The organism is Bacillus sp. PS108 (assembly GCF_037963335.1).
GTDB classification, from domain to species: domain Bacteria; phylum Bacillota; class Bacilli; order Bacillales; family Bacillaceae; genus Bacillus; species Bacillus subtilis.
Window position 1 is genome coordinate 522,656 of record NZ_CP150155.1, and the last position, 230,686, is coordinate 753,341.

General features: G+C 43.1%; 216 protein-coding genes, 11 tRNA genes, 3 rRNA genes, 7 pseudogenes and 3 riboswitches (2 of these 240 cut by a window edge). Of the genes and pseudogenes, 170 read left to right on the plus strand and 67 right to left on the minus strand.

Annotated features, from left to right (window positions below):
* Both rsbX and NSQ16_RS02675 read left to right on the plus strand, forming a co-directional pair.
* Positions 1-203, plus strand: partial view of a phosphoserine phosphatase RsbX gene (rsbX, locus tag NSQ16_RS02670; RefSeq protein WP_003234303.1) — the end only. 397 nt of this gene lie to the left of the window's left edge; 203 of the gene's 600 nt are visible here — the last part of the coding sequence; its start codon lies beyond the left edge, outside the window; the stop codon is at positions 201-203.
* Positions 204-309: 106 nt separating this feature from the next.
* Positions 310-2,469 (plus strand): Tex family protein, encoded by a 2,160-nt coding sequence (locus NSQ16_RS02675; protein WP_003234306.1) that lies wholly within the window; start codon positions 310-312, stop codon positions 2,467-2,469.
* A 9-nt stretch (positions 2,470-2,478) separates the two neighbouring features.
* On the opposite strand, the gene cmpA is transcribed toward NSQ16_RS02675, so the two are convergent.
* Complete coding sequence (gene cmpA / locus NSQ16_RS02680) at positions 2,479-2,592, minus strand: cortex morphogenetic protein CmpA (protein ID WP_003225207.1); 114 nt, start codon at positions 2,590-2,592, stop codon at positions 2,479-2,481.
* A 103-nt stretch (positions 2,593-2,695) separates the two neighbouring features.
* Between cmpA and NSQ16_RS02685 the strand changes: the two genes are divergently transcribed.
* The 15 genes and pseudogenes from NSQ16_RS02685 to cspC all read left to right on the plus strand — a co-directional run bounded on the left by NSQ16_RS02685 (position 2,696) and on the right by cspC (position 8,757).
* Positions 2,696-3,148, plus strand: a complete 453-nt coding sequence (locus tag NSQ16_RS02685) for a SprT family protein (protein WP_003234309.1) — start codon at positions 2,696-2,698, stop codon at positions 3,146-3,148.
* Positions 3,149-3,270: 122 nt separating this feature from the next.
* Positions 3,271-3,345: transfer RNA gene (locus tag NSQ16_RS02690), tRNA-Asn, on the plus strand.
* Between the two features lie 4 nt (positions 3,346-3,349).
* Positions 3,350-3,440: transfer RNA gene (locus NSQ16_RS02695), tRNA-Ser, on the plus strand.
* A gap of 29 nt (positions 3,441-3,469) precedes the next feature.
* Positions 3,470-3,541: transfer RNA gene (locus NSQ16_RS02700), tRNA-Glu, on the plus strand.
* Between the two features lie 11 nt (positions 3,542-3,552).
* Positions 3,553-3,627: transfer RNA gene (locus NSQ16_RS02705), tRNA-Gln, on the plus strand.
* Positions 3,628-3,655: 28 nt separating this feature from the next.
* Positions 3,656-3,731: transfer RNA gene (locus NSQ16_RS02710), tRNA-Lys, on the plus strand.
* Positions 3,732-3,742: 11 nt separating this feature from the next.
* A tRNA-Leu gene (locus NSQ16_RS02715) sits at positions 3,743-3,824 on the plus strand.
* An 80-nt stretch (positions 3,825-3,904) separates the two neighbouring features.
* A tRNA-Leu gene (locus NSQ16_RS02720) sits at positions 3,905-3,988 on the plus strand.
* A gap of 485 nt (positions 3,989-4,473) precedes the next feature.
* Entirely contained in the window at positions 4,474-4,707 is a 234-nt protein-coding gene (locus NSQ16_RS02725; protein WP_003240464.1) for a helix-turn-helix transcriptional regulator, read from the plus strand.
* A complete protein-coding gene (locus tag NSQ16_RS02730) occupies positions 4,704-5,057 on the plus strand; it encodes a hypothetical protein (protein WP_029317379.1) in 354 nt (117 codons plus the stop codon). Before NSQ16_RS02725 ends, NSQ16_RS02730 begins: the two co-directional genes overlap by 4 nt.
* 820 nt (positions 5,058-5,877) lie before the next feature.
* Complete coding sequence (locus NSQ16_RS02735; RefSeq protein ID WP_009966645.1) at positions 5,878-6,054, plus strand: hypothetical protein; 177 nt, start codon at positions 5,878-5,880, stop codon at positions 6,052-6,054.
* Between the two features lie 24 nt (positions 6,055-6,078).
* Positions 6,079-6,765, plus strand: a complete 687-nt coding sequence (locus NSQ16_RS02740; RefSeq protein ID WP_004399401.1) for a hypothetical protein — start codon at positions 6,079-6,081, stop codon at positions 6,763-6,765.
* A 426-nt stretch (positions 6,766-7,191) separates the two neighbouring features.
* Positions 7,192-7,377, plus strand: coding sequence for a hypothetical protein (locus NSQ16_RS02745; protein WP_009966647.1), 186 nt, complete (start codon positions 7,192-7,194; stop codon positions 7,375-7,377).
* 349 nt (positions 7,378-7,726) lie between these two features.
* Positions 7,727-8,294: pseudogene (locus NSQ16_RS02750) on the plus strand (type 1 glutamine amidotransferase family protein).
* Positions 8,295-8,556: 262 nt separating this feature from the next.
* Positions 8,557-8,757, plus strand: a complete 201-nt coding sequence (gene cspC / locus NSQ16_RS02755) for a cold shock protein CspC (RefSeq protein ID WP_003234247.1) — start codon at positions 8,557-8,559, stop codon at positions 8,755-8,757.
* 674 nt (positions 8,758-9,431) lie between these two features.
* Here the strand turns inward: cspC and NSQ16_RS02760 are convergent.
* The 3 genes from NSQ16_RS02760 to NSQ16_RS02770 all read right to left on the minus strand — a co-directional run bounded on the left by NSQ16_RS02760 (position 9,432) and on the right by NSQ16_RS02770 (position 12,459).
* Positions 9,432-9,893, minus strand: coding sequence for a CarD family transcriptional regulator (locus NSQ16_RS02760; RefSeq protein ID WP_010886417.1), 462 nt, complete (start codon positions 9,891-9,893; stop codon positions 9,432-9,434).
* Positions 9,894-10,468: 575 nt separating this feature from the next.
* Positions 10,469-11,353: a DMT family transporter gene (locus tag NSQ16_RS02765; protein ID WP_038428392.1), complete on the minus strand. Its 885-nt coding sequence runs from the start codon at positions 11,351-11,353 to the stop codon at positions 10,469-10,471.
* A 230-nt stretch (positions 11,354-11,583) separates the two neighbouring features.
* Positions 11,584-12,459, minus strand: coding sequence for an AraC family transcriptional regulator (locus tag NSQ16_RS02770; protein WP_327837592.1), 876 nt, complete (start codon positions 12,457-12,459; stop codon positions 11,584-11,586).
* 112 nt (positions 12,460-12,571) lie between these two features.
* On the opposite strand from NSQ16_RS02770, the gene NSQ16_RS02775 reads away from it, so the two are divergent.
* Positions 12,572-13,531, plus strand: a complete 960-nt coding sequence (locus tag NSQ16_RS02775) for a DMT family transporter (RefSeq protein ID WP_230488140.1) — start codon at positions 12,572-12,574, stop codon at positions 13,529-13,531.
* Positions 13,532-13,671: 140 nt separating this feature from the next.
* On the opposite strand, the gene NSQ16_RS02780 is transcribed toward NSQ16_RS02775, so the two are convergent.
* Positions 13,672-14,556, minus strand: a complete 885-nt coding sequence (locus NSQ16_RS02780) for an AraC family transcriptional regulator (protein WP_230488139.1) — start codon at positions 14,554-14,556, stop codon at positions 13,672-13,674.
* Positions 14,557-14,781: 225 nt separating this feature from the next.
* On the opposite strand from NSQ16_RS02780, the gene NSQ16_RS02785 reads away from it, so the two are divergent.
* From NSQ16_RS02785 to NSQ16_RS02800, 4 genes are all read left to right on the plus strand, one after another.
* Positions 14,782-16,170 carry a PLP-dependent aminotransferase family protein gene (locus NSQ16_RS02785; RefSeq protein ID WP_019712425.1) on the plus strand — a complete coding sequence of 463 codons (1,389 nt, stop codon included), beginning with the start codon at positions 14,782-14,784 and terminating at the stop codon, positions 16,168-16,170.
* 109 nt (positions 16,171-16,279) lie between these two features.
* On the plus strand, positions 16,280-17,572 hold the full coding sequence (locus tag NSQ16_RS02790) for an MFS transporter (protein ID WP_134991920.1): 1,293 nt from the start codon (positions 16,280-16,282) through the stop codon (positions 17,570-17,572).
* Positions 17,573-17,828: 256 nt separating this feature from the next.
* Positions 17,829-18,203 carry a hypothetical protein gene (locus NSQ16_RS02795; RefSeq protein WP_015715290.1) on the plus strand — a complete coding sequence of 125 codons (375 nt, stop codon included), beginning with the start codon at positions 17,829-17,831 and terminating at the stop codon, positions 18,201-18,203.
* A 236-nt stretch (positions 18,204-18,439) separates the two neighbouring features.
* On the plus strand, positions 18,440-19,033 hold the full coding sequence (locus NSQ16_RS02800) for a YdeI family protein (RefSeq protein WP_015715291.1): 594 nt from the start codon (positions 18,440-18,442) through the stop codon (positions 19,031-19,033).
* Positions 19,034-19,379: 346 nt separating this feature from the next.
* Here the strand turns inward: NSQ16_RS02800 and NSQ16_RS02805 are convergent, their stop codons facing one another.
* The gene (locus NSQ16_RS02805) at positions 19,380-20,039 is read right to left on the minus strand and encodes a hypothetical protein (RefSeq protein ID WP_033883529.1); all 660 of its coding nucleotides are present in this window, start codon (positions 20,037-20,039) and stop codon (positions 19,380-19,382) included.
* Positions 20,040-20,830: 791 nt separating this feature from the next.
* The gene (locus tag NSQ16_RS02810) at positions 20,831-21,106 is read right to left on the minus strand and encodes an HPr family phosphocarrier protein (RefSeq protein ID WP_230488138.1); all 276 of its coding nucleotides are present in this window, start codon (positions 21,104-21,106) and stop codon (positions 20,831-20,833) included.
* Positions 21,107-21,438: 332 nt separating this feature from the next.
* Here NSQ16_RS02810 and NSQ16_RS02815 point away from each other — a divergent pair, with 332 nt between their 5' ends.
* Complete coding sequence (locus NSQ16_RS02815; RefSeq protein WP_015252737.1) at positions 21,439-21,984, plus strand: TetR/AcrR family transcriptional regulator; 546 nt, start codon at positions 21,439-21,441, stop codon at positions 21,982-21,984.
* Between the two features lie 168 nt (positions 21,985-22,152).
* On the opposite strand, the gene NSQ16_RS02820 is transcribed toward NSQ16_RS02815, so the two are convergent.
* Entirely contained in the window at positions 22,153-23,016 is an 864-nt protein-coding gene (locus NSQ16_RS02820) for a DMT family transporter (protein ID WP_128422105.1), read from the minus strand.
* Positions 23,017-23,170: 154 nt separating this feature from the next.
* Here NSQ16_RS02820 and NSQ16_RS02825 point away from each other — a divergent pair, with 154 nt between their 5' ends.
* A complete protein-coding gene (locus tag NSQ16_RS02825) occupies positions 23,171-24,562 on the plus strand; it encodes a PLP-dependent aminotransferase family protein (protein WP_230488137.1) in 1,392 nt (463 codons plus the stop codon).
* Positions 24,563-24,755: 193 nt separating this feature from the next.
* Positions 24,756-25,181: a MaoC family dehydratase gene (locus NSQ16_RS02830; protein WP_003234221.1), complete on the plus strand. Its 426-nt coding sequence runs from the start codon at positions 24,756-24,758 to the stop codon at positions 25,179-25,181.
* Between the two features lie 52 nt (positions 25,182-25,233).
* Here NSQ16_RS02830 and NSQ16_RS02835 read toward each other — a convergent pair whose 3' ends face one another.
* Both NSQ16_RS02835 and NSQ16_RS02840 read right to left on the minus strand, forming a co-directional pair.
* The gene (locus NSQ16_RS02835) at positions 25,234-25,806 is read right to left on the minus strand and encodes an alpha/beta hydrolase (RefSeq protein WP_085186868.1); all 573 of its coding nucleotides are present in this window, start codon (positions 25,804-25,806) and stop codon (positions 25,234-25,236) included.
* An 82-nt stretch (positions 25,807-25,888) separates the two neighbouring features.
* Positions 25,889-26,218: a winged helix-turn-helix transcriptional regulator gene (locus NSQ16_RS02840; RefSeq protein WP_085186811.1), complete on the minus strand. Its 330-nt coding sequence runs from the start codon at positions 26,216-26,218 to the stop codon at positions 25,889-25,891.
* 254 nt (positions 26,219-26,472) lie between these two features.
* Between NSQ16_RS02840 and NSQ16_RS02845 the strand changes: the two genes are divergently transcribed.
* On the plus strand, positions 26,473-27,345 hold the full coding sequence (locus NSQ16_RS02845) for a YitT family protein (protein WP_230488136.1): 873 nt from the start codon (positions 26,473-26,475) through the stop codon (positions 27,343-27,345).
* 161 nt (positions 27,346-27,506) lie between these two features.
* Here the strand turns inward: NSQ16_RS02845 and NSQ16_RS02850 are convergent, their stop codons facing one another.
* Positions 27,507-28,694 carry an MFS transporter gene (locus tag NSQ16_RS02850; protein WP_015715299.1) on the minus strand — a complete coding sequence of 396 codons (1,188 nt, stop codon included), beginning with the start codon at positions 28,692-28,694 and terminating at the stop codon, positions 27,507-27,509.
* A 206-nt stretch (positions 28,695-28,900) separates the two neighbouring features.
* On the opposite strand from NSQ16_RS02850, the gene NSQ16_RS02855 reads away from it, so the two are divergent.
* From NSQ16_RS02855 to NSQ16_RS02875, 5 genes and pseudogenes are all read left to right on the plus strand, one after another.
* Complete coding sequence (locus NSQ16_RS02855; protein ID WP_015715300.1) at positions 28,901-29,497, plus strand: TetR/AcrR family transcriptional regulator; 597 nt, start codon at positions 28,901-28,903, stop codon at positions 29,495-29,497.
* Positions 29,498-30,119: 622 nt separating this feature from the next.
* Positions 30,120-30,455, plus strand: coding sequence for a metal-responsive transcriptional regulator AseR (gene aseR, locus NSQ16_RS02860; RefSeq protein ID WP_015482851.1), 336 nt, complete (start codon positions 30,120-30,122; stop codon positions 30,453-30,455).
* Positions 30,456-30,467: 12 nt separating this feature from the next.
* On the plus strand, positions 30,468-31,775 hold the full coding sequence (locus NSQ16_RS02865; RefSeq protein ID WP_003243030.1) for an arsenic transporter: 1,308 nt from the start codon (positions 30,468-30,470) through the stop codon (positions 31,773-31,775).
* Between the two features lie 58 nt (positions 31,776-31,833).
* Positions 31,834-32,079: pseudogene (locus NSQ16_RS02870) on the plus strand (hypothetical protein).
* 186 nt (positions 32,080-32,265) lie between these two features.
* Positions 32,266-33,051 (plus strand): GNAT family N-acetyltransferase, encoded by a 786-nt coding sequence (locus NSQ16_RS02875; protein ID WP_339232734.1) that lies wholly within the window; start codon positions 32,266-32,268, stop codon positions 33,049-33,051.
* 56 nt (positions 33,052-33,107) lie between these two features.
* Here NSQ16_RS02875 and NSQ16_RS02880 read toward each other — a convergent pair whose 3' ends face one another.
* Positions 33,108-34,028 carry an EamA family transporter gene (locus NSQ16_RS02880; RefSeq protein ID WP_119899053.1) on the minus strand — a complete coding sequence of 307 codons (921 nt, stop codon included), beginning with the start codon at positions 34,026-34,028 and terminating at the stop codon, positions 33,108-33,110.
* A 132-nt stretch (positions 34,029-34,160) separates the two neighbouring features.
* Between NSQ16_RS02880 and NSQ16_RS02885 the strand changes: the two genes are divergently transcribed.
* Positions 34,161-35,609 (plus strand): PLP-dependent aminotransferase family protein, encoded by a 1,449-nt coding sequence (locus NSQ16_RS02885; RefSeq protein WP_339232735.1) that lies wholly within the window; start codon positions 34,161-34,163, stop codon positions 35,607-35,609.
* Between the two features lie 117 nt (positions 35,610-35,726).
* Here the strand turns inward: NSQ16_RS02885 and NSQ16_RS02890 are convergent, their stop codons facing one another.
* Complete coding sequence (locus NSQ16_RS02890) at positions 35,727-36,350, minus strand: flavin reductase family protein (RefSeq protein WP_014478968.1); 624 nt, start codon at positions 36,348-36,350, stop codon at positions 35,727-35,729.
* Positions 36,351-36,439: 89 nt separating this feature from the next.
* Between NSQ16_RS02890 and NSQ16_RS02895 the strand changes: the two genes are divergently transcribed.
* Positions 36,440-37,120, plus strand: a complete 681-nt coding sequence (locus NSQ16_RS02895; RefSeq protein ID WP_015715305.1) for a winged helix-turn-helix domain-containing protein — start codon at positions 36,440-36,442, stop codon at positions 37,118-37,120.
* An 80-nt stretch (positions 37,121-37,200) separates the two neighbouring features.
* On the opposite strand, the gene NSQ16_RS02900 is transcribed toward NSQ16_RS02895, so the two are convergent.
* From NSQ16_RS02900 to NSQ16_RS02910, 3 genes are all read right to left on the minus strand, one after another.
* Complete coding sequence (locus NSQ16_RS02900) at positions 37,201-37,644, minus strand: carboxymuconolactone decarboxylase family protein (protein WP_014475936.1); 444 nt, start codon at positions 37,642-37,644, stop codon at positions 37,201-37,203.
* 85 nt (positions 37,645-37,729) lie between these two features.
* Entirely contained in the window at positions 37,730-37,909 is a 180-nt protein-coding gene (locus tag NSQ16_RS02905) for a hypothetical protein (protein ID WP_010886421.1), read from the minus strand.
* Entirely contained in the window at positions 37,906-38,049 is a 144-nt protein-coding gene (locus tag NSQ16_RS02910) for a hypothetical protein (RefSeq protein ID WP_014478971.1), read from the minus strand. Before NSQ16_RS02910 ends, NSQ16_RS02905 begins: the two co-directional genes overlap by 4 nt.
* A 267-nt stretch (positions 38,050-38,316) precedes the next feature.
* Between NSQ16_RS02910 and ydfH the strand changes: the two genes are divergently transcribed.
* The 3 genes from ydfH (at position 38,317) to NSQ16_RS02925 (ending at position 42,464) form a co-directional block, all read left to right on the plus strand.
* Positions 38,317-39,540, plus strand: coding sequence for a two-component system sensor histidine kinase YdfH (gene ydfH, locus NSQ16_RS02915; RefSeq protein ID WP_041520508.1), 1,224 nt, complete (start codon positions 38,317-38,319; stop codon positions 39,538-39,540).
* Positions 39,533-40,174, plus strand: a complete 642-nt coding sequence (gene ydfI, locus NSQ16_RS02920) for a two-component system response regulator YdfI (protein WP_003244318.1) — start codon at positions 39,533-39,535, stop codon at positions 40,172-40,174. Before ydfH ends, ydfI begins: the two co-directional genes overlap by 8 nt.
* A gap of 115 nt (positions 40,175-40,289) precedes the next feature.
* Entirely contained in the window at positions 40,290-42,464 is a 2,175-nt protein-coding gene (locus NSQ16_RS02925; protein ID WP_085186818.1) for an MMPL family transporter, read from the plus strand.
* A gap of 412 nt (positions 42,465-42,876) precedes the next feature.
* Here the strand turns inward: NSQ16_RS02925 and NSQ16_RS02930 are convergent, their stop codons facing one another.
* From NSQ16_RS02930 to mneP, 4 genes are all read right to left on the minus strand, one after another.
* Complete coding sequence (locus tag NSQ16_RS02930; RefSeq protein WP_003234180.1) at positions 42,877-43,779, minus strand: carboxylesterase; 903 nt, start codon at positions 43,777-43,779, stop codon at positions 42,877-42,879.
* 202 nt (positions 43,780-43,981) lie between these two features.
* Positions 43,982-44,671 carry a DUF554 domain-containing protein gene (locus NSQ16_RS02935; RefSeq protein ID WP_015252719.1) on the minus strand — a complete coding sequence of 230 codons (690 nt, stop codon included), beginning with the start codon at positions 44,669-44,671 and terminating at the stop codon, positions 43,982-43,984.
* A gap of 89 nt (positions 44,672-44,760) precedes the next feature.
* Positions 44,761-45,573 carry a MerR family transcriptional regulator gene (locus NSQ16_RS02940; protein WP_003234177.1) on the minus strand — a complete coding sequence of 271 codons (813 nt, stop codon included), beginning with the start codon at positions 45,571-45,573 and terminating at the stop codon, positions 44,761-44,763.
* Between the two features lie 111 nt (positions 45,574-45,684).
* Positions 45,685-46,578, minus strand: coding sequence for a manganese transporter MneP (mneP, locus tag NSQ16_RS02945; RefSeq protein WP_003234175.1), 894 nt, complete (start codon positions 46,576-46,578; stop codon positions 45,685-45,687).
* 476 nt (positions 46,579-47,054) lie between these two features.
* On the opposite strand from mneP, the gene NSQ16_RS02950 reads away from it, so the two are divergent.
* The 4 genes from NSQ16_RS02950 (at position 47,055) to NSQ16_RS02965 (ending at position 49,638) form a co-directional block, all read left to right on the plus strand.
* Entirely contained in the window at positions 47,055-47,675 is a 621-nt protein-coding gene (locus NSQ16_RS02950) for a nitroreductase family protein (protein ID WP_163182399.1), read from the plus strand.
* 15 nt (positions 47,676-47,690) lie between these two features.
* Positions 47,691-48,629, plus strand: coding sequence for a ring-cleaving dioxygenase (locus tag NSQ16_RS02955; RefSeq protein ID WP_014475945.1), 939 nt, complete (start codon positions 47,691-47,693; stop codon positions 48,627-48,629).
* Between the two features lie 98 nt (positions 48,630-48,727).
* Positions 48,728-49,117 carry a DoxX family protein gene (locus NSQ16_RS02960; RefSeq protein ID WP_014475946.1) on the plus strand — a complete coding sequence of 130 codons (390 nt, stop codon included), beginning with the start codon at positions 48,728-48,730 and terminating at the stop codon, positions 49,115-49,117.
* 182 nt (positions 49,118-49,299) lie between these two features.
* Complete coding sequence (locus NSQ16_RS02965) at positions 49,300-49,638, plus strand: thioredoxin family protein (RefSeq protein WP_014475948.1); 339 nt, start codon at positions 49,300-49,302, stop codon at positions 49,636-49,638.
* Positions 49,639-49,690: 52 nt separating this feature from the next.
* Here NSQ16_RS02965 and NSQ16_RS02970 read toward each other — a convergent pair whose 3' ends face one another.
* The 4 genes from NSQ16_RS02970 to NSQ16_RS02985 all read right to left on the minus strand — a co-directional run bounded on the left by NSQ16_RS02970 (position 49,691) and on the right by NSQ16_RS02985 (position 51,393).
* Positions 49,691-49,927 (minus strand): spore germination protein, encoded by a 237-nt coding sequence (locus NSQ16_RS02970; RefSeq protein ID WP_003244342.1) that lies wholly within the window; start codon positions 49,925-49,927, stop codon positions 49,691-49,693.
* A gap of 204 nt (positions 49,928-50,131) precedes the next feature.
* Positions 50,132-50,425, minus strand: coding sequence for a hypothetical protein (locus NSQ16_RS02975; RefSeq protein WP_021481649.1), 294 nt, complete (start codon positions 50,423-50,425; stop codon positions 50,132-50,134).
* Positions 50,426-50,457: 32 nt separating this feature from the next.
* Positions 50,458-50,688 carry a spore germination protein gene (locus NSQ16_RS02980; RefSeq protein WP_038827548.1) on the minus strand — a complete coding sequence of 77 codons (231 nt, stop codon included), beginning with the start codon at positions 50,686-50,688 and terminating at the stop codon, positions 50,458-50,460.
* A 123-nt stretch (positions 50,689-50,811) separates the two neighbouring features.
* A complete protein-coding gene (locus tag NSQ16_RS02985; protein ID WP_003234158.1) occupies positions 50,812-51,393 on the minus strand; it encodes a DUF421 domain-containing protein in 582 nt (193 codons plus the stop codon).
* Between the two features lie 206 nt (positions 51,394-51,599).
* Between NSQ16_RS02985 and NSQ16_RS02990 the strand changes: the two genes are divergently transcribed.
* Positions 51,600-52,307 carry a DUF421 domain-containing protein gene (locus NSQ16_RS02990; RefSeq protein ID WP_003234156.1) on the plus strand — a complete coding sequence of 236 codons (708 nt, stop codon included), beginning with the start codon at positions 51,600-51,602 and terminating at the stop codon, positions 52,305-52,307.
* Positions 52,308-52,321: 14 nt separating this feature from the next.
* Here the strand turns inward: NSQ16_RS02990 and cotP are convergent, their stop codons facing one another.
* Genes cotP through NSQ16_RS03005 form a run of 3 tightly spaced genes read right to left on the minus strand, consistent with a single transcriptional unit; the run spans position 52,322 to position 53,294 of the window.
* Positions 52,322-52,753: a spore coat protein CotP gene (gene cotP / locus NSQ16_RS02995; RefSeq protein WP_003234154.1), complete on the minus strand. Its 432-nt coding sequence runs from the start codon at positions 52,751-52,753 to the stop codon at positions 52,322-52,324.
* Positions 52,754-52,765: 12 nt separating this feature from the next.
* A complete protein-coding gene (locus NSQ16_RS03000) occupies positions 52,766-53,008 on the minus strand; it encodes a spore germination protein (protein ID WP_003234151.1) in 243 nt (80 codons plus the stop codon).
* A 13-nt stretch (positions 53,009-53,021) separates the two neighbouring features.
* Entirely contained in the window at positions 53,022-53,294 is a 273-nt protein-coding gene (locus NSQ16_RS03005; RefSeq protein ID WP_003243854.1) for a spore germination protein, read from the minus strand.
* Positions 53,295-53,650: 356 nt separating this feature from the next.
* Here NSQ16_RS03005 and NSQ16_RS03010 point away from each other — a divergent pair, with 356 nt between their 5' ends.
* From NSQ16_RS03010 to NSQ16_RS03020, 3 genes are all read left to right on the plus strand, one after another.
* On the plus strand, positions 53,651-54,250 hold the full coding sequence (locus NSQ16_RS03010) for a TetR/AcrR family transcriptional regulator (protein WP_038427443.1): 600 nt from the start codon (positions 53,651-53,653) through the stop codon (positions 54,248-54,250).
* Complete coding sequence (locus tag NSQ16_RS03015; protein WP_038427445.1) at positions 54,247-54,591, plus strand: DoxX family protein; 345 nt, start codon at positions 54,247-54,249, stop codon at positions 54,589-54,591. The genes NSQ16_RS03010 and NSQ16_RS03015 overlap by 4 nt, the downstream gene beginning before the upstream one ends.
* A 163-nt stretch (positions 54,592-54,754) precedes the next feature.
* Entirely contained in the window at positions 54,755-55,228 is a 474-nt protein-coding gene (locus NSQ16_RS03020; RefSeq protein ID WP_038427447.1) for a GNAT family N-acetyltransferase, read from the plus strand.
* Between the two features lie 161 nt (positions 55,229-55,389).
* Here the strand turns inward: NSQ16_RS03020 and vmlR are convergent, their stop codons facing one another.
* The 3 genes from vmlR to dinB all read right to left on the minus strand — a co-directional run bounded on the left by vmlR (position 55,390) and on the right by dinB (position 59,422).
* Positions 55,390-57,036: an ABC-F type ribosomal protection protein VmlR gene (vmlR, locus tag NSQ16_RS03025; protein WP_068947480.1), complete on the minus strand. Its 1,647-nt coding sequence runs from the start codon at positions 57,034-57,036 to the stop codon at positions 55,390-55,392.
* A 319-nt stretch (positions 57,037-57,355) separates the two neighbouring features.
* Complete coding sequence (locus NSQ16_RS03030; protein ID WP_014475969.1) at positions 57,356-58,732, minus strand: amino acid permease; 1,377 nt, start codon at positions 58,730-58,732, stop codon at positions 57,356-57,358.
* Positions 58,733-58,903: 171 nt separating this feature from the next.
* Entirely contained in the window at positions 58,904-59,422 is a 519-nt protein-coding gene (gene dinB / locus NSQ16_RS03035) for a damage-inducible protein DinB (RefSeq protein WP_032727126.1), read from the minus strand.
* 168 nt (positions 59,423-59,590) lie between these two features.
* Between dinB and NSQ16_RS03040 the strand changes: the two genes are divergently transcribed.
* Together NSQ16_RS03040 and NSQ16_RS03045 are read left to right on the plus strand one after the other, a co-directional pair.
* On the plus strand, positions 59,591-60,049 hold the full coding sequence (locus NSQ16_RS03040) for a MarR family transcriptional regulator (RefSeq protein ID WP_003242874.1): 459 nt from the start codon (positions 59,591-59,593) through the stop codon (positions 60,047-60,049).
* Positions 60,046-62,703, plus strand: coding sequence for an MMPL family transporter (locus NSQ16_RS03045; RefSeq protein WP_230488130.1), 2,658 nt, complete (start codon positions 60,046-60,048; stop codon positions 62,701-62,703). Before NSQ16_RS03040 ends, NSQ16_RS03045 begins: the two co-directional genes overlap by 4 nt.
* Positions 62,704-62,852: 149 nt before the next feature.
* Here NSQ16_RS03045 and NSQ16_RS03050 read toward each other — a convergent pair whose 3' ends face one another.
* Complete coding sequence (locus NSQ16_RS03050) at positions 62,853-63,482, minus strand: nitroreductase family protein (RefSeq protein WP_003234135.1); 630 nt, start codon at positions 63,480-63,482, stop codon at positions 62,853-62,855.
* Positions 63,483-63,497: 15 nt separating this feature from the next.
* Complete coding sequence (locus NSQ16_RS03055; RefSeq protein WP_015252703.1) at positions 63,498-63,992, minus strand: MarR family transcriptional regulator; 495 nt, start codon at positions 63,990-63,992, stop codon at positions 63,498-63,500.
* Positions 63,993-64,302: 310 nt separating this feature from the next.
* Here NSQ16_RS03055 and NSQ16_RS03060 point away from each other — a divergent pair, with 310 nt between their 5' ends.
* Complete coding sequence (locus NSQ16_RS03060) at positions 64,303-65,511, plus strand: MFS transporter (RefSeq protein WP_014475975.1); 1,209 nt, start codon at positions 64,303-64,305, stop codon at positions 65,509-65,511.
* Positions 65,512-65,546: 35 nt separating this feature from the next.
* Here NSQ16_RS03060 and NSQ16_RS03065 read toward each other — a convergent pair whose 3' ends face one another.
* On the minus strand, positions 65,547-66,284 hold the full coding sequence (locus NSQ16_RS03065; RefSeq protein WP_003234130.1) for a sulfite exporter TauE/SafE family protein: 738 nt from the start codon (positions 66,282-66,284) through the stop codon (positions 65,547-65,549).
* 247 nt (positions 66,285-66,531) lie between these two features.
* Between NSQ16_RS03065 and NSQ16_RS03070 the strand changes: the two genes are divergently transcribed.
* From NSQ16_RS03070 to NSQ16_RS03080, 3 genes are all read left to right on the plus strand, one after another.
* A complete protein-coding gene (locus NSQ16_RS03070; RefSeq protein ID WP_003234129.1) occupies positions 66,532-67,206 on the plus strand; it encodes a GntR family transcriptional regulator in 675 nt (224 codons plus the stop codon).
* Between the two features lie 126 nt (positions 67,207-67,332).
* A complete protein-coding gene (locus NSQ16_RS03075; RefSeq protein WP_003234126.1) occupies positions 67,333-68,595 on the plus strand; it encodes a glycoside hydrolase family 18 protein in 1,263 nt (420 codons plus the stop codon).
* A 160-nt stretch (positions 68,596-68,755) separates the two neighbouring features.
* Positions 68,756-69,943 carry a glycosyltransferase gene (locus tag NSQ16_RS03080; protein WP_327837636.1) on the plus strand — a complete coding sequence of 396 codons (1,188 nt, stop codon included), beginning with the start codon at positions 68,756-68,758 and terminating at the stop codon, positions 69,941-69,943.
* Between the two features lie 38 nt (positions 69,944-69,981).
* On the opposite strand, the gene NSQ16_RS03085 is transcribed toward NSQ16_RS03080, so the two are convergent.
* Together NSQ16_RS03085 and phoB are read right to left on the minus strand one after the other, a co-directional pair.
* Positions 69,982-70,692, minus strand: coding sequence for a membrane lipoprotein lipid attachment site-containing protein (locus NSQ16_RS03085; RefSeq protein WP_327837638.1), 711 nt, complete (start codon positions 70,690-70,692; stop codon positions 69,982-69,984).
* Positions 70,693-70,757: 65 nt separating this feature from the next.
* A complete protein-coding gene (phoB, locus tag NSQ16_RS03090) occupies positions 70,758-72,146 on the minus strand; it encodes an alkaline phosphatase PhoB (RefSeq protein WP_327837640.1) in 1,389 nt (462 codons plus the stop codon).
* A 331-nt stretch (positions 72,147-72,477) separates the two neighbouring features.
* Between phoB and fra the strand changes: the two genes are divergently transcribed.
* Positions 72,478-72,849, plus strand: a complete 372-nt coding sequence (gene fra / locus NSQ16_RS03095) for an iron chaperone frataxin (RefSeq protein WP_015252695.1) — start codon at positions 72,478-72,480, stop codon at positions 72,847-72,849.
* Between the two features lie 80 nt (positions 72,850-72,929).
* On the opposite strand, the gene NSQ16_RS03100 is transcribed toward fra, so the two are convergent.
* Positions 72,930-73,427 (minus strand): YdhH/YoaO family protein, encoded by a 498-nt coding sequence (locus NSQ16_RS03100; RefSeq protein WP_038427460.1) that lies wholly within the window; start codon positions 73,425-73,427, stop codon positions 72,930-72,932.
* A 17-nt stretch (positions 73,428-73,444) separates the two neighbouring features.
* Complete coding sequence (locus tag NSQ16_RS03105) at positions 73,445-73,927, minus strand: GNAT family N-acetyltransferase (RefSeq protein ID WP_010886425.1); 483 nt, start codon at positions 73,925-73,927, stop codon at positions 73,445-73,447.
* Positions 73,928-74,009: 82 nt separating this feature from the next.
* Between NSQ16_RS03105 and NSQ16_RS03110 the strand changes: the two genes are divergently transcribed.
* Entirely contained in the window at positions 74,010-74,987 is a 978-nt protein-coding gene (locus NSQ16_RS03110; RefSeq protein WP_003234111.1) for an HD domain-containing protein, read from the plus strand.
* A gap of 141 nt (positions 74,988-75,128) precedes the next feature.
* The gene (locus tag NSQ16_RS03115) at positions 75,129-75,749 is read left to right on the plus strand and encodes a YdhK family protein (protein WP_230488128.1); all 621 of its coding nucleotides are present in this window, start codon (positions 75,129-75,131) and stop codon (positions 75,747-75,749) included.
* A gap of 12 nt (positions 75,750-75,761) precedes the next feature.
* Here NSQ16_RS03115 and pbuE read toward each other — a convergent pair whose 3' ends face one another.
* Complete coding sequence (pbuE, locus tag NSQ16_RS03120) at positions 75,762-76,928, minus strand: purine transporter PbuE (RefSeq protein WP_128737566.1); 1,167 nt, start codon at positions 76,926-76,928, stop codon at positions 75,762-75,764.
* A 55-nt stretch (positions 76,929-76,983) separates the two neighbouring features.
* Positions 76,984-77,083, minus strand: a riboswitch (purine riboswitch).
* Between the two features lie 176 nt (positions 77,084-77,259).
* On the opposite strand from pbuE, the gene NSQ16_RS03125 reads away from it, so the two are divergent.
* From NSQ16_RS03125 to gmuG, 8 genes are all read left to right on the plus strand, one after another.
* A complete protein-coding gene (locus tag NSQ16_RS03125; protein ID WP_003242472.1) occupies positions 77,260-77,571 on the plus strand; it encodes a PTS sugar transporter subunit IIB in 312 nt (103 codons plus the stop codon).
* On the plus strand, positions 77,571-77,903 hold the full coding sequence (locus NSQ16_RS03130) for a PTS lactose/cellobiose transporter subunit IIA (protein ID WP_327837645.1): 333 nt from the start codon (positions 77,571-77,573) through the stop codon (positions 77,901-77,903). The genes NSQ16_RS03125 and NSQ16_RS03130 overlap by 1 nt, the downstream gene beginning before the upstream one ends.
* Positions 77,904-77,921: 18 nt before the next feature.
* Positions 77,922-79,250: a PTS cellobiose transporter subunit IIC gene (gene celB / locus NSQ16_RS03135; protein ID WP_129092939.1), complete on the plus strand. Its 1,329-nt coding sequence runs from the start codon at positions 77,922-77,924 to the stop codon at positions 79,248-79,250.
* A 17-nt stretch (positions 79,251-79,267) separates the two neighbouring features.
* Positions 79,268-80,665, plus strand: a complete 1,398-nt coding sequence (gene gmuD, locus NSQ16_RS03140; RefSeq protein ID WP_327837647.1) for a 6-phospho-beta-glucosidase GmuD — start codon at positions 79,268-79,270, stop codon at positions 80,663-80,665.
* Positions 80,666-80,813: 148 nt separating this feature from the next.
* Positions 80,814-81,527 (plus strand): transcriptional regulator GmuR, encoded by a 714-nt coding sequence (gmuR, locus tag NSQ16_RS03145; RefSeq protein ID WP_015715336.1) that lies wholly within the window; start codon positions 80,814-80,816, stop codon positions 81,525-81,527.
* A 28-nt stretch (positions 81,528-81,555) separates the two neighbouring features.
* Positions 81,556-82,455, plus strand: a complete 900-nt coding sequence (gmuE, locus tag NSQ16_RS03150; RefSeq protein ID WP_029317333.1) for a fructokinase GmuE — start codon at positions 81,556-81,558, stop codon at positions 82,453-82,455.
* On the plus strand, positions 82,452-83,399 hold the full coding sequence (gene manA, locus NSQ16_RS03155) for a mannose-6-phosphate isomerase, class I (RefSeq protein WP_173613946.1): 948 nt from the start codon (positions 82,452-82,454) through the stop codon (positions 83,397-83,399). The genes gmuE and manA overlap by 4 nt, the downstream gene beginning before the upstream one ends.
* Positions 83,400-83,417: 18 nt before the next feature.
* Complete coding sequence (gmuG, locus tag NSQ16_RS03160) at positions 83,418-84,506, plus strand: mannan endo-1,4-beta-mannosidase (protein ID WP_173613947.1); 1,089 nt, start codon at positions 83,418-83,420, stop codon at positions 84,504-84,506.
* Between the two features lie 58 nt (positions 84,507-84,564).
* Here gmuG and NSQ16_RS03165 read toward each other — a convergent pair whose 3' ends face one another.
* A complete protein-coding gene (locus NSQ16_RS03165) occupies positions 84,565-85,419 on the minus strand; it encodes a manganese catalase family protein (RefSeq protein ID WP_014475997.1) in 855 nt (284 codons plus the stop codon).
* Between the two features lie 336 nt (positions 85,420-85,755).
* On the opposite strand from NSQ16_RS03165, the gene NSQ16_RS03170 reads away from it, so the two are divergent.
* The 12 genes from NSQ16_RS03170 to tsaD all read left to right on the plus strand — a co-directional run bounded on the left by NSQ16_RS03170 (position 85,756) and on the right by tsaD (position 94,947).
* Positions 85,756-85,832: transfer RNA gene (locus NSQ16_RS03170), tRNA-Arg, on the plus strand.
* Positions 85,833-85,845: 13 nt separating this feature from the next.
* Positions 85,846-85,919, plus strand: a tRNA-Gly gene (locus NSQ16_RS03175).
* A gap of 161 nt (positions 85,920-86,080) precedes the next feature.
* A 16S ribosomal RNA gene (locus NSQ16_RS03180) occupies positions 86,081-87,630 on the plus strand.
* 170 nt (positions 87,631-87,800) lie between these two features.
* Positions 87,801-90,728: ribosomal RNA gene (locus tag NSQ16_RS03185) — 23S ribosomal RNA — on the plus strand.
* Between the two features lie 55 nt (positions 90,729-90,783).
* Positions 90,784-90,899 (plus strand): 5S ribosomal RNA (gene rrf, locus NSQ16_RS03190).
* Together the 16S, 23S and 5S rRNA genes with 4 tRNA genes alongside form the textbook arrangement of a ribosomal RNA operon.
* A gap of 14 nt (positions 90,900-90,913) precedes the next feature.
* Positions 90,914-90,990, plus strand: a tRNA-Met gene (locus tag NSQ16_RS03195).
* Between the two features lie 62 nt (positions 90,991-91,052).
* A tRNA-Asp gene (locus NSQ16_RS03200) sits at positions 91,053-91,129 on the plus strand.
* A gap of 181 nt (positions 91,130-91,310) precedes the next feature.
* Positions 91,311-92,288: a thiamine-phosphate kinase gene (gene thiL, locus NSQ16_RS03205; RefSeq protein ID WP_230488018.1), complete on the plus strand. Its 978-nt coding sequence runs from the start codon at positions 91,311-91,313 to the stop codon at positions 92,286-92,288.
* Positions 92,289-92,302: 14 nt separating this feature from the next.
* Entirely contained in the window at positions 92,303-92,779 is a 477-nt protein-coding gene (gene tsaE, locus NSQ16_RS03210) for a tRNA (adenosine(37)-N6)-threonylcarbamoyltransferase complex ATPase subunit type 1 TsaE (RefSeq protein WP_021481343.1), read from the plus strand.
* Positions 92,760-93,449, plus strand: a complete 690-nt coding sequence (gene tsaB / locus NSQ16_RS03215; protein WP_042977925.1) for a tRNA (adenosine(37)-N6)-threonylcarbamoyltransferase complex dimerization subunit type 1 TsaB — start codon at positions 92,760-92,762, stop codon at positions 93,447-93,449. Before tsaE ends, tsaB begins: the two co-directional genes overlap by 20 nt.
* Positions 93,450-93,458: 9 nt before the next feature.
* Positions 93,459-93,914, plus strand: a complete 456-nt coding sequence (rimI, locus tag NSQ16_RS03220) for a ribosomal protein S18-alanine N-acetyltransferase (protein ID WP_106073953.1) — start codon at positions 93,459-93,461, stop codon at positions 93,912-93,914.
* The gene (tsaD, locus tag NSQ16_RS03225) at positions 93,907-94,947 is read left to right on the plus strand and encodes a tRNA (adenosine(37)-N6)-threonylcarbamoyltransferase complex transferase subunit TsaD (RefSeq protein ID WP_230488019.1); all 1,041 of its coding nucleotides are present in this window, start codon (positions 93,907-93,909) and stop codon (positions 94,945-94,947) included. The genes rimI and tsaD overlap by 8 nt, the downstream gene beginning before the upstream one ends.
* Positions 94,948-95,176: 229 nt before the next feature.
* On the opposite strand, the gene abc-f is transcribed toward tsaD, so the two are convergent.
* Complete coding sequence (gene abc-f / locus NSQ16_RS03230) at positions 95,177-97,105, minus strand: ABC-F type ribosomal protection protein (protein ID WP_153255741.1); 1,929 nt, start codon at positions 97,103-97,105, stop codon at positions 95,177-95,179.
* A gap of 125 nt (positions 97,106-97,230) precedes the next feature.
* Between abc-f and moaC the strand changes: the two genes are divergently transcribed.
* From moaC to tatC, 4 genes are read left to right on the plus strand one after another with little or no spacing between them, the layout of a single operon-like run.
* The gene (gene moaC / locus NSQ16_RS03235) at positions 97,231-97,743 is read left to right on the plus strand and encodes a cyclic pyranopterin monophosphate synthase MoaC (protein ID WP_230488020.1); all 513 of its coding nucleotides are present in this window, start codon (positions 97,231-97,233) and stop codon (positions 97,741-97,743) included.
* Entirely contained in the window at positions 97,740-98,387 is a 648-nt protein-coding gene (locus NSQ16_RS03240) for a redox-sensing transcriptional repressor Rex (RefSeq protein ID WP_003234073.1), read from the plus strand. Before moaC ends, NSQ16_RS03240 begins: the two co-directional genes overlap by 4 nt.
* A gap of 21 nt (positions 98,388-98,408) precedes the next feature.
* Complete coding sequence (gene tatAY / locus NSQ16_RS03245) at positions 98,409-98,582, plus strand: sec-independent protein translocase protein TatAY (RefSeq protein WP_003234072.1); 174 nt, start codon at positions 98,409-98,411, stop codon at positions 98,580-98,582.
* 6 nt (positions 98,583-98,588) lie between these two features.
* Positions 98,589-99,353 carry a twin-arginine translocase subunit TatC gene (gene tatC, locus NSQ16_RS03250; protein ID WP_015252680.1) on the plus strand — a complete coding sequence of 255 codons (765 nt, stop codon included), beginning with the start codon at positions 98,589-98,591 and terminating at the stop codon, positions 99,351-99,353.
* A 37-nt stretch (positions 99,354-99,390) separates the two neighbouring features.
* Here the strand turns inward: tatC and NSQ16_RS03255 are convergent, their stop codons facing one another.
* Together NSQ16_RS03255 and NSQ16_RS03260 are read right to left on the minus strand one after the other, a co-directional pair.
* The gene (locus NSQ16_RS03255) at positions 99,391-99,582 is read right to left on the minus strand and encodes a YdiK family protein (RefSeq protein WP_003225680.1); all 192 of its coding nucleotides are present in this window, start codon (positions 99,580-99,582) and stop codon (positions 99,391-99,393) included.
* Complete coding sequence (locus tag NSQ16_RS03260; protein WP_029317386.1) at positions 99,579-100,313, minus strand: type II CAAX endopeptidase family protein; 735 nt, start codon at positions 100,311-100,313, stop codon at positions 99,579-99,581. Before NSQ16_RS03260 ends, NSQ16_RS03255 begins: the two co-directional genes overlap by 4 nt.
* A 238-nt stretch (positions 100,314-100,551) precedes the next feature.
* Between NSQ16_RS03260 and groES the strand changes: the two genes are divergently transcribed.
* From groES to NSQ16_RS03300, 8 genes are all read left to right on the plus strand, one after another.
* Positions 100,552-100,836, plus strand: coding sequence for a co-chaperone GroES (gene groES, locus NSQ16_RS03265; protein WP_003155970.1), 285 nt, complete (start codon positions 100,552-100,554; stop codon positions 100,834-100,836).
* A 44-nt stretch (positions 100,837-100,880) separates the two neighbouring features.
* Positions 100,881-102,512 carry a chaperonin GroEL gene (groL, locus tag NSQ16_RS03270; RefSeq protein WP_230488021.1) on the plus strand — a complete coding sequence of 544 codons (1,632 nt, stop codon included), beginning with the start codon at positions 100,881-100,883 and terminating at the stop codon, positions 102,510-102,512.
* Between the two features lie 1,114 nt (positions 102,513-103,626).
* On the plus strand, positions 103,627-104,562 hold the full coding sequence (locus NSQ16_RS03275) for a hypothetical protein (protein ID WP_230488022.1): 936 nt from the start codon (positions 103,627-103,629) through the stop codon (positions 104,560-104,562).
* Between the two features lie 20 nt (positions 104,563-104,582).
* The gene (locus tag NSQ16_RS03280) at positions 104,583-105,575 is read left to right on the plus strand and encodes a hypothetical protein (RefSeq protein WP_230488023.1); all 993 of its coding nucleotides are present in this window, start codon (positions 104,583-104,585) and stop codon (positions 105,573-105,575) included.
* A 151-nt stretch (positions 105,576-105,726) separates the two neighbouring features.
* Positions 105,727-106,359 carry a hypothetical protein gene (locus tag NSQ16_RS03285; RefSeq protein ID WP_230488024.1) on the plus strand — a complete coding sequence of 211 codons (633 nt, stop codon included), beginning with the start codon at positions 105,727-105,729 and terminating at the stop codon, positions 106,357-106,359.
* Positions 106,340-107,242 (plus strand): phosphotransferase, encoded by a 903-nt coding sequence (locus tag NSQ16_RS03290; RefSeq protein ID WP_230488025.1) that lies wholly within the window; start codon positions 106,340-106,342, stop codon positions 107,240-107,242. Before NSQ16_RS03285 ends, NSQ16_RS03290 begins: the two co-directional genes overlap by 20 nt.
* A gap of 39 nt (positions 107,243-107,281) precedes the next feature.
* On the plus strand, positions 107,282-108,253 hold the full coding sequence (locus NSQ16_RS03295) for a pyruvate kinase (RefSeq protein ID WP_230488026.1): 972 nt from the start codon (positions 107,282-107,284) through the stop codon (positions 108,251-108,253).
* A gap of 54 nt (positions 108,254-108,307) precedes the next feature.
* Positions 108,308-109,771: an FAD-binding oxidoreductase gene (locus NSQ16_RS03300; RefSeq protein ID WP_230488027.1), complete on the plus strand. Its 1,464-nt coding sequence runs from the start codon at positions 108,308-108,310 to the stop codon at positions 109,769-109,771.
* 120 nt (positions 109,772-109,891) lie between these two features.
* On the opposite strand, the gene NSQ16_RS03305 is transcribed toward NSQ16_RS03300, so the two are convergent.
* Complete coding sequence (locus tag NSQ16_RS03305) at positions 109,892-110,491, minus strand: diguanylate cyclase (RefSeq protein ID WP_230488028.1); 600 nt, start codon at positions 110,489-110,491, stop codon at positions 109,892-109,894.
* A 1,441-nt stretch (positions 110,492-111,932) separates the two neighbouring features.
* Here NSQ16_RS03305 and NSQ16_RS03310 point away from each other — a divergent pair.
* The 5 genes from NSQ16_RS03310 to NSQ16_RS03330 all read left to right on the plus strand — a co-directional run bounded on the left by NSQ16_RS03310 (position 111,933) and on the right by NSQ16_RS03330 (position 115,769).
* Complete coding sequence (locus NSQ16_RS03310) at positions 111,933-112,766, plus strand: nucleotidyltransferase domain-containing protein (RefSeq protein WP_327838080.1); 834 nt, start codon at positions 111,933-111,935, stop codon at positions 112,764-112,766.
* Complete coding sequence (locus NSQ16_RS03315; protein WP_230488030.1) at positions 112,766-113,032, plus strand: PqqD family protein; 267 nt, start codon at positions 112,766-112,768, stop codon at positions 113,030-113,032. The genes NSQ16_RS03310 and NSQ16_RS03315 overlap by 1 nt, the downstream gene beginning before the upstream one ends.
* A 207-nt stretch (positions 113,033-113,239) precedes the next feature.
* Positions 113,240-113,911, plus strand: a complete 672-nt coding sequence (locus tag NSQ16_RS03320) for a CPBP family intramembrane glutamic endopeptidase (protein WP_230488031.1) — start codon at positions 113,240-113,242, stop codon at positions 113,909-113,911.
* Positions 113,908-114,516 (plus strand): CYTH domain-containing protein, encoded by a 609-nt coding sequence (locus NSQ16_RS03325; RefSeq protein WP_230488032.1) that lies wholly within the window; start codon positions 113,908-113,910, stop codon positions 114,514-114,516. The genes NSQ16_RS03320 and NSQ16_RS03325 overlap by 4 nt, the downstream gene beginning before the upstream one ends.
* 26 nt (positions 114,517-114,542) lie before the next feature.
* Positions 114,543-115,769, plus strand: coding sequence for an MFS transporter (locus NSQ16_RS03330; protein WP_230488033.1), 1,227 nt, complete (start codon positions 114,543-114,545; stop codon positions 115,767-115,769).
* 751 nt (positions 115,770-116,520) lie between these two features.
* Here NSQ16_RS03330 and gutR read toward each other — a convergent pair.
* Positions 116,521-119,022 carry a glucitol operon transcriptional regulator GutR gene (gene gutR, locus NSQ16_RS03335; protein ID WP_230488034.1) on the minus strand — a complete coding sequence of 834 codons (2,502 nt, stop codon included), beginning with the start codon at positions 119,020-119,022 and terminating at the stop codon, positions 116,521-116,523.
* Positions 119,023-119,223: 201 nt separating this feature from the next.
* On the opposite strand from gutR, the gene gutB reads away from it, so the two are divergent.
* From gutB to NSQ16_RS03350, 3 genes are all read left to right on the plus strand, one after another.
* Positions 119,224-120,285 (plus strand): sorbitol dehydrogenase, encoded by a 1,062-nt coding sequence (gene gutB, locus NSQ16_RS03340; RefSeq protein WP_227058655.1) that lies wholly within the window; start codon positions 119,224-119,226, stop codon positions 120,283-120,285.
* Positions 120,286-120,358: 73 nt separating this feature from the next.
* A complete protein-coding gene (locus NSQ16_RS03345; RefSeq protein ID WP_230488035.1) occupies positions 120,359-121,750 on the plus strand; it encodes an MFS transporter in 1,392 nt (463 codons plus the stop codon).
* Positions 121,751-121,844: 94 nt separating this feature from the next.
* The gene (locus tag NSQ16_RS03350; protein ID WP_080528996.1) at positions 121,845-122,807 is read left to right on the plus strand and encodes a carbohydrate kinase; all 963 of its coding nucleotides are present in this window, start codon (positions 121,845-121,847) and stop codon (positions 122,805-122,807) included.
* 58 nt (positions 122,808-122,865) lie between these two features.
* Here the strand turns inward: NSQ16_RS03350 and NSQ16_RS03355 are convergent, their stop codons facing one another.
* Positions 122,866-123,861 (minus strand): potassium channel family protein, encoded by a 996-nt coding sequence (locus tag NSQ16_RS03355; protein ID WP_116316324.1) that lies wholly within the window; start codon positions 123,859-123,861, stop codon positions 122,866-122,868.
* 584 nt (positions 123,862-124,445) lie between these two features.
* Here NSQ16_RS03355 and iolT point away from each other — a divergent pair.
* Positions 124,446-125,867, plus strand: coding sequence for a myo-inositol transporter IolT (gene iolT / locus NSQ16_RS03360; RefSeq protein ID WP_003234027.1), 1,422 nt, complete (start codon positions 124,446-124,448; stop codon positions 125,865-125,867).
* Positions 125,868-125,914: 47 nt separating this feature from the next.
* Here iolT and bdhA read toward each other — a convergent pair whose 3' ends face one another.
* Positions 125,915-126,955 (minus strand): (R,R)-butanediol dehydrogenase, encoded by a 1,041-nt coding sequence (bdhA, locus tag NSQ16_RS03365; protein ID WP_003234015.1) that lies wholly within the window; start codon positions 126,953-126,955, stop codon positions 125,915-125,917.
* A gap of 436 nt (positions 126,956-127,391) precedes the next feature.
* Here bdhA and walM point away from each other — a divergent pair, with 436 nt between their 5' ends.
* Positions 127,392-127,763, plus strand: a complete 372-nt coding sequence (walM, locus tag NSQ16_RS03370) for a cell wall metabolism protein WalM (RefSeq protein WP_003234013.1) — start codon at positions 127,392-127,394, stop codon at positions 127,761-127,763.
* A 65-nt stretch (positions 127,764-127,828) separates the two neighbouring features.
* Entirely contained in the window at positions 127,829-128,875 is a 1,047-nt protein-coding gene (locus NSQ16_RS03375; protein WP_032722967.1) for a PD40 domain-containing protein, read from the plus strand.
* 33 nt (positions 128,876-128,908) lie between these two features.
* Here the strand turns inward: NSQ16_RS03375 and NSQ16_RS03380 are convergent, their stop codons facing one another.
* From NSQ16_RS03380 to NSQ16_RS03410, 7 genes are all read right to left on the minus strand, one after another.
* Positions 128,909-129,067 carry a hypothetical protein gene (locus NSQ16_RS03380; RefSeq protein ID WP_003234009.1) on the minus strand — a complete coding sequence of 53 codons (159 nt, stop codon included), beginning with the start codon at positions 129,065-129,067 and terminating at the stop codon, positions 128,909-128,911.
* Between the two features lie 196 nt (positions 129,068-129,263).
* On the minus strand, positions 129,264-129,473 hold the full coding sequence (locus NSQ16_RS03385) for a cold-shock protein (protein ID WP_003234008.1): 210 nt from the start codon (positions 129,471-129,473) through the stop codon (positions 129,264-129,266).
* A gap of 82 nt (positions 129,474-129,555) precedes the next feature.
* A complete protein-coding gene (locus NSQ16_RS03390) occupies positions 129,556-130,377 on the minus strand; it encodes an alpha/beta hydrolase (RefSeq protein WP_038428511.1) in 822 nt (273 codons plus the stop codon).
* A gap of 12 nt (positions 130,378-130,389) precedes the next feature.
* Positions 130,390-131,379, minus strand: a complete 990-nt coding sequence (locus NSQ16_RS03395; protein ID WP_038428512.1) for a DUF4003 domain-containing protein — start codon at positions 131,377-131,379, stop codon at positions 130,390-130,392.
* 98 nt (positions 131,380-131,477) lie between these two features.
* Positions 131,478-133,019, minus strand: coding sequence for an outer spore coat copper-dependent laccase CotA (gene cotA / locus NSQ16_RS03400; RefSeq protein ID WP_014479048.1), 1,542 nt, complete (start codon positions 133,017-133,019; stop codon positions 131,478-131,480).
* A gap of 151 nt (positions 133,020-133,170) precedes the next feature.
* Positions 133,171-134,580 carry a GABA permease gene (gabP, locus tag NSQ16_RS03405; protein ID WP_003233998.1) on the minus strand — a complete coding sequence of 470 codons (1,410 nt, stop codon included), beginning with the start codon at positions 134,578-134,580 and terminating at the stop codon, positions 133,171-133,173.
* 37 nt (positions 134,581-134,617) lie between these two features.
* Complete coding sequence (locus NSQ16_RS03410; RefSeq protein WP_032678949.1) at positions 134,618-134,905, minus strand: hypothetical protein; 288 nt, start codon at positions 134,903-134,905, stop codon at positions 134,618-134,620.
* Positions 134,906-134,978: 73 nt separating this feature from the next.
* Here NSQ16_RS03410 and mneS point away from each other — a divergent pair, with 73 nt between their 5' ends.
* The 22 genes from mneS to purD all read left to right on the plus strand — a co-directional run bounded on the left by mneS (position 134,979) and on the right by purD (position 159,427).
* Positions 134,979-135,851, plus strand: a complete 873-nt coding sequence (mneS, locus tag NSQ16_RS03415) for a manganese transporter MneS (RefSeq protein WP_015382984.1) — start codon at positions 134,979-134,981, stop codon at positions 135,849-135,851.
* A gap of 349 nt (positions 135,852-136,200) precedes the next feature.
* Positions 136,201-137,163, plus strand: a complete 963-nt coding sequence (locus tag NSQ16_RS03420; RefSeq protein WP_038428514.1) for a MoxR family ATPase — start codon at positions 136,201-136,203, stop codon at positions 137,161-137,163.
* Complete coding sequence (locus tag NSQ16_RS03425; RefSeq protein WP_230488036.1) at positions 137,163-138,359, plus strand: DUF58 domain-containing protein; 1,197 nt, start codon at positions 137,163-137,165, stop codon at positions 138,357-138,359. The genes NSQ16_RS03420 and NSQ16_RS03425 overlap by 1 nt, the downstream gene beginning before the upstream one ends.
* Before the next feature lie 21 nt (positions 138,360-138,380).
* Positions 138,381-140,588 (plus strand): DUF4129 domain-containing transglutaminase family protein, encoded by a 2,208-nt coding sequence (locus NSQ16_RS03430; RefSeq protein WP_339232570.1) that lies wholly within the window; start codon positions 138,381-138,383, stop codon positions 140,586-140,588.
* A 162-nt stretch (positions 140,589-140,750) separates the two neighbouring features.
* Positions 140,751-142,292: a glutamine-hydrolyzing GMP synthase gene (gene guaA, locus NSQ16_RS03435; RefSeq protein WP_003233970.1), complete on the plus strand. Its 1,542-nt coding sequence runs from the start codon at positions 140,751-140,753 to the stop codon at positions 142,290-142,292.
* 143 nt (positions 142,293-142,435) lie between these two features.
* Positions 142,436-142,537: riboswitch (purine riboswitch) on the plus strand.
* 135 nt (positions 142,538-142,672) lie between these two features.
* Complete coding sequence (pbuG, locus tag NSQ16_RS03440; protein WP_003233968.1) at positions 142,673-143,995, plus strand: hypoxanthine/guanine permease PbuG; 1,323 nt, start codon at positions 142,673-142,675, stop codon at positions 143,993-143,995.
* Positions 143,996-144,205: 210 nt separating this feature from the next.
* Positions 144,206-145,009: a hypothetical protein gene (locus NSQ16_RS03445; RefSeq protein ID WP_032677450.1), complete on the plus strand. Its 804-nt coding sequence runs from the start codon at positions 144,206-144,208 to the stop codon at positions 145,007-145,009.
* A gap of 158 nt (positions 145,010-145,167) precedes the next feature.
* Positions 145,168-145,335, plus strand: coding sequence for a Fur-regulated basic protein FbpA (locus NSQ16_RS03450; RefSeq protein WP_003244066.1), 168 nt, complete (start codon positions 145,168-145,170; stop codon positions 145,333-145,335).
* Positions 145,336-145,548: 213 nt separating this feature from the next.
* Positions 145,549-146,103, plus strand: a complete 555-nt coding sequence (locus NSQ16_RS03455; RefSeq protein WP_009966729.1) for a DUF5698 domain-containing protein — start codon at positions 145,549-145,551, stop codon at positions 146,101-146,103.
* Complete coding sequence (locus NSQ16_RS03460) at positions 146,103-146,300, plus strand: NETI motif-containing protein (RefSeq protein WP_003219403.1); 198 nt, start codon at positions 146,103-146,105, stop codon at positions 146,298-146,300. Before NSQ16_RS03455 ends, NSQ16_RS03460 begins: the two co-directional genes overlap by 1 nt.
* 79 nt (positions 146,301-146,379) lie before the next feature.
* Positions 146,380-146,481, plus strand: a riboswitch (purine riboswitch).
* Between the two features lie 141 nt (positions 146,482-146,622).
* Positions 146,623-147,111 (plus strand): 5-(carboxyamino)imidazole ribonucleotide mutase, encoded by a 489-nt coding sequence (gene purE, locus NSQ16_RS03465; RefSeq protein WP_003244134.1) that lies wholly within the window; start codon positions 146,623-146,625, stop codon positions 147,109-147,111.
* Positions 147,104-148,246: a 5-(carboxyamino)imidazole ribonucleotide synthase gene (gene purK, locus NSQ16_RS03470; protein ID WP_032677449.1), complete on the plus strand. Its 1,143-nt coding sequence runs from the start codon at positions 147,104-147,106 to the stop codon at positions 148,244-148,246. The genes purE and purK overlap by 8 nt, the downstream gene beginning before the upstream one ends.
* The gene (gene purB, locus NSQ16_RS03475; protein WP_003233955.1) at positions 148,243-149,538 is read left to right on the plus strand and encodes an adenylosuccinate lyase; all 1,296 of its coding nucleotides are present in this window, start codon (positions 148,243-148,245) and stop codon (positions 149,536-149,538) included. Before purK ends, purB begins: the two co-directional genes overlap by 4 nt.
* A 73-nt stretch (positions 149,539-149,611) precedes the next feature.
* Positions 149,612-150,337, plus strand: a complete 726-nt coding sequence (gene purC, locus NSQ16_RS03480) for a phosphoribosylaminoimidazolesuccinocarboxamide synthase (protein ID WP_003233953.1) — start codon at positions 149,612-149,614, stop codon at positions 150,335-150,337.
* Complete coding sequence (gene purS / locus NSQ16_RS03485) at positions 150,330-150,584, plus strand: phosphoribosylformylglycinamidine synthase subunit PurS (RefSeq protein ID WP_003219409.1); 255 nt, start codon at positions 150,330-150,332, stop codon at positions 150,582-150,584. The genes purC and purS overlap by 8 nt, the downstream gene beginning before the upstream one ends.
* Positions 150,581-151,264 (plus strand): phosphoribosylformylglycinamidine synthase subunit PurQ, encoded by a 684-nt coding sequence (purQ, locus tag NSQ16_RS03490; RefSeq protein ID WP_003243954.1) that lies wholly within the window; start codon positions 150,581-150,583, stop codon positions 151,262-151,264. The genes purS and purQ overlap by 4 nt, the downstream gene beginning before the upstream one ends.
* On the plus strand, positions 151,248-153,476 hold the full coding sequence (gene purL / locus NSQ16_RS03495) for a phosphoribosylformylglycinamidine synthase subunit PurL (RefSeq protein WP_003233949.1): 2,229 nt from the start codon (positions 151,248-151,250) through the stop codon (positions 153,474-153,476). The genes purQ and purL overlap by 17 nt, the downstream gene beginning before the upstream one ends.
* Positions 153,452-154,882 (plus strand): amidophosphoribosyltransferase, encoded by a 1,431-nt coding sequence (purF, locus tag NSQ16_RS03500; protein WP_003233947.1) that lies wholly within the window; start codon positions 153,452-153,454, stop codon positions 154,880-154,882. Before purL ends, purF begins: the two co-directional genes overlap by 25 nt.
* A 101-nt stretch (positions 154,883-154,983) precedes the next feature.
* A complete protein-coding gene (gene purM / locus NSQ16_RS03505) occupies positions 154,984-156,024 on the plus strand; it encodes a phosphoribosylformylglycinamidine cyclo-ligase (RefSeq protein WP_003233945.1) in 1,041 nt (346 codons plus the stop codon).
* Positions 156,021-156,608, plus strand: a complete 588-nt coding sequence (gene purN / locus NSQ16_RS03510; protein ID WP_003233943.1) for a phosphoribosylglycinamide formyltransferase — start codon at positions 156,021-156,023, stop codon at positions 156,606-156,608. Before purM ends, purN begins: the two co-directional genes overlap by 4 nt.
* The gene (gene purH / locus NSQ16_RS03515) at positions 156,605-158,143 is read left to right on the plus strand and encodes a bifunctional phosphoribosylaminoimidazolecarboxamide formyltransferase/IMP cyclohydrolase (protein ID WP_003233940.1); all 1,539 of its coding nucleotides are present in this window, start codon (positions 156,605-156,607) and stop codon (positions 158,141-158,143) included. Before purN ends, purH begins: the two co-directional genes overlap by 4 nt.
* Positions 158,144-158,158: 15 nt before the next feature.
* On the plus strand, positions 158,159-159,427 hold the full coding sequence (purD, locus tag NSQ16_RS03520; RefSeq protein WP_003233938.1) for a phosphoribosylamine--glycine ligase: 1,269 nt from the start codon (positions 158,159-158,161) through the stop codon (positions 159,425-159,427).
* Positions 159,428-159,465: 38 nt separating this feature from the next.
* Here purD and NSQ16_RS03525 read toward each other — a convergent pair whose 3' ends face one another.
* Entirely contained in the window at positions 159,466-159,888 is a 423-nt protein-coding gene (locus tag NSQ16_RS03525) for an Lrp/AsnC family transcriptional regulator (protein ID WP_069322430.1), read from the minus strand.
* A gap of 143 nt (positions 159,889-160,031) precedes the next feature.
* Between NSQ16_RS03525 and NSQ16_RS03530 the strand changes: the two genes are divergently transcribed.
* Complete coding sequence (locus tag NSQ16_RS03530; RefSeq protein ID WP_230488044.1) at positions 160,032-161,306, plus strand: amino acid permease; 1,275 nt, start codon at positions 160,032-160,034, stop codon at positions 161,304-161,306.
* 14 nt (positions 161,307-161,320) lie between these two features.
* On the opposite strand, the gene NSQ16_RS03535 is transcribed toward NSQ16_RS03530, so the two are convergent.
* A complete protein-coding gene (locus NSQ16_RS03535) occupies positions 161,321-161,548 on the minus strand; it encodes a DUF2892 domain-containing protein (protein WP_003233931.1) in 228 nt (75 codons plus the stop codon).
* Between the two features lie 128 nt (positions 161,549-161,676).
* On the opposite strand from NSQ16_RS03535, the gene NSQ16_RS03540 reads away from it, so the two are divergent.
* From NSQ16_RS03540 to NSQ16_RS03550, 3 genes are read left to right on the plus strand one after another with little or no spacing between them, the layout of a single operon-like run.
* A complete protein-coding gene (locus NSQ16_RS03540) occupies positions 161,677-163,419 on the plus strand; it encodes an adenine deaminase (RefSeq protein WP_230488045.1) in 1,743 nt (580 codons plus the stop codon).
* 26 nt (positions 163,420-163,445) lie between these two features.
* Positions 163,446-164,441: a DUF3048 domain-containing protein gene (locus tag NSQ16_RS03545; RefSeq protein WP_003233927.1), complete on the plus strand. Its 996-nt coding sequence runs from the start codon at positions 163,446-163,448 to the stop codon at positions 164,439-164,441.
* Positions 164,442-164,443: 2 nt separating this feature from the next.
* A complete protein-coding gene (locus tag NSQ16_RS03550) occupies positions 164,444-164,758 on the plus strand; it encodes a YerC/YecD family TrpR-related protein (RefSeq protein WP_003219429.1) in 315 nt (104 codons plus the stop codon).
* Between the two features lie 34 nt (positions 164,759-164,792).
* Here the strand turns inward: NSQ16_RS03550 and NSQ16_RS03555 are convergent, their stop codons facing one another.
* The gene (locus tag NSQ16_RS03555; protein WP_003233925.1) at positions 164,793-166,370 is read right to left on the minus strand and encodes an FMN-binding glutamate synthase family protein; all 1,578 of its coding nucleotides are present in this window, start codon (positions 166,368-166,370) and stop codon (positions 164,793-164,795) included.
* A gap of 263 nt (positions 166,371-166,633) precedes the next feature.
* Here NSQ16_RS03555 and NSQ16_RS03560 point away from each other — a divergent pair, with 263 nt between their 5' ends.
* From NSQ16_RS03560 to NSQ16_RS03580, 5 genes are all read left to right on the plus strand, one after another.
* Positions 166,634-167,320: a heptaprenylglyceryl phosphate synthase gene (locus NSQ16_RS03560; RefSeq protein ID WP_029726604.1), complete on the plus strand. Its 687-nt coding sequence runs from the start codon at positions 166,634-166,636 to the stop codon at positions 167,318-167,320.
* Positions 167,321-167,381: 61 nt separating this feature from the next.
* Complete coding sequence (gene pcrA / locus NSQ16_RS03565) at positions 167,382-169,601, plus strand: DNA helicase PcrA (RefSeq protein WP_015383008.1); 2,220 nt, start codon at positions 167,382-167,384, stop codon at positions 169,599-169,601.
* A 23-nt stretch (positions 169,602-169,624) separates the two neighbouring features.
* Positions 169,625-171,631 (plus strand): NAD-dependent DNA ligase LigA, encoded by a 2,007-nt coding sequence (ligA, locus tag NSQ16_RS03570; protein ID WP_029726605.1) that lies wholly within the window; start codon positions 169,625-169,627, stop codon positions 171,629-171,631.
* Positions 171,632-171,646: 15 nt separating this feature from the next.
* The gene (locus NSQ16_RS03575; protein WP_003242795.1) at positions 171,647-172,837 is read left to right on the plus strand and encodes a CamS family sex pheromone protein; all 1,191 of its coding nucleotides are present in this window, start codon (positions 171,647-171,649) and stop codon (positions 172,835-172,837) included.
* A 161-nt stretch (positions 172,838-172,998) separates the two neighbouring features.
* Entirely contained in the window at positions 172,999-174,009 is a 1,011-nt protein-coding gene (locus tag NSQ16_RS03580; RefSeq protein ID WP_003233909.1) for a phosphotransferase enzyme family protein, read from the plus strand.
* Between the two features lie 37 nt (positions 174,010-174,046).
* Here NSQ16_RS03580 and NSQ16_RS03585 read toward each other — a convergent pair whose 3' ends face one another.
* Both NSQ16_RS03585 and opuE read right to left on the minus strand, forming a co-directional pair.
* Positions 174,047-174,745: an MgtC/SapB family protein gene (locus tag NSQ16_RS03585; RefSeq protein ID WP_010886431.1), complete on the minus strand. Its 699-nt coding sequence runs from the start codon at positions 174,743-174,745 to the stop codon at positions 174,047-174,049.
* A 105-nt stretch (positions 174,746-174,850) separates the two neighbouring features.
* Entirely contained in the window at positions 174,851-176,329 is a 1,479-nt protein-coding gene (gene opuE, locus NSQ16_RS03590; protein ID WP_003233905.1) for a proline transporter OpuE, read from the minus strand.
* A 413-nt stretch (positions 176,330-176,742) separates the two neighbouring features.
* Between opuE and gatC the strand changes: the two genes are divergently transcribed.
* The 3 genes from gatC to gatB are packed head-to-tail and all read left to right on the plus strand — an operon-like array spanning position 176,743 to position 179,950.
* A complete protein-coding gene (gene gatC / locus NSQ16_RS03595; protein ID WP_003219442.1) occupies positions 176,743-177,033 on the plus strand; it encodes an Asp-tRNA(Asn)/Glu-tRNA(Gln) amidotransferase subunit GatC in 291 nt (96 codons plus the stop codon).
* A 15-nt stretch (positions 177,034-177,048) separates the two neighbouring features.
* A complete protein-coding gene (gene gatA, locus NSQ16_RS03600; protein ID WP_003233901.1) occupies positions 177,049-178,506 on the plus strand; it encodes an Asp-tRNA(Asn)/Glu-tRNA(Gln) amidotransferase subunit GatA in 1,458 nt (485 codons plus the stop codon).
* A gap of 13 nt (positions 178,507-178,519) precedes the next feature.
* A complete protein-coding gene (gatB, locus tag NSQ16_RS03605; protein WP_003219444.1) occupies positions 178,520-179,950 on the plus strand; it encodes an Asp-tRNA(Asn)/Glu-tRNA(Gln) amidotransferase subunit GatB in 1,431 nt (476 codons plus the stop codon).
* A gap of 14 nt (positions 179,951-179,964) precedes the next feature.
* On the opposite strand, the pseudogene NSQ16_RS03610 reads toward gatB, so the two are convergent.
* Positions 179,965-180,835 (minus strand): annotated as a pseudogene (locus NSQ16_RS03610) (TetR/AcrR family transcriptional regulator).
* A 131-nt stretch (positions 180,836-180,966) separates the two neighbouring features.
* Between NSQ16_RS03610 and srfP the strand changes: the two are divergent.
* The 3 genes from srfP to rlmD all read left to right on the plus strand — a co-directional run bounded on the left by srfP (position 180,967) and on the right by rlmD (position 186,882).
* Complete coding sequence (gene srfP, locus NSQ16_RS03615) at positions 180,967-184,125, plus strand: surfactin resistance protein SrfP (RefSeq protein ID WP_230488046.1); 3,159 nt, start codon at positions 180,967-180,969, stop codon at positions 184,123-184,125.
* Between the two features lie 150 nt (positions 184,126-184,275).
* Positions 184,276-185,187 (plus strand): diacylglycerol kinase, encoded by a 912-nt coding sequence (locus NSQ16_RS03620; protein WP_003233894.1) that lies wholly within the window; start codon positions 184,276-184,278, stop codon positions 185,185-185,187.
* Between the two features lie 309 nt (positions 185,188-185,496).
* On the plus strand, positions 185,497-186,882 hold the full coding sequence (gene rlmD / locus NSQ16_RS03625; protein WP_230488047.1) for a 23S rRNA (uracil(1939)-C(5))-methyltransferase RlmD: 1,386 nt from the start codon (positions 185,497-185,499) through the stop codon (positions 186,880-186,882).
* Between the two features lie 231 nt (positions 186,883-187,113).
* Here rlmD and NSQ16_RS03630 read toward each other — a convergent pair whose 3' ends face one another.
* From NSQ16_RS03630 to NSQ16_RS03650, 5 genes and pseudogenes are all read right to left on the minus strand, one after another.
* The gene (locus NSQ16_RS03630; protein ID WP_230488048.1) at positions 187,114-187,311 is read right to left on the minus strand and encodes a hypothetical protein; all 198 of its coding nucleotides are present in this window, start codon (positions 187,309-187,311) and stop codon (positions 187,114-187,116) included.
* The gene (locus NSQ16_RS03635; RefSeq protein WP_230488087.1) at positions 187,301-188,428 is read right to left on the minus strand and encodes a tetratricopeptide repeat protein; all 1,128 of its coding nucleotides are present in this window, start codon (positions 188,426-188,428) and stop codon (positions 187,301-187,303) included. The genes NSQ16_RS03630 and NSQ16_RS03635 overlap by 11 nt, the downstream gene beginning before the upstream one ends.
* A 190-nt stretch (positions 188,429-188,618) precedes the next feature.
* Positions 188,619-188,922 (minus strand): annotated as a pseudogene (locus tag NSQ16_RS03640) (hypothetical protein).
* An 84-nt stretch (positions 188,923-189,006) separates the two neighbouring features.
* Positions 189,007-189,402, minus strand: a complete 396-nt coding sequence (locus tag NSQ16_RS03645; protein WP_048655144.1) for an immunity 22 family protein — start codon at positions 189,400-189,402, stop codon at positions 189,007-189,009.
* Between the two features lie 12 nt (positions 189,403-189,414).
* Complete coding sequence (locus NSQ16_RS03650; RefSeq protein WP_230488049.1) at positions 189,415-191,301, minus strand: T7SS effector LXG polymorphic toxin; 1,887 nt, start codon at positions 191,299-191,301, stop codon at positions 189,415-189,417.
* Between the two features lie 210 nt (positions 191,302-191,511).
* Here NSQ16_RS03650 and NSQ16_RS03655 point away from each other — a divergent pair.
* The 35 genes and pseudogenes from NSQ16_RS03655 (at position 191,512) to NSQ16_RS03825 (ending at position 227,945) form a co-directional block, all read left to right on the plus strand.
* Positions 191,512-192,514: pseudogene (locus NSQ16_RS03655) on the plus strand (hypothetical protein).
* A gap of 107 nt (positions 192,515-192,621) precedes the next feature.
* Positions 192,622-193,782 carry a lysozyme inhibitor LprI family protein gene (locus NSQ16_RS03660; protein WP_327838048.1) on the plus strand — a complete coding sequence of 387 codons (1,161 nt, stop codon included), beginning with the start codon at positions 192,622-192,624 and terminating at the stop codon, positions 193,780-193,782.
* 148 nt (positions 193,783-193,930) lie between these two features.
* Complete coding sequence (rapH, locus tag NSQ16_RS03665; RefSeq protein WP_339232572.1) at positions 193,931-195,061, plus strand: response regulator aspartate phosphatase RapH; 1,131 nt, start codon at positions 193,931-193,933, stop codon at positions 195,059-195,061.
* Positions 195,051-195,224, plus strand: coding sequence for a phosphatase RapH inhibitor PhrH (gene phrH, locus NSQ16_RS03670; RefSeq protein WP_015715465.1), 174 nt, complete (start codon positions 195,051-195,053; stop codon positions 195,222-195,224). The genes rapH and phrH overlap by 11 nt, the downstream gene beginning before the upstream one ends.
* 159 nt (positions 195,225-195,383) lie before the next feature.
* Positions 195,384-196,103: a YebC/PmpR family DNA-binding transcriptional regulator gene (locus NSQ16_RS03675; RefSeq protein ID WP_003233863.1), complete on the plus strand. Its 720-nt coding sequence runs from the start codon at positions 195,384-195,386 to the stop codon at positions 196,101-196,103.
* A gap of 133 nt (positions 196,104-196,236) precedes the next feature.
* On the plus strand, positions 196,237-196,674 hold the full coding sequence (gene yeeK, locus NSQ16_RS03680; RefSeq protein ID WP_019712803.1) for a spore coat protein YeeK: 438 nt from the start codon (positions 196,237-196,239) through the stop codon (positions 196,672-196,674).
* Positions 196,675-196,788: 114 nt separating this feature from the next.
* Positions 196,789-197,373: a TetR/AcrR family transcriptional regulator gene (locus tag NSQ16_RS03685; protein ID WP_003243181.1), complete on the plus strand. Its 585-nt coding sequence runs from the start codon at positions 196,789-196,791 to the stop codon at positions 197,371-197,373.
* 78 nt (positions 197,374-197,451) lie between these two features.
* The gene (locus NSQ16_RS03690) at positions 197,452-197,895 is read left to right on the plus strand and encodes a nuclear transport factor 2 family protein (RefSeq protein WP_019712804.1); all 444 of its coding nucleotides are present in this window, start codon (positions 197,452-197,454) and stop codon (positions 197,893-197,895) included.
* Positions 197,892-198,757 (plus strand): annotated as a pseudogene (locus NSQ16_RS03695) (NAD-dependent epimerase/dehydratase family protein); the annotation flags it as partial. The gene NSQ16_RS03690 and the pseudogene NSQ16_RS03695, both read left to right, overlap by 4 nt.
* Before the next feature lie 129 nt (positions 198,758-198,886).
* Positions 198,887-199,135, plus strand: coding sequence for a spore coat-associated protein CotJA (cotJA, locus tag NSQ16_RS03700; protein ID WP_003219489.1), 249 nt, complete (start codon positions 198,887-198,889; stop codon positions 199,133-199,135).
* Positions 199,119-199,382 (plus strand): spore coat protein CotJB, encoded by a 264-nt coding sequence (cotJB, locus tag NSQ16_RS03705; RefSeq protein ID WP_003219491.1) that lies wholly within the window; start codon positions 199,119-199,121, stop codon positions 199,380-199,382. Before cotJA ends, cotJB begins: the two co-directional genes overlap by 17 nt.
* 14 nt (positions 199,383-199,396) lie before the next feature.
* Positions 199,397-199,966, plus strand: a complete 570-nt coding sequence (gene cotJC, locus NSQ16_RS03710) for a spore coat protein CotJC (RefSeq protein WP_003233850.1) — start codon at positions 199,397-199,399, stop codon at positions 199,964-199,966.
* Between the two features lie 124 nt (positions 199,967-200,090).
* On the plus strand, positions 200,091-200,633 hold the full coding sequence (locus NSQ16_RS03715) for a GNAT family N-acetyltransferase (protein WP_019712805.1): 543 nt from the start codon (positions 200,091-200,093) through the stop codon (positions 200,631-200,633).
* A pseudogene (locus tag NSQ16_RS03720) lies at positions 200,630-200,959 on the plus strand (YesK-like family protein). Before NSQ16_RS03715 ends, NSQ16_RS03720 begins: the two are co-directional and overlap by 4 nt.
* A 114-nt stretch (positions 200,960-201,073) precedes the next feature.
* Positions 201,074-201,703, plus strand: a complete 630-nt coding sequence (locus NSQ16_RS03725; protein ID WP_019712807.1) for a YesL family protein — start codon at positions 201,074-201,076, stop codon at positions 201,701-201,703.
* Entirely contained in the window at positions 201,700-203,433 is a 1,734-nt protein-coding gene (gene yesM / locus NSQ16_RS03730) for a two-component system sensor histidine kinase YesM (RefSeq protein ID WP_019712808.1), read from the plus strand. The genes NSQ16_RS03725 and yesM overlap by 4 nt, the downstream gene beginning before the upstream one ends.
* On the plus strand, positions 203,433-204,539 hold the full coding sequence (gene yesN, locus NSQ16_RS03735) for a two-component system response regulator YesN (protein ID WP_019712809.1): 1,107 nt from the start codon (positions 203,433-203,435) through the stop codon (positions 204,537-204,539). Before yesM ends, yesN begins: the two co-directional genes overlap by 1 nt.
* Positions 204,540-204,642: 103 nt before the next feature.
* Positions 204,643-205,926, plus strand: a complete 1,284-nt coding sequence (locus tag NSQ16_RS03740; protein WP_015715472.1) for an ABC transporter substrate-binding protein — start codon at positions 204,643-204,645, stop codon at positions 205,924-205,926.
* Entirely contained in the window at positions 205,923-206,852 is a 930-nt protein-coding gene (locus tag NSQ16_RS03745; protein WP_003233835.1) for a sugar ABC transporter permease, read from the plus strand. The genes NSQ16_RS03740 and NSQ16_RS03745 overlap by 4 nt, the downstream gene beginning before the upstream one ends.
* Positions 206,853-206,855: 3 nt before the next feature.
* Positions 206,856-207,746 (plus strand): carbohydrate ABC transporter permease, encoded by an 891-nt coding sequence (locus NSQ16_RS03750; RefSeq protein ID WP_015252615.1) that lies wholly within the window; start codon positions 206,856-206,858, stop codon positions 207,744-207,746.
* A gap of 15 nt (positions 207,747-207,761) precedes the next feature.
* A complete protein-coding gene (gene yesR / locus NSQ16_RS03755) occupies positions 207,762-208,796 on the plus strand; it encodes a rhamnogalacturonyl hydrolase YesR (protein ID WP_019712810.1) in 1,035 nt (344 codons plus the stop codon).
* Positions 208,797-208,818: 22 nt separating this feature from the next.
* Positions 208,819-211,104 (plus strand): transcriptional regulator YesS, encoded by a 2,286-nt coding sequence (gene yesS / locus NSQ16_RS03760; RefSeq protein ID WP_128441429.1) that lies wholly within the window; start codon positions 208,819-208,821, stop codon positions 211,102-211,104.
* 13 nt (positions 211,105-211,117) lie between these two features.
* Complete coding sequence (gene rhgT / locus NSQ16_RS03765) at positions 211,118-211,816, plus strand: rhamnogalacturonan acetylesterase (protein WP_080477801.1); 699 nt, start codon at positions 211,118-211,120, stop codon at positions 211,814-211,816.
* On the plus strand, positions 211,809-212,471 hold the full coding sequence (locus NSQ16_RS03770; protein ID WP_038427510.1) for a YesU family protein: 663 nt from the start codon (positions 211,809-211,811) through the stop codon (positions 212,469-212,471). The genes rhgT and NSQ16_RS03770 overlap by 8 nt, the downstream gene beginning before the upstream one ends.
* Positions 212,468-213,094: a YesL family protein gene (locus NSQ16_RS03775; RefSeq protein WP_317680173.1), complete on the plus strand. Its 627-nt coding sequence runs from the start codon at positions 212,468-212,470 to the stop codon at positions 213,092-213,094. The genes NSQ16_RS03770 and NSQ16_RS03775 overlap by 4 nt, the downstream gene beginning before the upstream one ends.
* A 120-nt stretch (positions 213,095-213,214) precedes the next feature.
* Positions 213,215-215,077: a rhamnogalacturonan lyase gene (gene rhgW, locus NSQ16_RS03780; protein WP_327838027.1), complete on the plus strand. Its 1,863-nt coding sequence runs from the start codon at positions 213,215-213,217 to the stop codon at positions 215,075-215,077.
* Between the two features lie 45 nt (positions 215,078-215,122).
* Entirely contained in the window at positions 215,123-216,961 is a 1,839-nt protein-coding gene (gene rhgX / locus NSQ16_RS03785; protein WP_327838025.1) for a rhamnogalacturonan exolyase, read from the plus strand.
* Between the two features lie 50 nt (positions 216,962-217,011).
* The gene (locus NSQ16_RS03790) at positions 217,012-217,665 is read left to right on the plus strand and encodes a rhamnogalacturonan acetylesterase (RefSeq protein WP_327838024.1); all 654 of its coding nucleotides are present in this window, start codon (positions 217,012-217,014) and stop codon (positions 217,663-217,665) included.
* A gap of 7 nt (positions 217,666-217,672) precedes the next feature.
* Entirely contained in the window at positions 217,673-219,664 is a 1,992-nt protein-coding gene (yesZ, locus tag NSQ16_RS03795) for a beta-galactosidase YesZ (protein WP_327838023.1), read from the plus strand.
* A 43-nt stretch (positions 219,665-219,707) separates the two neighbouring features.
* Positions 219,708-222,281 carry a hypothetical protein gene (locus NSQ16_RS03800; RefSeq protein WP_327838021.1) on the plus strand — a complete coding sequence of 858 codons (2,574 nt, stop codon included), beginning with the start codon at positions 219,708-219,710 and terminating at the stop codon, positions 222,279-222,281.
* Positions 222,282-222,402: 121 nt separating this feature from the next.
* On the plus strand, positions 222,403-223,911 hold the full coding sequence (locus NSQ16_RS03805) for an extracellular solute-binding protein (protein ID WP_080529044.1): 1,509 nt from the start codon (positions 222,403-222,405) through the stop codon (positions 223,909-223,911).
* Positions 223,912-223,965: 54 nt separating this feature from the next.
* Complete coding sequence (locus NSQ16_RS03810) at positions 223,966-224,922, plus strand: sugar ABC transporter permease (RefSeq protein ID WP_015482931.1); 957 nt, start codon at positions 223,966-223,968, stop codon at positions 224,920-224,922.
* 13 nt (positions 224,923-224,935) lie between these two features.
* Complete coding sequence (locus NSQ16_RS03815) at positions 224,936-225,823, plus strand: carbohydrate ABC transporter permease (protein ID WP_003242715.1); 888 nt, start codon at positions 224,936-224,938, stop codon at positions 225,821-225,823.
* A gap of 8 nt (positions 225,824-225,831) precedes the next feature.
* Positions 225,832-227,175, plus strand: coding sequence for an alpha-galacturonidase LplD (lplD, locus tag NSQ16_RS03820; protein WP_217024733.1), 1,344 nt, complete (start codon positions 225,832-225,834; stop codon positions 227,173-227,175).
* Positions 227,176-227,249: 74 nt separating this feature from the next.
* Positions 227,250-227,945 (plus strand): DUF421 domain-containing protein, encoded by a 696-nt coding sequence (locus tag NSQ16_RS03825; RefSeq protein WP_014479125.1) that lies wholly within the window; start codon positions 227,250-227,252, stop codon positions 227,943-227,945.
* 36 nt (positions 227,946-227,981) lie between these two features.
* Here NSQ16_RS03825 and hmoA read toward each other — a convergent pair whose 3' ends face one another.
* From hmoA to NSQ16_RS03840, 3 genes are all read right to left on the minus strand, one after another.
* Positions 227,982-228,308, minus strand: a complete 327-nt coding sequence (gene hmoA / locus NSQ16_RS03830; protein ID WP_014479126.1) for a heme-degrading oxygenase HmoA — start codon at positions 228,306-228,308, stop codon at positions 227,982-227,984.
* Positions 228,309-228,411: 103 nt separating this feature from the next.
* Positions 228,412-228,774, minus strand: a complete 363-nt coding sequence (locus NSQ16_RS03835) for a VOC family protein (protein WP_003233803.1) — start codon at positions 228,772-228,774, stop codon at positions 228,412-228,414.
* Positions 228,775-228,865: 91 nt separating this feature from the next.
* The gene (locus tag NSQ16_RS03840; RefSeq protein ID WP_160221423.1) at positions 228,866-229,360 is read right to left on the minus strand and encodes a hypothetical protein; all 495 of its coding nucleotides are present in this window, start codon (positions 229,358-229,360) and stop codon (positions 228,866-228,868) included.
* Between the two features lie 197 nt (positions 229,361-229,557).
* Here NSQ16_RS03840 and NSQ16_RS03845 point away from each other — a divergent pair, with 197 nt between their 5' ends.
* Both NSQ16_RS03845 and NSQ16_RS03850 read left to right on the plus strand, forming a co-directional pair.
* Positions 229,558-230,430 (plus strand): STAS domain-containing protein, encoded by an 873-nt coding sequence (locus tag NSQ16_RS03845; RefSeq protein ID WP_029317447.1) that lies wholly within the window; start codon positions 229,558-229,560, stop codon positions 230,428-230,430.
* Positions 230,431-230,584: 154 nt separating this feature from the next.
* Positions 230,585-230,686: the 5' portion of a YezD family protein gene (locus tag NSQ16_RS03850; protein WP_003244522.1), read on the plus strand. 66 nt of this gene lie beyond the right edge of the window; the window shows 102 of its 168 coding nt (coding positions 1-102); its start codon is at positions 230,585-230,587; the stop codon falls past the right edge of the window.

Below are 230,686 nucleotides of genomic sequence, written 5' to 3' on the forward strand. Positions count from 1 at the left end.
GCAAGCCGCAAAAATACAAAACGCACACCGCCACCTATGAAAAGGGTTCAAAGTTCATTATACATACAGATGGACTCAACGTACCTGATATCCGCTCCCACTTGAAAAAAGGCCAATCGGTAGAAGAAATATCGAATTCGCTGAAAATGTATACGACATCGAGAAAAGATGACCTGACCTATATTCTCGGACAGCTGTCCTAGAGAATAAGAACAAAAAGAAGCCGGAATGCCGGCTTCTTTTTTTATGTGTTTTTTTCGGTTTTTGATACACTAGAGAAAGAACGACAAAATTGGAGGCTTTGGTTACATGGAAACGTCAGCCCTTTTAAAACAGCAAATTGCGAAAGAAATAGGTTTATCACAAAAACATGTTGAAAGTGTTATCCGTCTGCTTGAGGACGGCAACACAGTCCCGTTTATTGCCCGGTATCGAAAAGAGCAGACGGGTTCAATGGATGAGGTTCAGATTCAAACGATTTCTGAACGCTGGCAATACATACAAAACCTGAATCAGCGAAAAGAAGAGGTCATCAGGCTGATTGCAGAGCAGGATAAACTGACAGATGATCTAAAACGTAAAATCGAGCAATCGGTGAAGCTTCAGGAAGTGGAAGACCTTTACCGCCCTTATAAACAAAAACGCAAAACAAAGGCGACAGTCGCTAAAAGCAAAGGCCTTGAGCCGCTTGCCGACTATATCCTGACACTTCCCCAAGATGATCGTCTGGCAGCAACTGCAGACCAATACATCAGCGAAGAAAAAGAAGTGTTCACACGAGAAGAAGCGATTGAAGGCGCCAAGCACATTATTGCGGAACAAATTTCAGACGAGCCGACATTCAGAAAGTGGATTCGCCAGGAAACCTTCAAAAGAGGAACCATTAAGTCCGCAGCCGGAAAGTCGGCAGACACCGATGAGAAAAATGTGTATGAAATGTATTACGAGTATGAAGAGCCAATTGCAAAAGTCGTTCCGCATAGGGTGCTGGCAATGAACCGCGGCGAAAAAGAAGATATTTTAAAGGTGTCAATCGAACCACCTGCGGATCACATTAAGGCGTATTTAGAAAAACAAATCATTAAAAATCGCTCAACATCCGTAAAAGAGATTTTGCAGGAGACAATTGAAGACAGCTATAAAAGGCTGATCCAGCCGGCAATCGAGCGTGAAATCAGGAAAGAGCTCTCAGAAAAAGCTGATGAACAGGCGATTCATATTTTCTCAGAGAACTTGAGAAAACTTCTTTTGCAGCCGCCGATGAAAGGCAAAACCGTTCTCGGTGTTGACCCAGCCTTTCGAACCGGCTGTAAGCTCGCTGTGTCAGATGAGACTGGAAAAGTCTTGAAAATTGATGTGATCTATCCGCATGCGCCAGTCAACAAAACAAAAGAAGCCCATGAAAAAGTGAAAAAGATTCTTGAGCAGTATCAAGTCGAGATGGTGGCGATCGGAAACGGCACAGCATCCAGAGAAACAGAACAATTCATCGTCAATGTACTGAAAGACATGCCGCGCAAAATTTATTATGTGATCGTCAATGAAGCGGGTGCAAGCGTCTATTCGGCTTCAGAGCTGGCCCGAGAAGAATTCCCTGACCTTAAGGTTGAAGAGCGCAGTGCCGTGTCTATTGCGCGAAGACTTCAAGACCCGCTCGCGGAGCTCGTTAAAATCGATCCGAAGTCTGTTGGTGTCGGACAGTATCAGCATGACGTCAGCCAAAAACGCTTAAATGAATCTCTGCGGTTTGTCGTCGAAACGGTCGTAAACCAGGTGGGAGTAAACGTCAATACAGCCTCCGCCGCGCTGCTTCAATATGTAGCTGGATTATCGAAGTCTGTAGCAGGCAACGTTGTCAAAAAACGCGAGGAAATCGGAAAATTTTCAAATCGAAAAGAACTGAAGGACATCCCAAGGCTCGGTGCGAAAACCTATGAACAATGTATCGGTTTCTTAAGAGTGCAGGAAGGGACAGAGCCTTTGGATAGAACAGGCATTCACCCGGAAAGCTATAAAGAAACAAAAGCGCTTTTGAAAAAACTCGGACTTTCAACAGAACATATCGGCACGGCGGAATTGAAGGACAAAATCAATCAGCTGGCGCTTTCTGAAACGGCAAAAGAGCTGGAAATCGGCGAAATCACTCTGAAAGACATTTGTGAACAGCTGACAAGGCCGGAACGCGATCCGCGCGATGAGGTGCCTAAGCCTTTGCTGAAAACAGACGTCCTTCAGCTGGAAGATTTGAAAGAGGGAATGGAACTGCAGGGCACCGTGCGCAATGTAGTGGACTTCGGAGCGTTTGTTGATATTGGAGTCAAACAAGACGGGCTTGTGCATATCTCAAAACTGAGCAATCAATTCGTCAAGCATCCTCTTGATGTCGTATCTGTGGGCGATATCGTGACAGTTTGGGTTGACGGCGTAGATGTACAAAAAGGCAGAGTATCGCTGTCTATGGTAAAATAAAAGCACTGCTTACGAGCAGTGTTTTTTCCTATAGAAATACCAGCATTGATTCAGCAGTTTAATTTGGTAATTATCTTTTTCAAGGAACGCTTTTTGCATCTGCTTTTTAAGCCAATTTGGCATAGGCTCATTCCTCCTCAGCTTTTATCATAAGAGGGACGGTGATTACCATATTGTATGCGAACGGTGAATTGTCCCGTTCAATGTTTTTTAAGTGAGGTGCACTATGGATAATATAGAGCTTCAAAAGCTGACAGAGGATATTTCTAAAACATATTTTAAAAAGCCGTTCCGCCATCAGGCGCTTTTTAATGACAGGCTTAAAACCACTGGCGGCAGGTACCTGTTAACCTCTCATAACATTGAATTGAACAGAAAATATCTGATTGAACACGGCAGGGAGGAACTGATCGGCATCATCAAGCACGAGCTCTGCCATTATCATCTTCATCTTGAAGGAAAAGGGTACAAGCACAGAGACAGAGATTTTAGAATGCTTTTGCAGCAAGTCAACGCGCCGAGGTTCTGTACACCCCTTAAGAAAAAAGCGGAAAACAAAAAAACTTATATGTATATCTGTACGGCCTGCGGCCAACAGTATATAAAGAAGCGCGCCATGAACCCTGACAGATACAGGTGCGGAAAATGCCGCGGGAAAATAAAAAGAATTTTTTCGTGAAAAAGGTTGACGAATATGGCAAGCCTATGTTACATTATAAAAGTCGTTACGAGAGATAAATAAAAACATTTACCTCTTGACACTGTAAATCAAGGCTGATATAATAAGTCTTGTCTCATTATTCCACAGTAGCTCAGTGGTAGAGCTATCGGCTGTTAACCGATCGGTCGCAGGTTCGAATCCTGCCTGTGGAGCCATATTGGAGAAGTACTCAAGTGGCTGAAGAGGCGCCCCTGCTAAGGGTGTAGGTCGCGTAAGCGGCGCGAGGGTTCAAATCCCTCCTTCTCCGCCATAAGATTTCGATATAAGTTCTCAACCATCGGCCCGTTGGTCAAGCGGTTAAGACACCGCCCTTTCACGGCGGTAACACGGGTTCGAATCCCGTACGGGTCATTCCATTTCGTTGGGCTATAGCCAAGCGGTAAGGCAACGGACTTTGACTCCGTCATGCGTTGGTTCGAATCCAGCTAGCCCAGCCATTTTTATTTTTTTGAAATTGAATAGTAAGAGCCATTAGCTCAGTTGGTAGAGCATCTGACTTTTAATCAGAGGGTCGAAGGTTCGAGTCCTTCATGGCTCACCATTTGTCTTTTTGCGGGTGTGGCGGAATTGGCAGACGCGCTAGACTTAGGATCTAGTGTCTTACGACGTGGGGGTTCGAGTCCCTTCACCCGCACTTTATTTACAAAGTGCATGCAAATCTGTTTTACTAGGTTAAAAGCCTACTAAACCAGCACAACACAATTTAATGATCACGCGGTCGTGGCGGAATGGCAGACGCGCTAGGTTGAGGGCCTAGTGGGTGAATAACCCGTGGAGGTTCAAGTCCTCTCGGCCGCATCAATGATACCAAGGGTTGTAGACCTTTGGTATTTTTTGTGCTTATTTTTAAAATTGTCTACTGCCCTCAAACTGCCTACTTACCTACAGTAAGCCAACTAATTTAAATTACTATTGATTTTCTGTTTATTTGGATTTAGCTATTCGTAAACATCAATTGTGTCCACAACTTCTGCCTCTTCAGAGTGATAACCAAGAATTATTGTTCGGTTAGCACCACCAGAACCGTTTACTGTTGTTTTTGGAAATTGATCACCTGTTGTATCACTGAATATCATAAAATGTACCGCCAAGAACCACAAATTACACCAGATCGATAAGTGAACCCTGACGAAATCATGAATTTCGTCAGGTTCTTTCTGCATTCTGGTTCATGATTAAATCAAAGTAATCTTAATAAACATAAAATTATTTTATACTTTTGTATAAGTTTGCTTTACTTTTATATAAGGTGAGTTTATAATTTGGTTCAAGAGGTGATGGTCATGAAGAAAGATTTTGGTGATTCGATCTCAAATAAGGTTTATGAATATCGTGTACTTGCCAGATTGTCTCAGCAAGAATTAGCAAAGAAAGTCGGGGTTTCCAAACAAACCATCTTTGTAATGGAGAAAGGAAATTATGTTCCGACTCTGCTGTTAGCTTTTCGAATTGCCGAATTTTTTAATGTGGATGTAAACGAGATTTTTACTTATGAGAAAGGAAATGATCAAAAATGAAAATGAATTCGATCACAGATACGATCACCAACGCAATTTTTTCCCCTTTAAAGTCCTGGGCTGAACATTCTCCGGGAAATTGGAATATTCTTATTGGCAGTGGGTTTGTATTGCTTGTAGTCGGATTGATTCTGACATTCGTATTTACTAAAAAAATGGGTAAGACTGACGAAAGAACAAACCAAATCGCTTTAAAAGGTAGCCTCTGTACATTATGTGCACTAATTTTTTGCGACTTGCTTTTCCCAAAAGAATATATGTGGCAAGTTTTCTTCTTATTTAAGTATTCTATTGCATTCTTCGCTTCAGCAATCTATCTAGCCGTTCGATATAAAAAAGATTTTTTGTGAATTCAATTACCGAGAAAGATAGTGTCTCTGTAGTTTTAATTGTTTTATGAGAGGGAACGAATATGAAATCATTTTATAATGAGATTTGAAGAAGTGAGGAAATGGGTTTTTGCTCACCAATTATTAACCATAATTCATACAAACTGATAGAAATGATGTAAAGTGGAGTTAGAAAGTGCAATGAAAACAAGCTTTCATAACTAATGATATGGATTTACTATGCTGAGGGCCCAGTGGGGTGAATAACCCGTAAAGTTCAAGTTCGCTCGGCCGCACCCCAATAATACCAAGGGTTTACCATCTTTGGTGTTATTTTTTTATGCAGAAAAACGACTATGGAAGATCGTATGCTAACCAATACTCACCAGTTATTTAAAACCACTTATTATATTTCATATTCCCCTGTATCCCCAAACCAAATAATTCAAAAAACGGTATCCTACATAGAACAGGAGTCAGATTTCTTTTTTTGAACATTTTCATCACCTCTCCATATTATCAACAAACACGAAAAGGATTTTAATGAAAATAAAATGATTAGCGTATGTATCTCTAATTTTCAAAATGAATGAATAGTCCTTTTTAAGATTTACACACTTATTCTCCAAGGAAAAATGACTCAATTTTTCGATTTTTTATGTAAATCAAAAAAGAATCATGTTAGAGTAGGTGTGCTGAAAATAATTCAAAAAATTATTTTGCGATATGATTAAAGTAATATTGCCAGAGAGTTTCAATTGGACAAAATTGTAAGTGTTTAATACACTGGGGCTGCAATCAAATATGCACCTGGAATCAATTGCTAAACGGGGGAGTTTATATGAACAACAAGAAAAATATCTTTGATATTGTTATGTACATTATTTTCGGTGTGTTAAGTCTTTTTCTAGTTGCAAAAACTGATTATGGCACTGGAGTTTTAGTGTTTGTTGCAATTTTATACCTCGCTGTTATTGCTTATAAAATTAAGCAAGTATTTAGTAATTCAGATTCTTAAGGTGTAACACAAGGAGGATTTCAATTGAGAAAGAAAAGAGTTATTACTTGTGTTATGGCTGCATCATTGACTTTAGGCTCACTTTTACCTGCAGGTTACGCTTCTGCAAAGGAGGACTCTAAGACAACCCCTTCTTACGAAGAACTAGCTCTACATTACAAAATGAAAAGTGAAAAGATTTCATCGAACGGGAAATTAGTTGAAATTGAGTATGTGAGTGGAAATGAAACTCACAAAGTTCAGATGAACGGAAATAATCATACTGTAAAAGTCGATGGCATAGAACAAAAAGGTTTAAACTTTGAGTATGATGAAAATGTTGCTAAAAGAACAAATTATGAAAACAATAATTTGAAATCAAATGAATTCACAACACAGGCTGCAAAACCTAAAAAGGGATACCATTATGTGGGGACTTTATCTGGGCATACAAAAGCAGCTAAAAATGCGTTATCAGTTACAATGTCATTAGTCGGTATTGTCCCTGGCTTGGGATGGGGGAGTAAGGCTGCCACTATTTTATTCTCTTATTGGGCAAAAGAACAAATCCCTGATGCGTATTATAAATATGATTTATACGAAAAAGGAGCAATGACTGATAGTTGGTATCAGTATGCTACAGTTCAATTTTTTGAAGATAAAGCTCATAAAAAGAAAATGGGCAAACCTTGGACAAGTACTCCTGCAAAAGTAGATTTACCTAATAGCTAATTTTAAAATCACTTTGTCTTTATAAAGGACAAAGTGATTTTTTGTTATACAGAAGTAAAATCCCTCGTCTGAGGAATCTTGGAAAAAACTTGGTTCAATTTTGATATAACATGTTTTTTTCTTGCTAATTTAGTTTTTCTATGTATCGCTACACATTCTAAATAATAAGATATTAGCCGGACGGTTGATGCCAAGCTCAAAAGTTTATATGGAAGTCAAAGCATAAAAAAGGGTGTTACAACGTGTAGTCTTCTTTTTATTTTGCCAACGTAACAAGTGTGAAAGTAATGATTTGTAGGATCAGTTAAGAAAGGTTTAAGATTAGATATTGAAAAATTTTTTATATATTTTCAATAAAATACTGGTACTATAATAAATGTATACAGATTGTATGGAGATGTAATTAATTAAAAAGGAGTTTTTTAATTGCGTTGGAGTAAATGGTTCAATGTTTTTTGTATAGTAGCATTGGGATCAATATATGGTTATAAATTATTTACTAACCAAGAAGTCAGTACTACTCGTTTAATAATAGCTTCTGTAATTGTGTTGTGGAATATTGTTGGACTTTTTAGCAAAGAATCAGTAAAACAAGCACAGCAAGCAAATTAAAAGTCATAAAGTTGGGAAAGAAGGATGTTACTTATGTAGTATCCTTCTTTATTATTCCTTGAAAAATGAAACAAATTGGAGATTACAGCTTATATAATCAATTGAAGTCGTTGATTATTTTCATGAACAGGAGATTTAATGCTTTCTGATGAAATATTATCGTATGAATGTTGCAAGAGGAAACGTTACTCAAAGATTACAGGGATGTGATGAACACTCCTCTTTATCGCACTCACCTGACCCCAAATTGTTGGGGAAGGGCAGGTACGGAAGATAGAGTATTTTTTCTTCGTAACAAATCGAAAAGGTTGGATAATAAAAAACTTATAATCTAAGGCGGTATATAGTTGTGAAAAAGGCGTTATTTCTTATATTAGACCAGTATGCAGATTGGGAAGGTGTTTACTTAGCATCTGCATTAAATCAAAGAGAAGATTGGTCGGTTCACACTGTTTCTTTAGACCCTATTGTAAGCTCAATAGGTGGTTTTAAAACATCTGTCGATTACATAATAGGGTTAGAACCTGCAAATTTTAATTTGCTAGTTATGATTGGCGGGGATTCCTGGAGTAATGACAATAAAAAACTATTACATTTTGTAAAAACTGCATTTCAAAAAAACATTCCAATAGCAGCGATATGCGGTGCAGTGGATTTTTTGGCGAAGAATGGTTTGCTGAATAATCATAGCCATACAGGTAATTTTGTTTACTTATGGAAAGATTACAAACAATATAAACCGATTAGCAGTTTTGTAGAGAAACAAGCAGTAAGAGATAAAAATTTGGTTACTGCTAATGGAACTGCCCCTATTGAATTTACTAATTTAATTTTAGAGATGATTGATTTTGATACTCCTGAGAACATAGAGAAAATGATGTATATGAAATAAATATGGAAATCCATTTGTTGATTAATTTGCTGGAAATGATTTTCCCGAATAGGGGGCTTTGCGATTGAGTTGAATTTCCTAATAAAGCAAAGAAAGATGATTTGAGGTCAAGTTTAACAAATAATGCCATCGATATTAATTTGCAGTTATTTCCGATACCTGATATAATAAAGAAGAATTATTTTTGTTCGGTGTAAAGGATAGTATGAAGATTGACTTTTCGTCTTGATGATACTTTGGGCAAGGATAGTATATACTGTGTGGTTACACACTAGGAGGCAACAAAAATGGAACAAGGTACAGTTAAATGGTTTAATGCAGAAAAAGGTTTTGGCTTTATCGAACGCGAAAATGGAGACGATGTATTCGTACACTTTTCTGCAATCCAAAGTGACGGATTCAAATCTTTAGACGAAGGTCAAAAAGTATCGTTCGACGTTGAGCAAGGTGCTCGTGGAGCTCAAGCTGCTAACGTTCAAAAAGCTTAATCTTCAATCGTTTATACAAACAGGCTCTTTATATAGGGCCTGTTTTTTTATGTCTATCTCATACTCAATAAAAAACCCTACTCAACGTTCGAGTAGGGAGATGCTACAAGGTATAGAAAAAGATTTAAAACTTCAAAGGTTTGTTTACAGTATAACATACTGGATTGACAATATGCGGAATGTATATAAATTATTTAATGTTTTGTTCAAATATAACTCTTTCTTTTTTCACGTTCGTTACTTTAAGTAAGATTAGATGAATTATAAAAATGGTTTCATCTAAATGTTATCAACTCGCATATCTCTTTTATGAGAAGAAGATAAACAATTATTATTCAATGTGGCAGTGGATATAAGAAATTCTTAAAAATAATGAGGAGATCGATTGTTTTTTTCTCCTGGAAATAATCACTTAGAGATACCTAAAACAATGAAAGCCCTACCTCTCTTCCATCCTTACGGCTCCTTGTCCGTGCCAGTGTGAATCAGGATACTAAAAAAAGTGACTATTTTATTGAGTTTTTTGGTAAAACTTCAATCTTCGCAGAAGAAATGTAAATAATAAAAATGGATTAGAATGTAGGAATAACAAAAGAGGTCGTTAATGTTCTAAACATAAGTTGGAGAAGATTTGCTTTTCATCATAATATTCCGAAATATCTTTTGGGATGTATCTAACCAAAACTTTTTATTTGTTTTTCAGTGATTCCTTTAATTACTTCCAGTTCACTAATCAAAAATTCATATGCATTATCCAGCATTTTTTTTTCGCTTGCATTAAGTGCTTTTTCTTTCTTCATACGCATTAAATCACGTACAACTTCAGCACCTTCTTGTATTTCACCTGTTTTTATTTTGTCCGTGTTTATTTTGTACCTTTGCTTCCATGGCAGTAACCTATCGGATTCTCCATGCTGAAAAATGTGCATAATGTGTTTTAATGCAAGTATATCGGTAACTGGTCGTATATTCGAACTCAATATTTTACTCGTTGGAATCATAACTGTCATATTACTGATTGACATTCTTATGACATAATACTGTTGTTTTTCCTCTAAGAATTCTTTTTCTTCTATGGCTTCAATTATACCTGCTCCGTGCATTGGATAAACAATGTTATCGCCAATTTGAAACATATCATCCACCTCCATATATGGTATCCTTCTTAAGATTACCATATATGGAGGTGTAATATCAAAATTTTAATAATAACATGATCGAATTTTTGATGTCAATAACTTTTTTGAAAAAACAGATCAAGCAAAAACAATAGGGAACGTGTCGGATTTCCAATCAGGAAAAGGTCAATTGATCCGTGTGAGCAGTTTTTCATTGGCTCAATGACATCACAGAAATGATTTGAGTAGAAATAAGAAGGAACGATATTTGTGAAATGTCAGCTAAAAATATTAAAAGTACATGATTAAGTTCTAATTTCTTTACCGATTTGATATGGATAACGGCCCACTTACTTAATGATGCATTTTCACTTATCTTGCGAACAGAAAAAGGTTTGTGGATATTGAACATTTTGCCACCGAGATTGGCATTATTATCATGGAAATTGACAACCTTCAAATGGGTATTGAGGTGAAAAGAAAAATAAAGAAAGGAGAGATTATAAATGAAGACCAGAACATAAAGAAGTGAAGGGGAAAGAACAAGGTTAATTGAAAAGCAAACTATATAAAATAGTTTGCTTTTCTTTTTGTTATGAATTCACTTCTTTTTCTTTCTCTTTAATGACTAATAAAACACCGCTCAGAATTAAAAACGAACCTATCCAAAATGTCCCGCCTATTTGTTCTCCAAGCAGAATCCATCCGAGTAAGGTTCCAACCAGAGGCTGAAAAAAGAAAAAGAGGCCTCCACTTGAGGCATTTAATAATTGTAAGCCTCGGTTCCACAATAAAAAAGCACAAGCGGTTGAAACAATTCCCAAATACAAAAGACCACCTAGAATTTTAGGGTCAAGCAGTTGTGATGTAAAAATGGTGCTAGGTTTTACAAAAGGAGTTAGCGCCACAATGGCAACAAAAGTTGAATATGTTGTAACAAGTATTGGTGAATAACTGCTTGGAACGCGTTTGATCAGCACTGACATAAGTGCCCATGTAAGGGCTGCAACAAGCAGAGAAATACCGCCAAGCTGATGAGATGTATCAATATGTCCGTTTCCCACAATAAAGAATACACCTATGGTCGCTAAAATAATTGAGGTTCCTTTTTTGATAGTCAATGGTTCTTTAAGTAATAGACGAGCAAAAATAACCATGAACGCTGGTGTGGAGGACGTAATAATTGCTCCCATTTGTGCTGAAGACAACATCGTTCCATATTCTTGTGTAACAATTGAAATGGTGTTGCCAACAATTCCAATGGCCACAATTAATAAAAGATCGCGCTTATGAATTTTCCAAGATTGTTTCCTTATTAAACCAACAATAAGAAGCGCAAGGATGGCGATGACATACCTGGTCCAAACCAATTCAAAAGGCGGAATCACTGCGACAACAACCTTAACCACAACATACATGCCACCCCAGATACTAGCGGCTAAAGCTAAATATATAGAACCTAACAGGGTATTTTTCATTTTTTTGTTCCCTCCGTATTTAAAATTAGGTCAATAAATGCCCTAACGGAGAGAAGTAGTCACTTTACTCCATTAAGGGCGGAGAAGTGCTACTGGAACATCATTTTCAAATAGTGGAGCTAAAAACATGTTATGATCACCTCGATTTTTAAGAATGACTATCATTATACAATGTTGGTTATAAAGCCGTAAACACCTTAAGGGGACTCCATTTATTAATAGAATAAACTTTATGAATTCATTTTTTTGTATGATAATGGCGTCATATTCATCGCTTGTTGAAATTTACTTATGAAATAACTGGTACTGTTAAATCCAACTTGATAAGACACTTCTGTCACATTGGATTCAGGGTGTTGCAGTAATAATAAGCTTTTTTGAATTCTATAATCCATTACATAACGTAATGGCGTCTTATTCAGCATTCGTTTAAAATAACGGCAGCACTCAGAACGGCTCAGTTGGCCAGCTTTTGCAATGTCCTCTAATGTGATTTTTTCAGCATAATGGAGATGGATCCAGTTTAACATTTGTTTCATTCGATGACTTTTTATCATTTCAGATTGATCGTACTCTAATTGAAAACCATTAACGACCATGTTTTTCCACATTAACGTTAATTGCATCGTAATGTCAATCTCATAGAGCGATGTCTTTTGTTGAATCAATTGATTTATTTTTTTAACAGCATCTAGAATATTTTTTGCCCACTGTTGATTTCCATCCAAAAATAAATAGGGCAAATTGGTTGAAAACATATAGGGCTGAACATAGCTTGAATACAGTTCCTGAGATAAAACGAAATGGGGTGACACATTTAAACAAATATACGTACAATCCGAGCCTTCCTTTTCTTCTGCCATGTGCAGGCAGCCGCTATTGATAAATAATCCATCCCCTTCGTGAACCTCTATTTTTTCTTCATTTATTTGAAAGAGAGCTATTCCTTTTAGTATCAAAACAAATTGGATTTCATCATGCCAATGAAGCGGAATATAGCCATTTATATTTTGATTGATCCTTGTCTTGTAACAGGCAACTGGTAATTCTACCGTTCGGTGCTCTGTTAATTCTTTTAAATTTTGATCGATCACAAAATACTTCATTCTGACTTATCACCTCAATATATTTATATTTTTTCATTCAATTTGAGTATTTTTTATCCTGTTTTGCATTTATTATAACACTATTATTATATTTATTAGTGAGGAGTCATGTATGAATACTTCCAATAGAAGAATGGGATTGTTCTATGTTATCACAGGGGCGACATGTTGGGGAATTGGAGGCACAGTAGCCAAAAAACTTTTTCAAGAATATCAAATTGATGTCAATTGGCTTGTAACGACACGCTTGCTTACGGCTGGAATGTTACTTTTAATGCTGCAACTGTTCAGAAAGGATCGGTCTCAGGTTATTGAGGTTTGGAAAAACAAAGCGTCGGCTGGCCAGCTTCTTATTTTTGGCCTATTGGGAATGTTAGCTGTGCAGTACACATATATGGCATCCATTCAACATGGGAATGCTGCCGTTGCTACATTATTGCAATATTTATCCCCAGTAATCGTCATTATCTACACGCTTTTGCGAAAACAAACGGTTCTTGTCAAACAAGATATCATTACTGTTGTGCTTGCTTTAGTGGGTTGCTTTTTTTTGTTAACAAATGGTTCAATGTCTCAACTTTCAGTGCCGGCAGCTGCAGTAGTATGGGGAGTTTTATCAGGATTCGCGGCAGCTTTTTATACTTTGTATGCCGTTGGTTTATTAAATAAATTTGATTCTCTTGTCGTTGTAGGTTGGGCTATGATTATTGGCGGTTTTGCATTGGGTTTTATCCATCCGCCATGGCAACTGGATTTTCAACGATTAACTGCTGAGGCGTATGCATATATTTTATTTGTGATATTATTTGGAACAATGATTGCGTTCTGGTTCTTCATAAAAAGCTTGGAAAGCCTTTCTCCCAAAGAAACAAGCCTATTAGGCAGTTTAGAACCTCTATCCGCTGTTGTAACAACTGTCGTTTGGTTAAAAGCGCCATTTGGTTCTTTTCAATGGATTGGTGCTATTTGTATTATAGGGATAACTTTAATATTGGCTTTACATAAAGAGCCTTCTATGCAAAGTGAAAAATCGATATTAAAGATTAGGAATCATGCAAATCGGGATATATAGGGGCTTTTTTTGCTTACATGACCGGTCCGGCAATGAAAAACACTGGTGGAGTTTGAGCCCTCTCGGCAATATCAAAAATACCAAGGGTTTTGACGCCCTTGGTATTTTTTCTTCAAGAACCTTCAATTTTTCTTCTCTGATCAAAAAACGTATTCCTTTTTTGTAATTGGTATCCAAATTTCACTTTTAAAAGATGGTGATGTTACATCCTTATGCTCGTTCCACAATATTTCTGGACCTTCTATTTGTTCGTAATTTGACGATGGAAACCATTCGGAATAAATGCGTCCCCATACTTCTTGCAGTGTATCCGGAAATGGCCCGATTGATTCGAATACAGCCCATGTTGAGGCAGGAACTTCAAGCCGTGAGAAATTATCTGGACACTGTTTCGTTGTGGCTGCGCCAATATAGTGATCGAGCTCTCCTTTTTCCTCTGTCCGACCTTCAGAAAAATTGGTGGATGCACTAATGAGGCCTGATGGTGCTACATTAGAAAGCTCTTTTAGTTTATTTATTGCTTTTTCATCTAAACTTTCCCACATAGATGCAATCTCCGGATTAATCCCTTTAAAAATAATAGGAACTCTTTTTTTAATGCCAATGATGCGAAATGCCTCTTTTTCTTCAATACGGTAGTTCATTTCATTTCCTCCTTTAATTGTTAGCTGGAAGGTCATTCGTGGATAAGCTTTAAGGGAATGGCCATTAAGTCTGGCTTTTGATGGGTTTATGCCATGTAAATTTTGGAATGCCCGTGCAAAAGAATCAGGTGAGTTATAACCGTACTTTATTGCAATATCAATCACTTTTACATTGCTGTCTTTCAGTTCAAAAGCTGCAAGAGTAAGACGTCTGCGACGAATATATTCCGATAATGAAATACCTGCAAGGAAGGAAAACATCCTTTTAAAATGATATTCAGAGCAGAAAGCAAGCTTTGCTGCCTCTTGAAAATCAATATCGTTAGTGAGGTTTTCTTCAATATACTTTAACGCCCTATTCATACTTTTAAGCAAATCCATTTATTTGGCCTCCTTTAACCAAAGAATAACAGGAGTGAAATGTATTTATCCGACATTCTGTGCACAGTTTTGCAGGATGACTTATATGAAATAAAGTAAGTGATTCACTTGTATTTGTACAGGTTTTATTGAAGCATGCTGTTCATAAAAAGGCATCAATAAAGAAAGTTATAATTGTCTTATAAGCAGCACATTCATATAATTGAGTGAAAAAGGATGCGTATCATGCCTATCAATTCTTTTGAAAATTATCCGATGAGCTGGAAGCCATCGATTGATAAAGCTGAAAAGCCTATTTATAAAGCACTTGCAGGGCAATTGGAACAGGATATTTTAAACGGAGTTTTATTACCTGGAACAAAACTTCCTCCACAGCGAGAATTGGCCGATTATTTAGATTTAAATGTGAGTACGATTTCCAAAGCATTTAAAGTGTGTGAGTTAAAGGGGCTGCTGAGTGCGACTGTAGGGAGCGGCACATTTGTATCGTATGATGCGTTGTCGAATGCGTATTTACTTGAGGATACAAAGCCGACACATTTAATTGAAATGGGAGCAATACTTCCAGATCACGCTTCATATGAGCCCTTGTTACACCAACTGAAAAACATGATTCAGGAGGAGGATTATGAAAAATGGTTTAGCTACGGCCGGGCAGGCGAAAGCCTTTGGCAAAAAGATGCAGCTGTAAAGCTCATCCAAAGAGGCGGATTTGAAACATCCGTTGATCACATTTTATTTGCAAATGGAGGGCAAAATGCGATTGCTGCGACATTGGCGAGTCTTTGTAAGCCTGGAGATCGCATCGGTGTTGACCATCATACGTACCCTGGATTAAAAACTGTTGCATCATTGCTTAGTGTGCAAATCGTACCGATAAAATCAGAAAACGATGAAATGAGTCCGGAGTCACTTGAATATGCGTGTAAAAACGAAAATATTAAAGGTTTGTATTTAATCCCGGATTATCATAATCCGACGACTTCCTTTATGTCTGTTGAGAATCGAAGAATGGTTGCAGACATTGCAAAGAAATATAATCTATTTGTTATTGAGGATGCATCGTACCATCTTCTCAACAAAAATCCGCTTCCGGCACTCGCCTCATTCGCACCGCAACAGGTTATTCATATTGCAAGTTTATCAAAATCGTTAGCGCCAGGCCTGCGTTTGGCTTATGTAGCAGTGCCGAGACAATATAAGGAGCCAATATCGAAGGCGCTTTATAATTTAAATATAACCGTTTCCCCGCTATTAGCTGAACTTACTGCTCGCACGATTGTATCAAATCAATTTGAAGTCTTAATTGAGAGTCATCGTGAACAAACCATTCGCAGAAATCAACTCGTAAACCGATATGTTGCGGGATATACATGTTTAGGTGTTGAAACAGGCATTTTTCGTTGGTTGTTGTTACCGGGTAAAATGTCTGGTGCCGAATTTGAAGAATTGGCTGCTCGACATGGAGTGCAAGTGTATGCGGCTGAACGCTTTGTAGTGGGAAATAGTTGTCCTGAAAGGGCTGTAAGGGTTTCTGTCTGTGCACCAAAAACACTTGAAGAGCTTGAACAAGGATTAATGATCCTGAGACGTTTGCTAGATGATCTTACCTAATATTGTTTGCCATACAATTATGACATTGTATGGCTTTTTTGTGCGTGTTATGATGATCCACATCTAGAGGGAGGTTTATACAAAATTGGCTTTTAGAAAGGAAGGTCAGATGATGTTAGACAAGGACAGCGTAAAAGCAATAGATGTTCAAACTGCTTCATTACAAAGCTACATCGGTTCACCAGAAAAACAAAAATCGTTATACAAGCGTACACTATTCGTTGTGAGTATCTCACAAATTTTTGGCGGTGCGGGGCTGGCGGCAGGAGTGACTGTCGGTGCGCTTATTGCACAGCAAATGCTTGGCACTGATGCGTTTGCTGGTCTGCCTTCTGCGTTATTTACTTTAGGGTCAGCAGGATCTGCATTAATTGTTGGAAGACTTTCTCAACGTTATGGCCGTCGAACAGGTCTTTCGGCTGGCTTTATGATTGGCGGACTTGGAGCAATAGGCGTTATTATGGCAGCAATCATAAATAGTATTTTCTTGTTATTTATTTCGTTGCTTATTTACGGTGCAGGTACAGCCACTAATTTACAGGCCCGTTATGCTGGTACAGACTTAGCAAATCATAAGCAGCGAGCGACTGCTGTTAGTATAACCATGGTTTTTACTACATTTGGCGCAGTGGCAGGTCCAAGCTTAGTGAATGTGATGGGGGATTTCGCTCTTTCTATTGGAGTTCCATCACTTGCTGGCCCTTTCATTTTAGCCGCAGCAGCATATATTTTAGCAGGTGTGGTCCTTTTCATTATGCTTCGTCCAGATCCATTAGTTATCGCAAGAACAATAGAAGCGGCAAATGAAGAGCCTGGTGATAAAGGACATTTGGCGGCAACTGAGCATACAGAAAACAAAAAAGGGATAATCGTTGGGGCAACGGTTATGGTTCTTACCCAAATAGTAATGGTAGCTATTATGACAATGACACCGGTTCATATGAGACATCATGGGCATGACTTGGGGGCAGTAGGGCTTGTTATTGGTTTTCATATAGGTGCTATGTATCTCCCTTCACTGGTTACAGGTGTTCTTGTAGATAGGTTGGGACGTACCGCAATGGCTATTTCCTCTGGAACAACGTTGCTTTTGGCAGGTGTAATAGCAGCATTTGCTCCGGGAGATTCTATGGTTCTTCTCGTCATTGCTCTTTCTTTACTGGGATTAGGGTGGAATTTTGGTTTGATAAGCGGGACTGCCCTTATTGTAGATTCAACTGATACTGCCACACGAGCTAAAACGCAGGGGACAGTGGATGTTCTGATTGCGTTGTCAGGGGCTGCTGGCGGAGCATTATCTGGAATGATTGTGGCAGGTTCAAGTTACCTAGCATTATCATTTGCTGGAGGGATGTTGTCCTTATTACTCATTCCAGTGGTGGTATGGTTTAGGGGACGATAAAGGATAGGATTGTTTAATTTACATTAATTTGTTATATTGTTAGATAAAGTCTATTGCGTCGTATTGCGTCGTCTAATAATCTAACTAACTATAGTTGCTCCATTAAATCTAAATCAGCAATTTTGGTATAAAGACTTGTGACCAGGATTCCTTATAGCTGTGTCACTCACTGCATATTCTTTAATTGAATCACATAAAATGGTTATCGGATTTGAAAAAGGCAGGATTACTCGCTTTAGGTAAAGGAGTCATCACGTTGTTAAAAAGGTTTTCTCTTGTTTTTGTTACACTAATGATGTCTATCGTTGTTGTTTTAGCGGCAGCTAAAGAGTCGCCTGGAGATTATGTCATCTCATTTGATGAACCTATTATCTTGATGATCTCAATTGGAATCGTTGTATTTTTATTTATCCCTCCATTAGTCATGTCCTTTTTTGGCAATTTGGTTGTAAGAATAATATCTGGTGTATACCAATGTTTTATCGTTTTCACTTTTCTGGGGCTCATTCCAATTGGATTTCTTATTCCCAATGGCTTTTTGACAATTCTAGTTTCTATTGCAGGAACTTTAGTCAGTATAGCTAGTGTTGCCGTAACCTTATGCATTGGCAAGAATAAAAAAGATATATAATAATCGAATTGTTATTTTTTCAGATTGTCAGTGAAATAATTATACAAGAAGAGAAGGCTTGTGGGCCTTCTTTTTTTGTTGTTGCATCATCCCCACTTTAAGCTTAATCTATTGAATAATAAGAGAAGGAACCTATAGAAGAATAAAATAAATACCGAGATGTCAAAAATAAAACTGAACTTCATTATTGTCAATTCACGTAAATGTAAAAAGCTTGGAAAGAGGGGAATTCCTTCATGACAAATAGCAGAACGAATCCGAAGGTTGATGAATTTTTAAGTAAAGCGAAAAAGTGGAAGGAAGAATTTGAGAAGTTGAGAACCATCATTCTTGACTGTGAGCTGACTGAAGATTTTAAGTGGATGCATCCTTGTTACACATACAATAATAAAAATGTCGTTTTAATACATGGGTTTAAAGAATATTGTGCGCTTCTGTTTCACAAAGGTGCCCTATTACAGGATGCCCATGGAATTCTCATTCAACAAACGGAGAATGTACAGGCGGCGCGCCAGATTCGGTTTACAAATGTTCAGGAAATAAATGAGCTAGAAAACATTTTGAATGCCTATATTCACGAAGCCATTGAAATTGAAAAAGCTGGTTTGAAAGTGGAAGTTAACAAAAATATTGAATTGAACATTCCTGAAGAACTTCAAAATAAATTCGATGAAATCCCTGCCTTGAAAACTGCTTTTGAAGCATTGACCCCGGGACGGCAAAGAGCATACACTCTTTATTTTTCTCAAGCCAAACAATCCAAAACCCGAGAATCGAGAGTCGAAAAATATGTGCAAAAAATTCTCGATGGAAAGGGATTAAAGGATTAGGCACGCCAAGGTTCAGGCTAAAGGAATAGCATCATAGCGTAATAAGATACTTTCTATAGAAGAAAAACAAGCATAGTAAGATGCTTGTTTTTTTCTTAGGACAACATTCACTTACTGCTGAAATGCTTCTTTAGATTAACATTGTATGCCACTGGACAGCGCTATAAAATATTAATGCAACACCTAGAAATAGCTCAATGGCACGGCTCATCACATTTAGAATGCCTAGGAGAACTAATAGAACCGGAAGATTTTTAGCAAGTTACTACACTCCAAACTTTGTTTTTTGTATTAATATACCTTATTAACCATTGTTTTTAGTCAGGTGCAGACAAACGAATACTGATTAATGAATCATCATGATATCGATGATCCGCTTGATTTTTTCATTGTCACCTGTATCAACATACACTGTTTTTCTGTTTTTTATGATATTCTCAGTCACTTCCCGCATAACGCCTTTTTCTACATCATCAGCGGAATCCCAGCGTAAAGGCACATTATATACATGAATCGTGCCATCCCCATTGCCATGATAAGTGACTGATCCATCTACTAAACGAGAACCTGCTAACTGGGTCACATCTTCTGGATAGCTGGCACTTGTATCATCATTAGGATTAATTGGCTCGCCAGCCGAAATATGTCGAACATTTAATTCATCTATCTCTTGATTAGGTCCAAGTTGAAGCCAAACTCTGGCATATTCAATTTTTTCCGAAGAGTATGCTGCCAATACATTGTCTTCTTTGCTTTTCTCTTCTGCTGAAGAGGTATCATTTGCAGCTTTTGTTGCAGATTCTTCTGATTCTGTTATCGGCTCCGCTTCATCCTTGCGTATTTTGGTGTTGTCTTCAGGCTCAGTGTGTTTTTCGTCAGATTGCACAGCAGAAGCTTGATTTGAAGGTTGTTGTGCTTCTTCATCCTTACTGCCCGTACATCCAGCAAGCAAAATCATGAGCAGCAGGGCAGTAATACAAAAATATATCTTTCTGTGTTTCTTCATTCTTTCATTCCTCTCCATTAATTCAGGTCAGCTTCATATATAAGTTTATGTATCTAAATATTACCATGGAATAGATAGGATGATATTGAAAACTGTTTAAGAAGAGGAAACGATCTTGAATAGCATCGCGAAAACTTAAGAATTCTTAAGAAGTTTTGCCCCTTTTTCTGTGTTTTCAAGCGGGGACATGATGAAGGATTTATAACGTAAATATCCAGAGTTGAAAAAATTATTGGAGACTTACAATTATAAGTTTTTGGCGCTGGGGATGATTTGTCCAATAGCTCCAACAGATGTCGTTTGTTTTTTATCGGCAGCTGTAGGAATCAAGTATACCACTTACATTTTAACGGTTATCGTTACGAATATCCCTTTATTGATATTTTCGAGTTTCATTGTGATCAATTTTAGTGAGTCATTAATGGGAACTGTATTGGTTGTCGCATCATTTGTTTTGGTTTCTATTGTATCCATTAAAATGTGGAACACCCTTAAGCATAAACGGAGCACATAGAAATGCCACGAGACTAACCATTTATAGCTTATAAGCACCTGTAGAGATTTAAGTTCTTTCGGTATCCAATAATACCAAGGGTATAACTGCCCCTGGTATTATGTTCTGCTGCACATATATAAACCCTCCATTTTCGTTTGTAGATCCTTTTTAATTTTTGTATTTTAGGTTGAATGATCACCAGAAGAAAAATGAACGCATGATCTGAAAAGCTGTTTTGTCGCAAAATAAATAAATCAACCAACGATAACAATCTCGCTACTACGATAGATTTTGATTACTGTATATAATCGTTTTTTAGTAAATGCTCTTTCATTTTTTGTATAGCCTTCGCTTCGTCAGATCCATTTGCGTGTATATATATTTCGGTTCCTGGTTTAATTCCTAAATCCATAATGTCCATGATGGCTTTTGGCGCTTGTTTGAGGTTAACAGTTTTCCCTTGGTATTCAAGAAAAATGTCTGATGTAAACCGATGAGCTATACTGACTAACAGGGTAGCCGGTCTCGCAAACCCTGTTTCCTTAATGATCGTAAATTGTCTTTTAATCATTCTTCACCTCATTACATTCTGCCTCTTGACGGATTTATAGTTGGGCTGCAGATCAAATTCGAATTTAGAGTACCTTTAGGATAAGTGATCTAATTTCATCATTTTCTCTGCATTTTGAAATAACACCCTTTCTTTGTGTTTACAAAATAATTCTCAACTAACTAAAATGGACAATAACTTCATTCGGGAAAAAGCATGATTCACTATCAGCTTTTATTTATTATTGTAAATACAAACATGGTGTGTACAATGGTTACATTCAGGCGATTTGTTGATTATTCAACATTCCACTCTAAATTGTTGATTATCTTAAGAAAGTTTGGTGAAAAGCTATGTCCAAAGTGGATAGAAGAATAACCAAAAGCCAAGAGGCTATTAAAATAGCTCTGATTGAGCTGATGACTGAAAAAAGTTTTGATCATATTACGATTAAGGAAATTTCTGAAAGGGCAAATGTAAACCGGGGAACAATCTATCTTCATTACTTAGATAAATTTGATCTATTAGAAAAAATTATGGAAGAGCATATAAACAACATGGGGGATTTTTGTGAGTCGGCAGCTGAAATGGACTGGATTGAATCGACTGTACACTGCATGGAATACCTTGAGAGTAATTATTTATTCTTTTCGACGATGTTAGCCAGTGAAGGCGCTCGATATTTTCGCAGTCAGTTCCTTAAGTTTAATATCGAAGAGTTCAGGAAAGATGTAGATGTAACGAAAGGCAAGAATTACGGCCAAAGTGAAGATGTCATTGTTGAATTTATAGCAAATGCTTACGTAGGGGTAGTGGAATGGTGGTTAAAAAACGAAATGCCTTATCCGCCTCGTGTCATGGCAGAAAAAGTGGGGGATTTGTTAGAGCGGATTTTATAATGGCGTCAGGTAAATGGGTGTTGCGAATCGTTAGGAACAAGAAGGTGACTTATTTGTCTAAGCGAGAGATTCAAGTCTCCTCGATCGCATACAAAATACCAAGGGTTGCTGGCCCTTGGTATTTTTATACTTTCATGCATTTTTGAAGTTTATGCTTAAAGGTCTGCCTTACTTTGCAAATCGCCGTGCAGCCGCAACGCACATGATAACGGCGATATTTACTGCTACGAGTGCCCAGCCCACTTTCTCGTGCAGAATCACTGAGGCAAGCAGCAGTCCAAAAAAAGGCTGGAGAAGCTGGAGCTGCCCAACCGCCGCAATTCCGCCTTGGGCAAGACCTCGATACCAGAACACAAAGCCGATCAGCATGCTGAATAAGGATACATATGCAAGACTGAGCAATGCGGGAACGCCGATCGCCGACCATGAGTCCGGCGTAAAAAAGAACGACAATGGCAGCATAAGAGGAAGCGACAGAACGAGTGCCCATGAGATCACCTGCCAATTCCCCAGACGCCGTGAAAGCCTTGCCCCTTCCGCATAACCAAGACCGCATACGACAATAGAAGCCAGCATGTACGCGTCGCCAAGCGGGGATGAACCTCCCCCCTGAATGAGGGCGAAACCTGCTACTAACAAGCTGCCAACGGTTGAGAAAATCCAGAAGACGGGCCGAGGGCGTTCACCCCCGCGCAGTACGCCGAAGACCGCCGTTGCGAGTGGAAGAAGTCCAATGAAGACAATGGCGTGTGCGGATGTGACATGCTGAAGCGCTAAAGCTGTCAGCAACGGGAAACCAATCACTACGCCAAACGCTACCACTAATAATGAAATGAGGTCTCTTTTGGCAGGATGCTGCTGCCGGAAGATGAGAAGGAGACCTCCCGCCAGTACACCAGCTATCGCAGCGCGGCATACGGTGAGGAACAGCGGATCGAAGTCCGACACAGCCAAACGGGTCGCAGGCAGCGAGCCGCTGAAAATGAGTACGCCTATAAAACCATTTATCCAGCCATTTGTTCGTTTGTTCATTACAATCACTCCACATATCTTTCTTGTTCATTGTCTGTATTTTCTTAACAAAACCAGCAGCTAAGGATTACAATGACTATAAACTGGAATTGGCCTTTTATAAACAGCCAGTTTTCATAAAAAAATGCATACCAGTTAGGAGAACAACGCGCAAATGGATATCACGCCTTTTTTGGATAGAACTCTGGATATTCCGCTTTATCAGCAGCTTTACAGATATTTTAAAGAAAACATGCATCGGGGCCGTATTCAAAAAGGAATGAAGCTTCCTTCAAAAAGACTCCTGGCGAATCAGCTTTCCATCAGCCAAGCGACTGTAGAACGTGCCTATGAACAGCTCGCTGCTGAGGGCTATATTGTGAGCAAGCCAAGAAGCGGGTGGTTTGCTGATTATCATGATTCTGATTTTGCTTATGATAGAATGCCAAGCACAACACCCATTCAACAAGAAGCAGAAGAAAATAAACAATGGATTGATTTTCATTATGGGAATGTAGATTCTTCTTACTTCCCTTTTTCCGCATGGCGAAAAAGCATGGTCAATAGCTTAGACCAATATGGACACGAGCTTTATCGGCCGGGACATGTTTTAGGAGAGTTTGAGCTGAGAACACTCATTGCAGAGTACCTGTATCAATCTCGGGGTGTTCATTGCGGCCCTGAACAAGTGATTATAGGTGCCGGGAACCCTATTCTGCTGCAAATCTTGTGCCAAGTTTTTGAGCCGAATATTTCTATAGGGTATGAGGATCCTGGTTATCCAAGAGCACGCAAAATTTTTGAAGCCAATCGCATGAATATTGTTCCGATACCAGTCGATGAGGAAGGAATCTGTATACAGAAGATCAAAGAACAGCAGCCAAACCTTGTATATGTCACACCTTCCCATCAATTTACGCTGGGAACAATCATGACGATCAACAGAAGAATTCAGCTGCTCAAATGGGCGGCCGAAAATCAATCCTTTATCATAGAGGATGATTATGACGGGGAATTTAGGTACACAGGACAGCCGGTTCCTTCTCTGCAAGGGCTTGATCAGCATAACCGTGTCATTTATATGGGCACTTTTTCTAAGTCTCTTTTGCCCTCGCTGCGTATCAGCTATATGATTCTTCCTTCGCCTCTTTTAAAAAAGGGGCATGAAATCACGTCCTTATATAAGCAAACAGTGTCCTGCCACAGTCAGCTAACCCTAGCTGAATTTATAAAAAATGGAGAGTGGCAAAAACACATCAACAGAATGAGAAAACTTTACCGCAAAAAAAGAGCCATTGTATTAGAGGCAGTGCAAAGGGAATTAGGAGAGCATGTCAGAATTCGCGGAGAAAACTCTGGGCTTCGTATCTTACTTGACGTTTATTTGCCATTTGGTGAAAAAGAGTTAATTGAGAAGGCGAAAAAACATGGAGTAAAAATTTATCCTGTTTCTCTTTCTTATCAACATCATCCTCCTACAAAAACGGTCTCGCTCGGGTTTGCAGGAGTTTCTGAATCCGACATAAGAGAAGGCATAAAAAAACTGAAGGCTGCCTGGAAGATATGAGGGAGCTTTCAGTTTAGCAAAACGGCCAAGTGACGACTAAGTGTTGAGAGCTGTTCAATATTTTTTAAGTATATGATGAGTGCCTGCAGTTCAGGCCACGATACGTCTGTTTAGCGAAAAACAGAATTTTTTATTTGCTCATCACAGTGCTAAAATAAACAAAATAGACAATTGAAAAAATAGAGGTGTAAGAATGAAGTTAGATGAGTTTACAATTGGCCAGGTCTTCAAAACGAAATCATTAAAAGTATCAAAAGATGATATTATGCGGTTTGCGGGTGAATTTGACCCTCAGTATATGCATGTAGATGAAGAAAAAGCGAGTAAAGGCAGATTTAATGGAATTATCGCTTCCGGCATACAAACACTGGCCATATCTTTTAAACTTTGGATTGAAGAAGGTTTCTATGGAGACGATATTATAGCCGGAACAGAGATGAATCATATGACATTCATAAAACCCGTATATCCGGATGATGAATTGTTTACAATTGTTGAGGTTCTTGATAAGCAGCCAAAGAGAAATGAATTGGGAATACTCACTGTATTGCTATCTACTTATAATCAAAAAGAAGTAAAAGTGTTTGAAGGTGAGTTATCTGTATTGATCAAACGATAACTCAGAAAGCCCGCTTTTCGCGGGCTCGATTGAAGCAGATGGGTGAAAGATGTTAGCGAGTTTCCTTTGAAAAATAAGAGGTTAAAACATCATAAACAATAGGCAAAGAAGTAAATCCCTCATCTTCTAGAAAATGACCTCCGTGCTGAACTTCATATAACGCAGCATCAATTTGTTGTGCCAGATCCTTGCTGAATGAAAAAGGCACAATTTGGTCGTCCTTAGAAGCAATGACAGCACGGTGCTTCGCGGACTCAATGATTGTTTGATGATCAAACGATCCCTGTGTAAATTCATCTAACATCTTTAAAGTGGGCAATGATTTGGCAAAGCCGGAAACAAGTATGATTCCGCCAAGCTGTTTTCGTAATTGAAGATGTTCCAAAAATCTCAAAATGGCGGGGCAACCTAAGCTGTGCGCAACCAAATACGTATTTTCATGTAAAGTGTGCTGATATAAAGAGAGTGTCTCCAGCCGATCCTCAAGTCTTGGCTGGAGCGGATTAGGCATGTTTAAAATGTCTGCTTTGACCCCATCTGCGAGCAGGCGTTTTTTCAGCCAAGGGAACCAATGATTTGTTGAGGAGGCTCCGTAGCCATGAATGATATAGACTTGTTTTGTCATTTTTTCCTCCACACGAAGCATTTTCATTCAGTATAAAATTCCTCTCAATGGGAAACAAGTACGCACTTTTTTGTAAGTAGTTTTACATATGAGGCATTCCTTGTGCCATTCCCCACTTACACATTTCATCTATGAGGGGATACAAAGATCGCCCTCTGTCAGATAACGAATACTCTACTTTCAGTGGGGTTTGAGAAACCTCAGTCCGATGAATAAGGCCGTCAGTTTGCAATTCCTTAAGCTGTGCGCTTAACATTTTATGGGTGATTAAGGGCACAGCTCTTTTCAGCTCGCCGTATCTCATCGTTTTTTCACACCCTAACTCATAGAGAATTCTCATTTTCCATTTGCCCCCTATAAGAGATAAGGTGTATTCAAATGGGGCTTGTTTACTGCGGCACAGGTTATTCATTGTAATCAAACCTCCTTTTTTAAGTATCATATCAGAATAAATTAGGATTTTCGGTGTTGAAGTTTGAGGGCGATTCACGATCTGAAGTGAAAGGGGCCGCTTGCTCAACAGGCGGCACGGTACATGAATGTTCTAAGTCAAAGAGGGTTACCTTACTGTTAATTACTTTATTTAAAAAAACGCATGTTTTTAGCTGAAAATATCTATTATGGTATATTTAAATATAACGAAATATTTGAGAAATGAGGAATGGTATGAATACAACCAAAAAACATAAGAAATTTAAAGCGAAAATGATTTTCCAAATCATCATGGTTATCATTGGAGGAATCATAGCGGCGTATGGACTAGAAACAGTGCTCATTCCAAACAGTGTATCTGATGGAGGGGTGACGGGTCTGAGCATCGTTGGTTCACAGCTATTCAACTTGCCGCTGGGGATTTTGATTGCTGTGATCAACATTCCATTCGTCTGGTTAGGATATAAGCAAATAGGGAAAAGCTTTGCATTATTATCAATTATCGGAATCGTATCGCTTGCCGCGGGGACAAGCTTTTTCCACCACACACCCGCTATCATAGAAGGAGATACCCTGTTAATTACCGTTGTCGGCGGGATTATCCTTGGATTTGGAATGGGGCTGGCGCTGCGTAATGGCGGCGCATTAGATGGTATTGACATGCTTGCTGTGCTGCTATCCCGAAAGCTGCCCTTCGGAACGAGCGATCTCATTCTATTCTTAAACCTATTTGTGTTTATTTTTGTTTCCACAGTATTTGGCTTACAAGGGGCATTGCTTTCAGTCATTGCTTACTACATTGCATCCAAAGTGATTCATGTTGTGGAGGAAGGCTTAAGCGGCTCTAAAACCTTTCAAATTATTACAACCCAACCTGAATTAATGGTAGAGACAATACGTGATCAATTAGGCCGAAGCGCCACATATAAAGAAGCTTACGGGGGTTTTTCCCACGAGAAATTTAAAGAAATCACATGTGTCATCAACCGTTTAGAAGAAACCAAACTAAAGGAAATTATTAATGATATTGATAAAACTGCCTTTGTTACCGTGTATGATGTAGCTGAAGTGAAGGGCAGCAATTTTAGAAATCTCAATCATCATTAGAAAAAAGAATGACCTTAACTGACATGCCGCCGATAAATATAATCAAAAACACTTTTTGAGGGCTTGAGGGTGTAACCGTAAAGGTCTGAATTATAGAAATACCAAGGGTGTCAAAACCCTTGGTATTTTTTCTGCCAAAAATAAGCCATTTTGGTGAAAGATTATTTCTCTGTGGCGAAATAAAGCAAAGCGATGACCGGAAAAGCGATACCAATCCATAGTGCTGTACTCCAGCCGCCTGAGGCATATGCCCATCCTCCAATAGATGACCCTATAGCACCGCCTAGAAAGAAGATTGCCATGAATAATCCGTTTAATCGACTGCGAATTTCAGGCGCCAACGAAAAAATGGCACGTTGACTGAGCACAAGGTTTGCAGATACGCCCATATCTAACAGAATAGCGGCAGCCACTAGAACTGTTATGCCGAAGGGGGAGCTGCTCTGAATCATGAGCGGCAGTAATAAAGAGACAATGACAACACCGAGAGCGATTCCAGTGGCAATCCGGGTCAAGCCGCGATCAGCCAGACGGCCGCCTATTGGTGCAGCGACTGCACCCGCAATGCCTACCAATGCGTAGAGTGCTATTGCCTTCTGAGAAAAATGAAAAGCAGGACCGGACAATAATAAAGGAACAGTCGTCCAAAACAAGCTGAAAGCTCCAAATACAAACCCATGATAGATGGCACGGCGGCGTAAGACTGGAGTCGTGCGCAGCAGCTTCCACATTGAACCGAGTAATGCCGTATAGTTTGTATTTGTTGTTGGTTTTCTGGCAGGTAGCACTTTTGATAATACGATGGCCAGGACAACACTTACTATGGCGGACAAAGCAAATATTGCATTCCACCCCCAAATATCAGCGACTAGACTGGATATCGGCCGGGAAAGCATAATACCGAGTAATAAGCCGCTCATGACATTGCCAACAACCCGGCCGCGTGCAGCGTCTGATGCAAGGTATGATGCAAATGGAACAAGCACTTGGGCTGCGATTGATCCCAATCCGACGAAAAACGCAGCTGCTAAAAACAGTGTTCCATGCTTCACAAATGCTGTTAGTGTCAAAGCCGCTGCGCTTAGAAGGAGCGATGCAACGACAAGTTTTTTGTTTTCGATAATATCTCCTAAAGGGACAAGGAATAGTAAGCCGGCAACGTATCCGATTTGGGTGAGTGTGACGATCAATCCAGCACTGCCTGGAGAAAGTCCAATTGCCTTACTAATTAATCCGACCAAGGGTTGTGCATAGTAAAGATTAGCAACAATGATACCGCATGCTGTTGCGAGAAGAAGGGTTAAACTGGGTGAGATCCTCTGACCTGCTTGTTTGTTTCCATTAGCCATAAGAATGAACTCCTTTTTAAGTGGTTTTTTGAGTGTAATCATGACTTCTCAACACAAGTGATTTTATAAACTGAACGTTCAGTTTCATTGATTAAGGAAAATAATATACTAAACGTTCAGTTTTGTAAATAGGTTTCTGTTTTCTTTTTTTATTCAGATTAAGTATACTGAACGTATAGTTTATATTGCGGGAAGGAATGATTCATGTGCAGAGTAAACGAGGGCGGCCGCGTGATGAAGGAACGCATAAGGCGATTCTCTCTGCAGCCTATGACCTATTGCTGGAAAAAGGCTTCGATGCGGTGACAGTCGATAAAATTGCCGAGCGTGCGAAAGTGAGTAAAGCAACGATTTATAAATGGTGGTCTAACAAGGCTGCCGTTATCATGGACAGCTTTCTTTCGACCGCGACGGACAGGCTGCCTGTGCCTGATACAGGGTCGTCAGTACAAGATATAGTAACCCACGCCACGAATTTAGCTAGGTTTTTGACAAGCCGGGAAGGAACCGTTATTAAGGAATTAATAGGTGCAGGGCAGTTGGATGAAAAATTGGCAGAAGAATATCGCACGCGATTTTTCCAGCCTCGCCGCCTCCAAGCGAAAGGCCTTCTAGAAAAGGGGATTCAGAAAGGTGAATTGAGAGAGAATCTTGATATTGAAGTAAGCATAGATCTCATTTACGGACCAATTTTCTATCGTCTGCTTATAACAGGGGATGAGGTGAATGATTCCTATGTGCATGATTTGGTGATGAACGCGTTTAAGGGAGTTCAAGCTACCTCTGCTACAGAGAGTATGTAGCTGATAAGAACTGCAAAAGCTGCGGATTATATGACAAATTGGTTCCATCGTACAGTGAAATATAAGATTTTTGTTGCTGAGCGGAATCATCGAGGGAAAAGTTCTCTTATCGGATGTCGAAAAAGAAGTCATTCAATCGTGAATACATATTATTACATTTCCTTTTCATCGATTGGAACAAGTGTCCTGTACTTCAATGGAATATCGCAAAGTTGGAGTATTTAAAGAACAGGGGAAAATCGATGGCCATTATGTAGGTGTCATGGCAATGGAAAAAATACTTGCAATGTAAACAGGCCTCTAAAGAGACCTGTTTTTTAATATCCAGAGGATCTGTCTATTTTCATCTTGGGCTCTATGACTACTCCCATAACTGAAATAGTCTAATATTTATACCGGAATATTTGATGTTCCAAATATAAGGGATTGTTTATATAAATAAAAGTTTATATAATGACGGGGGCGCTAAGGAAACGCGGGGAGCGACTCAGGTTTTCGTTTCAAAGTTTTGATCCTTAAGATATACGGAGCGCTACATATGGAAACGTAAAGGGGAATGTATAATCATTTGGCGTGTATATAACGATTTGCTTATATATTGATTTGGGAAGGAGGAGCTCATATGACGATTGATGTTGCGGCGATGACTCGTTGTTTGAAAACACTTAGTGATCAAACTAGGCTTATAATGATGAGATTATTTCTTGAAAAAGAATATTGTGTCTGTCAATTGGTTGATATGTTCGAAATGAGCCAGCCCGCCATAAGCCAGCATTTGCGGAAATTAAAAAACGCAGGTTTTGTGAATGAGGACAGAAGAGGCCAATGGCGTTATTATTCAATAAATGGTTCCTGTCCTGAGTTTGATACATTGCAATTGATCTTACATCAAATTGATCAAGAGGATGAATTGTTAAACCATATCAAACAAAAGAAAACTCAAGCGTGTTGCCAGTAAGGAGGCATTAGATTGACATCAATGATTTTGGCAGTATTCATCTTTTTATTAACTCTAGTATTGGTCATATGGCAGCCGAAAAATTTATCTATAGGGTGGTCAGCCTGTGGAGGCGCAGTTTTAGCTCTAATAGCAGGTGTTGTCAATTTTCATGATGTGTTAACTGTGACAGGGATTGTTTGGAATGCGACCTTGGCTTTTGTGGCCATCATACTGATATCGTTAATTCTTGATAATATCGGTTTCTTTGAATGGGCAGCGCTTCATATGGCTAAGGCTGCAAAAGGATACGGTGTGCGGATGTTCGTTTATGTATCTCTATTAGGAGCTATCGTCGCCGCGTTATTTGCAAATGACGGTGCAGCTCTTATATTGACACCAATCGTATTAGCGATGGTCAGAGCATTACATTTTAATGAAAAATTAGTTTTTCCTTTTATCATTGCCAGCGGATTTATTGCGGATACCACTTCGCTTCCTTTTGTAGTAAGCAATTTGGTCAACATTGTTTCAGCGGACTATTTTCATATTACGTTTATTGATTATGCATCCAGAATGGTTGTCCCGTACCTGTTTTCGCTGCTGGCGAGCATCATTGTACTTTACCTTTTCTTTAGAAAAAGCATACCAAAACGCTATGATCTGACTGAGGTTAAAAAACCTGTTGAAGCAATTAAAGATCAAAACATGTTCAGACTGTCATGGTATATCTTAGGGCTGCTGTTAATTGGATATTTTGCAAGTGAATTTTTTTCTATCCCTGTATCAGTGGTAGCGGGCAGCATTGCAATCATTTTCTTAATCGCTGCGCAAAAGAGTCCGGCCGTCCATACAAAGAAAGTGGTGAAAGAGGCGCCATGGGCTATCGTATTCTTTTCAATTGGCATGTACGTTGTTGTGTATGGTGTCCGAAATGCCGGATTAACGGATGTCCTTTCAGATGTGATTCAAGCCGCAGCTGATCAAGGATTGTTTGCTGGGACAATTGGAATGGGCTTTATTGCGGCGATTCTTTCTTCCATTATGAATAACTTGCCGACTGTTATGATTGACGCATTGGCCATTGCCGGTACAGATACACATGGGATGATGAGAGAAGCGCTTATTTATGCAAATGTGATCGGTTCAGATTTAGGGCCTAAAATAACACCGATTGGTTCCTTAGCGACATTATTATGGCTTCATGTTCTTTCGCACAAAGGTATGAAGATTTCCTGGGGCACGTATTTTAAAACAGGAATTATCCTCACGATACCCACTTTATTGATCACACTTGTCGGCCTGTATATTTGGCTGCTGATAATCCATTCTTGTTTCTAAAAGGACAAGGTCACTATATCAAGGAAAACAATGCACTGGTAACTCTTGCCGCAGCCAAATGGCTGAAGGGTGGGGGAGAAAATACCTTGGGGCTAAGTGGAATGTGTACAGCGCAGGAATCGAAGCTCAAGGATGACATCGAGTGCTGTCAAAGCAATGAAAGAAGCAGGGATTGATATTTCAAATCAAACATCGGAGAAATTTGATGATCCGGCAAAAGCACACGGAACAGAAGAAGTGTTTCCAAAGGGTCCGTGATGAAATTGGTGACCGTTTAAAACAGTTTGCTGTAACTGGGGAATAAAGAATCGATATACTAGCGTTTCCTTGGGTTATATAATGCAATGTGTTGTTCAACAGGTGTCTGCGAGCTGAGTGCAGACACCTGTTTTTATTAGTCTGAGATTCGTAACAGGGAAGTTATTTAGCTGGTGACAGAGGAAAATTGATTTGTGAACAGAATCATGAAGGAGACGGTGTTTTAAAGGAGTTGTCTGTTTTGCAGGAATTAACAAAAGAAAAATACAGTAGCTTAAAAACGATGTTTGATGACAAATATTGTCCCACATTTGTCTATTCAATATTAGACCAAACCATTCCGGGAGCTGTTTATGCAGATGATCAAACCTTTCCTAAATCGTTTTTTATAGGAACTGAATCAGGCATTTATTTTATAGCGGGAGACCAAGGGAATCGGGATTTTCATGATTTCATTGCAGGATATTATGAAGAACAAGTGAAATCATCAAAACGATTTACCTTGTTTTCTTCCAGTGATACATGGGATAGCGTACTGAAACCCATACTGAAAGATGACTTGAACCAAATGAGAAGAGCTGCATTTTCTTATCAACCAAAATATTCCAAAAAGACTTTGCAACTGCCAAAGGGGCTTGTATTGAAAAGAATAGACGAAGACATCATTTCACACAGCACAGCGTTTAACAGCGCTTATTATGAGGAGTATTGGAATTCTGTCTCACAGTTTGCTTCAAAAGGTTTTGGATTTGCCGTATTACATGGCAATCATGTAGTAAGTGAGTGTACTTCTATATTTTTAGGGCATAATCGAGCGGAAATGGATATCTATACACTTGAGGAATATAGAGGACTGGGGTTAGCTTATTGCGTAGCAAATAGGTTTATAGCGTTTTGTATGGAAAATGGGATTGTTCCTAGCTGGGATTGTGATATCTGCAACAATTCGTCCATTGCATTAGCAGCTAAACTAGGGTTTAAGACGGTAACGGAATACACTATTTACTACTCTGGCTAACCTTAATGAAAAAACCTTAAAAGGAGATACCAACCGATGTTGGTATCTTTTTTGTTTTAGAGTTTTTTTACCCTTTTAGCAGAAAAATGGGTGATGAAAATCTTATTCATTTTATTTACTTTTAGGTAGGTAAAACATACCCCGCCAACTGTAACCACTCCGCCTAGCAGAGAGAGCAGTGTGGGTATTTCGCCGATCCAGATCCAAGATATGATCAAGGCTAAAGCCGGTGTAACATAAAGTGAAAGGGTTGCTTCTGAAGCACCGACGAGTGAAGTGACATATGCTAGTGCGAAGTAAGGAATAACCGTCGGCAATAATCCTAAGTAAACGATAGACAAAGTTGCGCTTATTGAAGCGTTCATCATCTCTTCGCCTAAGCCTGGCAGAAACACAAGCATAGGTATTGTTCCGCCCCAAATGGTGAATGTAACGAATGGAATAAAACCATATTTTTTTATATAGCGGGCTTGAAAAACGAAATAAATACTCTCCGAAAATGCTGCCAGCAGGATGACCAAGATACCGCTCATTGAATATGTAAAGTCTCCCGCCCCAAATGCAATCAATAATACACCCAATAAACTGATCATAGAGCCAAGCCATTTCGTAAATCCAAAATGCTCTTTATAAAACAGGCGGGATAGCATGGCTGAGAAGATCGGTGCCGTAGTAACGAGTAAGCTTGCAACTCCGGCACTAACTGTTTTTTCACCGATGTTCAGCAAAATGTGATAGAGTGCAAATCCTAAAAATCCTAAAAGAAAAATGGCAGGAATGTCTTTCAAGTCGGGTAGGCGCATCTGAGTCAAAACAGCAAAAAGCAATAATGCCATAGAGCCGATTAACAAACGACATAAAGCAAGGTGTTCTGGTGTGTACCCTTCTAGTCCTGCGCGAATTCCCGGAAAAGCAGATGCCCATAAACCAATCATGAGACTATGAGATATCATTATTTGAACTGTTTTCTTTCGCATTCCTCTCACTCCTCTTTACAAAAACCAACCAGTTATTTAATATGTTTTTATATTAATAAAGATTTGGTGATATGGCTTCAACCAGTTAAACGGATTTTGACCCAACCAATTTATTTTAAGGAGACCGATTCTATGAGCTTTCCAGAAGAAAAAAAGATGAAAAAGCTCCCTAAGTACAGACAAATCGTTCATTTTATTAAAGAGAAAATAGGAAATGGCGAGTGGCCGATTGGAAGCAAGATTCCAAGCCAGCGCACGCTTGCAAAAGATTTTCAGGTAAATCGGAGCACAGTGATTACAGCGTTAGAGGAATTGATGGCCGATGGGCTAATAGAAGGCACAATGGGGAAAGGCACAGTTGTTATCAACAACACATGGACACTGATGGCTAAGAATTCTGCTCCCGATTGGGATCAATATGTCACCTCTGGCATTCAGATGCCAAGCCGAAAAATCGTTCAAGAGATAAATCAATCAGAATCAAATACAGACCTTATACAGCTCAGTAAAGGTGAACTTTCAGCTGAGATTTTTCCTTTGGCTGTTATGAAAGAGATGATGGAGAAGGTATCTCATCACATGGAGGCATTCGGTTATGAAGAACCAAAAGGTTACTTACCTTTGAGGGAGGCATTAAGCAACTATTTAAAAACCATTGGAATCAACGTCTCATCTTCTTCCATTCTGATTGTCTCAGGAGCGTTGCAAGCCTTGCAGCTGATATCAATGGGGCTGTTACAAAGAGGATCAACCGTTTATCTTGATCAGCCCTCTTACCTTTATTCATTACACGTATTTCAATCAGCTGGTATGAAGCTGACTGGACTTCCTATGGATAATGAAGGACTTTTGCCTGAAAATGTTCATTTAACAAGAGGAGAGCGGGGAAGGGCTATCTTATATACAAATCCATGTTTTCACAATCCGACTGGTATTCTTATGTCTAAAAAGCGGCGTGAAGAGATCCTGGCAGTAAGTGAGAATACACAGCTTCCTATTATTGAAGATGACATTTATCGTGAGTTATGGATCGATGAAATTCCGCCATATCCTATTAAAACAATTGATAAAAATGGACACGTACTGTACATAGGAAGTTTATCGAAAACATTAAGCCCAGGTTTGAGGATTGGATGGATCGTCGGACCGGAACCGGTGATTGAACGTTTATCTGACATTAAAATGCAAACAGATTACGGATCCAGTTCGCTATCCCAGAGAGTAGCGGCAGAGTGGTTTACTTCCGTCCACTACCAGCAGCATGTAGAAAAGGTTAGGCAGCAATTAAAGGTGAGAAGAGAATTGGCCTTGAGTGCTTTAGAAACTCATTTGAAAGATGTGGCGACATGGAATATCCCAAAAGGAGGTTTTTTTGTCTGGATAAAAATATTGCCTTCCATATCAATGAAATTACTTTATACTAAAGCCTTATCAAAAGGGATTCTGCTCAATCTCGGCAGTATCTATGCTCAGGAAAAAGGGAATTATATTCGCTTATCATATGCTTATGCATCTCTTGAAGACCTTCAAAAGGGGATTTATGAGTTGGGTTTAATGATAAAAGAATTGGCAAGCAGGTAACTTTTATATCCTTAAATGGATGTTTCACTAAAAAAGAGATCAAGCCTAATGATCGCTTGATCTGATAATAACAAGGGTTACTAGAATAGACCAAATCATGGTTCGGTCTTAAAATAATCATGTCTCTGAACGAAAAGTCTTTCCGACTTCTCTTCCTAAACCAAAATAATGTCTGAAATTATAGATAAGCGGGCTCCATTTGGAAGGGTTGATATGGTTTTCGTCCAGAATGATACTTTCCTCGGCATGAAAATGCAGTGCCTGCGTCTCTACAATTGCGAATGACGATTCATATTCTGGAAGCCGAATGTGTTTCACTTCGGCTTCGATTTGGATAGGGCATTCTTTAATTCGTGTTGGTGATACTGTTTTTGATTGTAAAGGCGTTAACCCTGCTGCCTCGTATTTTTCTTTTTTATATGTAAATCCGAGCTGCTTCTTTAAAGGCGGTATACTCTTTTTTCCGCTATAAGATGAAATTCTTTCAATGTTTTCCCATAATTCCGGGCCAGGCAAGTTTATGACACACTCTTTGTGTCTTTCCAAATTGTCGATGGCTTTTCCTCCCAGTCCTACTCCAAGGATTATATAATGTCCAAGAGCCCAAGAAGAAGACATAGGACTAATATTAGTGGTTCCATCCTCATTCAATGTGGTTAGAAGAAATGTCGAGGTACCATAATACATGATCTTGGGTTTGATTTCCTTAAATTGACGAGTGTCTTGTTTTTTGATGTCCAACGTTTTTTCCTCCTTGTCACGCTTACATTTATATTGTAAAGGATTAACATTTCAACTATCATCGAAATATGAATGTAAGGAGGAAAATCATGAATCCTAATATTGCAAAAATCTCTTCGTTGCTATCAGATCCCTCGCGTTCTTCCATTCTTCTCAGTCTGATGGATGGCAGGATACACCCTGCGGGAGAGCTTGCATATCTCGCTAACATTAAACCTCAAACCGCCAGTTTTCACCTGAATAAATTGCTTGAAGCAAAGCTGATTAGCGTAGAGAAGCATGGGAGACATCGGTATTACAGATTGTCTGACTCAGATGCTGCAAATGTGATCGAACAATTGCTTCATATTGCGCCTAAAGCAAAAGTCAAATCTTTAAAAGAGTCAAAAGAGAAAAAGGACTTGCATTTCGCCCGTACCTGTTATGATCATTTGGCAGGTTATGTGGGCGTGCAAATGGCACATTCATTAGTTGAGCAGGGGATGTTAAAAAAAGTTGATTTAAACTTTGAGGTGACTTCAGAGGGTGCTTTATTCTTTTCAAAGTTAGGCATCAATGAAGAGCAACAACGGAATAAGAGGAGAGCCTTTGCCCGCTGCTGTTTGGATTGGAGTGAACGGCAGCATCATATTGCAGGAGCATTAGGAAACGCCCTATTGGTGTGCATGTTAGAAGAAGAGTGGATCGTTCGTATGCCTAAAACGAGAGCGATTAGGATTACACAAAGCGGGAAAATCGCGTTTGAAAAGCACCTAAACGTGAAGATTTAGGATGTTGAAACGGAAACATCAGATGATGCGGTACGAAATCTAGGGAGGAGTAAGATTTGTTCTAATCTTACTCCTTCTTCTTATTTTGAAGCAGCTCGATTCCCCATTGCAATCGAGATGCGGTTCCAACTGTTTATTTGATTAATGATCAGAACAAGGTCAACATATTGTTTCTCATCATAATGTTCCCGCACCCGATGATATAGCTCATCAGGAACCCTTTTAGATGGAATGAGCGTGATGTGTTCAGATAGTTCGAGAGCCGCTTTCTCTTCAGGTGAGTAAAAATCACATTCATTCCAAGCATGTAAACAGTAAATTCGCTGTTCAGTTTCTCCCATTTTGCGGGCATCGGACGTATGCATATCTATGCAGAAGGCACAGCCGTTCATTTGAGAGACTCTGATTTTGATTAGTTCTCTCGTCGTTCGGTTAATTGAGGATTGTTTCGTGTATTTCTCCATATCCATCATGATTTTCATACCTTCAGGTGCAATCTCATAGTAGGACACTCTTTGACTCATAAGGCAAGACTCCTTTCCATAGAATACCTAGATTGTATCCCGGTATTGATCATTTTACCAATGTGCGGTTTGAATGACAGCTGTATCACCGTCTTTTGGAAAGAAGTTTCTTTGAATAAAAATAAGGGTAGCCAGCAATGATGAGTGGAGCTGCTAATGCAAGCAGTATCCATGAGCCTGATTGGCTGTCTCTAGTGACTCTAATGAATATATAAGTACCGATCAGAAAATATAATAAAGCACCTAGAAACCAATACATGTTCAATCTTCTTTTTCCTTGCTTTTTGGTTGCGCATTTTTGTCTGTCATATGGCTTAATCGATCAGGGTTCTGATTTTTTAATACCTTCTCAGTCCGGATTCCTTTTCTCTTTAATGATAAAATTGTGAGATCAATCGATTTCAATGATGATCATTCCTTCAATGAATAGTAAGTTCCTTATGATTTTAAAGGTAAATTTGAAAAGATAAAACGTACATAGAGGCAGAACGTTCATGTACGTTTGGGCAATGATCACTTATTGGAAACTCTAATGTTTCCCTGCACCTGATATTGTTGTGTTCCTTCTCTTCCTATAAAATGATTGGATACATGTATGTTTGCACGTTGAAATATGGGTTCGATTTTCATGAATCTCTATTCGGTGAAACAGGTAAAGGAAGTGGATAAGGTTTGCTTATAAGGAATCCTTTCAAAGATAAATATTACTCACATGATAGGCGGGCATTAAACATGCTTGCACTCAGAGTGCCGGGCCTGGCTTTTATTCTCATGATCTATATAGCCTCTATCGTGCTGCAATTTGTTTCTGGGGGCTGGTCCATTTTATTGCTTTATGCGTTTACCATATTAATCGCCATTTTTGCTTTGCTTCATTGGCACTCATATCGCTGGGTTAAGAAAAGAGTGATTCTGTATTTCGCGGTACAAGGTTTGATCACCTTTGCACTTGCTAATCTCATGACTGGCTTCTTTATACTTGTGATTATCGGCCTTTATGCATTTTTAATTGGACAAATTATAGGAATGGCAGACAGAAGAAGGACTTTTCTCATTCTTTATCTATTGCTGCTGCTGGTCATAAATTCGGCATTTCACCTTCATAAAGGTGAAGTTTTGCATTTTATTGTTATTGCTGGGCCAATCATGATTGTCATCATCACTTATGCTGCAACATTTTTTGCCCAAGTCGATGAAAAAATAAAAGCTCAATTGACTCTTGAAAGGCTGGAGCTGGCTCATCAGCAGGTAGAACAGCTGACGCTGCAGAACGAAAGACAGCGGATGGCCCGAGACTTACACGATACGCTTGCTCAAGGTCTTGTCAGTTTAAATATGCAGCTGGATGCGATTCATGTTCATCTCGCCAAAGGCAACACAGAGAGAGCGAAGGAAATCATACAACAATCGATGAAAAGAGTGAAAAGCACATTAGCTGATGCACGTTCAGCTATTGACGATCTCCGCAGCAAATCAGAAGAAATCGGTGTTTTAAAAGAAAGAATTACCTCGCTAATGGATCATTTTATAGAGTCGACAGGCATGGCTTGTTTATTAGATTACAGATTGCACCAGGTGCTGGATGTGCGTACAGCTGAAAACTGTTATTACATCATTGGAGAATGCATGACGAATGCGGCAAAGCATGCTGAGGCGAAAACAATCTGGATATCCATTTGGGATGATGAAAAGGGAAGGCTCCATTTAACAGTTAAGGATAACGGCAAGGGATTTGATGTTGAAAAAGGAAAGAAAAAGAGAGGACATTATGGGCTTCTTGGCATACAAGAACGCGTCAGGGCAATAAATGGCCAATTCAATATCAAGAGTACAAAATTGAAAGGAACACAAATTGAGATCACTGTACCAATTCAGGGAGAGATGCAAGATGAATAAGGTTTTAATCGTTGATGACCATCTTGTCGTGAGGGAAGGTCTGAAGCTTTTAATTGAAACGAATGATCAATACACCATTATAGGAGAGGCGGAAAATGGAAAAGTCGCAGTCCGTCTTGCAGATGAATTAGAACCGGATATCATTCTGATGGATTTGTATATGCCGGAGATGAGCGGGTTAGAGGCCATTAAACAAATAAAAGAAAAACACGATACCCCCATCATTATTTTGACTACATATAATGAAGATCACTTAATGATCGAAGGGATTGAATTAGGAGCGAAAGGATATCTGTTAAAGGATACGAGTTCAGAAACCCTTTTTCACACAATGGATGCAGCGATCAGAGGAAATGTGCTGTTGCAGCCTGATATCCTCAAACGTCTGCAAGAAATCCAATTTGAGCGGATGAAAAAGCAGCGCAATGAGACGCAGCTGACAGAAAAGGAAGTCATTGTTCTAAAAGCAATTGCTAAAGGTCTTAAAAGCAAAGCGATTGCCTTTGATTTGGGCGTCTCTGAGCGAACAGTAAAGTCCAGATTAACGTCCATTTACAATAAATTAGGCGCGAATTCAAGAACTGAGGCAGTAACGATTGCCATGCAAAAAGGTATTCTGACAATAGACAACTAAACTGCATATTTGAAAATTGCCCAAACGTACATGCCCGAATGTACGTTTTTTTCATTTCATTGTCAACTACAATGAGAAAGAATGTGATCAAGCAATGTGTTGAAAGGAGATTATCATGTCAAAAATGTTATATACATTAGGAGGATGGGTTGCTCGCAATCGCATAAAAGCAATTTGTGCGTGGATCGTTGTGTTAGTTGCTTCGATAGGCCTTGCAGTCACCTTGAAACCAAGTTTTTCTGAGGATATGTCCATACCTGACACACCTTCGGAAAAAGCGATGGATGTGATTCAAAAAGAATTTCCTCACGGTCCTGATAAAGGGAGCATACGGGTTATTTTCGGTGCTGGTGATGGGGAGAAACTTACTGGGAAGCCAGCAAAAAAAGCAATAGAAGATACGCTCAAAGAAATCAGTAAAGATGATTCTGTTGACTCGATTGCAAGTCCTTTTGTGACAGGGACAATCGCGAAAGATGGCACAGTTGCCTATGCTGATATCAAGTATAAATCATCAGCAGATGATATAAAGGATTACTCTATCAAACACTTAAAAGACAGTTTGAAAATGGCTGATGATGAAGGATTGCAAACTGAGCTAAGCGGAGATGTACCGGGAGCCGAGATGGAGATAGGCGGTGTCTCTGAAATTGTCGGCATTATCTTGGCTTTTGTCGTTTTAGCCATTACATTCGGTTCTTTATTAATAGCAGGTTTGCCGATTTTAACTGCACTGATTGGTTTAGGTGTAAGTATTGGACTGGTTTTGATTGGGACACAAGTATTTGATATTGCTTCCGTCAGTCTTTCATTAGCCGGAATGATTGGCCTTGCTGTTGGTATTGATTATGCTTTATTTATTTTTATGAAACACCGCCAGTTTTTAGGCGAGGGCATACAAAAGAATGAATCAATTGCGAGAGCCGTGGGAACAGCGGGAAGCGCAGTCGTTTTTGCCGGACTTACTGTTATCGTTGCACTTTGCGGATTGACTGTTGTTAACATTCCCTTTATGTCTGCGATGGGGCTGACAGCAGGGCTTAGTGTACTGATGGCTGTCTTGGCTTCCATCACACTTGTGCCTGCGGTCTTATCGATTGCAGGGAAGCGGATGATTCCGAAATCAAACAAGAAAATAGAAAAACAAAGCACTGAAACAAATGTCTGGGGACGCTTTGTCACCAAAAATCCTATCATGCTAAGTGTATGCAGCATTCTGATTTTGATCGTCATTAGTATCCCATCTATGCATTTGGAACTGGGCTTGCCTGATGCTGGGATGAAAGCTAAGGATAATCCGGATCGCCGGGCATATGACTTGCTTGCCGAAGGCTTTGGAGAAGGATTTAATGGCCAATTAACAATCGTAGCGGATGCCACAAATGCTACAGAAAATAAGGCGGAGGCTTTCGCAGATGCAGTGAAAGAAATAAAGGGTTTAGACCATGTAGCAAGTGTCACCCCTGCAATGCCTAATAAAGAAGGGAACTTTGCCATCATTACGGTCGTTCCGGAAACAGGTCCAAATGATGTCACAACGAAAGATTTGGTACACGATGTACGCAGTTTGTCAGATAAAAACGGAGTAGATTTGCTTGTTACTGGATCGACTGCAGTGAATATTGACATTTCAGATCGATTGAATGATGCGATACCGGTGTTTGCTGTACTTATTGTTGGCTTTGCGTTTGTATTGCTGACCATCGTTTTCCGTTCGCTGCTTGTGCCGCTTGTTGCTGTTGCAGGTTTCGTGTTGACGATGACAGCCACTCTTGGGATCTGTGTATTTGTCTTGCAAGACGGGAATCTCATCGACTTTTTCAAAATACCTGAAAGAGGGCCGATACTCGCCTTCCTGCCGATTTTATCGATTGGGATTCTGTTCGGGTTAGCCATGGATTATCAAGTATTCCTTGTCAGCAGAATGCGTGAAGAATATGTAAAAACAAACAATCCAGTACAAGCCATTCAGGCTGGATTAAAACACAGTGGTCCTGTTGTTACAGCAGCCGGCTTGATCATGATCTTCGTTTTTGCAGGATTTATCTTTGCAGGCGAAGCTTCTATTAAAGCCAACGGATTAGCTCTTTCCTTTGGTGTGCTCTTTGATGCCTTTATTGTAAGAATGACACTGATTCCAAGTGTCATGAAGCTGATGGGGAATGCAGCCTGGTATTTGCCGAAATGGTTAGACAAGATGATTCCGAATGTGGATATAGAAGGGCATCAACTGACAAAGGAAATACAGCCGGAAATAGATCATGAACAAAAGAAACAAATCAGTGTGTAATAGAAAAAGCAGATCTTTAATGATCTGCTTTTTTTGCATATGGTAGTATTTAGAAGATGAAGTCGGCAGTTAAAAGGAGACACTTATGGCGCCATCACTCATTTTCGATATGGATGGAACTTTGTTTCATATTGGCAGAAGCTGCATCATACTAGCAGGCATCCCAGGAGAAGTGATATGATTTTTTGACTTTGCATTCACTACTTGATGCCAAGGATCTTGAGAATCCTTCTTGAAAATAAAGGATTTTACAACTGATCATATAAGAAACCTAAAGAAACAAGCACACAAAACCAGCTGCGGGTTTTGTCCAAGAAAAATAGAGTCCATGAGAGAGACTCTATTTTTTGAAATGCCCGGCTAGAAGTATATTGCAGGTCTTTATGAATGCAAAACACTATCTTATAAGCCCTTACCGTGAAATGCCTGTTTCTGCATTGAAAAAACGCATTACACGTTCATTTACGTAAGCGGGTTGTTCCATCGATAAAACATGTCCGGCATTTTTAATGACTTCCGCCTCAATATCAGGAACGAATGAAGAGGCTCGGTGCAGGGCTGAGTGGGGATCATAGATGACTTCATGTTCACCAAGTAATAATAGGATAGGAACTCTTGCTGAACGTAATTCCTCATCGGTAAAAACATACGGAAATCCGTCTGCTTTAGGATTTGGATTTCTTGATCCATCCTGCCACATTACCCCTGCCTGAAACTGCTTCACAAAAATCGGGTGCAGCACATTCTGATCATTCATCATCCAATTTAAGAATGTTTCAACTCCATTTGACGCTGTAAGGCCAAGAGCGTATTTGTAGAAATCGTGATGAAATGGCAAAAACGTTTCTGCCGGACTCAGTATAGCTGCGCTTTTTACTCTCTCAGGCATACGTAAAAGGAAATTCATCGTATGGAGACCGCCAAGCGAAAGTCCGATCATGTGGGACTTTTCGATCCCCAGATTGTCAAACACATCAAGAAGCCAATTGGCGTAATCCGTTCTTGTACCGCTTACATTCTCAGGAATACTCTTGTTTTTATCACCTATGATATCAACTGCATAAGTTCTGTATTTGCTGCTCCAATCGGCGATGTTGGGATACCACATCGTCGAGCTGAATAATGCTCCGTGGAGTAATACAAGCGGCGGGGCATCCTCTGGGCCGCTTGCAATCACATGTGTTTGACCAAAACGAGTAGATATATAGAATGATTTGCAACGGACCGGCCAAAGACTAAGACTTTCATTATAAGTTTGATAATAGCGGATACCGTTGTCACTTAATTCGGGAATACTAGATGAATGGTTTGACATACAAATGCCCCTCCCAACATTGTTTAAATGAATGTGCCGTTTCGTGATGGGGAATCTGATTTTGATATAACAGACTTTATTTACAATATAATACAGTTGTTGTTAGACGTCAAATCCAAGATAAAAAGGAAATAAAACGATTGGAACAGATTATTGAAAATCAATATAACAGAATATTAACCTCCTTTGTGGAGCCGCTTCATTAAAACCGCAATCCAAATGCATGAATCACAAAAATCACAACAGGAGGGATCAAGAGGGAAGGCAGCAAATTCAATGTTTTGAACTTCTTGATTCCAAGAATGCTTAGACCTGAACTGAGGATGAGTATGCCTCCCACAATTGTGATTTCATTAATAAGGTCTGTATTGATTGCGCTCTCCATTACTTTAGCAAATAAATAGATGGAGCCCTGCCAGGCAAATAATACAATGGCTGCAGCCGCTATTCCAAAACCAAAAGTTGAAGCGAGCACAATGGAGGTGATCCCATCTAACATCCCGTTTGTCAGGAGGTATGTATAATCTCCATGCAAAGCGGCTTCAACAGGGCCCAATATTGACAGCGAACCTATACAAAATAATAAGACCGCAGTAGATAAGCCCTCTGCTAAATTACTTTTAGAAAATTTGTTCACCAGCTTGTTGAATCGTAATTCTAAATTGATGATCTGGCCTAGCAAACCTCCAATGGCTAAACTCACGATGAATAGAATGGGATATTTACTATCAGGCAAATGCTGTGTAATGGCGTTGATCCCCAGCGCGACTGCAGCGAATCCCATTGCCTGCATCAAAATATCCTGGTATTCATCTTTAATGCCTTTTTTGAATATCCCTCCGATTATGCTTCCTGCAATGATCATCACTGTGTTAAAAATCGTTCCAAACATAAGCTTTCTCCTCCAAAAATCATTCCTGCATAAAAAATAAACCCTCTAGTTAGTAGAGAGTCAAGGGAGATCAAAACATATTCATGAGATTATTTGATGGGCAGCAGGATTTCAGTCACGTAATTATCTAGGTTATTCGTAATGCCATAATCAATGAGTGTGATTTCGATTGAGTCCCCTGCTACTTCATAATGATGTTCTTTCATATATGCCAGTAATTTTTTGTAGTATGGTTCGGCTTCTGGATGTGACCCTTTAAACCTAATTTGCAGATATTCTCTTGAAGGAAAGATGATTTCTGAAGAAGTTTTTTCATTTTCATCTTCAAGAATCATAAATATACTGGAATATTTGTCAAACTGTTTTGCTTTCACATTTGCTGCAGAAATGGATAAACCGATCTTGCCTATGAATATATCTTCGTTTACATTCAGGTGGGTTCTCAATTCAGCTAACGAATGTTCGATATCATGACCGAGAACATATTCATGCTGCAAGTAAGCCACACGCATTGCGGGAAGTTTGATTTTTGAAATTTGATGTAACGGCATGTTAACGGCATCTTCTATATGTGTGATGCGTCGGGAGATCTTTCGTTCGATGCGTTCCAATTCTTTCTTTTTGCGATCAATTTCAGCCTGCTGGCTTTTTAGTAAATGAAGAAGAGTGTTTGTATTTTGAGAGTTATAAAAATCAAGAAGCTTATTGATTGGCAGGCCTAGGGCCCTCAAATACTTGATGGTATCAAGCCGCTCAAACTGTTGGGTAGAATAATATCTATAGTTCGTTTGCTCATCTTTATATTCCGGTTTCAAAAGGCCGATTTCATCATAATACCGAAGAGCAGAGATTTTCACATTGAATAACTTTGACACTTCTCCAATCGAAAAAAATTCCTTCATTCTAACAACCTTTCTGTGCCTATGATTGATATACACACATTATATAGTACGGCGAGTTCTAAAGGTAAAGTTTGCATCATAAAGAAAAAGCTCCTTCTAAAAAGGAGCTTTTCACTCTTCGAAATAAGGATTTACATGGATGAGCACTTCTTCTACATCTGAAAACTGTCTTTTGATTTCATTTCGAATTTCGCGGGCAATATCGTGTCCCTGCTTAATTGTCAAATCATGATCCAAAGATAAACGGACATCAAGCAATTTATAGTGGCCATGTTCTCGCGCGCGGATTCTATCAATTCGTTTTACTTGATCACATTGAAAAATAACAGCTTTATATTCCTCTATCAGCTCGGGATCAACACTCTTTTCCATGAGCACATCAACAGACGGCCTGATTAATTCCATTGAAATCTTAAAAATGAGGTAAGCAACGATTGCACTGGCAATGGCATCGGCGTACAACAGATAGGACCATCCGCGGGTGTTTCCGATGATAGCCAACAGGACGCCGATAAAAGCGGCAAGAGAGGCAACGATATCGCCTTTATGATCGTACGCAATCGCTATAATCGCTTTGCTGTTCCATTTTTTCCCTTGCTTTATAGAATAACGATATAAGATTTCCTTAGCCACGTACGAAATCAGAGCCGCAAACAATGCGCTGTATTGGGGAACGCTTGGCCCTTTAACAAAGGACAGAATCGCTTCTATGAGGATATAAACGGATACGATCACTAAGATAATTCCTACAATCGCCTCACTAATGACTTCAGCTTTTCCGTGACCAAAAGGATGGTCTTGATCGGGCGGTTTATTGGAAATTCCGATCACTGCCAAGACTGCAATCGAAGCAACGACATCTGCCGCGGAATGTATTCCGTCTGCAAACACGGCTTCACTATCGCCTACCAGCCCAAAAAAGACCTTTCCTGCCATTAAGATCAGATTGGCGATCAATGCAATCAAAGCAACTTTTCTGCTTATTTGTTCTCTTTCACTTGCCATTTTTTCCTCCTATAAAACTGCACAAAAAAATAGGAGTGCTCTATATACGCTCTCCGTATCCTTTCCTGTGTAATCACTTTGTTTATCATACCAATTCAATTTCGAGTGGGTCTATAGCAACGTTGTTTCCTGTTTACTAATAAATAAGGTGACAGAAAAAAAGTTGGAGCTATGCTAAAAGGTCATACAGCAAACAAATGAGTTCTTATGTAACAACAGTGATGATTCGCTATTAAAATGCTGCCGTCAGTGAAAAATTTCCACCTAATTTTCAAAAACCTATTGACATGAGAAGATCTGTATTTTACTATTATCTCATATTCAAGATATTTTAATTCAAGATATTTGGTCGAAAAGATCAGCGATCAAGCGCAACTCTAAGTGTTCAATCCGTTGTCATTTCTTTTACACAATATTCAATATGGATTTTTTATAATATAATATCTCGAATTCGAGATAAAAGGGAGTGTATCGTAATGGCTGAATTTATACAGTTAGTCAATGAAAGACGATCTGCAAGCAATTTTCTTTCAGGTCATCCAATCACAAAAGAAGACCTCAATGAAATGTTTGAATTGGTTGCATTGGCGCCATCGGCTTTTAATTTGCAGCATACAAAATATGTGACGGTTCTTGACCAGGACGTAAAAGAAAAGCTGAAGCAGGCCGCAAACGGACAATTTAAAGTGGTTAGCTCTTCTGCGGTTCTCTTGGTATTAGGGGATAAGCAGGCATATCAACAAGCGGCTGATATCTATGAAGGTTTAAAGGTATTGGGGATATTAAATAAGCAAGAGTATGACCACATGGTGCACGACACTGTTTCGTTTTATGAAAACAGGGGAGAACAATTTAAGAGAGATGAGGCGATAAGGAATGCTTCACTTTCTGCGATGATGTTTATGCTGAGTGCTAAGGAAAAAGGCTGGGATACCTGCCCGATGATCGGCTTTGATGCGGAAGCCGTAAAACGGATTTTGAATATAGACGACCAATTTGAGGTTGTCATGATGATTACGATTGGAAAAGAAAAAACAGAGAGCAGAAGACCACGCGGCTACCGGAAGCCTGTGAATGAGTTTGTTGAGTATATATAAAAGGAGCGGATAAAAATGGCTAAAAAAACGATGGGAATTCATCATATTACAGCGATTGTCGGTCACCCTCAAGAGAACACAGATTTCTACGCAGGAGTGCTTGGGCTTCGTTTGGTCAAGCAAACTGTCAATTTTGATGACCCAGGTACGTATCATCTTTATTTTGGGAATGAAGGCGGGAAGCCGGGAACAATCATTACCTTCTTTCCGTGGGCCGGAGCCCGCCAAGGCGTCATTGGAGACGGTCAAGTTGGTGTGACTTCGTATGTCGTGCCGAAAGGGGCTATGGCATTTTGGGAAAAGAGACTAGAAAAGTTCAACGTTCCATACACCAAAATCGAGCGCTTTGGGGAACAATATGTAGAATTTGATGATCCTCATGGACTGCACTTAGAAATCGTGGAAAGAGAAGAAGGAGAGGCTAATACGTGGACTTTCGGAGAAGTAACGCCCGATGTTGCCATTAAAGGTTTTGGGGGTGCAACCCTATTATCAGCGCAGCCTGACAAAACCGCTGACCTTTTAGAAAACATCATGGGGCTGGAGCGAGTCGGCAAAGAAGGGGACTTCGTTCGTTATCGTTCCGCCGGTGATATCGGAAATGTGATTGACCTTAAGTTAACGCCTATTGGCCGCGGGCAAATGGGGGCCGGAACGGTGCATCACATCGCTTGGCGGGCTAACGATGATGAAGATCAGTTAGATTGGCAAAGATATATTGCTTCCCACGGATATGGTGTAACTCCTGTTCGGGATAGAAACTATTTTAATGCCATTTACTTCAGGGAACATGGGGAAATCCTGTTTGAAATCGCAACTGATCCCCCGGGCTTTGCACATGATGAAACACAGGATACAATGGGCGAAAAACTGATGCTGCCTGTGCAATATGAACCGCATCGCACACAAATTGAACAAGGGCTGCTGCCGTTTGAAGTAAGAGAGTTAGATTGATTTGACACATAAAAAATAAAGAAACATATATTCAATTGATGATTGCTGGATACTGTCAGCAAAGAATTAGATAAAATCAAAGATGAGGAGAGATACAAATGGAAGATGCAGGACTGTTGCTTATTCGTATAATGATTGGTGTGGTGTTTTTGTTTTATGGGACACAAAAATTATTCGGCTGGTTTGGCGGATACGGGATTAAAGGAACCGGACAATGGTTCGAGTCAATTGGGGTGAAACCAGGAAACGTTGCGGCCGCTCTATCAGGTCTTGGGGAGTTAGTAAGCGGAATTCTATTTATTTTAGGCGTATTCCTCCCGCTTGGAGCTGCTATCATAACGATCATTATGTTAGGTGCCATCGTAAAAGTCCATGGAGCGAAAGGTTTTGCGAATGGCGCGGGAGGTTTTGAATATAACCTGGTGCTCATTGCAGTTTCCGTGGGGGTTGCACTCATCGGTTCAGGAGCTTACGCTTTGCATTTTTAATAAGAAAGTATGTAAGAACAGTTGCTGCTTGTCAGTGTTCTTTTGTTTTTACATTTTCCGGCAAGATTGCAGGTACTCTGCAAGGCAAAAAAGCTGATATCATAAATAAAAATCTGTATAGTGAATGATACGTATTGATGAGCTTGGTCATGAAAAACAGACCTATTTGAAGGAGTAAATGGATGAAAGAGATGACAGAATTACATTCATTAGATTCTATAGAAAATTTTATTAAACAGCACAAATTCAGTTTTATTTATATATCAAGGCCTGGCTGTACAGTATGTCACGCAGTTCTGCCCCAGCTCAGAATAGTATTGGATCAGTTTCCAAACATCAAATTGGCGCATATCAATGCTGACGATGTAGCAGAGGTCGCCGGCAGATTTTCAGTTTTCACCGTTCCTGTGCTTCTTTTGTTCATTGATGGGACTGAGTTTCTAAGAGAAGCCCGTTTTGTTCATTTTGAACAGCTTGAACAAAAGCTGAAAAGGGTTTATCGATTATATGAAGGCGAATAAAGAAATAAGGCAAAAAAAAGAACTCAAATGAGTTCTTTTTTTTTGCATCAATTTATTCTTCACTAGGCGAAGAAGGGTTATCAACCTGCCCTTGATCACTTGTATCATTATCACAACTTGCTGAAATAATAATTGAATGAGAAGGAGAGTAATCTCCTAATGTGAAATTGACACCGTAATTTTTGCTGTTCGCAGTATGGCTGTTTTGCAAGTTTTGTCCGATATCTGTATTGGCGTTTTGTGTCATTCCATTTATCGTGAGATTTGAGATATTGATTTGAGATCGCATGCTTCAAAAACTCCTTTCACTCAGAAGTAGCCGTCATAGAGGACGCTGGCAGTCTATTTACTTCTATGATATTGCGTTTTTATATCATTGCATCAACATAATGGTAAAAATAATAGCGAGTGAATGAGTCTCTTTTGAAGATGATCAACCTATCAGCAGAAATAAAGCCGCCTGATAAAGAGGCGGCAGATCGTTATATGTCATCTATGAATTTGATGTATCGTTTTTCGTTTGCCTAAAGGATAAGATGGTCGTTTTTAATGATGAGTAGGAGCCTATAGCAGCGTAGCCATAAAACCAGCCCATAAATACGCCAGAAAAGAGGCTGTGTCGATGGCTTATGAAAACAGAAATGACAAGGCCTGTTATTAAGGCAACTGATGGTACAAAAGTTTTGGGGATTTTCAATAATATTTTGAGGATTTGGGTTATCAGTATGATGATTGGAATAGCTATCACAGCATCCCAAAAGTTTGTGTGAATAATTGGAAAATCCATACGGCACCTCATGAAGTGTTCATTTCTTATGTTTACGCTAAAAGCTTGGAAAGCAGTTCTTGGACCGCATTTGTAACATGTAGGGCTTGATTGGCGGAGCTTGTTTGGCTTAAAGCATTGGATTCAAAAACCAAACCTGTATTATTCCCTCCGGAACCATCTGTCTCTTTAGAAACAGAGAAAGGGCTGATGGAGAATGCAAAACCGTTATTAAAAACGCTGTTTCCGGATATCGAATGAATATAAACTGGGAATTTCATCATTCATCTCTCCTCTCCGTTATGACTGTTTATACAATATGGTGTGAGAGCAGCAATTGCTTAAACAAAACGGCAAAAACTTTCAGTAAGAGACAAAAACCTGCAAAATGCCACAAGCGCCTTTTGTTAATGCAGCTTTTTAGGGACGTTTTTTTTATTTTTTTTGCCAACTTCATCAAAAATATTCTGATTGCCAGACTGGGCTTGTCCGTCCTTATTTATGAAATCGGGGTGAATGAGTTTTTTCAGATCCCTGACTGTTAAAGGCTTGGCGTCATCAGTCAATTCAATTCCTAATTGTCCGTTGGCCTCTAATGTCGCTATTTTAACATCTTGTATAGCCGTAACGCCGTGAAGCCTTAGCTGCATTTCAAGCTGGTCAGCTGTAAGTCTCATCTTCTTTAAGTTTTCGATATGAAGCTGTCCGTTTTCAATTACGATTTTTGCTTTTCCGGTTAACATCTTTTCAATGGTGTTCGATTTCATTTGGATCCATTCCATAACGATGAGTGTGCTTGTGAAAATTGCCGCTGCAATTAATGTTTTGAAGAGGCTGTACTCAATGATTGGCTGAACGATAATAGTTCCGATCGAAATCATGACAACCGTTTGAGTTGACGTCATTTGTGCGATTGATTTCCTTCCTGAAATTCTCAGCAAAATGACCCCGGCTACAATGAGAACAAGAGATTCCCAAGTGAAATTCATGCTACCACCTGACCAATGATGAATTAGATTTGTCATGGGATTGGCTTTTCTTCCGGCCAATCGCAATTTAATATATCCGAAAGGCAGTCGGTTCATTCTGTCCTGAACCGAACAATATTTTTGGTATAGATGGATATATTAAGCCAAACAATGATAGCAGCAGGAGTTTTGGCCAAAACAATCTGGGAAGCGGGGAGCACCATAACATGATTGAACTTGAAGTTGTCATTAGAACGGTTGCCAGCTTTGGCTTGCTGTTAATCGCAGAACGAATTTTAGGCAAACAGACAATCTCTCAAATGACGATTTTTGATTTTATTGCGGCGATCACACTAGGGGCGATTGCTGCCGGATTAGCTTACAATACTTCAATAAAACCGCACAATATGGCCATTTCGTTTAGTATTTTTGTGCTAACGATTTTTCTAATTTCGTTTCTGTCGATAAAGAACAGGAAGCTGAGGAAATTTTTTGCCGGAGATCCAACAGTGCTGATTCAAAACGGGAAGATACTTGAATCAAATATGAGGAAAATGCGTTACACACTTGATTATTTAAATCAGCAATTACGGGAAAAAGAAATATTTAATATCGAAGAAGTTCTTTTTGCCATTCTTGAAACGAATGGTCAGCTGACTGTGTTAAGAAAACCGCAATTCCGGCATGTGACCAAACAGGATTTAATGATTGCGGTAAACCAAGAACAAAGGCTTCCGATAGAACTTATTATGGACGGAGAAATCATTGAGAATAATTTAAAGCAGAATCGTTTGACGGAATCCTGGCTTTTGGAAGAATTGCGAAAAAGAGACATAAAGGTGAAAGAGACCGTGTACGCAGTGCTGCTGGGTAATGGGGATATTTATGTGGATCAATATAAAGACCATATATCAGTCCCTATGGATAAGGAATGAAGGAACAATCAATCTTAAAGCCCCTTATTGAACGCAACGGTTTCAACTTGTCTTGGGTACGAAATATGCAGAAGCCCGTTTAACAGCTGAATCTGTAACAAATGAGTTTCAGCGGCTTCGGGAAGCTGAATGATTCGCTCAATTTCTCCGTAATACCGTTCACGCAGCACTTCCATTTCGGCTGGAAAAACAGGCGTGATCGTTCCTTTGATCAGCAGCTGGGTTTTAGACAGTAAACGGATCGTTAATTCTTCCTCATACACACCGGGCATTTCCACAATGATAAAATTATATTCCTCATCTTGATAAAAGTCGTAAACAAACGTAGAAGCTTCGGAATCAAAAAAATGTTCCGGGGCTTTATATTTGAGCACATTTGTCCAAAAGTCACTTTGTTTATATTCATTCGTAATCTCAAGCCACTTTCGAATTTTTTCGAAATCCATATGAGATTCTCCTTAAATTTGATTTGAAATCGGCGCAGAAGGGTTTCCGATTTGGTCTTGGTCACTAACGTCTGAATCAATATTTCCAGTGTTTAAAAGTGAAGACGTAGGCGAAAGATCCCCTAAGGAAAAGTTTGCTCCAAAATATTTGCTGTTCGCAGTATGGCTGTTGTGCACAGTCGGACCGACATCTATATTTCCGTTTTGCGTGACGCCGTTGATCTTAATATTTGCGATATTAATTTGATATGGCATAGACGAAACCCCTTTAATCTAAAATTGGCGGTGGTGCAATCGGAGGAGCATTAACGTTGGATGTATCAGAGTTGCCGATAGATGTCTGGTCATTTACATCAGGATCGTTTAAGAAGTTTTCCATTACGGATTCTGTAGGTGATGTATCACCGAAAGAAGAGTTGGTCCCTTGAGATTTTTGATTGTTGGTAGGGCTGTTATAAGCAGCTTCGCCTATTGTAATTGAACCATTGCCCGAAATACTGTTGATCTTCAAATAATATAGGTTGATTACTGTAGACGGCATCCCATCACACCCTTCCATCTTTCTGTACAGTACATTATGCGCCGCTGCACCCAATTGTTCCTTGCATTTACGGGCAAAACTCTATCTGGCCCTGGAGTGATGCTCGTTAGAAAAAAAGAATAAAGTTTGTCACAGCCTGAATGTCAATCTATTTGGCAAATACTTATCAGTGAATGAAAAGCCATTGATATAGGAAGCAATGAATTGATTCAGTTATTCGAAATGCATGAGACCCTTTAATAAAGAAAGCTGGCAAACAGGATCAGTTTGAAATCATTGACAATGAAGCTAATGCCATGAAATAATACTCGTTAGTAACATTACTAGCGAGTATTATTTTTGGGGGGGGGTCCTCGTTGAAAAATAAAAAAGGACGTAAAGGAGAAGAAAGCCGGAAACGGTTACTCAAAGCTGCCGCTAATGAATTTTCGATTCGGGGATTCCATGACACGAAGATAAGTGAGATTGTAAAAAAAGCTGGGTTCACACAGCCTTCATTTTACCTGTACTTTCAAAGCAAAGAAGCCATCTTTGCCGAGTTAATAACCGATTTTCACTCTCGGGTCAAAAAGCTGACAGAGTCACTTCTTCTGGAAAACGGATTAAACACGGAGGATGTGACAAAACGGGTGCTGTCTGCTTTGGAATCTGTTTTTCAATGTCTGGCTGAGGACAAGGATTTAACCAAGATCGGCTTTTTTCTTAACCCGGAAGCAAAACAAATGAAAAAAGACTTGGCGATGGTTTTGAAAGAGAACTTAGAAGCAGAACAGCGGCTTGGCTATTTTCACTCTGAACTGGATATGGAAACTGTCGCTGAGTGTTTGGTCGGCATGATTGAACATTTAACCGATTCATTTTTGTTAACCGGAATCAAAGATCCGGCAAGCCTCGCAACAGAGGTTGTGAATCTTTTGATATACGGGATGCTTCCGAAAGGGAATGACGTAAGATGATATCTATTATTCTGAAAGTCAGTTTGGCAGTTTTTATGCTTGCGGGAGGCATCATAAAGGTAAGCCGTGTTCCCTTTCAAGTTGAGCATTGGCGGCATTATCAATATCCATTATGGTTTCTGACTGTTACCGGCATTCTCGAAATAGCCGGGGCACTTGCTATGACAGCGGGAATTTGGAATCGGTATGCAGCGATTGGAGCAGGTGTTCTGTTTGTCGTTCTCATGGCGGGAGCCATTCATGCGCATACGTTTCGAGCAAGACAATCGGTCATCATGACGATACCAGCGATAATCTGTTTGATTGTTTCTATCATGATCATCATGGGGAGTTACACGTAAGCTTTTTCACTATTGTTTAAGAACAAGTCCATTTGCAGGAAATCTCCTTTTCTTATCGAATAATAGAAAGTCCAGGAATTAACTGAATCAGTAAAATAGAGCTCCATTTCTGCGTTATTCGTCCGGTGTCAGCTGGGCTTTTTTTATAAAGGAGGAATACAGGATGGCATTCACTTTGGAAGACATGACTGAGGAAGAGTTCGAAGCCTTTCGCGGGATGTCCGTGCAAAATTATGCGAAACAAAACATAACGTCAGGAACTTGGACGGAAAAAGAGGCGTTTGAGAAATCGGAGCAGGCATATGAGAACATGGTTCCGAATGGGCGAGACAGCAGCAATCATTATTTTTGGAACATCACAAATGACCAAGGGGAAAGAATGGGCTGGCTCTGGCTGTATGCTGATCCGTTTCATCCGCAAAAGGAAGCGTTTATCTATTCCTTTGGATTGTATGAAGCCTTTCGCGGAAAAGGACTTGCTCAATTGGCGCTTCAAACACTTGATGAAAGAGCAAGAGAGCTTGGTGCGGAAAGGCTGGCTCTACATGTATTTGCACACAACGAGACAGCCGTCTATCTTTATCAGAAGATGGGCTATGCCTTGACCAATATACGTATGCGGAAACAGCTATGCTGAAAAGTCGCTTACGTTACCCAAACACAAGATGCCTATCTGGAAGCAGTGGCAGGGTACTATAAGTCATCATTAGAAACATTAAGGTCATGGGAAGGCTTGAACATATAAAGAAAAAAGGACAACAGCTGTTGTCCTTTTCAATGCCGCTTGAACTTTCTCCCTCAGTCTTTTTTGTCTTGATGATCCAGCTCTTTTATTCGTTTCGTAAGCTCATTGAAAGCCTGATCAAGCTCCTTATACCCTTTATCATTTGGCGTCATAAAACTGAGCTTTCCCAGCACTTCTTGTCTTTCTGTCTCAAGCTTTAAGCGAAGCTCCTCCCGCTCATTTCTTTCTGAAGGAGCGGCGTCATTTAACTGCTTTTCGATGCCGTTGTTTGAGATGACGAGTTTACTGTTTGTTATTTTTTCAAGAAAGTATCGGTCATGTGAAACCGCCAGCAATGTGCCGCTGTATTGTGACAGTGTTTCTTCCAGCTGTTCGCGTGACGGCAGGTCGAGATGGTTTGTCGGCTCATCTAAAATCAGCACGTCTTTTTCCTCCAGAATATAGGCCATCAGCTTGATCTTTACACGCTCACCCATACTCATATGCTTGATCGGTTCAGTCCATTGGGCGGCTGTAAAACCTAAGTGCCTCATCAGATTTTGAACGTGCCCCCTTGCTTTGAATGTTTCATTCTTAAATAACTCTTCCGGTGTTTGTTCTAAAGGCAAATCAAACACCTCCTGCGTTAAATAGCCGATGTTTGCGGACGGCGACACCCATACGCTTCCTTCTGCTGTTTCCTGTCCAAGAATGATGTTCAGTAATGTCGTTTTTCCGCTGCCATTGGGGCCTATGATCGCAACCTTTTCGCCGTGCTGAATTGTAAAGTTTGCGTTTTTAAAGAGAGTCCTTTCTCCAAACGCTTTTGTTACATTCTGAACTTCTAAAAAACGTTTTCCTGTTTTGTGGGTTGTATCGATTGAAAAGCGGACTGTATATTCTGGGGTAACGGGTTCCGCCTTTGCTTTTTCCAGCTCTTTTTCAAGCCGCTTCTGCTTGGATTTTATCTGGGCATCCGTACGCTTCGCTTTTACCCGGTGATATTCTTTAAACCCTTCCTTTTTCGTCGATTGAGCATGGGCTTTTTCCGACCAAGAAGCGAGCTCATTCATTTGTGCTTCAATCCGTTCAACCATTTTTTGCTGCTTTTCATATTCACGCTGCTGGGTGAGTCTTTTCTTCTCCCGGAACTTCATATACCCGGAGTAATTCCCTTTGAATTCAATCAGCGTCTGATCCTCAAGCGACCATATTTTTGTTGCGGCTTCGTCTAAAAAATATCGATCGTGAGAAACGAGAATCACCGTGCCGCTATAATGTTTCAGCTGTTGGATGAGAAATTGCAAGCTTTTTTCATCAAGGTGGTTTGTCGGTTCATCTAACAGCAGCAGATCTGCATCCTCCGACAGTCCTTTCGCCAGCCGCGCTTTCAACTTTTCACCGCCGCTTAACTGATGAAAATCACGAAGAGGCACATGCCATTTCTCCAGTAACTTCTTTTCGGCAGGTGTCTGATCCGCAAAGGAATACGCCGCGGTTTCCTGTTCAACCAAAGCCAGTTTTATATCCTTCCGAAGGATTTGTCCCTGTGCAGGGGCTAAGTCATTGTGAATGAGGTGCAGCAGCGTAGATTTCCCAGCACCGTTTTTGCCGATAATCCCAATGATATCTCCTTGCTGAACACTTGCATTTACGTTTTTAAAAACAGTCAGATCCTTCACTTCATAGCTGACGTTTGTTAATGTTACGATCTCTTTCATCCATATCCCTCGCTTTAAAGGGAGAATAAAAAAATCCTCCCAAATGTGTTGGAAGGATTAGCCGTGCCTGTGCATGATCAAATAAGCTATTTTTTATAAATAGCAGTGTCGTATATATAGAAAATGGGCAGACTAATCCTATTTTTTGATTTGAAATATTGATTTCAAACGGTAAAAATAAGATTAGTTAATCATTGTCCACCCATCATCCCTTCTTGTTTTGATTACAAACACTATAGCATACCTTCAAATTCAAAAGCAAAGGTCATTTTCATCAAAAAAACTCCTGCTCTCATTTTTGAGGCAGGAGTTTCGGGTGTTATTGATGCTTCGCTTTTCTCACTTTATAAATCACAATCAGCAAAATAAACCAAACCGGTGTGACAAATAAGGAAACACGAGTATCCTGTGCCAGTGCCAGCACAACCAGAACAAACGCCAGGAACGCAAGAATCAGGTAATTTGTAAACGGATAAAGCGGAAGCTTAAACTTGTTTGTTTTCGCTAATTCAGGCCTTGTTTTGCGGTATTTCATATGGCAGATGACCGTAATCCCCCAAATATAGATAAAGCATACGGTTGAAATGCTTGTGATCAGGGTGAATACGCCTTCTGGCATGATGTAGTTTAACGTAACACCGATTAAAATCACGATAGCTGAAAAGAATAAAGCATTTCTAGGCACTTTACGCTGAGTCAGTTTCGCCATTGACTCAGGCGCATTGTGATCTTTCGCCAGGGAATAGACCATACGGCTTGTACTGAATACAGCGCTGTTGCACGCTGAAGCAGCGGATGTCAACACAACAAAGTTGATAATACTTGCAGCCCCGACGATGCCAACAGCGACAAATACTTGTACGAATGGGCTTTCGCTGGGATTGATGACATCCCAAGGATAGATGCTCATAATCACGAGAAGAGCCCCGATATAAAAAAGCAGCACACGGACAGGAATATTGTTGATCGCCTTAGGGATTACTTTTTCAGGGTTTTCTGTTTCACCGGCCGTAAGCCCGACAAGCTCAATGCCAACAAAAGCAAACACAACCATCTGGAACGAGAGGATAAACCCGTGCATGCCATTCGGGAACAGGCCTCCGTGGCTCCAGAGGTTTGTGAAGCTGGACACTCCTGAGCTTGTGGAAAAGCCTTTGAAAATCATCACAAGGCCAATGACGATTAACGCCAAAATGGCAATGACTTTAATCAAAGCAAACCAAAATTCTAATTCTCCAAAAAGCTTGACTGTCGCCAGGTTCATAATCAGTAAAATAATAAGAGCGATCAAGCCGGGCACCCATTGCGGCACACCCGGGAGCCAATATTGAGTGTAGAGCCCGACTGCTGTCAGATCAGCCATCGCAATGGAAATCCAGCAGAACCAATATGTCCAGCCGGTGATAAATGCTGCCATATCGCCTAGGTAGTCTTGTACAAAATCCACAAAAGAGTGATAGTTCAAGTTTGATAACAGCAGTTCACCCAGCGATCTCATAATTAAAAAGCAAATGATCCCTGTGATCATATAAGCAAATAAAATCGAAGGTCCGGCAAAATGAATCGATTTGCCCGAGCCGAGAAATAAGCCTGTCCCAATGGCTCCGCCGATGGCGATGAGCTGGATATGCCTGTTTTTCAAGCCTCTCTGCAACGTTTGCTGATTTATATTGTCTTTCGTCATGTCGTCTGTCACTTTATGTGTTCCTCCATTGAAAATTGTTTATTGAGTCAGCAATCTATTTTTAATGATTATTATAACACTAAAATTTCTATCTTTTTTACTAAAAAAGGATTGATGAAAAGAATTTTAATGTGATTTGGACTATTTCCCGAAAAAAGCGGCTCCATTTAGGGAGCCGCTTTCTTATGCTTTTTCAGTTTTTTTCATAAACAGGTAGAGCCCGTAATCTGTCGGTGCGGATGCGTAGCCTGCCTGCCGCAGCATTGCTGTGATATTGCCGCGGTGGTATGTCCCGTGGTTGACAACGTGGGGAAGCAGTTCGGAAACAGTTGTTTTCATGATTCCGCTTGAGGGATTCTGAATCTGGAGTGGCTTATTGAGCTGTTCTTTTTGCTGTAAAAATAGTATATAGCGCTCGGATAACCTCAGAAAAAGGTCTTCCATTTCCTCTATTTCTTTAGCCTCTGTCTGTTCTTTAAGCTGTTCAGCTAAAGCCAACGCATCGCTCAAGTTTTTGCCGGAAAACACTTCAATCCAGCCGAGATCAGAAAGATAAACATGAGACAATACATGGGATATTGACGGAAACACGCTTTGAATTTCTTGATGGTATACCTCTTTTGGAAGCTCTTTTAATCGGTTGAATATTTGTTGATTGGCCCAGACGTTATATTCATACAACTTGAATGCCAAATCTGACATGTTAAAATTCCCCCTTTCGTGTGTATAGCTTCCATTATACACGAACATGAGTTCTTATGTAGAGTGCTCGAAAATAAAATTTGTTGACATATATAGTTTAGAGGAATAAACTAATTGACATTGAACATAAAGTTTAGCGGGGTAAACTATAGTGAGGAGGGGAAGATATTGAATGAACAAAAGCTATGTCAGGCGATAAACCTGTTTGTGGAAGTCCTGCTTGAAGGGACAGAATTTGTGCATCGTGAAATCAATCAGGATGTCTTCAAGCATATCTCAAGGGAACAGGCAGACCTGTTGAAAATTTTAAAAGTCAAGGGCCCAACCTCTCCCGGCAGCCTGGCCATGTACCAAAATGTACATAAGAGCGCGATCTCTAACAGACTGAAAAAGCTGCTCGAAAAGGGATTGGTTCAATGGGACGACTGTCCGGAAAAAAGTGATAGGCGCTCTAAGCTTATTAACATTACACCCAGTGGTGAACACATACTAGAAGAATTAGATTCTGCCATCTTTAACGCGCTCAAACCGCTGATCGATGATATAGATGAGGAACACTTACATTCCATCATCGAGATATTCACCATTTTAAAAAGCAAATTTAAAGGAGGAGATTCTGCCGAATGAGAGCAATCATCAAATTCAAGTGGGCAATTGCAGCCATCGTATTAGCACTTACCGTCGTTTTGAGTTTGTTTTCTCCGAACTTAACGGAGCTGGCCAATCAAAAGGGGCAGGCCCAGCTTCCCGCTGATGCTGTTTCAGAAAGGGCAAACGCCATTTTAAAACAAGCGGGAGAAGACAATAATTCGATCAGTGTCGTCTTTACATTAGACCATGCTCTAAAGAAAGAAACAGAGAATCAGCTTCGGATAATGATCGATAAAATCAAAAAGATCGACGGTGTAGAAGAGGTAACATCTCCTCTGTCAGCGGAAAAAGAAGTCAAAGACCAGTTGATGTCGAAAGACAAGAAAACCGTTCTCATGCCTGTCACGATTACAGGTTCTGATAAAAAGGCGGAAAAAATTGCGGACGAGATTTATCAAATCGTTCCTGATGATTTGACGGCTTATATTACGGGAGCTTCCCTTATCAACCAGGATTTCGCTCACAGCTCAGAGGAAGGGCTTAAGAAAACGGAAGTGATAACAGTCTGCCTGATCATCGGTTTACTGTTGATCGTGTTCCGATCTGTTGTGACGCCTTTTATCCCGATTGTGGTTGTCGGTTTTTCTTATCTGATCAGTCAATCCATACTGGGCATCCTTGTATACAGTGTTGATTTTCCTATCTCGACGTTTACGCAAACCTTCTTAGTCGCGATCTTGTTCGGCATTGGAACAGATTACTGCATACTGCTTCTTACACGATTCCGTGAAGAATTGGCAAACGGGCATGATAAAAAAGAAGCGGCGCTTACCGCTTACCGCACAGGGGGAAAAACCTTATTTATCAGCGGATTTGCGGTATTGATCGGATTTTCCGCCTTAGGATTTGCGAAGTTTGCGATTTTCCAATCCGCAGTAGGGGTAGCAGTCGGTGTGGGAATTTTAATGATCATCCTCTACACACTGCTGCCATTATTTATGGTGACGCTGGGAGAAAAATTATTCTGGCCTTCTAAGAAAGTGCTGTCACACAGTGATAACAAACTATGGGCGTTTCTCGGCAGACACTCCGTTGCGCGTCCGTTTCTGTTCATTGTCATCACGGTGGTGATTACGCTTCCGTTCATCTTGACCTATGATGACCAGATTTCATTCGACTCAACTGCGGAAATCAGCAGCGATTATAAATCTATAAAAGCTCTCGAGGCCATTAAGGATGGATTCGGGGAAGGAAAAGCGTTCCCGATCAATGTTGTCGTAAAAGGAGACAAAGATCTTACAACAGCTGATACAATCCCCTATCTAGGAAATATCAGCAAAGCGATCGAGAAAGTTGATCATGTTGACTCTGTTATGACCATTACGCAGCCGACTGGTGAAAAAATCAAAGATTTATATATTGATAACCAGCTAGGATCGGTATCAGACGGGCTGGATAAGACGGTAAAAGGGATTGCCGATGTCCAAAGCGGATTAACGGATATAGAAAACGGATTGAATCAAATGGCAGGGCAAACCGGCTCGGCCTCAAATGGAGGGTCTGGCGGTTCACTGGGCGATGCGGCAGATGGCTTGGGCAAAATCAATCAGCAGCTGCAGCTTGTGAGCAAACAGATTTCCCAAACCGGCAATATCGCACAGACCGTGCAGCAGCTTACGGCAATCAGCGGACAGCTTGGCCAGATTCAAACCGGTCTTGAACAAGCGAACCAGCAGCTCTCAGGCCAGCAGGCACAAGCCGGAACGCTGACAGAAAGCCTGAAGAAGCTGTCCGAAGGCGTGAGGAGCGCAAATCAGGGCCTGACGAAAGTCTCTGACGGTATTACAGCTTCCAGTGATATGTTAGAGGACATGAGCAAAAGTCCAACTGTAAGAGATACAGGCATATTCATTCCTGATCAAGTAATGAAGGACAAAGACTTTAAGAAGTCAATTGACCAGTATTCCTTTGCAGACGGCAAAGGTGTTCAATTAAGTGTCGTTCTGGATTCAAATCCGTACTCAGAACAAGCTATTGCGACAATAAACCAAATCAAAAAAGCTGTCGCAAACGAAGTTGACGGCACTCCTTTGGAGGATGCACAGATCGTATACGGCGGGGTCACGAGTATGAATGCGGACTTAAAGGAGCTGTCCACAACGGACTTCTCCAGAACAATGGTGATTATGATTATAGGCCTGTTTATCGTGTTAACCATTTTGTTCCGCTCAATGATCATGCCGATTTATATGATCGCGTCATTGCTGCTGACGTACTATACGTCGATATCCATAACAGAATTAATTTTTGTAAACGGCTTAGGAAACGCGGGTGTCAGCTGGGCAGTGCCATTCTTCAGCTTTGTCATCTTGATCGCGTTAGGGGTAGATTATTCGATCTTCTTGCTGGATCGATTTAAGGAAGAGGTGCACCTTGGCATTGAGCAAGGTGTCGTCAGGTCAATGAGCAAAATGGGATCTGTCATTATTACAGCTGCCATTATATTGGCCGGTACGTTCGCGGCGATGATGCCTTCAGGTGTTAATACACTGATGCAGGTGGCAAGTGTTATCATCATCGGGCTCTTGCTTTACGGCCTTGTCATTCTTCCGCTTTTCATCCCGGCAATCATTGCGACCTTTGGAGAAGGAAACTGGTGGCCGTTCGGCAGGAAGAAAGGAAAAGAGTAATCGAGAGAAGAGTGATGAATGGTCATCACTCTTTTTTCATGATCTAAACGACGAACTTCAGACGTGTTACCCAAAAAAGGTCAGACGATCAAACGGCGGCTGGGTACTTAAAAACAAAGAGCCCGGAAAACATTCCCGGGCTCTTTGTTTTATTTCCATTCTGCAATTGTATCAATCGGCAGACGGTAGGAAGCATAGCCTTCGTCTGCTGCTTTTCCGATAGAAAGTAGCATAACCGGTACATAACGTTCTTTATCTAATCCGAAGGTTTCCGCGATGTTTTCTTTATCGTATCCGCCGATCGGGTTTGTATCGTAGCCATGCGCGCGTGCAGTCAGCATCAGCTGCATGGAAACAAGACCTCCATCAATCAGGATCGTTTCACGGTTGACCTGTGCCGGAAGCTTTTCAAAATGTGCGGTCAGCGCGGCGATTTGTCTGTCTTTGACCTCCTGCGGCATGTAACCAAGTTCCACGGCTTTTGAATAGATTTCTTCTAAGTAGTCTGCATTGTTCATGTCTGCAAATACAGCGATGACAGCAGATGATGTTGTGACCTGTGTTTGGTTAAAGCTTGCAAGCGGTGCGAGCTTTTCTTTTCCTTCCGGGCTGTCAATGACAAGAAAACGCCATGGCTGCGCGTTAACAGAAGATGGCGCAGTTGTTGCTTCCTCTAAGATCTCTGTCATTTCCTCTTTGCTGATTTTTACTGCCGGATCATAGTTGCGAATAGAACGGCGGCCTTTCATAATTTCCATAAAATCGTTTGTTTTGATCATGTTGATACACTCCTCTTAAGCTTCGATATTATTTATATTGTTTCGCATGCGCGCCAGCACATCAATGAGCAGGCGGCGTTCTTCTGCGCTTACATTTGCGAGCATTTCCTTCATGAAACGCTCCTTTTCCTTCTTAGAAGACTCAATTCGCTCTCTTCCTTGGTCTGTTAACCGAACAAGGGTGATGCGGTTGTCCTCAGGCTTGCGCCGCCTTGATACCATGCCTTTAGCTTCCAGCTGTTTCAGGTGTCTGGTAACGGCTGCGCTATCGATATTTACTTTCTTTTGAAGGTCGCTTTGACTGATCTCATCTGCATGATAAAGCAATGTCAGCAATTCCAAACGAGATTGGCTGATGCCCGTGCATGCCTCGAACTTCACGCCAATCACCTTGTTCACGCCTTGCAGCTGATATAAAATCTCGGCTTCCTCTGAACAAAATGACGCCAAAACCCATCCCTTCTTTCCTGTCAAAACTATTAATTGATATATCAATGATTGACACGTCAATTAATATACAACGATTGATTTCATCTTGCAAGCTATTTGCACTCTAGAAAAACCTCCCAGCGTATAAAATTCGCTAGGCTAGAACTTAGCAAAAAAAGCTGGCCGCTTCTTCAGATGATGCTGATCACGATGATTCCCCGCATCATTCCCTTTATAGGTGTTCGGAATATCACTTTGCCGAGCCCGTGCTCAAGCGGCTTTCACAGGCTGAAAGTTATGATACAATATACAAATGTTTCACAGCTTCAATCCATAGTTGGAGCTGACATCCATTATATAAGGGACTAGGTTGAAGGGAAGGTTTGATAACATGCTGCACAATCCAACTGGAAAAGAACGCTTGGCACTAGCGTTTCTGCTCGGCATGCTTGCTATATTGGGCCCGCTTAATATAGATATGTATTTGCCAAGTTTTCCTGAAATCGCGGAAGATTTATCAGCAAGTGCTTCACTTGTTCAGTTAAGTTTAACAGCCTGTCTGGTCGGGCTTACGATCGGCCAGCTGATTGTCGGGCCGGTCAGCGATGCGCAGGGAAGACGAAAACCGCTATTAATCTGTATTTTTTTATTTGCGTTATCTTCTCTGTTTTGTGCACTGTCGCCCAATATAACAACTTTAGTGGCTGCGCGTTTTTTACAGGGCTTCACTGCTTCTGCAGGGCTTGTGCTGTCTCGCGCAATCGTCCGCGATGTGTTTACCGGAAGAGAGCTTTCTAAATTTTTCTCGCTGTTAATGGTCATTACCGCGGTGGCGCCAATGGTTGCGCCTATGACAGGCGGTGCCATTTTGCTTTTGCCGTTCGCAACGTGGCATACAATTTTTCACGTCTTAATGATCATCGGATTTTTACTAGTTCTTCTGATTGCATTGAGGTTAAAAGAAACGCTTCCGCCGGAAAAACGGATTCCAAGCTCAATCGGAACATCCGTCAAAACGATGGGCAGCCTGCTGAAGGATCGATCCTTTATGGGGTACGCGTTAACTGTCGGATTTATTCACGGGGGAAGCTTTGCATATGTGTCTGGTACGCCTTTTGTATACCAGGATATCTACGGGGTGTCTCCGCAGGTATTTAGTATTCTTTTTGGCATTAACGGGCTGGCGATTATATCGGGCAGCTTTATCATCGGACGCTTTGGCGGAATCATTCATGAAAAAAGCCTGCTTCGTATAGCGGTCATTACGGCTATGATTGCGACGGCTGTGCTATTAACCATGACCATGATTCACGGTCCTCTTGCTACATTAGTCATATCCATTTTCATTTACATGATTACGATCGGCATGGTTCTGACCAGCACGTTTACCCTAGCCATGGAAAAGCAGGGGCACCGCGCCGGAAGTGCAAGTGCGCTGCTTGGGATGCTCCCGCTGCTCCTCGGTTCAATCGTGTCACCGCTTGTAGGCATTAATGAGACAACAGCCGTTCCGATGGGAGCCATCATGTTTGTGACAGCTGTCATCGGCTCACTGGCGTTTTTTGGATTAACGAAAGAACGAGTAGGGCAGAATTCATAAAAAAACCTGACATGACGTCAGGTTTTTTGTTTTATTTAGAATAACAACAGCAGGCCTGCAATCGCCGGAGTCAAAAAGATGGCTGATTTCAAAACCACCTTTGGCATGAGGTTGGTGAATTTCGCGCCTACATAGGCACCGCACATTGTCCCGACCAGAACTTTGACAAGCAAAACGTAATCAACAAAACCTTCTGTGATATATCCGATGCCTCCACCTACAGCCAGAGGGATGATCACAAGCATCGTCGTTCCGACAGAATGACGAATGGACAGATTCAGCATAATCATTAAACCGATTTGAATAAAAGGTGCCGACCCGATGCCGAATGTGCCGGAAAGAACGCCGGCTGCAATTCCTAAGATGACCGCTCTCGTATACGTTGAAAGAGTGCTTTGATTCACTTGAGCCTTCTCTTTTAAAATAAATAATCTGATTAAAATGAGAATTGCTGATAAAAATAACATTCCAGCCGTCAAATAATGAAGCAAATCAGCCGGAATAAAAGATGTCAGCTTGGCGCCGAAAAATGAGCCAACCGCAGCAAAGCCTCCGACTATTAAGCCAATTTTCATTTGAATGTTGCCCTCGCGATAGTGGCTGTATGCCCCTGATAAGCTTGTAAAAGCCATGCCGGCAAGCGAAGTGCCTAAAGCCGTATGAATCGGGATATGGAAAAGAAGCGTTAAAAGGGCAATGACAAAGCCGGCTCCACCGGCGCCAATAAAGCCTAAAATAATTCCTAGAAGAAACATAACAAGAATAATGAGCATATTTTTTCCTCCATTGAAAAGATGTAAAAATGTAATCGTGCGCTATTCTGGCGGAGGTATGGTGTCCTATTGACGAAGAAAAACACGCCGTTTTTCGGTTGCCAGTAGTCCGTCGACCGTCGTTCAGCAAACATATCGTACCTCAAATTCAGGGATCTGACAAGGCAGTTTGTTGCTTCCCATTACCATCTGTTATATGATTTTGATGAAGAAAAGCCCTTGAATATATTCAAAAGAGGTATTATATATGGACGATTTTAAATTAGATAAGCCGACTCCCTACTACCTGCAATTTTATAACCAGCTAAAAAAAATGATCTTCAACGGGACATTTAAGCCTGGGGAACGGATAAACGAAACACAGCTGGCGAAAAGCTTTGGCGTCAGCCGCTCTCCGATAAGGGAAGCCATGCGATTGCTTGAGAAAGATGGTTTGTTAAAAGCGGATGACCGAAATGGATTTTCGATCACGTCATTAACTGCAAAAGATGTAGATGAGATTTATAAAATCAGAATTCCGCTAGAGCAGCTGGCAGTCGAATTAGTCATAGACGAAGCGGACGAAGAAGAGCTGACCATACTCGAAAAACAGCTTGAAGAAACAGAGAAAGCCATTCACAACGGCACGGAAGATACGGAAATCATTCGTTTAAACCAAAAATTTCATGAGCTGCTGGTTGATTTCAGCCATAACAGACATTTGAAAAATTTGCTTGAGCATGTAAATGATCTGATTCATTTTTGCAGAATCCTTAATTATACCGGCGACCACCGCGCAGAAACGATACTGCGTGAGCACCGCAGGATATTTGAAGAAGTGAAAAAGAAAAACAAAGAAGCAGCCAAACAACATGTGCTGGCTCATTTCAATCATGACTGTGAGCATTTGAAGCATGTGCTTGAAGAAGGTAAAGAGAATTGATTTGTATGATCCGGTACCAAGGGAGAGCAGAACCCTTGGTATTTTTTTATGTATTCACCACATATCTAAGAGGCCCCGTTAATAAGATTTTATGATGGTTTGACTAACGAATAATGGGGGTTAAATATGTTTATCCATATCGTCGGGCCTGGTGATTCTTTGTTTTCGATAGGCAGAAGATACGGTGCTTCTGTTGATCAAATACGGGGTGTGAATGGTTTAGATGAAACGAATATCGTGCCGGGGCAGGCTCTGCTTATCCCTCTTTATGTATATACAGTCCAGCCGAGAGATACGCTTACCGCCATTGCAGCTAAAGCGTTTGTGCCATTAGAGCGACTGCGAGCGGCCAATCCGGGCATCAGCCCAAATGCTTTACAAGCGGGAGCAAAAATAACGATTCCTTCGATCTCAAATTACATTGCGGGAACGTTAAGTTTTTATGTGCTCCGAAACCCAGACCTCGATCGGGAATTAATCAATGATTATGCGCCATACTCGTCTTCGATTTCAATTTTCGAATACCATATTGCACCGAACGGCGACATTGCAAACCAATTGAATGATGCGGCCGCTATTGAGACAACTTGGCAAAGACGAGTCACGCCGCTGGCAACAATAACGAACCTTACATCAGGAGGCTTCAGTACGGAGATTGTTCACCAAGTGCTAAACAATCCGACAGCGAGAACCAATCTGGTCAACAACATTTATGACTTAGTTTCCACAAGGGGATATGGGGGTGTGACAATCGATTTTGAACAGGTGAGCGCCGCGGATCGCGATCTTTTCACTGGTTTTTTACGCCAGCTGAGAGATCGCCTTCAGGCGGGAGGGTATGTGCTGACGATAGCTGTTCCTGCAAAAACAAGTGATAATATTCCATGGCTGAGAGGCTACGATTACGGGGGGATAGGAGCGGTTGTCAATTATATGTTTATCATGGCTTATGATTGGCATCATGCCGGAAGTGAGCCGGGTCCTGTAGCGCCGATTACTGAAATAAGGAGAACCATTGAGTTTACGATTGCGCAGGTGCCGAGCAGAAAAATCATTATCGGAGTCCCGCTCTACGGGTACGACTGGATCATCCCGTACCAGCCGGGCACAGTTGCTTCAGCGATTTCAAATCAAAACGCAATCGAAAGAGCGATGAGGTACCAAGCTCCGATACAATATTCAGCCGAATATCAATCACCGTTTTTCCGGTACAGTGATCAGCAGGGGCGGACGCATGAGGTATGGTTTGAGGATGTCAGGAGCATGAGCCGGAAGATGCAGATCGTCCGCGAATACAGATTGCAGGCTATTGGCGCTTGGCAGTTAACGCTGGGCTTTACACCGGGCCCATGGCTTCTGCGGAAATTCTTTACGATCAGAAAAGTGTAAAAAAAGACACCAGAGCTTGGGTGTCTTTTTTTTGATTAAGTCCAGAGCAGCAGAATAGTTCATTCATTTGTACCTTGCATGGGTTGTGTTCCCATTTTACGATTAGTAGTAGTCTGATCAAACAAAGAGTCAGAATACGATTTGAGAAGGAGTTGTCTACATGAAGACAGTATTGATTTTGAATTTTCCTGCGGAAGGCCATGTGAATCCTACCTTAGGCATTACAAAAGCGTTTTCCGATAAGGGATATGATGTCCATTATATATCCACTGAAAAATATAAAAAACGATTAGAAGCAGCGGGAGCAACGGTCCATCTTCACCGGGATCTGCTGCGAACAACACCTATTCATGTCGGTTCGCCCAATGGCATTCTTGATTTCGTGAAAATCCATATCAAAACGTCATTGGACATTTTACAGATTGTCAAAGACTTATCTAAGAGCATTCAATTTGATTTTGTTTATTATGATAAATTCGGCGCGGGGGAATTGGTAAGGGATTACTTAGATATTCCAGGGGTCTCTTCATCGGCGTCTTTCTTGTTTGGCGAGGAGCACCTGAAAATCCTGCCGCTGCATCCGGAGTCTGGAGCGCCGCTTGAATTGGATCAAGAGTGCGAAGACCTTTTGGCAAAAATGAAAGAAACGTACGGTGTTGCCCCGAAAAACCTGGTTCAATTCATGAACAATAAAGGGGAATTGAACGTAGTGTATACAAGCCGTTATTTTCAGCCAGAAAGTGATCGTTTCGGGGATGAATGTCTATTTATCGGGCCGAGCTTTCCAAAGAGAGCGGAAAAAACAGATTTCCCGATTGAACAGCTAAAAGATGAGAAGGTCATTTATATTTCAATGGGGACTGTACTGGATCATACAGAGGATTTCTTCAACCTTTGTATTGATGCATTTTCAGGCTTTAACGGAAAAGTCGTCATCGCTGCCGGAGAAAAAGCGGACCTGACCAAATTAAAGCAGGCGCCGGAAAACTTTATCATTGCTCCGTATGTCCCTCAGCTGGAAGTGCTGGAGCAATCGGATGTTTTCATTACACACGGCGGAATGAACAGCGTAAACGAAGGCATTCATTTCAGCGTGCCACTGGTTGTCATGCCTCATGACAAGGATCAGCCGATGGTGGCGCAGCGTCTCTCTGAACTCCATGCAGGCTATGTCATCTCTAAAGATGAAGTCAATGCCCAAATATTAAAACAGGCCGTAGATGAGGTTTTGCACAACGATCAGTATACGGCAGGCATTAAAAAAATCAATCAAAGCTTCAAAGAATGTATGGACATGGAAGAAGTGATGGAGCGGATTGATGAGTTAATTCGCCAAAAAAACAAATAAGAAAAAGAACTCCCGTACCTTGTACGGGAGTTCTTGATTTAAAACTTGATTTTGATTTTTTGAGCATCACTGATTTTCTTATGGTTATGGTCAAAGACGTCACTTGTCGTGATTTCGATCCACTTGATCTCTTTTGTTTTCATCTCAGCATCCGCGGCCTTATCATGAGCATGGCGGCTTGATGCGTTCACAATAAAGCCGAGATTTCCAGACTTTTCGGCGCCGCCTTCCAATTCGCCGTTTAACTCTTCAAGATAAATATCTTTGTTCCAATCAAAGGTTTCGCCCGTATTTGTTTTCATCAATGCAATCGGCGCAACATTTACTTTTTTTGAAGAGGTGTTCTTGATATCAACGAAAACCTTAACGAAATCAAACTCTTCATCGTGTGTTAACTCATGAAAGTAATCAATCATGCTGTAGTCCGGGCGCAAGTGGATCAGCTTCATTTCTTTTACTGTTAACTCCACGTCGCCAATCTTATAGGTTTTGTTCACTTGTTTGATATCTTTTAAGACAGCTTTTCCTTTATCATCTGAAAACGTTTGGCCGACCTTAAGCAATGACCGGTCATCAGTTACCTGGGAATTAGGCTGATAATTATCTGTGCTGTCCTTCTGGGATGAAGTGCTTTGCGGCTCAGCTTTTACTGTTTTCTCCCCGCCTGCATGCTGTTTTTCAGTACTGGCGTTTGATGAGCAGCCCGCAAGCATGATAGCAAAAACGAAAATTGAAAGAATTCTTCTCATGATGATTCCTCCATTAAAAAGAGATCCCGTTACTTCATACAAGCAACGGGACACCTTGTATTCTTTTACTTATCGTTAATCTTAATGTTGTATTGTAAAGCCTTGAAAACATTTTTGGCGATTTCTGTATTGTCGATTTGGCCGGCAAATGTCTCACTAGACGGACCGTATGCATAGACGGGAACATCTTCACCGGTATGTCCGCCTGTTGTCCATCCAGTGTGAGAGCGTTTATTAAAAATGTTCTCGATTGCATTATCGATATCCAGCACTTCCTTCGATTTTGCCGCTTCTTCGACAGATTGAATTTCGGCTTTTGTTAAAGCCAATTTCTTTTGATCGATATATGTTTTCAACGTTTTTTCAACATCCGCGCCGTCAGCGATCTTTTCTGCCATAAAGTCTGGTGTGCGTTTTGCGGCTTTAATGGGTTCACTGAACCAATTGTAGATGCCGTCCGCACCGATGGAATATCCGCCGGTTGAGTGGTCAGCCGTTGCGACAACCAATGTGTGCTTGTCTTTTTTAGCGAAATCAATAGCCGCCTTATAAGCTTGTTCGAAGTCTTCCATCTCGCTCATGGCGCCGACGATATCATTGTCATGGCCCGCCCAGTCAATTTGGCTGCCTTCCACCATGAGGAAGAATCCGTCTTTATCCTTGTTTAATTTTTTAATGGCTGTGTTTGTCATATCTTTAAGTGATGGAATATCCTTCGTACGGTCAATCTTTTTAGGAAGGCCGCCGTCAGCGAATAGGCCGAGAACTTGGCTGTCTTTGTTTTTCAGCATGTCCTTACGGTTATCCACGTAGCTGTACCCCGCCTTTTTGAATTCTTTAATCAAATTACGGTCCTTACGGTCAAAATTGCTCTTTCCCCCGCCTAAAAGGACATCAATTTTGTGCTTGCCGTTGACCATCTCATCAAAATAATCATCCGCAATTGAGTTCATATTTTTTCGGCTGTGGTCGTGTGAACCAAAAGAGGCCGGAGTGGCGTGTGTAATTTCTGAAGTGGCCACAAGTCCTGTTGCTTTTCCTTTTTCTTTCGCAGCTTCAAGCACCGTTTTGGCTTCTGACCCGTCGTTATCAACGGCTATGGCATTATTGTATGTTTTAATTCCCGCAGACATAGCCGTTGCCGCCGCTGCAGAATCCGTTACATTTTGTTCAGGATCATCGGGGTAAGTTGTTTGCTGGCCGACAAGATACTGATCAAAAGCCGTAGGCTCCACAACTTTTGTCTTTTTATTATCCTTTAAGTATCGATAAGCAGACGTATAAGACACACCCATACCATCACCAATCAGAACAATAACATTCTTAATTTCGTCGTGGTTCCCCTTTTTCTTTTCCTGGGCGCTGGCTTCAGGCACACTGCCGCTGGCTAAGCTGCTGAACGCAATTGATGTTAAAACCGCGATAGGCAGTAATTTCTTCGGGAATTTTTTCAACTGGATAACCTCCTAAATATAGATGAATCTCAATGACAACCCAATTATATTTTTAAACTGTTAAGCTAGTATTAATGGATTTTAAAGATTGGATTTACAAGAATAATGAACTGCTATCAAGAGAAAGGAAAGAGTGATAGTACTATAGAAATAAATTGGAGGAATAGATACTGGCCGTGGATAGGCGGACTGAAATCTGCTATAGTCGCATACAAACAACCCGCTTACATCTTGAACAATTTTAAGTATTATGTTGGAAAGAGGTATTGTGTAAGCACATGTCTGAGCAGTTCATATGGAGTGGCATCATTTTATTTTAGGAGGGAACAACATGGACGTTTTTTCTGAGTATTTAGCGGGGATTGATGACCCGTTCCACCGAGAAAGAACGGAAGAGGTGTTAACTTGGATAAAAAATAAATATCCAAATTTACATACAGAAATAAAATGGAACCAACCGATGTTTACGGATCACGGTACATTTATTATTGGCTTTAGTGTTTCTAAAAAGCATTTAGCTGTCGCTCCTGAAAAAGTAACGATAGCGCACGTAGAGGATGATATTGTGAAGGCCGGATATGATTACACCGAGCAGCTGATACGTATCCCTTGGAACGGTCCAGTTGATTACACGCTACTTGAGAAAATGATTGCGTTTAATATTCTGGACAAGGCGGAATGCTCCACTTTTTGGCGGAAATGAAAAAAGTAGAAAAGGCATAACATATGAGCTGTATAAAATATGCTATTCCTTTTCATTTGTCTATTTTTCGTTTTGATCATCTATTGCTGCTTTTCATCAAACAAGGTCTTTTCATTGAGCGTAAGCTGACTCGCAGAATAATGATTACCTTGTTTCCATTTCACTTCAATGGTTATATCATGGCCTTCAAGCTCATGTTCATCTAACCGCTCTAAAAAAGAAACAGACTTTTCTTTTGCGCTTCCATCAGAAAAAGTGCCTCCGGAATAGTCACGCATTGGAATTTCTGTGTTAGAACTCAGCAGAACTTCATCATCTTTTTTTACAATCAGTGATTCCAAATAAGTGTTGTCTATTTCAATTGTATCACCGATCCAATAAAGTTTGCCGCTGTATTCATTCGGTGCATCTTCATTTTTTGTGAAAACAGCTTCCCAATTCTGATCTTTGCTTTCTCCCTGCCAATTCGGATACTCCAAACGAACATGATGAATCAGGTGATAGGAAAAAAAGATCAAGCAGAAAGCGATTAATAGGAATGCCGTGAAAATGAGAGGGTATTTATAATGACTGGACATAAAAGACTCCTATTCGTTTAATCAATTACCTTCGAAAATAGAATTTCATCCCGAATCAAAATGCCGTTTTCAGCCACCTCGGGAATCTCCGGCTTGAGTCGGCGCGCTTTTTCAACTGCGTTCGGAAACACTGCGGCGAATTGATAGCCTCTCTTTTGATAAAACGCTATCGCATTTACATTATCATTCGTTGTGATAAGCTTTATTCGTTGACAATGTGCATGTTTAGCCTTCTCTTCAACCTGCTGAAGTAAAGCTGTGCCGATTCCTTTATTTTCAATCATACTATCTAATGAAATAATTTCACAATCTTTCCCATCTATTGTGTATGTAATACAGCCAATGATTTCGCCGCTTTCATTTACTGCGGCAAATCCATCTAATTCATCACACCGAAAAATGCCGCTGGAAATCGCCATCTCGGGTGTACCCCAATGCTTGGCAAAAAAATCGGTCAACATATGTTTCGCTATCTCATTGTTTGGGATGATGATCATCATAACACTCCTCTATTGAAAGATTGCATATGTACTATCAATATAAACAATATATAACAAAAAAAATAGATGTTGAGGTGACGGCATGGAAATCAGCGATATCATTTACGGGCAGCACCATATAGACGGAGTGCTGGAAGAGCTTATCAAAAGCGCTCCTGTGCAAAGATTAAAAGGAATCTATCAAGGCGGAGCAAGCTTTTTAGTCAATCGAAAGTGGAATGTGACCAGGTATGAGCACTCCATCGGCGTGATGCTCCTCATCAAAAAGCTCGGAGGAACGATAGAAGAACAGATTGCGGGTCTGCTCCACGACGTATCACACACAGCTTTTTCTCATGTGGTCGACGTTGTCTTTGAAAATCAAGCAGAAGACTATCATGAAAACATCTTTCAACAAGTCATTGTTCACTCTGAAATCCCGGACATTTTACAAAAACACGGCTATCATACTGAAGAACTTTTATCTGACGATTCAAGGTGGACATTGCTGGAACAGCCCGCACCGGAGCTGTGTGCTGATCGGACAGACTATACGCTGCGTGATATGTACCGATATGGACACATTAACCTGCACGAAGCGCAAACCTTTTTGGATCATCTTATTGTGAGAAACGGAAGGATGTTTCCTGATAGTATTGAAGCCGCCGAATGGTTTGTCAGTGTGTACTACAAGGAAGTAATTGATTTCTTTTTGAATCCTGTGAATGTATATGGATATGAATATTTAGCGCGAGCATTGAAGGCAGCGCTGCGGCATGATGTCATATCTGCAGAGGATCTGCTGAAAACGGACCAAGAGGTACTGAACATCCTGCGTGCATCAAAAAATGAAGAAGTCCTGAGCTTGCTTACATCCATTCATCCCGGCATACAAGTAATAGAGGATGACATCCAGTACGATTTCCATCAAAAGAAGAAAATGCGCCTAATCGATCCATCCATTTTTCTTGATGACAAATGGATCAAATCCTCAGGTGTTTCTGAAAAGGTGAGGAAAATGGGTGAGGCCGCTTATCAAAAAGCAAAAAAAGGTGTGTATATAAAAATCTTAAAGCAGTAATTGCCGCCTGACAGCGGCTTTTTTTATGTTTGGCTTTGCAAACAAAGGGGAATAGGACAAACTGCGGGAACGCTTTATGAGAATATCAGCGTATTTACATACCGTTCGGGGGTATAGTATTATCGAGAGGGCATGTTTTCATTGTCTGCGGGCAAAAGTTACAGGAAAAAAATGAAGCAAAGGAGAATGAACATGAAAATCTCTAAATATGCACTGGGAATTCTGATGTTATCTCTAGTTTTTGTTTTATCAGCATGCGGCAATAACAACAGTACGAAAGAAAGCACACATGACAATCATTCAGACTCCTCAACACATGAAGAGATGGACCATTCCGGATCAGCTGACGTTCCAGAGGGATTACAGGAATCTAAAAATCCGAAATACAAAGTAGGCAGCCAAGTAATCATCAATACTTCTCATATGAAAGGCATGAAAGGTGCTGAAGCTACGGTAACAGGCGCCTATGATACAACGGCGTATGTTGTTTCTTATACTCCGACTAATGGGGGACAGCGTGTGGATCATCACAAATGGGTGATCCAAGAAGAAATCAAAGATGCCGGAGATAAAACGTTACAACCCGGAGATCAGGTGATTTTAGAGGCTTCTCATATGAAAGGCATGAAAGGAGCAACAGGCGAGATCGATTCCGCGGAAAAAACAACTGTATACATGGTTGACTATACATCGACAACAAGCGGCGAAAAAGTGAAAAACCACAAATGGGTCACCGAAGATGAGCTTTCAGCTAAATCATAAAAAATCCTCCTTTTACAAGGAGGATTTTTTTGCTGTCTGAACAGGTCTTGTTAAAGAAATGAAAGCAAACAGGACAGCGATGATCACAATTGATCCGCCGCACCATGCTGTTGACACCACAGTACCCGTCTGATCCAAAACAACACCGCCAATGGCTGAGCCAAGGGCAATTCCGACTTGGAGGGCCGATGTGTTAAAGCTTTGCTGAATGTCAGACGAATCAGGTGCAATTTCAATTAAATAGCTTTGCTGAGCCGGGGCGAGGCTCCAGCTCAGAAGACCCCAAATCACCATGACAGGCAAAAAGAAAATCATAGACGATGTAGACAGCGGCAGTAAGAACATAATAATGGCAAAGGAACCGGTCACCAGCAAAATGCTCTTAAAGGAACCAAGCCGGTCAGATAGCGCTCCTCCGAAAGGGCCTCCGCATACAGCAGATATCCCGAAAAGGAAATAACAAATGCTGACCCAGAAAGAGCTCAGGTGAAGGGTCTCTTCTAAAAACGGTGCAAAGTAAGCGTAAAGCGTGTAGTGGCCAGCTAATGTAAACATCGTGACGAGGTGTGAACTCGCGATTTTCAGATTACCGATCGTCTTGAGCTGTTCCCGGAAAGGAATCATTTTCTCCGCCGGTATTCTTTCAAAGAAGATTGAAATAATCAGCATGGAGATCAGCGCCAACAGGCCGATGCCAAGGAACAAAATCCGCCACCCGAAGGAATCGCTGATTAAGATTCCGACCGGCACGCCTAATGCGATAGCAGAGCTGAATCCCATAAAAATAATTCCGATTGCGCGGGCTCTGTATTCAGGCGCTACAATTTTCGGGGCAATTGTTAAAGAAAGCACAACAATCAGCCCTGTACTCATTGCTGCCAATACCCTAGATACCATCAGTGTTGCGAAATTAGGGCTGAAATAGGCGACAAGATTGCTAAGGAAGAAAACAAATAAAGCAATTAGATATAAGCGCTTCCGCTCAATCCTCGCAGTCAATGCCAAAAGCAGCGGCCCAGATACTGCATATCCCAGCGCAAACACACTGATCAGCTGTCCGGCTGAAACAATGGAAATGTCTAAATCATTTGCGATCTGAGGAAGAATTCCCCCCACAATTAACTCAACCAATCCGACTGCAATCGTAGAAGCTGCAAGCAGGAAAACTTTGAAATTCATAACAAACTCCTTTACTTAAATGTTTTGATAAATAAAAAAAATCCTGATTACAAAAAATGTCATAAACAAATTTTGTAATCAGGATTTTACGGTTCCTGGTAGACACCCTCAAACCATATTATTGAGGTTATACAAGTGATAATAGCTATTTAATTGATTCGTTTCCGTTGATGAGTGTACCACATTATGAATGAATCTTCCATAGAAAAATTTACAAAATGATGAACCGGACAAGTGTATGATTATATTTATTTTATAAAAGTATAGACATTTAAAAATAAATGACTATAATAATCCATGTAAGCGTTTTAATCACAAGGGGGGATAGCAGTTGAAAAAAATATTACTCGCGTGCAGTTCAGGAATGTCTACCAGTTTATTGGTGACAAAAATGAAGGAATACGCACAGTCTATCGGTGAGGAAGCGGAGATTTGGGCTGTTGGCCAGGATAAAGCAAAAGAAGACATGAGAAAAGCGGATGCCGTTTTGATCGGTCCACAAATGAGCTTTCTGAAAAGCGAGCTCCAAAAAGAAGCAGATCAATACAACATTCAAGTTGAAGTCATTGACATGATGGCCTACGGAATGGCAGATGGGAAAAAAGCGTATGAGCAGGCATTGTCCTTAATGGTGAATCAATAATGGAACAGATGAAAATCACGAATTTAACAGACGAGCAAATCAGTTTTCAGCTAATCCTGCACAGCGGAAATGCCCGCAGCTGCATCATACAATCACTGCGCGCCTATAAAGAAGGGAACAAGGACGAGGCTGATGCCCTCATTGCCAAGGCGGAGCAGGATTTATCCGCGGCCCATGACATTCACTTTCAAATGATACAGAAGGAATCCGGCGGAGAAGCAGCAGCTTTTTCATTGCTGCTTATGCATGCAGAGGATCATCTGATGTCAACATTATCCATGAAAGAATTAGTGAAAGAGATGCTTGATCTCTTTAAAACCAAGAATATATAAAAAATCGGGGTGGATAGGGTGTTCGAGAAAATCAGCCAATTCCTTGTTCCAATTGCAGGGAGGTTAAACAATAACCGCTATTTGCAAGTGTTGCGTGATGCATTTATGCTGGCTTTCCCGCTGACGATATTCGGGTCCATTTTTGTCGTGTTAACGAATTTGCCGTTTCTAAACAAAATCATGAACGCCTCAATGCTTACGTCGTTCCAGTCTCATTTCGGCATTGCCTCCACGGCGACTATGGGCATTATGTCTGTCTTTGTTGTGTTCGGGATAGGCTATTACCTGTCAAAAAGCTATCAGGTCGAAGCTGTATTTGGCGGAGCGATCGCTTTGGTTTCCTTTTTGCTCTTAACGCCATTTATCGTTCAGCCGGAAACAGGAGATGCCGTTACAGGGGTTATCCCGGTCGACCGTCTCGGTGCAAAAGGGATGTTTCTTGGGATGATTACGGCATTTCTTTCTGGCGAAATCTACAGAAGAATCGTTCAAAAAAACCTGACAATCAAAATGCCAGCCGGCGTTCCGCCTGCTGTAGCAAAATCATTCGCCGCACTTATTCCGGCTTTTATCACATTGACCGTATTTTTGCTGATTAACGTAATGGTGACTCTGTTTTTTAAAACAAATATGCACGACGTCATTTATCACGCGATTCAGGCTCCGCTTGTCGGACTTGGAAGCGGTATCATTCCAACACTGATTGCCGTGTTTTTCATTCAAATTCTTTGGTTTTTCGGACTGCATGGACAGATCATTATCAACTCCGTGATGGACCCGATTTGGAATACACTGCAGGTAGAAAACCTTTCTGCTTACACGGCGGGAAAAGAAATCCCTCATATTATTTCAAAACCGTTTATGGAGATTTATACAGTAGGGATGGGCGGAACAGGGATGACGCTTGCGATTGTGTTTACCATTCTCATATTCATGAAAAGCAGGCAGATGAAGCAAGTATCAAAACTTGGCCTTGCTCCCGGTATTTTTAACGTCAACGAACCGATTATCTTCGGGCTTCCGATTGTCATGAATCCGATCATTATTGTGCCTTGGGTGCTGGCGCCGATGGTTGTTACGCTCGTCACCTATTTGGCCATGTCAGCGGGGCTCGTTCCGCCTCCGACTGGTGTGACAGTGCCGTGGACGGTTCCATTATTCATTAATGGCATCATGGCGACGAACTCAATCATGGGGGGCGTGATGCAGCTTATCAATTTGCTGATTGTCTTCGTGATCTGGTTTCCGTTCCTAAAAGCAATGGATAAATTAAATCTGGCAAAAGAAAAAGAACAGGCTGTGCAGGAGACAGCTGCTCAGCAAAATGATAACAGCATAAAAATGTGACGTAAGGGGAGAGAGACTTGGCACATACAGAACAATATCGTTTTCCAAAGGATTTTTGGTGGGGATCATCCGCTTCAGCAACACAAATGGAGGGTGCCGCCGACAGAGACGGAAAAGGCCAGAATATATGGGATTATTGGTTTGAAAAAGAACCGCATCGTTTTTTTGATCATGTCGGCCCCGCAGACACATCCCAATTTTACGACAACTATAAAGAAGATATCAGGCTGATGAAGGAGCTTGGCCACAACTCGTTCCGGATGTCGATTTCCTGGTCACGTTTAATACCAAACGGAACGGGCGAGATCAACGATAAAGCCGCAAATTTCTATAACAATGTCATTGATGAGTTGATCGCTAACGGAATTGAACCTTTTGTCAATTTGTTTCATTTCGATATGCCGATGGCGCTTCAAAAAATCGGCGGCTGGGTAAACAGAGAGACGGTTGACGCGTATGAAAACTATGCGAGAACTTGCTTCCGTTTGTTTGGCGGCCGGGTGAAAAAATGGTTCACGCATAATGAACCAATCGTTCCCGTAGAAGGCGGATACCTATATGATTTTCATTATCCAAACAAGGTCGATTTTAAAGAGGCCGTCCAGGTTGGATTTCATACGATGCTATCAAGTGCCCGTGCCATTCAGGCTTACAGGGAGATGAAGCAGGACGGAAAAATCGGTATCATCTTAAATTTGACCCCTTCATACCCGAGAAGCAGCCATCCGGCGGATGTAAAAGCCGGGGAAATCGCAGACGCGTTTTTTAACAGATCCTTTTTAGACCCATCTGTCAAAGGCGAATTTCCCAAAGAGCTGGTTGACATTTTGAAGCGTGAAGGTTTTATGCCAGATTACAACGATGAAGATCTTGACATTATCAAAAAGAACACGGTTGACCTGTTGGGAGTGAATTATTACCAGCCGAGACGTGTGAAAGCGAAAGAACATCTTCCGAATCCCGACGCTCCTTTTTTGCCGGACAGGTATTTTGATCCCTACGTCATGCCGGGCCGCAAAATGAATCCGCATCGCGGCTGGGAGATCTATGAAAAAGGCGTTTATGATATTTTGATTAATTTAAAAGAAAACTACGGCAACATCGAGTGTTTTATCTCTGAAAACGGCATGGGGGTTGAAGGTGAAGAGCGCTTCAGAGATGAACAAGGCATCATTCAAGATGATTACCGGATTGAATTTATAAAAGAGCACCTCAAATGGATTCACCGCGCCATACAGGAAGGCTCAAACGTAAAAGGCTATCACTTATGGACGTTCATGGACAACTGGTCTTGGACAAATGCCTATAAAAACCGCTATGGGTTTGTATCAGTCAATCTTGAGAAAGACGGAGAAAGAACCGTCAAAAAGAGCGGAAAATGGTTCAAAAAGGTTGCTGAGCAAAGCGGTTTCTAGATTTTCCTAAAGGTCAAGATCTTCCGGCAATCATCATAACGAATAGAGATGACGAAAATCCGCAACATTGATGAAATAGGGAAAAGAACTTATGATATCCGTAAAAGCTTATGTGACATCAGACTCTAACAGCTGCCGGAGGATGCCAATGAATAAATACGAAATTATTGCAAATGAAATGAGAAATAGAATTAAAAATAACGTATATCCGATCGATCAGCCCATTCCTGATGAAGTATCTCTTGCAAAAGAATTTAACTCAAGCCGCATGACGATGAAGAGAGCCTTGGATAATTTAGTTGCTGAGGGTCTGCTGTTCAGAAAACGAGGCCATGGCACGTTTATTATTCAATCTGCAATACAGGATGACCATGTACATGTAGTCAGCAATGAGATTCTCGGATTGACCAACTTGCTGAAAGATAAAAAAATCCAAAGCAAGGTCATTCAGTTTGAAGTGCAATTTCCCACTGAGGAAGTGGCCGCCCATTTGTCTATTGATCAGAAAACACCGGTTTATTATGTCGTTCGGCTGCGAATTGTAGAAGGTGAACCCTATGTATTAGAAAAAACATATATGCCGACTCATTTAATACCGGGCATTAATGACGATGTCCTTCATGATTCGATCTACAATCATATTACAAATGTGCTGCAGCTCAAAATCGCCGGAACGCATCGGAAAATCAGAGCCTGCAAATCTGATCATATTGACCAGCAGCATCTGGGCTGTAAACAGGATGATCCAATTCTGGAAGTAGAACATGTGGGCTTCTTAGATACCGGGATTCCATTTGAATATTCCTTTTCACGTCATCGGCATGACAAGTTTGTTGTGACTTCTGTAAACATACGGCGCTGATTGCGGAGACAACAAGGAGGCCATCTGCATGCTTGGCGGTATTGAAGCAGGCGGCACAAAGTTTGTTTGTGCTGTCGGTAGAGAAGATGGAACGATCATTGACAGGATAGAATTCTCCACAAAGATGCCGGATGAAACGATAGAGAAAGTGATTCAATATTTTCGCCAATTTTCATTACAGGCAATCGGCATCGGCTCCTTTGGTCCCGTTGATAACGATAAAACCAGTCAAACATACGGTACCATTACGGCCACGCCGAAAGCGGGCTGGAGACACTATCCCTTTTTGCAAACCGTTAAGAACGAAATGAAGATCCCAGTCGGTTTTAGTACAGATGTCAACGCTGCGGCGCTGGGTGAATTCCTTTTCGGTGAAGCGAAGGGTCTTGACAGCTGCCTGTATATAACGATTGGCACTGGCATCGGAGCGGGGGCTATTGTAGAGGGGAGGCTCCTTCAGGGGCTGTCACACCCAGAGATGGGCCATATTTATATCCGGAGGCACCCGGATGACGTATACCAAGGGAAGTGCCCTTATCATGGAGATTGCTTTGAAGGCTTGGCTTCCGGTCCCGCTATCGAAGCCCGCTGGGGAAAAAAAGCCGCGGATTTATCAGATATAGCACAAGTCTGGGAACTGGAAGGGTACTATATTGCCCAAGCACTGGCTCAGTATATTTTGATCCTTGCACCTAAAAAAATCATTCTTGGCGGCGGCGTCATGCAACAGAAACAAGTGTTTTCTTATATCTATCAATATGTACCAAAAATCATGAACAGCTACTTAGATTTTTCTGAATTATCAGATGATATAAGTGATTATATTGTACCTCCACGTTTAGGCAGTAACGCCGGAATCATCGGCACGCTAGTTTTAGCGCATCAGGCCTTACAAGCAGAGGCAGCATCCGGGGAGGTGCGATCATGACGCATCCATTATTTTTAGAGCCTGTCTTTAAAGAAAGACTATGGGGAGGGACGAAGCTTCGTGACGCTTTTGGCTACGCAATACCCTCACAAAAAACAGGTGAGTGCTGGGCCGTTTCTGCACATGCCCATGGCCCGTCGGCTGTAAAGAACGGCCCGCTGGCAGGAAAGACACTAGATCAAGTATGGCAAGATCACCCAGAGATATTCGGGTTTCCGGATGGTAAGGTGTTTCCGCTGCTGGTAAAGCTGCTGGACGCCAATATGGATCTCTCCGTGCAAGTCCATCCTGATGATGATTATGCAAAACTGCATGAAAATGGCGACCTTGGTAAAACGGAGTGCTGGTATATCATTGATTGCAAAGATGACGCCGAACTAATTTTGGGACATCATGCAAGCACAAAGGAAGAGTTCAAACAACGAATAGAAAGCGGTGATTGGAACGGGCTGCTGAGGCGAATCAAAATCAAGCCCGGAGATTTCTTTTATGTGCCAAGCGGTACACTCCATGCTTTATGTGAGGGAACCCTTGTCCTTGAAATCCAGCAAAATTCTGATACAACGTATCGCGTATACGATTATGACCGCTGTAATGACCAGGGCCAAAAAAGAACTCTTCATATAGAAAAAGCCATGGAAGTCATAACGATACCGCATATCGATAAAGTGCATACACCGGAAGTAAAAGAAGTTGGTAACGCTGAGATCATTGTTTATGTGCAATCAGATTATTTCTCAGTGTACAAATGGAAGATTAGCGGCCGAGCTGCTTTTCCTTCACATCAAACCTATTTGCTGGGGAGTGTTCTGAGCGGATCAGGACGAATCATAAATAATGGTATTCAGTATGAATGCAATGCAGGCTCACACTTTATTCTGCCTGCGCATTTTGGAGAATTTACAATAGAAGGAACATGTGAATTCATGATATCTCATCCTTAATGAATGGGGGAGTTGCATTTGTTTAAGAAACATACGATCTCTTTGCTCATTATATTTTTACTTGCGTCTGCTGTTTTAGCACAACCAATTGAAGCGCATACTGTGTCGCCTGTGAATCCTAATGCCCAGCAGACAACAAAAACAGTGATGAACTGGCTTGCGCACCTGCCGAACCGAACGGAAAACAGAGTCCTTTCCGGAGCGTTCGGAGGTTACAGTCATGACACATTTTCTATGGCTGAGGCTGATAGAATCCGAAGCGCCACCGGGCAATCGCCTGCTATTTACGGCTGCGATTATGCCAGAGGATGGCTTGAAACAGCAAATATTGAAGATTCAATAGATGTAAGCTGCAACAGCGATTTAATGTCGTATTGGAAAAATGGTGGAATCCCTCAAATCAGCTTGCACCTGGCGAATCCTGCTTTTCAGTCAGGGCATTTTAAAACACCGATTACAAACGATCAGTATAAAAAAATACTAGATTCTTCAACAGCAGAAGGGAAGCGGCTGAATGCCATGCTCAGCAAAATTGCTGACGGACTTCAAGAGCTGGAGAACCAAGGTGTGCCTGTTTTGTTCAGGCCGCTGCATGAAATGAACGGTGAATGGTTTTGGTGGGGACTTACATCATATAACCAAAAGGATAATGAAAGAATCTCTCTATATAAACAGCTCTACAAGAAAATCTATCATTATATGACCGACACAAGAGGACTTGATCATTTGATTTGGGTTTACTCTCCCGACGCCAACCGAGATTTTAAAACTGATTTTTACCCGGGCGCGTCTTACGTGGATATTGTCGGATTAGATGCGTATTTTCAAGATGCCTACTCGATCAATGGATACGATCAGCTAACAACGCTTAATAAACCATTTGCTTTTACAGAAGTCGGCCCGCAAACAGCAAACGGCAGCTTCGATTACAGCCTATTTATCAATGCAATAAAACAAAGATATCCTAAAACCATTTACTTTCTGGCATGGAATGATGAATGGAGCCCAGCTGTAAACAAGGGTGCTTCAGCTTTATATCATGACAGCTGGACACTCAACAAGGGAGAAATATGGAGTGGCGATTCTTTAACGCCAATCGTTGAGTGAATCAGTAATGTACAATAAGAAGGTGCTCAAGAAGTTTCTTGAGCACCTTCCCACTGGATTAAGCATTCATATCGCCTAACCCAGGACTGTGTTCATTTGGTATTTCAGGAAGCACTGGTACGGGAAACCCTGCCGGAGGATCTATTACTTGTAACTCTCCGCCATTTCGGCTTGGAGATTTCCCTTGATAGATTTCACTGATTCTCGTTTCATCCAACCTAAAGTTAAACTGTGCATTATGGTAGCCTAATTCGACATACTTTCTGCACTCAGGATATTTATTAATGTCATAATTCGGTACAGGGAGGAGCTTCGCCCATTCAACGCCCAATGTCTCGAGCGCTTTCGCGAATGCATTCTGGTGAGCATTGTCGCGTACAATCAGAAAAGCAAGTGTTTCGCGGAACGTCTGATTAGAGCTCATTTCATAAATTCTTGTTTTTTGCAGCACACCTGTCGACTCAAGAAGCAGGTTATCCAGCAGGTCAGTAATTAAGTTTCCGTGGTTATACACCCACGACCCGTTCCACGGATTGCCCCCTGCATCAACAGGAAGGGAACTTTGCGCACCAATAATATAATGATGAGGATTAGCATGTTTAACGGCTTCATTAAGTGGTGCTTGATCTGCACCTTGACTGCCGACACCTTCACCGCCCGATTCATCTAATAAAGCATTGATTGTGTTTTGAACCAGTTCAACGTGGGCAATCTCCTCTAAAAAAATGCCGCGAAGCAGATCGCGGTACTGTTTCTGCTTTCCTCTGAAATTAGAGCTTTGGAAAAAAAACTGCATCATTGTACGCATTTCTCCGTAATGACCGCCTAATATCTCCTGCAGGACCTTAGCAGCTGCCGGGTCTGGCTTGTCCGGTTTAATGATATTAATCAGTTCCTCTTTGTAGTAATACATAACACGCCTCATTTCTTCTTAAGAGATTTTCTTATATTATTTGTAAGATGAGATAAAATATATACATGATAAGCATGGGAAGACGTGAAAGAAGAAAATAAAAAAATACATGAAAAGTGTTGACCAAATAAAACAGGAATGGTATATTATTAAACGTCGCTGATGAACAGCGTGAAACAAAACAGAAAAACATAAAAGTTTTTCTAAGGTGTTTACAAGATTTTAAAAATGTGTATAATAAGAAAAGTCGAATTGAAAAAGATTCGAAAAAACATTTTAAAAAAACTTCTTGACTTCACTATCAAATGATAGTATGATAGTTAAGTCGCTTGATAAGCGCCCGTAGCTCAATTGGATAGAGCGTTTGACTACGGATCAAAAGGTTAGGGGTTCGACTCCTCTCGGGCGCGCCATTTAAGATACCACGCGGGTGTAGTTTAGTGGTAAAACCTCAGCCTTCCAAGCTGATGTCGTGAGTTCGATTCTCATCACCCGCTCCATTATTGAATGATCTTTGAAAACTAAACAAGACAAAACGTACCTGTTAATTCAGTTTTTAAAAATCGCACAGCGATGTGCGTAGTCAGTCAAACTAGGGCCTGCACGACGCAGGTCACACAGGTGTCACCGCGAGATGCGGTGAACTTAACCTGTGATCCATTTATCGGAGAGTTTGATCCTGGCTCAGGACGAACGCTGGCGGCGTGCCTAATACATGCAAGTCGAGCGGGCAGATGGGAGCTTGCTCCCTGATGTTAGCGGCGGACGGGTGAGTAACACGTGGGTAACCTGCCTGTAAGACTGGGATAACTCCGGGAAACCGGGGCTAATACCGGATGGTTGTTTGAACCGCATGGTTCAAACATAAAAGGTGGCTTCGGCTACCACTTACAGATGGACCCGCGGCGCATTAGCTAGTTGGTGAGGTAACGGCTCACCAAGGCAACGATGCGTAGCCGACCTGAGAGGGTGATCGGCCACACTGGGACTGAGACACGGCCCAGACTCCTACGGGAGGCAGCAGTAGGGAATCTTCCGCAATGGACGAAAGTCTGACGGAGCAACGCCGCGTGAGTGATGAAGGTTTTCGGATCGTAAAGCTCTGTTGTTAGGGAAGAACAAGTACCGTTCGAATAGGGCGGTACCTTGACGGTACCTAACCAGAAAGCCACGGCTAACTACGTGCCAGCAGCCGCGGTAATACGTAGGTGGCAAGCGTTGTCCGGAATTATTGGGCGTAAAGGGCTCGCAGGCGGTTTCTTAAGTCTGATGTGAAAGCCCCCGGCTCAACCGGGGAGGGTCATTGGAAACTGGGGAACTTGAGTGCAGAAGAGGAGAGTGGAATTCCACGTGTAGCGGTGAAATGCGTAGAGATGTGGAGGAACACCAGTGGCGAAGGCGACTCTCTGGTCTGTAACTGACGCTGAGGAGCGAAAGCGTGGGGAGCGAACAGGATTAGATACCCTGGTAGTCCACGCCGTAAACGATGAGTGCTAAGTGTTAGGGGGTTTCCGCCCCTTAGTGCTGCAGCTAACGCATTAAGCACTCCGCCTGGGGAGTACGGTCGCAAGACTGAAACTCAAAGGAATTGACGGGGGCCCGCACAAGCGGTGGAGCATGTGGTTTAATTCGAAGCAACGCGAAGAACCTTACCAGGTCTTGACATCCTCTGACAATCCTAGAGATAGGACGTCCCCTTCGGGGGCAGAGTGACAGGTGGTGCATGGTTGTCGTCAGCTCGTGTCGTGAGATGTTGGGTTAAGTCCCGCAACGAGCGCAACCCTTGATCTTAGTTGCCAGCATTCAGTTGGGCACTCTAAGGTGACTGCCGGTGACAAACCGGAGGAAGGTGGGGATGACGTCAAATCATCATGCCCCTTATGACCTGGGCTACACACGTGCTACAATGGACAGAACAAAGGGCAGCGAAACCGCGAGGTTAAGCCAATCCCACAAATCTGTTCTCAGTTCGGATCGCAGTCTGCAACTCGACTGCGTGAAGCTGGAATCGCTAGTAATCGCGGATCAGCATGCCGCGGTGAATACGTTCCCGGGCCTTGTACACACCGCCCGTCACACCACGAGAGTTTGTAACACCCGAAGTCGGTGAGGTAACCTTTTAGGAGCCAGCCGCCGAAGGTGGGACAGATGATTGGGGTGAAGTCGTAACAAGGTAGCCGTATCGGAAGGTGCGGCTGGATCACCTCCTTTCTAAGGATATTATACGGAATATAAGACCTTGGGTCTTATAAACAGAACGTTCCCTGTCTTGTTTAGTTTTGAAGGATCATTCCTTCGAAACGTGTTCTTTGAAAACTAGATAACAGTAGACATCACATTCAATTAGTAACACAAGATATCACATAGTGATTCTTTTTAACGGTTAAGTTAGAAAGGGCGCACGGTGGATGCCTTGGCACTAGGAGCCGATGAAGGACGGGACGAACACCGATATGCTTCGGGGAGCTGTAAGCAAGCTTTGATCCGGAGATTTCCGAATGGGGAAACCCACCACTCGTAATGGAGTGGTATCCATATCTGAATTCATAGGATATGAGAAGGCAGACCCGGGGAACTGAAACATCTAAGTACCCGGAGGAAGAGAAAGCAAATGCGATTCCCTGAGTAGCGGCGAGCGAAACGGGATTAGCCCAAACCAAGAGGCTTGCCTCTTGGGGTTGTAGGACACTCTATACGGAGTTACAAAAGAACGAGGTAGATGAAGAGGTCTGGAAAGGCCCGCCATAGGAGGTAACAGCCCTGTAGTCAAAACTTCGTTCTCTCCTGAGTGGATCCTGAGTACGGCGGAACACGTGAAATTCCGTCGGAATCCGGGAGGACCATCTCCCAAGGCTAAATACTCCCTAGTGACCGATAGTGAACCAGTACCGTGAGGGAAAGGTGAAAAGCACCCCGGAAGGGGAGTGAAAGAGATCCTGAAACCGTGTGCCTACAAGTAGTCAGAGCCCGTTAACGGGTGATGGCGTGCCTTTTGTAGAATGAACCGGCGAGTTACGATCCCGTGCAAGGTTAAGCAGAAGATGCGGAGCCGCAGCGAAAGCGAGTCTGAATAGGGCGCATGAGTACGTGGTCGTAGACCCGAAACCAGGTGATCTACCCATGTCCAGGGTGAAGTTCAGGTAACACTGAATGGAGGCCCGAACCCACGCACGTTGAAAAGTGCGGGGATGAGGTGTGGGTAGGGGTGAAATGCCAATCGAACCTGGAGATAGCTGGTTCTCTCCGAAATAGCTTTAGGGCTAGCCTCAAGGTAAGAGTCTTGGAGGTAGAGCACTGATTGGACTAGGGGCCCCTACCGGGTTACCGAATTCAGTCAAACTCCGAATGCCAATGACTTATCCTTGGGAGTCAGACTGCGAGTGATAAGATCCGTAGTCGAAAGGGAAACAGCCCAGACCGCCAGCTAAGGTCCCAAAGTATACGTTAAGTGGAAAAGGATGTGGAGTTGCTTAGACAACCAGGATGTTGGCTTAGAAGCAGCCACCATTTAAAGAGTGCGTAATAGCTCACTGGTCGAGTGACTCTGCGCCGAAAATGTACCGGGGCTAAACGTATCACCGAAGCTGCGGACTGTTCTTCGAACAGTGGTAGGAGAGCGTTCTAAGGGCTGTGAAGCCAGACCGGAAGGACTGGTGGAGCGCTTAGAAGTGAGAATGCCGGTATGAGTAGCGAAAGAGGGGTGAGAATCCCCTCCACCGAATGCCTAAGGTTTCCTGAGGAAGGCTCGTCCGCTCAGGGTTAGTCGGGACCTAAGCCGAGGCCGAAAGGCGTAGGCGATGGACAACAGGTTGATATTCCTGTACCACCTCCTCACCATTTGAGCAATGGGGGGACGCAGGAGGATAGGGTAAGCGCGGTATTGGATATCCGCGTCCAAGCAGTTAGGCTGGGAAATAGGCAAATCCGTTTCCCATAAGGCTGAGCTGTGATGGCGAGCGAAATATAGTAGCGAAGTTCCTGATTCCACACTGCCAAGAAAAGCCTCTAGCGAGGTGAGAGGTGCCCGTACCGCAAACCGACACAGGTAGGCGAGGAGAGAATCCTAAGGTGATCGAGAGAACTCTCGTTAAGGAACTCGGCAAAATGACCCCGTAACTTCGGGAGAAGGGGTGCTCTGTTAGGGTGCAAGCCCGAGAGAGCCGCAGTGAATAGGCCCAGGCGACTGTTTAGCAAAAACACAGGTCTCTGCGAAGCCGTAAGGCGAAGTATAGGGGCTGACGCCTGCCCGGTGCTGGAAGGTTAAGAGGAGCGCTTAGCGTAAGCGAAGGTGCGAATTGAAGCCCCAGTAAACGGCGGCCGTAACTATAACGGTCCTAAGGTAGCGAAATTCCTTGTCGGGTAAGTTCCGACCCGCACGAAAGGCGCAACGATCTGGGCACTGTCTCAACGAGAGACTCGGTGAAATTATAGTACCTGTGAAGATGCAGGTTACCCGCGACAGGACGGAAAGACCCCGTGGAGCTTTACTGCAGCCTGATATTGAATGTTGGTACAGCTTGTACAGGATAGGTAGGAGCCTTGGAAACCGGAGCGCCAGCTTCGGTGGAGGCATCGGTGGGATACTACCCTGGCTGTATTGACCTTCTAACCCGCCGCCCTTATCGGGCGGGGAGACAGTGTCAGGTGGGCAGTTTGACTGGGGCGGTCGCCTCCTAAAAGGTAACGGAGGCGCCCAAAGGTTCCCTCAGAATGGTTGGAAATCATTCGCAGAGTGTAAAGGCACAAGGGAGCTTGACTGCGAGACCTACAAGTCGAGCAGGGACGAAAGTCGGGCTTAGTGATCCGGTGGTTCCGCATGGAAGGGCCATCGCTCAACGGATAAAAGCTACCCCGGGGATAACAGGCTTATCTCCCCCAAGAGTCCACATCGACGGGGAGGTTTGGCACCTCGATGTCGGCTCATCGCATCCTGGGGCTGTAGTCGGTCCCAAGGGTTGGGCTGTTCGCCCATTAAAGCGGTACGCGAGCTGGGTTCAGAACGTCGTGAGACAGTTCGGTCCCTATCCGTCGCGGGCGCAGGAAATTTGAGAGGAGCTGTCCTTAGTACGAGAGGACCGGGATGGACGCACCGCTGGTGTACCAGTTGTTCTGCCAAGGGCATCGCTGGGTAGCTATGTGCGGACGGGATAAGTGCTGAAAGCATCTAAGCATGAAGCCCCCCTCAAGATGAGATTTCCCATTCCGCAAGGAAGTAAGATCCCTGAAAGATGATCAGGTTGATAGGTCTGAGGTGGAAGTGTGGCGACACATGGAGCTGACAGATACTAATCGATCGAGGACTTAACCATATTTTTGAATGATGTCACACCTGTTATCTAGTTTTGAGAGAACACTCTCAATTTGTTTGGTGGCGATAGCGAAGAGGTCACACCCGTTCCCATACCGAACACGGAAGTTAAGCTCTTCAGCGCCGATGGTAGTCGGGGGTTTCCCCCTGTGAGAGTAGGACGCCGCCAAGCATTACTTTTATCATCGCGGGGTGGAGCAGTTCGGTAGCTCGTCGGGCTCATAACCCGAAGGTCGCAGGTTCAAATCCTGCCCCCGCAACCAAATATATGATTAAATAAGGAGTGCCCCCTAAGGGTACAACCAAAATAATCTTATACAAATATGGTCCGGTAGTTCAGTTGGTTAGAATGCCTGCCTGTCACGCAGGAGGTCGCGGGTTCGAGTCCCGTCCGGACCGCCATTAATGTAAACGAAACGATCATGTTTTCGTTTTTTTTTGTGTTTTCTTTTACTGTATCTTCTGCTTGGTGTCATAGCCAAGCTTTCTTTATATCGGGAACATCTTGGATATTTCAGCAAAATTCGATAAACTAGGAAGAGCACATATAGGCATAAGCAGGGTTGAAAGGAGATTTTGGTTCATGGATGAATTTGATTTGATACATAGCATTACTCCGCGGACCATTCACCATTCTTCCGTTGATGTAGGAATAGGTGATGATGCAGCGCTCTACACTGCGAAACACGGCGTTCAGGAAATTGTTTGTGTTGATACTATGGTAGAAGACGTGCACTTCAAATTACACTATTCCTCACCTGAAGATATCGGGTATAAGGCGTTAGCCGTTAATGTAAGTGATATTGCCGCGATGGGAGGCATTCCTAAGTTTTATCTGGTATCACTTGCGGTACCTTCAAAATGGACTGAATCTGAAATCAAGGCGATGTATGAAGGAATGAATGAACTGGCGAAACTATATCATATGGATCTGATTGGCGGCGATACAGTTTCTACCGCTGACAAATTAGTCGTTACAGTCACTGTGATCGGTGAAATTGAAAAGGGGCAGGCCTGTTTGCGGAGCTTGGCAAAACCGAATGATATTGTGTTTGTAACCGGTGAAATCGGTTCTTCTGCAGCAGGGCTTTCTTTATTGCTGGAAGAGACTAATCCTCAAAACTCATCTGTGGAAATAGATTACTTTATCCACAGGCATAAACGGCCTGAGCCAAGAGTAAGTGTCGGCAGATTATGCTCGAGTTTTAAGCGGACAGCTTTAAATGATGTTAGTGACGGATTGGCTAGTGAACTGAACGAGATTGCAGAAGCCAGCTGTGTTTCAATTGAAATTGATGAAAGCATGCTTCCAATTCATTCTGATTTGCCTAAGCTTCATCCTAACTGGAAAGAATGGGCTTTGTTTGGCGGTGAGGACTTTGAGCTGACAGGGACGGTTTCAAATGAGGAGTGGGAAGTGTTGAAGCAACAGTGCGCAGCACGTCAACTTCCCATTACAAAGATTGGCCATGTCAGGGAAAAAACAAAATCTAAAGTGATCCTAAAAACAGATCAAACATCAATGATCTTAGAGAAAAAGGGATATAATCATTTTAAATAAGACGGGTGACTTGTGTGAAGCAATTAAAATGGAGAACTGTAAATCCAGAAGAAACAAAAGCAATTGCCAAGCTGACGGCATCGTTTGCTAAACCGGGAGACGTCCTGACATTAGAGGGCGATTTAGGTGCAGGAAAAACGACTTTTACAAAAGGTTTTGCAGAAGGGCTGGGAATTACACGTGTTGTAAACAGTCCGACTTTTACAATTATAAAAGAATATAACGATGGCTTACTTCCTCTTTATCATATGGATGTGTATAGAATGGAAGATGAAAGTGAAGATTTGGGACTTGATGAATATTTTCACGGACAAGGTGTCTGTCTCGTTGAATGGGCTCATTTAATTGAAGAACAGCTGCCGCAGGAGCGACTGCAAATTGTCATCAAAAGAGCTGGTGATGATGAGCGGGAAATTACCTTTACTGCTGTCGGGAATCGGTATGAAATGCTTTGTGAGGAGTTAAGTAGACATGACAATATTAGCAATTGATACATCAAATTATACATTGGGCATTGCGTTGCTTCGAGAAGACACCGTTATAGCAGAATACATTACATACTTGAAAAAGAACCACTCTGTAAGAGCGATGCCTGCTGTTCATTCATTGCTGAATGATTGTGATATGGCACCGCAGGACCTTTCTAAAATTGTCGTTGCAAAAGGCCCAGGTTCATACACAGGAGTAAGAATAGGTGTGACGTTGGCCAAAACACTTGCCTGGTCTTTAGACATTCCAATAAGTGCTGTATCAAGTCTTGAGACGCTTGCGGCAAATGGCCGGCATTTTGACGGTCTGATCAGCCCAATCTTTGATGCTAGACGGGGACAGGTGTACACAGGTCTGTATCAATATAAAAATGGGCTTTTAGAGCAAGTTGTTCCAGATCAAAATGTGATGCTGGCAGATTGGCTGGAGATGCTAAAAGAAAAGGACAGTCCTGTTTTGTTTTTAGGTCACGACACTTCTATTCACAAGCAGATGATCGAGGATGTTCTTAGAACAAAAGGATTCATTGGAACTGCCGTCCAGCATAACCCGCGCCCTTCAGAATTGGCTTTTCTCGGGAAGGAAAAGGAAGCAGCTGATGTTCATGGGCTTGTCCCGGATTACTTGCGGCTGGCAGAAGCTGAAGCGAAATGGATTGAAAGTCAAAAGTAGGGTGATAGGATGAAAACAAAAGCAGCGGTCAGAAATATGCGGCTTGAAGATATAGATCACGTATACGAAATCGAAGCATCCTCCTTTACGTCTCCTTGGACGAAGGATTCGTTTTATCATGAGCTGCTGGAAAATCCGTATGCTCATTATCTCGTGATTGAAAAGGACGGCCATGTTGCTGGGTATTGCGGGATTTGGATTGTGATGGACGATGCCCAAATTACAAATATAGCGATAAAACCAGAGTATCGCGGCCAGTCTTTAGGAGAAACGCTTTTTCGCTCAGCTGTTGAACTGTGCAAAGAAAAAGACGCAAGGCGGCTTTCGCTTGAAGTGAGGGTTTCGAATCATCCTGCTCAAAGCTTATATAAGAAATTCGGGATGCAGCCCGGCGGAATAAGAAAGAACTATTATACTGATAACGGGGAAGATGCGTTAATTATGTGGGTGACGATAAATGAGTGAGCAAAAAGACATGTACGTATTAGGAATTGAAACAAGCTGTGATGAGACTGCTGCAGCTATTGTGAAAAACGGGAAAGAGATCATTTCAAACGTAGTAGCCTCTCAAATTGAAAGCCATAAGCGCTTCGGAGGCGTTGTTCCGGAAATTGCTTCAAGACATCATGTTGAACAAATCACTTTGGTTATAGAAGAGGCGTTTCGCAAAGCTGGCATGACGTATAGTGATATTGATGCGATTGCAGTAACAGAAGGTCCGGGACTGGTGGGGGCGCTTCTTATTGGAGTGAATGCCGCTAAAGCATTGAGCTTTGCACATAACATTCCGTTAGTAGGCGTTCATCATATAGCCGGTCATATATACGCGAACCGTCTTGTAGAAGACATCGTGTTCCCGGCACTGGCATTGGTCGTTTCAGGAGGCCATACAGAACTGGTTTATATGCAGGAACATGGATCATTTGAAGTCATTGGGGAAACCCTTGATGATGCGGCAGGAGAAGCCTACGACAAAGTGGCGCGGACGATGGGATTGCCATATCCGGGTGGACCGCAAATTGACAAGCTAGCTGAAAAAGGGAATGACAATATTCCGCTTCCTCGCGCATGGCTTGAAGAAGGCTCTTACAACTTCAGCTTTAGCGGATTGAAGTCTGCGGTGATCAATACGCTTCATAATGCATCCCAAAAAGGGCAAGAGATTGCTCCGGAAGATTTGTCTGCCAGTTTCCAAAATAGTGTGATCGATGTCTTGGTAACCAAAACGGCGCGCGCGGCAAAGGAATATGATGTCAAACAGGTCCTTTTAGCCGGAGGAGTAGCTGCAAACAGAGGCCTCAGAGCTGCATTAGAAAAGGAATTTGCCCAGCATGAAGGGATTACGCTTGTCATTCCTCCATTAGCTTTATGCACGGATAATGCTGCGATGATTGCTGCTGCTGGTACAATTGCTTTTGAAAAAGGAATTCGCGGTGCATATGATATGAATGGCCAGCCCGGCCTTGAATTGACTTCTTATCAAAGTCTCACGAGATAATAGCGTGAGACTTTTTATATGTTTGTTATTAACAGATAATTCACAATTTATCCACATGTCTGTGAGTAATTATAGAGATATAGATGGATAAAGGGCTGAAGTCGCTGTTAATAAAGTGAATAAATTCAGAATATTTTGTGGATATTGTGTATAAAGCGCTTACTTTGTTTATTTATTAGGGGATGTTCTGTGGATAAAAAGCACCTCTAAAAAGAGGTGCTTGACTTTTTTAATCTTCTTCTGTGGATAGTTCTTCCCATTCGGACAAAAGAGATTCCAGCTCCTGATTAAGCTTCTCATTGTCTGCATGGATAGCTTGTACTTTTTCATGATCCTGATAGACTTCAGGGTCACATAGCAATTCATCATTGCGGCTAATGTTCTCTTCAATGGTTTGAACAGTGGTTTCAATTTCTTCAATCCGACGGAGTCGTTGGCGCTCTTTCTTTTTCCATTCTTTTTCTTCCTCGTAGGAACGTTTGGAGTCAGACTTCACTGTAGCTGGCGTTTTATCAGTTTCCTCTTGCTGATTCATTTTCTCCAATTCAAGCTGCTCTGTTTTTTTCTCTGTATAATAATCGTAATCTCCTAGATACTCCTCTATATGGCTTGAAGAAAGCTCCAGTACTCTTGTGGCGATTCTGTTAATAAAATATCTGTCATGTGAGACAAATAACAGTGTGCCTGGATAATCAATCAGCGCGTTTTCGAGAACTTCTTTGCTGTCTAAATCCAGATGGTTCGTCGGTTCATCAAGGATGAGAAAGTTGGCTTTTTGAAGCATCAGCTTAGCTAGAGCCAATCTTGCTTTTTCGCCTCCGCTCAGTGAATGAACTGGTTTCAGCACATCATCTCCGGAGAATAAGAAATTTCCGAGACACGTTCTGATTTCTTTTTCTGGGAGCCCGGGGTACTCGTCCCACAGCTCATCAAGGACACGTTTAGAGGAAGTCAGCTCAGCCTGTTCCTGATCATAATAGCCGACACTGACATTTGAGCCGTATGAGATCGTTCCTTGATCTGGTTTTAGGGTGTCTATCAATGTTTTCAGTAATGTCGATTTACCAATTCCGTTAGGGCCGACAAGCGCTGCGCTTTCTCCTCTTGTGAGCATGAATGACACTTCTGTTAAAAGCGGCGGCTGGTTTTCATAGCTGATTGTGAGATCCTGAACACGAAGGACTTCATTTCCGCTCTGTTTTGTAATATCAAAATGAAAGTTTGCGGATTTTTCATCGCCAAGCGGTTTTGACATGACTTCCATTCGCTCAAGCTGCTTTCTGCGGCTTTGCGCCCTTTTGGTGGTAGAGGCTCTCGCCAGATTTCGGTCTACGAAGTCCTGCAGCTTTGCAATCTCGTCCTGCTGCTTTTCATACATTTTCAGATCTTTTTCATACTGCGCGGCTTTTTGGTCGAGATAAGCGCTGTAGTTGCCGTGATACTTTTTGCTTTCTGCTCTTGATACCTCGTATACCTGGTTTACTACTTTGTCCAAAAAGTAGCGGTCATGCGAAACGATGAGGATGGCGCCTGAATAGCCTTGTAAATAATGCTCAAGCCAGGTAAGCGTATCAATATCCAGATGGTTTGTCGGCTCATCGAGAATGAGCAAATCAGGCTGTGTTAACAGAAGCTTACCTAAAGCCAGTCTTGTTTTCTGGCCTCCGCTGAGGCTTTGAACCTGTGTAGAATCGTCAAAATGGCTGAAGCCGAGACCATGCAGCACAGATCTTACATCCGCTTCATATTGATAGCCGCCTTTATCTTTGAATTCCTGCTGAAGGCGGTCGTAGGTTTTCATGATGCTTTCTAATTCACCCGGGTCAGCTGCCGCCATTTTTTCTTCTATAGCCCGCATTTCCTTTTCCATTGCTTTTAAGTGGTCAAAAACAGTCAGCAGCTCTTCTTTTATGGTAAGCTTAGAATCCAAGCCAGTATGCTGGGCGAGATATCCCATTGTAATATCTTTCGGTTTAATAATTTCGCCCTTTTCATACGAAAGCTGGCCTGCGATAATTTTAAGGAGCGTGGATTTTCCGGCGCCATTTCTTCCTACAATGGCGATGCGATCACGATTTCTGACTTCCAGCTTTATATTGTTTAAAATAGTATCAGCACCAAATGATTTGGACAGCTGATTAACTTGTAAGATCATCATATTATTTCACCTCTGCTATAATAAGTTAAGTGTAGCTTATGAACCAGAAGTCAGCAAACAATACATTGGCCATATAAGACATAGAGAAGAAAATAGTGTATGATCTGTTTAAGGAGCGTTTTAATATGAATGGATTTTCTCATTTTAATAAACAGGGCAGAGCCCAGATGGTGGATATTAGCGAAAAATCTTCGACTGTCCGTACTGCGGCGGCTGTTTCAAGCGTACACATGAAGAATGAAGTGTACGAGAAAATACAAAGTCACGATATCGGCAAAGGAGATGTACTGGCTGTCGCACAGGTGGCAGGCATTATGGCCGCAAAGCAAACGTCGAATATCATTCCGATGTGCCATCCGCTTTCATTGAGCGGGGTAGATATATCGTTTGACTGGAAAATAAAAGAAGCAGAAGTTATACTTCATATAAAAGCACAGGTCAAAACGAAAGGGAGTACAGGTGTAGAAATGGAAGCGCTCACTTCTGCATCGGTGTGCGCTCTTACCGTTTACGATATGTGCAAGGCCCTTGATAAGGGGATGGTCATCGGCCCTACTTTCTTGCTGGAGAAGACAGGCGGGAAAAACGGTGACTTTAAAAGAGAACTATCCGAGTATAATTTGGAGGACCAAAAATGAATAAGGATCAATCAAAAATTCCGCAGGCGACGGCGAAACGGCTGCCGCTTTACTATCGCTTTTTAAAGAATCTGCATGCGTCAGGAAAACAGCGTGTATCATCCGCTGAACTTAGTGATGCCGTAAAGGTTGATTCTGCCACGATTCGGAGGGATTTTTCCTATTTTGGAGCTCTTGGCAAAAAAGGATACGGATATAATGTGGATTATTTGCTGTCTTTTTTCCGAAAAACGCTTGATCAGGATGAAATGACAGACGTCATCTTGATTGGTGTCGGGAACTTGGGAACGGCATTTCTTCACTATAATTTCACAAAAAATAATAACACAAAAATTTCTATGGCTTTTGATATAAATGAGAGTAAAATAGGAACTGAGGTAGGCGGCGTGCCCGTCTATAACCTTGATGACCTTGAACAACACGTAAAAGATGAATCAGTTGCCATTCTTACAGTGCCAGCAGTTGCCGCTCAATCCATTACAGACAGATTGGTCGCATTAGGAATCAAGGGAATCCTTAATTTTACGCCGGCCCGTTTGAATGTGCCGGAACACATTCGAATTCATCATATAGATTTAGCAGTTGAGCTTCAGTCACTGGTTTATTTTTTGAAGCATTATTCAGTTTTAGAGGAAATCGAATAGAGGGAAAGGAGGAGCCCAAATATGCCGATCGGTCCTGGAAGCCTTGCTGTTATCGCAATCGTTGCTCTGATTATCTTCGGTCCCAAAAAGCTGCCTGAATTGGGTAAAGCAGCGGGAGACACACTTCGTGAATTCAAAAACGCTACAAAAGGATTAACGAGTGATGAAGAGGAAAAAAAGAAAGAAGATCAGTAAGTTAGGATGACACGAATGAAAGTGAATCAAATGTCGCTGCTGGAGCATATTGCTGAGCTTCGAAAACGGTTGCTGATTGTAGCGCTGGCGTTTGTCGTTTTCTTTATAGCTGGATTTTTTTTAGCGAAGCCGATTATTGTGTATCTGCAAGAAACAGATGAAGCGAAGCAGCTTACGCTTAACGCGTTTAACCTGACAGACCCGCTTTATGTGTTTATGCAGTTTGCGTTTATCATCGGCATAGTCCTGACCTCGCCGGTTATTCTTTATCAGCTTTGGGCTTTTGTGAGCCCGGGTCTCTATGAGAAAGAGCGCAAAGTAACGCTCAGCTACATTCCGATCTCTATTTTGCTGTTTTTAGCGGGCTTATCTTTTTCATATTATATTTTATTTCCTTTTGTTGTTGATTTTATGAAGCGGATTTCTCAGGACTTGAATGTCAATCAGGTGATCGGAATTAATGAATATTTTCATTTTCTTCTGCAGCTGACGATTCCGTTTGGACTTCTGTTCCAAATGCCGGTCATCCTCATGTTTTTGACCAGGCTCGGAATTGTGACACCGATGTTCTTGGCGAAAATCAGAAAGTATGCGTATTTTACGCTGCTGGTGATCGCAGCCCTGATTACACCGCCTGAGCTTCTGTCCCATATGATGGTCACAGTCCCGCTTTTGATTTTATATGAAATCAGTATTCTGATATCGAAGGCCGCTTATCGGAAAGCGCAGAAAAGCAGTGCTGCCGATCAGGACGTGTCTTCGGGGCAATAATAAAAAATCCATTTCTCATGCGAGAAATGGATTTTCTTTATTTTTGGTTCTTTTTGATTTTAAATGAAAAGGCGAACATCTTAAAAGAAATGCTGATGTTGTAAGCGGCGAACACCATCAGCAGGATGGAGTAAAATGACCACATGCTGCCTGGCGAGCTTGCGGCAAGATAAGTAAAGATGCACCCTACGGCAAAGTAGATCATTCCCCAAACTACCGGGTTTCTCATAAAAATAATCCTCCAATAATCAATTGCATTTGTGTGCTCTGCTGTTCAAGGTAATTACGAACAGGCTCAAGCTGCATGATGACGACGAATGTATTCATCATTAAATGGGCGAAAATCGGCACCCATATCCGTTTTGTTCTCGCATATAAAAAGGCAAAGGTAAAGCCCATTGCTGTATATAGAAGGAGATGCTTCAAATCAGCGTGAACAATACCGAAGATAACCGAGCTGATCAGTCCTGCGAAAAAGAAATTCGTTTTTTCGTACAGCGCGCCGAAAATGATTTTTCTGAAGATGATTTCTTCTAATATAGGCCCGATGACGGAAGAAACGATAATCATGAGCGGGACTGCCTGAATGACATCCAGAATCGCTTGTGTATTTTCTGATTCTCTTCCGATGCCAAAAACATAATATTCAATAGAGCCTGCTATTCCTTGAGAGAAAAGGGCAATGAAAAAACCGGCTATCGCCCAAAGGATAGAAAGTCCGATTGAGTCCTTCTGTCCGTTTCGCAGCGTTTCTTTCGGAACGGTTCTCAGAATGAGCAGAACAACAACGAGACAGGCGATAAAGCTGATAACGGACCATAATCCTTGTGCATGCAGCATATTTTCATCTGTAGGCTGTCCTCCGGCATAACCGAATTTAAATAACAAGGGAATCGCGATTAATGCGGAAAACTGCATGATGATATATGTCAAAATAATAAACCAATACTGTTTTCTCAAATGGTATGTACTCCTTTGTTAAGTGGGTTTCGTTCATCTACAGCTATTGTAACATAATCGGTACGGGGGTGAAAAAGCTAACGGAAAAGGGAGCGGAAAAGAATGATGTAAGCGTGAAAAATTTTTTATCTTATCACTTGAAATTGGAAGGGAGATTCTTTATTATAAGAATTGTGTTAGCACTCTTTAGTGCTGAGTGCTAAAATTACATATTCATACTATTGAGGAGGTTATTACATTGTTAAAGCCATTAGGTGATCGCGTTGTCATTGAACTCGTAGAATCTGAAGAAAAAACTGCCAGCGGAATTGTGTTGCCGGATTCTGCAAAAGAAAAACCGCAAGAAGGCAAAATCGTGGCAGCTGGTTCAGGTCGCGTGTTAGAAAGCGGAGAGCGCGTTGCTTTAGAAGTAAAAGAGGGCGACCGCATTATCTTCTCAAAATACGCAGGTACTGAAGTGAAATACGAAGGTACTGAATACTTAATCTTACGTGAAAGCGACATTTTAGCTGTTATCGGCTAATTCTTAAATAAAAACATTTAAAAATTCGAGGAGGTACTGTAAACATGGCAAAAGATATTAAGTTTAGTGAAGAAGCTCGCCGCGCAATGCTTCGCGGTGTCGATGCACTTGCTGATGCTGTTAAAGTAACTTTAGGACCAAAAGGACGCAACGTGGTTCTAGAGAAAAAATTCGGTTCTCCGTTAATCACAAATGACGGTGTAACAATCGCTAAAGAAATCGAGCTAGAAGACGCGTTTGAAAACATGGGTGCTAAGCTTGTTGCTGAAGTAGCCAGCAAAACGAACGACGTTGCCGGTGACGGTACAACAACTGCAACAGTTCTTGCGCAAGCAATGATCCGTGAAGGCCTTAAAAACGTAACAGCAGGCGCTAACCCTGTAGGCGTGCGTAAAGGGATGGAACAAGCTGTAGCGGTTGCGATCGAAAACTTAAAAGAAATTTCTAAGCCAATCGAAGGCAAAGAGTCTATCGCTCAGGTTGCTGCGATCTCTGCTGCTGATGAGGAAGTCGGAAGCCTTATCGCTGAAGCAATGGAGCGCGTAGGAAACGACGGCGTTATCACAATCGAAGAGTCTAAAGGCTTCACAACTGAGCTTGAAGTTGTTGAAGGTATGCAATTCGACCGCGGATATGCGTCTCCTTACATGGTAACTGACTCTGATAAGATGGAAGCGGTTCTTGACAATCCTTACATCTTAATCACAGACAAAAAAATCACAAACATTCAAGAAATCCTTCCTGTGCTTGAGCAGGTTGTTCAGCAAGGCAAACCATTGCTTCTGATCGCTGAGGATGTTGAAGGCGAAGCACTTGCAACACTTGTTGTGAACAAACTTCGCGGCACATTCAATGCAGTGGCTGTTAAAGCTCCTGGCTTCGGTGACCGCCGTAAAGCAATGCTTGAAGACATCGCTGTCCTTACTGGCGGAGAAGTCATCACAGAAGATCTTGGCCTTGACCTGAAATCTACTCAAATCGCTCAATTGGGACGCGCTTCTAAAGTTGTCGTTACTAAAGAAAACACAACAATCGTTGAAGGCGCTGGCGAAACAGACAAAATTTCTGCCCGCGTGACTCAAATCCGCGCTCAAGTAGAAGAAACAACTTCTGAATTCGACAGAGAAAAATTACAAGAGCGTCTTGCGAAACTTGCTGGCGGCGTAGCTGTCATCAAAGTCGGAGCTGCGACTGAAACTGAGCTGAAAGAGCGTAAACTTCGCATCGAAGACGCCTTGAACTCAACTCGCGCAGCTGTTGAAGAAGGCATCGTATCCGGTGGTGGTACAGCGCTTGTAAACGTATATAACAAAGTCGCTGCAGTTGAAGCTGAAGGCGATGCTCAAACAGGTATCAACATCGTGCTTCGCGCGCTTGAAGAGCCAATCCGTCAAATCGCACATAACGCTGGTCTTGAAGGATCTGTCATCGTTGAGCGCCTCAAAAACGAAGAAATCGGCGTAGGCTTCAACGCTGCAACTGGCGAATGGGTAAACATGATCGAAAAAGGTATCGTTGACCCAACGAAAGTTACACGCTCAGCTCTTCAAAACGCTGCGTCTGTAGCTGCAATGTTCTTAACAACTGAAGCCGTTGTCGCTGACAAGCCAGAAGAAAACACTGGCGGCGGAATGCCTGATATGGGCGGCATGGGCGGTATGGGTGGAATGATGTAATTTAGCCTATAAACCCCCTTGTTTATCAAGGGGTTGCAGTTAAAAAACATCATTTTAGTCGCTCCAACCTTTCCGAAAATAAAATTAGAGGCTTCTCATTAGTTCAGCAAACTTTTGGGAAGCTTTTTTCTGTCTTTTTAATATGTAAATAAACTTGGATCTCATCTTCTGTATGTTCAAGCCGACTTAAAATTTGAAATAATTCCACACCAGTTTCAGTAACAATGAAGGATGAAAGGAATTTGGGAAAAGGACATTAAATGGAAAATTTTACAGAATATTTAATAATTAATGATTAGCGCAACTATCTTCAATTATTTCAAATCTAACCAAACATACTCTTGAATCTTGTTAATCTAACAGGTCTTTTCTTAAAAGTCAGTTGCTATGAACATGCCAAGTACCAAGGACAGAAAATGATAATTAAATTTAAAATAAAACTTATCGAAAAAAGGAGATAGAATGGATTTGGTAATTATTCAGCATGGTCAAGGTGAACATACTTACTAAGAAGATTACTAATACCAGAAAACTAATGAGGACATATTAATAATAAGTCTTAATAGAAGAACCCTGCAAACAGCATTTATTTTGAGTGAGAATCTAAATTGTCGCAAGATTGTAAGCCCCTATGTATCTCCTGGAATTTTTCCTACTCATCCAGAATCGAAAACACTACCTTGATACAATAATTGAATTAGAAATCATAAAGCGGGTTATCCGACTGTTGAAAACGATATGGTGTTTCCTTTAAATAATGTCAGATGGAAGTGACTTAACTTCGGCTGCCACCATACTTCAAGAAGGGATCTTCTCCACGTGGGGTTCCACCAAAAAAAGGAGATAATAATAAAGATAATCCCGTTTAAAACCCTCATAATATTCAGGGAAAAGATACCCTCTTAGGTTGGTCATCCAATTATCATCGTATACATTTAAAAATCAAAAAACTTTTTTTTGAAAAAAAAACAATTTTTGGTTGATTCGCTATAATAAAATAAATATAATGGAGACAGTCATCTATGAATAACCAAATAATAGAATAAATACCGAATTATTGATCGCCTTGTTCACGCTTTTAATCTATTACTTAAGAAGGAGGAAAGTTTTATTAATGTTTTTCAGCACAATTAAGCAACTTGAATATCTAGATATAGAAGAAATTTTTGACTACTGTTCATTTTATGAAAAACAATCGCCAACGAAGAACTATAGTACTCTTAAATCAAAAGACATAGTCACTGTTTTTTTTGAACCAAGTACTCGTACCCAATTAAGCTTTCAAAAGGCAATTCATTCATTAGGGGGGAATCTTCTTTCTATTTCAGATATTTCTCAAACCCGTAGTAACATGGTGGACTCTGAAGATTTATACGATGCACTAAAAGTAATTTCGTATTTTGCAGATTGTACTGTTTTTAGAAGTAAAACATCTATACTTGATATACAAATAACAGATATTTACCAACAAGATAAACATTTTATAAATGCTGGGGATGGGAGAAATGAACATCCATTACAAGCATTAGGGGATTGTTGGTTGATTTCTAAAAAATATAATAATAATTTTAATTTTCCATTTGGTTTTATAGGAGATTGCTCTGCTCGGGTTTTTAGATCAGTCTTTTTTTTACTTTTTAAATTAGGAATTAAGGAATTTCACTTTTATTCAACAAATTATGAAGAAATGCCCAGTGATATTACGGAACATGATAATAACATTAAACTTGTATATCACGACAACATTGATTCATTGCTCAGATCGGTAGAAGTAGTAGAGGTTATCCCTTATAAGATTCCATTTAATACGCCTATAGAACGAAAGAATGATAAAGAAATTGTTATTACAGAAGAATTAATAAAGAAATTTAACCCATATATGACTATTCTCCATCCGGGTCCTAGGAACTTCGAGTTATCTGCCACTGTTGATAATCTAAAGAATTCATTATTTTTTGAACAAGCTAGAATATCAACATTTATGAAAATGTCTGTTTTAACTTATTTGTTTCAAGATAAATATTCAAAAGGGTTGCAAAAAGTAAAATAATCAAGAAATGAGGCGGTTTTTTGAAGAAGAAATGGTTAACTATCGGTGTGAATGCTGGAGAAATTAAAACAATTGATAAATTATTAGTCGATAACAATGATATACCTGCCTATATTAAAGACTTTCACTTTCCTCATTATGATGCAACTGCTATTCCATCTGGCCGTATTCCGGTACCTTTCACCAAAGAAGAAGTAGATTATTTCATTAAAACTTGTAATTATAATGACATTAATACTACATTAATTTTGAACTATGGGAATTATAATATTGAAATGATTAAGAGAGCTTTTGAAGACTTTTATCTTCCGCTTGGGGTCAACTCTGTTGTTGTCTCTGATATAGAATTGATCAAGCAACTAAAGAAAGAATTACCTGAATTACATATACAAGGTTCATGTTTATCCTTTAGAGATACTGTTGATAGTTTATTGGAAGAAGCAGCTGCAGGTGTTGAATTGCATAACCCGGCAGTTTGGACAATAAGAGATATGGAATTTATTAAAGAAGTAAATGCTCGGGGTCTGAAGCAAAAACAAATGATGAATGAAGGTTGCGCGCGTAAATGTCGAATAGAGAAATGGCATCGAAAAGAAGTATCTAGAGGAATGCAACATAGTCTAGAGCATACTTGTGGTAGAGCATTTCCGGACATTTATACTTTTTTAATGGGTTCCTGGGTTACATTAAAACAACTTAAAAGAATGGAACAATATATAGATGTACTAAAACTACCTAGGAATACTTTTGACGATATACCAACTGACTTAAAGAAATTTATAGAACTATATGATACTGGAGAACCATACAATATTTTAGAATATGTTTCAACACCACTATTAGCTATAAAGAAAGAAAATATCATAATGTCTGACATTTTTGATGATGCTTTTTTTGATAACACAGTATCTGATGAGGTAAACAAAGAATTTCTAGAAACATATGCTAGTAAAATTGAACATATTCCTTTCTTTCAAAGGACGAAAAAACCTAAAAAAATATATACTCTTTAATAAATATAAACGCTCAATTTAAATAATTATAAGGGAATAGGTATGCATTACTACCTACTTCCTTCGGCTTTTTATGAAAAACTGATTACTATTAAATTCTTAGGTTACTAATCTATCTTGAGATATTGTAAAAAATAAAAAGGGTGAAATTATGAAAATAGTTACTTTTGAAGGTTTACCCCTTGTTGGGAAGTCAACTACTGGAAAAATTATTTGCGAACATTTTAACAATAAAGGATTCAATAGTGTGTATAGGCATGGTCAGATTACAGAGAATCGAAGTGCTAAAAAATGTATAGAAAAAGCTTTCAGGTGTCTTGAAAAATGGGATTATATAAATAAAGAAGGATTATATGATTTTATAAATTATCGTTATGAACAAATTTTTATAGACTTTTTAGAATTTATAAACAACTATGATAAATTTTCAGATATTGATTATTTATTTTTGGATAGATATATCTGGGGACATAACGTAACTGCTTCTATTTTTGGATTCAAGAAGAGCTTTCAGGAACTTGAACTACAATTTGATAAGTTTATAGAAAAAGAGATTTTATTGACTTGTAATTATGAAGAGAGAAAAAAAAGAGCATCAATTAGAGTGAAAACTAATAATATCACAGAATATTCTTTACGTAGTAAAGAAATACATAGATTTATGCAAAATATTCACATCGCGTCTTCTAATAAAAATTATAAAAGTAAAATAATTTCAAGTAATTCTTTGAAAAACTTAAAAGAAGATATTATAGGAGAGATCGATGAAAGAATCTCTTCATAAAAAAGATGATAAAATAGAAGTCTATAAAATGCCGTTATCACCTACTAACTTATATTCTAATTTCTGTATACTAATAAATGGTAAATATGAATATTTCTACAAAAGGGCAGTTGACCCTAATGCACAAAAGTATTTTGAAGATGAAATTCAAATTACCATAAAACTGAGTGATATCAATATCTCACCCGAAGTTTGCTACTTTGATTTAGAAAAAAAAGTTATAATGTCTAAATATATCAAAAGTGATTTGGATAAGTTATCTCCTCAGAAGTTAGAATATATAATTAATAAACTAAAACAATTTCATAGTATGAATTTATTGACTAAAGACTCTTTCTATAATCTTAAAAAAAAACTATGGTTAGATCGTTTTGAAAAATTACCACAAAAAGTAAAGGAGGATTTTAAGCATGTAGCTGGAGTTATAGCAAATCAAAGCGATTTCTATGATAAAGCAGATATTGTTTGGAGCCATAATGATCTCCATAAGAGTAATATATTAGTTAGTGGAAATAGTGCATTTTTAATTGACTTTGATCAATCAGGGGCTAATTCTAAATATTTCGATTTAGCTACACTTTCCTTATCACTGGAACTCAGTGAATATCAAGAGCATACGCTTCTAAATATGTATTCAAATTGCTATAATTATGAAAAATTCACCAAACAAAAAGTTATTGTTGCAGCACAGTATGCACTGTCGGTAATTACTCTAATAAACGACATGGATTTAGTTACAGTAAACAAACATAATAGTAGTATTCCATTTTTATGGGAAGGTGAATTTAGTTCTAATATTGACAATGATAGATTTAATTTAGCGTATAATTTTTTGAATTATTTCAATTTGTTGATAAAAAAAGAGAACGTTTTAAGGATTTAGATATTGAGTATCTATTACAATTAGGGGTGAAAAAAAGCAATGATTATTGTTACTGCTGGTCCAAATATATTTAAAAAAGGAATTATTTCTGATTTATGTTCTTTAGGGGTAGATATATTAAGAATTTCTTCTTCTAAGCAGCCACCTATTGAACAATTGGATAAAATATTACCTGAATTAAATAAAGAAGTCAAAATAATTGTTGATTTTCCTGGAAGTAAGTATAGATTAAACAACCCTATCAATTTTCAAGTTTCAAAGGGACAAGTTTTAAATATAAAGAAAGATAGTGATTTATTAAGTTATAATGGAACATTATCTATTTATCCGAAAATAGAACATAAATTGACCCAAAGGAGTTTACTTATAATTGGAGATGGAGAAACTGCGTTTACTGTACTAAAAGATGACCCTCAAGAATTTGAAGTTAAGGTTGAAAGAGATGCTATTTTGGGTCCACGTAAAGGTATAACCCCATCAAATATTGAAATAAAGTATGATGTATTAACCGATATAGATTATAAAAACATGGATTGTCTGATAAATAGCAATATATCCGGTGTGATGATTTCATTTATAGAAGAAGCTAAGGATATAAGAAAAGTAAGAGAATTTATTCAGGATAGATATGGAAGAACTGTCGATATATATGCGAAAATTGAAACTGAAAAGGGCGTTAATAATCTTGAAGAAATATCAGAAGAAGCTGATTATGTAGTTTTAGCCAGAGGGGATTTATTAATTACAGCTGGGGAAGTGAAATTTCCCATATTACAACATCAGTTTTTAGAGAAAATGAGGTCTAATTTGAATAAGACAGTAATAGCTACAGAATTAGCTCATAGCGTAGGTAGCAGTTATTTAATGAGTAGATCAGAATTATCTTTCTTATATTTATTAGGTTCTATGGGTTACAAAAATTTAATGCTTGCTACAGAAACAACTGTATTATGTGATCCGTTATTAGTATACCAAAAAGTTTCAGACCTAATTAATATCTACGCTTCTTAGATATTTTGTTGAATGTACTTTTTTAGTTTATGATAATTAATAAAGGAGAAATAGATGATACCAATAGAGAGTGATCTTTTAAGGAAATGGAAATCCATCGTTGGAGAAGAGAATATTATTAATTCAAGGATGGAATTGGAACAAATCTTATATGATGTAGGACATTTTAAAAATCGTGAAGTTCTGGCTGTTATTAAACCTTCTAATGGACTGGAGTTACAAAAGCTTATTATTACAATGAAAGAATCCCATATTTCAATTCCTTTGTATCCTATCAGTACAGGGAAAAATTGGGGACAGGGTTCGAGAAAACCAACAGGAACAGAAAAATGCGTTTTAATAGATCTCCATAGGATGAATAATATAGTAGAAATCAACCTTAAATATGGATATGCAATTATAGAACCAGGAGTAACACAATGGGAAATTTCTCAATCTTTACAGAATACACCATATAAAATTAATGTTACGGGCTCATGTAAAGACTCATCCATTATTGGAAATATTATAGATAGAGGTCTAGGATTTAATAGATTAAGGGAAGATGATTTAATAGCATTTGAAGTGATTTTAGGGAATGGAAAAAGAATAAAGATTGGACATTTTTCTCATAATCCTGCAGCAGCATTAACATGGGATATTCCTTTTTACGCTGGTCCAGATATGACTTCTCTGTTTTTACAATCAAATTTCGGTATTGTTACATCCGCTATTATTCAGCTAATTCCCAGAAGCGAATGTAATAGAATGGTATCTGGTAGGATTTCAAGATCAAATTTGAAGCATGCTTTGGATTCGATAATAGATTTGAAGAGGGAAGGGTTGTTCAAATCTATTATTAAAGTTTATAATGAATCTGCAATGAAAACGTATAATGTTCATTCTAATCCTGAAAAAGAAATGTTTGGATTTTATGGATTTTATACTGGTAGAAAGAGGGTAGTTCAAGCCTTAGAATCTATTTTAGTTGATGAGTTGATCGCTAATAATATAGAGGATATTCAAATAACTAAAGAGGATAATGTATCAAAAGAGAACAGTACTATGTTCAATTGGTATTTAGGAATTCCTGATCAATGTGAATCAATTCATACAGCGTTTGAAATCAATCATTGTAATGGTGATGAACATTCAAAAAAAATGTGGATATTCTTTTTACCTGATTTACCGGCATCCGGACAAGATGTCGAACAAGCGTTAAACATAATACAAGAAGCAGCATGTAAGTTTTCAGTAATTATAAATTCCACCATAAATATTATCACGAATACTAGTATTCGCTTAGTGATCTCGATTCGTTCTAGCAGAGAAAAAAGAGGAATAGAAGCAGCTCGGAAAAGTTTAGAATATTTATATAGAGAATTCCAATCAAGAGGATATTTTCCATCACGATATGACATTGATCATCGTAATGGAAAGGAGATATTTGGAGAGGGAGAATATCTCGAAACACTAAAGTCTTTAAAAAGTGCTCTTGACCCAGAAGGTATTATCGCGCCTTCTCACTATATTCCATAACTTAAAGAAAAGCCAATATCCTGTACGACAAACAAAGAAACTAAAACTACGTACTTATCTTTAAAAGATAATCTCAAATTCTATTGAGTTATCTTTTTTAGTAAATTGTAGTATGTTTATTTAAGAGTTATATAATTTTTTATTAAGGTACTCATCTAACGCTTTCCTAATTACTTCAGATTCACTGTAATTATTCTTATTAGAATAATAACTAAGTTTTTCTAATTGAGTTGTTCTAAAATATACAGATTTTAACTTCATATTTTCAGAAGTTGATACCTCAATATTATTAGGCCCTTTTAGCTTTGCTGAGAATAGAGCGTCATATGCAAAAGATAATAGCTCTTCTCTTTTTTTACACATATCTGGATAAACAGAAACCCCCATACATACGGTAATTTCTTTGTTTAATATCATCTTAAGTTGATTTTGAAAATCAATCTTTTGTTGCATTATAGTAAACAAGGAAAAATTGGCATCGTAGATTAGTAAACAAGCAAACGCATCTCTACCGATTTTACAAAAAAATGATTGTTCCTGTCCAAATGTCTTTTTTAAGGCTGATAAAATATTATTTAATACATCCAAATCAATTGACTCTCCAAAAATATCTTTAGAGTTATCTATATCGATAATAAACATTATTATTTTTTTTTCACCTAAATCTAATATCAAATCTTTTAGTTGGTCTTCTTTTAGCCATCCTATATTTCTAACCACAAAAATCCTCCTTTTTACAACTTTAATAATACTATTTAAATATATATCATAGATTGAATCAATATCATAATTCGTATTTTAAAGAAACAAAGACCTACATAGTCTGATCTAAAAATAGGAACCCTGCTATTTTCCTTCCACGCCGTTGTATTCTGTTAAGATTGGATCCCCGATGAGAAGATTCCATTGGCCGAAATTGAAGATAAATCGTTATGATAATTCTCTTCGCCCATAAACACCTAAATGACTGAATAATAATTCTCCACCCTGTTTATGCAATCGGATGTACCCACATTCATCTCATATAAGGCAGTTTCAAGCTTTTTAATTCAATATCCTTTTTTAATAAGCCGAGTGTTACTACCCCTGCCACGGTGTAGAACTTTACTGGAAGTTAAAATATGCCCATTTCATCTACTTTCTGTACTACATATATAATCGTGAATGACTGACTGACTCATTATAAGCTATTTTTACTGATACCTTGTTTAGCACATATCTAGAATAAAGATTGAGACCCACTTTAATTTATTGGCTTTAACCGTTCATGTTTTAACACACTTGTATCCTTGGTAGGCAATAATAGAAATACCTTCTCCCTATCTTCAAAAAACACTGAGATGAAAGTTCCTTTCTGATAATGCTTCCGGAGCGAGCTCTTTCCCCTTTTCCCCAAAGCTCCTTTCTTCCCCTCCGTCAAAGGAGCTTTATCGAAATCCACTTGTACCCTACCCGGAATGGATTCTGAGTGATAACGCTCCTTGATCAAACCTCATTAAAAGCTCTCTATTTACGCCTAAAAACATAATTGCGAATTGTGCGGTAAGAACCTTAAAACCCACATTTATTGTAATAGTTCTCAAATTCTTTTAGCTATGCTACGAAATTCTATTTCTTCTTCAAATCCCCCTTTTTCCACTCATCTATAATAAACTCCTACTAATCCTATAACTGGCGATACTATCTGTTTGTCTCCCCTCTTTGGTTTTACATTAAACTCCTCCATATCCGCATATTTGTTTACTGTTCTGGAATCCCTTCTAGTTCTATTTGCCACAATCGAATAATCATAATGTTTATTGTTATCCTCATGCCCTAATATAAATTATCTCGCCATTGCCAACATCTCATTGGTACCTCTTGCGATATGATTTCAACAGAAAGTGTATTGTTATTTAGATGTTGGCAAGTGTTGTTTTTAATGTTGCTATTGCCTACATATTTATAATGCCATAAACAACGATTCATAGTAAATGTCTAGATTTTTCCCTCAACTTTAAATAAAAACGTATCTTGACGCTGGGACCCACTTAGTATTGTTCAACATAAACGGTTGCATATTAAATATGCATATGTTAATATATATATAAACATACACATATACATATACATACGCAAATATATATATATATATATATATATATACAGGGTGGTGAACATATTGTTTTTAAATGATAAAAAAATTGATAAAAAAATTGATAAAAAAATCATTACTGAAAATATCTTGTTTGAAAATGTGAAATATGTATATTTATCTGGTTCTATTATGGAAGGTTTCGGAAATGAAACGTCAGATATTGATGTTTATGTAGTGGTTGATGGATCATTAGAGGTAAAAGAATCAGAAAAATTCAAAGGTCGCTCTATAATTAATGAAGATGATCATGTTATAAATAATTTTATACATCAAGGTCTTCGTTTTGATTATGAATATATAACTTGTGAAAAATGGTTTCAAATAATAAAAAAAGTAGAGAAGCTTGAAATAGGGAATACAGGATCGGCAACACTTTCTTCAGATGAATATGACCTATTACATAGACTAAAGTATGCTAATCCTATTTTAAATAAGGTTAATTTTCTCAAAATTCAGGACTCTATAGATTTTCAGAAATTAGATTTATATATTGCTTCTGTAAAATCTGAAACTTACAGTAATCTGCTTGAAGATGTAGAAGGTGCATTACTTTCTAAAGACATAAAAACAGCCTTTATTATGACTAGACTATTAATAGATGAAACATTAAATGCATTCCTAGCAGCATTTGGAGAAACAAATCCTAAAAATAAATGGATCTTTAAAAAATTATCTAATTATGCTAGAAACTTCAATGAAAGAGATTTAGTTAATACCTATATGAATTTATTAATTCACCCTAGGGATATAAAGAGCGATAAAGATCTCATATCATATATCAAAGAAGGAATACGTTTTAGTCAAAAATTAAACATGCGTACACAAAATGAAATATTAAAACAAGGGAGTAGAAGCTAATGAAATTTTCACAAAATTTATTTGCTAATTATAGAGTCATTAAAAATACGGCTTACGTTGTTATAAAAGATGATGCTTATATTCTAGACGAAGTAGGTCAATTAGTATGGAAATTAATAGGTGATGGCAACACTTTACAAAATGTGGTTCGTGAAGTAACTGAAACTTATTCAGATAGCGGGGATAACATTAATAACATTGAAATGGACGTAAAACAATTTATTGAGGAATTGTTGAAGAATAAGTTAATCGAAGAAATACTCTAATTCACTGAGGTAATTTAGACTTCTCAAGGTCGTCATAATGGAGGTGAAACTATGTACAAGAAGCCAAAACTAATCAAAATTAAATTACCTGCTGGCATGACTAATGTTTAAGATATAATATAAATTAAAAGTGGGCTTTATCCACTTTTCACTAATTATAAAAGTGGTTATAAACAAATATGATGGCGACCTTGAGAAGCCTAATTTATGTTTTTTAAGTGGGTGTTTCCAGTGTTATTGGAGTATATTATATATTTTATACTAGTTTTTATTACTCTATTTTTATCTAAAGTTATCAGAGCATATTGTCGAGGGTCACTTTTTAAGGATATTATTAGACTTGCTTCTTTCTTTTTACCATTTTTTATAGTTGTTTATTATTATGGAAAACTTGATTTATCATTAGAAAGAAACACTTTCTGGGGTTTTATTACAGCGGTAGGTATCTCTATATTATCCTTATCATTACAATATAAAAGTTTTATTCCTTATTTAGATAAAGAGTTCTATGGATTAGTTCCTATATTCAAGAAAAGACAGCTAGTATCATTAGAGATGGGTTTATTGCTAAGCCCTTTTTTTGAAGAACTTCTTTATCGGTATTATATACCTAATAATAATGTAATATTTGATTCTTTTTTTTCCGGGATCCTATTTTCTGTTGCACATTACTTCAATGACTATTCAAAAAGTGATTTGCAAATTAGAGATTACATCAACTTATTTATTTTAGGGTGTGTGTGGTATTTATCATTCTATATTACAGGGAGTATAATTCCGTCTATGATAGGGCATTTGATTTATAATTTACCAAATATGATAATTACTTATTATCGATATCACTTCCGAATAAAAGATATAGGAGGGGTGTATAGATGATGGAAGAAAAAGAATTGAAAATATCTCTTTCTGAAAAAGAATATAATTTACTTGTTAAAACTAAATCAAATGATACAAAGGAGGTTCGACAAGTAAATCATTATTTTGATACTAAGAATCTTACTTTTAAAAAAAATAATATCACCTTGAGAATGAGATCAGAAACTAATTCTATTCAATTAACTCTTAAAATCAAATCAAAAGTTCAAAATCAAATTGTTCACTCAGAAGAATATAATTATGACCTTACTAAGAAACAATATCGCCAAATACTTGAGTGTCCTATTTTAATATTTAATATATTAGGTTCTCAAGCCAGTCAATGTATTTTTTCACTAGGTATCAAAGCTGGAGATATTATGTATTTAGATAAGATAAAAAACTTAAGAATCTCTTATGAAATAAAAGGTAATATTGTTTTTCAAATAGATAAGACTTATTTTCCAAATAATAAAGTAGAATACGAATTAGAAGTGGAAAATTTATCAAGTGCCGAAGGTGTTCTTATGCTGTTAAAAAAGGATTTCGGGATAATAGCTAAAAATCATAATCCAGCTAGTAAGTATTCGAGATTCATTAAATATCTAAATACTGACACTGTATAATTTTGTAGTAAAACTAGGAGAGTAAAATGGAAAAGAGTATATTGAAGAATATAAGTTTCCTGAATTATCTCGCTATTTCATTTTTTATAAGAGGCGGAGATGCAATTTTTAAGATTGCTCTTATCTTATATATAATTAATATGGGGGGCACTACCGGTACTGTTGGAGCATTACTTATACTTATAGTCTTACCAGCAGTATTATTTGGACCTTTAACAGGAATTTTCTCAGATAGATATAATCAAAAAGTTATAATACATTTAGCTAATATATCGAGAATCATTATGTTAGCCCTTATTCCTTTAGTTTCAAATATTAATATACTATACATAGTTGGGTTCCTTATGTCAGTTGCTACTTTATTTTCCGTGCCAAGCCAAAAAACAATATTACCATTGATAGTTAAGGTAGAGTATATTTCTCAAGGAGCGGGTTATCTTGCTTCTACGAAGAGTATTATAGATACTCTGATCCCTATTTTTGGATCGGGTCTGGCTTTAATAATAGGTTTTACTCAAACTTTTTACATTAACGCAAGTTTTTATTTAATAGCTTCTGTTTTATTAATATTCCTTAAATTTAATAGTAAGAAGTTAATTAACCATAATCAAAAGAATGTTCTTGTCGAAGCTATTGATGGGTTTAAATATTTATTCTCAAATGAAAGTTTAAAGTTAATAACTATTGCTTCAATCTTCACTTTGGGTTTAAGTGCTGGATTAGATATTTTAATCCCGATCTATATTTTAGTTGATATGCAATTATCAGAAACTCTATATGGTCTACTTATTGGAATTCTAGGAGCTGGCATTGCTATTGGAGGGATAATAATACCTAAATTAAAATCTCGATTTCATTTATCAATTTTAGTTATTTTTGGTTTTTCAATCATGCTAGAGGGTGGAAATTATTTAGTCTTTAGCTTAGTACCTTATTCGATTATTTTAAATATGGTTGTAATGTTTGTCTCGGGATTATCTTCAGCAGGATTTCTTATAATGGTTGATTCTTATATGCAAACTAAGGTCCAGAAGGAGTATTTAGGTAGAACATATTCTAGTTACTTTAGTATATCAAACATTTTCAGTGTATTAGTTATGGGAATAGTTAGTATAAGTACTGATAATATTGGGATATCCAAGGTATTTTTGCTTTGCTCCTTAGGGATTCTTATGACAGGTATTTACACTGTCTATTTGAGTTTTGTCTGGTTTAAAAAAACTAACCCAGATGTGAAAGAATTAAAAATGTAATCATTTCATTATAATAATATATGCATATCTTTAATCACTACCACTTCACTTTTGTCCTGTTTTGGTTATAAGACGGTTAGTTATTGGGGTATTAAATAACTTCGTATTATGAGGTCATCCAGATTTTCTGGTTGACTATTTTTGTGAATTAACACCTTATTCAAGTAAAGTGAGGGTAAATAGTCCCTGACTTTATTTTAAGGCAGGCATCAAACAGCTCAAAAGTACTTTCTTAACAAACTTGGTCACATTAATTAGTCACTTTTTAATTAATAATGCCATTGATAATTTTTCCCTCGATAACTAACTTTGATCACTGACCACAACGATTAATTCATACTTACTTTTATAGGGTAGTTAGAAATAAAATTATAGATTTTTGTTTATAGTAATATATGATTGTACATTGAATAACCTGAAACCAAATATATGCATATTGGTTATTTTAAATAATAGAAATTCAGCTAAAAAATATTCTAGTACTAAAAGGTGCTGAAAGGGTATCTATTATTATGTGTTATTGAATGAATAATCTACCAGGAATGAATGTTCTGAAACGCATGATATAAGGATTATACAGTTGAATATTTTAATGTGAAACTTCAAAATCAATGGGCGGTATGATGTAATTAAACGGCGAAAATCTTTAATATACCAAGGATTTTCCCGTTCATCTGAAATGCTCATAACATACTATCAAAAAAAGAAGTTGTGAGAGGTTTATTCTAAGATTGACCTCATACTTTCCTAACTACAATGTGATTTCACCATTTCCTTCAACCACTCTACCCAGTTCTTCCACCTCTCCCCGAATCCCAATCGCAGGCTCCCACGAATCAATCAAACGAATCACACTTTGAATAGCTTCAATCGCTTTCGTTTTCTCTCCTTTACGGTTCAACAGCTGCGCCATCCCGTAAAAATAATAGATCAACTCAACCTGATTGGCGTTATGTTTGTCATAGAGCATTTGCTCAAAGGCTTCTTCCGCTTTCTCAAATTGACCACATTTCACGTAAGCGACACCCAGATTGAAATAGGCTTCTATCGTTTTTTCGCCGCCGTACGTGGAGCTGATTTCATTTGCCGCTTCGTATAATTGAATGGCTTCTTCATGATGACCTCTCGCAAAGCTTAAGTCACCGCGAACCAATAGAACTCTGTGTTGAATGGTAGGGGAAATCAGTTGATCTTCAATTTCGCTTAAAATGGTCTCTGCTTTTTCCTGTTGCCCGGCTTTTAAAAACAGCCTTGCTTTGAGTGCATGTCCCCAAACCTTTAGATCATAGGCATCGTGAGCGTCTGATTGTTCCAGAATCCTCAGCCCGGCTTCAATTTGCTGTAAGGCCCTGTCTAAATCATTGACTTCCATCAGAGCCCAGCCTGCTGTGTCGATTCGGAAGTACGCTTCTCGTGTGTGTTGGCCTAAGTGATGGGCGGCGTCGGCCGCTTTGCGTCCGTATTCGATTCGCAGGGGCAGGTTGATTCTGCTTAGAAAATGGCTAATGCGGGTGATGAGTTCGATTAGGATTTCTTTTTGTTCAGTTTCACTTGCCCATTGGATGACCTTTAAGATGTTTGGCCATTCTTGTTTCATTTGATCTAAGTTCCGTCCCAGCAGGTAGCTCCAATAGATAGAGTTGGGCTGTTCCCGCTTTAAATGGGTTTCGGCATAATCAACATAATAGTGCGCCCAGCGATTGCGGGCTTCTTTTTCATATTCGTGCTGTTCGGACAAGTGCTGTTCTCCGTAAGCGACAACGGTTTGGTGCGCTAAGTATTGTGTCCTGCCTTGGCTTCGTTCCGGCTGAATCAGCGCATATGACCGCATTTGTTCAATCGCGTAATGAAAACGGCGGGTGTCTAATCCGGCCGCTGCCGCCAGGCTTTTTTCATCAGGCGGCTTGCTGAAAAAGCAAAGCGCCTGCCAGAGCTTTCGTGTATCTTTGTTGCATCTGTCCCAGGTGCGGCCAAAGAGGAACTCAAACAATTCCAGCAGTGTGTAGCCTGCTTTTCCAAGCTCATGAATCAGCTGCTGAGCCGGAATGTCATCGTCTGACATATAGGCAATGCTGAGTGCCATGGCTTTCGGGTTTCCGGCAGTCGCTGAAATGAATTCGTTTTTTAGGTCAGACGATAGGTGTAACAGATGCTCCAGCTTTTCCCGTTTATGTGGGAGGTTGCATGTTTGTAAGCATCGGTGCACTTCTTGCTGAAAAAAATCCAAGGCATCTGTTTGCTCAAGGCCGCTCAGCTGAATAGCTGTCATTTCTCCGAAGCTTTCCCGATAGGTCTGCTTTACGTTTTCCCGTGCTGTGAGGAGGACTTTCACGCCTTGCGGAAGGCTGGTGATAAATTCATGAATGTCACGTTCTGCAGTATCAATGCTGTCAACGATCAGCAGGATCGGTTTTTCTCTAGTGTAATTAGCTAACGCATTGCGGACGACGAACCGTTTTTCATTGATTGATTTATCGATTTGTTCTGTGCGCCCGAGCTGATAGGCGATCGTATTTAAAAAATCGCTAAAGCTCAATCCTTTCCAATCAGCGCTGACCCAGATGATGCTGTTGAATGCGGGCCAATCTGAAGTATCGCCGACACAGGAATAGGCGGCTTCAAGAGCGACTGTGGTTTTTCCCATACCAGCCCAGCCGGTGATTAAACAGACTGGTGACGGAGAAAGCATCCATTGCCGTATTGCTTCCATATCAAAGCTGCGCCCGATAAAGCGTCCGGACCAGCGTGAGGGTAAATTATGAGTGATAGGCTGTTCTGTAAGCGCATTCGTTTCATGGCCGGGTCTGTCATGAAACAGCCGTTTTACTACATTTTCAATTTCGTCTTCACTCGGAGCCCCGAATAATCCGTCTTTTCGCAGTATTTTCGCTTTTTTCAAACAGGATGCTGCCCATACAGGCAATGCGGGTTTGATGACTGGGATAGTGGTGGCTTCCAGCAAGTCGGTCAACCACTCGATATCCAAGTCGGTCTTTTCGAGAATGATCCAGATCATTCCGAACAGTTTTCCGTCGTCGATTCTTCCGGGAATGTAGTTTGCCCCCATCTGTCCGATCCAGCTTTTGATCGTGTTTGGGGAGACTCCCAGCTGGAGTGCGATTTTATCTATGTAAGACTGTCCTGTTTTTTCATTCTTTTTCCTTCTGACTTTATAATCAGGATGAAGTTTTAGCGTTTTGACGCCAGGTGCCAGCAGTTGTGCAAATTGTTTTCGGTTTTCAAGTTCAGCCATAAGCCTGCACCTCCTATTAGTACTATTTTATCAATCCAGCGTTTTTTGTATATGAAAAAATAAAAGTACAGTGCCGCTGTCCTTTTATACAGCAGGAAAGGCTGTTGAACGTGTTGAAAAGCAGATAAAATGGGGGCAGTAACAGAGAAAACAAAAATGTATGCACTTACATTTTATTTTCTAAAGAAAGGAACTTGCCAAATGACTCACACAGTACCTCAGAACATGAAAGCGGCTGTTATGCACAACACAAGAGAGATCAAAATTGAAACATTGCCTGTGCCTGACATCAATCATGATGAAGTGTTGATTAAGGTGATGGCTGTCGGAATTTGCGGATCTGATCTGCATTACTATACAAATGGCCGAATAGGCAACTATGTTGTGGAAAAACCATTTATCCTTGGGCATGAATGTGCGGGAGAAATTGCCGCTGTCGGATCATCTGTCGATCAATTCAAGGTGGGAGACCGCGTCGCTGTAGAGCCGGGTGTTACGTGCGGACGATGTGAAGCGTGCAAAGAAGGGCGTTATAACCTTTGTCCGGATGTACAGTTTTTGGCCACGCCGCCAGTAGACGGCGCGTTTGTCCAATATATTAAAATGCGTCAGGACTTTGTTTTCTCTATCCCAGACTCACTTTCTTATGAAGATGCTGCTTTGATCGAGCCGTTTTCTGTCGGCATCCATGCGGCGGCCAGAACGAAGCTACAGCCCGGATCAACGATTGCGATTATGGGGATGGGCCCTGTTGGGTTAATGGCTGTTGCCGCAGCTAAAGCATTTGGGGCAGGCACAATCATTGTCACCGACTTAGAGCCGCTGCGGTTAGAAGCTGCGAAAAAAATGGGAGCGACTCACATTATTAATATACGTGAACAGGATGCACTTGAAGAGATTAAAACGATCACGAATGATAGAGGCGTTGATGTTGCTTGGGAAACAGCAGGGAATCCAGCGGCATTGCAATCCGCACTGGCTTCTGTGCGCCGGGGCGGAAAATTGGCGATTGTCGGTTTGCCTTCACAGAACGAGATTCCGCTCAACGTGCCGTTTATTGCGGATAATGAGATTGATATTTACGGGATCTTCCGTTATGCCAATACGTATCCGAAGGGAATCGAATTTCTTGCTTCAGGCATTGTGGACACGAAGCATCTAGTAACGGACCAATATTCGCTGGAGCAGACGCAAGATGCAATGGAGCGGGCGCTTCAATTTAAGAATGAATGTTTAAAAGTGATGGTGTATCCAAATCGCTGAGTGAACAGGGAGGATCTTCGTATTCTCCCTCTTGTTTACTGGAAATGAAAACGGATTCTTGGGGTGGGAAATGATGATTGAAACAGAAAAAGTAACGGCAATGATAGTGAAGCATCAGTCAAAATCCAGTACCGGACTGTCCTGGTTTGAACGAATCGGTTATGGATTCGGCGATATGTCGTATAATATTATCTTTCAGTTTGTAAACGCATACTTATTATTTTATTATACAGACGTCGGCGGCATTCAGCCTGCGGTGATCGCAACTTTGTTTCTTGTTGTGCGTGTGCTGGATGCTATTTTTGACCCGATCATGGGATTGATTTTAGATAAAACGAATACAAGGTGGGGAAAAGCAAGGCCATATTTGCTGTGGGTGGCATTTCCTTTTGCGCTATTCACATTCTTATGTTTCACGACGCCTCATTTCGGTGAGACCGGAAATATGGTATATGCGTATGTCACTTATATTCTGCTTGGGATGTCCTTTAGTATGCAAACGATCCCGGTGAACAGCTTAACGGGGCGGATGACGAATTCGGTGGAGGAACGGACGGTTCTGACCACAACCCGGATGATTTTGGTGTATATCGGCATTCTTTTATCCATTTCCTGTGCGACACCGCTTGCAACTGCTATCGGAGGAGAGAATCAGGCGTTTGGGTTTCAAATGACGGCGCTCATCTATGCGGCTGTCAGCATCGTTTTGAATCTATTTAGTTTCTTTACTGTACGGGAGCGAATTCAGCCTAAAAAGAGAAAAAAACAAGGGATCAAAAAGACATTCTCCGTTTTATTCCGAAACAAACCCTTGCTTATGTTAATTTCATCCTTTTTGGCTTTTGCGATCGGGTTTAATATTAAGCTCAGCACGATGGTGTATTATTTTACGTATAACGTCAACCATAAAGAGTTCGTATTTATGGGCACCGTTTTATTTTTCGGAGCAGCGCTGATCAGCAATTTGTTTATTCCTTTCTTTTCTGAGAAGTGGGGCAGAAAACAAGTCATGATCATCACGGCAGCTCTATCGCTTATTTCTTATGCCGGCCTGCATTTTACGCCGTATTCTTCCATTACACTCATTTTCATTTGGCTTTTCGTTTCGGGATTTTTCACAACGCCTTTAAATACGCTTGCTTGGGGAATGGTGGCTGATTGCGTCGATTATGCGGAATGGAAAACCGGAGTTCGCGCGGATGGTGTTGTGATTTCGAGCATGAGCTTTATTAATAAGCTGGGTGTTGCGTTAGCCGGGTCTTTTTCGGCCATTTACTTAGGAATCGCCGGGTATGTGGCGAATACAGACCAGACAGTTGCGTCATTGAATGCGATTAAAAATATGAATGCTTTGATTCCGGGATTTTTCATTTTGCTTTCTATTATTCTTATCGCCTTCTATCCTTTAACGGAAAAAAGATATAAACACATCATCTCTGAGCTGGAGCAAAGGTCTGCGAGATAAATATATGTAAAATTTTTAATATTCAATGTTGTATTTACGGCAGAAAGTAATATACTGAGACTGTAATCTAGACTTTATAAATGAGTGTGATAATATGCGTAGTCATTCTGTAGTTTGTATTGGGGAATTGTTGATTGATTTCTTTTGTACCGATGTTGACGTTGATTTAATGGAAGGGCGCCAATTCCTGAAAAGTGCCGGCGGGGCACCGGCGAATGTGTCGGCAGCAATTGCCAAGCTGGGCGGAGACGCCGCTTTCAGCGGAAAAGTAGGAAAGGATCCGTTTGGGTATTTTCTGAAGCAAACTTTGGACGCTGTACACGTCGATACCTCTATGCTGGTGATGGATGAGAAAGCGCCTACAACGCTTGCTTTTGTTTCATTAAAACAAAATGGAGAGCGTGACTTTGTTTTTAATAGAGGCGCGGACGCTTTGTTTACGCTGGAGGATATTGACCAGGAAAAACTAAACGAAGCGAAAATCCTTCATTTCGGCTCTGCAACGGCACTGCTATCAGATCCGTTTTGCTCAGCCTATTTACGGCTGATGTCGAGTGCGAAAGACAATGGACAGTTTATTTCGTTTGACCCTAACTACCGTGAAGATTTATGGAGGGGAAGAGTCTCAGAGTTTGTAAGTGTTGCGAAAAAAGCGATCGCTGTAAGTGATTTTGTGAAAGTCAGTGACGAGGAGCTTGAGATTATCAGCGGTGTGAAGGATCATGAAAAGGGTGTTGCGATCCTTCATGAGATCGGAGCCAACATTGTCGCTGTGACACTTGGGAAAAGCGGAACGCTTCTTTCCAATGGAAAAGACCATGAAATCATTCCAAGCATTCCGGTGACATCAATTGACTCAACAGGGGCGGGAGATGCTTTTGTCGGTGCGGCTTTATATCAATTGGCAAATACGGATCAGATTCAATCTGTAGATGCTGATTTTGTGAAACTGCGTGAGATTGTGGCGTTTGCCAATAAGGTCGGAGCTCTTGTGTGCACTAAAATTGGAGCGATTGATGCACTGCCGAGCTTGGATGAGATTGAAGTTTCTTTGTAAACATTGAAGATGTTTCTTGAAAGTCTTTGGACTTTTGGAGGCATCTTTTTTTATTTGCCTACTCTCGTACAGGCCATTTTCGAGCACCCGCTTGGATAATTCCCAGCAGCAATTGACGACGTTCCTTTATTGAATTGACGGCAATTTGAAATGTTTGCTTTGATAAAGCCGGTATGCCTGATTGTTGAAGCTTTGAGATGTCTGGTTCCGGCGGCGCTTGTTCTGCAGGATGGATATAGGCAGTATGAACGGTGTCCAGGTAGTTTTTGATACTTGAGCGCGCTTCTTTGATGTGAAGCTGATTCGGCTGATATTGTTCAGGAATTCCGTATTTGAAAATGGTTAGAGCCTCATCCAATACAGCAACAGCTATAATGGATGATTCCTGATGCTGCGTGCTGTGGTAAAAATGAAGGATGGGGAAGGCGTTATGCTGAGCGGTCAGCTTTCCCAGTTCTGATGAGGCAGCGACAAGAAGAAAATCAATGTCGTGAAAATCTTTGCCATTCCATGCATTATGGACGATTTCTGTTCCGTCATGTCCTAGACTTAATACACTTTGGGCAAAGGAGCGTTTTTGATTAACCGCACTCAAGACGGAAATCAAATACGTGACAGAAAACGTGATGGTAAGCAGTCCTTGAGCTGTTTCAATAATCGTGACAAGCTTCCATAGGCCTCCGTTCGGAGCGAGGTCGCCATTTCCTAATGTAAACATGACATAGCCGGAAAAATAAATTCGGTCTGACCAGGAAGCCGGTTCTTTTGATTGAGTTTCCATAAGTGAGTGAGGGTCACTCGAGTAAATCAAAACCCACCCGCTCCAAAATAGACTGATCCATATCACTAACGTCAGGCATAACAGCAGAGGACCAGCCATACTTAGAACCTTTGCGTGGTCACCGCTGATTTTGCGGCAGCCCTTCCACAGCCAGGCAGACAGGCATCTTGTGATCGGGCCGGCACCGCTCTCTAACCATAACGTGGTCCATAAAAAATCAATCATCCCCGCTGTCAATAATAAAAGGCCTGCAATGATATAACCCTCATTCATTTTGGTTGCCTCCCTTAAGTCAGCCTTCTTTTATTTTCTTCTCTATTTCCTTTTATCCTGAGTCTGAAACAATTGAACGAATGTTTGATTTTACAGAGAAAAATAGGTGGGAGTTACCCAATACTTACTCATTTTTCGATATGAACAGAAAATCACAAGATTTTTGACTTGATTCACACATTTTCATGAAGAAAAACGTTCATTTTCCCCTTGAATTGGTGATTTTCCTTTTATAGAGTAAAAAATTTTCAGAAATTTATATTGACTGAAAGCGTTTTTATAATTATGATAATATCAGATATAACAAAAATGTCACTATAACATCACTACAATTGAACTATTAAGTGACTAATAAATACCAAATGAACGAGGTTATGCACAAAGAAATGACCATTGTTCTTTTAACGAGAAATGAAATCGCTTCCATAGGGATTGACATGCTAAGAAGAAGGGAAGGTTATGAGGTTATTGGATAAAAACATGAACAACTATTTTCTGAAGCCTGCTTACGAAATGTGAGGAAGGCAGCAGCCCTGGAATAAGTTTTTGACATACGCATTTTGAAAAAGACTGGGGGAAACAGTATGAATAAACAAGGAAATCAAATGTCATTTTTACGTACAATTATTTTAGTCTCCACTTTCGGCGGGCTTCTTTTTGGCTATGATACCGGTGTGCTCAATGGAGCTTTGCCGTATATGGGAGAGCCGGATCAGCTTAATCTCAATGCCTTCACAGAAGGCCTTGTCACCAGTTCACTTCTTTTTGGAGCGGCACTGGGTGCTGTGTTTGGCGGCAGGATGTCTGATTTTAACGGCCGCCGCAAAAATATTTTGTTCCTCGCTGTTATATTTTTTATTTCAACGATTGGGTGTACGTTTGCACCAAATGTTACGGTCATGATTATTTCCCGTTTTGTGCTCGGTATTGCGGTTGGGGGTGCATCCGTAACGGTGCCTGCCTATTTAGCAGAGATGTCTCCTGTGGAAAGCAGGGGACGGATGGTGACGCAGAACGAATTGATGATTGTATCAGGACAGCTTTTGGCCTTTGTTTTTAATGCGATCCTTGGAACAACAATGGGAGACAACTCCCATGTGTGGAGGTTTATGCTGGTCATTGCGTCACTTCCAGCCTTGTTCCTGTTTTTCGGCATGATCAGAATGCCCGAGAGTCCCCGTTGGCTTGTTTCTAAAGGAAGAAAAGAAGATGCTTTGCGTGTATTGAAAAAAATCAGGGACGAAAAACGGGCAGCAGCTGAGCTGCAAGAAATTGAATTCGCTTTCAAAAAAGAAGACCAGCTTGAAAAAGCGACATTTAAAGATCTTTCAGTCCCATGGGTGCGCCGTATTGTGTTTATTGGATTAGGGATTGCGATTGTACAGCAAATTACAGGTGTGAATTCGATTATGTATTATGGGACTGAAATTCTAAGAAATTCCGGTTTCCAAACGGAAGCCGCTTTAATCGGAAATATTGCGAATGGCGTGATTTCGGTATTGGCAACATTCGTCGGAATCTGGCTGCTGGGAAGAGTGGGGCGCCGGCCGATGCTGATGACAGGCTTGATCGGTACGACAACAGCATTATTGCTAATCGGGATATTCTCACTTGTACTTGAAGGATCACCGGCACTTCCGTATGTAGTCCTGTCATTAACGGTCACATTTCTTGCTTTTCAGCAGGGCGCCATTTCACCAGTGACTTGGCTGATGCTATCTGAAATTTTCCCGCTTCGCCTTCGCGGACTGGGAATGGGTGTTACGGTATTCTGTCTGTGGATGGTGAATTTTGCAGTCAGTTTCACGTTTCCGATATTGCTGGCAGCTATCGGGCTGTCCACAACGTTCTTTATCTTCGTTGGATTAGGAATTTGCTCTGTCTTGTTTGTGAAGAGGTTTTTGCCGGAAACGAAAGGGCTTTCGCTTGAGCAGCTGGAGGAAAACTTCCGCGCTTATGATCACAGCGGGGCAAAGAAGGATTCTGGGGCTGAAGTGATTGGATAATTTAAAAAAGAATCCGCACCCGAGTGCGGATTCTTTTTGGTTTCAAATTAGTTAGGTCTAACAAGGATTTTGACTTGGCTTTTCTCTTTAATAAGAGCCCCGAAGCCTTCCTCGATCAAATCATCTAGTACGATTTTTTTCGTTACGAGTTTGTCGGCTGAGAAATAGCCTTCTTTCATTAATGACAATACAGCCGGGAAGATGTCGCGGTATCCGATAATTCCTTTTACTGTACGTTCTTTGATTACGATATCGTTCGGATGGATTTCAGCACCTTTTTCCCAAATGCTGACGATGACGGTTTCACCGGCAATTGTAGTGGACTGGATGGCTTGTCGTAACACCACTGGGACACCAGTGACTTCGAATGCTACGTCAACACCGCCTCCTGTACGTTCTGCAATCTCAGCGACTACATCGTCTGTTTTAGACGGATCAACGATGATCGCGCCAAGCTCCTCAGCTTTTTGCTGGCGTTCAGGAGAAAGCTCAACAGCGTAAATATCAGTTGCACCGGCAGCCTTCAGCGCTTCAATGACAAGAAGTCCGATCGGGCCGCAGCCGAATACAGCCGCTTTGTCGCCTGCTTTGAGTTTGCTTGAGCGGACAGCGTATAGAGCAACTGCAGAAGGTTCAACGAGCGCGCCTTGTTCATATGATAATTCATCAGGAAGTTTGAACAAAAGCTCTTCATCCACAGAGACGTATTCAGAGAAACCGCCGCCTCCGCCGGCTAAGCCGAGGAATCCCATTTGTTCATCAAGGTTGTAGGCGCCTTGGTGGCCGTGTGTAGCAAAAATCGGCTCGACTACAACGCGGTCTCCAACTTTATAATTTTCAACGCCTTCTCCGACTTCGACAACTTCACCGGAGAATTCATGCCCCATTGTGACAGGTGCCGTTTCATTTGTTAATGGGTGCGGTTTGTCAACCGGAATAAAGATCGGGCCGCCCAGATATTCGTGTAAATCACTTCCGCAGATGCCGCACCATTTGACTTTGATCTTTACTTTTCCCGGCTCCGTTTTTGGCTCTTCGATATGTTCAATACGGATATCCTTTTGGTTATGCCATCTTGCTGCCTTCATGGATTACCACTCCTATAACTTTTGATGTGAGTAATTCCGCACCGGTCAATATGAACTGTTCACAAAATCGCCATTTTTAAAACCAAAAAAGAAATGAAATTTTTATATAATATAATCTACGTTTTTTTGAAAAAAGAAACTTTAAAGAAAAAAGGGTCTCGCACACTCTTTTTTCTTTATATGAGAGTATCAATTGTTTACATAGCTATGAATTTGGTTTGAACAATACGGTAATGGTTCGTTCATATTGAATGCGACAACTACTCTATCAATAATTATAACGCTAATACCGCTATTATAATAGGATAATCTTCCATGGTTTAATTTAGCAGAGGCAACTTTTTGACTTTGTAACATTACTGTAAGGATATTGAAATAAAAAATAGCTGGTTGATCGTGTATAATCTTCCTAGATGTTAACAAACAGGGGGACGAAATGTTGAAGAAAGTCATTTTAGCCGCTTTTATCTTAGTAGGAAGTACTTTGGGAGCTTTTAGTTTTTCATCAGATGCCAGTGCGAAACATGTGAACGGAAATATTACTTGGTATAATGGAGTCGGGAAAAAAGGCTCTTCAGGTAAGAAACTTGGACATTGGGATTGTGCGACCAAAATCGGATTTGATGTTCCTAGAAACGGGACAAAAATCAGAGCTTATGCAAAAGCAAAGCCTAAAAAGGTGATTACGGTTTATAAAAATGATGTTGGCAGAATGCCTAATGCAGTGCTGGATGTTAGCCCTAAAGCGTTTAAAGCGCTTGGATACCCATTAAGCAAAGGTAAAGTAGCGGGGCATTACAGCTATTAATGTACATATATAATCTGGAAAGCAAGAAGTCACATTCTTGCTTTTTCTATTGGTGGAGATAAAAGATGAAAAAAAGAATCATATTATTGTTAGCAGTGATAATAGCGGCAGCTGCCGCGGGGGTTGCGTTTTATGTTGCAAAGGATAAAGGCCATGAGAAGGCTGCTGATGTTTCAGTCAATACCGATAGCGGTGATGAGCTGCTGGTTTCAATTACAGATACGGATCTGCTGACAAAGTATTATGAAAATGACAAGGTGATCCATGAGGAGAAGCTGACCAGCTATCCGGCATTTGCCTTGGATCAAAAACAGCAGGTGCTCTATTATACGGGCAATAATGAACAGAATGAAATGAGGCTTTTTAAACTGGATCTAAAGTCTAATAAAAAGACGGTGCTTTATAAAGGCGCGGAGAGTGCGGACAGTTTGTTTTTATCAAAGGACCGTTCAACCATCTATTTCCGCTTAGGAAAAGCGGACGAAAGCAATTTTCGGATCGCCGCTTTTGATCTGAAAACGAAAAAGTACAAAAATCTTTATCCTGCCGCTAATGATCAGGATAACACCGTCAGCAGCTTCTTTTATAACCAAAAAAACGATTCATTTGCATTGCTTCATTATTCTGTAGAAGAAGACTACAAGAAAACAGATGAAGCAAACGAAAAGGGCATCGACCCTGAACCGACAACGATTCATTTTGCGGAAGGCCGCCAAAATAATTTTAATGAGCTGAAAAGCCTGAACCAATTTATCAGCGATATTGCTGTTTCTGATGATGATAAACGTATTTTATTCACATCATATACGCAAAAAGGAACGGAGCAAACCGCTTCTATTCAAATGCTCAATGCGGATACGAAAAAATATGAAGGCATCATCTCAAATCAAAAATCATTTAAGCTGTTAATTGACGCACAGCCTCAGTTTTCTAAGGATGGGAAGAACATTTATTTTCTTGCCGAAGCCAAGGGGGCTAAAAAGCTGAAGGACGAAACAGGGCGTGAAGCTAAGGTGCGGACGATTTATTCCTATAGCCTTGAAAATAAGACCTTCAAAAAAGTATGGGAAAATCCGAACGGCATCATCAACAGCTTTTCTGTGATTAACTAATAAAAACCACTCGGCTTGGGCTGAGTGGTTTTTTTAATGGATGAGGTGCAGGGCTAATGATCCGAGCCATTTAAAGATATGAATCAGAGGGACCGACAAAAACAGAAGTTCAACATAGAAGTTCATTGCAACATCCAGCTTTTTGAACGCAGCTCTTTTTTTCAAGTCTTTTTGCTGCTGGTTTGGGATCACGTTATCGCTCCTCTTATATCCATATTACACCATTAAAACAGACGAAAAAGCCCTAAACGTTTACAGTTTTGGGCTTCTTTCTTCGTATTTGGCCTCTTGCAATGAGAGGTTTTTATTCTGAAATATAGAATTTTGTCTCCGTTCGGGGTTTGTTTGCTTATTGCTTGCAGGAGTCTGCATTTGTTATAGGGAAGAACTAGCTTGTTTTCGTTTGGCTGTTGTTTTGGAGATTCACTAATGAACGGATGCCGTCGACCATTTTACTTCCGCACAAAGGGCACAATGGCGTATCACTGCTGGCGAAGTTTTTTCGGGTCCAGCCATTACAGTCTTCTTTTGTGCATTCCCAAGTACTCACATCTTCTTTTGGCAGCGGTTCTTGATTTCGTTTGTTATAGTAAGACATAAAGTCACTTCTTCCCTCATGTATTTTACTGCACATTTCCTATTGTCTCATACTTTTCCCTAATCTCCTAATTCCTTTTTCTTTATGACTTTCCAATAACCCCATCTAAAAAGGAGAGGAGTGTGCTGTTAAAAGCATCTGGCTCTTCTAGAAACGGGCAATGGCTGCTTTTAGAAAAGGTAACGAGTGTTGCGTTCGGAATATTGCTGCGCAAGTGTTCCCCAGCTGCTGTAGAGAAAAATTTCTTGTCTTCCCCGAAGCACAACAATGTCGGCACATTGATGTTTTGGAGGGTGCCCCGGTAATCAGCGGCGGTTTGGTTAAATAAAATCGTGCTAGAAATGGCAGCCGGCTGTTTGAGGATTTCTGCCAGCATCCATTCTGTTTCGGTCTCGGCAGGCGGTTCTGCGAACATATTTTGGATGAAGCTTTCGTAGAAAGGCAGCGGGTCAGTTTGAATGGCGTGCATCGCTGTTTTTAAGCCGTCAAAATCAAATGGACCGTGTTCCCAGCCCTCCCATTGATAGTCGGAAGCGGATTGATCGATGATCACAGCGGCTTGAATATTATCATTCCCAAATTGATTGAGATAATCCCATACGACAAAAGCGCCCATTGACCAGCCGGCAAGAACGACATGGTCAAGCTCCATTGCATTTAGAAATTCCCTTATGTCACGGGCATATTGGGAAATGGTGTGGCCGTGAAGCACTTTGTCAGATTCGCCGTGTCCTCTAAGATCAAGACGAATACATTGATAATTGGCATTGGCAGAAAGCGCCGAAAATTGTTTGTGGAAAAATTGTCCGCTCATCAGCACCCCATGTATAAACAGGATCGGCGTCCCGCTCCCGTGTGTTTCATAGTAAAGGCGTGTCTGATCTTCTAATGTGATGTATGGCATGTTTCTCCTCCTTTAGTTTCCATCATGAGTATGGCTGGCTGCTGTTGAGCTGATGATGACAGCTGTCGCGGCTGCCTGCTGCGCTTGAATGGCTGTTTCGATAGCGGTGTATAGTCCTGATTCCATCAGCAGATTTTTCTCCATATGCTCACTGAGATAGAGGCTGACAGCAATTTTAAAATTCATTTCCTTCTGCCATTTAAAAGCTTTTTCCTGGTTTAATTCGTCAGTGATGCACAAAACGGTTTTGATATCTGGCTCTTCCAGAAATGTGAGGAGAGCAAGGTCTGGATAATGATAATCCTTTGGTTTTTTGACAGATTCAGTGATTGATTGATATATCTGTTTGCAAGCGGAAACCAGCATTTCGGGCTCTTTTTCACTTTGCAAGGCCAGAATATGGCTGACCTGATGTAAGTACTGTCCTTTTTTAAAGCCGTTGGCTGCCAGCAGCTGATAGCATGTTTCCACCTTCTGTAGCGCCTGCAAACCTTTTCCGTTTTCTCCAAGCAGTATGGCAAGCGGAACATTCTGAGTTGAAGTGAGGAAATAATGATTTTTCTTCATCTGCTGATAAACTGCTAGCCCCATGTTCATCTGTTCTTTTTGGTTTGTCGTTTCAGATTTTCCGGTGAGCAAGATCAGAGCGGAAAGGTATGTGAACATATCCCGATTATATCCTAGCTTCACCATTTCATTGTATACATCGATAAAAGTATGAAATGTTTGTTTTGCCTCATGCTGAAAATGAATGTCCAGAATAGATGCAACAGTAAAGCGGTGGTGTGAATTGAGTGTTGAGAAGCTGCCGATGTTTGATTTGATATAGCTGCTCAAATCATAAAAGCGCTGAAAATCAAACTCTCTTTTATTCACAATATATGCAGAAGAAATGAGCATTAATATCTGATCGTGTGAAACTTTCCATTTTAATTTTGATTTTAATTCAGCATAAATGGAAATGTATTGCTTTATTTTTTCATGTAGGTCGTGTGTCAGCATAAAAAGCAGCTCCTTTTTGCTGTTTTTACGTAATACGATAAATAGGGCCAAAGGTTTCACAAAGAAAAAACTTGCCTGCTAGAGGCAAGTTTGTCGGGTTATTTATGGGGATCAGTTATATCCATCGGTCTCATCATGTCATAGTCTTCATGCTCTAGAATATGGCAATGCCATACGTATCGTCCGCTGTACGGACCGAATGTCGCCGCGATTCTCAGGACTTCACCTGCATGCGCTTGAATGGTGTCTTTCCAGCCCTTTTCACTTGGCGGCGGCGGGACAGCCGGACCGGTATAGGACAATTCCCCGCTTTCTTGATAACGGGCGATATCAAACGGCCGACGGTCTAATACACGGAAGGAGACTAGATGCAGGTGAATCGGATGTGTTCCGCGTGTCGGGTTGATAATGGACCATATTTCAGTTGTGCCCACTTTTGGTGCTTCTGTGACGGGATCGTGCCAGCGTTTGTTATTAAGCAGAAGGACGGGTCTGCCGTATTCGTCCTGGGTGCCTGCCAGTTTTAACGTTCTGATGTTTTGTATTCTTTCATGCTGTACCGAAGGGTATGAGGCGAGGTACTTCGGCTTTCTGCTTTCGTCTTTTTGTGCCAATGGTTTTGTGACTCTGAATTGCATGATATTCGCATCTGTTTCAGGATTGACGTCACCGCCGCAGCCCGCGCTGTTTGCCAAAATGATTGATTCTCCTTCATATGCTGTGAAGTCAATGATAATATCGTAACGTTCAGCAGGCGCAAGGCTGAAAGAATTCAGTTTAACAGATCGCGGCAGGAGCCCTCCATCTGAACCAATCTGAATAAACTCTCCGCCATTATCGAGTGACAGGTTATAGGTTCTTGTATTGGAGGCGTTGATGACACGGAATCGGTATTTCCTTGGCTCGACTTCCAAGTATGGCCATACCTTCCCGTTGACGAGTATGGTTTCTCCGCAAAAAGCCGGAACGATTGAAGGATTAGGCAGTGACGGAGAAGGGTTTTCCGGTGCGCTCGGATAAAACAAAGAACCATCCTCATTGATCGTGCGGTCTGTGATAAGAAGCGGCACATCGTATTCGTCTGAAGGCAGTTTTAAGCGTTTTTCCTTTGGGTCATGAATGATATATGCACCGACAAGTCCGGCATAGACATTTAGCCTGGTGAGCGCCATGGCGTGATCGTGATACCACAATATAGCCCCGCGCTGCTGGTTTGGATAATGATAAACCTCTCTTTTGAAATAAGGTCCTGTTTGTTCAAAGTCTTTGGAAAACCAAGCCTCCGGATACCCGTCACTATCATCTGGCGTGACGCCGCCGTGTAAATGAACAACAGTCTTTACCTCTGGCTCTTCATGCTGGCTGTCACTGTGATGAATGGTGTGATCAATCGGAAGGAAATGCGTGGAAGGAAGGTTATTCATCCATTTTACATATACGTTTTCATTTCTTTTAACCTCAATGGTCGGCCCCGGAAATAAGCCGTTGTAGCCCCACAGGCGGGTTGGAGGGAGATCGCGATGGAGCTGATGGGTGCATTCCTCCATGGTGACTTCGTAGTATGTTTTTTCTTTTGATTGCTGTACTGGCTTTAGTGTATCTGGGATTGGGAGAGCATCCACAAATTTTTCAAGTGTCATTTTCATCTGTCCTTATCTAAATTTTCCAAATTGGTACTATAGTTAATGACAATAAGGACGTGATGGTTACAAAAAATCTTCGTGCTGCAGCCCGCCCGAAGAAGAAAATAACAAAATCCTAAACGGCAGGCCGTTTAGGATTTGATCAGCATTAAGGCAGGATATCGGGCTGCTGCTGTGTGACTGGGTTGGCAGCCGCTTTCTCGCTCACCTTGCGTTTTCTGAACACAAGGTAAGAAATCAGAACGATTCCCGTGATGACGCCTGTCAGCAGCAGCTCGTCTCTCATGGAATCAATAAACGCCATGGACACTAAAATTCCGCAAATGGCGATGATGGTCAAGTAGGTTAGGAAAGGGAAGAGCCACATTTTGATCTTCAATGCTTCCGGGTTTGTTTTTTCGAGTTTTTTCCGCATTTTCAGCTGGGAAACAGCGATGACAAGATAGACGAGTAAAGCGATTGCGCCTGATGAGTTGACTAAGAATAAAAAGACGGTATCCGGTGAAAAATAGTTCATTACGACCGCGATATAAGAGAAAAATGTCCCGGCCACAATGGCTTGTACGGGAACGCCTTTTTTGCTCAATTTCATAAAACGGCGCGGCGCTTCGTTTCTTTCTGCTAGTGAATACAGCATTCTGGATGTGGTATACAAACCTGAATTCAGGCAAGAGAGTACGGCTGTGAGGACGATAAAGTTCATAATCTGTGCGGCTGCCGGCACTCCTATATGCTCAAGTACAGCGACGAAAGGGCTTTCTAAAATATTTGCTGAATTCCATGGCAACAGCGCCACGACAATGGCGATTGAGCCCACGTAAAAGACGATGATGCGCCATACAACGGATCTGGTGGCTTTTGTCACAGATTCGATCGGGTTGGATGTTTCCCCTGCTGCAATGGCAACGATTTCAGTTCCCATAAAAGAGAAGATGACAACGACAATGCCGAGCAATACGGAGCTGATGCCCTCCGGGAAAAATCCGCCTTTGCCTGTAAGATTCGAAAAACCGACTGGCTCACTGCCCGGTGCAAAGCCAAAAATAAAGGCAAAACCAACGATTAGAAAAGCAATGATAGTCACAACTTTAATGAGGGAGAACCAATATTCAAACTCACCGAAAGACTTAACGGAGTAGACGTTTGTCAGGGTGAGCACAATGGTCAAGATCAAACTTGTCAGCCACAGCGGAATATCATGGAACCAGTATTGAATAATGCCAGCACCGGCAATGGCTTCGATCGCGATGACGATCACCCAGAAAAACCAGTACAGCCAGCCGATTGTAAATCCTGCCCACGGTCCGATGGCGTCGTGAGCGTATTGAGAAAACGATCCGCTCGTCGGGTTTACGGCAGACATCTCACCGAGCATTCTCATAATAAAAATCACCAATAATCCGGCTAACGCGTAAGAAACAACGGCACCCGGACCGGTCGAGTGAATCACTGAACCGCTGCCTACAAATAGGCCGGCTCCGATTACACCGGCAATCGAAATCATTGTCATATGGCGGGTCTTTAATTCCTTTTTTAATCCTGATTGAGATTGGTTCATAAGTTACCTCCTTTTAAAATGCAATCATTACTGAATATTATGATAATTGAAACTCTATCATAAATATACAGTTTGTCGAAAATTCATGTGAGAAAATATAACGTTTTATTTCAAATTTGTAGTGTTTTGTTTGCGCTTTCAGCGAATGTGTGGAAAAAATGTTTCGTTTTTTATTTGCTGTGTGATTTTGTGTACTATTTACAATTCGATAGAATGCGAGAAGCGCTGGTGTCATTGGATCTGATGGGCTTTTTGGCGGAGCAAATAAATTGGATGAGAGAAAAAGTGTTCCATCGTCACTATTTTTCTGTGGCGGGTGAATCATGTTTCTGTAGACCCACTGCGGTTCAGCTTTGTAAGATAATAATAGGAAAATGTGAGCGGGGAGGAGGTTTTGTATGGAGAGATATGATGAACTGAAAAAGGGAGAATCCGGGGCGCTGGTCAGCATTGCCGCGTATCTTGTTCTTTCCGCAATTAAACTGATCATCGGTTATCTTTTTCACTCGGAAGCACTTACGGCAGACGGGTTAAATAACACAACTGACATTATTGCTTCTGTTGCTGTGCTGATTGGCCTGCGCATCTCTCAAAAGCCTCCTGACGAAGATCATCCATACGGCCACTTTCGAGCGGAAACGATTGCATCGCTTATCGCATCGTTTATTATGATGGTTGTCGGCCTGCAAGTGCTGTTCAGTGCCGGAGAATCTATTTTTTCTGCTAAACAAGAGACGCCGGATATGATTGCGGCTTGGACGGCAGCGGGCGGGGCAGTCCTGATGCTGATCGTTTATCGGTACAATAAAAGGCTGGCCAAAAAGGTGAAGAGCCAGGCGCTCCTTGCTGCGGCTGCTGATAATAAATCAGACGCATTCGTCAGTATCGGCACATTTATCGGCATTGTGGCTGCTCAATTCCATCTTGCTTGGATTGATACGGTCACTGCGTTTGTGATCGGTCTGCTTATTTGCAAGACCGCATGGGATATTTTTAAAGAGTCATCTCACTCTTTGACAGATGGATTCGACATAAAGGACATTTCCGCTTATAAACAGACAATCGAAAAAATCTCCGGTGTGAGCCGTTTAAAAGACATAAAAGCAAGATACTTGGGCAGTACGGTTCATGTTGATGTGGTGGTTGAGGTATCGGCTGATTTAAATATTACGGAAAGCCACGATATAGCCAATGAAATTGAGCGGAGAATGAAGGAGGAGCATGCGATTGATTATTCGCATGTTCATATGGAGCCTTTAGAACACAAATAATTGAGCTTCCTGCCACAGGAAGCTTCAGCGTGTCGACAAACCCTCGCATTCGTTGTCAGGTCTGCGCTTCGGTGCTCACGAATTAGAACATTCGCTCCGCTCCTATGCTCGTCCTTCCTAGACTTCAAGGGTTTTCAATCACGCTGAAAAGATGACAAAACCCTAAAATGAAAGCCATTTTAGGATTTTGTCAACAATCTGGAGCTTCCTGCCACAGGAAGCTTTTTTGTGTGTTTTGGCCAGCTTTATTGGAAACAATTTGCTAGAATCGTTTTTTTATACAGATTGCTTTTTGTGGTAAAGTTAGGTTACATTATGATGAATTTTGTAGATGACTAGGAGGAAAAGAATGGCATATCAAGAAGACCTGCATCCTTTGCTGGGGAAAGCAGTTGAACATATTAATAGAGTAATGGTTGGAAAACGAGACATCGCCATACTCAGCTTAGCAGCCCTTCTTGCCAAAGGGCATGTGCTGCTTGAGGATGTACCCGGAGTCGGAAAAACGATGATGGTCCGCGCGCTGGCAAAGTCAATCGGCGCCGATTTCAAAAGAATCCAATTCACTCCGGATTTGCTGCCATCTGATGTAACAGGGGTATCTATCTATAATGCGAAAACGATGGAGTTTGAATATCGTCCCGGCCCAATTATGGGAAATATCGTGCTGGCAGATGAAATCAACCGTACCTCTCCGAAGACACAGTCGGCTTTGCTCGAAGCGATGGAAGAGGGGAGCGTCACGGTAGATGGCCATACGATGCAGCTTGCCGATCCGTTTTTTGTGATGGCAACGCAAAACCCGGTCGAATATGAAGGGACCTATCCTTTGCCGGAAGCTCAGCTTGACCGTTTTTTATTCAAACTTCGGATGGGTTATCCGTCCTTTAATGAAGAGCTTGACGTCTTATCTCTTCAGGAAAAAAGCCATCCGATTGAGACGCTTGAGCCGGTTATTGCAAAAGAAGACTTCATCTGTTTACAGAGGGAAGTGCAAAATGTCCGTGCTGATAACAGCATTAAGGAATATATCGTTGAAATTGTGCAGAAAACGAGACAGCATCCTTCTGTTCAATTAGGCGTCAGTCCGCGCGGCTCAATCGCCCTCATGAAAGCGGCACAGGCATACGCGCTGCTGCATCATCGCGACTATGTCATACCGGATGATATTCAATATTTAGCTCCTTTCACGCTGCCGCACCGGATGATGCTTCATCCTGAGGCAAAATTTGAAGGGATTCAGGCAGAAGCGATCGTAAGGGAGATCATGTCAGCTGTGAAGGTGCCGGTTCAAAGGTCGTCGGTCCGCTGATGAATAAGAAATGGCAATGGCTCATATATGGTTGGAAGCTGATTATATTAACTTTATTGACGGCTGCTGTTTTTTCTTATGCGATGTTTCAGGGCGGCTTTGTCAGCTGGTTTTTGTTTTACGCGTTTCTCCCTTTTGTCTTGTATGCCGGGCTGTTGGCCTTGTATCCGCTCCGTTCTTTTCAGGCTTCAAGGCAAATGGATAAAACACAATTGCATGCGGGGGACAGGCTGGGCGTAACGGTTACGCTGAGAAGAAAGCTGCCATTTCCGCTGATGTATATGGTGATTGAAGATTGCCTGCCAGAAGGTATCGAGTCATTAAATCGAGACGGAGCCGCGGCCAAACGGCTCGTTTTTCCTTGGTTTAAACGGAGCATGACGATGTCGTATGAATTAGCTCGGGTACCGCGCGGAGAGCATCACTTTCATTCTGTCAGGGTGCGAACCGGGGATGTTCTTGGCTTGATTGAAAAAACTGCATTTTTTGAGCTGGATGATACCCTGTTTGTTTATCCATTCTATCAGCGTTTTTCCTATCAGGTGAATGAGAGGCATCAGGAAGACGGTGTAAGCGGTTCTTCTCCAATTCATGAGCACCATTCCTCAGTCGCAGCAAGTGTGCGGATTTATCAGCCGGGAGACCGGTTTGCTGCGTTAGATTGGAAGACTTCTGCACGGCGGAGCCAGCTGATGACGAAGGAATTTGAGCCTTCTCGCAGCAAAAATCTGTTTCTGCTGATGGACCGTTTTTCCTCAGACGCATTCGAAGAGGTCGTTTCAGTGACAGCTTCGATTCTTCATTCTGTTTTAAAAAACGGCGCGGGCGCTGGCTTGGCTTCCATCGGGAAGGAAAAAAACATTTTCCCTATTCAGGAAGGGGATCAGCATTTTAAGCACATGCTTCGGCATTTAGCCATCGCTCATTGTGATGCGGCAGACCCGATAAGCCGATATGCACGGGAAGAGCTGGGAAAGCCATCTGTTCGCCAAGCTGATCAAGTTGTTGTCACGGGACAGTTAACGGAAGATATGCTGCACCTCGCAGAAATAGGAGGCGGCCGGGTTACGGTGATACTGGCAAAAGAGAAAGATGCTGAGCTCTCTCAAGCTGAAAATGTCATGATTGAACGCATGATGAAACGCCAAATCAGAGTTCGGGTCATGAGGGGCGGGCGAGTTTCGCGTGTTGTTTAGAAAGAGAGGTGACTGGTTCACATGCCGCACGATGATCACAAGGGAAGCCGTTTGAGCTTGCTGTTATTTTATTTTCTGGCTTTTTTATTGCTGTGGGAGTGGCTCAGGCCGCTTGACAGTTTTACTGAAACGAAACATACAGGCTTTTTTAGTATCTTTATCGGCTTGACGTTTCTGCTGACTTTTTTCAGGATGAGGTGGTTTGTCACCGTTCCTTTTTGTGTCATATTTACATTGGTCTCGATACACATCCTGTTTTATCAAGGATCTATATTCGACTTGAGCTGGGTCAGCTCTTTTTTGCAGGATGTCTATCTGAATATCACGCTGATTCAATCAGGGCAATGGAATGACATGATTCCTTCATTTCGGACCCTGCTGTTTTTTGTGCTACTGTGGCTGCTGGTCTATCTCCTGCATTATTGGGTGATTTACCAGAGAAGAATTTTGTTTTTCTTTTTGATGACAGTAGCGTATATTACGATTCTTGATACCTTTACGCCATATGATGCCACTTTTGCCGTCATCCGTATCGTGCTGATCGGCTTCTTTATGCTGGGCCTTTTATACTTGGAACGCATTAAGCTGATGGAAAGAATCACACTGCCAAAAACATCTGTCCTGAAATGGTTTCTTCCTTTATCTGTATTGGTTTTGGCTGCAACGGGATTCGGACTCGCCGCTCCAAAATCAGAGCCGGCCTGGCCTGATCCGGTGCCTTTTCTTAAAAAAATCACTCATCAAGACCGCGTGTCTGCAGGGGAAAGCAAAATCGGATACGGGAATCATGATGAATCACTCGGCGGCCCGTTCCAGCAGGATGCTACACCTGTTTTTACATGGCAGGGAAAAGAGCGTACGTATTTCCGTGTGGAAACGAAGGACACGTATACCGGAAAAGGCTGGATTGAAACAGACACAGGCATGTCGTATCAGCTTAGCAATGGAAAAGTTGAAAATCTGTGGTTTGACCATAAGGTTGCGACAGAGCGCCGCACCGTCCGTGTAAAAGTCGATAAGCACTACGGGTATAACCATCTGATGTATCCGATTGGTGCGGAAACCATTCAGCCAAAGCAGGCTGTCTCACTTGAAATGAACGGCAACACGGAGCAAATTTCTCCGATCAGTGAACAAGCCGGTGAAATCAGAAATATGGGAAATTATACTGTAACGTACAATTCCCCGGTCTATAAGCTGGATGAACTGAGAAAGGTAAAAGTGAGAAAAAACAGTGAGGAGTACACATTCAGCGATCGCTACATGCAGCTTCCAGATTCACTGCCAGAGCGGGTGAGAACCCTTGCGATCAAACTGACTCAGGATCACGACAATATGTTTGATAAGGTGAAAGCGGTTGAGGACTATTTAGGGTCAAATGCGTTCACATATGAAACAGAAAACGTGACCATTCCTAAGAATGATGAAGATTATGTCGATCAATTTCTCTTTGAAACGAAAATGGGTTATTGTGATAACTTTTCTTCCGCCATGGTGGTGCTCTTGCGCTCGGCCGGGATTCCGGCCCGCTGGGTAAAGGGTTATACGTCCGGCGAATACAAAGAAGTAGGAAACAAAAATGGCAACATCTACGAAGTGACAAATAACAATGCCCATTCCTGGGTAGAGGTGTATTTCCCGGAACAGGGCTGGGTTACATTTGAGCCGACTAAAGGGTTTACAAATCCGGCTGAATTTACTTCTTCTGAAACAAAGGACTCTGGCAGCGATAACAGCAGCTCGCCGAAGAAAGCAAAACAGAAAGAAGAGAAAAAACAGCCGCAAAAAGAGGAAAAACAAAAGGAAAAGCGGGAGCCAGCTGTTTCTAAAAAGCCGTCCGCTTCGCATACCAATGCCGGTGCGGGCTTGTATGCAGCGCTTGCGGTTCTTGCAGTCCTCCTGGTGGCAGCTGTATTGCTGTATGTTTTCCGCTCGTTATGGATTCCTGTTTTCGCCGTGAGGAAATTGAAGCGGCGCAGCGATCAGCACGCGTTTTTTGAGGCATATGGCGCGCTGCTGAAACAACTGAAGAGAAAAGGACTGCCGAAACGAGACAGTGAAACGCTGCGTGATTATGCAAAACGAATCGATGAAAAATACGACATAGAAGACATGTCAAAGCTGACATTAAGCTATGAAAGGGCGCTTTACAGAAATGAAGATTCTTCGGCGCTATGGAATGATTCGAGAGAGTTATGGGAAAATTTAATTAAAAGAAGATGGTCTTGACCGCTTATCGACGTGTTGTTAGAATTAGTGAATATTATCGGAGTCTGGGAGCGAGTTGGCCTGACTCCGGCAAACGGCCTTGCCAAAGAGGGCGGAGCGAGCTTCATATCTGTCCTCGTTTTTTTCTGTGTCAAAAAACTTAGAGGAGATTAGGTGACAACCATGACAAAGTTAGTGAATGAAATGATTCTTGTCCTTGATTTCGGCAGTCAGTATAACCAGCTGATTACACGCCGTATCCGTGAATTCGGTGTTTACAGCGAGCTGCATCCACATACATTGACGGCTGAAGAAATTAAAAAAATGAATCCAAAAGGAATTATTTTATCCGGCGGTCCAAACAGTGTGTATGATGAAAACTCTTTCCGCTGTGACGAGAAAATCTTCGAGCTTGATATTCCTGTTTTGGGAATTTGCTACGGCATGCAGCTGATGACTCATTACCTTGGCGGTAAAGTTGAAGCGGCAAGCCAGCGTGAATACGGAAAAGCAAACATCCGCATCGAAGGCACACCTGATTTGTTCAAAGATCTTCCAAACGAACAAGTGGTTTGGATGAGCCACGGCGATTTGGTTGTAGAAGTTCCTGAAGGCTTCACTGTTGACGCGACAAGCCATCATTGCCCGAACTCAGCGATGAGCAAAGCGGACAAAAAATGGTATGGCGTTCAGTTCCACCCGGAAGTGCGCCACTCTGAATACGGCAATGATCTTCTGAAAAACTTTGTATTCGGTGTTTGCGAATGCGAAGGCGAATGGTCAATGGAGAACTTTATCGAAATCGAAATGCAAAAAATCCGTGAAACGGTCGGAGACAAACAGGTTCTTTGCGCGCTAAGCGGCGGCGTTGATTCCTCTGTTGTTGCTGTTTTGATTCATAAAGCGATCGGCGACCAGCTGACTTGTATCTTTGTAGACCATGGTCTTCTCCGTAAAGGCGAAGCTGAGGGTGTTATGAAAACATTCAGCGAAGGCTTTAACATGAATGTGATTAAAGTAGACGCAAAAGATCGATTCTTAAACAAACTAAAAGGCGTTTCTGATCCTGAGCAAAAACGCAAAATCATCGGTAATGAATTCATTTACGTGTTTGATGATGAAGCGGACAAGCTCAAAGGCATCGACTACCTTGCACAAGGTACGCTTTACACAGATATCATCGAGAGCGGTACAGCAACGGCACAAACGATCAAATCTCACCACAATGTCGGCGGACTTCCTGAAGACATGCAGTTTGAGCTGATCGAGCCGTTAAACACGCTTTTCAAAGACGAAGTGCGCGCGCTTGGCACAGAGCTCGGCATTCCGGATGAAATCGTATGGCGTCAGCCGTTCCCAGGACCGGGACTCGGAATCCGTGTTCTTGGCGAAGTAACAGAAGAAAAACTTGAAATCGTTCGTGAATCAGATGCAATCTTGCGTGAGGAAATTGCAAATCACGGCTTAGAGCGTGATATCTGGCAATACTTCACTGTTCTACCTGACATCCGCAGCGTTGGTGTTATGGGTGACGCAAGAACATATGATTACACAATCGGAATCCGCGCCGTTACATCAATCGACGGCATGACATCTGACTGGGCGCGTATCCCGTGGGATGTGCTTGAAGTTATTTCGACACGTATCGTAAACGAAGTGAAGCACATTAACCGCGTGGTGTACGATATTACAAGTAAGCCGCCTGCGACGATTGAGTGGGAATAAGAATCAATTAATGGAAACCATCTTTTTGGCAATTTTGCCGGGAAGATGGTTTTATTTGTTTATTACGAACAAAATCCGATTTTGTGTGACTATTGTTCGCTTTTTGTATTGTTTTTTCAAAATGAAGTTGGTACAATAGACACAGAAATCAAATAAGATGAATTCGTATAATCGCGGGAATATGGCTCGCAAGTCTCTACCAAGCTACCGTAAATGGCTTGACTACGTAAACATTTCTTTCGTTTGATATAAATAAAACACGTTTATTTATTCGAACTGAAATCTGTCTGTAGTCAAGCGTCCCAAAATGTATTGGGGCGTTTTTTATTTGGCGTTTTCAGGACAGAATAAATAGCAAAGAGTGAAGGGAGTCAAATAGCTTGAAAACGTTTTTTCAGTTTGATGAGCTGGGCACCAGCTATCGCAATGAAATCATTGGCGGATTAACGACTTTTTTATCTATGGCATATATTTTGTTCGTCAATCCGATTACGCTTGCTTTGGAGAGCGTGAAAGATTTTCCGGAGGCGCTGAGAATTGACCAGGGTGCGGTCTTTACGGCGACAGCGCTGGCGTCTGCAGCAGGCTGTATCTTAATGGGATTAATAGCGAGATATCCGATTGCCATTGCGCCTGGTATGGGGCTGAACGCGTTTTTTGCGTTTTCTGTTGTCCTTGGTATGGGTATTTCATGGCAGGCAGCTTTGTCCGGTGTTTTTATTTCAGGTCTTATTTTCGTTGCTCTTTCTTTAACAGGTTTTCGTGAAAAAATCATCAACGCCATTCCGCCTGAGCTGAAATTGGCAGTCGGTGCGGGGATCGGCCTGTTTATTACATTCGTTGGCTTACAAGGCTCAGGAATCATTACTGCAAATCCTTCTACGCTCGTCACGATCGGAAACATTCACAGCGGACCTGTGCTGTTAACGATTTTCGGTGTGATTGTCACGGTTATTTTAATGGTGCTTCGCGTGAACGCAGGCGTGTTTATCGGGATGCTATTAACAGCGGTAGCCGGCATGATTTTCGGTTTGGTTCCGGTTCCGACTCAAATTATAGGCAGTGTGCCAAGCCTTGCGCCGACTTTCGGACAAGCGTGGATTCACCTCCCGGATATTTTCTCTGTACAAATGCTGATCGTTATTTTAACATTCTTGTTTGTCGGATTTTTTGATACAGCTGGTACACTTGTTGCTGTGGCAACACAAGCTGGTTTAATGAAGGAAAACAAATTGCCGCGTGCGGGCCGTGCGCTTTTAGCTGATTCATCTTCTATTGTGATCGGTGCCGTGCTTGGTACGTCTACAACAACTTCTTACGTGGAATCAAGCTCAGGTGTCGCTGCGGGTGCCCGTTCAGGATTTGCCGCAATTGTAACAGGGATTCTCTTTTTACTGGCTACGTTTTTCTCTCCGCTTCTATCAGTCGTTACGTCAAATGTAACAGCGCCGGCGCTTATTATTGTGGGTGCATTGATGGTGGCGCCGCTTGGCAAAATCGCTTGGGATAAGTTCGAGGTGGCCGTTCCTGCTTTCCTTACCATGATCATGATGCCGTTAACGTACAGCATCGCGACTGGTATTGCCATCGGGTTTATTTTCTATCCGATTACAATGGTGTGCAAAGGAAAAGCCAAAGAGGTTCATCCAATCATGTACGGGCTGTTTATCGTATTTATCCTGTACTTTATCTTCTTAAAATAAGAATTGAAAAACCAGCTGCACCGGCAGCTGGTTTTTTTGTTGCAAAAGATAAAACCATTTCATACGATATACCGTCATGTAGATGTGCCGCCATGCTTTACTTAAATGGAAATGACTTGACTGTTCAGGAAGGCTTCGGTACCTTATATAAGTGTTTTATTTTCTTGCTGAATGGTATTCCGCCGTATTTTTTTGATAGGAGTTGCTGACATGACGGAAGAAAGAAAAGAAACGTTTGAAGAAGAAATTAACCAGAGTGAAAGAATAGATGCAGATGAAGAACCGCTATCGAGAATGTCCAGAAAGGCGAGCCGGCAAAGCAAGCAGAAGCAAAAACAAAAGCAGAAACCGCGCCAGGAACGCGGTGAATCAACTGTTAAAGACAAGCTTGTGTCTGTTTGGGCAGCCATCAACAGATATTGCGGTTTTGCGTTCTCGATTTTAAAATCACCGGCGAAAACTGTCGTAACGGATGGTTTTTCTCATTATAAGTACGGTCTGATTTCAATGCTTATATTCAGTATCATTTTTTCAATTGGGAATTGGTTTCAGTTAAAGGCAAGCTGGAATCGGCCGCTCGGTTTCGGAGAACGCCATCATGCTTTCTATGACGGGTTTTTAGTTGTTCTTGTGTATTTGCTGATCTTTTTCGCGGTAATGGTCTTTGCTATATGGGCTGTCTCCCGCTATATGATGAAGCAGAAGGTGACGTTCAGAGAAGCGGCTGCCGTATTGGGTTCATTGCTTGTACCGGTAATTGCTGTTTCAATCCTTTGGCTGATCTTTGCGATCGTAAATATTCCAATGCTGACAGTACTGTTTACGGTGCTGATCTTGTTTTCCATCTTTTTTATCATCGCGCTGTATGTACAGCGTGTGTACCAGGCGGCACAAGATGCACCAATTGATTATATCTATTGTGTATTTGCAGTGGTTGCGATAGCGCTGCTGTTTACGGCAGTGACTTGGCCGTTTATTTCTGAATATTTTACGGCGTCGCTGATTCCGCTTTAATGAAAAAACCGGCTAATCCTAGCCGGTTTTTTTATGTCACACTTTTTACAAATATATCTAAAAAACATAGTTGATTTGTAGGATTAACCCGTGTATGATGGGGAAAATGCTGAAAACGTCCAGCGCAAAAACCTTTATGTTTAAGGAGGATGATGGACATGGCTGATGTACTTCGCCGAGCAATTAACCAAAAGAAGCAATTTTTAAAAACCAAATTACTGCTCTCGGAATTTTATCAAGGAAGAGGGGAACAGCTTGCGGACTACACGCTGAGTGAGCTTGAGAAAGAATACAAGTCCCTTCAGAAAATGAAAAAAGAGATCTGACAATAGATATAAAGAGGTGAGTCTGCTGAAAAGCGGGCTTTTTTGTTTTGATTTTGAAAAGGCGAGAAAGAGGGTAAACTACTACTGTTCAACTCATAAAAGCATGTCGAAATATTTTGCTTAAACTTACGGGCGAAGCTAATTGTAAACGGCTCATTTCTCTAGTAGAATATGAATGCTTTGTGCAAGCTGAAGAGTAGGGGGATGAATAAAATGATGCAAACCATCTTATCAAATGGGATAGCCATGGTTCTCATAATTCTCATTATTAATATTGTCTATGTGTCATTTTTTACGATAAGAATGATTTTAACGCTGAAAGGACAGCGTTATTTAGCGGCCGGCATCAGTACGATTGAAATACTGGTTTATGTGACAGGGCTGAGTCTGGTGCTCGATAACTTAGATCAGATTCAAAATGTGATCGCGTACGCGCTCGGTTACGGTCTTGGCGTAATTGTCGGCATGAAAATAGAAGAAAAATTGGCGCTTGGCTATATTATGGTCAATGTGATTACGAAGGAGCTCGATCTTGATCTTCCGAAGCAGCTCCGGGAAAAAGGCTACGGCGTGACAAATTGGGTGGCAGGCGGGCTTGAAGGCGACCGCACAGCCCTTCAGATCCTGACGCCGAGAAGATATGAACTCCAGCTATATGATACGATTAAAACACTTGATTCAAAAGCCTTTATTATTGCGTACGAACCAAAAACAATCCACGGCGGCTTCTGGGTCAAAGCGGTGAAGAAGAGGAGAATTAAAGAATAATGGCAAAGCCGAAGAAGAAAAAGTTTGAAGTGACAGAGCAGCAAACGATTGATGCGGTGCTTCAGCAAATGAAAGAAGAAGGATATCTGCCTGTAAGGCGAATGGAAGAGCCTATTTTTATGGAAAAAAAGGAAAATGGGTCAATTCAGATCGTTCCGTGCGGGAAAAAAATCGTATTTGAAGGGAAATTGATCTAAAACACGAACATTAGTAGAATGAATTTTTGTATCGTTCGATAATATCGTTGACATTATCCATGTCCGTTGTTAAGATAAACATGAAATCAAAACACGACCTCATATAATCTTGGGAATATGGCCCATAAGTTTCTACCCGGCAACCGTAAATTGCCGGACTATGCAGGAAAGTGATCGATAAAACTGACATGGATATATCGCAGAAGCGAACGACTGACGATACATGTACCATGCCCGGTTTGTATTGCTTCCTCATAAGTGCAATGCAGAGCGGGTATTTTTTATTTTCTGAAAACAAAAGCATTAGAAGGTGGGGAACAGAATGCAGCCGCTAGTAGGAATCATCATGGGAAGCACTTCCGATTGGGAGACAATGAAACACGCATGCGACATACTTGACGAACTCAATGTTCCGTACGAAAAAAAGGTCGTTTCCGCTCACCGGACGCCTGATTTCATGTTTGAATATGCTGAAACTGCTAGAGAAAGAGGCATCAAGGTGATTATTGCCGGTGCCGGAGGAGCGGCGCATCTGCCAGGGATGACGGCTGCGAAAACAACACTGCCAGTCATTGGAGTTCCGGTTCAGTCCAAGGCGCTGAACGGAATGGATTCACTTCTTTCCATCGTCCAAATGCCTGGAGGCGTGCCTGTTGCGACAACATCCATCGGCAAAGCGGGTGCTGTGAACGCAGGCCTGTTAGCGGCGCAAATTTTGTCAGCATTTGACGAAGACCTTGCCCGTAAGCTGGATGAGAGAAGAGAAAATACAAAACAGACGGTGTTAGAAAGCAGTGATCAGCTTGTCTAAACAAATCATCTATCCGGGAGCTGTAATCGGCATTATCGGTGGCGGCCAGCTTGGGAAAATGATGGCTGTGTCCGCCAAACAAATGGGGTATAAAGTCGCGGTCGTTGATCCGGTGAAAGATTCGCCGTGCGGGCAGGTTGCGGATGTCGAAATTACCGCTCATTATAATGACCGTGAAGCGATTCGAAAATTGGCTGAAATCAGCGATATCATCACATATGAGTTTGAAAACATCGACTATGATGCGCTGCATTGGCTAAAAGATCATGCGTATCTCCCGCAAGGAAGTGAGCTGCTGCTCATTACCCAAAACCGTGAAACAGAGAAAAAAGCAATTCAATCCGCGGGCTGTGAAGTCGCACCGTACAGCATCGTCAAAACAAAGAATGAATTGAAACAGGCGGTACAGGAGCTCGGGTTACCCGCAGTTCTGAAGACATGCCGCGGCGGGTACGACGGCAAAGGCCAATTTGTGATAAAAGAAGAGGCGCAAATGGAGCAGGCAGCCGGTCTGTTAGAACACGGAACTTGCATTCTTGAAAGCTGGGTTTCTTTTAAAATGGAACTGTCGGTGATCGTCGTCAGATCGGTAAACGGTGAAATTTCAACATTTCCGACAGCTGAAAACATTCACCACAACAATATTCTTTTCCAAAGCATCGTGCCCGCACGGGTAGAGAAAGGGATTCAGCAGAAGGCTGCTGATCTCGCAGTTAAGCTTGCAGATGAGCTTAACCTTGTCGGACCGCTTGCTGTTGAGATGTTCCTGACAGAGGACGGAGAGCTTTTGGTCAATGAACTGGCGCCAAGACCGCACAATTCTGGGCATTATACGCTGGACCTTTGCGAGACGAGCCAGTTTGAGCAGCATATCAGAGCGGTATGCGGGCTTCCGCTTGGGAAGACAGATTTGCTGAAGCCGGGCATGATGGTGAATCTTCTCGGCGATGAAGTAAAGCTTGTTGAGGAAGACCCGGAGCTTTTAAAAGAGGCAAAGCTATATATATACGGAAAACATGAAATCAAAAAAGGCCGCAAAATGGGGCATATTACATTTATGAAGCAGCCTGAAGACGAATGGATTCAGGAGATCACAAATAAATGGATGAATAGAGACGGAGGACAAGCAGAATGATCGAACGTTATTCAAGACCTGAAATGTCCGCGATTTGGACGGATGAAAACAGATTTCAAGCATGGCTGGAGGTAGAGATTCTTGCCTGTGAAGCGTGGGCGGAGCTTGGCGTCATTCCGAAAGAAGATGTAAAGGTTATGCGCGAAAACGCGTCATTTGACATCAACCGCATTTTAGAAATTGAAAAGGACACGCGCCATGACGTTGTCGCTTTTACACGCGCCGTTTCCGAATCACTGGGCGAAGAAAGAAAATGGGTGCACTACGGATTAACGTCAACTGACGTTGTTGATACGGCTCTTTCCTACTTATTAAAACAGGCAAACGATATTTTGCTCAAGGATCTTGAGAGATTTGTTGACATTATAAAAGAAAAAGCGAAAGAACATAAATACACAGTCATGATGGGGCGCACGCACGGCGTACATGCTGAGCCTACAACTTTCGGCTTAAAACTTGCGCTTTGGCATGAAGAAATGAAACGTAATCTTGAGCGCTTCAAACAAGCGAAAGCAGGCATCGAGGTTGGAAAGATTTCCGGCGCTGTCGGCACATATGCGAACATTGATCCATTTGTTGAACAATATGTCTGTGAGAAGCTCGGATTGAAAGCAGCACCGATTTCCACTCAAACCCTTCAGCGTGACCGCCATGCTGACTATATGGCAACACTTGCTTTGATCGCGACAAGCATCGAGAAATTTGCTGTGGAAATCCGCGGACTGCAAAAGAGTGAAACACGTGAAGTAGAGGAATTTTTCGCGAAAGGGCAAAAGGGTTCATCTGCAATGCCGCATAAACGAAATCCGATTGGCTCTGAAAACATGACAGGCATGGCGCGCGTGATCCGCGGCTACATGATGACAGCTTACGAAAATGTTCCATTATGGCATGAGCGCGATATTTCTCATTCTTCAGCAGAACGGATTATTCTTCCGGATGCGACAATTGCGCTGAACTACATGCTGAACCGCTTTTCCAACATCGTGAAGAATTTAACGGTCTTCCCGGAAAACATGAAGCGCAACATGGACCGCACTCTCGGCCTTATCTATTCTCAGCGTGTGCTGCTTGCTTTGATTGACACAGGCCTTACACGTGAAGAAGCCTATGATACAGTTCAGCCGAAAGCAATGGAAGCGTGGGAAAAACAAGTGCCGTTCCGCGAACTTGTTGAAGCGGAAGAGAAAATCACGTCACGTCTTTCTCCAGAAAAAATTGCTGACTGCTTTGATTACAATTACCATCTGAAAAATGTTGATCTGATCTTTGAACGTTTAGGTTTAGCATAGAAGAAGCTTTTAGCGGCTTCTTCTAAGCCGCCGCAGTTTGAAAATTCCCAACATTCGGGTTAGGAGGCCTTCCGTGAATATTGTGAAGAATGAACTTTTATACGAAGGAAAAGCAAAAAAGATCTACAAAACCGATGACGAAAACACGCTGTATGTCGTGTATAAAGACTCCGCCACTGCCTTTAACGGCGAGAAAAAAGCAGAAATCAGCGGGAAAGGGCGCTTAAATAACGAGATTTCAAGCTTAATTTTCAAACACCTTCATGCAAAGGGCATTAACAATCATTTTATCGAGCGCATTTCGGAAACGGAACAGCTCATTAAAAAGGTAACGATTGTGCCGCTTGAAGTCGTGGTCAGAAATGTTGTGGCAGGAAGCATGTCCAAACGTCTCGGCATTCCAGAAGGCACGGAGCTTGAGCAGCCGATTATCGAGTTTTACTACAAGGATGACGCGCTGGGTGATCCGCTCATCACCGAAGATCATATTTGGCTTTTGAAGGCGGCGACTCCTGAGCAGGTAGAAACCATTAAGTCCATTACAAAAACAGTAAACGAAGAGCTTCAAAGCATTTTCGACGATTGTCATGTCAGATTAATAGATTTCAAGCTTGAATTCGGTCTAGATGCAGATGGGCAAGTGCTTTTGGCGGATGAAATTTCACCTGACACATGCCGCTTGTGGGATAAAGAAACGAACGAAAAGCTGGACAAAGATTTATTCAGACGCAATCTGGGAAGCTTAACCGACGCATACGAAGAGATTTTCAAAAGACTGGGAGGCATTCATCATGTATAAAGTAAAAGTTTATGTCAGCTTAAAAGAAAGTGTACTAGATCCACAAGGGAGCGCTGTCCAGCATGCCTTGCACAGTATGACTTATAACGAAGTTCAAGATGTGCGCATCGGGAAATACATGGAGCTTACCATTGAAAAATCTGACCGTGATCTTGACGTGCTAGTGAAAGAAATGTGCGAAAAACTTCTTGCAAACACAGTGATTGAAGATTACAGATACGAGGTTGAGGAGGTAGTCGCACAGTGAAATTTGCGGTGATTGTGTTACCCGGCTCCAACTGTGATATCGATATGTATCATGCTGTAAAGGATGAGCTCGGCCATGAAGTGGAATACGTCTGGCATGAGGAAACAAGCCTTGACGGCTTCGACGGCGTGTTAATTCCGGGAGGATTTTCTTACGGCGATTACTTAAGATGCGGCGCCATCGCCCGATTTGCGAATATTATGCCAGCTGTCAAACAAGCAGCGGCTGAAGGAAAACCTGTTCTTGGCGTCTGCAACGGATTCCAGATTTTACAGGAGCTTGGGCTGCTGCCAGGCGCAATGAGACGCAACAAAGATCTGAAGTTCATTTGCCGTCCGGTTGAATTGATTGTTCAGAACGACGAAACCTTATTCACAGCTTCCTACGAAAAGGGAGAATCGATTACAATCCCGGTTGCCCATGGTGAAGGGAATTTCTACTGTGATGACGAGACGCTTGCTACATTAAAGGAAAACAATCAAATCGCTTTCACATACGGCTCTAATATTAATGGAAGTGTCAGCGACATTGCCGGTGTCGTGAATGAGAAAGGCAATGTATTAGGCATGATGCCTCACCCTGAGCGCGCGGTCGATGAACTGCTTGGAAGCGCCGACGGTCTTAAATTGTTCCAGTCTATCGTGAAAAATTGGAGGGAAACTCATGTCACTACTGCTTGAACCAAGTAAAGAACAAATAAAAGAAGAGAAACTGTATCAGCAAATGGGTGTCAGTGATGATGAGTTTGCATTGATAGAATCCATTCTTGGAAGATTGCCGAACTACACAGAAATCGGAATTTTTTCTGTCATGTGGTCTGAGCATTGCAGCTATAAAAACTCAAAGCCGATTCTGCGTAAATTCCCGACAAGCGGCGAGCGTGTGCTGCAGGGGCCGGGGGAAGGCGCCGGAATCGTGGATATCGGTGATAACCAAGCGGTTGTGTTCAAAATTGAATCACATAACCACCCATCAGCTCTCGAGCCTTACCAAGGCGCTGCGACTGGCGTAGGCGGAATTATCCGTGACGTATTTTCAATGGGTGCACGCCCAATCGCTGTATTGAACTCTCTTCGATTTGGTGAACTGACTTCACCACGCGTGAAGTACTTGTTTGAAGAAGTAGTAGCGGGTATCGCCGGATACGGCAACTGTATCGGCATCCCGACAGTCGGCGGAGAAGTGCAGTTTGACAGCAGCTATGAAGGAAATCCGCTCGTCAACGCAATGTGCGTCGGTTTAATCAATCATGAAGACATCAAAAAAGGCCAGGCAAAAGGTGTCGGCAACACAGTAATGTACGTAGGAGCGAAAACTGGGCGTGACGGCATCCACGGCGCTACGTTTGCTTCTGAAGAAATGTCAGACTCGTCTGAAGAAAAGCGTTCTGCTGTCCAAGTCGGCGATCCGTTTATGGAGAAGCTTTTGCTTGAAGCATGTCTGGAAGTCATCCAATGCGACGCCTTAGTCGGCATTCAGGATATGGGAGCTGCCGGTTTAACAAGCTCAAGTGCAGAAATGGCAAGTAAAGCCGGTTCTGGCATTGAAATGAACCTTGACCTGATTCCTCAGCGCGAAACAGGCATGACCGCGTATGAAATGATGCTTTCTGAATCACAAGAACGGATGCTTTTGGTTATTGAGCGCGGACGTGAGCAGGAAATCATCGATATTTTTGACAAGTACGATCTTGAAGCGGTTTCTGTCGGACATGTGACAGATGATAAAATGCTTCGCCTGACACACAAAGGAGAGGTTGTGTGCGAGCTGCCTGTTGATGCCTTGGCAGAAGAAGCACCGGTTTACCATAAGCCTTCTCAAGAGCCTGCTTACTATCGCGAGTTTTTGGAAACGGACGTTCAGGCTCCGCAAATTGAAGATGCGAATGAAACGCTGAAGGCCCTTCTTCAGCAGCCGACGATCGCGAGTAAAGAGTGGGTTTATGATCAGTATGACTACATGGTGCGCACGAATACAGTTGTCGCTCCTGGGTCTGATGCCGGTGTTCTCAGAATCCGCGGAACGAAAAAGGCGCTGGCGATGACGACAGACTGTAACGCGCGTTATCTCTATCTTGATCCTGAAGTCGGCGGAAAAATTGCTGTTGCTGAAGCGGCACGCAACATCATTTGTTCAGGCGCAGAACCGCTTGCGGTCACAGATAACCTTAACTTCGGAAACCCGGAGAAGCCGGAAATCTTCTGGCAGATCGAAAAAGCGGCAGACGGCATAAGCGAAGCATGCAATGTTCTCAGCACACCGGTTATTGGCGGTAACGTATCGCTTTATAACGAATCAAACGGCACGGCGATCTATCCAACACCAGTTATCGGCATGGTTGGCTTAATTGAAGATACAGCACACATTACAACGCAGCATTTCAAACAAGCGGGAGATCTCGTATATGTGATCGGTGAAACAAAACCAGAGTTTGCGGGAAGCGAGCTGCAAAAAATGACAGAAGGCCGTATTTACGGCAAAGCGCCGCAAATCGATCTTGATGTAGAGCTGTCTCGTCAAAAAGCACTGCTTGACGCGATTAAAAAAGGCTTCGTTCAATCTGCGCATGATGTGTCTGAAGGCGGCTTAGGCGTAGCGATTGCGGAAAGTGTCATGACGACGGAAAACCTTGGCGCTAATGTGACTGTAGAAGGGGAAGCGGCGTTATTATTCTCTGAATCTCAATCCCGCTTCGTCGTTTCAGTGAAAAAAGAACATCAAGCTGCGTTTGAAGCAACTGTCAAAGATGCGGTTCATATTGGTGAAGTAACAGCTGACGGAATTCTGGCGATTCAAAACCAAGACGGACAACAAATGATTCATGCGCAAACGAAAGAGCTTGAACGCGTATGGAAAGGAGCTATCCCATGCTTGCTGAAATCAAAGGCTTAAATGAAGAATGCGGCGTTTTTGGGATTTGGGGACATGAAGAAGCCCCGCAAATCACGTATTACGGTCTCCACAGCCTTCAGCACCGAGGACAGGAGGGTGCGGGCATCGTAGCGACTGATGGTGAAAAGCTGACGGCTCACAAAGGCCAAGGTCTGATCACTGAAGTATTTCAAAACGGCGAACTCAGCAAAGTAAAGGGAAAAGGCGCTATCGGGCACGTTCGGTACGCAACGGCTGGAGGCGGCGGATACGAAAATGTTCAGCCGCTCCTCTTCCGTTCCCAAAACAACGGCAGCCTGGCGCTTGCTCATAACGGAAATCTTGTCAATGCCACTCAGCTGAAGCAGCAGCTTGAAAATCAAGGGAGCATCTTTCAAACCTCTTCGGATACAGAGGTTTTGGCTCACCTGATCAAAAGAAGCGGACACTTCACGCTGAAGGATCAAATTAAAAACTCGCTTTCTATGCTGAAAGGCGCCTACGCGTTCCTGATCATGACCGAAACAGAAATGATTGTCGCACTTGATCCAAACGGGCTGAGACCGCTATCCATCGGCATGATGGGCGACGCTTATGTGGTCGCATCAGAAACATGCGCATTTGACGTCGTCGGCGCAACGTACCTTCGCGAGGTAGAGCCGGGAGAAATGCTGATCATTAATGATGAAGGCATGAAATCAGAGCGTTTTTCCATGAATATCAACCGTTCCATTTGCAGCATGGAGTACATTTATTTCTCCAGACCAGACAGCAATATTGACGGTATTAACGTACACAGTGCCCGTAAAAACCTTGGAAAAATGCTGGCTCAGGAATCCGCAGTTGAAGCTGACGTCGTAACCGGGGTTCCGGATTCCAGTATTTCAGCGGCGATCGGCTATGCAGAGGCAACAGGCATTCCGTATGAGCTCGGTTTAATCAAAAACCGCTATGTCGGCAGAACGTTTATTCAGCCGTCCCAGGCTCTGCGTGAGCAAGGCGTCAGAATGAAGCTGTCTGCGGTGCGCGGGGTTGTAGAAGGCAAACGCGTCGTGATGGTGGATGACTCTATCGTACGCGGAACAACTAGCCGCCGGATTGTCACGATGCTTAGAGAAGCGGGTGCGACAGAGGTGCATGTGAAAATCAGTTCACCGCCGATCGCTCATCCGTGCTTTTACGGCATTGATACTTCCACACATGAAGAATTAATCGCGTCTTCGCATTCTGTTGAAGAAATCCGTCAGGAAATCGGAGCCGATACCCTCTCATTTTTGAGTGTGGAAGGGCTGCTGAAAGGCATCGGCAGAAAATACGATGACTCGAATTGCGGACAGTGTCTCGCTTGCTTTACAGGAAAATATCCGACTGAAATTTACCAGGATACAGTGCTTCCTCACGTAAAAGAAGCAGTATTAACCAAATAAAACTTGAAAAATGACATAAAGGCAGCGCAGTTCGGCTGCCTTTCTCTTTCTGCCCTCGTTCGGGGAGATATTTAGAAAAGCGCCTTAAAGGAGTGAATAGGATGTCTGAAGCATATAAAAACGCAGGAGTTGACATCGAAGCCGGATATGAAGCTGTAAAACGAATGAAAAAACACGTGGAGCGCACGAAACGGCTTGGCGTTATGGGCAGCCTTGGCGGTTTTGGCGGCATGTTTGACCTGTCTGAGCTTTCTTATCAAAAACCAGTTCTCATTTCGGGAACGGACGGTGTCGGCACAAAATTAAAGCTCGCTTTTTCCATGGATAAGCATGACACGATTGGCGTGGATGCTGTTGCAATGTGTGTCAATGACGTGCTGGCACAAGGGGCAGAGCCGCTGTTTTTCCTCGATTATTTAGCGGTTGGCAAAGCGGACCCAGTGAAAATTGAACAGATTGTACAAGGTGTTGCGGAAGGCTGTGAGCAATCAGGTTCAGCCTTAGTCGGCGGTGAAACGGCTGAAATGCCGGGACTCTATACAGCTGATGAATACGATATTGCCGGTTTCTCAGTCGGAGTGGCAGAAAAGGACGAAATCGTGACTGGAGAAAACATTGAAGAGGGCCATCTGTTGATCGGCCTCAGCTCCAGCGGCCTTCACAGCAACGGCTTTTCCCTTGTCAGAAAAGTGCTTCTGGATGATGCGGAGCTGGACCTCGATACAACATATGAGCCGTTTGAACGCCCACTTGGCGAGGAATTGCTTGAACCGACAAGGATTTACGTGAAGCCTGTGCTTGCCGCGGTCAAAAGCGGAAAAATCGACGGCATGGCGCACGTGACAGGCGGAGGATTTATTGAAAATATTCCGCGTATGCTTCCGGAAGGCTTAAGTGCGGAAATTGATCATGGCTCATGGCCGATCCCGCCAATTTTTTCTTTCTTGCAAGAGTACGGCAAGCTGAAGGAAGAAGACATGTTCAACGTCTTTAATATGGGTATTGGTTTTGTTTTGGCTGTCAAAGAAGAGCATCTGACAGATGTGATCGGAACGCTTGAAAGCCATGGCGAAAAAGCCTATTTAATCGGGCGTGTGAAAAAAGGTGAAGGCGTCACATTCGGCGGTGCGGCACTTTCATGAAAAAGTTTGCGGTATTTGCATCAGGAAACGGTTCAAACTTCGAAGCCATCGTCACGCGTTTGAAGGAGGAGAACTGGGATGCGTCAGCAGCACTACTCGTTTGCGACAAACCGCAGGCGAAAGTCATCGAACGGGCGGAAGCATTCCATATTCCATCCTTTGCATTTGAGCCCAAGTCTTATGAAAACAAGGCTGCATTTGAACAAGCCATCATTGAACAGCTTCGTCTTCACGAGGTTGAATTGGTTGTTCTTGCCGGTTATATGAGGCTGATCGGTGATACGCTCCTTCAAGCATATGGAGGAAAAATCATTAACATTCACCCGTCGCTTCTTCCGGCGTTTCCTGGAATCGACGCAGTCGGACAGGCATACCGGGCGGGTGTGAAGGTGGCCGGAATCACCGTGCATTATGTCGATGAAGGAATGGATACAGGTCCGATCATCGCTCAAAAGGCAATCGAAATTGATGAACATGATACATTGGAAACAATCGAACAGCGGATTCACAAGCTTGAGCATAAATGGTATCCGAGTGTGATTAAACAGCTATTAGGATTAAATAACAGAGGTGAAAAGGCATGACCATTAAACGTGCGTTAATCAGTGTTTCAGATAAAACAAATCTCGTTCCTTTCGTAAAAGAACTGACAGAGCTTGGCGTTGAAGTCATCTCCACAGGCGGAACGAAAAAGCTTCTTCAAGAAAACGGTGTGGATGTGATCGGAATTTCTGAAGTGACAGGCTTTCCTGAGATTATGGACGGCCGGTTAAAAACCCTTCACCCGAATATTCACGGCGGTCTTCTGGCGGTTCGCGGCAATGAAGAGCATATGGCGCAGATCAATGAACACGGGATTCAGCCGATTGACCTCGTTGTCGTCAACCTCTATCCATTTAAAGAAACGATTTCTAAAGAAGACGTCACGTATGAAGAAGCAATCGAAAATATCGACATCGGCGGACCTGGCATGCTGCGTGCGGCATCAAAGAACCATCAGGATGTCACGGTTATCGTCGATCCGGCCGATTACAGCCCAGTGCTAAATCAAATCAAAGAAGAAGGCAGCGTATCTCTTCAGAAAAAACGCGAGCTCGCGGCAAAAGTATTCCGTCATACTGCGGCATATGATGCACTGATCGCTGACTACCTGACAAATGTTGTCGGTGAAAAAGAACCAGAGCAATTCACTGTGACATTTGAGAAAAAACAATCGCTTCGCTATGGAGAAAACCCGCATCAGGAAGCAACTTTCTATCAAACAGCTCTTCCTGTCAAAGGCTCCATTGCGCAAGCAGAACAGCTTCACGGAAAAGAGCTTTCTTACAACAACATTAAAGACGCGGATGCGGCAGTTCAAATCGTTCGTGAATTCACTGAACCGGCTGCGGTTGCCGTGAAGCATATGAACCCGTGCGGCGTGGGAACAGGAAAAACGATCGCCGAAGCGTTTGACAGAGCGTTTGAAGCGGATAAAACATCTATCTTCGGCGGCATTATCGCGTTGAACCGTGAAGTGGACAAGACAACTGCCGAAGCGCTTCATAACATTTTCTTAGAAATCATCATTGCGCCTTCATTCAGCCAAGAAGCGCTCGACGTCCTGACTGCGAAGAAAAATCTCCGCCTGCTGACGCTTGACGTATCTGCTGCTGTTCAAAAGGAAAAACAGCTGACATCCGTTCAAGGCGGGCTATTGATTCAAGATTTAGATATGCACGGCTTTGATGATGCTGAGATCAGCATCCCGACAAAAAGAGAGCCGAATGAGCAAGAGTGGGAAGACTTGAAGCTTGCTTGGAAAGTCGTGAAGCATGTGAAATCAAATGCGATCGTTCTCGCAAAGGACAACATGACAGTCGGCGTGGGAGCAGGCCAAATGAACCGCGTCGGATCGGCAAAAATCGCAATCGAGCAAGCAGGGGAAAAAGCGAAAGGCAGCGCGCTCGGATCTGATGCATTTTTCCCAATGCCGGATACTGTTGAAGAAGCAGCAAAAGCAGGCGTTACGGCTATCATTCAGCCGGGGGGATCTGTGCGTGACGAGGATTCCATCAAAAAAGCGGATGAATACGGCATTGCCATGGTATTCACCGGCATCAGACACTTCAAACATTAAGGGGATGAAAACGACGTGAATGTATTAATTATCGGTAAAGGCGGAAGAGAACATACACTGGCGTGGAAGGCAGCGCAAAGCAGCCTCGTCGAGAATGTATTTGCAGCTCCTGGAAATGACGGCATGAAAGCTTCCGCACAGCTTGTAAACATTGAGGAAAGCGACCACGCAGGGCTTGTCTCGTTTGCAAAAGAAAACCAGGTCGGCCTAACCATTGTCGGCCCTGAGGTTCCTTTAATTGAAGGTCTGGTGGATGAATTCGAAAAAGCGGGTCTGCGCGTGTTCGGCCCGTCAAAAGCCGCGGCGATCATCGAAGGAAGCAAACAGTTCGCTAAGGATTTAATGAAGAAATACGACATTCCGACCGCAGAATACGACACGTTTACATCCTTTGATGAGGCGAAGGCATATGTTCAGGAAAAAGGTGCTCCGATTGTGATAAAAGCAGATGGACTTGCGGCTGGAAAAGGCGTTACTGTGGCTATGACAGAGGAAGAAGCAATTGCGTGTCTGCATGACTTTCTTGAAGATGAAAAGTTCGGTGATGCGAGCGCGTCCGTTGTCATTGAAGAATATCTTTCTGGTGAAGAATTTTCTCTGATGGCCTTTGTCAAAGGGGAAAAGGTGTATCCAATGGTGATTGCCCAGGATCACAAGCGTGCGTTTGACGGAGACAAAGGCCCGAATACGGGCGGAATGGGCGCTTACTCTCCAGTTCCGCAAATTTCGGATGAAACGGTCCGCCATGCTGTAGAAACGATCGTGAAGCCGGCCGCAAAAGCAATGGTACAAGAAGGCCGTTCCTTCACTGGCGTTTTGTACGCTGGATTGATGCTTACTGAAAACGGCTCGAAGGTCATTGAATTTAATGCCCGTTTCGGCGATCCGGAAACACAGGTCGTGCTTCCGCGCATGGAATCTGATCTGGTACAGGTGCTTCTTGATCTTTTAGATGATAAGGAAGTTGACTTAAGATGGAAGGATACCGCGGCAGTGAGTGTTGTGCTTGCATCAGAAGGGTATCCGGAAAGCTATGCAAAAGGCACGCCGATCGGCAGCCTTGCAGCAGAAACTGAGCAGGTTGTGGTCTTCCATGCCGGAACGAAAGCAGAAGGCGGAGAGTTCGTTACAAACGGGGGGCGCGTCGCCAATGTGACAGCTTTTGATGAATCGTTTGAAGCGGCTAGAGACCGAGTGTACAAAGCGGTTGATGAAATATTCAAACCGGGACTCTTTTTCAGAAAAGACATTGGGGCACGCGCTTTACAGGCTGCCCAAAAATAAGTGAGGAAAACCCGCAGATGAAGCTGCGGGTTTTTTTATTATGTAAAAGCGGGGTGGTGAGCGGAAGAAGAAAGGACAACGAGCGTGGTTGGTTTTCCATGGGCCATCGAGGCGTCAATAAAATCCTCAAGCGTATGTACCGATTCAGTCACGACCTTTGTCACATAGCTGTACATACCCGTGATGCGGTGGTTTTCTGCTACATCAGGATGCGATGTTGCAAAGGCGGCGTAGTGCTTACAGCTTTTTGGCTCCATGAGAATAAAAGCGGTGACATGCTTGTTTAGTTTTTCATAACAGATATTCGCGCTGTACCCGGTAATCACTCCTTTGTCTTCAAGCTTCCTGACACGCTCCGCCGCGCTTGGCGAACTGAGTCCGACAAGCTTTCCCAGCTCAACCATCGTTAATCTGCCATTTCGCTGCAAATGCGAGAGAATCTGAAGGTCTGTATCGTCCATTTGTCTGGCTCCTTTACATATTTAGGCGAATGAATGAAAATTCCTTTGATCGTAAGGCAATGCTGTTGACTTACCTTCATTGTAGCATATGGATGCCGTCTTATTTTTTCTATAATAAAGCCATCAATCAGAGAGGAGGCATCATGTTGCCAGAATTACAGCGCTCTATTACTTGGGTACAAGGGACGGCGTTAACGATTGGGGCGGTTTTAGGATGCGGGATATTAATCCTGCCGTCTGTCACCGCGGACACGGCCGGCCCCGCTTCTTTATTTGTTTGGGTGTTCATGTCCTTCTTATCCTTTTTTCTTGTCGGCACGCTGGCCCGGCTTGTGAAAATAGCGCCCAGTGCGGGAGGAATCACGGCTTATGTGCAGCTGGCCTTTCAGAAAAAAGCCGGGGCTATTTTGGGCTGGATCATGTTAGGGTCCGTTCCGATCGGCGTTCCCATCATCGCTTTGACTGGCGCGCATTACGTCAGTTACATCACAGAGGCTTCCGATTGGCAGATTACTTTGATTGCGGGCTGCATGCTGATTGTCTCAATTTTGCTTCATATGAGAGGCATTCAACTATCAGCAAACATCAGTACAATCGTTATTTGTGTCATCGTATTTCTGCTTGTCACTTCTATTGCTGTGTCATTGCCACACGTCACGATAGCAGAATTCAAGCCGTTTCTTCCGCATGGCTGGTCTGCCGCGGGATCTGTTTCAGTTATGATTTTTTTCTCTTTTGTAGGCTGGGAAATGATTACCCCGTTGGCTGAGGAATTTCATCGCCCTGAAAAAGATGTCCCGCTCAGCTTGTTTTTGGCAGCGTCTTGTGTGGCAGGGCTGTATATCTTGCTGTCATTTGTGACGGTGGGAACTCATTCATACGGAGAGAATGGAGAAATTGCCTCGCTTGCCATGCTCATCTCAAAAGGAGCAGGGGAAAGCGGTGTATATGTTACGGTATGTTTAGCGCTGTTTATTACATTCGCCACCATCCATGCCAATATTGCTGGTTTTTCAAGAATGGTGTACGCATTGGCGAGAGAGGGGCACATTCCTGTATATTTTGGAAAACTCAGTGCGACAAAACGTACGCCTATTCGCGTTTTGACAGCGATGGCCGCAGTGTTTGGCTTAGTGCTTGCGGCGCATGGCCTGTTTCAAATCGATTTGACGACTCTGTTGAAAGGGCCGAGCGCGGCTTTTATCGCATCTTACATATGTACAATGGCGGCAGCACTGAAACTCCTGAGATGGAGAGATTCAGGCTGGTGGATGGCGCTCGGGGCATTTGTGGCGTGCGCAGTGATTTACTCATTCAGCGGCTGGGCGCTTCTTTATCCGGCAGTGCTGGCAGCTGCAGGATATTTCTATATGAAAACAAAGGGTGGGCATAAAAAAAAGCTTGATCACGTTTTGTGATCAAGCTTTTCCGTTTATCCGTTTTGATGCTCGTTATTTCCAGAATCACTGTGTTGAAACATGTAGGTCACAGGACAGAAGCGCAAGATTCCCGAACCCGCTTTCATGGCCCCCATAAAGATGTAAAAGAGATGCATTCTGCACCAAGGTTTTTTCGTAAACTTTGCACTGGCGGCTGACATAATCGTCAATCCGCAGGCGATTCTGAACACGGCATTGATGAGACTGATGTTTGGCTTCAAGGAAATCCGCTCCTTTTACTTAAAAAAGTTTTTTTACCGAACCTTCAAAAATTTGTAACGTTTTTATCGTGCGTGATGAGGAAGGATGTGATACCATGAGTCTAATACATGTAAAGGAGAGTATGTGAATGTCCGAACGCACCTTTAACTGGAAAAACAAAGACATCAGGGCACAGGTTGATGTTGTAGACTCAAAGCTGCTTCCAACGCTCCTTTTACGGAATGCTCTCGTCTTAAATCCATATGTAAAACAATGGCTGAAAAAAAACATTTGGATTTATCAGGACCGCATTGTTTATGTGGGTCATGAACTTCCGAATAGAGCCGAAGAAATTCATACGATTGATTGTGAAGGAAAATACATTGTGCCAGGTTATATTGAACCGCACGCACATCCTTTTCAAATATATAATCCCCAAACACTGGCGGAATATGTGTCTCAATACGGAACAACGACATTCGTGAATGATAACTTATTTTTGCTTTTGCAAAGCGGAAAAAAGAAAGCGCTTACGATTTTGAATGAACTCAAAAAGCAGCCTGTCCAGTATTTTTGGTGGTCACGCTATGACCTCCAGACCGAGGTTCTGAACGAGGACCACGTCCTTCCATTTGACGTCAGAAAACAGTGGATTGAACATCCGGATGTGATTCAAGGCGGAGAAATGACCGGATGGCCTCGCCTGGTAGATGGTGATGATTTAATGCTCCACTGTATGCAAGCTACAAAGAAACAGAGAAAACGTATTGAAGGGCATTTTCCCGGCGCTTCTGATAAAACGCTTACAAAAATGAAGCTGTTCGGTGCGGATTGTGATCATGAAGCGATGACAGGTGATGAAGTGATGAGAAGGCTGGAACTGGGCTATTATGTTTCCCTTCGGAACTCTTCCATTCGCCCCGATGTAAGAAAAATCTTGCAAGAGCTGCATGAGAAGGGCTTCCGCTATTATGACCACTTCTTTTACACGACAGATGGCGCAACCCCGAATTTCTATAAAGGCGGCATGACAAACGAGCTGATTCGCATTGCGTTAGAAGAAGGCGTACCTGCAATCGACGCCTACAATATGGCATCATTTAATATCGCAAAGTATTACCAAATGGATGATTATTTAGGAGTTGTCGGACCGGGCAGACTGGCATCGCTAAACATACTGGAAGATCCGTTAAATCCGAATCCAGTGACTGTTCTGTCAAAAGGGACCATTCTGCGTGAAAACGGCTGTGATTTGAAGGCGTTTACAAAGACGGACTGGCACAAAGGCGGTCTTGTCCCGCTTGAGCTTTCATATGATATGACGATGGATGACTTGCAGTTTTCTATGCCGATGGGCGTGAAAATGCGGAATGCGGTTATTATGGAGCCATATATGATTGAGATCGACAATTCGATGGAACAGCTCTCGTTTGACCATGATGAAAGTTATTTGACGATGCTCGACAGACACGGGAAATGGCGCGTCAATACGATGATAAAAGGGTTTGCCTCAAGCGTGCAGGGATTTGTAAGCTCCTTTACGACGACGGGCGACATTGTCGCGATTGGAAAAAATAAAGCGGATATGCTGCTCGCTTTCGCCCGCATGAAAGAAATCGGAGGAGGAATTGTTTTAGCGGAGAACGGAAACATTCTGCATGAAATCCCGCTTGCGCTGTGCGGCTGCGCCTCTTCGGAAGCGTATGAAGACGTGCTTGAGAAGGAACAAAAGCTGAGAGATCTTTTGACTGAAAGAGGCTATGAGTTTTGCGATCCTATCTATACGCTGCACTTTTTGCAAAGTACGCACCTTCCGTATATACGCATTACGCCAAGAGGAATATTCGACGTCATGAAAAAAACTGTACTCTTTCCATCGATAATGCGTTAAAATATAAAAGAGCAGGGAGCCGACATATGAAAAAATGGATGACAGTTTGCGCGCTGTGTTTCGTGTTTTTTCTGCTGGTATCCTGCCAGCAGAAGGATGCTGTCCCGGATACTGCAAAGAAGCTGAAAGCTCCTTTAACGGGGCTAAAGACTGAACAGAAAGTGACTGAACGCCGCCCTGTTGCTGTTGTGGTGAACAATCACCCGAAGGCGAGGCCGCAGTCGGGTCTGTCTAAAGCCGACATTGTCATAGAAGCGCTAGCCGAAGGGCAAATCACAAGATTTCTGGCCATTTTCCAAAGCCAGATGCCTGAAACTGTCGGACCTGTGCGGAGCGCGCGGGAATATTTCGTCACTCTCAGCAATGGCTTTGACAGCATATTTGTCCATCACGGCTGGAGTCCCGGCGCCAAAAAGCAGCTGGAATCCGGAGCTGCCGATTATATGAACGGATTGGATTTTGACGGAAGCTTATTTTGGAGAGCTGATTTCAGCAAACCGCCCCACAATTCCTATACGTCTTATGATTACATAAAAAAGGCGGCAGAACAAAAGGGTTATAAGCTGAAGCAGGAAACAAATCCGCTGCTGTTTCAAACATCAGATGCAAAACCTGCAAATGAATCTTACAATGTTCGGGTAGATTATGGAACAAATAACGTTACAAATCTTGTCGAATACAACTATGATAAAAAAGCTGAATTTTATACAAGAAGCTCTGATGGTGTCATAACGACAGACCGGGAAACCGGAAAGCCGGTTGCAATGCAAAATATTTTCATTGTTGAAGCCAGCCATCATATTATTGATCAAGATGGAAGGCGGGACATCGACTTGGAATCAGGAGGAAAAGGTCTGTTGTTTCAGCACGGAAACGTCATTGAAACAGACTGGAAACAAGTGAATGGCAGAATTGTGCCGGTAAAAGACGGCAAGTGGCTTCCGTTTGTGCCAGGAAAGACTTGGATCAATATCGTACCTGATCTTGATGCGGCTTCCATTAGTAAAGGAGAAGGTGTGTAACGATGCAAATCGATAAATTACGCGGCAAAGAGCTGGACCAGTTATTTAACTCGATCTTATCGCTGAAAGACCTGGAGGAATGTTACCGATTCTTCGATGATCTATGCACAATTAACGAAATTCAATCGCTGGCTCAGCGCCTTGAAGTGGCGCGCATGCTTCGCGAAGGAAACACGTATCATAAGATTGAAACAGAAACAGGCGCTTCCACGGCTACGATTTCCCGTGTGAAACGCTGCTTAAATTACGGAAATGACGCTTATGAAATGGCGCTTGACCGTGTGAAGGAGACGGAAACAGAGTCTTCTTCCAAATAAAAAACCGCCCTGCCGTCTGGCAAGGGCGGTTTCTTTATGAAACAAATTGATGGATCAGGTTGTCGATATTGATGATACTGCCATCCTCTTTCCGATAGACAACATGCTCCTTGGAAAAATGAATCGGCGAATTAATCCCTGCTGCGGCTGCAAGGTTAAATAGTCCCTCGCGCAATGAAATAACGTAGTTGCAGACACGATGCTGTTTTTCCTCAACGCTCAGTGCTTTTTGCAATTTCGGATCTGTCGTCGCCACACCTGCCGGACAGGTGTTGGTGTGGCAGACGAGAGCGCGGATGCAGCCAACGGAAAACATCATGCCGCGTGCGATGTTAACAAAGTCAGCGCCGAGGGCTAAGGCGACCGCGATTTTATCAGGAGTCAGGAGCTTTCCGGAAGCAAAGATTTTCAGCTGGCTGCGCAAGCCGTACTGTTTAAGAAGCGTGTCCACAATAGGCAGCGCTGTCATAATCGGAAGGCCGACTGTATCCGCGAGCTCGTAAAAGGAAGCTCCGGTACCGCCTTCACTTCCGTCGATCGTGATAAAATCCGGATGCTTTCCGCTTTTCTGCATATGAGAGAAAAGCTCATGCAATTCTTCAGGATGCCCTGCGACCAGTTTGATGCCGACTGGCTTTTGTCCGACATCTCTAAGTTTTTCAATAAAGTCGAGCATTTCAGGAGGGTTTGAGAATTCATAAAAGCGGTTCGGGCTGTCAATCGACTTTCCAGGTTCGACATTCCGAATGTCTGCCACTTCCTCTGATACTTTGGCGCCGTCCACATGGCCGCCGCGGGTTTTCGCTCCTTGTGCCAGCTTTAGCTCAAACGCTTTAATCTGGTCAATCCTGCTTTTTCTTTTAAATTCCTCCCACGAAAATTCCCCGTTTCTTTTGCGCACGCCGAATAGGCCCGGTCCGATTTGGCAAATGATATCGGCGCCGCCCTTTAAGTGATATTCAGACAATCCCCCTTCACCTGTATTCATCCAGGTGCCGCCTGCCAGATGGAGCCCTTTTGAGAGCGCCGTAACAGCCCGTTCTCCAAGAGAACCGTAGCTCATGGCAGACTGGCCGACTAAGCCCTTCACATAAAATGGCTTCTCGCATGTATGCTCGCCAATCACCTGTACATCATCAGGATGGAGAAAATACGGGTCTGCCTTGATATGTTCGGCATGCTCCTTGCGTTTGAACAGATTGTCAGCATCCATTTTATAGATTTGGGTTTCAATTTTTGGCGTTTGATTTACGTGCATTTCTTCCCTTTGTTTTGGAAACATAGCGTTACGGATATAATAGCCAGGTTTATCAAAATCTCTTACAGATCCAAAGCCCATCATTCTGCTTTTGTATTTGCCGGAGATGACGGTTTGCTCATATTCCTTTCGTGAAAAAGGCTGCTCCTCATTGTCATTGCTGTATAAATACTGTCTGAGCTCCGGCCCGATTTTTTCAAGGATATACCGAAACCTTCCGATGACGGGATAGTTGCGAAGAATTGAGTGCTCCTGCTGTTTTTCATCCTTTATGTAGATCCAGGCAAACAAGACGATCGGGATAGCGATGATCCCTATGATAAATGCGATGAGTGCTATTATGATGGTTTCCATCTCTCAGCCTCCCTTTTTATGTAACCATTTCCACAGTTGAACACTTTCCAAACAATAGCAGAAGGAATCTGGTGAAAAATGTGTGCTTCTGCCGATACAGGACTCACCATGCAGGTCTGCCTCCTGCTCTCTTTTTTTATGAAAAAAGAATCAAAACACCTTTTTCAGTGAATAACGAGATTAACGGCTTTTTCCGTTTTTCCGCGCTATGTGAATTTGTTATAATGTTTAAATGGTAACAAACGAATGGAGGAACGTATGACGTGTACGATGTAACGGAGTGGAAGCATGTCTTTAAACTCGATCCAAATAAAGATTTGCCTGACGAACAGCTGGAGATTCTTTGCGAATCAGGAACGGATGCGGTCATTATCGGAGGCAGTGATGGTGTGACAGAGGATAATGTCCTGCGGATGATGTCTAAGGTAAGACGGTTTTTGGTGCCGTGTGTCCTAGAGGTATCAGCGATTGAAGCGATCGTTCCCGGCTTTGACTTATATTTTATTCCGAGTGTATTAAACAGCAAAAACGCGGATTGGATTGTCGGAATGCACCAGAAAGCCATGAAGGAATACGGAGAACTGATGTCTATGGAAGAAATCGTGGCGGAGGGCTACTGCATCGCAAATCCAGATTGCAAAGCCGCGGCACTGACTGAAGCGGACGCCGATCTGAATATGGATGATATTGTCGCCTATGCGCGTGTGTCGGAGCTGCTGCAACTGCCGATTTTTTATTTAGAATACAGCGGCGTGCTTGGAGACATAGAAGCTGTCAAGAAAACGAAGGCTGTATTGGAAACGTCCACCTTGTTTTACGGCGGCGGCATCAAGGATGCGGAAATGGCCAAACAGTATGCAGAGCATGCGGACGTGATCGTTGTAGGCAATGCGGTGTATGAAGATTTTGACAGGGCTTTGAAAACAGTAGCGGCTGTGAAAGGCGAGTAGTAAATTGTACGGATTTGGTTTATGATAGAACATATGTTTTGTATAGGCGGGTGAACAAATTTTGAATTATATTAGCAATCAATTACTAAGCGGTTTAAACCCCGTTCAGCAGGAAGCAGTCAAAACAACGGACGGGCCCCTTTTGCTGATGGCGGGAGCGGGAAGCGGAAAGACGCGTGTCCTGACACACAGAATTGCTTATTTAATGGCAGAGAAGCATGTGGCGCCGTGGAACATTCTGGCGATCACATTTACAAATAAAGCGGCACGCGAAATGAAAGAACGTGTGGAAAGCATCCTTGGACCCGGCGCGGACGATATCTGGATTTCCACATTCCACAGCATGTGCGTGCGGATCTTGCGCAGAGATATCGACCGGATTGGGATCAACCGAAATTTCTCCATCCTTGATACGGCTGACCAGCTTTCAGTGATCAAGGGGATTTTGAAGGAGCGCAATCTTGATCCGAAGAAGTTTGACCCGAGAAGCATCCTCGGTACGATCAGCAGTGCGAAAAACGAATTGACCGAACCGGAGGAATTCTCTAAAGTTGCTGGCGGCTACTACGATCAGGTGGTCAGCGATGTATATGCTGATTATCAGAAGAAGCTATTGAAAAACCAGTCGCTCGATTTTGACGATTTGATTATGACGACGATTAAACTGTTTGACCGAGTGCCTGAAGTGCTTGAATTTTATCAGCGCAAATTCCAGTACATCCATGTTGATGAGTATCAGGATACGAACAGGGCGCAATACATGCTCGTTAAGCAGCTTGCCGAGCGTTTCCAGAACCTTTGCGTTGTGGGGGATTCTGATCAGTCAATCTACAGATGGCGCGGCGCGGATATCACCAACATCCTTTCATTTGAAAAAGATTATCCGAATGCAAGCGTGATTTTGCTAGAACAAAACTATCGTTCAACGAAACGGATTTTGCGCGCGGCAAACGAGGTCATTAAAAACAACTCTAACCGCAAACCGAAAAATTTGTGGACGGAAAACGACGAGGGCATCAAAATTTCCTATTATCGCGGTGATAATGAATTCGGTGAAGGACAATTTGTGGCCGGTAAAATTCATCAGCTTCACAGCTCAGGCAAGCGGAAGCTGTCGGATATCGCCATTTTATACCGGACAAACGCGCAGTCCCGTGTGATTGAGGAAACGCTTCTCAAAGCGGGTTTGAACTATAACATTGTCGGCGGCACAAAGTTCTATGACAGAAAAGAAATTAAAGACATTCTTGCGTACCTGCGCCTCGTATCCAATCCGGATGACGATATCAGTTTCACGCGCATTGTCAATGTGCCGAAGCGCGGAGTCGGCGCGACATCACTTGAAAAAATCGCTTCGTATGCGGCCATAAACGGCTTGTCCTTTTTCCAAGCGATTCAGCAGGTTGATTTTATCGGCGTCAGTGCCAAAGCGGCAAACGCGCTTGACAGCTTTAGACAGATGATTGAAAACCTGACCAATATGCAGGATTACTTATCCATTACAGAGCTGACAGAAGAAATTCTTGATAAGACGGAATACAGAGAAATGCTGAAGGCCGAGAAATCGATCGAAGCCCAAAGCCGTTTAGAAAACATCGACGAGTTCCTGTCTGTTACGAAAAACTTTGAACAGAAAAGTGAAGACAAGACACTCGTTGCGTTCCTGACAGACTTGGCGTTAATCGCAGATATTGATCAGCTCGACCAGAAGGAGGAAGAGTCAGGCGGCAAGGATGCAATCACGCTGATGACACTGCACGCCGCGAAAGGACTGGAGTTCCCGGTTGTTTTCTTGATGGGGCTTGAAGAAGGCGTCTTCCCGCATAGCCGTTCACTCATGGAGGAAGCGGAAATGGAAGAAGAACGCCGCCTTGCGTACGTTGGGATTACAAGGGCTGAACAGGAGCTTTATCTGACCAATGCTAAAATGCGCACCTTGTTTGGCCGGACAAATATGAACCCGGAATCTCGCTTCATTGCTGAAATACCGGATGATTTATTGGAAAACCTAAATGAGAAAAAAGAAACGAGAGCGACGTCTGCGAGAAAAATGCAGCCGAGACGCGGCCCTGTTTCACGCCCGGTATCCTACGCCAGCAAAACAGGCGGCGACACCTTGAACTGGGCAGTCGGAGATAAGGCGGGCCATAAAAAATGGGGAACAGGAACTGTCGTCAGCGTGAAAGGCGAAGGAGAAGGGACGGAGCTCGATATTGCCTTCCCGAGCCCTGTCGGCGTGAAACGCCTGTTAGCAGCATTTGCTCCTATTGAAAAGCAGTAATTGAAGAGGAAAGGAAGAAGCAGATGGACAAAGAAACAGCGAAGCAGCGGGCAGAAGAACTGCGCCGCACCATCAACAAGTATAGCTATGAATATTACACCTTAGATGAACCGAGCGTCCCAGATGCCGAATACGACAGATTGATGCAGGAGCTGATTGCGATTGAGGAGGAGCACCCAGACCTCAGAACGCCTGACTCTCCTACGCAGCGCGTCGGCGGAGCTGTGCTTGAAGCGTTTCAGAAAGTCACCCACGGCACACCGATGCTCAGTCTGGGCAACGCCTTTAATGCTGATGATCTTCGTGATTTCGACCGCCGTGTGCGCCAAGCCGTCGGTGACGATGTGGCGTATAATGTGGAGCTGAAAATAGACGGTCTTGCTGTTTCTCTCCGTTATGAAGACGGCTATTTTGTCAGAGGGGCCACAAGAGGTGACGGAACGACGGGAGAGGATATTACGGAGAATCTGAAGACGATCCGCAATATCCCGCTTAAAATGAACCGTGAGCTGTCGATCGAAGTGCGCGGCGAGGCGTATATGCCGAAGCGTTCGTTTGAAGCACTCAATGAGGAACGGATTAAAAATGAGGAAGAACCGTTCGCCAATCCGCGAAATGCCGCGGCGGGATCTCTCAGACAGCTCGATCCGAAAATTGCAGCGAAACGAAACCTCGATATCTTCGTCTACAGTATAGCGGAGCTTGACGAGATGGGTGTAGAGACGCAAAGCCAAGGGCTTGATTTTCTCGACGAACTCGGATTTAAAACGAATCAGGAACGAAAAAAATGCGGCAGCATAGAAGAAGTCATTACGCTGATCGATGAGCTTCAGGCGAAGCGCGCGGACCTGCCGTACGAAATAGACGGCATTGTCATTAAAGTCGATTCTCTCGATCAACAGGAGGAGCTCGGTTTTACGGCGAAAAGCCCGCGCTGGGCCATCGCGTATAAGTTTCCTGCTGAAGAGGTCGTGACGAAGCTTCTCGATATCGAATTAAATGTCGGCAGAACGGGTGTGATTACGCCGACTGCGATTCTTGAGCCGGTAAAAGTTGCCGGCACAACGGTCTCAAGAGCATCCCTTCATAACGAAGATTTAATTAAAGAGAAGGACATTCGGATTTTGGATAAGGTTGTCGTCAAAAAAGCGGGCGATATCATCCCGGAAGTTGTGAATGTCCTCGTTGACCAGCGCACAGGAGAAGAAAAGGAATTCAGCATGCCGACGGAATGTCCTGAATGCGGCAGTGAACTCGTCCGGATCGAAGGAGAAGTGGCGCTTCGCTGCATTAACCCTGAATGTCCGGCGCAAATCCGGGAAGGGCTTATCCATTTCGTTTCCCGGAATGCCATGAACATTGATGGGCTCGGCGAACGAGTGATCACACAGCTGTTTGAGGAAAACCTTGTCCGCAATGTGGCAGATTTATATAAGCTGACGAAGGAACGAGTCATCCAGCTCGAGCGCATGGGCGAAAAGTCCACTGAAAACCTGATCAGCTCCATCCAAAAATCAAAAGAAAATTCGTTAGAGCGCCTGCTGTTTGGGCTTGGCATCCGTTTTATCGGATCAAAGGCCGCAAAGACGCTTGCCATGCATTTTGAAAGCTTGGAGAACCTGAAAAAAGCCTCTAAAGAGGAACTTCTCGCGGTAGATGAAATCGGTGAAAAAATGGCTGATGCTGTGATCACCTATTTTCATAAAGAAGAAATGCTTGAACTCTTGAATGAACTTCAGGAGCTGGGCGTAAACACGCTCTACAAAGGCCCGAAAAAAGTAAAAGCAGAGGACAGCGACTCTTACTTTGCTGGTAAAACAATTGTTCTGACAGGAAAGCTGGAAGAGCTGTCAAGAAACGAAGCCAAAGCGCAAATCGAAGCGCTGGGCGGAAAGCTGACTGGAAGCGTCAGCAAAAACACAGACTTAGTCATCGCCGGAGAAGCGGCGGGAAGCAAGCTGACAAAAGCACAAGAGCTGAACATTGAAGTGTGGAATGAAGAACAGTTAATGGGAGAGCTAAAGAAATAAGAGGAGTGTTTTCTATTGAAAAAGACGTTGGCATTGGCGGCAACGGCGGCAGTATTAATGCTGTCTGCCTGCTCGTCAGGTTTCGGGGGGGAGAAGGAGGAAGAGATTACGCAAAAGACGGCGAAATCGTCAGAAAAAGCGATTGTCCCGAAATATAATATCTCTGACTCCTATTACAAAATGGTGCTGCCGTTTAAGGCAGGCAAAGCGCGCGGCTTAACAACGGAACAGCTGAATACAAGGCTGGACATTGACGAATTTGAAACAGGGCTGATGCGCCTTGCCCAAGATTCTTTCTCAACTGACGATTATCTGTTCCAAGAAGGACAATATTTAGATGAGGATACAGTATTAAGCTGGCTGGCACGGAAAAAAACGGGCTCTGATTTGAAAAAAGCCGAAAAAGAAGATAAGAACTTCAAAAATGAAGGCTTGAACCCGGCGCTCCCGAGTTCTGGTTCAACAGAAGAAAAGAACGAAAGCAGCCCGATTTATTTAGCATCCATGCTTGAGCACGATTATTTAGTCAGAAAAGACAAGAATTCTATCCAGCTTGGCGGCGTCATGATCGGACTGGCGTTAAACTCCGTGTATTACTATCGTGAAAAAACTGGCGACCCGCAAAAAGAAGTGGAGATTAAGGACAGCACGCTCCGCCAGCAGGGAGAAAAAATTGCACAGGAGGTTATTAACCGCCTCCGTAAAAAAGATAACTTGAAGAATGTGCCGATTACTGTCGCACTCTACAAGCAGGCGTCAAAAACATCGATTGTGCCGGGGAACTTCATCGCCAAAACAGAGGTCAAAGCAGGCTCTACTGATATCTCAAATTGGGATGATATTAATGAAAAATATGTATTCTATCCGGCAGATACAACCACAGCAGAAAAATACCCGGATGACACCGAGGTCTTTAAGCGGTTCAAAAACTCAATTGAAGAATATTTCCCGAACTATACAGGCGTTGTCGGTACAGCGCTGTATGAAAATGATGAAATGAAGAAAATGAAGATTGACATACCAATGCAATTCTACGGAAAAAGTGAAGTTGTCGCGTTTACCCAGTTCTTAACGGGTGAAGTGATGGACTACTACTCTAAGAGCTCAGTTGATGTCGAAGTCAATATCACGTCCTCAGACGGACAGGAAGCGGTCATTATCCGCAATGCCGGAGATAAAGAGCCGACTGTTCACATTTATGACTGATAGAAAACCCTTGTGCCATATTGGCACAAGGGTTTTTATGTTACAATTAACAGGAAAAGGGAAATTGTTTCCGCTTCTGCCGAAACACAAATCAAGGGGAGGTATGTTGATGCTGGAAATCGTGTGAAAACAATCATTATCAAATCTATAGCAATGAAAGGATGTTAGACGTGCATAAAGATATCAAAAAAATATTTCATGAAGAGCAGGTTTTGGCAGAAGCTGCAGCGAGATACGGTTTCTCAAAAGATCAGGTGCGTTTTCTGGCTGATGCGGAAAACTATGTATATGAATGTATGAAAGACAATCAACCTTATATTTTAAAGATTACCCATACGATTCGGAGATCTTCTGATTATATAATGGGAGAGATGGAATGGCTCCGTCACCTTGCAATAGGGGGAATTTCAGTAGCCAAACCGCTCCCGTCGCTGAACGGAAAAGACGTAGAAGCAGTGCCGGACGGAAACGGCGGGTCATTTTTATTGAGAGTGTATGAGAAAGCTCCGGGGCAAAAAGTGGATGAATCGGACTGGAATGAAACGCTATTTTATGAGCTTGGCAGATACACAGGCAGCATGCACAGCCTGACAAAAAGCTACAAATTGAGCAATCCCGCTTTCAAAAGACAGGAATGGGATGAAGAGGAGCAATTAAAGCTGAGAAAATATGTGCCTGAAGATCAGATAAAGGTGTTTCAGCAAGCCGATTCTTTGATGAATGAACTGCGGAGGCTCCCGAAAAGCCAGGACAGCTACGGCTTGGTGCATGCGGATCTGCACCATGGCAATTTTAACTGGGATCATGGCAAAATCACGGCATTTGATTTTGATGATATCGGCTACAACTGGTTTGTTAACGATATTAGCATTCTTCTCTACAATGTCCTGTGGTATCCTGTTGTGCCATATGATGATAAAGCTGCGTTTACAGAAGAATTTATGACGCATTTTATGAAAGGGTACTGGGAGGAAAATGAGCTTGACCCTGCATGGCTGATGATAATACCTGATTTCCTCCGCCTTCGCCATATGCTGATTTACGGATTGCTGCATCAGATGTTTGACCTTAACACAATAGGAGAAGAAGAAAAAGAAATGCTGGCCGGTTTCAGAAGAGATATAGAGAATGGCACGCCGATTACAGCATTTGATTTTTCAGCACTGGTGTAGATAGAAAAAGCCAATGGGATTCCAGTCCCATTGGCTTTTATAATGTATCACACTTCACGCCGACTACGCCTTCAATGGCTTTAATGTCATAGTAGACATCGGTCGTGTATCTGTTTTTATGGACGCGGACCTTCACTTCCATAATTGGAAAATCCTTTTCGCCCAGGTCGTCGATCCGAACGGAGTGTGCTTTGATATCTCTTCTTTTCATTTCTTTTAAAATCTCTGTCATTTTGTCTTTATCAGAAAGCGACATTCTGATGCGGATGTCTTTTTCCTGCAGGCGGTCGGGGCCTATTTTTCTGACCACCCATGGGAGAAATTCCACGCTGATCAGGATGAACAGAAGACTGGCAAACGCTTCTTTATAAAAACCGGCTCCCGTAGCAAGCCCGAGCCCCGCTGCCCCCCAGATCATGGCCGATGTCGTCAGGCCGGAAATGACATCATTGCTTTTTCGCAGGATGACACCGGCTCCGATAAACCCGACGCCGGAGATGATTTGTGCCGGCAGACGAAGCGGATCCATCATGATGCGGTAGTATTTAGGGAAATGATATGCCGCATTAATACTGACGATCGTCAGCATGCATGAGCTGACTGCGATGACAATACAGGTTTTTAATCCGAGCGGCTTATTTTTTAATTCGCGTTCAAGCCCGATGACCATGCCAATCAATGTGGCAATGCCCAATTTCAATAAAATATCAGGATCAATATACCAGCTCAACAGCAACTTCCCCCTTCTCTATGGTGTTTTTAAATAAATATGATTTTCTCACAGTATTTATAGCAAAACAAGAGCACAAAAGCCACCAAGCTGCGCTTGATGGCTTATTGCTTACTTTTTGCGTTTTAACAGCTTTTCCATGACACCGAATAATCGGTAAGAGGCTTTTGCAGGACGTTTTGTGATCATGCTGACAATGATGCCGGCAATCATACTGAGAATAAACCCAGGGATGATTTCGTACACACCGGTTGATTTTGCCAGGCCGGTTGTAATCCAGATCAACACGGTCGCAGCCCCGACAATCATGGCAGCAAGCGCGCCCCATTCGTTCATTCGCTTCCAATATAGACTGAGCAGAATCGCAGGTCCGAAAGCTGAACCGAAGCCGGCCCAAGCGTATCCGACCAAATCAAGAATGGTGCTGTTCGGGTTCAATGACAAGAGTACCGCGATAACGGCAATGACTAAGACGGACAATCGCCCGATCATGACCAATTCTTTATCAGAAGCTTTTCGTCTGAAAAATGACCGGTATAAATCCTCTGTTACAGCACTTGCTGTAACCAAGAGCTGTGAGGAAATCGAACTCATGATGGCAGCCAAAATAGCTGACAATAAGAACCCTGTAATTAATGGGTGGAACAAGATTTTAGAGAAGATAATGAAGATCATCTCCGGATCTTTTACAGCAACTCCGAATTTATGGGCGTATGCAACACCGATTAAACCCGTCAGCACGGAACCTAGAACTGTAATGATCATCCAGCTCATGCCGATTCGGCGTGCAGGCTTCAAATCTTTAATGTTTTTAATCGCCATAAATCGGACGATGATATGAGGCTGGCCGTAGTAGCCCAAGCCCCAGGCTAAATAGGAAATAATGCTAATGACGCTCGCGCCTTTAAAAATATCCAATAAGTGTGGGTTAACAGCGCCGATTTCATGGAGAGTCGGAGCAACGCCGCCCACATGGGTAAAAGCAACGATCGGCACAAGCACTAGTGCTGCAAACATGATCGCACCCTGCACGAAGTCAGTCAGACTGACAGCAAGGAAACCGCCAAACAGTGTGTATAACACGACAACTGCGGTGGTCAGAAACAGGCCTAATTTGTAATCCGCACCAAAAGCAGATTCAAACAGCCGTCCGCCAGATACCATACCGGAAGAGGTATACAATGTGAAAAAGATCATGATGATCAATGCAGATACGATTTTCAGCAGTGATGAAGAATGCTGGAATCGTTTATCAAAGAAATCAGGAATCGTAATCGCATCATCCGCCGCTTCCGTATAAGCACGCAGCCTTGGAGCCAGCAGCAAGTAATTTGAGTACGCCCCGATTGTAAGACCTAAAGCAAGCCATAAGGTGGACAGCCCTGTCGCAAACATCGCGCCGGGAACACCCATCAGCATCCATCCGCTCATATCGGCCGCACCGGCAGACAAAGCAGTAACGAATGGTCCGAGGCCTCTTCCTCCAAGCATGTAATCATTGATGTCAGTGGTTTTCTTGAATGCATACCAGCCGATTAACAGCATGGCAATAAAGTAAATTCCTAAAGATATAATAATTTCAATACTCACGTTTTACCCTCTCTTCATTTCTAATAATGTTGCATCACCTCTCAAATTGATGGTGCCAGTTAAGCAGCCTGGCGTAAGTGCAAAACAAAAGAAATTCCTTTGCGGGTGCACTTGGTAACTTAACCTAACAAAGTATTCCCGGCCATTCAAGCGATGAAACCTTGATCATGAGCGGGGAAAACCGTTGCAAACCTAGAAGGGAATAAAGAATAAAACGCTTTCAAGAAATAATTAAAGTAAAAATATTCAGAAAAATATTTCGTTTCTCCTTCTCCTCATTTTAGTATAAAATATATAGGGTATTGTTTCGAAAACACAGGCCTGTCTCAAGGCGTTTTGTTGCTTTAAAGGGCTTGTTTTTGATATGATCAGTATTATATGACTTAACGGAGAAATATGTGGAGGTGGATCATATGTCACGAATTTCAATAGAAGAAGTAAAGCACGTTGCGCACCTTGCAAGACTTGCAATTACTGAAGAAGAAGCAAAAATGTTCACTGAACAGCTCGACAGTATCATTTCATTTGCCGAGGAGCTTAATGAGGTTAACACAGACAATGTGGAGCCTACAACTCACGTGCTGAAAATGAAAAATGTCATGAGAGAAGATGAAGCGGGTAAAGGTCTTCCGGTTGAGGATGTCATGAAAAATGCGCCTGACCATAAAGACGGCTATATTCGTGTGCCATCAATTCTGGACTAAAGGAGGGACACAAGAATGTCATTATTTGATCATAAAATCACAGAATTAAAACAGCTCATACATAAAAAAGAGATTAAGATTTCTGATCTGGTTGACGAATCTTATAAACGCATCCAAGCGGTTGATGATAAGGTACAAGCCTTTTTGGCATTAGATGAAGAAAGAGCGCGCGCATACGCGAAGGAGCTTGATGAGGCGGTTGACGGGCGTTCTGAGCACGGTCTTCTTTTCGGTATGCCGATCGGCGTAAAAGATAATATCGTAACAAAAGGGCTGCGCACAACATGCTCCAGCAAAATTCTCGAAAACTTTGATCCGATCTATGACGCTACTGTCGTTCAGCGCCTTCAAGACGCTGAAGCGGTCACAATCGGAAAACTGAACATGGACGAATTCGCCATGGGATCATCTACCGAAAACTCAGCTTACAAGCTGACGAAAAACCCTTGGAACTTAGAAACAGTTCCCGGCGGTTCAAGCGGCGGATCTGCGGCTGCGGTTGCTGCGGGAGAAGTTCCGTTTTCTCTTGGATCTGACACAGGCGGCTCCATCCGTCAGCCGGCATCTTTCTGCGGCGTTGTCGGATTAAAACCTACATACGGACGTGTATCTCGTTACGGTCTGGTCGCATTTGCGTCTTCATTAGACCAAATCGGGCCGATTACACGTACGGTTGAGGATAACGCGTTTTTACTTCAAGCGATTTCCGGCGTAGACAAAATGGACTCCACGAGTGCAAATGTGGACGTGCCTGATTTTCTTTCTTCATTAACTGGCGACATCAAAGGACTGAAAATCGCCGTTCCGAAAGAATACCTTGGTGAAGGTGTCGGCAAAGAAGCGAGAGAATCTGTCCTGGCAGCGCTGAAAGTCCTTGAAGGTCTCGGCGCTACATGGGAAGAAGTGTCTCTTCCGCACAGTAAATACGCGCTTGCGACATATTACCTGCTGTCATCTTCTGAAGCGTCAGCGAACCTTGCACGCTTTGACGGCATCCGTTACGGCTACCGCACAGACAACGCGGATAACCTGATCGACCTTTACAAGCAAACGCGCGCTGAAGGTTTCGGAAATGAAGTCAAACGCCGCATCATGCTCGGAACGTTTGCTTTAAGCTCAGGCTACTACGATGCGTACTACAAAAAAGCGCAAAAAGTGCGTACGTTGATTAAGAAGGATTTCGAGGACGTATTTGAAAAATATGATGTTATTGTTGGACCGACTACACCGACACCTGCGTTTAAAATCGGTGAAAACACGAAGGATCCGCTCACAATGTACGCAAACGATATCTTAACGATTCCGGTCAACCTTGCCGGCGTACCGGGAATCAGCGTGCCATGCGGATTAGCAGACGGACTTCCGCTCGGCCTGCAAATCATCGGAAAACACTTTGATGAAAGCACTGTATACCGCGTTGCTCATGCATTTGAACAAGCGACAGACCATCATAAAGCAAAACCTGAACTGTAAGGGGTGAAAAGAATTGAACTTTGAAACGGTAATCGGACTTGAAGTCCACGTTGAGTTAAAAACAAAATCAAAAATTTTCTCAAGCTCTCCAACGCCATTCGGCGCGGAGGCGAATACGCAGACAAGCGTTATTGACCTCGGATATCCGGGCGTCCTGCCTGTTCTGAACAAAGAAGCCGTTGAATTCGCAATGAAAGCCGCTATGGCGCTCAACTGTGAGATCGCAACGGATACGAAGTTTGACCGCAAAAACTATTTCTATCCTGACAACCCGAAAGCGTATCAGATTTCTCAATTTGATAAGCCAATCGGCGAAAACGGCTGGATCGAAATTGAAGTCGGCGGAAAAACAAAACGCATCGGCATCACGCGCCTTCACCTTGAAGAAGATGCCGGAAAACTGACACACACAGGCGACGGCTATTCTCTTGTTGACTTCAACCGCCAAGGAACGCCGCTTGTTGAGATCGTATCAGAGCCGGATATCCGCACGCCGGAAGAAGCGTACGCGTATCTTGAAAAGCTGAAATCCATCATCCAGTATACAGGCGTTTCTGACTGTAAAATGGAAGAAGGCTCACTTCGCTGTGACGCCAATATCTCTCTTCGTCCGATCGGCCAAGAGGAATTCGGCACAAAAACAGAATTAAAAAACTTGAACTCCTTTGCGTTTGTTCAAAAAGGCCTTGAGCATGAAGAAAAACGCCAGGAGCAGGTTCTTCTTTCCGGCGGCGTCATCCAGCAAGAAACTCGCCGTTATGATGAAGCAACGAAGAAAACCATTCTTATGCGTGTCAAAGAGGGATCTGACGACTACCGTTACTTCCCAGAGCCGGATCTAGTCGAGCTCTACATTGATGATGAATGGAAGGAACGCGTAAAAGCAAGCATTCCTGAGCTTCCGGATGAGCGCCGCAAGCGTTATATCGAAGAGCTTGGCTTGCCTGCATATGACGCGATGGTTCTGACGCTGACAAAAGAAATGGCTGATTTCTTCGAAGAAACCGTTCAAAAAGGCGCTGAAGCCAAACAAGCGTCTAACTGGCTGATGGGTGAAGTGTCAGCTTACCTAAACGCTGAGCAAAAAGAGCTTGCCGATGTTGCCCTGACACCTGAAGGCCTTGCCGGCATGATCAAATTGATTGAAAAAGGAACCATTTCTTCTAAGATCGCGAAGAAAGTGTTTAAAGAATTGATTGAAAAAGGCGGCGACGCTGAGAAGATTGTGAAAGAGAAAGGCCTTGTTCAGATTTCTGACGAAGGCGTGCTTCTGAAGCTTGTCACTGAGGCGCTTGACAACAATCCTCAATCAATCGAAGACTTTAAAAACGGAAAAGACCGCGCGATCGGCTTCCTAGTCGGACAGATTATGAAAGCGTCCAAAGGACAAGCCAACCCGCCGATGGTCAACAAAATTCTGCTTGAAGAAATTAAAAAACGCTAATAAAAAAGCAGCCCTTAGAGGCTGCTTTTTTTATGGTCAAATTGAGATAAAGACAGAGATGAGGGCCCGAAGCCTTTCAACTTCTTTGTCGTTGGTTCCGGTCAAATTGGACAGCATGCCTTTAATAATCGGCTTGCGCGGTTTATCCTGAGTCAATTCTTCCTCGATAACATCAAGTGACACGGTGATATCCTCGGGCAGCGTGCTGTTTTCTTTCACTTTCTGAATGTCCTCAAGCAGCTGGTCTTTTCCCGCAGGCATCGGGTTGAAAATGTCTTTTGATACAATCGGATTGAGTGCAGAACGGCTCAGCCCCTGTACAAGATCATTCAGTCTCTCAATAATAAAGGCTGAGATTTCTTCTGCATCGATATTAAGCTCACCGTTAAATACCATCACGTTCATATAGGAATGCACAATGCCTCTTGCCATGATGGACAGATCTGCGACATACCGCTCGATTCCTTCGCCATAGGATACCAGCAAGGCGTTCCGGTACAGCTTATCCGTCTCCATGGTTACTTTGTAAAAGTATTGCTTGATTTCTTGATTTTCCGGAATGATATTTTCGGTAAGCAAAAGAACGATAAAATCTTTATGATCGCGAAAATCCTCAAATTGAGCGCCAATTTGCTTTTTTAACACTTCCTTAGGGGGCTTTCCGGCGAGATCTTCTTCTATATTTTTCATTTTGTTCATAGACATACCGATATAATATTCACAGGCAGATAACAGCAGCGCTTCTTTCGATTTGAAGTGCAAATAAAAAGCGCCCTTCGAAATGCCGCATTCACTGGCGATTTCTTGGATCGTCGTAGCTGCGAATCCTTTTTTCGCAAATAAACGAATGCTGGTTTTTATGATTCTCTCTTTTTTTTCATTCATGACGTGCTTCCCCTTAATCCTTGAAAAATTTAGTAAAATTTTCTGGTATATGAGTTGACGTTGTTGCGTTATAACGTTTAGTATTATATAGAATGACCAGTCAGTCAATAAAAAATGTAATGGAGGATATGATGAATCACGTTATTAATTTCGTTCTGAAAAACAAATTCGCCGTATGGCTGATGACGATTATTGTAACGGCAGCCGGCTTGTATGCGGGTATGAATATGAAGCAAGAGTCTATTCCTGACGTGAACATGCCTTACTTGACGATCAGCACGACATATCCGGGTGCGACACCAAGCCAAGTGGCTGATGAAGTGACCAAACCGGTTGAACAAGCCGTGCAGAACTTGGACGGTGTCAGTGTTGTGACTTCGACGTCCTATGAAAACGCATCGTCGGTCATGATTGAATATGATTATGAGAAAGATATGGACAAAGCGAAAACAGAAGCAGCTGAAGCGTTAGAAAACGTCAACCTGCCTGATGACGCGAAGGATCCGGAGATTTCACGCTACAGCTTGAACTCATTCCCGATTCTGACGCTGAGCGTGTCCAGTGATAAAGATAACCTGCAAGAGCTGACGAAACAAGTGGAGGACAGCCTTGTTTCTAAGCTTGAAGGCATAGAAGGCGTTGCGTCCGTCCAAGTATCGGGCCAGCAGGTGGAAGAGGTTGAATTCTCTTTCAAAGAAGACAAACTGAAGGAATACGGCCTTGATGAAGATACTGTGAAGAAAGTGATTCAAGGTTCAGATGTGACAACTCCGCTTGGATTGTACACATTCGGAAATGAAGAAAAATCTGTCGTCGTCAGCGGCGATATTGAAACAATTAAAGATTTGAAGAATATGAGAATCCCGACGGCATCAGCTTCAAGTGCAGGCAGCAGCGCAGCATCTCAAGCGGCGGCGCAGAGTGCACAGGCAGCCCAAAGCGCACAAGCGGCAGCACAGGCGCAGCAAAGCGCAAGCACAGCAGTGCCGACGGTCAAGCTTTCTGACGTTGCTACAATTAAAGATGTGAAAAAAGCTGAATCCGTTTCACGCACAAATGGCAAAGACAGCATCGGCATCAACATCGTCAAAGCAAATGATGCGAATACGGTAGAGGTTGCCGACAATGTCAAAGCTGAGCTGAAGAAGTTCAAAGAAGACCATAAAGGCTTCAATTACAGCGCAACTCTCGACATGGCGGAGCCGATCACACAGTCAGTTGACACGATGTTAAGCAAAGCCATCTTCGGTGCTATTTTTGCGATTGTGATTATTCTCTTATTCCTAAGAGATATCAAATCAACATTAATTTCTGTTGTTTCAATTCCATTATCATTGCTGATCGCACTCCTTGTGCTGCAGCAGCTTGATATCACATTGAATATTATGACGCTCGGCGCAATGACCGTTGCTATTGGACGTGTAGTCGATGACTCCATCGTTGTGATCGAGAACATTTATCGCCGAATGAGACTCAAAGATGAGCCGCTCCGCGGAAAAGCATTGGTTCGTGAAGCGACGAAGGAAATGTTTAAACCGATCATGTCATCAACGATTGTGACAATTGCGGTATTCCTGCCGCTCGCACTTGTAGGCGGACAAATCGGTGAGTTGTTTATTCCGTTTGCTTTAACGATTGTTTTTGCGCTTGCCGCATCCCTGGTGATTTCAATCACGCTTGTGCCGATGCTCGCACACAGCCTGTTCAAAAAATCATTAACGGGCGCGCCGATTAAAGCGAAAGAACACAAACCTGGCAGACTTGCAAACATCTATAAAAAAGTATTGAACTGGGCGCTGAGCCACAAATGGATCACGTCTATCATCGCTGTTCTGATGCTCCTTGGAAGCTTGTTCCTTGTACCGCTAATCGGTGCCAGCTACCTGCCGTCCGAGGAAGAAAAAACGATGCAGCTCACATACAGCCCAGAACCGGGTGAAACGAAAAAAGAAGCCGAAAATGAAGCTGAAAAAGCGGAAAAAATCCTGCTTGACCGCAAGCATGTCGATACGGTTCAGTATTCATTAGGCTCTGGCAGCCCGCTTGCCGGAGGAGATTCTAACGGTGCGTTATTCTATATCAAATATGAAAGCGACACACCTGACTTTGATAAAGAAAAAGATAACGTTCTGAAGGAAATCCAAAAGCAATCTGACCGCGGAGAATGGAAGTCACAGGACTTCAGCTCTTCAGGCAATAACAACGAATTAACATACTATGTGTATGGCGATTCTGAAAACGATATTAAAGACACGGTCAAAGACATTGAAAAAATCATGAAAGATGAAAAGGATCTGAAAAACGTAAACTCAGGCCTTTCCAGCACATATGATGAGTACACATTTGTCGCTGACCAAGAAAAACTAAGCAAACTCGGTTTAACTGCGTCTCAAATTTCTCAGGCCTTAATGTCACAAACATCACAAGAACCGCTCACAACAGTGAAAAAAGACGGCAAAGAGCTTGATGTGAACATTAAGACAGAAAAAGACGAGTATAAGAGTGTGAAAGATTTAGAGAATAAAAAGATCACTTCCGCGACTGGCCAGGAAGTCAAAATCGGCGATGTGGCAAAAGTGAAGGAAGGATCAACATCAGATACCGTGTCAAAACGTGACGGAAAAGTCTATGCAGATGTCACAGGTGAGGTTACCTCTGACAACGTCACAGCCGTATCAGCTGCTATCCAGAAGAAAATTGATAAGCTAGACCACCCTGATAACGTATCGATTGACACAGGCGGCGTATCAGCGGATATCGCTGATTCCTTCACGAAGCTCGGTTTAGCGATGCTGGCAGCAATAGCGATCGTTTACCTTGTGCTCGTGATTACCTTCGGCGGAGCACTAGCGCCATTTGCGATTCTGTTCTCATTGCCGTTCACAGTCATCGGTGCCCTGGTCGGACTTTACGTATCAGGTGAAACGATCAGTCTGAACGCAATGATCGGTATGCTCATGCTGATCGGTATCGTTGTCACGAATGCGATTGTCTTAATTGACCGCGTGATTCATAAGGAAGCGGAAGGCCTGTCTACGAGAGAAGCGCTCTTGGAAGCCGGCTCTACACGACTCCGTCCGATCCTGATGACAGCCATTGCGACAATCGGTGCCTTGATTCCATTAGCCCTCGGCTTCGAAGGCGGAAGCCAGGTCATTTCAAAAGGACTCGGCGTCACGGTTATCGGCGGTTTGATCAGTTCAACGCTTCTGACGCTCTTGATCGTGCCAATCGTATATGAAGTATTGGCGAAGTTCCGCAAGAAAAAACCGGGAACAGAAGAAGAGTAAAAAACAAAAAGCCTCAGCTCTGCTGAGGCTTTTGTGCGTTTTCACCTGTAAGATTATGTACATTTTGTTGCGATTTTTTTAACTCATAGTATAATTAAAGGTTGTTAGTGTAAAAATGGATCGGATACTCTTAAGTAGGATGATGAGATAATGAAACGTGCACGCATAATATACAATCCGACTTCAGGACGGGAGATCTTTAAAAAGCATCTTGCCCAGGTCCTGCAAAAATTTGAACAAGCCGGCTATGAAACCTCCACCCATGCAACGACATGCGCAGGAGACGCTACACACGCTGCCAAGGAAGCGGCATTGCGTGAGTTTGACCTGATCATTGCGGCAGGCGGAGACGGAACGATCAACGAGGTCGTCAACGGGCTTGCGCCTTTAGACAACCGTCCGACACTCGGCGTGATTCCTGTCGGCACAACGAACGACTTCGCCAGAGCGCTCGGCATTCCGCGCGAGGATATTTTAAAAGCGGCAGATACTGTCATTAACGGCGTTGCCCGCCCGATTGATATCGGACAGGTCAACGGCCAGTATTTTATCAATATCGCCGGAGGAGGCCGTCTGACGGAGCTGACGTACGACGTGCCAAGCAAACTCAAAACAATGCTAGGCCAGCTTGCTTATTATTTAAAAGGAATGGAAATGCTGCCTTCACTTCGTCCGACAGAAGTCGAGATTGAATATGACGGCAAGCTGTTTCAGGGTGAAATCATGCTGTTTTTGGTCACGCTGACAAACTCCGTCGGCGGGTTCGAAAAACTCGCGCCGGATTCCAGCCTGAATGACGGCATGTTTGATTTGATGATACTAAAGAAAGCAAACCTTGCTGAATTTATCAGGGTCGCCACGATGGCACTTCGCGGTGAACACATCAACGACCAGCACATTATTTATACAAAAGCGAACCGCGTGAAAGTCAATGTATCAGAAAAGATGCAGCTGAACCTGGACGGCGAGTACGGCGGCATGCTGCCGGGCGAATTCGTGAATCTGTACCGGCACATTCACGTCGTCATGCCGAAGGAGAAAGCGGAACAGCTGGATGACTAAAACTTGGCTTTGTAAGCCAAGCTCAGAATGTTGACAAAATCCTAAAACAGTTTTCGTTTTAGGATTTTGTCATCTTTTCAGCGTGATTGAAAACCTTTGAAGTCTAGGAAGGACGAGCATTGGAGCGTACTTCCGCAGGATGCGGTGACAGCGGCGTTTGAGCAGGACGCTCTAGTTTTTAGCCGCTGGTCTTTTTACGTGAGCACCGAAGCACAGGCCTGACAACGAATGCGAAGGTTTGCCTACACGCTGAAACTTGGCTTGAATAGGCCAAGTTTTTCTTTCGCTTAAAACTAGAGGTGATTATAGATGAAAATGAAACCCCCAGTAGAAAAAAACGAATACTACGACGTGACATTTGAGGATTTGACACATGAAGGAGCGGGCGTCGCAAAGGTCCAAGGCTTTCCGATCTTCGTGCCGAACGCCCTGCCGGAGGAAAAAGCCCAAATCAAAGTCACACGTGTCAAAAAAGGGTTCGCCTTCGGCCGCCTGATTGAGCTGAAGGAAGAAAGCCCGCATAGAACGGACGCCCCATGCCCGATTTACAAGCAATGCGGAGGCTGTCAGCTTCAGCACATGACCTATGAAGGCCAGCTCTTGTTTAAACAGAAACAAGTCAAAGACGTCTTAGAACGCATCGGCAAGCTGGACCTTTCAAAAGTCACCGTGCACCCGACACTCGGCATGGAAGACCCTTGGAACTACAGAAACAAAGCACAGGTGCCGGTAGGAGAACGGGAAGGCGGACTCGTCGCCGGATTTTATCAGCAAAGAAGCCATGACATCATCGATATGAGCGCCTGCCTGATCCAGCAATCCAAAAACGACGAAGCCGTCCAAGCCGTCAAAGACATTTGCGCAAACTACGGTGTCAAAGCCTACAACGAAGAACGCCACAAAGGCTGGCTCCGACACATCATGGTCAGATACGGTGTGGTAACGGGAGAAATGATGATCGTCTTCATCACAAGAACGAACGATTTTCCGCACAAAGCGAAGATCATCGAAGACATCACAGCGCAATTCCTGCACGTCAAATCCATCGTGCAAAACATCAACCCAAACAAAACAAACGTCATTTTTGGCAACGAAACAAACGTCATCTGGGGCGAAGAATACATCTACGACCTCATCGGAGACGTCAAATTCGCCATCTCCGCAAGATCGTTTTATCAGGTCAACCCGGAGCAGACAAAAGTGCTCTACGACAAAGCGCTTGAGTATGCTGAGCTTCAAGGGGAAGAAACCGTCATCGACGCCTACTGCGGCATCGGAACGATTTCTCTCTTCCTGGCAAAGCAGGCGAAAAAAGTGTACGGCGTAGAAATTGTACCGGAGGCAATTGAGGATGCCAAACGCAACGCTGAATTAAACGGCATCACAAACGCAGAGTTCGCGGTCGGGGAAGCGGAAACCGTGATTCCAAAGTGGTATGAAGAAGGCATCACGGCCGATACGCTAGTCGTAGACCCGCCAAGAAAAGGCTGCGACGAAGCCCTCCTGCGGACAATTGTGGAGATGAAACCGAAGCGGGTAGTGTATGTGTCCTGTAATCCTGGAACGCTTGCAAGGGATTTGCGGGTGCTTGAGGATGGCGGGTATGAGACGCGCGAAGTGCAGCCTGTGGATATGTTTCCGCATACGAATCATGTGGAGTGTGTGGCTGTGCTGGAATTTAGAGAAGGCAACTAACCCTTGGGTGTTGTTGCCTTTTTTGATTGTTCTAAATGGAAAGGCTAAACTTCATGGTTTTTCTTGAATAATTTTATAGTTAGATCACTAATTTTAGATATATGCCACTCAAGTGAGGTCATCGTTTTGTGGATTTCAAGCAGAAGTTGATCAGCATCTTGAACATCAACATTCTATCACCTTGTCACCTATTTCTTCAGAAAAAGAGACACAGCCTAAGCTGCGTCTGTCTTACCCAAGCGTTCCGTTTTCTGAAATAGTCATTTCCTTGTCAAAGATGGCTTTGTCTGCTAGGGAGTTCGTTGAATCGTTTGCAGCTTTGCTTGTCATGTTTCTGGATGCTACGTTTACTTCATTTCCTAAGGAAGAACTGATAAAGCTTACACCGATCAAAACAATTACAGCGCACAAAGTCAGTTTAAATTTCATACAAACAATCCCCTCTCTGAATTTGTTTGCGGGCATGAACCATCTTTTTGAAACAGATAACAGAATCATCCATCTGCCCAATTTCAGTATAAAACTTTGCGGCTAATAATGCCAACTCTTCCATATAAGGATACCCTTGGGATGTCTCTAATTTGTTGAAAACATTTAATAAAATGGAAGCTTCTCCTTTTTTGATAAACAGCGCCTGCAATCCTTCAAACATAATTTTAAATAGGTCATCGCCGAATTTACATGCGAAGCGTACGCCTTTTCTGAAACAATCCATTGCCTGTTCTTGTTTATGTTGAAGAAAATAAATTAAGGCTAAATCGTGGTAAGCTTGTGTCAAGTTGTTGAAATTTGATTTTTTAAATTGGAGTATCGAATTCTCCATGTATTTTGCTGCTTTCGTCAATTCGCCCATTTTAAGATAACAATTTCCGATATTGAATAAAGCTTGGCCGTAAATCCGTTTGTTTTTGCTTTCAAGCAGTCGTGCGCCTTTTAGTGCCTGTTCAAGGTGAGGGAGCGCCTTTTCATGACTTTCTAAATCGTCGTAGTTTCCTGCGATCACAAAATGGCATTGTATGCGGCGGACTGAGTAAAGGTCGTGTGTTTTATAGATGTTATACGCCTGAGAAGAATAGTGCATGGATACGTGGGTTTGTTTCATATGATAAAACACTTCAGCCATTTTAAAATAAAATTCCGCCCGCTCGATTTCATCCGAAATATAAGGAATTGTATTTTCCGCTTTTTGATAGAATGTAATGGCACTTAAGAAATTGCCCTCTTTGAATTCATACATTCCTTGAAAAAAGTAATAGTAGTATTCAACGAGCTTCTCCATCTTCCTGTTGCTGCCTTCAATTCTCTTTAAACATTCTGATAACTCCATTTGGTTTCCTTCAGATGGAATCACATAGTCAATCATAAGCTGATGGCGAAATGCAATGAGCTGATAGTAAATCAAGAGGTCTTGGTCTTCTTCCATGATGTCAATGTCCCGTTCGATCTCAGCTTTAAGCATTTCAGCATCTGTCACATTAAACTTTTGAATATGCCGGTTCCATTCATTAATTTTTATCCCAACGTGCGGAGACGAAATCGTGCCCAAACTGCTCACCCTTCCTCTTCTCACTAATTATGTAAATTTTATCAATACAGAAATTTAATAGGAAGGGGTTGAGAGACCGCAAAAAAAGTTTTCGGTGCTGTCCGCAAAAGGGAGTTTGGGTGTTTTGGTGTTATATTTGGTTTTGTGTGGGTTAGTGCAATCTCAATTTTTGAATTTTAGATTGCGGTGATTATGACTTACCAGTTTCATCATACTTTTTAAGAGCTTTTCAGTTTTATGTATTTCTCTGAGCATGGGATTCATGTAGTCGCTAGCTGATTCTAGGTATGCTCTTGTCAAAGTGTCTAGTTTATTTCTAACTTTAGAGAGGTCTTCTTCGAATTGTTCCTCTGTTGAATGTTTGATAAATTCTTTTGCCTCTTCATATCTTTTTAATATGTTTTTCACCATTGGAGTTGGATTCTTTTGATTTATTGTTTTTATTACAGTGATTGTTAAATTATTTGTTTTATTAATTCTTTTCTTACTGTCAAGGTGATGCTCCTTTTATAAAGTGAGATGAGATAAAAATAAAGCCCTCAAGTAAGAGGGCTTTATTTTTATTTAGAATTTTTTACTTAAACATAGGGTACTGCACCAATAAATTTAAATGTATAGTTTTTTGCGTTTATTTCTTTCTCCCTGCCGTCATATTCAAAATTATACAAAAGAACAGCAGCATTGATTTGTTCAGGAATTGCGGTACCTACTATGTTCTCAAATCGAGGTAAGATGACACTATCGTACGAACAGCCGCCAATTAGTTCAGATAAATTATTACAATTTTTTTCATGTGCAACTTTTTCTATAAAATCTTCATCTAATTCATCGATATCTATATCAAAATCAATTAAAAATTGGGAAGGGATAAAATCACCTTCATCTTCATTGTAATCTAATTCAACATATTTACTTAATGATTCATCATCATTTATACTTCCGATCCACAATGATACGAAATTTTGACGTTCCATATTAACCTCCTATTATTTAATCCTTAATCCTTCTGGCAGGGCTGCCGCTCCACCTTTTAGCCTATAGTTTGCCCAATTGTTTAATCTTCGGACAAACATATTATAGTTTAAGGATGAATCAATAATTCCTAGCAATTCATTATGAGCAGCGGTTGAACCCAATCCTCCGTGTTTACCAACTGGATTCACAAACTCGACTTTGTTTATGGCAGTTCTTAAATCTCTAATTTGTTCAGCTGTAACTCCCCAATGTTTGAAAGTAGGGGCCCGAGAAACTAAATGCCATTCGTGCATGCCGCCGGGTGCTCTCAATTGTCTTTCAATTGCTCTTCTAATTTTCTTATCTGTCCAAAGCTCATCAAGTTGCTTCGTTGTTAATGAGTTGAACCAATTATTAAATTCACCACTTTTTACTGTAGGAATTATTGTTTTTCTAGGTTTCTTTATGTTCTGTGTTTTTCTTTCAGTTTTTTGTAAGGCATTTGATTTCTGTTCTTCAATTTCTTTTTTCAGAAGCGATGTATTCTTTACATTATGCGTATTCTCAATATCCTGAGCAATCCCTGCAAAAGCGACTTGATTTTTACCTTTTAAAGCACTGCTGAAATCTTTTGTTTTCCGGATTCCTGTCTTTACATGTTTAGTAGTAGCTTTTTCTCCAGCTTCAAGCACTTTATCGACTTTGGCAGCACCTGCTTTACCAAGTTTACTTGTTACTTTCGCAACAGAGCCAGCACCTTTTAGTCCGACGAGGCTCCCGACCACATAGGTAATATAATGAGATCGTGAGTATGCATCACCGTTAACCATTTTATCATTCCATGAATCTGCTATGTTTGTCCATATGATTTTTGCATAGGAAGGTGTCTTCAATACAGTTGAAATTGTTTTGGCTAATTTTTGTTCTTCGGAGAGCTGGGAAAACTCCCACGCCCCGACAGCTAAATCTTTAACACCAGTCACAGTATCCTTAGCGACATCGTAGAGACCGACTCCAACTCCTTTCAGAACTTCCCATGTGGTTTCACCAACTTCTTCGAGCTGTTTTGCTTGCTCAAGCTGCACCACATACTGTAACTGTGCAGGCTCAAGGTTCTCATACCCAATCTTCTTCGCAATTTCTAAATATTCATCAGGGTCAGATACCCCATCCGCAAGCTTTTTCTTCAATTTCTCAATCTCGCGTTCCTTCGCTTCCTCTTTCTTAATCTTCAAGTAAGCATCCGTCCGCTTTTCAATGTCGCCTTTTTTCTTATGTATGTCACTCTCACGGTACGCCTTGGCGTTGTAGTGGATGGGTGTGGCATTTTTGCCTTTGCCCGTTGCTTCTTGGAGCTTTTGGAAGTCGGATTTGATGAATTGTTCGTTTGGTTCTGACAGGGCGTATTCTGTTTTCAGGTCTTCGTCCAAGGCGTCCAATTTTTCCAGTGTTTTTTTGCGTTTGTCATTGGCATCCGCAAGCTCATCTTTGAAGGTTTCTGTTGAAAACAGGTCGAGCCGGAGGATGTCGTCGATATCGTTTAAGATGTCTTTCATCGCTTTTTTCTGTTCGGACATGATGGATTTTGATTTTTTATTTGCATTTGCCAGTTCGTGCTCCAGGAAGGATTCTTCGATGTATGCGTCAGAGAGGCCTTTGTCTTCGGCGGCTCCGGCGATGCTGTTGAAAAATGCGATTTTCATGTCGATGTAGTCGATCCACTGGTCTGTGACGCCGACGTGGTCGTGATAGAATGCTTTGATGTTGCTGGCGCCTTTTCCTGAGAATTCGCTGTCACTGAGATCAGCGACGCTTTTTAACGTTTTTCTCAAGTTGACCATTTGCGTTCTTAGTTCTTTGTACTCTTTTGCACGGTCTGTCGCTTCCGAAAGCAGTGTTTTCGCTTCAAATACTTTCATGACCATTTCCCTTCTTTTGTTCACTCAATATCAAAATTTTACCACGGGGCGGGATAAGGGTGGGGGTGAGAACGTGTTTTGATGGAAAAATGAGTCATTTGGCATGTGTCTTTATTCGTGGAGGGATTGGCAGAAACATGGTCGAAATGTATTGTCGCTACACATTTTTTGGAAGTTTGTATTCTATATTATTTTTTAAGGAGCATGGTGATGAAGAAAAAATGGATTACATTTGGTTTATTAGGGTTAATGGTATGCATCATACTGTTTGTTCAGTTACGCAATAAAGACAGTATTACTGTCCAATCTTCCGCCATCCACCCCGAAGAAGACCGCATCTTTTTTATTTATTCCAATCCTTTTATAAAAGAAAGCGTGCTGCTCTCAACCTCTACAGGCGAACGGTTTAACAGGCGCATGTTTAAGGTGGCGGATGTGCCTTATATTCAAACGAAATCTTATGCATCAACAGACCTTGTATTATTGGCGGAACACGAGCCTTTTTACTACACGCTGGAGAAGGAGGCGATCAAAGAGCATCCGCTGTCAGATCCATTTGCGTTTTGGTATGAGGGGAAGGATGTCTCTGTTAAGGCCTATAATGTTGATACGACGGGGAATGAGATCCACATAAATGATAAAAAAATGAAAAAGGAATATAGCCTTACCTTGCCTTCGCTTGTCACGATGGGAGCCAGTGATGAGAACTATATTTATATTATTCAAAGCATGGCTATTTACGTGATTGACAGAAAAACAGAGGAAATGATTGAGACCCTGAGCTTAGCCTCGTACGCTGATCAATTCGCAGAATCGGAGGAATTTATTGTCGCTAGTTCGGAGCATGAACTGACTGTGATTGAAAAAGGGGCATGGAAAACGACATATATTCCGTATCCAGATGATCTTAAATACGCTGATACCGTATACTATGACAAAGAAAGCGGCAGTTTTTACGTTACGTACGAGGACAAAGAGGGTGAGGCGAACTGGTTGGAATTTTTGAAGGATTTTTCTTTTCACACATACAGCTTGAACTTCCCTTATATGGAGGCGAAGTTTAAGGGGAATCTATTGTATATTGTCGCCCAGGCATAAAAAGGGCATCGGCGGGTATGTGGGTGTGTTTGATATCCATTCTAAGGAGATGCTTTATCAGTTTGATTTGCCTGAGGAACAGGTGAAGGTGCAGGATTTTGTTGTGGTTGAGTAAGCTCATTTCACTCTCTTTCTGCTTCTGTAAAAATGAAATGTACAAACTGACAAAAGACCTATAAAATTAAAAAGCTACCATGAGAGAGCAGAAGGGTGAGAGAGACAATGAGTTATAAATTAGGTGCGATGCTTTTATCGATACTATTCCTATTATCGGCGTGTTCTAATAGCGGATCTTCTGATAAGGATCAAGAAAAGCAAGCCGTGAAGAAGGCGAGCGTTGCGAAGCTGACGGAGCAGGAAGTAAAATCAGCTTTGAAAAACGATATAGATTCGATCTTCAATGCATTTGATAAAGCGGGAAAGGAAAACGGCTGGAGCACGGCAAACAAGGCGGATTTCAACAAGCTACGGCCTAGTGTGCTGCCTTATGCAACAGAAACGTTTGCAGATCAGACCTTAAAGGATTTGGCCGGAGAGTACTTTTGCGAGTGTGATGCTCCTTTTCAACCGGGCACTGATTTCGATGTGCGTTTTACATATAAACAGAACAAGAATAAGATAGAGGCTTCATCAATAGATCCGGCAACAGAATTAAACAACATGGGCACGTTATGGACGTTTGAATTGGTGAAGGAAGATGTCGATTGGAAGATCAACAAATGGGACAGCAAGTCGCTTCAAGGGGATGATATCAAGCTGACAAAAGAAGAAGCGAAAACGATTCTGTCTAGAAACGGTGAAACGGCGGAATTTGTGAAGTCCTATGAATCGAAGGCTGCCGGCGGAACAGCTTATCTTTTCAATGTGAAAAGTTCAAATGGGGAAAGACAGGCGGCGATCAGCTCAAAGGATACCAGTATAGTGAGTGATAATGAAGACGAGACTGAGGCTCCGGAGCAAGAAAAAGTTCAAACGGCTGAGGAAACCGAGTCATCAGATAACGCGGATACACAGAGCAGTGAGCAGGAAAAGAGAAACACAAAAGCAGATTATGCTGCCAAATTGTCTGCGGCAGAAAAGAAAGAAAAGCACAATGACTATCAAAGTGATTATCAGATGATTGAGGATTACGGTTATAATTATCAAATGTGGGACGGATTGCTGAACGAGATATACGGTGTGCTGCAAAATCAGCTTTCTGCTTCAGGCATGGCGGCATTAAAAGGGAAACAGCGCCAATGGATAAAGGATAGGGATGCTGCGGCCCAGAAACGATATGATGAGGAGGGCGGCGGTTCATTATCCCGAGTCGTCCAAACGGAAGAGCTTGCCAAACAGACGAAAGAGCGCTGTTACGAGCTGGTGAATACGTATATGAAATAAGATTGACATGGGACCCTTGCATAAAGGGTTCTTTTTTACGAAGAAAAACAAATTGACAGGATGAAAAAACAATTTCTTCCTTCTGTATTGTTTTCAAAATTTGGGATTGATAGAATATGACATATCTCATAGAGAAGGAGGGAAGCCGTTGAGTCAAGCCATACCGTCTTCGCGTGTAGGTGTTAAGATTAATGAATGGTATAAAATGATTCGCCAGTTCAGTGTTCCGGATGCTGAGATTCTGAAAGCGGAGGTGGAGCAGGACATTCAGCAGATGGAAGAAGACCAGGATTTGCTGATCTATTATTCTCTGATGTGTTTTCGTCACCAGCTGATGCTTGATTATTTGGAGCCGGGACAAACATACGGGAATCGCCCTACAGTGACAGAGCTTCTTGAAACGATTGAGACCCCTCAGAAAAAACTCACAGGCCTTTTGAAATATTACTCTTTGTTTTTCCGCGGCATGTATGAATTTGATCAAAAAGAATATGTGGAAGCGATCGGGTATTATCGCGAGGCGGAGAAAGAACTGCCGATTGTGTCTGATGAAATTGAGAAAGCCGAATTCCATTTTAAAGTGGCCGAAGCGTATTATCACATGAAGCAAACCCATGTGTCGATGCACCATATTCTTCAAGCCTTGGACATTTATCAAAACCATCCCCTATACAGCATTAGAACGATACAAAGCTTGTTTGTGATCGCCGGCAACTATGATGATTTCAAACACTATGATAAAGCGCTCCCGCATTTAGAGGCGGCGCTGGAATTGGCAATGGACATTCAAAATGACAGGTTTATCGCCATTTCTCTATTGAACATCGCGAACAGCTATGACAGATCAGGAGACGATCAGATGGCTGTAGAACATTTCCAAAAAGCGGCGAAAGTAAGCAGAGAGAAAGTCCCTGATCTGCTTCCGAAAGTCTTGTTTGGGTTAAGCTGGACATTATGTAAAGCGGGCCAAACACAGAAGGCGTTTCAGTTCATAGAGGAAGGATTAGACCATATCACAGCACGTTCTCACAAATTTTATAAAGAATTGTTTCTGTTCTTGCAGGCCGTGTACAAGGAGACTGTTGATGAACGAAAAATTCATGATCTTTTAAGCTATTTCGAAAAAAAGAACCTGCACGCTTACATTGAAGCATGTGCCCGGAGTGCTGCCGCTGTTTTTGAAAGCAGCTGTCACTTTGAACAAGCTGCTGCGTTTTATCGGAAAGTGCTAAAAGCCCAAGAAGATATTCTAAAAGGAGAGTGTTTATATGCCTATTAAGAAAAAAGTGATGATGTGTCTGGCTGTTACTCTAGTTTTCGGAAGCATGTCGTTTCCAACCCTGACAAACTCCGGCGGATTTAAGGAATCAACAGATCGAAATACGACGTTTATCGATCATTCCCCTTACAAACTTAGTGATCAGAAGAAAGCCCTTAGCTAGGGCTTTTTCTTGCTTTACGGAAGACGTTCCATTTTCCACATCGCGGCATTCCTTCTATTTCTAACGCAAGACACTCGAAACAACCAAACCATTTGAGGTATAATGGATAAAGTGAATAACAGTATTTAGATTGATATATATGAAAGAGAGTGGAACATCATGGGCCGTAAGTGGAACAATATTAAAGAGAAGAAGGCGTCTAAGGACGCAAATACGAGTCGGATTTATGCGAAGTTTGGCCGTGAGATTTATGTGGCGGCGAAACAGGGCGAGCCTGATCCGGAATCCAACCAGGCGCTGAAGGTTGTGCTTGAGCGTGCGAAGACTTACAGCGTGCCGAAAAACATCATTGAACGTGCGATCGAGAAGGCGAAGGGCGGAGCGGAAGAGAATTACGATGAGCTTCGTTATGAGGGCTTCGGGCCGAACGGATCAATGATTATCGTTGATGCGCTGACGAATAATGTAAACCGTACGGCGCCGGAAGTGCGTGCGGCGTTCGGGAAAAACGGCGGAAACATGGGTGTGAGCGGATCTGTTGCTTACATGTTTGATGCGACGGCTGTAATCGGTGTGGAAGGCAAAACGGCTGACGAAGCGCTTGAAATCCTGATGGAAGCGGATGTTGATGTACGTGACATTTTAGAAGAGGATGACAGCGTGATCGTATATGCTGAGCCTGATCAATTCCATGCGGTGCAAGAGGCGTTTAAAAACGCGGGTGTCGAGGAATTTACAGTAGCGGAGCTGACAATGCTTGCGCAAAGTGAAGTAACGCTTCCGGATGATGCAAAGGAACAGTTTGAAAAATTAATTGATGCATTAGAAGATTTGGAAGATGTTCAGCAGGTATATCATAACGTTGATTTAGGTGAGTAAGGAGTGAGCAGGCTGTTATGGCCTGCTTTTTTTGTCCCGGAAATTGTTTTAGCTGTATGTAGGCGGCCGCCTATACGATCTATAAGATATTCTCATACTCTGGACTGTAACCTATGTGAAGGAGAGAGTGAATATGACTGATACAAGACATATGTATGGCGGACCTGGTTTTGGTCATTATCAGGGCTTTGGTATTGGCCACCCGGGCTATGGCATGCAAAGCACAGGCTATCCGGGCTATGGCATGTATGGAGGCCACCCGGGCTATGGCATGCAAGGCTACCCAGATCACGGCATACATGGAGGAGTCGGCAGCTATCCGGGATATGGTGGGTACGGCGGTTACCCAAGCGGCGGCTATGGAGGCTCTCCGGGAGCTGGAAGCTATCCGAGCATGCACCATGAAAATGATGGACATCACCACTATTATTACCATCATCATGATGGAAAAGATAATCTTCATCACCATCATCACCATGTTGGAAAGGATAATCATCACCACCATCATGATGGTCATTATGGCCACCATCATCACCATATGGGCCACTGGGGAAAAGACGGTTATAAATAAAGAAGATGATGATAAAAAGAGGACACTCTTGCAGATCAAGAGTGTTTTTTTAGCTTTTTTCTTGACTGTTCAGTCTGAAAAATGGTAACATTTGTTTCAGGAGGTGATCATTTTTTGGGGAGGAATAAAGAATTTGATACGGCGCTTGTTCTTCACAGGGCGATAGAGGTTTTTGGAGAGTATGGCTACGAAGGAACGTCTCTTCAGGATCTGCTCTCTCATTTAGGCATTGCGCGCCAAAGTTTGTATGATACGTATGGAACGAAGCGTGATTTGTTTTTGTCCGCTGTGAAATCGTATCTTGAAGGGAAAAACGCTGCCGTTATGGAAAGGCTTGAAGCGCCAGGATCTGTAAAGGAAGCCATTCGTGATATTTTTCAGGAGGGTGTCAATGCTCTGAGAGATCCGGAACGGGCGAAGGCGTGCTACATTATTAACAGCGCGATTGAACAGATCCCGCATGACCCTGAGCTTGCCCGGTATTTTGAAAGACAATCCAAGCAGCTTGAGGACGCTTTTTATCACGGGCTTTTAAGAGCGAAGGATCAAGGAGAATTGAATGGCGAAGATACTGATATATCTGCGCTTGCCCGGTACCTGAATCAGAGCAGGCTGTCACTGACATTTATTGCAAAAGTGACGGCAGATATGGATCGGCTTCAGGACCATGTTGACGTGAGTTTATCAGTGCTTGATTAACATGTGGTAAAGGATTCTTTGCCCATGTATGTACTTTTTGGACTGAATAGTCTAGAAATAAAAATGAGGTGATGATGAATGTTGATGAATGAGTTTGAAAAAGCATGTGAAACATTGAGAAAGTTTATGGCTTATATGCTTGAGAAGGACATGAAGAGCTGGACGGAGCTTTGGGATGAGAATGCTGTATTTGAGTTCCCTTATGCGCCGGAGGGATCACCAAAAAGAATAGAAGGAAAAGCGGCCATTTACGATTATATTAAAGATTATCCTAAGCAGATTCATCTTTCTTCATTTACCGCTCCGACAGTGTACCGTTCAGCAGATACGAATACGATGATTGCGGAGTTTCAATGTGACGGCCATGTGGTTGAGACTGGGCTGCCTTATCGCCAAAGTTATATCAGTGTCATCGAAACGAGAGATGGCCGCATTGTGCGTTATAAGGATTATTGGAATCCGCTTGTTGTAAAAGAGGCCTTTGGAGGATCATTTTTGCAAACAGAGGAGAGTGGGAAATGATGAAACAGAATCCGATTTTAATCACGGGCGGGACTGGCACAGTCGGCAGCCGAATCGCCAGCCGTTTAATAAAGTTGGGATACAGAGTGCGTATTGCAAGCCGAAAAAAGGGCGCGCTTGCAAGCGCGGAGTATGTGTATTTTGATTGGAAGGATGCCTCCAGTTTTACGCCTGCTCTAGAACAGGTAAAAGACATCTATCTTGTTGCTCCGGTTGGTGTACTTGATCCGGCTCCCTATGTGCTTCCCTTTTTAAAGGAAGCAAAGCGTCTCGGCGCAAAGCGGGTAGTGATGCAAAGTGCGTCTGTTGTCTCCGAGAACGGTCCCGTGTTTGGCGCGCTTCACCAGGCAGTGCGCGAGTTTCCAGAATGGACGGTGCTGCGGCCCTCATACTTTATGCAAAATTTCATCAATGTCCAGCATCGCATGTCTATTCAAACGGAGGGGCGCATCACAACGGCTTCGGGTGAAGGAAAACTTGGGTTTATTGACGCTGATGACATCGCAGAAACAGCCGTCAGGGCTTTGATTGATGATGTTCCTCATCAAACACATCATATTCTGACAGGTCCCGAGGCGCTGAGCTATGCCGAAGCGGCGGAGATCATTGGAGCTGCGGCGGGACGCCGGGTGGAGCATGTCAGCATTTCTCGTTCCGAGCTGCAGCATAAAATGGAGGCAGGAGGTTTGCCCGCGGATTATGCCCATTTTATGGCGAAGCTTGATGAGGCAATCAGCCATGGTGCGGAACATCGGGTAACGGATACAGTGAAGCGTGTGACGGGAAAAGAACCTCGTTCGCTGTCAGAGTTTGCGGCTGCTCATGCTGCATATTGGAAACACTGACCTCATTTTGGACTGAATAGTCTAGAAAGACCTTCGGCGCTTCCGAAGGTCTTCTTATTGAAAAAGCTAAGTCGTGTTTTAGTCATAATCATGCCTCCTGCCTCATACCTATTAAGGTCATTGTTTTTGAGAAAGGAGGAGCCGGAATGAAGGATATGCAGCCGTTTACGCCTGTCAAATCATATACGCCCTTTCACAGCCGTTTTGATCCCTGTCCGCCCATAGGGAAGAAATATTACAGAACGCCCCCTAACCTTTATATGACCTTTCAGCCTGAGCACATGGAGCAGTTTTCGCCGATGGAGGCTTTGAGGAAAGGCACCCTTTGGAAGGATCTCTATGATTTTTATGAAAACCCTTATCGAGGGGGAGACGCACATGGCAAAAAAGGTTGACGCCGAATATTATCGTCAGCTTGAGCAAATACAGGCTGCTGATTTTGTGCTTGTTGAGCTGAGTCTTTATTTAAATACACATCCTCATGATGAAGATGCGCTGAAGCAATTCAATCAATATTCCGGCTATTCAAGGCACTTAAAAAGACAGTTCGAATCCTCTTACGGACCGCTTCTGCAGTTCGGCAACAGCCCCGCGGGCAAGGATTGGGATTGGGGAAAAGGGCCATGGCCGTGGCAAGTATAAGGAGGAATGCCTGAATGTGGGTGTATGAAAAGAAGCTGCAATACCCTGTCAAGGTCAGTACGTGCAACCCGACGCTGGCGAAGTATTTGATTGAGCAGTATGGCGGAGCGGACGGCGAGCTGGCCGCAGCTCTCCGGTATTTGAACCAGCGTTATACGATTCCTGATAAGGTCATCGGCCTTTTAACAGATATCGGCACGGAGGAGTTTGCCCATTTGGAAATGATTGCGACCATGGTCTATAAGTTAACAAAAGACGCCACACCGGAGCAGCTGCGTGAAGCTGGGCTTGGCGATCATTACGTCAATCACGACAGCGCGCTTTTTTATCATAATGCGGCGGGCGTGCCGTTTACCGCGAGCTATATCCAAGCGAAGGGCGATCCGATTGCCGATTTATACGAAGATATTGCCGCAGAAGAAAAGGCGCGGGCGACGTATCAATGGCTGATTGATATTTCGGATGATCCTGATTTAAACGATTCCCTGCGTTTTTTGCGTGAGCGTGAAATCGTACACTCTATGCGCTTCAGAGAAGCGGTTGAAATTTTAAAAGAAGAACGGGATAAAAAGAAGATTTTCTAATAGGCAGATTGGCCTCTCTTTCATACACCCTTTTACATACAGAGAAAATGGTCTGTTTTTGCAGTTTGGTCTGCATTATAATCAAGGTGTGTGTGCAAGCTTACTTTTTGATTGGGAGGCCTTTATGTCAGCTTTTAAGATTGAGAACGAAACGATTGCAGATGGATTTTACGCGTGTCCGGCCGTCTATGAGGATGCAGAATCGATTACCGGGTTGCTCGTCCGAACAGCTGAATGGCTCCGGGATCGGGGTTCTAACCAATGGAGCGGACTTCTAAAAGGGCAAGATATACATGATATCACGGGGTCAATTGAAAAGGGACATGTGTTTGTGTTTAAAAAAGATGAAGAGCTTGCGGCTGTCGTGATGCTGCTGCCTGAACCGAGCGAGTGGGACCGGGCGCTTTGGGGAGACGATGGGCATGAGGAGTCCATTTATTTGCATCGCCTCGCAGTAAGCCGCCGGTTTGCGGGACAGGGGCTTGGAGCCCGCGTCCTTCAATGGGCGGAGACGGGCATACACTTTCCGGAAAAAACGCGGATCCGGCTTGACTGTGTCGCTGATAGCGACGCCCTGCATTCCTTTTATCGGCGTATGGGATATGAATTCATGGGTGCTGATGCGTCCGGATATCATTTGTTTGAGAAAGAGATTACGGCAGAATAAGCGTCCTTTGCAGGGGGCTTTTTTGTCTTTTTCTAAAAGGGAGGGCAGGCGATGTGTGGGCAATATTATTTGTGACAGGGATCGTGACGGCTTGTCTGTTTGCTGGCGTATCCGTTTTGATGCGGATGAGATTTCCTGACAAAAGTCGGCCGGAATGGATGTTGGCCGGGCTGATCGTCCTTGGTGTGTTTCTGATCTGGTAGAGCCTCGTGTATGTACGCGGCTGGGAAGGGGCTGCGCTCGGAATGCTTGGATTCAATGTCATTTTCGGAGCCATTGCCGGATATTTGATCGATAATGCCATCCGGCGTTACAGGAAAAGATAAGGCTGCTGCCGTCTCTCATCATGTCGAAATTTTCACAGACCGGCAGGAATTTTCTTTCGAAAGGAGAAATACATATTACTTTAAAATGAAAGCGTTTTCCGAAGCAGGAAGGTGATGTTGATGATACACAGTGTGACAAATGGGCTGAATCGTTTTTGTACGTGGGTGATGAGATTGGCCTATTTGAATGTGCTTTGGATTTTGTTTTCTCTTGCAGGCCTGGTTGTGTTTGGGCTGATGCCCGCTACTGCCGCGATGTTTACAGTGGCGAGAGAATGGGCGAAGGGGAATACAGATGCCCCGGTGTTTTCTGTCTTTTTTCGGACGTTTAAAAAGGAATGGCGGGCATCACAGATCCTCGGGCTTATCGTTGTGACGGCTGCCCTGTTTCTGTTTGCGGATATGCGGATAGCGGCTCAGATGGACCAGCCTGTGCTCGTCAATGTATTCCTGAGCATTAGTTTGATTTTCGCGTTTGTTGTGCTGTATGTGTTCCCGGTATTTTCTCATTTTGACGTAAAAATCAGAGAGGTGCTGAGCATCAGCTTTTTGATTGCTTTCAGCCGTCCGGCGGTGACACTTTTGATGGCAGCGGGCGCTGTCGGTGTGCTTTGTCTCGTTCTGTTTCATGTCACGTTTCTATTGTTTTTCAGCGGAAGTTTACTCAGCCTGATCTTAACGAAGCTGTCCTTTAAAGCGTTTCGGTCAATGGATCAGCGGCAGGAGAAAGAAAAGGCGGCATGAAGAAAAGAGTTGCTGGCTGGTACAGGCGGATGAAGATTAAGGATAAGCTGTTTGTGTTTCTATCGTTGATTATGGCCGTATCCTTTCTATTTGTATACAGCGGGGTCCAGTATGCCTTTCATGTGTATGATGAGCAGATTTACCGCAAGTCCTCGGAGGTGCTTCGCATGTCTTCTGAAAGGATCGAAGACGAGCTGAAGAAGATAGAGGATGTGTCATATGAAATCATTACAGACGAACAGATTCAGCGCATCCTGAGCATGCAAAATCGGGATGATACGTATGATCAATATCAAATGAAGCAGGAGCTTTGGGATCAGCTTGCGGGATATGCCAGTGATGAAAAGTACATCGATTCCATTCATTTGATTGATGCCCGCGGCTCAGAGTATTCAGCCGGAAGCAGTTCTTCAGATCTTTTGCAGCAGGAGCAGGAAGAGGTATTTAAGCGAGCGAAAGCGAAAAATGGAAGAAATCTTTGGATGACGCTCGGCGGGTCAGATCCTGTCCTGATTTCAGCACGGCAGATCAGGTCCTATCACCAGCTGAGTCTGAACGGCTTGGGCATGGTGCTGATCCAAGTCAATGTAAAACAAATGATTCGTGATGTGCCGAAGGATTGGGGCGATTCAGTCGGAGACATTATGATTGCTGACCAAGGCGGGAATTTGGTGTATACGGCACATGCATCAGCGCATGTTCCTGAGGCAGCAAAAGAGACGCTGAAGCACCCCGGTTATGACTTGATAAAAAAGAATGGCAAACGTTACTTTATTTCTTATCTTCAATCATCCTACCAAAATTGGAGCTACTATAACGTTATCCCCTTTGATCAGATGTTCGCGAAAATTTCCTTTATGAAAACAGTGATCGGCACATGCTTTCTCCTCTTTTTCTGTGTGGTTTTGCTTTTCGGAAGGAAAATCGCCAACAGCATCACGGAGCCGATTGAACAGCTTGTGACCGCGATGAAATCGGTACAGCACGGCGGCATTGAAGCAGGTGTGTCGCTTTCTCTGCCGGAACATACACAGGATGAGGCCGGCATGCTGAACCGTCATTTTACTGTCATGATGAAACGGATTAATGAGCTGATGGAAGAAAATGTGGAAAAACAGCTCATCATTAAAGAAACCGAATTGAAAGCACTGCAAGCCCAGATCAATCCGCATTTTTTATATAACACGCTCGAGTCCATCAATTGGCTGGCCAAGGCGAATCAGCAAAAGCAAATCTCAAAAATGGTGGAATCGCTCGGTTTTCTTCTGAGAAACAGCATACATATGAAAAAGGATATCGTGACCATACAGGAGGAGGCGGACATTTTACGTCACTATATGACCATTCAGCGATTTCGATTTGAAGAGCGCCTGAATTTCACGTTGGATATTGACGATGAGGTGAAGCATTGCCTCATTCCGAAACTGACGCTCCAGCCGCTTGCGGAAAATGCGATTCAATACGCGCTTGAACCCTTTACAAGGCCATGCGCCATCCGGATTCAGGCGAAAAAGGCAAAGGAATGTGTCTGTATTACGGTCGAAGATAACGGCCCTGGCATGGATGGACGGATTCTTGAATCAACGGGCGGAAGAGGAATCGGACTTTGGAATATTCGCGAGCGCATCAGCCTGACATTCGGAGAGCCATACGGCTTGCGGATTCATAGTGAGCATGAAAAGGGGACGAGGATTGTGATCACAATACCGTGCCGAAATGAGGTGGTGTGATGTATAAAATACTGCTGGCTGATGATGAGAGGATTATCCTTGATGGAATGGCAGGAATCATTGAGTGGGAGTCGCTTGGCGCCTCATTGATCGGTAAAGCGCAGAACGGACATGAAGCATATGAAAAGATTGTACATAAGCAGCCGCATATCGTCATCACAGACGTCAAAATGCCCGGCATGGACGGGCTTGAGTTGATCAAAAAGGTGTCAGCCATCAGTCCGTCGGTGCAATTTATCGTCCTGTCCGGGTTTGGAGAGTTTGAGTACGCAAAGGAAGCCATGAAATATGGGGTGAAGCATTATTTGCTGAAACCCTGCAATGAACAGCAGATTATCAGCTCGCTGGAGGAAATCATTGCTGAGCTGAAGCGGCAAGATGTGCACAAAAAGAAAACAGCCCATCTGAAACACGAGCTGGACCATATCCGTTCCTTTGCAGCCGATCAATACTTGGAAGGCTTGATCGCAGGTGTAGCCCAGTTGTCTCCGCCGCCTTCACTTGCCGGAAAAAAGATCCGCCTCTTGATCTTAAAAGGGGAACAATCTATTGATGCTGTAGCCAGAGAGGCACTCGGATCGGCACTGACAGCGGTTTGCAGCAGCGGAGAATGGACAGTGCTCGCCGTAGAGGAGAACGCCGCTGAAAAGGCGGCGAAGGTTTTTGCGGACCGCAAGATGGCCATCAGTCAGGCGGGAGAACTCCGGCACGCGGGGCAGCTGTTTCGTGACACAGCTGAAGCGTCTGGTGACCTGCATGGGAGCGCAGTGATTTCAAAAATGATCAGGCTTATTGCCGACGAGCTCGGAAATCCGAATCTGTCCTTAAAATGGGCGGCGAAGGATATGCTGTTTATGAATCCTGATTATCTCGGGAAGTTATTTAAGCAGGAAACAGGCGAGAAATTTTCACAATATGTTACACGAGTGCGTCTTGAACATGCGATAAAACAGATGAAAATGAGGCGGGATGCGAGTGTATCAGAAATTGCTGAAGAAATCGGGTTTGGCGATAATCCGAAGTATTTCAGTCTTGTTTTTAAAAAATATACCGGTCTGACACCGTCAGAATTCAGAAGAAAACAGGGAGGCGCTTCCGCAGGATAGCCATCTCTGTTTTTTTGACTTTCGCCACTGTTTTTTGAGTGTTTCGCCTTATCCGAACGCTTTAAAATAAAATGTAAGCACTTACATTAAAGGGGGGATTGGTTTGAAGAAGATTTGTTACGTTCTGTTATCGCTTGTCTGTGTCTTTATTTTCAGCGGATGTTCTGTGGGCGAAGAGGCATCGGGGAAAAAAGAAGACATTACGCTCAGAATCGCGTGGTGGGGCGGGCAGCCAAGGCATGATTATACAACAAAGGTAATTGAACTTTACGAGAAAAAGAATCCTCACGTCCATATTGAAGCGGAATTTGCGAACTGGGATGACTACTGGAAAAAGCTTGCGCCCATGTCTGCCGCCGGCCAGCTTCCTGATGTCATTCAAATGGATACCGCTTACTTAGCCCAATACGGAAAGAAGAACCAGCTGGAAGATTTAACGCCGTATACAAAGGATGGGACGATTGACGTCAGTTCAATCGACGAGAATATGCTGTCGGGCGGAAAAATCGACAATAAGCTTTATGGATTTACGCTAGGTGTCAACGTGCTGTCTGTGATTGCCAATGAAGATTTGCTGAAAAAAGCCGGTGTGTCTATCAATCAGGAAAACTGGACGTGGGAGGATTACGAGAAGCTGGCGTATGATCTTCAGGAAAAAGCCGGTGTCTACGGTTCCAACGGAATGCATCCGCCTGATATTTTCTTCCCTTATTATTTGCGCACAAAGGGTGAGCGCTTTTATAAAGAAGACGGCACTGGCCTCGCGTATCAAGATGATCAGATGTTTGTCGATTACTTTGAACGGCAGCTGAGGCTGGTGAAAGCGAAAACGTCCCCAACACCTGATGAAAGCGCACAGATTAAAGGGATGGAAGACGATTTTATCGTCAAAGGCAAATCAGCGATTACATGGAACTACTCCAATCAATATTTGGGCTTTGCCCGGCTGACAGACTCGCCGCTGTCTCTCTATCTGCCGCCGGAGCAAATGAAGGAAAAGGCGCTGACATTGAAGCCGAGTATGCTGTTTTCCATTCCGAAAAGCTCTGAGCATAAAAAAGAGGCAGCGAAATTTATTAATTTCTTCGTGAATAATGAGGAAGCGAACCAGCTGATTAAAGGCGAGCGAGGCGTTCCAGTCTCCGACAAGGTGGCGGATGCGATTAAACCGAAGCTGAATGAGGAAGAAGCCAACATCGTGGAGTATGTAGAAACCGCGTCAAAAAACATCAGCAAAGCCGATCCGCCAGAGCCTGTGGGAAGCGCGGAGGTCATCAAGCTGCTGAAGGATACGTCAGATCAGATTCTGTATCAGAAGGTATCGCCGGAAAAAGCCGCCAAAACGTTCCGAAAAAAGGCCAATGAGATATTAGAGAGGAATAATTGACGGGAAATGGGGCTGACGCAATGAAAAAAAGCCGGAGTATAAGAAAAGACAATCTGGCGGGATATGCTTTTATTTCTCCGTTTATCATCGGGTTCCTATGCTTTACGGTGATCCCGATGGGGGCGTCCCTGTTTCTGTCCTTCACGAGCTATGACTTGTTTACGGCGCCGAAATGGATCGGGCTCGACAACTTTAAGGAAATGTTTACGGGTGACGAAAAGTATTGGCAGTCTCTGAAGGTGACATTTACGTATGTGCTTGCCGGGGTTCCGCTCCGCCTCGGCTTCGCGCTTTTTATCGCTGTCATTTTAAACAATGCAGCAAAAGGAACGGCCATTTACAGAACGCTCTTTTATCTGCCTTCGATCATCGGCGGGAGCGTCGCCGTGGCGATTATGTGGCGCAATATTTTTGGCAATGACGGGGTCATCAATGCGCTGCTGTTTTTTGTCGGGATTGATCAAAAAATTCTTTGGTACCAGAATCCGACAAGTGCACTGTGGACATTGATTCTGCTGTCCGTCTGGCAGTTCGGGTCGTCAATGCTGATTTTTCTGGCCGGGCTGAAAAACATTCCGTCTTCGTATTTGGAAGCGGCAAGTGTGGATGGGGCAAATCGGGTGCAGCGTTTCTTCAAGATCACGCTTCCGATTCTTACACCGATTATTTTCTTTAACCTAGTGATGCAGACGATTTCTGCTTTTATGACATTTACACCTGCCTATATCATTTCGAAGGGCGAGGGCGGGCCGCTTGACGGGACACTTCTCTATTCGCTCTATTTGTTCCAGCGTGCGTTTAACTATTTTCAAATGGGCTACGCATCGGCGATGGCGTGGGTCATGCTTGTCATTGTCGGGCTGATTACGCTCATATTGTTTAAAACATCGTCATATTGGGTTCATTACGAGTCAAAGGAGGAATGACGGATGGAGCCGGTCAACGAGCCTGTCAGAAAAGCCCCGGTTTTAGAAAGAAAAAAAGCCGGGCGCGTCAGTCCCAAACGCATACTGTTCCATGTTTTTACGGCAACGCTGGCGGTGTTGCTGCTGTACCCGGTCATTTGGCTGTTTGTCAGCTCGTTTAAAGAAAGCGCCAGTATTTTTACAACCTCACATTCTCTCATTCCCGACCCTTTTATTCTCAGTAACTATGCTGAAGGGTGGAAGGGTATCGCGGGACAGCCGTTTCTGACGTTTATTAAAAACTCGGCGATCATTGTCGGACTGTCAACAATCGGTGCCGTCCTGTCATCGGCTGTCATTGCGTACGGATTTGCGCGTATTCCGTTTAAGGGAAAAAAATTTTGGTTTGCGTGCATGATGGGGACGTTAATGCTGCCTCATGAAGTGTTGATGATTCCGCAGTATATTATGTTTGCGAAATTAGACTGGCTGAATTCCTTTAAACCAATTGTCGTTCCGCAATTTTTCGGGCATGCGTTTTTTATCTTTCTGATGATCCAGTTTATCCGGACGATTCCCGAGGAGCTGGATGAAGCCGCGCGAATCGACGGATGCGGGCGCTTTGCCTGCTTTTGGCGGATCATTCTCCCGCTGATTGCCCCCGCGCTTGCGACGTCTGCGATTTTCTCCTTCTATTGGAAGTGGGAGGAGCTGATTCAGCCGCTTTTGTATTTGAATAAGCCGGAGCTTTACCCTGTTTCACTTGCGCTGAAGCTTTTTCTCGATACAGAGTCGGCTTCGAACTGGGGCGCGATGTTTGCCATGTCGGCCGTCTCGTTATTGCCTGTGATTCTTGTTTTCTTTTTGTTTCAGAAATATATCGTTCAGGGCATCAGTACGACCGGATTAAAATAAAAAGGAGTGTTGCAGATGGCACAGCTTATCTTTGATGATGAAAAGGTGACGTCCGTTATTGACCGGATCGTGAAACGGACATTTCAGATGGATTTTGCGTGGGATTGGCCGGGCGGCGTCGCGTTTTACGGTGTGGCGGAGGCCTATGAAGCGACGGAAAACGAGGAATATATCAATCTGTTAAAAACGTGGGTGGATGAACAGCTGGAGGATGGGCTGCCGCCGCTTTCGATCAACGGAGTTTCCATCGGGCATACGCTTTTGTTCCTCCACAAGGTGACGGGTGATGACGTGTATTTGGAAACAGCGGCCGAAATGGCGGAATATGTGCTGCATAAGGCGCCGCGCTTTGGCGAGGGTATCCTTCAGCATACGGTGAATGCAGCAGAATACGTATTCCCTGAACAGGCATGGGCGGATACGCTGATGATGGCTGGGCTGTTTATGCTGAGAATCGGGCGGATCATGGAGCGTGAGGATTATTTTGAAGACGGCCTGCGCCAGTTTCACGGACATGAGGATGTGCTTCAGGACCCTGTCACGAATTTGTACTACCACGCCTGGGACAACAAAGCGCAAAATCATCTGTCGGGGATTTATTGGGGCAGAGCGAACGGCTGGGCGGCACTCACGATGGCAAAGGCGCTCCCCCTTATTGAGGTGACACATCCTTCCTTTATGATCATCGACGGATCGCTCAGAGACCAGCTGAGCGCGCTTGTCCGGCTTCAGGATGAATCAGGGCTGTGGCATACGATTTTGGATGATCCGGATTCTTATCTGGAGGTTTCGGCATCAGCGGGTATTGCTTCTGCTCTGATGTCGAGCGGAAAGCTGTATACAAAATATGTGCAGAAATCGCTTGCCGCCATTTTGGATGCGGTGGAAGAGGACGGACGGGTCAGCAAGGTATCAGCCGGGACAGCCGTCATGAAAAATGCCGAAGGATACAAACAGGTGCCTTACAAACGAATACAAGGATGGGGGCAGGGACTTGCGCTGACGTTTCTTGCTGATGTTTTGAAAACGAAAAAACGCGTGTATCAGTAAAGACAGCGGCGGGGGGAAAGGGATGAAAAAACAGCCTCAACAGAAGGAACGGGTTTCTCGCTGGAAGGGAACGTATTTCAAAAGAAACTTTGTCTTCATTTTGCTGATTGCCTGTATTCCCGGATTGCTGACTGGCGGCGCAATCTACTTTCTTTCGATCGACAAGGTGGAGAAAGAGCTGCAGAGATCGCATGAAACACAGGTGGCGCGTGAGGTCAGCCGAATGGATGAGAAGCTGGGAGTGCTTGAACTGGCTCTCACCCAGATGGCCTACGATTCTTCACTGATGAACGGATTGGCCGAGAGGGATTTGGAGAAAGATTATACGTTCTCCTATCAATTAACGAAAAAGCTGTTTCTTTTGCGGGATCAGCAGCCGCTGATCGAGCAGGCTTCCATCTTTCTGAACAGCCCCCGGCCACTTGTGCTGAGCCCTGAATACAGCGCTTTGACAGAACAAGAGGGCCTTCGCAAGTATCGCTCGCTGCTTGCCACAGACCACAGCATTTATTGGAAACGGTCGGGAAATCAAGCGATGCTGATCCAGCTCATTCCGGGCGCGGCTGAGAAACCGTTCGGCGTGATCATGCTGGCGGTTGATCCGAAAGAAATGGAATCAATCCTGCAAAGCTTGTCCCCCTATCCTGATGGCAGTGCGCTGCTTTTAGATCAAAATCAAGAGGTGCTGTTTCATGAAGGGGAAAAAGATTTTGAAAAGACTTTACTTCAAGAGATAAAAAAACAGCCTGCTGAGAAAGGCCATTTTCAGATGGAATGGGAAGGCAAGGTGTATTCTGTCTCCTTTGGAGAAATGAACCGGATGCATCAGCAATGGACCTTTGTGTCAGCGGCGCCTCTTTCAGCTATTACAGCGCCGATGGTGTTTTTATCAAAAGTGATCATCGTGATGCTGGTCATTTGCATCGGTTTGGCGGTATGCATGACATGGTATGCATCAAAAAAAATCTATCGTCCCATTCAGCATTTGCTTGGCTTGTTTACCGGAGGAGAGAAGAAAGTATGGCAGGCGTCCGGGCAGGATGAATTCAAGTGGATTGAAAAGAGATGGCAGGATCTATCCCTTGAAAGCCGGAAGCTCCAAGAGCAGCTCCTGCGGCAGACGCCCCATATGAAAAAGAGTTTTTTGCAGCACCTCTTGCAGGGGGATTTTTACTATGACAACGAGGAAAGCCTCAGATTGCGGATGGAGGAGGCTGGCTGGAACATCGGCGGAAACGTGTTTCATGTGCTTGATCTACAGGTGACAGGGCTCCGCTGTGAAAAAAGCATCTTCCGTGAAGGTGATGAACAGCTTGCCGTGTTTACCCTGACTAATATCGCTGAGGAATTGGCGGCTAAACGCGTTTTTCAGCTCTCCATACTTGATATCGGCCGGCTTTCTATCACCGTTCTTGTGATGAAAACAAACAGCTCTGATCTGAAGGCGTATATAACGGAGCTGGCACGCCAATTTGGGGATGTAACCGGACTATGCCTGACCTCGACATTGAGCAGCAAAACGGAGCGTATCACGGAAATTCCTTCTTTATTTCAGAATGTGAAAAGCGGCAAATCCCGCAGGCAGTTTGCTAACCGGGATCAGGTCATTGATTTGCAGGCCGACTTTCCTCAGAATGAGCAGTTCGCTCCTTATTACCCCTTTGAGATGGAAAAACAAATTGTTCAGGCCATCCGGCTGGAAAGAAAACAGGAAGCCAAGGAACTGATAGATGGATGTATGAGGGAACTGGCGGAAAAGGCAGCCATAGACAGGCATGTGCATTCCGCCCTGATTCAGCTGTTTTCCCGCATTCAGGAGGATATTTTGCATTCCGGGCTCAATCCCAGCGAATTATTTCAGCACCGGAATCCGTTTCTTGATATTTCAGAATTGCGCGAACCTAATGAAGCGGCGGCCTGGCTGATGGATGTAGTGGTGACGCCTTACCTTTCCAAGCTTGAGGGCAGAAAAAACAGACAGCAAAAGCAGCTGGCAGAACGTGTGATTGCGATGATTCACGAACAGTATATGGCGGACATTTCATTGGAAAGCTGTGCCGATGCGCTTGGCATGAATTCATATACGTTAAGCAAGGCATTTAAGCAAGTGACCGGCATTAATTTTATCGATTATGTGACCCAGATCAGAATCGAAAAGGCGAAAGAACTGCTGGTCAATACGAATAAAAAAATTCATGACGTGTCAGAAGAAGTCGGCTACCGCCACAATTACTTTAACCGGATTTTTAAAAAACAGGTCGGCATGCCGCCGGGTGTCTTCAGGCAAATGTATCAGGAAACGCCGTGAAAGGAGAGAACATGTGATGAAAAAACCGATTCAAGTATTTTTAGCGGGAGATTCCACTGTGAGTGACTGCCCGCCTCATGAAGCGCCGATGGCGGGGTGGGGGCAGGTATTCGGGCAATTGTTTTCTGAAGGTGTGCTGGTCCGCAATCATGCCAAAGGTGGAGCGAGCACCAATTCTTTTGTGGAGGAAGGAAGGCTTCAAGCAATTGCCGAACGCATCACACAAGGCGATTATTTGTTGATTCAATTCGGCCACAATGACCAAAAACCGCGGGGGACGAAGCCGTACTCCACATTTCAGCAGTTTCTTACCTTGTTTGCAGATACGGCACGCGAAAAGGGCGCGCATCCTGTGTTCGTCACATCGGTGCAGCGCCGCCGCTTTGATGAAAACGGACGGATCGAGCATACGCTCGGTGAGTATCCCGATGCGATGAAAGCACTGGCGAAGGAGCTCGATGTACCTGTGATTGATCTGCTTGCGAAAACAAAGGTGCTGTATGAAGCATACGGGCCGGAGGAGTCGAAGCGATTGTTCGTTTGGTTTCAGCCGAATGAACATCCGAATTACCCGGACGGCATTGAGGACAATACGCATTTTTCGGAAGAAGGTGCAATGGAGGTTGCGAAGCTTGTGGCAGAAGGCATTGAAGAGCTCGGACTTCCGCTTAAGGACCATCTTGTGAGCCGGGAGGGGAAAGAACATGTATAAGGAAGGCGCGTGCCTGTACCACAATCCGCTCCGGTCAGTTAGTGATGTAAAGGACTGGCGGATGGAGGGAGGCGGACAGATCTCATTTGACGATCACAGCTTGCACCTGTCACATGTCCAGGACGAAGCGCACTTTGTCTTTTGGTGTCCGGAAACCTTTCCAGACGGCATCATTGTGACATGGGACTTCTCTCCGATCGAGCAGCCGGGATTGTGTATGCTGTTTTTTGCCGCTGCGGGTATTCGCGGCGAGGATTTGTTTGACACAAGTCTCAGGAAAAGAACAGGAACATATCCTGAGTATCATTCAGGAGATATCAATGCCCTCCACCTGTCGTATTTCCGCAGAAAATACCCGGAGGAAAGAGCGTTCCGCACCTGCAATTTAAGAAAAAGCCGCGGTTTCCACCTCGCCGCAATGGGGGCCGATCCGCTGCCTTCTCCAGACGACGCTGATTCTCCGTATCGTATGAAGCTGATCAAAGACAAAGGCTATGTGCACTTTTCAATCAATGGTCTGCCCATTCTTGAGTGGATGGACGACGGCAGCACATATGGGCCTGTGTTAACAAAAGGAAAAATCGGGTTCCGGCAGATGGCCCCCATGAAAGCCGTTTACAGGGATTTTGCCGTACATCAAGCGGTGAGAAGATGAAGACGACTGTAACGGATGCGCTTTATGCAGGCTGCGAAGCGGTGGTGAAAATAGCATGGCTCAACGGGCTGTGGCTGTTGTTTACACTTTTGGGCGGCGTTCTTTTCGGATGGGCGCCGAGCACAGCTGCGATGTGTGCCGTTATAAGGAAATGGCTGATGGGGCAAAAGGATGTCCCGGTATTACCGTTATTTCTCGATACCTATAAAAAAGAGTTTCTCAAGGTTAATGCGATCGGATTGGCGTTTTCGGCTCTTTTGATCATATTGTCTGCCAACTATCATTATTTTTCTGCCAGTACGAATTGGCTGTCCTTTGCCGTAACAAACTGCACGCTGCTTGCAGGGCTTTTGTATATCATCGCGCTGATGTATGTGTTTCCCCTTTATGTGCATTACCAGCTCCCGCTTCGCAAATATATTCCGCAGGCACTGCTGTTTGGTGCCATGAGACCGCTGACAACCGGCTGTATGCTGATCGGGTGCGGATTTGTCCTTTATTTGCTTTATACGCTTCCTGGCCTGATCCCATTTTACGGCCCGTGTTTATTTGGGCTTGTGTTGATGTTTTTTGCTCTTAGGGGATTTCAAAAGACGGAGGCCCAGCACCATCAAGCCGGGTAACAAAAAAATGACAAATACGCAAAAAAGTGCAGTGTCCGAAATAGGCAGATGCAAAAAAGTGAAATTGAAGACAGCTCACACAGCGCATAAAATCCAATTTAAGTAAGCGCTTACAGATGAATGAGAAGGAGCTGTCTGATGATTACACAAAGGAAACGCATGTTTACCGCTGTTATGTTGCTGGTCTTGTTGGTGATGGGAGCCTCTGTATGTCCTGTGAAAGCTGAAGGGGCAGCGCGGCAGATGGAAGCGCTGAACCGGGGGCTTGTAGCGGTCAAGACGGACGGGGGCATTTTTGTCAGCTGGCGGTTTCTTGGAACCGAAAACGCATCTGTTTTGTTCAATGTGTACAGAGACGGGCAAAAACTGAATGCTGCGCCTGTCAAAACCACGAACTATGTGGATAAAAACGGATCGGCGGGCTCAACGTATACGGTTCGGGCTGTTGTAAACGGTGCCGAACAGCCGTCTTCTGAAAAAGCCTCCGTATGGGCGCAGCCGTATCATTCCGTCCCGCTGGATAAACCGGCTGGCGGCACGACGCCAAAGGGTGAAGCTTACACGTACAGCGCTAATGACGCAAGTGTTGGCGATGTGGATGGTGACGGGCAATACGAGCTGATCCTGAAATGGGACCCGTCTAACTCAAAAGACAATTCACAGGATGGCTATACGGGTGACGTGCTGATTGACGCGTATAAACTGGACGGCACAAAGTTATGGCGGATCAATCTCGGCAAAAACATCAGAGCGGGCGCGCACTACACCCAGTTTATGGTGTATGACCTTGATGGTGACGGAAAAGCGGAAGTGGCAATGAAAACGGCAGACGGGACAAAAGACGGCACGGGCAAAGTAATTGGAGATGCCAATGCAGATTACAGAAATGAACAGGGGCGTGTGCTTTCAGGCCCTGAATATCTCACTGTGTTTCAAGGTTCAACCGGGAAAGAGCTTGTCACCGCAAATTTTGAACCGGCGCGCGGCAATGTGTCGGATTGGGGAGACAGCTACGGCAACCGTGTTGACCGTTTTCTCGCCGGCATTGCCTACCTTGATGGACAGCGGCCGAGCCTGATCATGACCAGAGGGTATTACGCTAAAACCATGCTAGTTGCCTATAACTTCAGGGATGGAAAGCTGTCAAAGCTTTGGACGCTGGACTCCTCAAAGTCAGGAAATGAAGCGTTTGCCGGACAGGGGAATCACAACCTGAGCATCGCGGACGTTGACGGGGATGGAAAAGATGAGATTATTTTCGGCTCAATGGCTGTTGATCATGACGGGAAAGGCATGTACTCGACCGGCTTAGGCCATGGGGATGCCCTCCATACAGGAGATCTTGATACGGGCCGGCCGGGGCTTGAGGTATTTCAAGTTCATGAGGACAAAAATGCAAAATACGGCTTATCTTTCCGGGATGCTGCAACAGGAAAAATCCTTTGGGGCGTTTATGCCGGCAAGGATGTAGGCCGGGGAATGGCTGCTGATATTGACCCGCGTTATCCGGGACAGGAAGTGTGGGCAAACGGTTCTCTCTACTCAGCGAAAGGGGTCAAAATCGGAAGCGGGGTTCCGTCCTCGACCAACTTCGGCATCTGGTGGGACGGCGATCTGCTCCGGGAACAGCTGGACAGCAACCGAATTGATAAATGGGATTATCAAAACGGCGTATCGAAAAATGTGCTGACTGCATCAGGCGCAGCGGCTAACAACGGCACAAAAGCAACACCAACGCTTCAGGCTGATCTGCTCGGTGACTGGCGGGAGGAAGTCATGTGGAGAGCGGAGGACAGCAGTGCACTGCGCATTTACACGACGACCATTCCGACTGAGCACAGGCTGTATACGCTGATGCACGATTCGGTGTACCGGCTTGGCATCGCCTGGCAAAATGTCGCCTATAACCAGCCGCCGCACACAAGCTTCTTTTTAGGAGACGGCATGGCGGAACAGCCAAAACCAAATATGTATACGCCTTAACTGAAAGGGGGAAGGAACGGGCTGCGCGCAGCCCGTTCCCATCAAATGAAACCAAAAAAGAGGCAAATGGAATACTTGACCAGAGGTTTGATTGCGGTAAAGACAGAACAGGGCGTGTTTGTCAGCTGGCGTTTTCTCGGCACGGATCATGAGACGACGGCTTTTCACCTTTATCGAGATGGAAAGCGGATCACCCGCGATCCAATCGCTGAAAGCACTAATTTTCTCGATCAAAACGGAACGGCTGACGCTGTTTATCAGGTGGCGGCCGTCAATAAGGGAAGGGAAGAAAAACTGTCCAAAGAAGCTTCCGTCTGGCGGGAAAATGTACTGGAGGTTCCGCTTGCCAAACCGGAAGGCGGTATCACGCCGGACGGAAAGCCGTACACCTACAGCGCCAATGATGCCAGCGTCGGGGATGTGGACGGGGATGGAGAATATGAAATCATCCTGAAGTGGGACCCGTCCAATTCAAAAGACAACGCCCATGACGGGTATACCGGGGAGGTGCTCATAGATGCCTATAAACTGGACGGCACCTTTTTGTGGCGCATCAACCTTGGCAGAAACATCAGGGCGGGCGCTCATTACACGCAATTTATGGTGTATGACCTGGATGGTGACGGAAAAGCAGAAATCGCCATGAAAACAGCTGACGGCACAACAGATGGGAAAGGACATATCATCGGTGATGAGCATGCCGATTTTAGAAACGAACAGGGCAGAATTTTGTCCGGTCCGGAATATTTGACCGTGTTTAAAGGAGAAACCGGTGAGGCACTCACGACCGTGGAATATGAACCGCCCCGCGGCAAGCTGGAGGATTGGGGAGACGGATATGGAAACCGGATGGACCGTTTTCTCGCCGGGATCGCTTATTTGGATGGGGAGCGGCCAAGCCTTGTTATGGCGCGCGGCTACTATACGAGAACCGTGCTCGTGGCATACGATTTCAGAAACGGAAGGCTCAAAAAACGATGGGTATTTGACTCCAACCAGCCGGGACATGAAGCATACGCAGGACAGGGGAACCACAGCTTGAGCGTGGCGGATGTCGATGGAGACGGAAAGGATGAAATCATATACGGCGCAATGGCGGTCGATCATGACGGAACCGGCCTGTACTCAACGGGGCTCGGGCACGGAGACGCGATGCATGTAGGGGATCTGAACCCGTCACGAAAAGGGCTTGAAGTGTTCCAGGTGCATGAGGACGCCACGAAGCCGTACGGACTGTCACTGCGAGATGCCGGAACCGGTGAGATATTATGGGGCGTCCATGCTGGAACTGACGTTGGCCGGGGCATGGCGGCTCATATTGACCCAAGCTACAAAGGGTCGCTCGTCTGGGGAATTGATCCGCCGGGCAATGATGGCATGTCGTATGGGCTTTTCACGAGCAAAGGCGAAAAAATCAGCGACAAAGCGCCCGCTTCAGCCAATTTCGCCATCTGGTGGGACGGTGATTTGGTCAGAGAACTGCTTGATCATGACTGGGACGGAACGATCGGCAGGCCAAAGATTGAAAAATGGGATGCTGAAAACGGCTGTCTGAAGACGATATTTCAGCCGGCCGGCGTGCTGTCCAACAACGGCACGAAAGGAAACCCGGTTCTTCAGGCCAACCTGTTCGGAGACTGGCGGGAAGAAGTGATATGGAGAACGGAAGACAGCAGCGCGCTCCGTATCTATACAACGACACATCTCACCCGCCACCGCTTTTACACGCTGATGCACGATCCGGTTTACAGGCTCGGCATCGCCTGGCAGAATACCGCCTACAACCAGCCGCCGCATACGAGCTTTTACCTCGGTACAGGGATGAAAAAACCGCCGAATCCCGCCCTGTACATAGCGGGCAGCAAAGCGGAGTCGCCGCTGTAGGAGGGCTAAGGATAAGAAGCAGCTGTATAAAAAACGAGGGGGAATGAAAAATGGCAAATCATATTTATCTTGCCGGCGATTCGACTGTTCAAACGTATGGAGACAGCACAAATCAAGGGGGCTGGGGGCAGTTTCTCGGCTTGCATCTGCCGGAGCATATTCAAGTGATCAACAGAGCGATCGGGGGAAGAAGCTCGAAAACATTTGTGGAGGAGGGCAGGCTTCAGGCAATCCTTGATGTGATCGAGCCGGATGATTGGCTGTTCGTGCAGATGGGCCATAATGACGCGTCGAAAAATAAGCCGGAGCGCTATACCGAGCCCTACACGACCTATAAACAATATTTAAAACAGTATATCGCAGGCGCGCGAGAAAAAGGCGCCCATCCGCTTCTCGTCACCCCCGTAGCCCGCTTTCACTACGAAAACGGCGTGTTTTTGAACGATTTTCCTGATTACTGCATTGCCATGAAGCAGACGGCTGAAGAGGAGAATGTCCAGCTCATTGATCTGATGGAGAAAAGTCTCGCTTTCTTTACTGAGAAGGGCGAGGAAAAAGTGTACACCTATTTTATGATTTCAGAAGGGATTAATGATTACACGCATTTTACAAAAAAAGGCGCAAATGAAATGGCGAAACTTGTAGCAAAAGGCATAAAGGAGCTCGGCCTGCCATTGACAGAATCGATCATCAAAGAAAGGTGAAAATGGGATGAGAAAACTGTATCATGGTGCTTGCTATTATCCGGAATTATGGGATGAAGAGACGATTCAGCAGGACATTGACATCATGCGTGAAGTTGGCGTAAATGTTGTGCGGATCGGCGAATTTGCCTGGTCTGTCATGGAACCTGAAGAAGGAAAAATTGACGTCGGTTTTTTCAAAGAAATCATCGCCCGGCTGTATGAAAGCGGGATCGAAACGATTATGTGCACGCCGACGCCTACCCCGCCAATTTGGTTCTCACACGGCCGGCCCGAACGCATGCATGTCAATGAAAAAAGAGAGATCATGGGGCATGGCTCCCGTCAGCATGCCTGTACGAACAACCCGTATTTCCGAAAAAAAGCCGCCATCATCACCACAGCCATCGCCAAGGAGTTTGGCCGGCTCCCGGGGCTGATCGGATGGCAGCTAGACAATGAGTTTAAATGCCATGTTGCAGAATGCATGTGTGAGACATGTTTGCGCTTATGGCATGACTGGCTCAAAAATCGCTACGGGGTGATTGAGCGCTTGAATGAAGCTTGGGGAACCGATGTGTGGAGCGAAACCTATCAGACGTTTGAGCAAGTCCCGCAGCCGGGACCGGCCCCGTTTCTGCATCACGCTTCCCTAAGCACCATGTATCAGCTGTTTTCGATGGAGATGATCGCTTCGTTTGCGGATGAACAGGCCAAAATCATCCGCTGCTATTCAGATGCGCCGATCACGCATAACGGATCAGTCATGTTCAAAGTGGACAATGAGCGAATGTTTCAGAATCTCGATTTTGCCTCCTATGACACGTACGCTTCGCAGGAAAACGCCTCTGCCTTTTTATTGAACTGTGATTTATGGAGAAATCTGAAACAGGGGCGCCCGTTTTGGATTTTGGAAACGAGTCCGTCGTATGCCGCCTCGCTTGATAGCTCCGCTTACCCGCACGTAGACGGGTATTTGCAGGCCGAAGCCGTATCGTCCTACGCCTTAGGAAGCCAGGGATTTTGCTACTGGCTATGGCGACAGCAGCGTTCAGGCAGCGAGATTTCCCACGGTTCGGTTCTCAGTGCCTGGGGCGAACCCGCCATTGGCTACCAAAATGTGCTGGCGGTTGAGCGGGCAAGAAAGGAAATCGAGCCTGTTATTCTATCGACTGAACCCGTTCAAGCCGAGGCGGCGATGACTTACTCTGACAGAGCAAAAGCATTTATTAAAACTGAGCCTCACCGGGGACTCCGGCATCGTTCGCTTGTGACGCATTTTTATGAACGTATTCTCAACACGGGGATTCACCGTGATCTTATTCCGGAAGGCGCTCCACTGGACGGCTATCGCTTGCTGTTTACGCCATTTGTGCCGTATTTGTCTTCTGAATTTATCAAAAAAGCTTCGGCATTCGCTGAAGCGGGCGGCATCTGGATCACCGGGCCGCTGACAGGAGGGCGCACATGCGAGCATACCATTCATACCGATTGCGGACTTGGCGAACTTGAGAAAACGTCAGGGATCAAAACACTGTTTACCTTTCCGATGAATGAGAACGTGAATGCAGGAAAAGCGTTTGGCATCACGGCGCCGCTCGGACTATGGAGCGCGGTGTTTGACACAGAGAGCGGAAACACCCTTGGCACGGTTGAATCAGGACCGGGGGCGGGCCATGCATTTCTGACGGAACGGAATTACGGCGAGGGGAAAATTGTCATGCTGGGCTCGCTTCCATCCGGGAAAGAAGGGGATGCGATGCTGGAAGCGCTCGTTAGGCATTACGCGGAGGAAGCTGTTATTTCCAGCCGGTCGGATGTTACGCCCGGCACGATCGTTGCCCCGCGCAAAGGCGATAACGGCCTTGTGTGGATCATCGTGAATATGGATGGAAAAGGAGGAAGTGTGACACTGCCGGAAGCGGGAACAGATCTGTTGACGCACCGCTTGGAAAAGGCGGGGAGGCTGGCGGTCGGACCGCATGAATACCGTGTGATTCAATTTGACAATCCCAGCTGATTCTTTGCATCGAATCAGCTTTTTTCTATGGAGGGAGCGACCGATGAAAAAGATCAAATGGTTATCAGGACAGCCAAAGGTGATAAGCGGTGTGACGTGGGGCGTGCCATGGAAAAAAGGAGAATTAAAAAAGGGTGACCGTCTGGCGCTTATGAATGAAAACGCGGAAACGCGATATGTGCAAAGCGAACCGTCGGCCTATTGGCCGGACGGGAGCATCAAGTGGACAAAGCACGCGGCGGTGTTTGGCGGTCAGGAAAACCAAAGCTTTACAGTGCACAAAAGAGAAGTGCCGCAGCCAACTGAATCGCTCAGCATTCATGAGACAGAGCATGATATCCAAGTGGATACAGGAGCACTCGTTTGTACCATTCATAAAACAGGATCTGATTTCATTCAATCATTGCAGATCAATGGAAAGCCGATCGCCGCAGGCGGGAGGCTCGTTGCGATAAGAGAAACGAGAAAGGAGTCAGCGGCGGAAACGGTTCTTTTTCAAGAAACGTCTGTCAGCTTTATCAAACGGGCGGCGATTGAGCAGAGCGGTCCTGTCAAAGCAGTAGTCAAAATCGAGGGAGTGCATGTGCTCCATAAAACGAATGAAGAATGGCTGCCGTTTGTCATCCGATTGACGTTTTATGCCGGGCTGTCTGAGATCGGCCTTGTGCACACGCAGCTGATTGACAGGAGCGGTAAACAAGAATTCATTAAGGGGCTCGGCATCGAATTTGCCCTTTTTTTGGAGGGAGAGCCGTACAACCGCCATTTCCGGTTTGCGGGAGAGAAAGGGATGTACAAAGAACCTTCCCAGCTGTTTGGCACACGGAAATTCAATGAACGATATCCGCTTTATGAAAAACAAATCAATGGCGAAATGCTGTCTCCAGATGAAGAGCATAAGGAATGGTTTACACATGGCACACAGAATGCGGTTTGGGACGATGTGAAGCTTGTTCAGGATTCAAGCGATCATTACAGCCTGTCAAAACGGACCGGAAAAGATTATGCGTGGATCGGCATGCTGCATGGCTGTCGGGCGAAGGGGCTTTGCTATGCGGGCGGCGAAAATGGCGGTGTGGCTCTCGGCCTGCGGTATTTCTTTGAGAAATATCCTTCAGCACTGGAAATCACAGGTCTTGCCGGCAGCCGCCCCAAAATGACTATCTGGCTTTGGCCTCCGGACGGCGAAGCGATGGATTTGCGGCATTATACAGGAAACACCCACGTGGCCAGCGCGTATGAAGGCTTTGATGAAATGCGCTCTGATCCGACCGGCATTGCGAACACAAATGAAATCAGCCTGGCGTGCTTTTCGCACATGCCGTCTGACGAAGTTCTCGATGCGCTCGCTGACAAATGGCAGGCGCCGCCGCTCATTGTATGCGAGCCGGACGTTTATTACGAATCAAAAGCACTCGGGGTTTGGAGCATCATTGACACATCCCATCCGCTCAAAAAAGAGCTGGAGGAACATCTCGATGCGGCCTTTCTGTTTTATAAAAAGGAAGTAGAGCAACGCAGATGGTACGGTTTTTGGCATTATGGCGATGTCATGCATACGTATGACCCGATCCGGCATATGTGGCGGTACGATCTCGGCGGATACGCATGGCAAAACAATGAGCTCGTTCCGACCCTATGGCTGTGGCAGGCGTTTTTCCGCTCAGGCAGAGAGGATATCTTCCGAATGGCAGAAGCCATGACCCGCCATACGAGTGAAACGGACAGCTTTCACCTCGGTGAATATGCCGGGCTTGGCTCACGGCATAATGTTGTGCACTGGGGATGCGGCTGCAAGGAAGCGAGAATCAGCATGGCCGGGCTTCATAAATTCTATTATTATCTGACGGGTGATGACCGGACGGGAGATCTTTTGACAGAAGTGAAGGATGCCGATTATGCCCTTGTCAAAACCGATCCGATGCGCGCTTTTTACGAGAAAGGCAAGCACCCGACTCACGCCAGAACGGGACCGGACTGGGCGGCGTTTTGCTCGAACTGGCTGGCGGAATGGGAGCGGACCGAAAATCCGGAATATCTCAAAAAAATCGAAACGGGAATCAACTGTCTGAAGCGGCTGCCGCTCCGCTTATTATCTGGCCCGACATTTGAATATGATCCGGCGACCTCGATGCTTCATCACATGGGAGACGGCATTGCGGGCGGATATCATATGATCATTGCCTTCGGCGCGCCGCAAGTGTGGATGGAGCTGGCTGAGCTTCTTGATGACCGGGAATGGGAGGATATGCTGAGTGAATTCGGCGAATTTTACACACTCAGTGATGAGGAAAAACGGAAAAAAAGCGGAGGCGCTCTTCATGACGGGCATTTTCACTGGCCGATGTTCGCCGCCGGTATGACAGCCTACGCCGCGAGAAAAAAACAAGATCCTCATCTCGCCGCCAAAGCGTGGAATCTTTTGCTAGAAGATAAGCTCAGCCATACGCCGCTTCCGATCAAACCGGAGCGCATCGAGACATGGACGCAGCTAGAGGAGCTTCCATGGGTGACAACGAACACTGTCTCTCAATGGTGTTTAAATGTCATAGCGGCGCTGGAACTGATCGGAGATTCCCTTCCGGCAAAAAAAGAAACATCGGGCAAAAAAGGATAACAGCCGGAATTTCATAGGAGAAATGGTGCAAAAAATGAAGATTGCAAGAATTTATGTAAGCGCTTTATATTGAGAGGGGCAAAGGGGAAATGCAAATTGAAAAAAGGGGGACTTACGCAACATGAAAATAAGAATGCGAAAAAAATGGATGGCCTTGCCGCTTGCTGCCATGATGATCGCCGGATGCAGCCATTCGGAAACATCCAATTCAGCAAGCGGTTCGAAAGATACGATCAAAATTATGGCGCCGCTCTTATCGCCGGAAAGCCCGAGTGATAAAAGCCCTTCATTAAAAGCGCTCGAAAAATACACAGGCAAAGAGATTAAGGTCACATGGGTGCCTGATTCATCCTACAACGACAAATTCAACATCGTCATGGCTTCAGGAGAGATGCCTCACGCGATTGTCATTAAAGATAAGTCAGCCGGCTTTATCAAGTCTGTCAAAGCAGGGGCGTTTTGGGAGCTGTCTCCTTATTTAAAAGACTACAAGAATTTAAGCCAGGCAGATGAAAAGATTTTGAAGAACAGCTCGGTGAACGGCGAGGTGTACGGAATCTATAGAACGAGGGATCTGATCAGGGCGTGTATGATCATCAGAACCGACTGGCTGAAAAATGTCGGTCTGGATATGCCGGAAACGCTTGATGATTTCTATGAAGTGCTGAAAGCCTTTAAGGAAAAAGATCCTGACGGAAACGGCAAGGATGATACGTACGGCATGGTCGTGCCGAAATGGATGGGACTCGGCAACGGAAGCCCATGGGATGTTCTGCAAATCTGGTTCGGCGCTCCGAACCGCTACGGTGTTGAAAACGGAAAGCTGATTCCGGATTTTACAACGAAGGAATACATGGATGCGCTCACGTTTTTTAAAAAGCTCTATGATGAGGGATTGATCAATAAGGACTTTGCTGTCATGGATTCTGCGAAGTGGAATGATCCGGTTGTAAAAGGAAAAGCGGGTGTCATCGTTGATACAGGCTCAAGAGCGTCTCAAATCCAAAGCGCGATGGAGGAGGCGGATGAGTCGAACAAGGATATCATTGATATCGTCGGCTCGCTTGAGGGACCGAATGGCAAGCGCACCTTCCCGACATCTGGTTATTCAGGCATGATCGCGATACCAAAATCAAGCGTCAAAACCGAAAAAGAGCTGAAAGAGGTGCTGTCCTTCCTCGATAAGATGAATGATAAGGAAGCGCAGATTCTCACGAACAACGGAGTGAAGGGCCGTAATTACGAGCTCAAGGACGGCGTATTCACCTCACTTGAAAAAAATAACAAATCTCTTCTGTATGAGCATGAAGGCTTGGCACAGTTCAGCATGTCGATTCCGAAAAGCGAGTATTACATCGAAGACCAGAAAACCAAGCTCTTCCAGCATCGCAAGGACATCATAACCGAAGGAGAAAAAATAGCCGTCTTTAACCCAGCTGAGTCGCTTGTATCTGATGTCTATACCCAAAAAGGAGCCCAGCTTGACAACATCATCCTCGACGCGAGAACACAATTTATCATTGGAGAAATTGATGAAAAAGGGTTCGCTGATGCAGTGGAGCTTTGGAAAAAAAGCGGCGGCAATGACCTGATGAAGGACTTGAACAAATTGTACCAATCGTCAAAATAAACCGATGCGCCTGCCTTTCGGCGGGCGCCCCGGTATCACGAAAGGAGAACAGATATGGAAACAGTGCCGAAGAAGGGAGATTCACCTGTTCTCACCGCTGGAAAAGGCATCAGCTGGATGGCTGCGCTCAAACGGGACAAATGGCTTTATCTTCTTCTTATTCCCGGTCTGCTTTATTTTTTGATTTTTAAATACTTGCCGATGTGGGGCGTGCTGATCGCTTTTAAAGACTATTCGCCATATCTTGGCTTCTGGAAAAGCGAATGGGTCGGTTTTGATTATTTCAAAGACTTTTTTATGAATCCGGATTTTTTCCGGCTGCTGCGCAACACCCTCATGCTGGCGAGCCTGGATCTTTTGTTTGCCTTTCCCGCGCCTCTCATTTTAGCCCTGCTTTTGAATGAGGTAAGAAAGGCCGCGTATAAAAGATGTATCCAAACCTTTATTTACGTACCCCATTTTGTATCATGGACAATTGTTGTCAGCATCACCTTCGTTTTCTTTACTGTCGATACAGGTGTGATCAACAAAATGATCATGAGCCTGACAGGTGAGCAGATTTCTTTCTTGTCGGATGCAGACTGGTTCCGGCCGATGATTGTGATGCAAAGCATTTGGAAGGAAACAGGCTGGGGAACGATTCTATTTTTGGCAGCGCTTGCTACGGTTGATCAAGAGCAGTATGAAGCGGCCATCATGGACGGAGCGGGGCGGTTCAGGAGAATGTGGCATATTACGCTGCCGGCGATCAGAAGCACCATTATCGTTTTGTTGATTTTAAGAATCGGCAGCTTTTTGAATCTTGGCTTTGAACAGGTGTATTTGATGACGAACTCACTCAACCGCAGTGTGGCTGACATCTTCGACACGTATGTGTATATGATGGGGATTACCCAAGGGGCGTATAGCTACAGCACGGCGGTCGGTTTGTTTAAATCAGTTGTCGGGATTATCTTGATTTTTGGCGCCAATTACATTGCGAAAAAGTTTGATCAGGAAGGATTGTTTTAGAGGAGGGAGAGGTATGGCTGAAATTCACACGATGCACAACACCAAAGCCGGACGGGTGTTTGACGTCTGCAACATTCTGTTTCTCGGCGGTGTCGGCGCGATTACCATTTTGCCGTTTTTATATATTATCGCCGGTTCCTTTGCGACAGAAGCGGAACTCGCCCAGCGGAGCTTCTTTATTTTCCCGAAAACCTTTACACTTGATGCTTACAAGTATGTGTTTTCGACACCGACGTTCCTTCGAAGCATGGGCGTGTCCATCTTCATCACGGTGGTTGGGACGGCTGTACAGCTGTTTTTCACCTTCACGATGGCGTATCCGCTGGCGAAGCGGCATGTGAAGGGACGGAATCTGCTGTTGAATCTGGTGATTTTCTCCATGCTGTTTTCAGGCGGCATGATTCCGACGTATCTTGTCGTAAAATCACTTGGCCTTTTGGATACGTATTGGGCATTGATTCTGCCGATGGCGATTAATCCGTTCAACCTTATTATTATCAAAAACTTCTTTCAGCAGCTGCCGCGCGAGCTGGAGGAATCAGCAAAAATTGACGGCTGTTCCGAAATCGGCGTCTTCTGGCGGATCGCCCTGCCCCTGTCAAAGCCGGTTATTGCGACCTTTGCGCTGTTTTATGCGGTCGGGATTTGGAATGATTTCTTCCACGCTCTCTTATATATCAATGACAGTGCAAAATGGCCGCTGCAAATGGTGCTTCGCCAAGTCACGATTTTATCGGATTTAACGGCGACCAATGGCGATACGATGCAAAATGCCGTTCCGCCGGAGCAGGGAATTAAACTCGCTGTCATTGTCATTGCGACGCTGCCGATTTTGGCGGTCTATCCATTTTTACAAAAACACTTTGCAAAAGGAATGCTGATCGGTTCGGTGAAAGGCTGAGAAAGGGAGTGTTTCATATCAGTACATTAGATCAGATTAAGATTGCCTATATCGGCGGGGGGTCCCAAGGCTGGGCCAGAAGCCTGATGAGTGATTTGTCGATTGATGAAAGGATGTCAGGCACGGTGGCGCTCTATGATCTTGATTTTGAAGCCGCTCAGAAAAATGAAGTGATCGGCAATCACAGCGGGAACGGCAAATGGAGATATGAGGCTGTTTCTACTTTGAAAAAGGCGTTATCAGCCGCGGATATCGTCATTATTTCCATTTTGCCGGGATCACTGGATGATATGGAAGTCGATGTCCACTTGCCTGAGCGCTGCGGTATTTATCAGTCTGTAGGTGATACTGTCGGGCCTGGAGGGATCATCAGGGGCTTGCGTGCTGTGCCGATATTTGCGGAAATTGCCCGGGCAATAAGAGACTACGCACCTGAATCATGGGTCATTAATTATACAAACCCGATGTCTGTCTGTACAAGAGTGCTGTATAAAGTGTTTCCCGGCATCAAAGCGATTGGCTGCTGCCACGAGGTATTCGGGACGCAAAAGTTATTGGCGGAAATGGTCACGGAAAGGCTGGGGATTGAGGTGCCGCGGCGTGAAGATATCCGCGTTAATGTGCTCGGCATTAACCATTTTACATGGATCACAAAAGCCTCTTACCGCCATATTGACCTGCTGCCTATATTCCGTGAATTCAGCGCGCACTATGGGGAATCAGGAGGATATGAGCTGGAGGGGGAAAGCTGGAGGGACAGCGTCTTTTGTTCGGCACACCGTGTTGCGTTTGATTTATTTGAAACGTATGGCGCCATCCCTGCTGCGGGAGACAGGCATCTGGCAGAGTTTCTTCCCGGCCCATACCTCAAACAGCCTGAAGTATGGAAATTTCATCTCACACCTATATCATTCAGAAAACAAGACAGAGCTGAGAAACGACAAGAAACAGAACGGTTGATCGTGCAACAACGAGGCGTTGCTGAGAAAGCTTCGGGAGAAGAAGGCGTGAATATCATAGCGGCTCTTCTCGGATTGGGTGAACTCGTCACAAATGTAAATATGCCGAATCAAGGCCAGGTCTCAAACCTTCCTATACAAGCCATTGTCGAAACAAACGCATTCATCACAAGGAACCGTGTCCAGCCGATTTTGTCCGGAGCGCTTCCGAAAGGTGTGGAAATGCTGGCGGCTAGGCATATATCCAATCAGGAGGCAGTGGCGGAAGCAGGTTTAACAAAGGACACTGGCCTCGCGTTTCAAGCCTTCCTCAATGACCCGCTTGTCAAGATTGACCGCAGTGATGCAGAGCAGCTTTTCAATGACATGCTCCAATGCATCATGCAACGTTGAGCGGAGTTTTTCCGGTTTAGAAAGGAAAGCATTGACCATACTGATAGTATTATCAAGAAGTAGGTGCTATCAATATGGGAAATTATTTAAGTGTTGCGGTAGAACTGGTCTGCGGTTTAGGCATTTTATTTATCATCTTAAAGCTTCTCGGGAAAACCCAATTTTCTCAAATTACGCCGTTTGACTTTATCTCTGCTTTAATTTTAGGAGAATTGGTCGGAAATGCCGTTTACGATCATGAAATCAAAATCAAAGAAATTATTTTTGCTTCGCTATTGTGGGGCGTGCTGATTTATATTATTGAATTTATCACGCAAAAAATGAAATCATCGCGAAAGTTCTTGGAGGGCGAGCCGAATATCGTCATCCGCAAAGGGGAGCTTCAATATAAAGTATTGAAGAAAAATAAGATGGACATTAACCAGCTGCAAAGCCTTTTGAGGCAAGCGGGGAGCTTTTCGATTCAAGAAGTAGAATATGCGATTTTGGAAACAAACGGGATGGTCAGTGTGCTTCCAAAATCCGACTTTGACAAACCGACCAATAAGGATTTGCAGATTCCTTCGAAGTCTGTTTCCCTGCCGATCACTTTAATCATAGATGGAGAGATTGTCCGGGATAATCTGAAGGAAGCAGGTGTGGATGAACAGTGGCTGAAGCAAGAATTGAAAAAGAAGAACATTGATAAGACGGAGGACGTGTTATTTGCAGAATGGCATAAAAATAAGCCGCTGTATACCGTAACATACGAACAAAGCAGATCAACATGACTCTTAGAAAAAAGCTTGCAGCAAGGCGCAAGCTTTTTATTGATTGTATGTCCCTTGTTTGACAGCACGTACATGGTACATGCTCACTTCAGTGCTGATCAGATAGTCAGGCTTTGGTTTGCCTTTGTTTGCTTTATGGCCAGCGATATGCGCATCGCTTTTTTCCCATTGCTTCCAGCGATCCTCTGATTCCCAGCGAATCATGACAACAACTTCTTCATCACCGCGGCGCACATTTTTCTCAAGCACTGTCACATCAATTAAACCTTCTTGTTTTTCAATGATTCCTTCAGCGCTGAAACGTTCTATGACTTTATCTGCAAAGCCTTCTTTAACCGTCATTTTTCTCAACTGTACAAACATTTGTCTCACTCCAATCATTCTCACATATGAATAATTGTAAATGAAATTCATTCTCATTGTCAAAGAAAGCGCAGGGCGGAATCGAACCGCCGTGCGCAACAGTTTATTCTTTTAATAAAAACACATTTCCGTCTTCGTCCTTAAATTGAACGAAGGTGCCCCACTCCATTTGATTGGGCTCACCGAGAAATTCTACACCATTTGTCTTCATTTTCTCGTATGTACCAAAGATGTCTTCGCATTCAAACACAATAGAAGCCTTCATTTGCTCTGAGCCTTTCATCATGGCTTTCGGGTAAATGACTAAACGAGTCTCGGCTCCTTTTGGCGCAACCTCCAGCCAGCTTGCTTCAGGTCCCATTGGGTGGTCCGCTGCAATATCAAAGCCTACCTTCTCTGTCCAAAATTGCTTCGCTTTCTGCTGGTCCTCGACATATACAGCAACAGTGCCAATTTGTTTGATCATAGGGAAACCTCCAAGTTGAAAAGATAATAATACTATAACCTGTTTACGGACGAAGTAACATAAAAAAATCAGCCGGGAAACCGGCTGATTATTAAAATGAGCAGCTCACAACATCGATGTGATTTGTGTCTAAGGCGAAATAAACCCAGCGGCGCCGTGAGGAATCCCAATAAAAGCCGCCGACGGATCTTCTGCCAAGGATGATCGGGTAAAACCAAAATGAGCGGCCATTGGTTAACCAGACATAGGTAAATCGGAAAAGGCAAGGACGAATGGTGATTGGTTCAACTAACAAAACGGCTCCTTGAGAACCCTGCGGTTTTGGGGGTTTCGCTGGTATTTGGGAAGGAGGAGGTCCCTGCGGCGCACCGTCGAAGCCTGGGCTGGCACCGCTGCCAATACCAGGGCCGGAGCCGCCGCCAAAGCCTGGAACAGCGCCACCGCCAATGCCAGGGCCGGAGCCGCCGCCGAAGCCCGGAACAGCGCCGCTGCCAATGCCAGGCCATGGATATCGGTATTCATATTCAAAAGCAGGCCAAGGCTCATAAAAATGCCCCGCAAACATATAAGGATCAACATAATACATGTGATAACGTCCTTTCTCATTGTAAACTGTACATTGCAGTTTATGCGGGCGGACTCTTATTGGTGCATTCGCCTAAGGATATGAAGCAGGAATGCTCTCAGAGAGCAGAATCATTTGATTTTTCTCTAGTCTTATTCACAATTCCGATTTATCATTTTATAATGAAAGTGCTTCTATTACGAAAAAGGAGACAGACCGTGAATATCGATCAATTATTATATCAATATATCATAGACAACACTGCGGATATTACTGAGAAATGGTTCAGTTTGCGTTGCCAGCTAAAAGGCGAGCTATATTCCGCCAGCCATTTAAGTGAAGAAACGAAAACACTTTTAACCGAGCAGCATACATTTACCAATATAACAATCGCAAGCGCATTTCTGGAGGATCAAACCGATTTTCAAGAAAACATGACAAAATGGGCGCAAAACGTTGCGAAAAACAGGGTAGAGCAGGATGTTCAAGTTCATGAGGTCGTAGAAGCCATATCCAATTCAAGAATCTCATTCTGGGACGCAGTCGTCACATTTATAAAAGAGAATCAGGAGATTGTGACAAATGAGGATGCAGACCGATGGAACCGCATTGTGAATCAGTCGTTCGATAAGCTGATTATTGAATTCTCCGAGCAGTACCAAAAATTCATGCTGATGAGGCTCACATCTCAGCAGGAATTGATCTCAGAGCTTGGCTGCCCGGTTATTTCCATTGCCGATGGAATCGGGATATTGCCGCTTATCGGCTCAATTGATACAAAACGGGCACAAGTCATTTTAGAAACAGTGCCGGTCCGCTGTGTCGAGAGAAAAATCACAAGCCTCGTCGTTGATCTTTCGGGTGTTCCGATTGTGGATACCATGGTGGCTCAGCAATTGTACAACCTGTCTAAAACACTTTTCTTATTAGGCGTCAAAGCCGTATTTTCAGGGATTCGCCCTGATGTGGCCCAAACATCGATTCAATTGGGGCTTGATTTTAGTGAATATGAAACGTACGGCACGCTGAAGCAGGCATTAGAAAACATGGGTGTCCGCTGTATTGTTGAGGAATTGGAAGAAAACAAATAGGAAGTTTCCAGGCATATGAGTGTCCGTCACCGGGTGATCATATGCCTTTTTGATTTGAACAGAAATCACCATTGATTTATCGAAAAAAACATAATATTATAATTCTTATAAGAATACTATGAATTAAAACCTATTCAACAGGGGGGAAGGTCTTTTGGTTTCAAAATCAACGATTGATCCGGAAGTGATTGAAAAAATCATCAGCTCGCTGGAAACACTCGATTTCGGCACAGTTCAGATTACGGTTCATGATTCT

What these genes read in the sequence shown, in the direction of transcription:
- NSQ16_RS02675 (WP_003234306.1), top strand. Translation starts at nt 310, where the DNA reads ATGGAAACGTCAGCCCTTTTAAAACAGCAAATTGCGAAAGAAATAGGT.
- NSQ16_RS03070 (WP_003234129.1), top strand. Translation starts at nt 66,532, where the DNA reads ATGGACGATTTTAAATTAGATAAGCCGACTCCCTACTACCTGCAATTT.
- NSQ16_RS03455 (WP_009966729.1), top strand. Translation starts at nt 145,549, where the DNA reads ATGATGCAAACCATCTTATCAAATGGGATAGCCATGGTTCTCATAATT.
- NSQ16_RS03445 (WP_032677450.1), top strand. Translation starts at nt 144,206, where the DNA reads ATGACGGAAGAAAGAAAAGAAACGTTTGAAGAAGAAATTAACCAGAGT.
- NSQ16_RS03805 (WP_080529044.1), top strand. Translation starts at nt 222,403, where the DNA reads ATGAAAATAAGAATGCGAAAAAAATGGATGGCCTTGCCGCTTGCTGCC.
- NSQ16_RS03825 (WP_014479125.1), top strand. Translation starts at nt 227,250, where the DNA reads ATGGGAAATTATTTAAGTGTTGCGGTAGAACTGGTCTGCGGTTTAGGC.
- manA (WP_173613946.1), top strand. Translation starts at nt 82,452, where the DNA reads ATGACGCATCCATTATTTTTAGAGCCTGTCTTTAAAGAAAGACTATGG.
- NSQ16_RS03080 (WP_327837636.1), top strand. Translation starts at nt 68,756, where the DNA reads ATGAAGACAGTATTGATTTTGAATTTTCCTGCGGAAGGCCATGTGAAT.
- yesN (WP_019712809.1), top strand. Translation starts at nt 203,433, where the DNA reads ATGTATAAAATACTGCTGGCTGATGATGAGAGGATTATCCTTGATGGA.
- NSQ16_RS02925 (WP_085186818.1), top strand. Translation starts at nt 40,290, where the DNA reads ATGTCAAAAATGTTATATACATTAGGAGGATGGGTTGCTCGCAATCGC.
- NSQ16_RS02985 (WP_003234158.1), bottom strand. Translation starts at nt 51,393, where the DNA reads ATGAATTTCACTTGGGAATCTCTTGTTCTCATTGTAGCCGGGGTCATT.
- NSQ16_RS02960 (WP_014475946.1), top strand. Translation starts at nt 48,728, where the DNA reads ATGGAAGATGCAGGACTGTTGCTTATTCGTATAATGATTGGTGTGGTG.
- gutR (WP_230488034.1), bottom strand. Translation starts at nt 119,022, where the DNA reads ATGGCTGAACTTGAAAACCGAAAACAATTTGCACAACTGCTGGCACCT.
- NSQ16_RS03645 (WP_048655144.1), bottom strand. Translation starts at nt 189,402, where the DNA reads ATGGAACGTCAAAATTTCGTATCATTGTGGATCGGAAGTATAAATGAT.
- thiL (WP_230488018.1), top strand. Translation starts at nt 91,311, where the DNA reads ATGGATGAATTTGATTTGATACATAGCATTACTCCGCGGACCATTCAC.
- NSQ16_RS03050 (WP_003234135.1), bottom strand. Translation starts at nt 63,482, where the DNA reads ATGATCAAAACAAACGATTTTATGGAAATTATGAAAGGCCGCCGTTCT.
- pbuE (WP_128737566.1), bottom strand. Translation starts at nt 76,928, where the DNA reads ATGAATTTCAAAGTTTTCCTGCTTGCAGCTTCTACGATTGCAGTCGGA.
- tatAY (WP_003234072.1), top strand. Translation starts at nt 98,409, where the DNA reads ATGCCGATCGGTCCTGGAAGCCTTGCTGTTATCGCAATCGTTGCTCTG.
- NSQ16_RS03690 (WP_019712804.1), top strand. Translation starts at nt 197,452, where the DNA reads ATGTTGATGAATGAGTTTGAAAAAGCATGTGAAACATTGAGAAAGTTT.
- tsaD (WP_230488019.1), top strand. Translation starts at nt 93,907, where the DNA reads ATGAGTGAGCAAAAAGACATGTACGTATTAGGAATTGAAACAAGCTGT.
- purN (WP_003233943.1), top strand. Translation starts at nt 156,021, where the DNA reads ATGAAAAAGTTTGCGGTATTTGCATCAGGAAACGGTTCAAACTTCGAA.
- purM (WP_003233945.1), top strand. Translation starts at nt 154,984, where the DNA reads ATGTCTGAAGCATATAAAAACGCAGGAGTTGACATCGAAGCCGGATAT.
- NSQ16_RS03815 (WP_003242715.1), top strand. Translation starts at nt 224,936, where the DNA reads ATGGCTGAAATTCACACGATGCACAACACCAAAGCCGGACGGGTGTTT.
- gatC (WP_003219442.1), top strand. Translation starts at nt 176,743, where the DNA reads ATGTCACGAATTTCAATAGAAGAAGTAAAGCACGTTGCGCACCTTGCA.
- cmpA (WP_003225207.1), bottom strand. Translation starts at nt 2,592, where the DNA reads ATGCCAAATTGGCTTAAAAAGCAGATGCAAAAAGCGTTCCTTGAAAAA.
- NSQ16_RS03110 (WP_003234111.1), top strand. Translation starts at nt 74,010, where the DNA reads ATGGAAATCAGCGATATCATTTACGGGCAGCACCATATAGACGGAGTG.
- NSQ16_RS03060 (WP_014475975.1), top strand. Translation starts at nt 64,303, where the DNA reads ATGCTGCACAATCCAACTGGAAAAGAACGCTTGGCACTAGCGTTTCTG.
- NSQ16_RS03555 (WP_003233925.1), bottom strand. Translation starts at nt 166,370, where the DNA reads ATGGAAACCATCATAATAGCACTCATCGCATTTATCATAGGGATCATC.
- NSQ16_RS03255 (WP_003225680.1), bottom strand. Translation starts at nt 99,582, where the DNA reads ATGAGAAACCCGGTAGTTTGGGGAATGATCTACTTTGCCGTAGGGTGC.
- NSQ16_RS02880 (WP_119899053.1), bottom strand. Translation starts at nt 34,028, where the DNA reads ATGCGAAAGAAAACAGTTCAAATAATGATATCTCATAGTCTCATGATT.
- NSQ16_RS02930 (WP_003234180.1), bottom strand. Translation starts at nt 43,779, where the DNA reads ATGTCAAACCATTCATCTAGTATTCCCGAATTAAGTGACAACGGTATC.
- NSQ16_RS03005 (WP_003243854.1), bottom strand. Translation starts at nt 53,294, where the DNA reads ATGCCGTCTACAGTAATCAACCTATATTATTTGAAGATCAACAGTATT.
- NSQ16_RS03750 (WP_015252615.1), top strand. Translation starts at nt 206,856, where the DNA reads ATGGAGCCGGTCAACGAGCCTGTCAGAAAAGCCCCGGTTTTAGAAAGA.
- NSQ16_RS02850 (WP_015715299.1), bottom strand. Translation starts at nt 28,694, where the DNA reads ATGGCTAATGGAAACAAACAAGCAGGTCAGAGGATCTCACCCAGTTTA.
- NSQ16_RS03165 (WP_014475997.1), bottom strand. Translation starts at nt 85,419, where the DNA reads ATGTATTACTACAAAGAGGAACTGATTAATATCATTAAACCGGACAAG.
- NSQ16_RS02900 (WP_014475936.1), bottom strand. Translation starts at nt 37,644, where the DNA reads ATGAGTCAAAGAGTGTCCTACTATGAGATTGCACCTGAAGGTATGAAA.
- mneP (WP_003234175.1), bottom strand. Translation starts at nt 46,578, where the DNA reads ATGGCAAGTGAAAGAGAACAAATAAGCAGAAAAGTTGCTTTGATTGCA.
- ligA (WP_029726605.1), top strand. Translation starts at nt 169,625, where the DNA reads ATGGACAAAGAAACAGCGAAGCAGCGGGCAGAAGAACTGCGCCGCACC.
- cotJC (WP_003233850.1), top strand. Translation starts at nt 199,397, where the DNA reads ATGTGGGTGTATGAAAAGAAGCTGCAATACCCTGTCAAGGTCAGTACG.
- NSQ16_RS03840 (WP_160221423.1), bottom strand. Translation starts at nt 229,360, where the DNA reads ATGTATTATGTTGATCCTTATATGTTTGCGGGGCATTTTTATGAGCCT.
- NSQ16_RS03285 (WP_230488024.1), top strand. Translation starts at nt 105,727, where the DNA reads ATGAAAATAGTTACTTTTGAAGGTTTACCCCTTGTTGGGAAGTCAACT.
- NSQ16_RS03660 (WP_327838048.1), top strand. Translation starts at nt 192,622, where the DNA reads ATGAGTTATAAATTAGGTGCGATGCTTTTATCGATACTATTCCTATTA.
- NSQ16_RS02810 (WP_230488138.1), bottom strand. Translation starts at nt 21,106, where the DNA reads ATGATTAAAAGACAATTTACGATCATTAAGGAAACAGGGTTTGCGAGA.
- NSQ16_RS03320 (WP_230488031.1), top strand. Translation starts at nt 113,240, where the DNA reads ATGTTTTTTAAGTGGGTGTTTCCAGTGTTATTGGAGTATATTATATAT.
- yeeK (WP_019712803.1), top strand. Translation starts at nt 196,237, where the DNA reads ATGACTGATACAAGACATATGTATGGCGGACCTGGTTTTGGTCATTAT.
- NSQ16_RS03675 (WP_003233863.1), top strand. Translation starts at nt 195,384, where the DNA reads ATGGGCCGTAAGTGGAACAATATTAAAGAGAAGAAGGCGTCTAAGGAC.
- NSQ16_RS03450 (WP_003244066.1), top strand. Translation starts at nt 145,168, where the DNA reads ATGGCTGATGTACTTCGCCGAGCAATTAACCAAAAGAAGCAATTTTTA.
- NSQ16_RS03460 (WP_003219403.1), top strand. Translation starts at nt 146,103, where the DNA reads ATGGCAAAGCCGAAGAAGAAAAAGTTTGAAGTGACAGAGCAGCAAACG.
- NSQ16_RS02725 (WP_003240464.1), top strand. Translation starts at nt 4,474, where the DNA reads ATGAAGAAAGATTTTGGTGATTCGATCTCAAATAAGGTTTATGAATAT.
- guaA (WP_003233970.1), top strand. Translation starts at nt 140,751, where the DNA reads ATGACAAAGTTAGTGAATGAAATGATTCTTGTCCTTGATTTCGGCAGT.
- abc-f (WP_153255741.1), bottom strand. Translation starts at nt 97,105, where the DNA reads ATGATGATCTTACAAGTTAATCAGCTGTCCAAATCATTTGGTGCTGAT.
- walM (WP_003234013.1), top strand. Translation starts at nt 127,392, where the DNA reads ATGTTGAAGAAAGTCATTTTAGCCGCTTTTATCTTAGTAGGAAGTACT.
- NSQ16_RS03550 (WP_003219429.1), top strand. Translation starts at nt 164,444, where the DNA reads ATGCAAATCGATAAATTACGCGGCAAAGAGCTGGACCAGTTATTTAAC.
- NSQ16_RS02895 (WP_015715305.1), top strand. Translation starts at nt 36,440, where the DNA reads ATGAATCCTAATATTGCAAAAATCTCTTCGTTGCTATCAGATCCCTCG.
- iolT (WP_003234027.1), top strand. Translation starts at nt 124,446, where the DNA reads ATGAATAAACAAGGAAATCAAATGTCATTTTTACGTACAATTATTTTA.
- purE (WP_003244134.1), top strand. Translation starts at nt 146,623, where the DNA reads ATGCAGCCGCTAGTAGGAATCATCATGGGAAGCACTTCCGATTGGGAG.
- NSQ16_RS03800 (WP_327838021.1), top strand. Translation starts at nt 219,708, where the DNA reads ATGAAAAAGATCAAATGGTTATCAGGACAGCCAAAGGTGATAAGCGGT.
- NSQ16_RS03620 (WP_003233894.1), top strand. Translation starts at nt 184,276, where the DNA reads ATGAAACGTGCACGCATAATATACAATCCGACTTCAGGACGGGAGATC.
- NSQ16_RS02845 (WP_230488136.1), top strand. Translation starts at nt 26,473, where the DNA reads ATGAATACAACCAAAAAACATAAGAAATTTAAAGCGAAAATGATTTTC.
- NSQ16_RS03420 (WP_038428514.1), top strand. Translation starts at nt 136,201, where the DNA reads ATGGCATATCAAGAAGACCTGCATCCTTTGCTGGGGAAAGCAGTTGAA.
- NSQ16_RS02955 (WP_014475945.1), top strand. Translation starts at nt 47,691, where the DNA reads ATGGCTAAAAAAACGATGGGAATTCATCATATTACAGCGATTGTCGGT.
- NSQ16_RS02765 (WP_038428392.1), bottom strand. Translation starts at nt 11,353, where the DNA reads ATGAAAAATACCCTGTTAGGTTCTATATATTTAGCTTTAGCCGCTAGT.
- NSQ16_RS03775 (WP_317680173.1), top strand. Translation starts at nt 212,468, where the DNA reads ATGAAGACGACTGTAACGGATGCGCTTTATGCAGGCTGCGAAGCGGTG.
- cotA (WP_014479048.1), bottom strand. Translation starts at nt 133,019, where the DNA reads ATGACACTTGAAAAATTTGTGGATGCTCTCCCAATCCCAGATACACTA.
- gmuE (WP_029317333.1), top strand. Translation starts at nt 81,556, where the DNA reads ATGCTTGGCGGTATTGAAGCAGGCGGCACAAAGTTTGTTTGTGCTGTC.
- NSQ16_RS03530 (WP_230488044.1), top strand. Translation starts at nt 160,032, where the DNA reads ATGTTGCCAGAATTACAGCGCTCTATTACTTGGGTACAAGGGACGGCG.
- fra (WP_015252695.1), top strand. Translation starts at nt 72,478, where the DNA reads ATGGACGTTTTTTCTGAGTATTTAGCGGGGATTGATGACCCGTTCCAC.
- NSQ16_RS03630 (WP_230488048.1), bottom strand. Translation starts at nt 187,311, where the DNA reads ATGAAATTTAAACTGACTTTGTGCGCTGTAATTGTTTTGATCGGTGTA.
- NSQ16_RS03385 (WP_003234008.1), bottom strand. Translation starts at nt 129,473, where the DNA reads ATGTCTTACTATAACAAACGAAATCAAGAACCGCTGCCAAAAGAAGAT.
- rimI (WP_106073953.1), top strand. Translation starts at nt 93,459, where the DNA reads ATGAAAACAAAAGCAGCGGTCAGAAATATGCGGCTTGAAGATATAGAT.
- gmuR (WP_015715336.1), top strand. Translation starts at nt 80,814, where the DNA reads ATGAATAAATACGAAATTATTGCAAATGAAATGAGAAATAGAATTAAA.
- purL (WP_003233949.1), top strand. Translation starts at nt 151,248, where the DNA reads ATGTCACTACTGCTTGAACCAAGTAAAGAACAAATAAAAGAAGAGAAA.
- phrH (WP_015715465.1), top strand. Translation starts at nt 195,051, where the DNA reads ATGCCTATTAAGAAAAAAGTGATGATGTGTCTGGCTGTTACTCTAGTT.
- NSQ16_RS02735 (WP_009966645.1), top strand. Translation starts at nt 5,878, where the DNA reads ATGAACAACAAGAAAAATATCTTTGATATTGTTATGTACATTATTTTC.
- hmoA (WP_014479126.1), bottom strand. Translation starts at nt 228,308, where the DNA reads ATGTTTGTACAGTTGAGAAAAATGACGGTTAAAGAAGGCTTTGCAGAT.
- aseR (WP_015482851.1), top strand. Translation starts at nt 30,120, where the DNA reads ATGACGATTGATGTTGCGGCGATGACTCGTTGTTTGAAAACACTTAGT.
- NSQ16_RS03580 (WP_003233909.1), top strand. Translation starts at nt 172,999, where the DNA reads ATGTTAGACGTGCATAAAGATATCAAAAAAATATTTCATGAAGAGCAG.
- NSQ16_RS03650 (WP_230488049.1), bottom strand. Translation starts at nt 191,301, where the DNA reads ATGAAAGTATTTGAAGCGAAAACACTGCTTTCGGAAGCGACAGACCGT.
- NSQ16_RS02770 (WP_327837592.1), bottom strand. Translation starts at nt 12,459, where the DNA reads ATGAAGTATTTTGTGATCGATCAAAATTTAAAAGAATTAACAGAGCAC.
- NSQ16_RS02840 (WP_085186811.1), bottom strand. Translation starts at nt 26,218, where the DNA reads ATGAATAACCTGTGCCGCAGTAAACAAGCCCCATTTGAATACACCTTA.
- NSQ16_RS03300 (WP_230488027.1), top strand. Translation starts at nt 108,308, where the DNA reads ATGATACCAATAGAGAGTGATCTTTTAAGGAAATGGAAATCCATCGTT.
- NSQ16_RS02685 (WP_003234309.1), top strand. Translation starts at nt 2,696, where the DNA reads ATGGATAATATAGAGCTTCAAAAGCTGACAGAGGATATTTCTAAAACA.
- NSQ16_RS03105 (WP_010886425.1), bottom strand. Translation starts at nt 73,927, where the DNA reads ATGATGATCATCATCCCAAACAATGAGATAGCGAAACATATGTTGACC.
- NSQ16_RS02790 (WP_134991920.1), top strand. Translation starts at nt 16,280, where the DNA reads ATGATGTTAGACAAGGACAGCGTAAAAGCAATAGATGTTCAAACTGCT.
- tatC (WP_015252680.1), top strand. Translation starts at nt 98,589, where the DNA reads ATGACACGAATGAAAGTGAATCAAATGTCGCTGCTGGAGCATATTGCT.
- NSQ16_RS03085 (WP_327837638.1), bottom strand. Translation starts at nt 70,692, where the DNA reads ATGAGAAGAATTCTTTCAATTTTCGTTTTTGCTATCATGCTTGCGGGC.
- NSQ16_RS03790 (WP_327838024.1), top strand. Translation starts at nt 217,012, where the DNA reads ATGGCAAATCATATTTATCTTGCCGGCGATTCGACTGTTCAAACGTAT.
- NSQ16_RS02760 (WP_010886417.1), bottom strand. Translation starts at nt 9,893, where the DNA reads ATGTTTCAAATTGGCGATAACATTGTTTATCCAATGCACGGAGCAGGT.
- NSQ16_RS02935 (WP_015252719.1), bottom strand. Translation starts at nt 44,671, where the DNA reads ATGTTTGGAACGATTTTTAACACAGTGATGATCATTGCAGGAAGCATA.
- NSQ16_RS03290 (WP_230488025.1), top strand. Translation starts at nt 106,340, where the DNA reads ATGAAAGAATCTCTTCATAAAAAAGATGATAAAATAGAAGTCTATAAA.
- NSQ16_RS02885 (WP_339232735.1), top strand. Translation starts at nt 34,161, where the DNA reads ATGAGCTTTCCAGAAGAAAAAAAGATGAAAAAGCTCCCTAAGTACAGA.
- NSQ16_RS03355 (WP_116316324.1), bottom strand. Translation starts at nt 123,861, where the DNA reads ATGAATGAGGGTTATATCATTGCAGGCCTTTTATTATTGACAGCGGGG.
- NSQ16_RS02965 (WP_014475948.1), top strand. Translation starts at nt 49,300, where the DNA reads ATGAAAGAGATGACAGAATTACATTCATTAGATTCTATAGAAAATTTT.
- rlmD (WP_230488047.1), top strand. Translation starts at nt 185,497, where the DNA reads ATGAAAATGAAACCCCCAGTAGAAAAAAACGAATACTACGACGTGACA.
- NSQ16_RS02940 (WP_003234177.1), bottom strand. Translation starts at nt 45,573, where the DNA reads ATGAAGGAATTTTTTTCGATTGGAGAAGTGTCAAAGTTATTCAATGTG.
- cotP (WP_003234154.1), bottom strand. Translation starts at nt 52,753, where the DNA reads ATGGATTTCGAAAAAATTCGAAAGTGGCTTGAGATTACGAATGAATAT.
- purH (WP_003233940.1), top strand. Translation starts at nt 156,605, where the DNA reads ATGACCATTAAACGTGCGTTAATCAGTGTTTCAGATAAAACAAATCTC.
- NSQ16_RS03315 (WP_230488030.1), top strand. Translation starts at nt 112,766, where the DNA reads ATGAAATTTTCACAAAATTTATTTGCTAATTATAGAGTCATTAAAAAT.
- yesZ (WP_327838023.1), top strand. Translation starts at nt 217,673, where the DNA reads ATGAGAAAACTGTATCATGGTGCTTGCTATTATCCGGAATTATGGGAT.
- tsaB (WP_042977925.1), top strand. Translation starts at nt 92,760, where the DNA reads ATGACAATATTAGCAATTGATACATCAAATTATACATTGGGCATTGCG.
- rhgW (WP_327838027.1), top strand. Translation starts at nt 213,215, where the DNA reads ATGAGAAGGAGCTGTCTGATGATTACACAAAGGAAACGCATGTTTACC.
- NSQ16_RS03375 (WP_032722967.1), top strand. Translation starts at nt 127,829, where the DNA reads ATGAAAAAAAGAATCATATTATTGTTAGCAGTGATAATAGCGGCAGCT.
- NSQ16_RS02980 (WP_038827548.1), bottom strand. Translation starts at nt 50,688, where the DNA reads ATGATGAAATTCCCAGTTTATATTCATTCGATATCCGGAAACAGCGTT.
- purF (WP_003233947.1), top strand. Translation starts at nt 153,452, where the DNA reads ATGCTTGCTGAAATCAAAGGCTTAAATGAAGAATGCGGCGTTTTTGGG.
- srfP (WP_230488046.1), top strand. Translation starts at nt 180,967, where the DNA reads ATGAATCACGTTATTAATTTCGTTCTGAAAAACAAATTCGCCGTATGG.
- dinB (WP_032727126.1), bottom strand. Translation starts at nt 59,422, where the DNA reads ATGTCAGATTTGGCATTCAAGTTGTATGAATATAACGTCTGGGCCAAT.
- NSQ16_RS03390 (WP_038428511.1), bottom strand. Translation starts at nt 130,377, where the DNA reads ATGCCATACATCACATTAGAAGATCAGACACGCCTTTACTATGAAACA.
- NSQ16_RS03545 (WP_003233927.1), top strand. Translation starts at nt 163,446, where the DNA reads ATGAAAAAATGGATGACAGTTTGCGCGCTGTGTTTCGTGTTTTTTCTG.
- NSQ16_RS03065 (WP_003234130.1), bottom strand. Translation starts at nt 66,284, where the DNA reads ATGCTCATTATTCTTGTTATGTTTCTTCTAGGAATTATTTTAGGCTTT.
- NSQ16_RS02815 (WP_015252737.1), top strand. Translation starts at nt 21,439, where the DNA reads ATGTCCAAAGTGGATAGAAGAATAACCAAAAGCCAAGAGGCTATTAAA.
- purS (WP_003219409.1), top strand. Translation starts at nt 150,330, where the DNA reads ATGTATAAAGTAAAAGTTTATGTCAGCTTAAAAGAAAGTGTACTAGAT.
- NSQ16_RS02950 (WP_163182399.1), top strand. Translation starts at nt 47,055, where the DNA reads ATGGCTGAATTTATACAGTTAGTCAATGAAAGACGATCTGCAAGCAAT.
- gatA (WP_003233901.1), top strand. Translation starts at nt 177,049, where the DNA reads ATGTCATTATTTGATCATAAAATCACAGAATTAAAACAGCTCATACAT.
- NSQ16_RS02970 (WP_003244342.1), bottom strand. Translation starts at nt 49,927, where the DNA reads ATGCGATCTCAAATCAATATCTCAAATCTCACGATAAATGGAATGACA.
- NSQ16_RS03130 (WP_327837645.1), top strand. Translation starts at nt 77,571, where the DNA reads ATGGAACAGATGAAAATCACGAATTTAACAGACGAGCAAATCAGTTTT.
- NSQ16_RS02975 (WP_021481649.1), bottom strand. Translation starts at nt 50,425, where the DNA reads ATGGATTTTCCAATTATTCACACAAACTTTTGGGATGCTGTGATAGCT.
- NSQ16_RS03000 (WP_003234151.1), bottom strand. Translation starts at nt 53,008, where the DNA reads ATGCCATATCAAATTAATATCGCAAATATTAAGATCAACGGCGTCACG.
- NSQ16_RS02800 (WP_015715291.1), top strand. Translation starts at nt 18,440, where the DNA reads ATGACAAATAGCAGAACGAATCCGAAGGTTGATGAATTTTTAAGTAAA.
- NSQ16_RS03350 (WP_080528996.1), top strand. Translation starts at nt 121,845, where the DNA reads ATGCGTAGTCATTCTGTAGTTTGTATTGGGGAATTGTTGATTGATTTC.
- NSQ16_RS03240 (WP_003234073.1), top strand. Translation starts at nt 97,740, where the DNA reads ATGAATAAGGATCAATCAAAAATTCCGCAGGCGACGGCGAAACGGCTG.
- NSQ16_RS03395 (WP_038428512.1), bottom strand. Translation starts at nt 131,379, where the DNA reads ATGCTGACACACGACCTACATGAAAAAATAAAGCAATACATTTCCATT.
- cspC (WP_003234247.1), top strand. Translation starts at nt 8,557, where the DNA reads ATGGAACAAGGTACAGTTAAATGGTTTAATGCAGAAAAAGGTTTTGGC.
- NSQ16_RS03330 (WP_230488033.1), top strand. Translation starts at nt 114,543, where the DNA reads ATGGAAAAGAGTATATTGAAGAATATAAGTTTCCTGAATTATCTCGCT.
- vmlR (WP_068947480.1), bottom strand. Translation starts at nt 57,036, where the DNA reads ATGAAAGAGATCGTAACATTAACAAACGTCAGCTATGAAGTGAAGGAT.
- NSQ16_RS02830 (WP_003234221.1), top strand. Translation starts at nt 24,756, where the DNA reads ATGAAGTTAGATGAGTTTACAATTGGCCAGGTCTTCAAAACGAAATCA.
- NSQ16_RS02990 (WP_003234156.1), top strand. Translation starts at nt 51,600, where the DNA reads ATGATTGAACTTGAAGTTGTCATTAGAACGGTTGCCAGCTTTGGCTTG.
- NSQ16_RS03075 (WP_003234126.1), top strand. Translation starts at nt 67,333, where the DNA reads ATGTTTATCCATATCGTCGGGCCTGGTGATTCTTTGTTTTCGATAGGC.
- NSQ16_RS03295 (WP_230488026.1), top strand. Translation starts at nt 107,282, where the DNA reads ATGATTATTGTTACTGCTGGTCCAAATATATTTAAAAAAGGAATTATT.
- ydfI (WP_003244318.1), top strand. Translation starts at nt 39,533, where the DNA reads ATGAATAAGGTTTTAATCGTTGATGACCATCTTGTCGTGAGGGAAGGT.
- NSQ16_RS03770 (WP_038427510.1), top strand. Translation starts at nt 211,809, where the DNA reads ATGTATAAGGAAGGCGCGTGCCTGTACCACAATCCGCTCCGGTCAGTT.
- NSQ16_RS03525 (WP_069322430.1), bottom strand. Translation starts at nt 159,888, where the DNA reads ATGGACGATACAGACCTTCAGATTCTCTCGCATTTGCAGCGAAATGGC.
- NSQ16_RS02825 (WP_230488137.1), top strand. Translation starts at nt 23,171, where the DNA reads ATGGATATCACGCCTTTTTTGGATAGAACTCTGGATATTCCGCTTTAT.
- gutB (WP_227058655.1), top strand. Translation starts at nt 119,224, where the DNA reads ATGACTCACACAGTACCTCAGAACATGAAAGCGGCTGTTATGCACAAC.
- NSQ16_RS02820 (WP_128422105.1), bottom strand. Translation starts at nt 23,016, where the DNA reads ATGAACAAACGAACAAATGGCTGGATAAATGGTTTTATAGGCGTACTC.
- NSQ16_RS02730 (WP_029317379.1), top strand. Translation starts at nt 4,704, where the DNA reads ATGAAAATGAATTCGATCACAGATACGATCACCAACGCAATTTTTTCC.
- bdhA (WP_003234015.1), bottom strand. Translation starts at nt 126,955, where the DNA reads ATGAAGGCAGCAAGATGGCATAACCAAAAGGATATCCGTATTGAACAT.
- NSQ16_RS03540 (WP_230488045.1), top strand. Translation starts at nt 161,677, where the DNA reads ATGTCCGAACGCACCTTTAACTGGAAAAACAAAGACATCAGGGCACAG.
- NSQ16_RS03425 (WP_230488036.1), top strand. Translation starts at nt 137,163, where the DNA reads ATGAATAAGAAATGGCAATGGCTCATATATGGTTGGAAGCTGATTATA.
- moaC (WP_230488020.1), top strand. Translation starts at nt 97,231, where the DNA reads ATGAATGGATTTTCTCATTTTAATAAACAGGGCAGAGCCCAGATGGTG.
- NSQ16_RS02835 (WP_085186868.1), bottom strand. Translation starts at nt 25,806, where the DNA reads ATGACAAAACAAGTCTATATCATTCATGGCTACGGAGCCTCCTCAACA.
- NSQ16_RS03015 (WP_038427445.1), top strand. Translation starts at nt 54,247, where the DNA reads ATGATATCTATTATTCTGAAAGTCAGTTTGGCAGTTTTTATGCTTGCG.
- cotJB (WP_003219491.1), top strand. Translation starts at nt 199,119, where the DNA reads ATGGCAAAAAAGGTTGACGCCGAATATTATCGTCAGCTTGAGCAAATA.
- rhgX (WP_327838025.1), top strand. Translation starts at nt 215,123, where the DNA reads ATGAAACCAAAAAAGAGGCAAATGGAATACTTGACCAGAGGTTTGATT.
- NSQ16_RS02780 (WP_230488139.1), bottom strand. Translation starts at nt 14,556, where the DNA reads ATGGATTTGCTTAAAAGTATGAATAGGGCGTTAAAGTATATTGAAGAA.
- NSQ16_RS03725 (WP_019712807.1), top strand. Translation starts at nt 201,074, where the DNA reads ATGTTGATGATACACAGTGTGACAAATGGGCTGAATCGTTTTTGTACG.
- groL (WP_230488021.1), top strand. Translation starts at nt 100,881, where the DNA reads ATGGCAAAAGATATTAAGTTTAGTGAAGAAGCTCGCCGCGCAATGCTT.
- NSQ16_RS02785 (WP_019712425.1), top strand. Translation starts at nt 14,782, where the DNA reads ATGCCTATCAATTCTTTTGAAAATTATCCGATGAGCTGGAAGCCATCG.
- NSQ16_RS03100 (WP_038427460.1), bottom strand. Translation starts at nt 73,427, where the DNA reads ATGTCCAGTCATTATAAATACCCTCTCATTTTCACGGCATTCCTATTA.
- NSQ16_RS03325 (WP_230488032.1), top strand. Translation starts at nt 113,908, where the DNA reads ATGATGGAAGAAAAAGAATTGAAAATATCTCTTTCTGAAAAAGAATAT.
- NSQ16_RS03835 (WP_003233803.1), bottom strand. Translation starts at nt 228,774, where the DNA reads ATGATCAAACAAATTGGCACTGTTGCTGTATATGTCGAGGACCAGCAG.
- cotJA (WP_003219489.1), top strand. Translation starts at nt 198,887, where the DNA reads ATGAAGGATATGCAGCCGTTTACGCCTGTCAAATCATATACGCCCTTT.
- yesM (WP_019712808.1), top strand. Translation starts at nt 201,700, where the DNA reads ATGAAGAAAAGAGTTGCTGGCTGGTACAGGCGGATGAAGATTAAGGAT.
- NSQ16_RS03345 (WP_230488035.1), top strand. Translation starts at nt 120,359, where the DNA reads ATGATTGAAACAGAAAAAGTAACGGCAATGATAGTGAAGCATCAGTCA.
- NSQ16_RS03410 (WP_032678949.1), bottom strand. Translation starts at nt 134,905, where the DNA reads ATGATTCACCCGCCACAGAAAAATAGTGACGATGGAACACTTTTTCTC.
- NSQ16_RS03430 (WP_339232570.1), top strand. Translation starts at nt 138,381, where the DNA reads ATGCCGCACGATGATCACAAGGGAAGCCGTTTGAGCTTGCTGTTATTT.
- gabP (WP_003233998.1), bottom strand. Translation starts at nt 134,580, where the DNA reads ATGAACCAATCTCAATCAGGATTAAAAAAGGAATTAAAGACCCGCCAT.
- NSQ16_RS03810 (WP_015482931.1), top strand. Translation starts at nt 223,966, where the DNA reads ATGGAAACAGTGCCGAAGAAGGGAGATTCACCTGTTCTCACCGCTGGA.
- yesS (WP_128441429.1), top strand. Translation starts at nt 208,819, where the DNA reads ATGAAAAAACAGCCTCAACAGAAGGAACGGGTTTCTCGCTGGAAGGGA.
- NSQ16_RS02805 (WP_033883529.1), bottom strand. Translation starts at nt 20,039, where the DNA reads ATGAAGAAACACAGAAAGATATATTTTTGTATTACTGCCCTGCTGCTC.
- NSQ16_RS03715 (WP_019712805.1), top strand. Translation starts at nt 200,091, where the DNA reads ATGTCAGCTTTTAAGATTGAGAACGAAACGATTGCAGATGGATTTTAC.
- purB (WP_003233955.1), top strand. Translation starts at nt 148,243, where the DNA reads ATGATCGAACGTTATTCAAGACCTGAAATGTCCGCGATTTGGACGGAT.
- NSQ16_RS03020 (WP_038427447.1), top strand. Translation starts at nt 54,755, where the DNA reads ATGGCATTCACTTTGGAAGACATGACTGAGGAAGAGTTCGAAGCCTTT.
- mneS (WP_015382984.1), top strand. Translation starts at nt 134,979, where the DNA reads ATGGAGAGATATGATGAACTGAAAAAGGGAGAATCCGGGGCGCTGGTC.
- NSQ16_RS02775 (WP_230488140.1), top strand. Translation starts at nt 12,572, where the DNA reads ATGAATACTTCCAATAGAAGAATGGGATTGTTCTATGTTATCACAGGG.
- yesR (WP_019712810.1), top strand. Translation starts at nt 207,762, where the DNA reads ATGGCACAGCTTATCTTTGATGATGAAAAGGTGACGTCCGTTATTGAC.
- NSQ16_RS03045 (WP_230488130.1), top strand. Translation starts at nt 60,046, where the DNA reads ATGAGAGCAATCATCAAATTCAAGTGGGCAATTGCAGCCATCGTATTA.
- NSQ16_RS03275 (WP_230488022.1), top strand. Translation starts at nt 103,627, where the DNA reads ATGTTTTTCAGCACAATTAAGCAACTTGAATATCTAGATATAGAAGAA.